Raw genomic sequence first — 178,497 nt, forward strand, 5'->3', positions numbered from 1 at the left:
ATACGAAGTTCAGAAGAATACTGCATCATAACTACTGGAAACATTTACAACGATTATCCCGGGCATCCCTATACCCATTTTTATCTGGAAATTGATACCAAGCACTTGACATTTTTAGATCAGTATGACCCGGGAGGGAATTATTTTCATATCAAAGATATACACGTCTGCTTGTCGAGTTCGGCTCAGATGTGATTCATGTCCGCTTCAAGTCTAAAGAACCGAGCCCCAAAAACACCTAGGTAATTCGAAGATGGAGTCAGATTGACGGCTAATTCCCGTTCTTTAGCCTCGCCGCTCGGTACGAACTCGAAGTCTGTCCTTAGTAAATTCTTTGATATGAAAATACATGTTCATATCAATTTGTGACTCTACAGGTCATGGATGTTTAGTTCCGTCCATATACATTACATTAGGTTCTTTACCTTTAACCTCTGCAACCCTTAACCCGGCACATTCTTCTCCCGGTATTGATGGCTTCCTGTTCATCGGGAAAATATAATTTGTTTCTCTCCTCAATTCCTTCTGCACCGGGACAACCAAATTCATGATATACCTTTGAATTTTGGGATGCGATGTAAGCATATGCCGCATCCCCTTTCTTGTCTTCCGGTCCATTTTCTGACCATAACCCCCGGCCGGCCTCCCTTGCTTCCCTTTGCAGGTTTAAAAGATATTGGGCATACTCAGGATTATCTTTAAAGGTGTACACTTGGGCATATCCCTGTCTGACCAGCTCACCATTGACAAACGTTCCATCAAGAAGCCAAACCCAAGCGAGGATTCGATTGTATTTATCCACCGGGGTTGTTCCCTTTACCAGGTAAATTTCTTTGCCTTCCAGCATTTTTTTGGAAAATTGACTGGCCTCTTTTCCATAAAATTCAACAGGGCGACGGGGATCTACGGACTCTGGCGTATCTATTCCAATTAATCGAACCCTTTGATTCCCGTCAATGACAAAGGTATCCCCATCAACCACCCGAATTACCTTTACTTTTACTTTTTCTTCCGGTATGGTCGGCCCATCCCGATAATTCCCCTCCATTTGTTTTGATGAACAACCAGGTGACGTGCCACCTAGCAGCAATATGGTTAATAGGATAAATAAAAGAAAGGGAGGATCTCCCTTTTTCCACACGTTTATCATGATCTCCTCCATCGACATATGGATTATATATGATTATTTAATTCTCCATAAGAAGATCATTCCCTTTCCATGTTCAACCTTTTTTCAATCTATATCCATCTATATCACGGTTATCTTGCAAATATATGCTTGCCTATCCGTTTGATTTGCGGCCTGCTCCATATCCATGCGGATGTGGCTGTATTTGGATTGAAGTAATAGATCGCACCGCCTGTTGGGTCCCAGCCATTGATGGCATCCTGAACGGCTTTTTTTGCCTTGGCATTGGGGGTAAGCCATATTTGCCCATCGGCCACTGCCGTAAAGGCTCCTGGTTGGAAAATTACGCCGGAAGGGGTATTGGGGAACTTGGCACTTTCCACCCGATTTAAAATAACAGCCGCTACAGCTACCTGTCCAACATAAGGTTCTCCCCTTGCTTCCCCATAAACAGCGTTGGCCATGATCTTAATTTCATTGGCTGAAAACCCTCCCATGCTTCTGACGGGAGTTGCCTTTTTCTCCGTCTTTACTTGGGCTCCCCCTGGTCTCCAATTTTTTGTCGCTTTCCACAGCTTTAATTTTGTCTTTGGTCCAACAATTCCATCCACTTTAAGACCAAACTGGTATTGAAAATTTCTAACGGCCCAGTAGGTTCTCCAACCAAAATGGCCATCGATCTTCCCTGTATAGTATCCTAAAAACTTCAACCTTCCCTGAAGCTCATAAACATCCCCTCCATGACTTCCTACAATCAACGTTTGTTTGCCAAATACTTCTTCTGTTTTTAAAATGTTTAGCAGACCAACGGTTACTGAACCTAATAAAGCAAACACACCAATCCATATCACTATTTTTCTCATCAACACCGCTCCTTCTTCTGGTTGTTCCATTTTTTCGATAGAAGCTTTTTTTATTTTTTCTCATATTGTCCAAAACATACAAAAAAAGAACAAAATCGCTGTTGTGATTTTGTTCTTTTACAGATATGGAACTAAAAATTTACACGTCTGCTTATCGAGTTCGCCCAAGACGTGATTCGTGTCCGTTTCAAGTCTAAAGAACGGATCCCTCAAAAACATCTGGGGATTTCAAAGATGGAGTCAGTTTGAGGACTATTCCCGTTCTTTAGCCTCAAAGCTTTCGTACGAACTCGAAGGCTGTCCTTGGTAAATTATTTAGTCCCGTCCTTATAATAAAACTATCTTTTTCCTATCGCTTCTCCCATTTTTATAAAAGCGCCCAATTGAATATGGGGTAAAAATTCCAAGGGTTTACTGTATAGAAGGATTACGGTAGATCCAAATTCAAAATAACCAATTTCCTCTCCCCTTGTGCAGGGAATCGGCGGGGAAAATATTTTTTCTTCCACTTTCCCACCCCGCTTATTCGTGGACAGATTCGCATCATAGTGGACCCGTACGCTCCCAACAATGGTGGCCCCCACTTTTATAACAGCCAATCGAGCATCTCCGGTCGTTAAATCTTCTATATTCATGTAGGTAATTAATCGCTCATTTTTTGCAAATAACCCGGGATATCCTTCCACTCCCATTTGATTGACAGGGAATAACTTTCCGGGGATATAAACCGCCTTTATTACTTCTCCGTCAGTTGGATAATGAACCCGATGATAATCCCTTGGGCTTAAGTATATTGTGATATAAGAGCCTCCCTCAAACTGCTGCGCTTCTTTTGGATCACCCAGCAATTGGGTGACGGTATAGGTTACTCCCTTTGCCTGTATTAATTCCCCTTTTTGAATCCGGCCATATTGGGATACCCTTCCATCTACGGGACTGACAAACTTCCTTTTATCCTGATCAATGGGTCTGACTTCCGGTTTTAGGGTCCTTATAAAAAATTCAGACAAACTTTTATAGTGTTGGACCGGGTATTTTGCTTCTTCAAGGTTTATCTTGTATTTCTTTGTAAATATCGGAATAAGAAACCGGCTGGTGCGACTTCTTGTCCAATGGCCAACTAGTCTGGATAACTCTTTTTTGGGCATCATTCTTAAACCTGCTATCATCCATTTTTTACCCAAGGCCTTCCCTCCAATGTGTATCTTTAGGTATCTTCACAAAGTTTTTTCAGGGGTATTGTAGCACATTAGTGAAATTATAGCGATATCCTCTTCGTTATGATTGAAACACCCACTTTTAACCGTTGCATCTTTTTAAAAATCGGTTATTATAAATATATAGGAACTAGTGTTCTTTTATGGGGTGTGAGAAAATGGGTAAACAACAACGAGTCATTTTCCTGTCTGATATGCAGTCCTTTTATGCCAGCGTAGAAAAATCAGCAAATCCCTCCCTTATGGATAAGCCTTTAGTTGTATCCGGAGATCCTGAACGCCGCAGCGGAATCATACTAGCTGCATGTCCTTTAGCCAAGAAATGGGGGGTTAAAACGGCAGAACCCCTATGGAAAGCTCAGCAAAAGTGTCCTGATTTGGTTGTGGTTAAACCCAGAATGAGACGATACCTAGACGTATCCTTGCAAATCACTTCTATCTTGTATAATTTTACCGATTTGGTTGAACCTTACAGCATTGACGAGCAATTTATGGATGTCACCCATAGCATCAACCTCTTTGGAACTCCGGAAGAAATGGCTGAAAAAATCCAGCGAAAAATACAAAAAGAAACGGGAATTTGGGCGCGTATTGGGATCAGCGAAAATAAAGTGTTGGCAAAAATGGCCTGTGATCATTTCGCCAAAAAGGAGAACCGGGGAATTCATTTTCTTCCAAGGGAAGATATGGAGAAAAGATTATGGCCTCTCCCTGTAAACAAATTGTTCGGAGTAGGCACCCGAATGGGGAATCGTTTGTATAAACTGGGGATACGCACCATTGGCGACTTGGCTAAAACACCATTGGAACGTCTAAAGCACCTATGGGGAATCAATGGGCATATTTTATGGATGACAGCCAACGGAATTGATCATTCCCCCGTTTCTCCAGGAACTTACAATGGAAGGAAATCCATCGGACATCATATGACATTGCCAAGGGATTATCACCGGTGGGAAGAAATCAAAGTGGTTCTTTTGGAATTAAGTGAAGAAGTATGTTACAGGGCAAGAACCAATGGATACATGGGATTGACGGTAACCGTAGCATGCCGGGGGGCGGATTTTGACCATCCAACGGGCTTTTCACGTCAAGACAAGTTAGAAGAGCTCACCCATTCAACCATGGAGGTTTATCATTTAGCCTGTAAAATCTTTTTACAGCATTGGGATCATCAACCGATTCGCAGCATTGGCATCACCCTTTCTTCCCTATCAAAAGATGACGGCTACCAGCTTCATCTGTTTAAAAATCAAGAAAAAGTTCGAAAGCTGGGATTTACCATGGATATGATTAAACACCGTTTCGGGAAGTCTGCCATCGTTCGGGCTTCTTCTTTAACCACAGGAGGCCAAGCGATGGACAGAGCCAAAAAAATTGGAGGACATCATATTTAACCTCATGCGCCAGAAGTCCCCGTCCCTATAGGCGTGGGAGCATTCACAAGGGGATAAACGGCAGCCATCTTTTTCGTGTAAAAATAAGCATAAGAGCGAGGACAAAGATCTTGGAAAACAGCCAAAATTGTATCACCCCAACGTCAATATGGGAAAGATACAACGATTCAATTTCCGGCCCGAACAGCAAGAAAAGACCGGTTAGAAAAATGGATCCAGACATGGAAAAACGGCTTCCCAACCATAGTGACAATAAGATAAAGATGAGAGCAAAAGGCAGCCAGTATAATTGAAAAACCAGCAAAGTAATGGTACTAACCTCTGAATATATCGCCCATCCGTAAATCAAAGCCAGTCCGATTAGCCCACAGAAAAAGAGATAAGAAATTCGGTAAATGACCCCGCTTAAGAGCCAAACGAAACAGCTGATTACCAGAAAGAAAAGTAGCCAATCCTGCCCCTTCCCCCATTGATTAAGGAGCAAAATTCCCCCTCCAATCAGAAAAATTGAGGCTAATCCTGCCAGCAAATTGGTTAGCAAGGGTTTTTCTGTACGAAAATAATAGGAGCTAATATAAAGGGAGAACAAGATGATAGAAAATACGATAATTTGCATCGGAATGGAAAAACGAGTAAAATTAATAACAAAATAGGAAATGGCAATCATCCATACAAAAGCTAAAATGGATAAAACAATCCCGGATCTCCTTTTATTCTTTACCAATCTGTTTCCATCACCAGAATATAGATGGAGTAGAAACAGACAGTAATGATCTGGAAGCAATTTATTCTTTTGCCAATATTTAATTTCCTGAATGATTAGTTGTTTCCGTCGTTCATCCATCTTATTGACATCCTCCTGATTTCGGCAATGCCCAACTGGATAAAAAGACCTACGCAAGGTAGGTCTTCCCATAGTTACTCTAAAAAGTCTTTTAATCGTTTGCTGCGGCTAGGATGGCGTAACTTTCTCAATGCTTTCGCTTCAATCTGGCGAATCCTTTCCCTTGTCACACCAAATACCTTACCTACTTCTTCCAGGGTTCGGGTGCGCCCGTCATCCAAACCAAAACGCAGGCGAAGAACGTTCTCTTCCCTTTCTGTCAATGTATCTAATACATCTTCCAGCTGCTCCTTAAGCAGTTCATAGGCAGCAGCATCAGCAGGAGCCAGTGCGTCATGATCTTCTATGAAGTCACCCAGATGAGAATCATCTTCTTCACCAATCGGAGTTTCGAGAGATACGGGTTCTTGGGCAATTTTCATAATCTCCCGCACTTTTTCCGGTGTCAGATCCATCTCCTTGCCGATTTCTTCAGGAGTAGGCTCCCGGCCCAAATCCTGTAACAGTTGGCGAGAAACCCGGATCAATTTGTTGATGGTTTCAACCATATGGACAGGAATGCGGATAGTACGAGCTTGGTCAGCAATGGCCCTGGTAATAGCTTGACGAATCCACCAAGTGGCATAAGTACTAAACTTATAACCCTTATTATAATCAAACTTTTCTACTGCTTTGATTAAACCCATGTTCCCTTCCTGAATCAAATCAAGGAAGAGCATGCCACGGCCGACATATCGCTTTGCAATGCTTACCACAAGACGAAGGTTGGCTTCAGCCAATCTTCTTTTTGCGTCTTCATCCCCCTGTTCAATTCGCTTAGCCAGTTCGATCTCTTCCTCTGCGGACAGGAGAGGAACTCGACCAATTTCCTTAAGGTACATTCGAACAGGATCATTTATCTTTATTCCTGGGGGAAGTGTTAAATCCTCCAAATTAAAATCATCTTCATTTCCTTGATCCCCTTCATCCAAAACGATGTCGTCATCATCCTCTTCATGATTGATAATTTCTATTCCCTGATCACCAAGATATTCGAAAAAATCATCGATCTGTTCGGAATCCTGATCAAAGGTGGATAAGCGATCCATTATTTCTTTATATGTGAGAATACCCCTTTTCTTTCCAAGCTCCACCAATTGCTCTTTTACTTGATCTAACCTTTGTTCTGCATGATTGGTGTTTTGTTCCTTGGTCATTATTACTCCCTCCTTCCCTGGGATAATCGTTGTTCACTTTCTTTCAGGGAACGCTTCAGCTGAACCAATTCCAAGCCATATTGTGCAGCTTTTACGGCATCTCCCATACGTTCCGCTTTTTTTATCTCCTCTTTTAATGCTTCTATCTCCAACCATTTTGGATAATTTAATATTTGCCGGACGCAGTCGTCAATTTCCTGCTGAGTTACTTCTTCATTTAATTCCATCATGACCAGTTCGGAAGCCAAGGCCAATAAACCGGGATCCGTCAGTTGATGAATAAATTGCCCCATCTCAGCTTCCGGATGTTCCGTATAAAAACGATAAAGATGGGCAGCTAAAGCAGCATGCTCTTCAACAGCAAATTGACTCCCCACTTTTATTTCAATCTGCCGGGTAAATTCAGCATCACGAATCATAAGTCCCAACAAGATTCTTTCTGCTTTTTGGTGAGCCGGCAACAACGTGGAGGCGACCAAACGTTTGCCAGCATTTATACTATTATTCCACTTCTGGTTGGGATTATCCCTCTCTTTTTCTTTTTTTTGTCGTTTTATGACTTGCGTTAATTCTTGCTTTAAGGCATCTAAAGAAAGTTGAAATTCAGTGGAAAGTTCTCTTAAATAATGATCCCTTTCCAGAGGATAAGGCAGCTTGGCAATGACCTTTAGGGAATCGCGAATATATTTCATTCTTCCTGCCTCATCTTTTAAATCATAATGGGATCTTAATTGTCCGATGATAAACGCAGTGGAGGAAACAGCTCCGTGTATAATCTCGCCCAGAAATTTTTCTCCGCCATATGCGCGAATATAATCATCCGGGTCCATGCCAGGGGGTAAAACGGCCACCTTTACCAAACAACCCGCTTCCTGTAAAATGTTAATCCCCCGATAAGCAGCTTCCTTTCCCGCCTGATCCCCATCATAACAGAGAATCACCTGTTCAGCATTTCTGCGGATTAGCCTCGCCTGGTCATCTGTGAGCGATGTTCCAAGGGTAGCTACCCCATTCTCCACTCCTACTCCCCAGGCAGCAATGGTATCTACATATCCTTCAAAAAGGACAGCCTGTTGTTTTTTTCGAATCTCTTTTCTGGCACGGTGAAGATTAAACAACAATTTACCTTTATTAAAAAGAAGATTCTCAGGACTGTTTAAGTATTTAGGTTGTCCATCACCAAGTATTCGTCCGCCGAATCCAACAGTACGCCCCTGGCCATCCCATATGGGAAACATGATCCGATGGCGAAACCGATCAAAAAGCTTATGACCTTTCTCCCTAGATGTTAAAATCCCTGCCTTTTCCATAAGAGGCAAAGGAAAATCCTTCTTTTGCAAGTACTTCAAGGCAAATTCCCAACTAGAAGGAGCATACCCAATCTGAAATTCTTTAATTGCATCAGCAGAAAATCCCCTCTGATAAAGGTATTTTAGTGCTTGTCTTCCATGGTCAGTGTTTATCAGAAGGTGGTGATAGACTTTGGCCATCAAGTCAAGGGCCTCGTACATTAAATGCTTTTCCCTGTTTTCGGTTTCATCAACCGTCAAATTCTCTTCCGCAGGGATTAAAATGTTGGCTTCTTGGGCCAACTGCTGAACAGCTTCAACAAAAGTAAGTCCTTCCACCTCCATATAAAAGCTAATGACATTGCCCCCGATACCGCAACCAAAACAATGAAAAATTTGTTTGTCCGGGGAGACGGAGAATGAAGGGGTTTTTTCATTATGAAACGGACACAAACCAAAATAGTTCCGACCACTTTTCTTCAAATGGACGTATTTAGATACTACATCAACAATGTCATAAGTATTTCGAACCGCTTCAATCACATGCTCTGGAATAAATCCTGGCATAAAACCACCTTAGACAGGGACGGAACCTGTAATAACTGTTGTAATAGGTATATATTCTTCGTCAAAATTCTCCAAACTCCTGCCTTTTCCCGTTATTATTTTTCTAGAAAAACCTTTCCATTCTTCACGTCTTTTTGAACATGAGACTATCTATTCTACAAAAATTTAATTTTTCCTTCTTAAAAAACATTGTTGAAATAGTTCGAAATTTGTCGAATGGATGGTAAAATTTATATGTGGTGGATGTGGTAAAAGTATATTAAACAGGGGAAAAGTTATGACAAAGAACATGAGAAAAGGCCATGTTAAACATGGCCTTGACAAATTCAGTCATTTCTTTCATGTAAAACATTATTGTGGAATTCCAGCAAAATGCGAACCATTTCCTCATGGCTGAATGTTTGTGGAAAGTTTCCCCATTGGTATTTGGTCCTTGGGTCAAAGTGTTCTGCCATAAGATTAAGTTCGGTAGAACAATCGATGCAGATTTGAATCAATTGAGCTGCCCTTTCTCTGTTTCCCGCCTGCAAATAGTATCTCGCCAGCCAAAGGGTCGGCAAGTAAAACGGTACCTTGGCGTAATCATAGCGGGCAATTCCTCCCCACATATTAAGTCCGCCGACGGAGTCAAAGGGAAGGTTTGAAAAAGGAGATGCCGTAGAGTATTCTTTTATCCTAACATCTGGTAATCGATGGGGTGATTCCATTCGCGCAACCGTTTTTATCATTCGTTCGTCAGAAGGATCAACAATTCCGTAAAAACTTAACGCAAGAACGGAAATATCCAATGGAGCATCCTTGCTGTAAGATTGGAAAAAAGCGGCTCTCTCTTCATTCCAACCACGAAGCAGGATATCTTCTCTAATCATTTCGGCTTCTTTCATCCATTCAGCAGAACGGTCATAATGGCCTAAAAGATTGGCAATTTCGCTCCCACTATGCAAGCATGCATAACACATCACTTTTCCATGAATCCAATGGTCCTTTCGTTCCCTAATTTCCCATATGCCATTTTCCTCCAAGTTCCAATGATTCATGATCCACTGACAAGCCTTATCGATTTGATCCCAGTATTGAAGCAAAAATTGAGTATCCTTTGTATAGATATAGTGAACCCAAACCCCATGAACGATATTTCCGCAGTTATCCAATTGCAGCTGGTTGGCTGCCTGATTACCAAAACGAATAGGAGTTTCTCCATTGGGTCCTTTTAACTCACTGGAAATTCGTTCCACGGGATTACCACCATCGATTGTATACAAAGGCTGCCTCCAACTCCCATCCTCCTCTTGAAGTTGAAAAGCAAACTCATAAAACTTTCTAGATTCCTGATGAAATCCGGCCATATCGAAGGCAAGAGCGGTATAATATCCGTCTCTCAGCCAAAGATACCGATAGTCCCAATTATCTCCCCCGTATGGAATTGCCGGAAAAGAAGAAGTGGGAGCAGCAATGATGGCTCCGCTTTTTTCATAACACATACATTTTAGGACCAACAAACTTCGGTAATACATCTCTTCCCATTCAGGGCTATTGAACAAGGGAGGAACAGCTTGAGAAATCCATTTGTTCCAAAAGGTGACTTCATCATCTGCTGTGGTTGTCAGTCCATATCTGGCACCGTTAAGGGCCTCCTCCAAAGTCTTCCCATAACCTAAGGAGATAGTTACATATGCCGGTTTCTTGTCCTGAAGGAGCAGTAAAAAACCCTCATCTGTTTCGAAATAGATATAGTTATTGTGAGTCTTTTCCCGGGAATGATGGATATCTGACCTGGTTCCAGCCCAGTTTATTTGAAAAGAGAAGGGTTCGCCATCCCCTATTTCCATTTGTTCGATCTCTATATTTCTTACCAGACAGTTGTGTCCCCATGGCATATAATCCCTGCATGTTACTTTGTAGCTTGCCGCTTGAATGGTGGTCATAAGGACATTGGTTCTGCCAATGTACTGCTGATCAATCAATTGAATATCCTGATGAAATTGAAGGGAGAAAAATCCCCCCTTCTCTTTGTCCAGGGCACGGGCAAAAATTGGGAACCCGTCAAATCGGGGAATACACATCCATTCAATGGAGAGATCAGGATGAATTAAAGCAGCTGTTTCACCATTCCCCACCAATCCGTAGTAATGATTTCTCTTTTTCATGGAACCTCCTGTAGCGATACGTCGTGCTGTTCTTTACTTGCCTCCAGCTTTTGTCTTGGCTTCAGCAATTTGATTAGCGTATTTGTCAAGAGTAGGTTTTACTTCCGCGCCGTTGATCACCACATCACGGAAGGCATCAAGGATTGCCTTTTGCACATCATCCCAGTAGCTAACATTTCCTCTGGGCTCAGCTTTTTCCAGTGCATTTTTTACCGCATCAAAATAAGGCTTCTGCCATTCTTCAACTTTTCCGTATGCATCGCTGCGAACCGCAGGCCAAGCCAGCTTGCTCACCAATATTTCCTGAATATCCTTGGACATCAGGAATTTCGCAAATTCAATAGCCGCTTCCTTGTTTGGAGAGCCCTTGGGAATACCAATCACTTCTCCTCCCAGTGCATGGGATTCCTTCACCGGGCCAGCCCAGCCGCTGTAAGCCTTGATTTCCTTCTTTCCTCCATCTTTCACGATAACATTAATTCCAAAGGGCCAGTTTTGTCCGAGATATACCGAATCGGTAGCAATGAACTGATTCATAAAATTCCAATTTGCTTTTTTGGAATCAGGAGATAAATAGGGCCATAATTCTTGTAAAAATTCAAAGGCCCTTACACTGCCTTCATCATTTAATACATAAGGGTCCCCACCGGCACTTTTAATGAAATCAAAGATGTGGAGAACATTGTCTCCTTCAAGATTTCCTTTTATAGCGATTCTTCCAATTCCTTCTTTTTCTTTAAAGAATTTCGCTTGCTTCAATAGATCATCCCAGGTTTTTGGGGGCTGCAGCCCATACTCGGCATATTTATTTTCATTGTAATAGGCAATCTCCACATTAGGGCGATACGGTAAAAAGAGCAGTTTGCCATTAAAGGTCCCAGCATCTACCATTCCTTGAATGACGGTTTCGGGAATCTCGGATTGATACGCCGATAAATCCTCCACCAAATCCCTTGCAACTAAACCGGACAGAGCATTCACATCCTGGGTGATCAAATCAATTTCCACTTTGTTTGCTTTGATTTGGGCTTCCAGTTTATTAGCTACGTCTCCCGCCTCAACCTGAATCGCTTCTACTTTAATTCCCGTTTTACTCTCAAACGCAGGGAGAACATCGTTTCTCATCACTTCCCATTCATTCTCACCTAAGCCCATCAGTACTCTTATCGTTTTTGTCTCACTTTTTTGAGATTCACTCTTCTGTTCACCAAGAGTTGCATTATTGGATGCTGACCCCTGATCTTCTGTCTTACCGCAGCCTGCCAGAAGAAGTGAAGCAACTAGGAGCAAGGAAAAAAGGATGACCGTTCCTTTTTTCCAGGATCTCCAATTTTCTTTTCTCATCATTTCTACAACCCCCTAAAAGATTTTATCTTTCATTGAAACTTTTCTTATCTTCAAATACACTAGTAAGTAGCTTTCCTCTTTGTTTCCTGACGGAGAGGACACTCTGGGAGTAGCTGGTCCCTAATCCTCTACTCCCATTTCATTAATTTCTTTTCCTTTTTCATATGACTTGTTCTTCATATAACCTTAATGATTACACCCCCTTTTCGCACAGAACATATTTTTTTGATCAAGGTACATGAACTAACAACTTATCCCCCCTTAACTTAGCCAATGTTCAAAAGGTCCCTTGTTATTCTACTTTTTGAACAGGTTCCTTTTGTTATCATTCAACTCCCTATCCCTTGACCGCCCCTGAGAGGTATCCGGATTTGAGATATCTCTGAAGGATAAAGGTGATAAGGATGACTGGTATCGTAAGAATCGTAGAATAGGCTGCAGATTGGAACCAATCCCCCCTGGACACGTAATAATAGGTTTGAAGAGGCAGTGTTCGATCCGTTAGGGTCAAATAAATGGCGTATGTGAATTCATTCCAGGAGTTTAGCCAAATAAACATGGCCCCTACAGCAATTCCTGGCAATGCCAAGGGAAATACCACTTTTACCAATGACTGAAACCGGGTTGCTCCATCGACAGTGGCTGCCTTTTCCAAATCCTGCGGAATTGTATCAAAGGTCCCAACCAGAATCCAAGCCAAAAATGGAAGGTTGGGAATGAGATGGGCAAGAATCAGCCCGATATTGGTGTCCAATAAATTAAATTTGATAAAGTTGACGGCAATAGGCAGGGCAATTCCTACATCGGGAAACATTCGGGTAAAAAGAAGACTTAAAATGATACCATATTTCCAGCCCTTCGGTAATCTGGAAATAACATAAGCAGCCGGAGCGGCTATTAAAATAGCAAGAAAAGTGGTTCCAGTAGCCACCACTAAACTCTTAAATAATGGCTCCCACAGGTTTCCCGATTGGAATACTTTCATCCAATGGGAAAAATTAAATTGATGGATCCAAAACGTTGGGTGCTGCGTCAAAACTTCTGATGGCTCAGCGACAGAAACCTTGAACATAATATATACCGGGATGATCGTCACAAAGGAAAATAGCAGAAGGAACGGAATGGATGCTGCTTTGGCCAGACGTCCAACCCAATCACTTTTCGCAAGCCGGTTCAATGATTACACCCCCTTTTCCTTTTTTTCTACCAGAAACAAATATAATGTAATAAACAGAATAATGATGAATAAAAGAATGGTAGCTGCTGCTCCCGAAGTATTTAAATTGTTGTAGCGATTGTATTCAACATATGCATATGTTGCCAATACCGGAGTGTTTTGACCGGCTAAGACGAGGGGCAGCTCAAAAATTCGAAAGGAATCGATCGCCCGCAAAATAAGAGCCATGGTAATAGAAGGCTTCAAAAGGGGCAACGTCACATTCCAGAGGTTTTGCCAACTGGACGCCCCATCAATGGAAGAGGCCTCATAAATTTCTTCAGGAATGCTTTCCAAACCAGCCAGCAAAATAAGAATGACCAGGGGAAGGACTTTCCACATGTCAGCAAACACAACCATCATAATGGTCCTGATCCCTCCTGAGGCCCAATCAATTGGAATGTCAATCCACCCCAAGCGAAACAGGAATTCATTTAAATATCCCGATGTGGCAAAAATGTACAGCAGGGTAACACCAGATACAAGGGTGGGAACACCCATGGGTATTAATAAAATCGTTCGAAAAAAACCCCGCCCGAAGAAAGAACGTTTTAAGATCAGGGCAATGATGAAGGCGATCAACAACTGCAGAGTTAAACCAATCAACGTAATCAAAACCGTATTGATTAACGCCTGCAAAAATTCCGGTCTTCCAAAAATATATTGATAGTTTATAAAAGAAGGAAAGCTGCCTGTATCAGGATTCTTTAAACTCAGGTAAATCGTTTGAAAAATAGGAATAAGAGTAAATCCGAATATATAAACCGCCAGGGGTAAGGCCATGGCCAATTCAAGACGATATCTCTTAAGCGAAGTCATATGAAAATACCTCCTTTCTTAAGTCCGACTTAATGTAAACGTTTACATTGTCTGTACAATTCATTCCTTGTTAAACATACTGCTTCACGCATAACTTATAGTGATCATCTATTAAAATATATCATTAGCTATGGCTAACGCGTGCTCAGATAAAGGAAACCGTTTTGCGCTCAACAATGGTATGGGGTAGGAATATTTGCTGAGGAAGCTTATTTGGATCGTCAATGGATTCTACCAACAGCTCGACCCCTCTTCTTCCCAATTGATGAAGGGGTTGGGCCACGGTTGTCAGTCCTGGAAATGACATTTGAGCGATTTTTACGTTATCAAAACCCAACACAGAAATATCCTCAGGGACCCTCTTATTTAAATGTTGAATCGCCGCCATTGCTCCAATTGCCATTTCGTCGCTGGCAGCAAAAACAGCGGTCATCGTCGGATTTAAGAGGATTAGTTTTTTCATGCTTTCCAATCCTCCTTCATATCTGTAATTTCCAGTAACAACCAAATCTTGTGAAAAAGGAATCCCATGGTCAGCAATAGCCTGTTTATAACCTTCATAACGAGGGAGACCAGCAATGGGGTCGTCAAAGGACCCGCTAATCATGCCAATCTGAGTATGTCCTTTGGAAATCAAATAGCTGACACCATCGTAGGCCGCTTGATAATCATCCACCTTAACAGAAGAAAAAGTTCCTTCTTCGTCAGAAGTAGAAATCAGAACAACCGGAACTCCCAGGGAAATAAATGAAGCTCGATATTCTTCGGTCACAGGTTCACTAGTAAATATGACACCATCCACCTGCTTCTCTTTAAGGAATTTAATATACTTCAGCATTCTATCCTTACTCATATCCGTATTGCAAATAATCACATTTATGCCAAATTGATGGGCCGCATCTTCCATTCCTTTAAACACTTCCGAGAAAAAGAAATTGGATACATCAGGAATCAACACGCCAATGGTATTGGTTTTTCGATTGACCAAGCCTCTGGCAAGGGCATTTGGTTCATATCCCAATTCTCTTATGGCTCGATGAACCAGTCGCTTGGTCTCTTCCGTTACCAACGGACTGTTATTAATGACTCTGGATACGGTTGCAATAGATACATTGGCAAGTTTGGCTACGTCTTTAATGGTTGGTTTCACAAGGGTCAACTCCATCTGAGCTATAGATTCGAAACTAACGATTCATGTGAATAGTCAAAATATTTATACAATATGTAAACGTTTACATTATACTTTCATCCTACCCTCCGATAGAATGAATTGTCAATACTTTTTTTAGAAATTTTCATATTTTTGCCCTCAATCCATCTTGGAAATACCCCAGATGTGATTGAGGGCTCCGTCCATAAGCGGTTCGGTTTTATCAATGATTACTATTTTAACCGTTCTTTAAAGTAGCCTGGGCAGCAGCCAATCGGGCTAAAGGAACGCGGAATGGGGAACAACTTACATAGTTAAGCCCAGCCCGATAGCAGAAATCAATGGACTCTTTTTCACCGCCATGTTCACCGCAAATCCCGGTCTTTAAATCAGGCTTTGCGGACCGCCCCAACTGGACTCCCATTTCCACCAATTTTCCTACACCCCGTTGATCTAAGGAAGCAAAAGGATTCTCAGGCAAGATCTTATGATCAATATAATGATGGAGGAACTTCCCTTCTGCATCATCACGGCTAAAGCCAAAGGTGGTTTGGGTCAAATCATTGGTGCCAAAGGAGAAGAAATCCGCTTCTTCGGCAATTTCATCGGCCGTTAACGCTGCCCTTGGAACCTCAATCATCGTTCCGATTGTAAAAGTAACAGCCATTCCCGTTTCTTGCCCGATTCTTTCAGCTGTCTCTTCCACGACCCTCCGCATTAGCTTTAATTCATTGACATGTCCCACTAATGGAATCATGATTTCAGGCTCGACAGAAATTCCTTCCTGCATCAGCTGGATGGCAGCTTTAAATATGGCTTCTACCTGCATGGCATAGATTTCCGGGAATACAATCCCTAAGCGGCAACCCCGATGACCCAGCATGGGGTTAAATTCATGAAGTTTTCTCACCTTGCGAAGAAGAGATTCTTTTTCATATCTTTCAGCAGGGTCCGCATCAGGACTCATCTGAAGCTTGGTCACCTCAACAATCAGTTCCTCCAGGTTTGGCAGAAACTCATGTAACGGAGGGTCCAGCAAACGAATGGTTACCGGATAACCGGCCATTTCTTTCAGGATGCCATAAAAATCCCCCTGCTGCATGGGAAGCAGTTTGTTTAATGCTTCCAAGCGTTCCTCAAATGTTTCGGCAAGAATCATCTCTTGAACGATAGGAACCCGTTCAGCCGCCATAAACATATGTTCTGTTCGGCATAGACCAATCCCTTCGGCACCAAATTCCCTTGACTTCTTGGCATCTTCAGGATTATCTGCATTGGCTCGAACAGAAATTTTACGAACCTCGTCTGCCCATTGCAGAAGTTTTTGAAATTCATCAGATAGCACCGGATCAATAAGGGCAACCTCTCCCAGCATGATGGCACCGGTTCCACCATCCATGGAAATCAGATCCCCTTCACGGATAACGGTGTTATTGATGGACGCTGTTTTCACCTTTACATCAATTTTTAGCTCCTCACAGCCGCAAATACAAGGCTTACCCATTCCCCGGGCAACTACAGCGGCATGGGAAGTCATCCCTCCCCGGCTGGTAATGATTCCCTGGGAAGCCACAATTCCATGGATATCTTCTGGAGTCGTTTCCGGTCGAACAAGAATCACCTTTTCTCCTTCTTTGCTCCATTTTTCTGCCTCGTCGGCATCAAAAACAACCTTACCTGAAGCAGCACCCGGAGATGCGGGAAGGCCTTTGGCCACCACCTGTAATGTGGTGTCGGGATCCACTCGACGATGCAAAATCTGGTTCAGTTGATCAGGATCAACCCGCAGTAAGGCGGTTTCTTTATTGATCAACCCTTCCTCAACCAGGTCCACGGCTATTTTTATCGCTGCATGGGCCGTTCTTTTCCCGGTTCTGGTTTGCAGCATGAATAGTTTCCCGCGCTCTACAGTAAATTCGATATCCTGCATATCTTTATAATGATTTTCCAACTGATGGCAAATTTGCTCAAATTGTCGATATACGTCAGGCATTTCTTCCTTTAAACGATGGATCGGCTGCGGGGTTCGAATCCCAGCCACCACATCTTCACCCTGGGCATTGATGAGGTACTCACCGTATAGGACTTTTTCCCCTGTAGATGGATTTCGGGTAAAAGCCACTCCTGTCCCTGAATCATCACCCATGTTGCCAAATACCATCATTTGAACATTTACTGCCGTCCCCAAATCATCCGGGATCTTATGAATCTTGCGGTATATGACGGCTCTTTGATTGTTCCAGGAATCAAAAACCGACTGGATCGCCCAATTCAGTTGATCAGCAGGATTCTGGGGAAAAGGATTTCTGGTCTTCTGTTGAACCAGCTCCTTATATTTTTCAATCACTCTTTGCCAATCTTCCGAGGTTAATTCGGTATCCAACCGATAGCTTTTTTCATTCTTCATGTCATCAATGATTTGCTCAAAATAGAAATGGTCTATCCCTAAAACCACGTCACTAAACATTTGAATAAACCTCCGGTAGCAGTCATAGGCAAACCTCGGATTTTCGGTCAGTTCTGCCAATCCCTTTACCGTATCATCGTTTAGTCCCAAATTTAGAATGGTATCCATCATACCGGGCATGGAAATAACCGACCCTGAGCGAACGGAAACTAGAAGGGGATCTGAAGCATCTCCTAATTTCTTTCCTGTCATCTGTTCCAGCTGCTTCAGAGCCTGTATCGTTTGATCCTTCATTTCTTCAGTCATTTGTTTTCCAGCCTGATAGTAGGCATTACAAGCTTCCGTACTGATCGTAAAACCAGGAGGAACAGGCAGGCCAACCTTCGTCATTTCTGCCAGATTGGCACCTTTTCCTCCCAAGACCGACTTCATTTCCCCAGAGCCTTCCTGAAACAAATATACATATTTCACACTCAAACGAAGCTACCCCCTCTTCCCAAACATATGCAATATAATATTTGCGGTTTCCTCCACTGCTTTACTGGATACATTGATCACAGGACAGTTCAACCTCTTCATGATCTTTTCGGAAAACTCTAGTTCCATTAGAATTCTTTCCATGTTAGCATAATTGGCTTGTGCAGTTAATCCCAGCGATTTTAAACGTTCCTTCCGGATGCTGTTCAACTGCTCAGGACTGATGGTAAGTCCTACAATTTTCTTAGGGGAAATCATAAACAATTCCTCCGGTGGTTCCACTTCCGGAACAAGGGGGACATTGGCCACTTTTAACCGTTTATGGGCCAGGTACATGGATAGCGGGGTTTTCGATGTACGGGAAACGCCGATCAGAACCACATCTGCCCTTAGCAATCCCCTAGGATCCCTGCCATCATCATATTTGACGGCAAATTCAATGGCCTCTACTTTACGGAAATATTCTTCATCCAATTGGTGGACAAGTCCCGGTTGATATCTGGGTTTCTTCTGATATTTCTTTTCCAAAGCTTCCATCATAGGTCCGATGATATCTACCACCGGAACTTCTTCTTCCGCAGCTTTGGCAATTAAAAATTCTCTTAAGCGGGGGATAACCAACGTAAAGGCAATCAGTCCATTTGCTTCCTTTGCGGCTTGAATGACTTCACTGATGGTTCCTTCATCTTCAATATATGGAACTCTTCTCGTTTGAAATTGACCGCCGTTAAATTGACTGGCTGCCGCCCTCACCACAAATTCCGCCGTCTCTCCAACCGAGTCAGATACGACATAAACGATAAGTTCATTTGTATTACTAATGGGAATCCCTCCTATACCGGTTCATCATTTCCAAGTTCATAAAAAGCCTTTGTTATCGTAGTTTTGGTAATACGTCCAATCACTTCATAGCTTTTTCTAGATCCTTCTTTCTCCTTCACCACGGGAAGAGCATCGATTTGATTGTTGATTAACTTACCCGCCGCATCAAGAAGAGAATCTTCCATGTAGCAGGTCATGATGTTGGGCATTCTGGTCATAATAATGCTGACCGGCATATCCTCCAGATGCTGTTTTCCGAGGGAGGCGCGAAGCAAGTCTTTTCTGGAAACCACGCCAGCCAGAGTGTTTTCTTTATTCACAACGAAAAGAGTGCCCACATCCTCCAAAAACATGGTACAAATGGCATCATAAACGGAAGATGACTCCTGAATGACAATGGGGACTGACTTAAAGTCTTTCACCTGTAACTTCCTTACCCGTTCTCCCAGCAACTGGCTTCCTGTCTTACCGGAGTAAAAATAACCAACCCTTGGTCTGGCATCCAAATAACCGGCCATGGTTAATATAGCCAAATCCGGGCGAAGGGTAGCCCTTGTTAGATGAAGTTTTTCAGCAATCTGTTCCCCTGTGATAGGACCTTCATCCTTGACAATTTGCAGTATCCTTTCTTGCCTTTTATTCAGTTCGATAGCTGATCACCACCTTCATACGTTGCGTTCTTAAATGTGTTATACTTTATTATTTTATTTTCCATATAGTATATACTATATTCCAATACCATTTTCTGCAACAAAAAAATATATGAATTTTTAAGGATATACCGCACAGATCTTTTATCCGATGACTTAATACTTCCCACTTTTTAGGTGAATGATAAGTCTTTATATTATTTGAATTGACTTCCTATTCTGTCTCCCCGACTTCCCACGAAAAATAGAATATAATACCATTAGCATGCATAGATCACGATGCAATTCAATCAAAAGTTACAAGGAGGATTTTCCCATGCTTTTTAACAAACCAATAGCAACCCTAGTTTTGCCGGATATACACGAAATGAAACTGGCTAAAGAAAGCGGGCTTTCATCCATTGTTTTTCAATTGGATCACGGGGATTATATGGCTGATGAGTTAAAGGAACTGATCCAATTTGTTCACATGAACGTGGATGCTCTAAGGATCCCTCAAGATTTAGCCCTTGGACTTGACGACTTAAATCTCAAAGGATTGGTGCAAATCATTCAATTAGCCGGAGAGATATGCACATCAAAGCCAGGAATGGTCATTCTCCATTCTCATACAGTAACCCTGGGAGAAATCTTTGAATATCTTGAGAAACATGCCCGTGATTTCCAGGCTTTACAAGACTTCAAAGACCATTGGGTAAATAAAATCATCTCCCAAATAAGGTCCCTTATCCCCATCGCCCAAAAAAATCAAGTCATCCTGGCTCTGGAGAATGCGCCCATGGGAGGAATGGAATACTTTGAATCCGGTCATGGATATATTCATCCGGCGCTTAGAACCCCCAGACATCTGAAAAGTATCGTAAAGGAAACAGGAATCAAATTATGCTTTGATACAGCCAATGCCCGAATCACCACCAATGCCCTGACCTATATGAAACGTTCCAGAAGTTTATTCGCCGGGGCCACGGAAAACGAAATCCTGAGCTCTCCCTCCAATTGGCTGGATTTTTATAAGGAAATAAAAGAGGATGTAGCCATGATTCTACTTTCCGATAGCATCAGTTGGGGAGACACCGCCACGACCTCCCATATCCCCTTTCGAGAAGATCATTTTCCAGAGCTGCTTTCCTTCGCCGAAATGCTCGAAGGCAACATTCCCATTGCCCTTTCCCTCAACGAAACAGGAAAACCGGGAGAACAGCTGCAAAAGATGATGCAAATCCTTCACCAGTTGAAGCCAAGCGGGATAAGATAGAAGAATCATCAAATGCATAAATAGTAGAAAATGTCAAAACCCTGGATTACTAATCATCCAGGGTTTCTGTTTTAATTGCTTCACATCTGTAGATTCTCTTGCCCTCAAGAACAAACTTTTCTTCGTACTCGGTCATGACATTCCCTTGAAAATCACTATGATGGAGATCAAAGATGATATTCCTCAATTTATATCCGCAAGCTGAAATTTCGTTTAATGAGAACTCAAAAAGAGCCTCATTATCCGTTTTAAAATGAATCTCTCCATCCTCTGTAAGGAATGTTTTGTACTTCAATAAAAATGAGGAGTGGGTAAGCCGCCTTTTCCCATGCCTTTTTTTGGGCCATGGATCACAAAAATTAATATAAAATCTGCGAACCTCTTTTTCTGAAAACAAATGATCGATTCCATTAAGATTAAACAGAAGGAACCGAATATTGTTTAACCCCTTCCCATCTGCCTTCCGAACAGCCTGCAGTAAAACCTGTTCCCTTACTTCAACGGCAAGGAAATTTACATCAGGATTTTTTTCAGCGAGGGTGGTGATAAATTGACCCCTCCCTGTCCCTAACTCCACATGAATAGGATGCGAATTACCAAAAACTGTATTCCATTTTCCTTTAAACTGCTCTGGATTTAGAATGACCAGATCATTATAAGACAGCAATTTTTCTTTGACACCAGGTCTTCTTCTAAGTCTCATGCCATCACCTTTCCATGTATTATCCTATTTCATGATAGCGGGAGAAAGTGTTTTCGTCACTAGAAAATGATGCACGAAATCTTCCTATGTACACAGGTCCCGCATTATTTTCTCATGACAATAAATATTTCAGTAATTACGAATGTAATTTCTTCTATAAACACAATGAGAGGCCTTTTGTTTGTTGACGCACGTTTTTACGTACGTTAATATAAGAGTAAAGATATAAGAAAGAGGTGAAATTATTGAAAACAATTAAGATAACGGAAGCCAGGAAAAACTTTTATAGGCTGGTCAAAGAAACGATTACAGGTAGCGAACTAACCCAAATTTTGAGTAAAGATGGTGATGTTGTTTTAATATCTGGAGAAGATTGGAGATCCATCCAGGAAACATTGTACTTGCTTTCGATTCCCGGTATGAGGGAAAGCATCATGGAAGCTGATCAAACGCCCATTGGAGAATGGAAGACACCGGAGGATATTGAATGGAATTTAGATTGATTTTTTCTAAACAAGCAGTGAAGGATGCTAAACGTTTAGAGCAAACCGAACTTGATAAGAAAGCTAAAGAGTTACTAAAACTGATCAAGACCAATCCATTCCAAACTCCACCACCTTTTGAAAAGCTAGTCGGCGATCTGGCCGGTAAGTATTCACGAAGAATAAATATTCAGCATCGGATCGTTTACGCAATTGATCAAAATTATGGTGTAATCAAGGTTTACCGTATGTGGAGCCATTATGAGTAATAAGGTTAGTGAACTGTTGACCTCCAACTAATACCTCCAACTAATACCTCCAATGATACCAATAGATTTCATTATACTCCCTCCATTATCTGATACCTTTCATATTTTTATTATGACATGATTGAATCATTTCTGTCATATCAAGAAAAAAAGTATTGACATTAAAGTCAGGTTTAAGGTTTATACTGATTTCAATCAAATATGGAAGGTGGTGATTTGACATGGCAAAACGCCAAATTGAAATTTTTATCGCCGGATGCCCACTTTGTGATGAGACAGTCAAGTTAGTTAAAGAGTTAACATGTGATAACTGCGAGGTACAAATTTATGATCTTCGCCAGGGATGCGCTACAAATGAGTGCCTTGATAAAGCAGCCCTATATGGTATACACCGTGTTCCTGCCGTTGCCGTCGATGGTAACCTTGTGGAATGTTGTGAGAAGCAAACACCGATTTCCCGCGAAACCCTTGTAGCCGCCGGTATTGGACAAAGATAAAAAATGGTAGGGAGGGGAAATTCCCTCTCCCTTTCCTGAATGAAGGGGGTATATAATTTTGAAAGAGGGACTCTTTATAGGTCAATTGAGCAAAAAAATAGGCATTCCAACCCAGACTGTTCGTTATTATGAGCAACTGGGATTAATAGATCCGCCTAAGAGGACAGATACACAATATCGTATCTATTCCGAAGAGGACGAAGCACGATTGCGATTTATCCTACATGCCAAACTCTTTGGTCTGTCTCTCGAAGAGATCAAGGAAATTATCCAACTTAGTGATCTGGGGATCGAACCTTGCGAAAACCTCAAAGGGATGGTCAAAAAGCACTTGGACGAATTAAACCAGCGTATCCAGGAGATGATTGCCTTTCGCGATGATTTGGCTCGCCGATACGAAAAACTGGATATGTTAGACTCGTGTCCTGAGGCCCATGCCGGCAAAATCTGCAGGTTTATTGAGCGCGAAATATGAATGTGATGAATTGACTTAGAGAGCAAGAAGCAATGTAACATATTGCCGTATCGAATCTTCCTATACACGAAAGCGTCCGGTGAGTTGATTCAACTCAGATGCCAGTTTTTGAAAGGCTGTGGAATAGGAAGAAACCGCTTGATTTACAGAACTTTGTTCCTCGACCTGGGCGAGAACTTCCTCTGAGGCAGCTGCCGTCTCCTGCATTGCTGCACTCAGCTTTTCCATAGTGGCAACCAATTCATGTTGAAATTTCTTGATTTTCTCTGTGTCCTTTGACACCACTTCAGTGCATGACTCTGCCTGGGAGATTTTATTGGTAATTTCTTTAAAAATGTGGGAAGTATTGCTTATGAATTCTTTTCCCTTCTCTACTTCCCCGAGACCTTGATCAATAATATGCACGGCATCGGCAGCATCAGATACGGTTTCCTTGACTATCGTAACAATTTCCTTGGCAGAACGGCCTGATTCTTCCGCTAGCTTCCTGACCTCACCTGCCACAACTGCGAATCCACGGCCCTGCTCCCCTGCCCTGGAGGCTTCAATGGCAGCATTTAGCGCCAATAAATTGGTTTGTTCGGTAATGGAAGTAATCACCTGAACAATTTTTTCAATCTGGTTTCCTCTTTGATAAACCCTCTTAATGACTTGATCGGAGTGTTGGACCACTTCGAAAATCTTATCAATTTGCCCCCCCACTTCTGTAAACAATTGATCCCCTTTCGTAGAGTGAAGGGAAATATCTTGACTTACCTTCAATAAATGGTTTGATTGATTAGTAACTTCATCCAACCAAATAGCCACATCGGATAATTGATGATGAATTCCTTGAACCTGATCGGCAAGTGCTTGAATATTCTCTGCGGTGTGTTCCATAATTTGCGAAATCTCTTTGCCCTTCATTTCCGTATTTTGAGAAGCTGCAGCTAATTGTCCGCTTGAAGACATTAATTGAGAGACGCATTCCTGAACCTTCAACAGCAAGGTTTGTAAGGCTTTCGCCATCTCATCAATGGTAAGGGCAATCGGTTTTAAGTGTCCCACCTTCTTCTCTCGAATGTCAATTTGAAAGTTTCCCTCTGCCATGCTCTTGGTGGATTCAACAATCACTTCCATCGGTTTGACAATGCGCTTATAATTTAATCCTCCGGTGACACAACCTACAAGAGCACCCCCAAATGCGGTAATTAACAAGGTATATCCCACATCTTTAATATCACTTATTCCGTTGTACCAAATCACGGCCAATCCAATCAGCATGGCACCAGGAACGGCAAAAACCATGGTTCTTACCAGATATCTCCATAAGGAAACCGCTTTTTTATTCATTTTAATCGGTGCATGGAACCCAATAGCACCTGCCCCCCCTTTCGTCCTTGGACATTTTCAAACGGGTCTTTTAACCAAATCACGTATTAATGAATGAATACTCATTCTTTTTAGATAATTTATTCGATACGGATGATTCAATTCCTTCAACCTGGAAAATTTTTTTAAAGAAAGATATGTCATGGATAAAAAAACCTGGACTTCTTTCGAATCGTCCAGGTTTCATCATAAACCAATATCACTAAATTCCAGTATTCTTGACGCTAAGTGATCCATTTCTTCCACCTGTTCAATTAATCCTTCAGCGCCCTTAGCCAATTCTATGGCAATCTGCTCAAGTTCTGCAATCTGTTCTTTCACTTCTAAATAAGTATTCCTTATAGTTTCTAAGTCGTTTTCCATTTCAACAGCTGATTGGTTAACCAATAAAGCCAGATTTCTCATTTCATCAGCCACAACCCGAAAAACCCTTCCCCTCTCTCCATGTCTTGCTGCTTCTATACTGCTGTTTAACGCAAGAATATTGGTCTTTTGGGCTATTTCTTTTATTCTTTTTACAATTTCTTCAGATTCCCGAGTGGCGTCGGAGGTTTTTAACATTAAACTAGACCAAATGTGTCCAATGGATGATAATTCCTGAGAACCGGCTGAAAGGGTTGCAGACGTTTGATTGACTACCTGCATGGTATTATGTAATTTTTTTGCCATATTTAGTAATTTGTCTTCCCGTTCCAAGGACATAGAAAGAGAAATTCCACCAATAACCGTACCATCCAAATTTCTAATGGGAAGGGCGGTCACTAAATAGGGAAAACCGAACAATTCTGAACCTACTTTTGTCATCAGCTTCTTCCCTGAAAATATGGCTTGCCCCATACCCGAGGTTGGCAATAAAGGATCGCCAACTTTTACCCCATGGTTCATCTTTCTTCCGGGAAAATAGGCTTCCAATTGATTTAAGCTGCAAATGGCAATGGCGCAATCCTCAGGTATCAGTTGCTGAATCATGGGTGCAGTATTTATGATATCATTTAGAATTTTTTTATCATCGATCATCATCATCAACACCCCCATGGAAATCAGGTCTTCTAGATAAATAAAGCCCTTCAGATATCCAATTAAATACTGAATCATTGAAGAAAAACCTGCTCCAACTTGTGTAGGAACAGGTTTGATTTAGAATGATCTGACTGATTGTTCCATTAAATCATGATCCCGCCATCCACATGCAATACCGTACCATTGACATAGTCGGAATCATCGGAAGCGAGAAATAGATACGCCTTCGCAATATCCGAGGGCTTACCCAAACGCTGCAGCGGAATTTTCTCGATCATCTTTTCTATCACTTTTTCCGGTACCTTCGCCGTCATTCCTGTTTCAATAAACCCAGGAGCTACCGCATTGACACAAATCCCCTTCCGTCCCAATTCCTTGGCCCAGGTCTTGGTCATTCCTACAACACCAGCCTTGGTGGCTGCATAATTGGTTTGCCCAATATTTCCGTATACTCCTGAAATGGAAGAGGTATTAATAATTTTTCCCTTCCCCTGTTCAATCATATGGGTAATAACCGCTTGGGTACAGTAAAAGACACCGCTTAAATTGACATCAATCACCGTCTGCCACTGTTCCGGCGTTAATTTCGTCAGCATACCATCCCTGGTAATTCCGGCATTGTTGATCAGAATATCGATTTTGCCGTATGTGTTTAATGCAGTTTCCACCATTTGCTTAACACTTTCCACCTTGGAAACATCCACTTTTTGAAAGATGGCAGCAGCCCCTTGTGCCGTTAACTGATTCAAAACCTCTTCACCGGCAGCTTGATCAAAATCTGCCAATACCACCTTGGCCCCTTCCCGGACAAATTGAAAGGCAGTTTCCCTGCCAATACCGTTAGCTCCACCTGTAATAATCGCCACTTTGTTGTGAAGTCTCTTTCCAATCTGAATACCGTCTTCTTTCTCTATTGTACTCATGAAGTCGACCTCCAATATTGATAAAATTTAATCTAAAAAATTAGTGACCTCATTTAGCAACTGGTCCAAATCATCTACTAACGGAGAGTGCCCGCAACCCTCCAAATAGACCAACCTGGCATTTGGCCCCATGTCCTCCATGATTTCCAAGGTCATTTGTTCCGTTACCACTAGATCATTTCTTCCCCATAAAACAAGGGTGGGAACCTGAATGTTGGCTACATCACCTGTTCCTTCAACAAGCCCGTTATGCTGATTGCTTATATTAAACGAATTTAAAGCATAATACACATCCACCAGATTCCGCTGGGTAAGCATATCTTCCAGATAGGCATCATATCTGGCTTCATCCGGCTGGTGACGGGTATAAATGACCGCGTTCCAAAGCGCCTTCAGAAAATTCTTGTCCCTGTTTTCATAAGCCGTGAGTATAGGTATAGTCCTCGCTTGATCAGCAGCAATATCCTCTTTGGTATTTAGCCGCTGATCCAACAACGGCATTCCGTTTTTATCAGACCGGTAAAAAGGATATCCTCTGGTGGAGGCAGAAGCAAGCAAGATCAGTCGATTAACATAACCAGGATGATCTGCAACAAACTGCATGGAAACCCCGCCCCCTGTAGACCAGCCCATCAATGCAAAATCTTTCAGGCCCAGTGCATCAACAAATAATTTCACATCATCAGAAAAATCCTTTAGTGAATCGATCGGTTTGTTATAGGTAGAAATTCCAAAACCACGAAGATCCACGGCATATACCTTAAACCCGGGATCGATATTTTCCATCACCAGATCCCAATGCTTTGAGGATGTCATATTTCCATGAATCAGAACCAGAACTTTCTCCCCCCCTTCTCTCTCACGATAACCAAGGGTCTCCCCATTGTCCAGATTAATAGATTTAAGATTAATCAATACTGCCTCCTCCTTTCGCTAATTGACCAATATAAAATCCCAGACAATCAATTTTATATATAGAGACGGAATTAAAGAATTTATACGGACAGCCTTCGAGTTCGTACTGAGCGGCGAAACTAAAGAACGGGAATTAGCCCTCAAACTGACTCCACTTTAGAAATACCCAGATGTTTTTGAGGACTCCGTTTTTTAGACTTGAAGCGGACATTAATTCCATCTGGGCCGAACTCGACTAGCCGACGTGTAAATCTTTAATTCCAGATCTGTAGAAAGCAATAGAAAGCTAACCCCACCTGATGGTAGTGGCTCCCCAGGCATAACCGATTCCGGCACTTACCAGGACTACCACATCCCCATCCCTTATCCTTCCTTCCTTCAGCCCCAGTTCCAGGGAAAGAATTTGATCGATTTGTCCAATATGTCCATAATCGCTTAAATAGATGGATTGTTCTTCGGATAGTCCCAATTCCCTTAATACATGATCATGGGCCGATTTCTTCATGTGGAGAATTGCTAAATAACGGATATCTTTCTCCTGGTATCCGCTTTTTTCAAGGGACATACGGATGACATTCAGAAAATGATCCATCGTCTTTTGCTCCAGCCGCTGCTTCATGCCTTCAGGATCAGTGACATCCAGGTAGTTTAATCGCTTTTCAATGGCTTCTACTGAAATCGGCCTTTTCGTTCCACCGGCAACCACAACGACATCTTCCGAAAATGAACCGTCCGTTATCAAATGGCTTTCCAGAACCTGATTCCGAGGATATCCTTTTTGCAGGATGATCGCTCCCCCTCCTGCAGCCAGGTTATACATAAATCGGGTTCTTGGATTTTTGTAATCGATATAGTCGCAGTTGCGATAACCCCCGGCCAGCAGCACGGTATGAATGGATGGGTCTGACCTCATCATATCCTTGGCCATTTTAAGCGCCATGACTGTCGTTCCGCACCGGAGAGCCACATCAAAGGCCCATGCATTGACGGCTCCCACCTCATGCTGCAATTTTATTCCAGCGGTCCATAACAGATATTCTTTATGCTCTTCTCCAATGTAGATCACAAGGTCAATTTCCCCTGGATCGATCCCGGCCTTTTCAATGGCCAGACGGGCGGCTCGAATCCCCATTTCGCAAGTGTGGTCATCCCTGTCCGGTATAGGTTTTTTCCTGATTCCCAGCTTGTTTTCCACAACTTCTTGAGGAAGACCTGCTTCTTCGGCAATCTGACGGCTCGTCATAAAGGTTTTCGGAATATATATCCCTGTGCTTACGATACCAATGCCAATGGGCACAGATGGTTCACTCATTCTCCAATCACACTCCCATATTTTGTTTCATCTATTAAATAACTTCATGTCTACGCCGTTTTTTTCATCTGGATTTCGCCCTTTATTTTTCTCCTTTTCCACCAATGCTTCGCCGTACCCACAATTCCCAAGGGGAAGAACATCACCGTGAGAATATAAAGAATGCCAAAGAAGATGATCCAGCGCTCAAAAATCCAGTAAACCTTGGCCAATCCCGTTAACCAGTGATGGGCAAAATCGATTAACCCAGCACCGATAATGGCTCCAAATAATGTCCCCACCCCGCCGATGATGGTCATCAGCAGCGCGTCCAGAGTAACATCAATGCCAAAGACTGCGGTATTTACAAAACGAAGGGTAATGGCATACATCGAGCCGCTTAACCCGGCAATCACCCCTGACACAATGCTGGCGATGACTTTGTAGTGAAGCACGGTATACCCAAGGGATTCCGTCCTTTGCTCATTCTCCCGTATCGCCTGCAAGATCCTCCCCAAAGGAGATTCTGTAAATCGTCTAAGAAACAACAGCACCATGACCATAAAGAAAAATGAAATGAAATAAAAGACGATTCTATCTTTAAATACGGCAGGAATTGAAAAGGTGAATCCATCATTACCCATGGTTAGGGATCTCCACTTCTCGGCAACCACCAGGAACAACCCGGAAAAAGAGAGGGTCAGCATGGCATAGAAGTGGCTCTTTAACCGAAGGGAGAGAATCCCCACTACGTAACTGAGCAGAGCGGTCAAAAGAATCGTGATCACCAGTGATAACAGAAAAAAACCAATGGTGTTATCCATTTTTTTCAGCATTATCCCGGTAGAATAAGCACCGATTCCGAAGAACATGGCATGACCGAAGGATACAATTCCCGTATATCCCAAAAGCAAGTCATAGCTCATGGCAAAAGCGGCAAAAATGAATACCTGTGTTAATAAAATCAACAGACTTCTTGAGTCGTTTATAAATGGAAATAAAATAAGCAGCACACCGACAAAGATTAAAAAGAGGTTTGATTTGGTTAAGAATCGCATAAATATTTGTCCTCCATTCTCACAGTTATGCCTTTTGACCGTCGAATAAACCGGAAGGTTTAAAGATGAGGACAACGGCCATTAACAGCATGTTAACGGCAAGGGCTGCATCCGGTACATAATAAGCCATAAAAGCCCCAGAAAGTCCAACCAGAATCGCTGCCAATGCCGATCCCGTTATGCTGCCCATTCCTCCAATAATGACGACAATAAACGCAAGAATGGCAAATTCCATTCCCATTTCGGCATAGATAACCCCGGAATAGGGTCCAAGGAGCACACCTCCTAAGGCAGCTAATGCGGAACCCAGCATAAACACCAGGACAAAGATTTTTTTGATGTTGATTCCTAAAGCCTGTACCATTTCCTTATTCATGACCCCCGCCCGAACGATCAAACCAAGCCTGGTCCGGTTTAACAAATATTGCAGACCGATAAAAACCAGGACTCCGATGATAATGATAAAGAGACGATACTTGATTAAAATGACCCCTCCCATTGACCAGCTTCCATCCAGGTATCCAGGGGGACGGGCACTTAACTGATTAGGCCCCCACACCACTTTCAGCATTTCACTTAATACCAGCATGACCCCCAAAGTGATTAAAATCTGCTGAATATGATTCCCGTACACGGGCTGAACGATATACCGTTCCATCAGCCACCCTAAAATAATCCCTGTAATGATCGCCCCTGCAATGCCGATCATGAAACTGCCAGTTTGCGAATATAGCCAGATTCCTGAATAGGCTCCCCATGCAAACAGACCTCCGTGAGCAAAGTTCAGGACATCCATTAATCCAAAAATCAAGGTTAAGCCTACAGCCAAAAGGAATATCAGCATACCTGTGGCGAGGCCGTTGATTGTCAGATTTAAAATTACATCCATTGATAAGACCTCCTTTCCACATGGTCATCAGGCAATTCCTAAATATTGCTTTTTCAACATGTCATCCTGTTTTAATTCATCCATCAGGCCATGATGGACAGTTCTGCCGTCATCAATGATATAAAAACGGTCACCAATGGTGCTGGCCATATAAAAATTTTGTTCAACCAGCAAAACGGTCGTCTTATGCTTCATCTCGGCAATCGACTCCATGACTTTCTCCACGACAATAGGAGCTAATCCTTTACTAGGTTCATCAATTAATAAAAGATCATTGTCATTAACATATGCTCTGGCAATCGCCAGCATTTGCTTTTGCCCTCCGCTCAAATTCCCACCTTTCCTTCTCCAGAAGGTTTTTAAATCAGGAAATAGGTTAAGAATCCACTCCTGTCTTTCCATGGCATATTCATCATTTTTCTTCATGGCTACTTTCATATTTTCCTCAACCGTTAATTGGCCAAAGATTCCTTGGTCTTCCGGTACGTAACCTATCCCTTTTTGAGCAATGGTGTAAGTGGGTAAAGCATGGATCTCTTCATCTTTGAAACGAATCTTACCTTTAGCGATAGGATTTAGCCCCATAATGGAACGAAGAGTTGTTGTCTTTCCGGCTCCATTTCGTCCCAGGAGAACGGTAACTTCTCCCTTTACCACCTCAAAAGATATTCCTTGTAAAATATGGTATTGATCAATATAAGTCTCAATTTGTTCCACCTTAAGAAGCATCATACAAGCCCCCCAAATACGCAGATTGCACCAGATCGTTGTCCATGATTTCCTGGGGAGAGCCGTCTGCAATCAGTTTTCCGTTAAAAAGAACGGTCAGACTGTCGGACAAATCCAAAACCATATCCATCTTATGCTCGATCAGCACAATCGTCCGTTTCCCTTCCTTTTTAATATTTCGGATCACCTGAAGGATGGTCGGCACTTCTTCCAAAGACATTCCCGCCGTTGGCTCATCCAGCAGCAGCACTTCTGTTTCCAGTGCAAGAAGCATCGCAATTTCCAGCTTTCTTTTTTCACCATGGGCTAAATTCTTGGACAAAGCATCCCATTTTTCCTCAAGCAGAACCGTTTTTAACAGTTCATGTGCTTTTTCTTCAAATTGATGATACTTCTTAAAATGAGACATCATCTGATAGCGGACACCAGCCTGGGACTGAACCGCCAGACGAACATTCTCCAGTACCGTCAGATTGGGAAATACGTTGGTAATTTGAAAAGAGCGGCCAATTCCCAACCGGGTTCTAGAAGGCGGGGACAGATCCGTGATATCTGTCCCCTTAAAGAACACCTTTCCCTCGGTTGGTTTGAGCTGTCCACTTAACAGGTTAAACAGTGTCGTTTTCCCGGCACCATTCGGCCCGATAATGGATGTAAATTTTTTTGCGGGTATCTTCAAATTTACACGGTTTACCGCAACATGGCCGCCAAAGGAAATGGTTAAGTTTTTTGTTTCTAGTATCAAACTCATCTCCTCACCCACTTGTCTTTGGTTTCATGATTATTTTTGATTTCGAACAGGGGGTGCCGTTTCTTCCGGAGAAAGTTCTCGAATCAATACCGGCACCGGATAATCAAATCCTTCCTTGTTTTCCAATCTGATGGCATACATGGTTTGAAGGGCCTGATGGTCTTCAGGTCGGAATGTCATGGTTCCCTTGGGAGTTTCAAAGGACATTCCTTCCATGGCTGAAATAAGGGCATCTGTATCACTGACATCTCCGTTTACTTTCTTTACAGCCTCTACAATGGCTATAGCCGCAGACATGCCACCTGGAGTAAATAAATCTGGTACTTCACCGTTAAAACGCTTCTTATGCTCTTCCACAAGCCAATCATTTACTTTGTTATTTGGAAGAGTATAGTGATAAACCGTAAATCCTTCCATTCCAACGGCAGCCCCCATGGTTTTTAATGCAGCAATATTTGGGGCCCCGGTAGATAACTTAATGCCTTGTTCTTGCACCTTCATATCGGCAAGCTGGGTCCAGGGGGTATTGGCTCCTGCCCAAATGACATATAGATAATCCGGTTTTACATTAAGAATCTTTTGAATATTTGCCGTAAAGTCAGTCGCCTTCGGATCGGCAAATTCTTCAAGAACAATAGTTGCTCCTAATTTTTCGGCTGCTTCTTTAAATGCTGCCACTCCGTCACGACCAAAGGAATAATCTGGCGCCAGAGTAGCGATTTTCACACCCTCTTTGGCAATGGCTGCTGCTCCAGCCACTGCATCCTGGGAGGAGTTGCGGGCGGTCCGGAAAATATACTTGTTCCAGTTTGCACCTGTTATGCTATCTGCCACTGCTGGTTCAACAACCATTACAGTTTCATATTCCTCTGCCAACGGAAGAACAGCTAGCGTATCCCCCGAGCTCGTAGCTCCAACCAGGAAATCTACCTTATCTTCTTCAAGGAGCTTGGTGGCTTTCTGAACAGCCACATCCGGTTTTGTTTCCGTATCTTCTACAATAAATTGAATAGGGCGTCCATTAACGGTTCTTGTGCCATCCGTGGCATAATCCAATCCCAACTCAAACCCTTTTAATGTTTGTTTTCCGTATATCTCCAATGCTCCTGTTAATGAGGCCAACACACCGATTTTGATAGGCTCTTTATCCTCCTTGGCACTATCATTATTGCTGCTTGAAGCGGTGCTTGAACCTGCTTCAGTACTGGGACTGGAGTTTGAACCGCTGCTTCCTTGATCTGTACTTGAGGTCTTAGAACTTCCGCAAGCGGTTAGAAAAACTGCGATCAAAAGGATTAAAACATAAACACCCAATTTCACAGTTTTTTTCTGAAACATGCGATTTCCCCCTTTTTTATACTTTAAGAAAGTTTAACTTCCTTAAAGGAATAAAGTATAAGAATTTTCTCATTTTAATCATAGACATCTCAGGTTACAAATCAGTTACATCCGGTATTAACCCTTTGCTTATACATTCCATTGAATCACTGTAGCAGCCCAGGTATATCCCGTACCAGCACTTACGGCAACAATCAAATCACCCTTTTTCAGCATCCCTTGCTGCTCTGCAAAGTGCAGCCCGATACAAGGATCAAGGGCAGACATATGGCCATATTCATCAAGATAAATAGCCTGTTCTTCCCGCAGTCCCAACTGTTCCAATAATTGAAGAAACATCGATTTCTTTGTATGGAGAGGCAATAGAAAATCAATATCATTTAATGAATACCCGCTGTTTTCCACAGCTTTTTTTACCACGGAAACAAAATTGGGAATGGAAACGGGGTCTAATCTTTCTTTCATGTCCAGCGGGTTTTTCACATCTATGTAGTGAAGCCTATTTTGTACCGTTTCAGTATTTGCAGGATTTACCGATCCGCCGGCCGGAACTTTTACATCATCATAAAAGGAACCGTCAGTCAGAATGCTGGAACCAAGAATCCTGTTTTTTTCAATTCCCCGCTTCACCAGAGCTGCTGCTCCCCCATCGGCAAAATTAAACATAAATCTGGACCGTTCATTGTTGTAATCAATAATTTGCGATTCTTTACACCCCCCTACCAAGAGAATGCTTTTAATAGAGTGGTCTGCCACAATCATATCTTTGGCCACCTTTAGTGCAATCGGAAAACAGGAACTTACATTCATCATTTCAAAAGCATAGGCATTTTTGGCACCAAGTTCATGTTGAATTTTCGGTGCACATGACCAAACGGGATAATCTTTGTGAGGGCTTCCAAAGTATATGATGACATCAATATCCAAGGGATCAATTTTTTCCAAAATGGACCGTCCAGCAAAGATGGCCATATCCGAGGCATGGATGGAGGAATCGGAGACATGCTTTTGTCTGAGCCCGAATTTATGGAGGATTACATCTTCTGGAAGCCCAGTTTTCTCAGATAAATCCCGTGCCGTTTCGATTTCCGGAGGAAAGTAGACTCCGGTTTCGGCAATACCTACAGCAATTTCTCTTATCCTGTCCCTATCCATTTTTATTTTCTCTCCTTTCATTTCATGATGAAATCATTCATTTCCATATTCCCTTTTTAATAGGGGCTTATCAATTTTACCCGTTGCATTCTTCGGGAGTTGATCAAGAAACAGAATGGATTTGGGCACCTTGTATCTGGCCAAACGGCTAAAGCAATGATTTTTTAAATCCTCTTCATCAAGACGGGCTCCCGGTTTTAACGCAACAAACGCTTTTGGCACCTCACCCCACTTCTCATCGGGAACCCCTATGACTGCCACTTCATCCACAGCCGGAATTTCATTAAGCACCTGCTCCACTTCCAGGGGATAAATATTTTCACCTCCGGAAATTATCATCTCTTTCATCCTTCCGGCAATATAGACAAATCCTTCATCATCTTTTCTGGCTAAATCACCGGTATGAAGCCATCCGTCTTTAATGGTTTTGGCCGTTTCATCAGGTAAATTCCAGTATTCTTTCATTACATTGGGACCCTTTACCAACAATTCTCCTGCTTGACCCGGTTTTGCATCATGACCAGATTCATCCACAATTCGGATATCACAAAACAGGGCCGGTTTTCCAATGGAGCCGATTTTTCGTTGATAATCCTCCTTTGACAGCATAAACACGGTAGGGGAGGTTTCCGTCATTCCAAACCCCTGACCAAAGGGAATTCCCCTGTCAAGAAAGAATGAGATTAATTCATGGGCACAGGGTGCTCCACCGCTATACAGCCAGCGAATACTGCTAAAATCAGTTACAGCAAATTTCGGACTTTTTCGAAGGGCATCATGGATAGCAGGGACCCCCATCACAATGGTAACCCGCTGCTCTTCAATCATGGAAAGGGCCTGTTCCGGATTAAACTTTCGGGGTACAATAACTGTCCCTCCCGCCAGTAAGGCAGGGAAGGCAAACAAGCCAATTCCTCCGATATGAAAAAGGGGCAGAAGGGTTAAAATGTGATCTTCTGAGGTAATATCAATGGCCAGGTTGCAGTTTAAAGCATTCCAAAACATATTTTCCTGTGTAAGTACGGCACCCTTGGGACGGCCCGTTGTTCCTGAGGTATAGCAAATCAAGTAGGGAGATGAGCCATCCACCGATTCAACCCTAAACGGATCGGTTGAATATTTGGCCGCTTGGTCAAACAGTGAAAGCGAGGGGCCGCTGCTGTCCAGCCATGCGATCTCTTTTATTTCCATTAAATCCTGCAACTGTCCCACAACGCTTGTAAATTCGCTTTCCGTGATCAGCAATTTTGTTCCGCTATCTTTCATCTGGAACTCCAATTCCCTTGCAGAAAGGCGAATATTTAAAGGAACAGCGATACATTCGATTTTGGCCAGGGCAAAAAGCAGAATCAAGTACTCAATTCCATTCATGGCCAGAATCGCCACACGGTCCCCTTTTTGCAATTGATAGACTTCAGTCAGCATTCTGGCCACCCGATTGATTTCCTTGCTCATTTGATAATAATTGAGGCTTCTGTCCTCTCCGATTAACGCTGTTCGTTCAGGAGTGATTTCACCCCGCTTGTCAATCCAATAGACAATCCCGTTCATTCTTTCTCCCCCTTGAAAGGCCTTTAAAAATGAAGTTCATCATATCGTTAAACACGCGATCGGGGACATCCTGGTTTTCCCAATACACCCATCTCATCCCGATAAATTGACTGATTCCCATCAAGCAATACGCGACGGTTTCCGGATCAAACGATTGTATTTCCTTTTGCCCAATGGCCTCTTCAATCCCTTTGATGTAACCGCTTGCAATCCTTTCATAATACCGGCGGTAAAGTTCCTCATCCACCAAAACTGCCTGTTGCACAATGCTGTACAGGTCCCGGTGATTTTTCACCCATTGGAAGAAGGTGCGAAATCCGATCCGTTGTGCCTCTTCAAAATTGCGTGCGTTCGCCACTTCGGACCTGATCTGATTCCTAAAATCTTGACTTAACTGCTTCACCAATGCTTCAAAGATCTCCAGCTTGGATGAAAAATAATTGTAAAAAGTCCCTTGGGCAACATTGGCCTGTTGCGTAATATCCACAACGGAGGCATTAAAATAGCCCTTCCTTCCAAATACTTTCTCAGCAGTATCCAGCAATTTTTGTCTGGTTTTTGCTCCTTTTTTGGTTAATGGCATTTGTAACCCATCTGCTTGAATCGTTTTTTCTGACATATGATTCACCTCTCAGTTTTTGATTATAATTAATTATCTGAAATTTTTCAATAGTTTTTCTTATATAATTAAAAATCATCTTAATAGTATAAAAAATAAACCTCTTCACCCAAAAAACGAAGAGGGGATATGTCACTCCATCTGCTTAATCATCGTATACATTTGTTTTGTGGTAATCATTGGGGAAACCCCCATCTCTTTTTCCAGATGATCACAGCATCGTTGGTACCACTTTAATGCCTGGGAACGATTCTTTTTTTGGTAATAACAAAACATCAATAACCGATAAGCTTCTTCCCAACAGGGGTCCTTTTTCAAGATCTCTTCACACCAGGGGATCGCCTGATCATAATCTTCCACTTCCACATAAAGCTGGGCAAGCCTTTCCGCTCCCCTTAAGAACAAATCCTTGAACCTCTCCCGTTCCTCAATACACCAATCATCATAGAGTCGATCCGGGAGATAATCCCCTTCATAAAATTCCAGACCCTGCTGCAGCCAGATGCGAGCCTTAAAATGATCTTTTTCTTCAAGGCCATCCTGAATCCACCGCTCAAATTCCATGGTATCCAACTGAATCCCTGTACCAAAATTTAATCCGTATGAAGAGCCCTCCCGTTGTATAAAAAAGGGGGCAGATCTTGCCGTTCGATTGGGCTCCAATGCTTTGTTTAAGGCATTCAGGGCCACTTTAAAGTCCCTGGATCCCGCCTTTTCATCCAACTCAGGCCATAATAGAGAGAGAATTTTTTCCTTTGGCAGCAGTTTTTGTCTTTTTGTTATCATTAATTGAAAAAGTTCCTTTGCTTTTCCTCTTTGCCAATCCTTTTCTTCCACTTCCTTCTCCCCAAGCCATACCCGAAATTTTCCCAATGTTTGAACCCGCAAGGTGTATCCCGGATGGGAGTTCACATTGTCAATCCCTAATTCTGTTAACAATCGGGAAACATAGCGTCCGTGAACTTTCCTTTTTTGGGCTTCCAGCAACAGGGGAACGATCCTCTGAATATCTCGTGGTCCAAACATTGTACGGTTTTGAATGAGAAATTCATATTCTCCCAGCTGCATCAGCTTCAAGAAGCGTCCCATATATTTATCAAATGAATTCCAGTCTTCTGTGAAGAAAAACATCATGGACTGCCACAGATAAGTCACTGTCAAACCATAGCTATCTCCACACTGGTTAAAGGCCTCTTTACATTGTTCCAGAATAAGTAACGCTTGCTGCCACTGTTGATGATTGACATAAGAGACTCCCATTCCTAACCGGATCAGGGTAGACAGCCAGAAATCATTTACCCGTTCCGTCTCTGCCAGTGCCTGTTCCCCGTATTGCACCGTTAAATCCAATGAGCCATCATATCCATGAAGCAGAGACAGTCCCATTAAAGGTTCAGCCTTGCCCCGGGAGACATTCAACTGATCCATAATTTCCAGCGACGTTTTATAGCAGTGGATGGCCATTTCCAGATCATATTTGGTTAACATTTGCACCGCATGGCCCATCCTCATCCAGCCAACGGCCTCCACAAATGGAGCCTTGCATTTTACTCCCTGCATAATTCCAGTTTCCGCCAATATCTTGGCTTTCTCGGGCTCTCCCATGAAAGAATGGATCAGGGAGAGCAGAAGATCCGTCTCCCTATGGGAGCGGGACAGATGTTTTTGGTCCCTTACATCTTCATCCTGTTTCCCTCTTTCGAGAATCTTCCGGGCAGATTGAAGCTTCCCTGTCCTCAAATGAAGCCTGGCTTCCAATTGTTGATCCTGAAAATCTGATCTGATCTTCCTTATTTCTCCAAACCATTTTCCCGCTTCGGTTGCACGGCCTGAATTAATCAAGTTTTCAGTCATGAAACTGTATAAACGGATCCGAGTTTCTTCCAATGGATCCTCTATTTTATTCATGACTTGAATCGCTTTCTTTAAAAAGAAGTCTGCCTTTCCCGGTTGAATCGTATCAAGATAAATTTTTGCCTGTCCTTCCAAGGCAGCACTTTCGCCATAGGCGTCCCCGGCATCTCTTGCCAGCTCTTCCGCTTTAGTATAGCAGCCCATGGCATTTTCGTATAAACAGCGAAAACGATAGACTTCGCCCTCATAGACCCAGATCAAGGAGTATCTGTCTTTCACCGGAACAGGAATCTTTTGAACGATTTCCAACAAGCTTTCCAGCTGCCCATTCTCCAACATTTTCCTTCCATATGTATGAAGCAATTCTGCCAACGCTTCATGTTCACCAATGGACTGAAGATGAAAAATGGCCTGATCCTGTTGATTGTTTGATTGATAATATCGGGCAGCTAAACGATGAAGTTCCACATACCGGTAGACGTTCTTCTTCAGCTCCTGCTGCAGGAAATCCTTAAATAGGGCATGATACCGATACTGATGATCTCCCACATGAATCAGAAACAAATTTTTGTTGCTTAGCATCTCCAACATTTGTCTGGAATTTTCCTGTTTGATCACCTCGTCACATACAGACTCTGTCAATGGGTCAAAGATGCTGGTTTCCAGCAAAAATCTCTGGATTTCATAGGGTTGTTTCATCAGGACTTCCATGGCAAGAAAAGAGAACAAATCTTCCATGGATTCGGCGTTACTCTCCAGTATCTTTTTTAAATCTCCCTTGGCCATCAGCTGCTGCCAAATCATTTGGATTGCAATAACCCATCCTTCTGTTTTCTTATAGATTTGTTTCACCTGGTTAGGCGTAAGAGGAAATTCATAGCTATCTGAAAACAGGACATCTATCTCTTCTTCTTTGAAAGCCAGGTCTTTTTCTGTAAGTTCCAACAAATTTCCTTTTACCTTCATCTGGGTTAACAGGTCCCAATCGGGCCTCGTTCGGCTGGATACAACAAGATGAATATGTTCGGGCAAATGCTGAATGAACCAAACCATCCACTGCCTGATGCCGGCAGAATGCTCAACCAGATGAAAATCATCAAGAACCAGCAGCAACTCCCTGGATAAAAAGGTGAGTTCATTGACGAATTCTGAACATAGCGAACGAATCTCTTCTTCCCGAATGAATCGTTCTCCTTTTGTCATTTTTTCAAGCCATTCTCCTCCAAAGGAGGGGACCTGAGTTCTAAGGGCATGAATCAGATACGTGACAAAGGGGATAATCTCATCATCATTCTCTGAAATGCTGTACCAGCAATAGGAAATGGTTTGATCACGCAAGAAGGACGAAATCGCAGTGCTCTTCCCATATCCGGGACCGGAATGGATCAATGTGAGAGGGTAATCGATCAACTGTTTCATTTTCCTTGTCAAGGAAGGACGCCTCAATATATGATGTTTTAATCGAGGTGGCAACAGTTTGGTATTTAAGATGTTTATTCTCCCGCTCATCTCGCTTTCACCCCCCCGTCAGACTCTCCTTTCCTATTAATTTATCATAGAAGAGAATATGAACAAAGCCTTGTGTTATCAAAAAGTCCGGGTAAAATTGCTGTTGATTTAAAGAAAAAACCTGGTGATTTCACCAAGCAAATCACCAGGGTTTATCTCAAACTTCTCATGATTTCTTTTTTGTCAATTTTGCCAACAGGGGTTTTAGGTAGTTCCTTCAAGATGATAAATTTTTTCGGAACTTTATACTTGCCTAGCTGCCCGGAACAGTACTCCTTCAACTGATCGGCAGTAAGTGATGCTCCTTTTTTCAACACAAGGACTGCAGTCACCACTTCTCCCCATTTCTCATCGGGCAGACCGACGACCGCCACTTCATCCACAGCCGGATGCTGACTGAGCAGATGTTCCACCTCCAGAGGATATACATTTTCTCCCCCGGTAATAATCATATCTTTTTTTCTTCCAACGATATAAAAATATCCGTCCTCATCCCGTTTCCCTAAATCCCCTGTGTATAACCATCCATCGATGATGGTTTCATTAGTGGCTTCAGGGTTGTTCCAATAGCCGGAAAACACATGGGGCCCTTGAATCATGATTTCGCCAACCTCCCCTGGTTTTACTTCCGCTCCACTGGAATCCACCAGCTTGACCCTGTTATACATCATTGTTTTTCCCACTGAACCCCTCTTCTTCCGGGATTCAGAAGGATCAATAAAGAAGTTGTTTGGTCCTGCCTCGGTTAGTCCATACCCCTCTTTAAAAGCCAGTCCCTTCGCTTCAAAGGCTTGATAAATCGTATGCTGGCAGGGTGCCCCGCCGGAAAGAAAGGTATGCATACTGGGAAAGCCAGATTCCTCAAATTCCTTTGTTTGAATCAGCATGTGATACATCGTGGGAACCATTAATACAATGGTACATTGATATTGATTGATCATTCGAATGGTTTTTACCGGATCAAATCCCCTTGCAAGGACTACCGTGCCCCCCATATGAAGGATGGGGATGGAAAGGGCATTCAACCCTCCGGTATGAAACATGGGAAGCAGTGTCAACGTCACATCCTTGGCGGAAAGGTCCCAGCTAAGGATGGTATTAATTGAATTCCAGGAGATGGCCCGATGGGACAACAAGACTCCCTTTGGTTTTCCGGTTGTTCCCCCTGTATAGATAATAGCCAAAGGATCTTTTTCTTCCACGTTTTCCGAGAAAAAATGATGATCCAGTCGAGGCAGATGTCCATCATCCGATTTATCCACGGGCAACCGGAAGGGAACGGTCAATTCACTGGCCAACGCTTCCAAACTTCCGTGGTAAGTCAATAATTTGGGGGTACAGTCATGCAACATGTAGTTTAATTCATGGACAGACAATCTCCAATTCAAAGGGACAAAAATAGCCCCCAGCTTCATACAGGCAAATAAAAAATCAAAGGTACTGATATGATTTGGGGATAAATAGGCGATCCGATCCCCTTTCACAATCCCTAATGAACGCAAATATGCTGCCAAATGACAGGCCCGCTGATTCAGCTGACCATAACTCCACTGCTCTCCTGTTTCCCCATCAATGACAGCCGTATGTTCAGGAGTTAACCGGCTCCTGCTTTCCAGCCAATCGGTTTCCCAACTCACCAACAATCTCTCCCTTTATGTATGTGTTATTCTAAGAATAGTAAAAGGGAGTTGCAATTGGGTTACAATCGATTCCTTTACTCTTTTTTGTCAGGAATAGGTTCATTTTCAAATATTCCGTATAAGTTTTCACTTCGGGAACCACTGCATGTCGCAATGTTCTTTACCTAGTGAAGGGGTTTGTCAGGTTTTATGCAAAAACAATCTTATTAAAATCGGCGAAAGATTTGATTAAACGATCCAATTTCTTTAGGAGAGCAAGGCGATTGTTTCTTACCTGCTCATCATCCACCATCACCATGACTTGTTCAAAGAATTGGTCAATGGAGGGCTTCAACACCTGCAATGCAGCATAATAAGCATCCATATCCTCTTCCTTATCGGCTTCATGTACTTTCTCCGCACTTGCCATAAATGCTTTATATAGCTCTCGCTCTGCTTCTTCCAAGAAAAGGTCGGTGTTTATCTCTTCCTCTTCTCCCTTTCCTGCCAGATTAAATACCCGAGTAAAGGCTTCAACCGTTCCTTTAAAGGATTCTTCTTTCAGTTGTTCCATCAGGATGTCAGCCTTTTTGACCACTCGTTTTACCTGTGAAATATCCACCTGCAGCACAGCATCGATCACATCATAGCGGGTATTTCTTTCCTGAAGGGTATTTTTCAGACGCAGGGTAAAGAAATCATACAGATCTTTTCTTACTTCTTCCACCTTTCTTTTCAACAGCTGCCGTTTGTGAAAGGTATTCAGGGTAATGGTAAAGAGCTGGTCAAGGGTGACCGGCAAATCCTGATCCAAAAGAATGGAAACCACTCCGGCCGCCTGCCTTCTTAAGCCATAGGGGTCCTGGGAACCTGTTGGAATAATGCCAATGCCAAAGCAGCCTACGATGGTGTCCAGTTTATCAGAGATGCTGACAAGACCTCCTGTGACGGTGGAAGGGAGCTGATCTCCGGCAAATCGGGGCAGATAATGTTCGAAAATACCCTTGGCTACTTCCTCATCTTCCCCTGCTATTCTGGCGTATTTTTCCCCCATGATTCCCTGAAGTTCAGGGAATTCATATACCATATTGGTGACCAGGTCAAACTTGCAGATTTCGGCAATTCGATCCACTTTCTCCACTTTATCTTCATCCAGCTTTAACAATTCACAGATTTCACCGGAAATCTCACGAATTCGCTGAACCTTGTCTGATATCGTCCCCAATTCTTCATGAAATACCACGTTCTCCAATTTGGACAATCGGGAGGAAATGGATACCTTCTGGTCCTCTTCATAGAAGAACCGGGCATCAGCCAACCGGGCACGAAGGACCTTTTCATTTCCTTTGGCCACGCCTTCCAGATTTCGGTCATCCCCGTTCCTTACCGTCACAAAGTGGGGAAGAAGATTGCCCTCTTTATCTTCTACCGGGAAATAACGCTGATGTTCCCGCATGGAAGTGACCAGTACTTCCTGTGGAATCTTTAAGAACTCCTGATCAAATGAACCGTATAAAACCGTCGGATACTCAACAATATAAGTGACTTCTTCCAGGAGTTCCTCATCGATTGGGATCACCCAACCCTTGTCTGCGGAAAGGCGGCGAATCTGCTCAACAATCAAATTCTTTCGCTGTTCCACATCAACGATGACAAATTCTTTCAACAGCATCTCCTGATAGAATTCAGGAGCAGGTATGGTCACTTCGTTTCCAAGGAAGCGGTGTCCCCTCGAAAGATTTCCTGTTTGAACACCAGCGATTTCAAAGGGAATGATCTCTTCGCCAAAAAGGGCTACCAGCCATCGAATGGGCCGAACATATCGAAGGTCGAAGCTTCCCCATCGCATATTCTTCGGGAAGGTCATCCCGGTGATCACCTGTTCCAATTGTGGCAGGAGTTTTTTTGTTTCCGTACCCGCCGAGCGTTTTCTAACGAAAACATACTCGTTTCCATTGACTTCTTTAAAATACAAATCATTGACCGTGACTCCCTGTCCCCTGGCAAAGCCTTCGGCCGCTTTCGTCCAGTTCCCTTCCTGATCCAGAGCAATTTTCTTAGAAGGTCCCTTTGCTTCTTCATCCAAATCCTCTTGCTTTTCAGATACCGTCTGAACAAGGACCGACAGGCGGCGGGGAGTAGCATAAGCAGTCGCCTCACCAAAAGGTATCCGCTGGTTTTGCAGCCATTCAGTCACTTTCTCTTTTAATTGGTTCATTGCCCCTTCTACAAATCGGGCCGGGATTTCTTCCAATCCGATTTCCAACAGCAAATCCTTTGCCATTTACTTCACCTCCAAACGAGTCAACATGGGAAAGCCTAATTTTTCCCGTTCCTGATAATAGGTTTGTGCAACCTGGCGGGCCAAGTTTCTTACCCTGCCAATATACCCGGTTCTTTCCGTCACACTGATGGCTCCCCTGGCATCCAGCAGATTAAAGGTATGGGAGCATTTTAATACATAATCATATGCCGGAAAAACCAAGTTCTGTTCCATCGCCCTTTTCGCTTCCTGTTCATAGGTATTAAACAGGGAAAACAACATGCTGCTGTCTGACACTTCAAAGGTGTATTTGGAATGTTCATATTCCGGCTGATGGAACACATCTCCATAGGTAAATCCATTCACCCATTCCAGATCAAATACGTTTTCCTTTTCCTGAATATAAGATGCCAACCGTTCAAGTCCATAAGTAATTTCAACGGATACCGGATGGCAATCCAATCCACCCACCTGTTGGAAGTAAGTAAATTGGGTAATCTCCATTCCATCCAGCCATACTTCCCAACCAAGCCCCCAGGCCCCCAGGGTTGGCGCTTCCCAATTATCCTCTACAAACCGGATATCATGGAGAAGAGGATCAATCCCTAAGGCTTTCAAACTATCCAGATAAATTTCCTGAATATTATCGGGGGACGGCTTCATAATCACTTGAAACTGATGGTGCTGATACAACCGGTTTGGATTCTCCCCATAACGGCCGTCAACCGGTCTTCGGGAAGGCTCTACATAAGCCACGTTCCAAGGCTCCGGCCCGATGCTTCTTAAAAATGTCATGGGATTCATCGTTCCTGCTCCCTTTTCCACGTCATAGGGCTGAACGATTAAACAATTTCTTTCTGCCCAAAAGTTTTGCAAAGTAAGGATGATTTGCTGAAAATTCATTTTGGCACCTCCAAAAAAATGTACATTATTATAATTACTGTTCGCTGTAATCATCTTTGTAGGAGAATTTCCTTTCTATCTTCTCTCTGCTTGAATTCCTGCAAAGAAGTATTAGTGTCCGTTCAGACTTTCTGACTCGGTGCTTCGGGAACATCTGGGTAAATCAAAGTAGTGAGACTACCCTCAGCTTTATCCTCGCCAGAAAGTCTTTACTAAGATGGAATTCAAAAATCGTTCAGATTAGAAAGGAAATTCTCCGTCCAGATATAACAGACCGACGTGAGAACAATGTTTCAGCTATAAAGAAATAAAAAACCCGCCTCCATGCTCCTAGCATAGGGACGAGTACTTTCTCGCGGTTCCACCCTATTTGGCTAATATCCAATTAGCCCTCTTTCCAAATCGATGCTCCAGAACGCCCTTCACCAATACCTGCTATTGGGCTTCCACCGTCCCCAACTCGCTTGAGAGTATTTGCCGACAAAATACGGCTTACCCACTCATGAAGCAGGAAAATTGGTTACTCCTTTCCTTCACTGCATCCATTTTATCCGATATGTGATTACAAATATAGCGAAAAAAAACGGGATTGTCAAACCCGTCTTTCCACCACCAGCGTATATTTTTTTACCAACATTGCCGTCAATCCTATAAGGGATATCCGAGGAAACCAGTAAGCCAGTAGACCACCAATGGTAACAGGTAAAGAAACCAATTCTCTCTTTCCTTCATAAACGGAGATTCGTACCGTATTCACTTCTTTTACCAGTTCTCTGATGGTACTCCAAAGGTCCAGTCCGGATAATCTGATTTGCTCTTTCCAAGTATTTTCCTGATTTTCCCTTCCCTTATTTTCCCTTTCAATGATAGCAATGGCTTCCATTACCTCATTATCCGCTTCCAACAATGTCTTTATAGCCTTTTCTTCATTGCATCCGGTGTGTCTCTGTATCATATCTATCAACGGATTCTCAGTAGCATAACTCATGATGTCACCTCAACCGGTCTAATTGATCTAGAAAACGCCTTGATTTTAGCTGTAATCCCGTGTGGGTTTCCATAAAGCGGCGGAGAACCTGATCCAGCTGACCCTTCGTTTGTGGGGAAACAGAAATGTTCCCTAATCTCTTCACGTCAATAGTTTGAAATAATCGAAGGAGCTTTAAGGTTCCGGGCAATAGAGAAACTGCATCTTTGTCAAGACGGGAACAAGCCATGCAGAGAATTCCCCCCTCCGTAATACTGAAAAACATGGGAAGATCGTTTCCCTGACATTTCATACACCTTTCCAAACGGGGTTGGTACCCACTTGCCTGCAGGATCTTCACTTCAAATATTCTGGTTAGTATTTCTTCATCTTTTCCAGCAGAAAGGTATTGCAACGTGGTGAGCAAAAGTTCAAAAAGATCGGTATTCCTTTCACGTTCCTCTGTCAATCGATCCATTAGTTCAAAATAATAAAGTGCATAGGAAGTTTTGGTTAAATCTTGTCGTATCTCCTGAAAAGAAGAAATAATCTCTCCTTGGCTTATATTGCCCAGCTGTGAACCCGTATGGAGAAGATATATGCCATGGGTTAACACCTGAGAAACAGAGGAAAGCCTGCTCTTCGTTTTCTTGGCCCCCCTGGCCATGGCTCCGATCTTTCCCCATTCCCGAGTGTAAAGGGTAATAATTTTGTTTCCCTCTCCGTAATCCACGCTGCGGATAACAATCCCTTCGGCTTTACTCAACATTGGTGTTCCTCTCCATCCCCCACGGCACAGAGATTGTTACTCAGGCTGCCCTTCTTCAGTAGAATCATCAATGACCGATTCCTCTGGTTTTCTATATCTCCCGTGAATATCCTTATAGAGAAGGTAGGCCTCAATATCACCAGTCACTTCAAAATACTTCCACGAAAAGTCTCGCATTCGTATCATCCTTTCTGTGACTGTAGATCCTTAATTGAATGTTCGCGATAAGTTTAGGATGACCCTGAATTCATCTTCTATGCCTTGGAAAAATTGTCATTCATCTTTTCGATAGCCAAAATTCCTGAGATAAAACTCTTGATTTCTCCAGTCTCTTTTCACCTTCACCCATAAATCAAGAAAAATTTTCGATCCCAGCAAATTTTCGATATCTTCCCTTGCTTGCTTTCCAATCTCCTTTAACATGGAACCCTTCTTACCAATCAGAATTCCCTTTTGGGAATCCCTTTCCGTATAGATAACGGCTCGGACGTAAATGGTATTGTTTTCCCGTTCATCCATCTCCTCTATAACCACCGCAATTGAATGGGGAATCTCTTCCCTGGTCAAATGAAGAACCTTCTCACGGATCAACTCTGTAATGATAAATTGTTCTGGATGGTCTGTAATTTGATCCGCTGGATAATATTGGGGCCCTTCTGGCAACATGTAAAGAATTTGCTGCAACAAAGTAGTCACATTATTCCCCTGCAAAGCAGAGATCGGGATAATTTCCTTAAATGAAAAAAGGGAACGGTACTCATCAATATAAGGCAACAGATCATCCGGATGAACTTGGTCTATTTTGTTTACCACGAGAAAGACTGGGGTTTTGATATGGTTTAATTGTTCAATAATGTAACGGTCACCAGGTCCCAACTTCTGAGTGACATCTGTCAAAAATAAAACGAGATCCACCTCCATTAAGGTTCGAAGGGCCAAGTGTACCATAAAATCCCCAAGCTTGTTCTTCGGTTTATGTATCCCCGGGGTATCAATAAAAACAACTTGTCCTACTTCTGTCGTATAAACGGCTTGTATTTTATTTCTAGTCGTCTGGGGCTTGTCAGACATAATGGCGATTTTTTGGCCGATAATCTGGTTTAATAACGTAGACTTCCCCACATTAGGCCTTCCAATGATCGTAACAAAACCCGATTTATACTCATTTTTTCCCATGAAGATCCTCCTGTGTAAATGCTCCCGGCAGCAAATCGGCAACGGTTGTCTCATAAACTCTTCCCTTCATGTTGGCCAGAAGAACAGGCATATCCGGAGGACAAAATTCAACAATCACCTGTCTGCATGCGCCGCATGGAGAGACAGGTCCATCGGTATCTGCCACAACAGCCATCATCGCAAAGTCATTTTTTCCTTCGGAAACCGCTTTAAATAAGGCAGTTCTTTCTGCACAATTGGTCAAACCGTAGGACGCATTTTCAATATTGCACCCTTTGATAAGCTCCCCGTCTTTTGTCAACAGTGCCGCCCCTACCTTAAAACGGGAATAAGGAGTATATGCCCTCTCCCTTGCTTCCTTGGCTTCATTGATTATATCTTCTTTGTTTATTTTATCCATACTGATCTCTTCACCTCAACTGTTATATATCATGTAGAGCTCTCAAAAACATCTGGATATTTCAAAGATAGTGTCTGTTTAAGGGCTAATTCCCGTTCTTTAGCCTCTGCTCTTCGCTCGAACTCGAAAGCTGTCCTAGTGAATTCTTTAGTCCGTCTATATCATCATAAGATTTCTGCTATTTTTTTCCATAAATCTGGTAAGAGAAGGATAGAACCAACAATTACTGACAAAATGGCCATGGTCAGAACTGCCCCGGCAGCTATATCCTTTGCCGCCTTTGCCAATGGATGAAACTCAGGACTTACCATATCTACGATCACTTCTATGGCTGTATTTATCATTTCAAAAGCAAAAACCAGGAAAATGACAATCAAAATAATCGCCACATGAATTAAAGGTGGAGAAACCAAACGGAAAACAAGAAGTACGATAATCGCTACAAATAGATGAATTTTCATATTTCGTTGGGTCTTTATCGTGTAAAAGATTCCCTGAAAGCCAAATCCAAAGCTTTTGAGTAACTTTTTCCACCCTTCCATGTCCATCACCTGAATAAGTGGATAGCCTGTAGCACTTCTTCCTGTCTGGAAAACATTTTCTTCTCTTCTTCTTCTGTTTGATGGTCGTAACCCAACAAATGAAGAAATCCGTGAACAACCAGAAAACCCAATTCCCGTTCAAAACTATGGTTGTATTCCTCTGCCTGTTTCATTGCCCGGGGAATAGAAATGATAATATCCCCCAATAACGCAGGGTAATCCTCGGCTTCTTGCCCGCTCTCTTCAAAATAAATCATATCTTCTCCTTCTCCCATTTCTTCAATGGCAAAAGAAAGGACATCCGTCGGGCGGTTGATACCCCTATACTCTTTATTCAATTGCTGAATCTCCTCATCACCAACCAGTGAAACGGATACTTCCCCCTTTTTCAGCCCTTCCAATTCTGCTGCCTTTTGCAAAACCCTGTCAATCAATTCAATCTGTTCAGGGGTCAATTGAAAGGATTCATCTTCCATAATATCCACGTCCAACATCTTTGCTTTCAAGCCCTTTTCACCTCGATCTCCTTCTCGTCCTTTGGGTACTCAATACGGGAGTGGAAGGTTCCATTCAATGTTTCACAAATGCTTTTTGTAATCAATTCCAATTCTTTAAACGTCAGATCACACTCATTTAATTGTCCGTCATCTAACCGGTCCTTAATGATTTTTCTTACCAGAGACTCGATCTTGTCCGGATTCACCTTAGACATGGAGCGAATGGCTGCTTCCACTGAATCACATATGCCGACAATAGCAGCTTCCTTGCTTTGAGCCTTCGGTCCCGGATACCGATAATCTGATTCAAGAACCTCTCCACTGGTTTGCTGTTTTGCCTTATGATAAAAATACTTTAACAAAGTGGTGCCATGATGCTGTTCTGCAATATCCTGAATTGGTTTCGGGATTTTATATTCTTTCAGCATATTAACCCCATCATAGGGATGAGCAATAATAATCGTTTTGCTTAAACTTGGAGAAATTTTATCATGGGGGTTTTCCATATTAAATTGATTTTCAATAAAGAATCTGGGACGTTTCGTTTTCCCTATATCATGATAATAGGAGCCTACCCTAGCCAGCAACCCATTTGCACCAATGGCTTCAGCTGCTGCCTCGGAAAGATTTCCCACAACCACACTGTGATGATAGGTACCAGGGGTTTCAATCAACAGTTTTCTTAAAAGAGGGTGGTTGGGATTCGACAGTTCAATTAATTTCAAGACAGACAGTATCCCAAAGGCCCCTTCAAAAATTGGCAGCATACCCATGGCCAATATCGCTGAAATCAACCCACTCATTGCCCCATAAACAAGAGCAACGGCAACTTCGGGAACATTATAAGATTTGCTTAACAGCATGGCAAAAAGAAGAATCACGACCATATTGGCCAAAGAAACATAAAAACCTGCCTTAAAAATACTGGATCTTCGATTTACTTTTCCAAGGGAGAATGCGCCAACAGTACTGCTCACCAAGGCAGCGATTCCATACCTAAAATCAAATAATTCCAGCAATTCGCCATTAAACATCAAACTAGCAATAATCATAAAAACAACGCTAGTTATGATCGCCAAATCCATATCAATCAGCAAAGTGATCAAGATAGAGGCAAAGGCCACAGGAGCCAAAAAACCAATGGAGGTATATTCTAAGTTTTGTCCCAAACTGACTACCTTCATTCCCACCAGATTAATGGAGAAAATCAGAACATAAATCAGCAGATAGGAATTATCCTTGGCAATCACACCCTGTTTATGCTCCATATATAGGTACAGAAATAGAACCAAAATGACAACAAGCAGGAAAAGACCGGCATAGGGCCAATAATTAACCTTCTTGGAAAGTAACCCTACCAGATTTAATTGACGGTAGACCTCTTTGGTAATCACCTGATTGGATTCTAAGAGGATTTGTCCCTTTTCAATGATCACAGGCTGCACATTTTGCCTTGCTTCCAAACGCAAACGGTTGGTTTCCTCCTGATTGTACAATACATTAGGAACAATGCTTCCCCTGGCTAATTCCTGGGCAACCTTTCTGGCACTGCTTTCCAAATCTACAGAAACTAATTGTTCATTCACTCTTTCGATGGCCCGTTTTACTCCACCATCTACCTCCTTCACTCCGGCAAGAAGAATTTCACTTACAATATTTTTGGTGATGGCCCGAATGGTTGAAATGGTTTCCGGTGCCAGGGAAACCAGGGTAATATAGGAATCCTTTGACAGTTCGTATGGAATCTCCAACTTGATTTTATCCACTTTTTCCTGAACGGACATCGTTCCATTCACCGAAAGTTCTTTCGCCTTGGCAAATATGGAATCTAATACATCCAATTGATTGGCTGTGATGGTATCATCCTTTTTATAAATAGGACTTACCTCTGAAGCAGCCTTGTCCATCAATTTTTGTGTTGCTTCTTTATCCTCAATGGTGATCGGAGAAAGAATATCTTTTTCCACAACGCTGCCGATTGTATAATCATAAGTTTCGGGGGTAACTCGTCCCATTAAATGAATAAAGATAACAACCCCCAAAATGAGAAAGAAAAATGTGCGAAAAAAACGGCTTTCCTTCCAACGAAGCAGCTTATCCTGAAAAGAAATTTTAAATTGACTTTTTTTCACCATTATCGTCTCCCCTGCCTAGCCTATCCCATTTATCCAACATAGAAACGAACCTGAAAAATTTACAGGTCTGCCATAGTGGAACTAAGGATTCACACGCCCCTATAGTTCCTATACTTGTTGTTGGTAGGCTTGGATAATTTTCTGTACCAGGCTGTGACGAACAACATCAGATTCTTGAAAATAAACAAAAGCCAACTCTTGAATAGAAGATAATATGCGTTGTGCTTCAATTAATCCAGAACGTTTTCCCCTTGGCAGGTCGATCTGAGTGATGTCTCCGGTGACGACCATCTTAGAACCAAAGCCAAGGCGGGTGAGAAACATTTTCATTTGCTCTGGAGTGGTATTTTGTGCTTCATCCAGAATAACAAAAGAGTCATCTAATGTTCTCCCCCTCATATAAGCAAGGGGTGCCACTTCAATTATTCCTTTTTCCATAAAACGGGCAACCGCTTCCGCCCCCATCACATCATATAACGCATCATAAAGAGGTCGGAGGTATGGGTCTACCTTTTCCTGCAAATCACCAGGCAAAAACCCTAAGCTTTCCCCAGCCTCAACAGCTGGCCGGGTTAGGATGATTCTCTTCACTTCTCCCCGCTTTAAGGCCATTACGGCCATGACAACCGCTAAATAGGTTTTACCGGTACCTGCTGGACCAATTCCGAAAACAATATCCTTTTTTCTAATCATGGTGACGTAATGCTTTTGCCCCAGGGTTTTGGCTCGAATCGGTTTCTGCCGAAAGGTAATGCCGATCTCTTCTTCAAAAAGATCGATTAATTCATCCAACATTCCCCGTTTTGACAGATTAATGGCATAGTTTACATCCCTTTCGGCCAAGGAATATCCCCTTCGAATCAAACGGAGCATCATCTGAAAAAGTTCCCGTAACCGGTTGATCTCATCAGAGGTTCCAGAGATTATCAGTTCTTCACTCCGAGTAATGATTTTAGCATCAGTTCCATCTTCTATCAGGCGCAAGAAAGAATCATGGGGGCCAAACAGCTGCTGGCCTTCTAATGTATCATGTAATCTGATTGTTACAGTATCCTTCAGATCATTCAAATGGGCTCAATCTCCTTGTTTTGATTCTGATTCAGTAATAATTGGCTGTTCTTCAGCAATATCTTCAATGACAGCAAAATAGATCTTCATATAAACTTTACCATTCTCCACCCTTCGGTGCAAAACTTTTTCATCCTTAATGTATCCCATATGATCAGATTGTTTTAAAACCTTCTCCCTAGCCATATTTAACCCTAATTGGTAAGCTTTTTGTTCTGCAGTATTTAGCTCTTCCTGATTCACTTCATAAAATGTTTTTTTTTCAATACCAAAAGGAATCTTCCGTTTAAAAAATTGAAGGTACCGTTTGCTCTGCTTTTCTACAAAGTAGGGATAAGGGGAACTTTGTTCTGGGCTTAAGATGATCTTATAATTTCCTAATAAGAGATTCCAGTAGTTTTTTTTGTTCCCCGTGTATTCAGAAATCGTCATCGATAAAGGGAGATTGATTTCCGATTCATACCATATTTCACCAAGAACCTTTCCTTCTGCAACCACGATCTCTTGATTGTCTTCATTACCCATGAGGCCCGAGACCAAGATTTGCCCTTTTGATACCCATTGGGAAGGTTTTACTTGAGGAATCCCTTTCTCTACGATAATCTTTTGAATCATTGCTTTTTTTTTCGCCACCAAATGACGGGGATTCATTAATCTATTCTTCTCCGGCTTTACCTTTTCCACAACTGTAATAATAATCTTGGTTCCTTTTTTTTCAACTCCAACCCATGCAGCATCACTCAATTGGCTTAAAAGCATTTCCCGAGCTTCCTTAAAATCGGGAATCTTCCACTGAAAAGCTCCTTTCCGAATCCCAATTTGCGAAGCCGCTTGATAAACCTCTTTTTTGGAAATCTTCTCCGTTCCTACCACATCAATCTTCCACACCATTGATGATAACATGTACAAAAAAACGATAAAAAAAATGGCGCCAAGAAGAAACCCCTTTCGCTTGCTCCCAAGAAAGGCGACAAAGGGCCAGCCCTTCTTCTTCATGATTCTTATCCGTGTTTCAGTATCCTTTAACATCGGCCGTAACCGATGAAAATCTTTCACTGGGATAGTAATGAACCCTTCATCTTCTCCATTCCAATGAATATTGGACACTTCTATGTTCTCCCGGATGGCCTTATTAATCAGGTGCGGCAAATACCGTCCCTTTACATGAAGGGTTACAAACCCTTGAAACCATAGCTGCCATTTGTTGCTCATAACCTTCCCCCCTTCAAGACTAGTAGATATGGCATTAAAGATTCACACGTCCGCTAGTCGAGTTCGAGCGAGAAGTGATTCATGTCCGCTTCGAGGCTAAAGAACGGAGCCCTCAAAAACATCTGGGTAATTCAAGGGTGGAGTCAGTTTGAGGTCTAATTCCCGTTCTTTAGCCCCTTCGCTAAGTACGAACTCGAAGACTGTCCTTAGTGAATTCTTTAATACCGTCCATATTGAACATTCCGTCTATAAGTTAGAGTCAATATAGTGGATGCTTTCTATTTCACCTTCTAAAAACACCTCTTCTTTAAAGATGGTACGAATAACCAGATTGCTTCCTTTTACCAAAAGTTGTCCTTTTGTTAACAACAAACGGAGTTCCCGATGATCAAACTGCAGAACTCCGCGGTGATTTTCTATATATATCTGTAAGTGTCCGATCATGGTAATCCTGGGAAAATCCAAGGTTACATCTTTTGGTAATTCCAAGATATCTGCCGTTAATTTCCTGATTCGGCGGCTCCACTTTTTCATCTAGTCAGCCCCCTTTGCTCTATTTAACCTTTATGCAATAAATAATTCATTTATAACTTTTTGGTGTTAAGGAAGAATAGAAATGAATTCTATGTAACAAAGGGGTGGATAGTTTGCTATACTTGGAACCACAGTTTCACCATCACCAGGGTGAAATACTCAATATCGTAAATCAGGAAGGAAATGCCGTAGGGTATCTTTGTCTCTTGTATAGAGAAAAGGATGAAGCATATGTAATCGGGCAATTGGATGATGCCGGTGAAAAACAAAATTTCCTGGATATTGTATCCCATTATTCCAATGGTATTAAACAGGCTACCGGTGGAAAGGAGGAACCATACTTATACATCCATGTCGGCGGGGAAAGATTATCACTGGAACCGGATGATGAATCCACCAAACCACCTGCTTTACAGGGAGCACATTAAATTTCCGCTCGAATCATCTGTTGGGGAAGTGGCATGTTTTCAACATGCCACTTATTTTCATGTTGAATTAAAATTTTTTATAGAAATTCGTTGCCGTACTTGTTAATATATTTGGAGTATCCATTTACTGATGAGGAGATGCCGCGGTGATATTTTTAAACGTAATTCTACCCGTATTTTTAATTTTTATAGCAGGATATATTGCACAAAAAAAAATGAAGATGGATATTAAGTCCATCTCCACCACCGCCCTTTACTTAATGCTTCCTGCCCTTATTTTTAAAACATTTTATCAGGCAGAATTGGACAAGACCTATGTTTACATTATTGCTTATGGAATCCTTCTTTCCTATGTGATCATCTGGGTTGTAAAGCTGGTTTCAAGGCTGAATAAATATTCTGCTTCGGAAGAAAGCGGCCTGATCTTATCCACTGCTTTTATGAATAACGGAAATTATGGTGCTCCCATCATTTTATTTGCCTTTGGGGATAAGGCTTTTTCCTACGCCATTGCTATCATGGTCTTTCATACCATTATCATGAGTACAACCGGTATTTATTATGCAGCAAGAGGGAGAGCGGATCTTAAAAAATCCCTTATCTCTGTTCTAAAAATGCCGATTGTACATGCTCTACTGTTAGCCATTTTTTGGCGATGGCTCCAGCTTCCAATGCCGGATAATTTGCTTAAAACCCTTACTTTTGTCGGGGATGCGTCTGTCCCTACCATCATGCTGGTCCTAGGAATGCAAATTGCAGAAATACGGCTCACCCACATACGATGGAATTTTATTTCCTTAGGCATTTTCCTCCGCCTGATTTTGTCGCCAATCATTGCGTGGATCTTGGTATGGTATATGCCAATTGAACTTCTTTTGAAAAAAGTGATGATCGTAGAAGCTGCCATGCCTGCCGCAGCCATTACAACCATGTATGCTTTGCAATTTGATAGTGAACCGGAAATGGTATCAAGTATTGCGTTGATCAGTACCCTGCTGAGCACAATCACCGTGACGATCCTGTTAATTATCATCATATAGATAAATATGATAATAAAAAGGATTTTATACGAATGATATGAGAAAATAATACTGTCTCGCGAATCATCGATTAGAAAGTATAGGAGGTAATCGAATGAAATTAAAAATTAAAGTATACTCCGATTATGTTTGACCTTATTGTTTCCTGGCGGAGGATCCGCTAGAAAAGGCAACAAGGGGAAAGGATGTATCTATTGAATGGATGCCATTCGAACTGAGACCTTACCCGACACCAACTTTAGAACCTAAAGGAGAATATTTACAAAGGGCTTGGCGGGAATCAGTTCTTCCCCTAGCCGAAAGGTTCGGTGTGTTTATGAAACTGCCAGAAGTTTCTCCTCAACCCCATACCCATTTAGCCTTTGAAGGATATCAATATGCCAAACAATACGGTAAGGGAAATGAATATAATCACTCGATCTTCTCAGCCTTCTTTCAAAAGGGAGAAAACATTGGCGATATAAATGTCCTAACCCGCTTGGCTAAAGAAATCGGCCTAAATCAAGATGAATTTCGGCAGGCATTAAGAGAAAGAAAGTATAGGGAATCTCATCAACTGGCATTGAAGCATGCCTATGAAGAAGCCAGAATTACTGCGGTACCTACCTTTTTTATTGGAACGAGAAGACTGCAGGGCTTGCATCCGGCCGAATCACTAAAGATAATCATCGAAGAAGAGTTATCCAAGCTGAATAGTGACAAGATTCCCGAAGGTTTTTCTTGTGAAATCAACGGAAATTGCTAAGAAATTTAGGTTTATTTACGGGGTCTGTACCCAGGGTGGGGATTTCTCCCCCTGGGTTTTTCCAGTATTTGTGACCAAATCAATCCTCGTACTACCTCTTGTTTATTCAATACTGGAGCTTCCCCTATTTCTGCTTCCGATCTCGTCAGATTAAATTCCTTAGAAGTTCTTTCTCCTTCCTGGGTCGTTCTATGTTTTTTTTCTTCACTTTCACTTACATTATCTTCCGTCATTGTACGATTTTCTTTCAATATGAAGATGGATTCCCCCATTTCCTTCTCCTCATTTTTCATTTGTGGAACATGATCTTTGGTCTCCTCCATTGTTGGCTCCCAAGGAATATTAACGGGAGTTGGAGCAGGACGTACCGGAGGAGGTACAGACTTTTTTCTTCTGTCAGAACCGAACATAGAAGAAAAAATACCGATGAAAAGCAGGAGTATCAACCAATTTTCAATCAAAAAATCAAGCACGGGATTCAACTCCCATCCTATTTATTCTTATCATCGGAATGTTTATGGGAATGACCCATCTTTCCAATGGAACCTCTCATTTCAGTATCCGCCATGATGTTTTGCATGTTCATGTAATCCATGACACCCAGCTTTCCAGTTCTGAGGGCTTCAGCCATTGCTTGAGGCACCTGGGCCTCTGCTTCTACTACCTTTGCCCTCATTTCCTGTACCCTTGCTCTCATCTCTTGCTCCTGAGCAACAGCCATTGCCCGACGTTCTTCAGCCTTGGCTTGAGCAATTCTTTTGTCTGCTTCTGCTTGGTCCGTTTGCAGTTGCGCCCCAATGTTTTTCCCCACATCCACATCGGCGATATCGATGGACAAAATTTCAAAGGCAGTCCCCGAATCCAAACCCTTATTTAAAACGGTATGGGATATTGAGTCCGGATTTTCCAAAACATCTTTATGAGTTTTAGAAGAACCTATCGTGGTGACGATTCCTTCTCCAACCCTTGCAATGATCGTTTCTTCCCCGGCCCCTCCGACTAAACGATCAATATTGGCTCTTACCGTTACCCTTGCCCTAGCTTTTACTTCAATGCCATCCATCGCAACGGCAGCCACTACCGGTGTTTCAATCACCTTAGGATTAACACTCATTTGAACAGCCTGAAGAACATCACGCCCTGCCAAATCAATGGCTGCCGCTCTTTCAAAACCTAGGGGGATATTGGCTCGTTGGGCAGCAATCAGGGCATCAACCACCCGATCCACATTCCCTCCTGCCAAATAGTGGCTTTCCAACTGGTTGGTTGTTAAATCCAATCCGGCTTTCCTTGCCTTAATCAGCGGATTAACAATCCGATGGGGGATCACCCTTCTTAACCGCATTCCAACCAGGGTGATGATACCAACAGGAACTCCTGAAGCCAGTGCCGAGATCCACAACATGATGGGCACAAAGGTAAAAAATACTGACAATGCGATAATAATCAACCCAACAATTAGAATAAAAGATATTGAACCTAAGCCAATCACGACTTTTACCTCCTCATTTAAATCATTATTATTTAAGACTCCATTTGAAGCACTTATCTTATCCTGCTTGGATCAACGGTTACCCATCTTCTTTTCTTTCTCTCACCACAAGACGTGTACCTTCAACCAAAACCACACGTATAGGCCGATTCGCAGAAATAAAACCGCCTTCACTGACGACATCTACTCTTTCACCGGCTATCTCTCCAGTACCGGCAGGACGAAGCGGGGTAATAGAAATCCCGTCTTTTCCAAGTAACTGCTGATAATCTTTAGGAGCTACATACCCTGACTCACGAATCTGTTCATCCTTCAATATAAAACGATTCCATATCCCTCGATGACCAAAATATTTGAAGATAATAAATCCAACGATAAAAGCAACAACGGTAGCAATACCAAGGGAAGTAAGTCCATAGACAGTATCATAAGAAGCCATCACCAAACCGGTGATCATGGCGATGATCCCAAGGAAGCCAAATATTCCAAAACCTGGTACGAAGATCTCTATAACCAAAAGAAGAATACCTGCTATAAAGAGAAAGATATCCTCCCATCCTGCAAAACCGGCTAAATAGTGACCAAAAAAATACAGGGCAAAGGCAGATATTCCAACGATTCCAGGAACACCAAATCCAGGAGCAAGCAATTCAAAGATGATTCCCCCTAAACCAATGGCAAATAAAATGGGAATGACATATGGATTGGTTACAATCCTAGCCAGCTTTTCGGCAGTTGTCAGCTTTTCTTCTACAACTTCTGCATCCTTTAATCCTATAAACGCAAGGACTTCTTCCCTGGTTGAAGCGATTGTGTCAGCATATCCCAGTCTCTTAGCCTCTTTGGCATCCAATGTAATCAATTCACCCTTTTGGGTTACACCCGGAATCTCTACATCTGGGTTAACCATTCCTTCGGCAATTAGAGGATTTCTTCCATTCAGTTCAGCCGCTGATACCATCTTTTTCGTCCATGTGGAAACCACCTTTTTGTCAGCCATATTTCCTGCCAAGTCAATGGGTGCTGCTGCTCCCATTGTGCTTCCCGGTGCCATGGCAATCGTGCTGGCATTTAGAGCTATATAGGTGCCGGCCGAGATGGCTTCATCCTTGATAAATGCGGTAACAGGAATGGCACTAAACCGGATCAATTCCCCGATATCCCAAGCTGCTGACACTTCACCACCTAACGTATCAATTTCTAAAATAATGGCATCGGCACCAGCTTCTTCCGCTTCAGTAAAGGATCTTTCCAAAAAAGCTTGAAGCCCCCTCTCTACACCCTGCTCTACAGGAATGACATAAACCAGCTCGCCGGCTGCCGAAGCGGGAGAGGTTGAAAATGGGATTAGACCTGTTATAACAAAAAGGGAATATAGCAATAAGAGAATTCTCCGCCGTTCAATCTTTAACATTCCATTTCCCTCCCTTCTTCTTTGTTCCACTTCTATACGTTTTCCAATCATAAAAAGTTTCATAAACTATTATTCCATTATCACAATAATAAAAAGCGGTATTTCGTAAAAATATCTCCACTTATGAGATTATTTTTAGAAATAAACCGCTTCATTCAGTCAATGGTTCGCCTTATTCATTTTATCATTTATGAAAGGAAGCATCCACGGTTAAGATTGCTCATTCATCTGTTTTTCTTGCATCATCACTTGCACGTATAAAGCAGCTTCAAGACGTTTCTTAATCATTTCACAGTAGAAAGAGTTGACTTGAGTCAGATCGTTGTGAAAGTTATAATGCATCACATGACAACCACCACAGCACAAATATTTAGCCCAGCAGTCTCTGCAGGCAGGCTTTTGATGCACCGTGATTTCCTGGAATGTTTCGCCAATATCTCCCCGGGTGATTCCTTCATCAAGATGACCCATTTTCATCTCCTGAATCCCAACAAATTGGTGACAGGGATAAATGTCCCCTTCAGGAGTAACAGCAATGTAATGAAAACCGGCTCCACAGCCCGAAAGGCGTTTGGCATAACACGGACCATCTTCAAGATCAATCTCAAAATGATGAAATGATATTTCCTTTTCTGTGCCCAAACGTTCAACTACCAGGTCTGTTAAACGATCATATTCTTCCTTTATTTGAGATAAATGCTCTTCCCTTAAACTGTATTTTCTGCCTTCAGGAAGAACAACTGGCTCCATAGAAATTCTACTAAATCCCATATCCGCTAGAAACTGTACATCGTTGGAGAAATCTAAATTTTCACTGGTAAATGTTCCTCTTAAATAAGTATAGGTCCCTATACCATATCTTTTGTCCTGACTTCCCCTTCTATTGGACATCAGTCTCTGCAAATTGGGCAAGATGGTGGAAAAAGATCCGCTTCCATCAGCCTGTGGTCTCATTTTGTCATTCACTTCCGGCCTTCCGTCAAGGCTAAGAACAAGGTTGATGTTTTCTTCATTCAGAAATTGCTCCACTTCCTCGGTTAAATGGGTTCCATTGGTGGTTAGTGAAAAGGAAAATTTCTTCCCCGTTTCTTTTTCCTTGAGTCGTCCGTATGCCACCAGTTCTTTAATCACCTCAAAATTGAGCAGTGGTTCCCCCCCAAAGAAATCGACTTCCAAAACAGGGCTCTCCTTGGAAAGACGAATAAGAAAATCCAAAGCTTTCTTTCCCGTCTCTACGGTCATCATCATTCTCTTCTGACCATAAGGACCGGTTCCGGCAAAACAGTACCGGCAGCGCAAATTGCAATCATGGGAGACATGCAGGCACATCCCAGATATACTTCCGTGATTGAGACGTATATCTGTCGGCAAGGACTGTTCAGTATACAGAACCCCTTCTTTAATCAGTTCTTCTACTTCATGAATCGCTTCCTGTACTGCTGCCTCCCCGAATTCTTTGGATAAAGAATCCATCAATTCCCCTTTATCCGTTGACGGATAACGATGGATAACCTCTGCAGCCAAGTCATCAACAGAAAAGAGAGAGTTGCTGTTTACATCCAATACAATGTTTTTTCCACGATGTTTAAAGAGATGAACAATGGCAGACATCCTTTTATTAAGCTTCCTTCTTTTCATTCACCTTTTTGTAGCACATCGAGCTGGCTACAGTCAGGGATGATTTACATGCAGACTGACAAGATGCTGTACAATAGGCACAATCACCCCAGATTTGTGTCTCCTGAAGACGATTGAGACGAATGACCTTAATATGTTTCATTCTTTTACTCCTCCTTGATTGGTAATGATTTCTTTCTCTCTCTCACCAAACATTATGAATAGAAATCAAAAATAATACAATAGTTTTAACTAAATTCATGGATCTTAACGAGTATAATTCGATTTATAAAGAAATACCAAAGGGTTTATGGACTAAAGTATCCATGGATATAGACAAAAAGCCAGGTGAGCTCACCTGACTTTTATATTGTAAATCATGATAAATTCCTATTGTAACAATTGTTGAACTATCTGGTTGACCAATTTCCCATCAGCACGACCCTTTACCTTTGGCATAAGAGCCCCCATTACTTTGCCCATTTCAGCTTTTGAGCTGGCACCTATTTCTGTGATGGTTTGCTCAACCAAGCGACGAAGTTCCTCTTCACTCAACTGCTCAGGCAGGTATTTAACAAGGATGTCGATCTCTTCCTTTACCTTTTCAACAAGATCTTCCCTGCCTGCTTTTTCAAATTCCTGGAGGGAATCACGTCTCTGCTTTAACTCGCGATTGAGCACAGCAAGCACTTCATCTTCAGACAACTCTTTGCGCGCTTCTATTTCGGCATTCTTTACAGCAGAGCGCACCATTCTGATGACGGAGAGTTTTACCTTATCTTTGTCCTTCATCGCCTGCTTCATATCTTCATTTAATCTTTCTATTAAAGACACGATAAGAACCTCCTATTAGTAAACCTTCCTCTTACGAGCTGCTTCCGATTTTTTCTTACGGCGCACGCTTGGCTTTTCGTAATGTTTACGTTTTTTTACCTCTGCCAAAACGCCGTCCTTTGCGCAAGAGCGTTTAAAGCGGCGAAGTGCACTATCCAGGGATTCGTTTTTACGAACACGAGTCTCAGCCACAATTTTCCCTCCCTCCGCTTAACCATAAACAGCTCTACCCTTTTGGGCAAAGTCTGTCAAAGTTCATTATATTATAGAGGGGTTAGGAAATCAACCTTGACCTGGTGTTCCCAATTTTCCGCCGCTTAATACATGAAAATGGATGTGGAAAACCTCTTGGCCACCTTCTTTTCCACAATTATTAATGACTCGGAATCCTTTCAATTCCAACTCTCTGGCGAGCTTTTGAACTGTTGAATGAATCTTGCCCATTAGGGGCAGATCCTGTTCTTCCACATCCATATAGGTAGGAATGTGCTTTTTAGGAATGACCAGAAAATGTACATCCGCTTTCGGATGAATATCGTAAAAGGCCATCACATCATCATCTTCATAAATCTTTTGGGAAGGAATTTCTCCCGCAACAATTTTACAAAAAATACAATCCCTCACTCAAAACGCCTCCTTTATTACTTTTCCAAAAACTTCTCATTTTTATTAGCATATTTCGATCCATTATTGCTTAAATTCCTTATCATAAAATTGAATGACCTCATCCAGCCATTCACCCAAATGGGGCTTTAATTCCACCACTTTTTCTTTGGCTACGTTAGGGTCATATCCATTTTCCATTAAATAAGCATAGGTACTTAATAATTCTAAGAAAGAAGAAGATTTCTCAGACAACTTTTGAATCAGATCCTCATAATCCTGGAAACTAAATGCGGGTTGAGATTCTTCATAAGCATTTTTAAAAAGAAGTCCTTTCTCAGTAATCCGATAAAAATAGTTGTCCCCTGGCTTATCTTCCTGTAAAAATCCTTGTTCCACTAAATCATGAACCAGTCCCTGCAGCTCAAAAGAATAGGGGCCATAATGATGGTATTCATATTTGAAGGAAAAATCTAAGCCCCTGTGTTCCAGAAGGTGAATGGTTTTCTGAAGCCTTTTTCTCCCGCTTAATTCTTTTACCCTGTCAAAAAAGGTAAGCAGCTGATAAGCCTTTTCGAACACGGTAAATCCCCCCTTCCAAAGTTAGTCAACCTCCAAAATCGCATCCCGCAGATACTCTGGAACATAGTAACCCTCGCGAATAATCTGTTTGTTTCTGATTGTTTTGATCACATCCGATACCTGGGATAATTCATATTCCTTTCCTTCTTCATCAAATAAAAATATTTGCTCAGAAGCTTCCTGTTCTTGCGGGCCCTCAAAATCATGGGGCTTGTGCATAATGTAGGTATCTTTGTAGGAACTGCTTGAAATCTCATCCCTTAACAAAAGATATTTTTGCGGAATTCCATGGGATTTCTCCGCATTTTTCGCTAGTTCCATTAAGGTAAACCAGTCCATGCTTCTCAGAATAATTTTATATAATTTCCGGTTTAATAACCGCTTTGACAAATCGGACAGGATCGGATCATCATGTTTTGCCCATCGGGATAAAAAGTACCAGATGATGTGATCATCCAGCTTCAAATAATGAAAAAGTCCCTCATCAGATAACCCCATTTCCAAAAGCTGTTGTAAATCATCAGGGATCTCTACGGGAACTCCGCCAGTTTTTAACTCAGATACCCTTTCAAAAATTTTTTCCACTAACAATTCTGCACTTCGTGTTGTTTTATGAAAATATACATTCACATACATATAATATCTTGCCATCACAAAATCTTCGGCAATGCTCTTTCCCTTGTCAAGATCAAGACCTACTTCCATCTCCCCGTTAATGGATCCCAGTCGAAGAGAATTGATCAGCCACTCCAAATCAAAGGTTCCATATCCGGCACCCGTTAACTTGGAATCCCTCAGAAGGTAGTCGATTCGGTCGGTATCCAGTTGACTGGACAACAGTTTAACCACCGCTTTGGAGGAATGGGTTCGGCGAATCACTTCCGCCACTTCTTCTGAAAAGCCTGTCCGGTATGATTCCAAAACCTCTTTCACCATGGTGTCACCGGTGATTATTTTCACTGTCCACCGTTCATGACGAACTTTGGTTATCCTTTCCAAAGCATGGGAAAAAGGACCATGTCCAATGTCGTGAAGAAGGGCAGCTACCAACGCAAGCATCCTTTGATCGTTAATTTCTTCAACAAAACGCTTCGCATCTTTTTCTTTAGACCGGGAAAGCTTCTCTATAAATCTTTTCATCACATGGATAACCCCAAGGGAATGGGAAAAACGGGAATGCTCTGCTCCTGGATAAGTAAGAAAACTAAACCCCAACTGCCGAATATGGCGCAACCTTTGAAATTCTGGGGTATCTAACAGGTCAATAATTAATCGTTCATCCTGTTTATCAAACTGGATAATATTGTGGACCGGATCTCGAAAGACCTTCAAGAATGACTCCCCCTTATAGGGTTCAGTTATGAGACATTTTTAAAAAAGGATTTATCCCATTTTTCATAGTTATTTCCAAATTGCTTTTTCAACCCGTCAATAAACATATCTACCAAATCAGGGTCAAACTGGGTACCAGCACAACGCTTCAGCTCACTTACAGCTTCTGCCATGGTCATTCCTTCTTTATATTGCCTGTCCGCTGTCATGGCATCAAAAGAATCAGCGATACACATAATCCGGGCATGAAGCGGGATCTGTTTATCCTTTAGTCCCATTGGATACCCCTTCCCATCATATCTTTCATGGTGGTGACGGATAACAGGAAGGAATTTTTTAAAGAAATGAATATCCTTCACTAACTGATAGCCCACTTCGGGATGAGTCTTCATCACTTCGTACTCTTCTGGAGTCAGCTTTCCCGGTTTTGTCAAAATTTCATTTGGTATTTCAATCTTCCCGATATCATGCCAAGAGGCTGCTCTAGATAGTTGAACGATGTCTGTCTTGGGCAATTTCATGTTTTCCGCCAGAAGGACGGTCCAATACTTCACACGCTCACAATGCTCATAAGTTATCGGATCCTTCTTCTTAATCATGTATAATGTAAAATTGGTACAGGCTAAAAGTTCATTGTTAAAAATATGACGATATGTAATAGCCGGCCGCAAGAAATACGCCAAAAACGTAAAGGCAGCTACGCCGATAATGTTAGTGAAATAATAGAGGATGACATTTATGAGTCCAAGGAAAATAGTAGTAGCACTAGTTTTTAAAGCAGATATTATTCCTACTAAAGCATTAATATCCAACTTACGTTTTTCAATGGAAACTACCAATAGAACCAGAGAATTCAGAATTAGCACATATAACAAACCAGAAAAAATAATTAATATAAACGATTTCCCAGAAAAAATATTTTGAATATCAATATTAAACATTTGTTTAATTAAAAGCGAAGGAATTAATGTAGAAGTACCCATCGCTGAAAAATTAAATAATACTTTATACCACTCTTTTTTATATCTCAACAAATCTAAACTACTCAAAGCAGCAACAAATGCAGCAAAAAAGGGATCTAAGAAAACCATGGCAGGTAATATAATAGGTAACCTGATTGAGAACACCAATCCAGCTTTTAAATCCTTAACAGATCCATAATTAAGAAAAGTCATTAAAAGAACCAAAGAAATCGTGATCAGAAAATTATTTGCAGATAAAGACATCGGGTCAAATATCCAAATTTGTCCTGAAATGAATAATATAACTATGAAGGAAACATAAAGTATCAGAAACAGGTTCAAAACAGCTCCCTCCTAAATATTCCTGCATAGCATAACTTTAAAAATTAAATTACCAAGTAGTAGATTCGCCAGCGGCGGATTTAGCTTGTTTAATAGCAATCGCTAAAACACGGATCACTTTTTTCATGCGATGACCTCCCTTAAATGAAATTTTTTAGTCATTTAAGTTCGGCTCATCTCGCTTTCGGCTCTGCTCCTTCGTTATGCTATGCAAGATTGAAAACTACGCGAACGTATCCATCCTTCTGTTCAGACCGTCCAAGACTGCCTTTGCCACGCTTCCTAAGAGGTCTTTGTTGTAGATGGATGACCCTACATACATCCCTCCGGCACCTGTCTCGGTATTCATCACGGATAGGGTGACACAAATGACATCTACCGCTCCCATTGGGATTTTGCGAACGGTATCGATTCGGATGCTGTAATTGGAAACAATATTTGTAATTGCCTTTGCCGCAGCATTGGCAATGATATATTCAATTTCCATTTCAAAAGAATGAACTTCCATTTTTCCAGTAATGATGTTGTCCTGATACTCCAATTGAACAACACCTTCTACCACATCATTCCTCTTGAATGCCTGATAGGCGGTAATGAAACGAACACGACTTAATTTGCTGGACTCTCGATCTATTGATCGCTCTATGATGCTAATTTTTTGATGATTAACCCGAAATCCAAATACACTGCGGAAGGTTTCCTCCACATCCCTTTTTATATCCTTCGGATGTCGTTTTCCATCGCTAAAAATACCGATGGCTAAAATATCTCCCTCATCATCAACATCCAGGTGTCCATGATCTACATTCTTGATTTTTTTTATTTCTTGTTCAAAAGCTACGATATGTTCCTGTTTCAACATCTATCCGACACCCCTGATATCTATGATTTCATGGTAACTAGATTCGTTAAAAGATGACAAAATCCTGCTATATTCGAGTGTTTTACTACAAAAAAATTTCAAACTTCTAAGGAAAGAAGGAAATTCCCAAATTGTAGAGAATCTGAAGAAGAGGTAATTTAAACTAATTTATAGACTGATCTAAAGTAATGGTATTTTTAGGAGGAGTAGTATGTCTTTTCTATCAAATATGGTTCTTTCGCCCTCTTTAGCACGGAATAAACCCTTTCTTTTTTTATTTACGGGGAGAGTCATCTCTCAATTGGGAGATAAGTTATATTTGCTCGCATTACCTTGGTTTGTACTGGAAATAACGGGATCAGTTGTTCAATTTGCCAACACCATGGCCCTCGAACTTCTTCCTGCTCTGCTGTTTTCTCCTTTTATCGGCGTTTGGGTAGATCGCGCTGACCGGAAAAAGATTTTGATTCTATCAGACATTTCACAAGGACTGGTGATTACATTGCTAGTCATTGCTGTAATGATGGGATTTACCTGGATTGGTCTAATCTATATCACCGCATTTCTTCTTTCTATCTTAACTTTACTCTTTGAGGCTGCAACGGATGCTTATATGCCCTCTATTGTTGCCAAGGAAGATATTACAGAGGCGAATGCCAAATTGACCATGGTGGCCACAATTATGCGAGTCATCGGACCCGCCCTAGCCGGTTTTATGATCGGGATTATCGGTTCCATTGCGACCATTGCCTTTAACGGGCTTACTTTTTTCCTTTCCGCTCTATTTCTCTCTTTTGTTCCCAATCAGTCGATGAAACAAAACAGAGAAAACAGCGGTTCCCAAACCATCTTACACAACATGAAAGAAGGGTTTGTTTATCTGGTCACTCATCCGGTACTGATGCCCATTGCCATTTTTAGTGCGTTAATAAATATTAGCATCCAAGCTGCTACCAGTCTTTTTATCTTTGAGAGCAAAGAAATTCAAGGTTACGGAGCATTTGAAACCTCCACCATTTTCTGGGTTAGTGGGCTATTTTCCTTCTTTACCACACTCATCATTAAACCGGTGAATAACAGAATTACCAAAGGGCAAATGATCCGGTATGGTGCCCTGGGTGTTTTAATTGGAATCGGGATTCTCTTAATCGATCAATCGGTCGTCACCTTAACCATTTCCTATACCTTGCTCTTGGCTATTGGTATTTTCGTGGGTGTCAGTATGATGAGCCTCCGCCAGGAAATTGTGCCTACTCATTTATTGGGACGAGTTATGACAGCCAACCGTATGATTAATAATTCCCTTTCTCCCCTCGCCATTTTGCTTGGCGGATATCTGGCCAACCGTTATTCTCCATACCTGGTTTATTTATTGTCCACCCTTCTCGTATCAGGCAACGTTCTTTATGCCTGGCTGGGAAAAATCAAAGATATCAAGTAAGCTTACCATGCCGAACTCGACTTGTGAATCTTATAGGCACTTAGCCATTGGATAAAGTAGAAATGAACCAAAACAAAAAAAGCATGGAAAGAAAAAGGACCAAATGGAAACGATCGATTTCCATTGGCCCTTTTCTTATAAGCTATAAAAATAATGTTACGATTCCTTTATATAGCTTTGCCTTTGCTCGTATCAAGGGGATTAGAATTTTTTACTCCTGAAGCAATAAACCAAACGGCAGCAATGGCAATTAGTATGACCAAAATCGTTCCGACATTGAAAAATCCATATTTTCCGGCATAGAGAACGGAGTACCCTACTGATCCTGCCAGCAAAGCATAATAGGTCATAGGAAATATGGTTTTACGTATGGTAATCCCTTCCTTTCCAACTAGACCAACGACTGCTGATGCGGCAACTATATTATGAACGGCAATCATGTTCCCTGCGGCTCCACCAACGGCCTGAAGAGCAACTACCCAAGTGGGGTCTACTCCAATCCTTTCCCCTACCCCATACTGGAAGAGAGAGAACATCATGTTAGAAACCGTATTGCTTCCGGCTACAAATGCGCCAAGTGCACCAATAAAAGGTGAAAAGAATGGCCAGGCTGAACCGGCTAATGCTGCAGTTCCTTCAGCAAGAACAATCGGCATCTTTTCAAAACCGGCGGCTCCACCCTGAGAATTGATAAATACCTGAACCATAGGAACGGTAAATACTAAAGCGGTTGCAGCAGATATCATCGTTTTACCAGATGATGCCCAAGCCTTTTTGTAGGAGTTAACATCCATTTTATGAAGGAAGAAGGTAATTATTGAAACTAAAATAAATATGGTGCCTGGTAAGTATAGCGGCTGAAAGCTTGCCGTAATGCTGGTGCCAAATAAGTTAGGAAATTTAACTACCCATGCCTTGAACCAGGCACCGAATGGAAGGGAGCTAAGTCTTGTCAGAACCAAAAATAATGCAACCAAAATATAAGGTGACCACGCCATCGCCATGCTCATCTTTCCATTTTTTGAATGAACCTCTTTTATTTCAATTTTCCCTACCCATTCAGGATCCCAGTTTTCCTTCTTATCAAATTCCCAATACCCATCCTTTGGAAGTAAAAATCCTTTCTTTGCCGCAGAAACGACGATAGCCAAACCAATTAATCCGCCAAACATGGATGGGAATTCCGAACCTAATACATTGGCAACAATGAGATAAGGAATAGTCATGGAAAAAGCTGCAAAGAGAGCGAATTTCCAAACCCGCAGCCCCTCTGACCAGGATTTGTTCTTGCCAAAGAACCGGGTCATGATGACAACAACCAAAAGGGGAACAAGAGTACCAGAAATTGCATGAAGAAGGGCTACCTTAGCACCAATAAAATACAGGAACTGTGTCCAATCTGCATACCCGAGATTTGCCGCAAATTGTTTAATCCCCTCATCAGCAGACAAACCCGTGTTTACTCCAACTAATATTGGAGTTCCCACCGCTCCAAAGGAAACCGGGGTACTTTGGATAATCATCCCTGCTGTAACCGCTGCCAAAGCCGGGAATCCTAACCCCACCAACAAGGGAACCGCCACTGCAGCTGGAGTTCCAAAACCGGCTGAACCTTCAATAAATGATCCAAATAGCCAAGCAATGATGATCACCTGAATTCGTCTGTCCGGTGTTATATCCGTAAAACCTTGTCGAATCACCTGAAGTCCTCCGCTTTCCTGGATGGTATTTAAAAGAAGAATGGCACCGAAGATAATATAAAGCAAGGTTCCTGCAACTACTAACCCATTGACAGAAGCAGCAGCTACCTGAGCTCCAGGCACTTTCCAAACAAACAAGGCCAACAATACCGCAACAATGTAAGAAATAGGCATGGCTTTGCTGGCTGGCCATTTTAGCCATACAAGGAAAATGGCAACAGCGATAATTGGCAGCAATGAAAGAAAAGACAACACACCAATACTCATAAGCGATCCTCCCCTTAAAAAATTAGACAATAAGTTCAAAATATGTTGTGTTTTTTTATGATTTTCAGGTGATCAGGTAACTCTATCTGCTTACATTAAATCATAGGTTTATTTTTTTATCAATACTGATTTTTTAGAAAATTTTAAGTTTTAATCCACCCTTTCATATTCTGCTTTCTTTATCTCTACACATCTACCGGGAATAGGAAACACTTTATCCGGATTGCATAAATTCTCCGGATTAAACACTTCACGGATGGCAATTTGCGCTTTTAATTCTTCATCATTAAAAATAAATCTCATCTCTTCTCTTTTCTCTATACCAACGCCATGTTCTCCAGTTATGCTACCGCCCATATCCGTACAAACCTTTAAAACGGCTGAACCGGCTTTAACCGCCTTTTCTGTCTCCCCAGGAACTCTCGCATCAAATAGGATGAGCGGATGAAGATTCCCGTCGCCGGCATGAAACACATTGGCAATTCTTAATCCGCAATCTTCACTGATTTCCCGGATCGCTTTCAAAACTTCAGGCAGACGGCTTCGCGGAATCACCCCATCCTGTACCAGATAGTCAGGAGAAATAGTTCCCATAGCCCCAAAGGCGGTTTTCCGGTTTGCCCACCATCTGATTCTCTCTTTTTCTGAAGTGGCAGCTTTCACATCCCTTACTTGATGTTTTTTGCAAACACGGATTATTTGTTCTATTTGGTCATCGATTCCATCCTTAATTCCGTCCACTTCCACAATCAATACCGCTTCCAATCCCTCAGGGTAACCCACGGGAAAAGCACCAGATTCAACGGCTTGAATGGCGGTTTTATCCATCATTTCCAATGCAGCTGGAACAATTCCAGTAGCAATAATGTCAGATACGGTCTGGCTGGCATCTTCTACACTGTCAAACAGGGCCAAAACCGTTTTTACTCCTTCCGGTTTTTTTAAAATCCGCACAGTGATCTTAGTGACAATTCCCAAAGTCCCTTCAGATCCGGTCAATATCCCCACCAAATCATATCCGGGCATGTCCGCCACTCCTCCCAACTCCACCACCTCTCCATTGGGCAATACCAGCTCAAGCCCAAGGATATGATTGGTCGTTACCCCATATTTCAGACAGTGGGCTCCTCCGGCATTTTCCCCAACATTTCCTCCGATGGTGCAAGCCTGCTGACTGGAGGGGTCAGGAGCATAATAATACCCTTTTCCGGCTATGGAGTTGGTTAATTTCAGATTAATAAATCCGGGCTGTACCACAGCTTTACGGTTCGGAAAATCCACTTCCAGAAGTTTCTTCATCCGTACTAAACTAATGATCACTTCCCCACCGATCGCAATGGCTCCTCCGCTTAAACCCGTTCCCGCTCCCCTTGGGATAAAGGGAATTTTCTCTTGATGCAATAGGCGAACCACCTTGGATACCTCTTCTGTGCTGGAAGGAAACACCACAGCTCTTGGCAGACCCTTATCAATGGTATATCCATCACATTCATAGGTTCTTAGCTCTTCCGTTTTGTAAATCACCGCATCATATCCAAGGATAGAGATTAATTGACTAATCAAAGAGTCCCGTTCCACTTCTATTCTCCCCTCTCTTCTGTTTCCGATTCTTTGGCGTAAGCCCAGTCAAGTATCTGTACGGTATGCACAATCTTTTCATTGCGATGGTGACGATGGACCCCCAAAGCCATCTGCATCATACATCCCGGATTTCCCATGGAGACCAGTTCTACTTCTTCCGGTATATCTTCCATTTTCCTCTTCAGAAGCCTTCCGGCCATCTCTGGGTGAGTAATATTATAAATACCTGCACTTCCGCAGCAGCGATCAGCATCAGGCATCTCGATCAATTGTATTCCGGGTATTTCCTTAAGAAGCTGTCTGGGTTCAAATCGGATATTCTGGGCATGGGCCAGATGACATGCGTCATGGTAAGTAATCTTGGCTTCCACTTTCCCTTTTGGTTTCCGGAATCCCAAGTCATAAAGGAATTTGGAAACGTCCTCCACTTTGGCGGAAAACTGTTTAGCCTTCTCCCGATATTCCGGATCATGACAAAACAGTTCTTCATACTCCTTCATAAAAGCACCGCAGCCTGCCGCATTAACAACTACTTTATCTGCATCAAGGGAAAGGAAAGTGTCAATATTTTTCCTAGCAAGCATTTTGGCGGTCTCACGATCGCCTGCATGAATTTGCAGGGCACCGCAGCAATTTTGTTCCCTCGGCACCACAATCTCACATCCATTTTTGGCCAGTACCCGGACCGTGGCCTCGTTGATTTCGCTAAAGATGACATCCATCACACAGCCAGTCAATAGCGCCACCCTAGCCCTTTTCTCTCCCTCAGGGGAAGTCACTTCCGGAATGGACTCAACGGACGGCTGTTTCGGAATCTCCGGCAAAATCGCTTCCATTTCACGCAAATGGTCGGGAAGAATTCGTAGCATTCCCGTTTTTCTGGCCAATTTTTGAAGTCCTGACTTTTGATAAAATCGAGTCATTTTACCAAGGGAATGCATATATTTTTGGTTGGCAAAAACGCCTCGCAGGAAAAACTTTTTCACATTTCGTTTTACGAACGGATCCGGGATGGCCTTAAAAACCTGTCCCCTCGCTTCCTCAACCAAACTACCCACCTTAACCCCGGAAGGACATGCCGTTTCACAAGCGCGGCAATCGAGACACGTAAAGATCGGGTCCATGGATAACGAATTTAATTCCATTTGGCCTTCAGCCACGGATTTTATCAGGTAAACCCGACCCCTGGGGGATTGGTGTTCTAATCCCAGCTCCTGATAAGTAGGACAAGACTCCAGGCACATGCCGCAGTGAACACAAACCGAATATTTATCTTCAGAAGGAGCATCTTCCCATAAAAAATTGCCGATTGCCATCTAAATCCCTCCCACAAAACGACCCGGATTTAATATCCATCTGGGATCTATTTTTTGCTTGATATCCAAATGAAGGGTATGAAAGAAGTCTTTTCTTCCCCATGTTTCAAATTGCTTCCTGAAAGACAGAGGAGCATGGGTAACGATAAGATACCCCTGCTTGCTTTCCGACAACCGACGCCAAGATTGCAGCAGCTGGAAAATTTTTTCCGTACCGGAATCCTTGATATAAACTTGAGTAATTCCGGTTCCAGCAGAACCGTGAACCATTGCCTCTATTTCCTTTTCAAGAACCATCCTGTGAATTTCAACAATGGTTTGGGGAACATCAGCAAGCCAAGTGCCTATCTTCAATCCAATCACAGAATCATCTTCTGGGCGACTAGATATGGGAGGAAGCTGCGAAAATGATTTCCACCAGTTCCTTGCTTCCTCTGTTTTTTTAAGATCAATGAAATACAAATCGGAGTCTAGATGGGATTTCAGCCATTTTTCCTGATAGGCCACAGATTTCTCTACATCCTCAAAGGATATCAGTAAACAGTAATCTTCAGTGAAGAAATATTTTTTGGATAGTATAGGATTTAAAATCTCCAAGGAAGACGGTTCAATCTGTGAGTCCAAAATCAGTTGGCAAAGAACTGCAAGAGGCTCGATTCCATTTTTCGAACCAATGACAACGAGACTTTCTGCCGGAGGAATAGGGCGCAGCTTCAAAGTAATTTCCGTTATCACCGATAAGGTTCCCATGGCCCCAACAGACAACTTATTCATGTCATAACCCGCAACGTTTTTTACAACCTTCGCGCCTGTGCGAATGATCTTCCCGTCCGGGTAAACATGTCTCATAGCAATCACATGATCTCTTGCTGAACCATATCGCATTCTCTTGGGTCCGCTGGCATTGGATGATACAATGCCACCGATGGTGGAATACTGTGGCCAGGGAGGGTCTAAGGGAATCATTTGACCTTTCTCCCCTAATTGACGCTGAATATCTTCCAGAGTGGTTCCCGGTCTGACCGTTACGATAAGATCTGCGGCTGAATGGTCGACAATTCCCTTCATTTTTTTCAAGGAAAGTAGAATATCTGCCGTCTCGTTTATTCCCCCCATTCCTTTTTTACTCCCTCCACCCTCAGGTATAACCGTAAGATGATGTTGGTGGGCAAAATGAAGGAGTTCTTTCACTTGTTTTTCCTCGTTAGGATAGACGATGATCCTTCCATCATTCCCATAGACAGACGGGACTTCGAGTTCTGTTACGTCTTCTTCTGAAACCATTGACATCAACTTTTTTTTACATTCCTCCAAGCTCATTGAAGCAATGCCCATTACCCTCTTTCCCCCTTTGTTGCTTAATCAATTTTAAAAATTGGAGTCTATGCCTAAATGTTCGTAAATAATCGATTCAACCTCTAATAGATGATGACGCATAGTTTCTTTGGCCTTTGAAGCATCTCCGTTTTTAATGGCTTCATAAATCCGGACATGCTGACAGACCATTTCTTTTGCGACCTTCTGATCAGAAAAAATAAAATGGTGAACCTCAAAAATTGCTTTTTTCATGGATTCTGAGATAGAAATCATCAGTTGATGAAGAAATTGATTACCGGTAGCATTGGAAACAGCCATATGAAATTGGTAATCAGACTGCCACACCATAGTCTCATTTGACGGATTTTCCATTTGCGAGATGGCATTGGTCATCTTTTCCAGCTGATCAGATGTTCGGTTAATGGATGCTAAACCCGCTGCTTCGACCTCCAACATTTTTCGCACTTGGTATAATTTTATGACATCTTGGGAGTTTATTAGACTGATCCTGTGAAAAATAAGGGATGGGTTATAAGAATTGACAAAAATTCCTTCACCCTGCTTAATGGAGATCAATCCCATTCCTTTAAGAGAAGATAACGCGTCCCGAATCGCAGATCTTCCAACATTAAAGAGTTCACACAGTTCACGGGTAGATGGAAGCTTGCTGCCTGGAGGAAATTTGCCGTTTAGAATCATGGTTTTTAACTGATTGTATACTTCATCAGATATTTTTCGTGGTGTAATTGCCTGAAATTCCAATTCCATTTGATCACCACACATTCATGATTATCAGATATCTGATAACCAATTTTTGATTTTATTAAATCATATCCACATTATTTATTCAATACAAAATTTTTTGAAAAAATAAAAAAACAAAAAGGCTAGTAAACGGCAATTAACCCTCAAATTGACTCCATCATCAACATACTTAGATGTTTTTGAGGGCTCCATTCAATAGCCTCGTATCGGATAGTTCTTTTCTTCTTATTCATCGTTCAGATAGTATTCCCTTATGCCTTCCGCCAACGATTTGGCTACCCTTTCCTGAAACTCCCTTGTCATTAAAATGGGATTGTCATAAACATTTGACAGGAACCCCATTTCAACCAATGCAGAAGGCATGGTTGTATTTTTTATCACAAAAAATCTGTTGGTTTTTAACCCCCTATCTGCAAGCTTCGTTCCCTTGAGAAGATATTTATGAATCAATCGGGCAAAATCTGCACTTTGTGGGGTGTAATAGTATGTTTCTGACCCCTGGGCCTTTGGAATATATGAATTGGCATGGATAGACAAAAAGAGTTTTGCACCCAGTTGATTTGCGATATCTACCCGTTCCTGGAGAGTCAAATAAACATCTTCTGTACGGGTAGCCACCACCTCAAACTCAGGGTATTGCTGCAGATCTTGTATTAATTTGTTAGCAACAATTAAATTTAAATCCTTTTCATAATTTCCGGCCAGTCCCCTGGCCCCGGGATCCTGCCCGCCATGCCCGGCATCAATGACGATTAGATATCTTTCAGAAAGGGGGATCGGGTCTAGTTTTACCGATAAACCATCTTCTGTTTCCGATATAGAGTATTTACTCCGTTGATTTAATTCCACAACTACCCGTACCGTATAGGGTGCCATACTATACTGGCTATACCTGATTTCTTTAATCAAATTCTGAGTTTGTTCTTGAGTTTTTTCGTCTGATAGAGATGTTTCTGCTTCAACGAAAACATGTCCTTCTGATGAGGAGGCTTCCAGGTTCATTTTCGAATCAGATTCTAGCATATTTTCCTGAAGATGTTCCGTTTCCTGATCCGATATTATTTCTTTCTCAAAGGTTTGACCCGTCTTTTGTTGACTGCTTTCCTTAAGTTGATCCGATAAAACGGTATTTGGAAAATCCATCACCACACGGTGGGGATCGACAAGGTAAAAGGATTGGGGTTTAATTCCTTTTATATTTAACAGAACCTCTTTCTCCTTTTCTATAATCCCTTCCAAGGTGGTTACTTTATCTATCGATACTTGACGACCATCCTCTGATAAAGAAACATCTACATTTAGAACAGCTGCAAAAAAAGAAACAGGTACTACGATCTCTGAATCTAGGACCTTTACCTTAAATCCTTCAATCTCCATTCCATCGGAGACGATTAGTTCCTTTTCATCCATTTTTATATTAATCGAATGGAGATCAGCTCCGGATTCCATATCGATTCCCAGACGACTGGCTACCTTTGTCAGGGGAGCATACAGCAACTCATTTATTTTATAAACTTTTCCCTCTTCTTTTAAATCCGCTCCATTTACAAATAGGGAAATCCTTTGATTGGCGATTACCGTTCGTGTTGCTTCATCCCAAGCCACATTGGCTCCTAGGGATTCCCCCACGAATCGAAGGGGAAGCAAGGTCCGGTTATTGATTAAAGCAGGCGGCGAATCGAGGATCACATCCCTTCCATTAACCAATGCGCGGGTGCTTTTTAATTGAAGTTCAAGGAAAATATTTTCTCCAGTTATGTATATTTTTTTTGTTTCAGGTTCCCAGGTTACCGTTCCTCCCAACTGTTCAGTGATTAAACGGACGGGCACCAACGTTCTTCCGTTTACGATCGTTGGCGGTACATCAGAAGTCACTGTTTTCCCCTCAATAACCAAATGAATGTCATCCGGATTCTGTGCACCCGTCTGAATCGGCATTATGATAACCGCTAGTAGAAGGATGACAGAATACCAAATCAGCTTCCTCCACATCTTGTTCTCTCCCTCAACGTCTATATCTTCGGTGAATTGCGTTCAAAAAACTCCATCTGAACGAAGCCTACTTTATGTCGAATTTTATCCTAACTAAAATAGACGTTGGTAATCCAGGAAAGTTTTCCTTCTACTAGCAAAAAAACAGTTTGTAATATCTTCCAGACATTTATACCGGACTTTTTATACATCCTCATCTAAACGAAGTACCCTGATGTTTTTGAGGGCTCCGTTCTCCACCTGAAGAAACTTTCCTATGACGAACTCTACACGCGAACATGTGAATCTTTGATATGAAAATACGGTTTCAAATCAATTTGAAACCCGAAGAGTCATGTGCGTTTAGTTTAGTATTTTTATCATACTTGTCAAATGTTTCTTAGCCCTTGCCTTCACTTCCTGATAAAGATTCCCTCCATGGGAATCAATGGAGACGATTAGGGGACCCAATTGGTTAACGCGAAATTTCCAAATGGCTTCCGGAATTAGGTCTTCCCACCAAACCCCTTCGATAGCCTCTATTTGAGTCGTTTCCAAGGCAGCAGCTCCTCCGACGATGGAAAGATAAACCCCCTTTCGTTTAAAAATTGCTTGGGCCCCATCTTCATAAAAGCCCCCCTTTCCGATAAATGCCTTGATTCCAAATTGGGTCATTAATCCTTCGGTAAACCGGCCCATTCGGGTACTGGTCGTCGTTCCCACACATATGGGAACATAGCGATTCTCTCCATCCTTTCTCACACTGGGAGCAGTATGTAACACAGCGGCTCCTTCCCATTCTCTTTTTAGTTCCTTAGGTAATGGTACTTTTTCCTGAAACAGACGAATTAGATTGGCATCACGAACACCATAAACAGTTCCCGTGATTTCCACGATATCCCCTGCTTTTAGGGATTCAACAGTTTTAGTATCAAATGGCGGATGAAGTTGATGAAGCTGCATGCTTGAACCCTCCAGTTCACTCTAAAGTATATATACGGACGGAACTAAAGATTTACTAAGACTGCCTTCGAGTTCGTGCTTTAGCGAAGGGGCAAAAGAACGGGAATTAGCCGTCAAACTGACTCCATCTTTGAATTACCCAGATGTTTTTGAGGGCTCCGTTCTTTAGCCTCGGAGCGGACATGAATCACATCTGGTCCGAACTCGACAAGCAGACGTGTAAATCTTTAGTTCCGGATCTATAGGTGCATTGATTAAGTCATGACCGAATGGCTTCCATCGGAATAAAAAACTGCTTTAGCCCTTCTTGCCGCCCAGCACATCATATTTACACCGACCGGATTCATGGTAATATGAGTATCTGCGGCTTCAACATGAACCGCTAAAGCCGTGGTATTTCCACCCAGCCCGTTCGGTCCAATTCCTAAGCGGTTCATGGAATCAAGCAGCTCTTTTTCCAATTTGGCAATCAGCGGGTCGGAATGGGAGGAGCCAATAGGGCGACTTGTTGCCTTTTTGGCCAACTTCATACACAGGTCAGATGAACCACCAATTCCTACCCCAACAATACAAGGAGGACAAGGGTTGGCCCCTGCCTGGAATACAGATTCAAGGACAAATCTCTTTATTCCATTGATTCCTTCTTCTGGAATAAGCATGTTTAGGAAGCTCATATTCTCTGAACCGGACCCCTTTGGGAGACACAGAATTTCCAAATGGGTACCTGGAATAAATTCATAATGGATAACAGGTATATTCGAGCCAGTGCTGGATTGATCATTGATTCGGGTAATACAGGAGCAAATACTTGACCGAAAGGGATGTTCCCTGGTGGCTCGTTTTGTTCCCTTTTTTATGGCTTCTTCCAGCCTTACACCATCAAAACGCACGTTGTTACCCACTGTGATAAAAAATACCGGAATGCCTGTATCCTGACAAACCAAAAGGGATTTATCATCGGCAACTTCTACGGATTGAAGCATGGTTTCCAATATTTTTTTGCCAATTGGACTTTCTTCCCTTCTATATGCCTCCTTCAAGGCAATTCTTACATCTTCCGGCAAATCCTTTAAAGCGCGTATGTAGAGGTCTTTCATCACTTCCTCAACTTTATGGTAATTGATTTCCGTCAATTCCCAAATTGACGGATTGGATTGCATTCTCATTGCTGCCATTTTTTAACCTCCTTTTCAGGAACGCAATTTCGTTTCAGGTGGCAAGATTGATTTCCGGGAGTTTACGGTTTCAGGAGACATCATAGTAAAAGAGACAGGCTCGATTTTAGTTTTTAACTGATGATCCTCCTCTTGATCACGTTCTTTGAATATGACAATATTACTTAGCCAATCCCGGTCATTTTTTTCAGGATAATCCTCCCTCCAGTGGGCACCCCTGGATTCCCTCCTTAATAGAGCGGAGTGAATGATCAGGGAAGCTACTATCAGTAAATTCTCCACATTTAGCCATTCTTGCAGAGCTAGGTTGTAGGATAGATTCCCATTTATGTACGTTCTCGGATGCCATTCTTTTAATTTTTCTATGAAATGAAGGGCTGATATCATCCCTTGTTCATTTCGGCAAATTCCTGCCAGTTGAGACATCGTTTCTTCCAGTTTTTTTCGCAGGTAAAAAGGATTCACCCCTTTTTCATTCAAAAAGGGTGATTGTAATTTCTTCTTTAACTGATTACACTGCTTTTCCAAAGATAATTGAAAATTTCTCTGTAACTCACTTTCATTTATAGCTGCAATTGCTGCATTTTGTCCCACCCTTAGACCGAAAACGACAGAATCTGCAATTCCATTTCCTCCTAATCGATTGGCCCCATGTACTCCTCCAGCATCTTCCCCTACGGAAAATAAACCTGAGATGGAAGTTTGTCCATATGGATTGATCCGTATCCCACCCATCATGTAATGGGCCGTTGGGAACACTTCTAATAGATCCGACTTAGGATCTTTCCCCAAAAGACTTATTCTCTTCCACATGTTCGGAAACTCATCTTTTATTACATCTTCTTTCAACTCACGCAGATCTAGCCAGACACCCCCATTTTCAGTGCCGCGCCCTTCTTTTACTTCCCTGTAAATGGCCCGTGTCAACACATCTCGGTTGGCACATTCCTTATGGTTGGGACTCACCCTTTCCATAAACCGTTCTCCTTGGCTGTTTAACAGTTTTCCTCCTATCCCCCTAAGTCCTTCTTCCACTACACTCCCATTCAGCAGGGTACCTGGCACCACTAACCCGGTAGGGTGAAATTGGACCATTTCCATGTCTACAAATTGCGCACCTGCCCGATAGGCGAGGGCCATGCCATCTCCCGACTTTTCCATTGGTGGGGCCTTCACTGAAAATAAAGTTGCAGCACCGCCAGTGGCAAGCACCACCACTTTTGCTTGTATCAGATATAGTGTTCCTTTTCTGATATCAAATACGATGACTCCTGCCACAGCACCGCTTTCATTCTGCAACAGCTGAAGAGCCCTACATTCTTGTAAAAATAGCACCTGTTCTTCAAAAGCCAACAACTGGTCAAATAATTTGGAGGTAACTTCTATTCCGGTAAAATCCTTCCGATGAACAGTTCTTGACTTTGTTTGACCTCCAAATGTTTTGCTGTGAATATTTCCCTCTTTTCGATCAAAAAAACAACCCCAATTTTCCAATTGTTCAATACATCGGGGAGCTTCTTTTGCTAAAGTAGAGACTAAATCTTGGCGATTAATAAACTCTCCGCTTATTAATGTATCTTCCAAATGGAGTTTCCATGAATCATCTCCTTTAAGAGCAGCATTAAATCCCCCTTGAACCATACGGCTTGACCCGCTTTTTCCTATTAACCCCTTGGAAACCAGTATCAATCGAATGGAAGAAGATACCTGAACGGCACCTAAAGCGGCACATAATCCTGCGGCACCGCCACCCAAAATCACCATATTTGTTTTTAATGTTTCCACGGATTCTTCCGCCCCCTTTATTTCTTCCACTTATGCTGCAAGTGATGAATAGATTCCATTGGATTTATGGATTGAGGACAAACGGCTCCACAGCACCCAAAAGACATACAATCAAATATTCCTCCCTCATGTGTCGCCATCTGTTTCCGGTAATTGCTAAAAGGGTTTTTCCCCAAATCCTCCAATACATACATCTGATGAAGAGAGATGGGGCCAAGAAATGACGGTTGTATAGCAACAACCTTACATTTAGAATAGCATAGGCCACAATGTAAACATGGAAAATGTTTTAAATAACGAGATATGCCGCTTATGGACCCATCATGATTCTTAGCGAAAGCAGGGGCGATTTTTTTATACTTTGAATATGAAGTGGTCAAGTCAACGGTTAGGTCCTTGATTAAGGGATAATTTTTCAAGGGTTCCAAAGTAATTTCTTGTCCCAAGGTATTCGCTAATGTTTGGCAGGCCAATTTCTCCTCATCATTGATGATCATTCCACAGGATCCGCATAAACCGGTTCTGCAGGAAAACCGAAAGGATAAGGATAACTCATGTTCCTGCAAAATCACTGTTAAAATGTCCAAAACCGTTTGATTAGCGGCGGATTCTACTCTAAACCAGGAATAATAGGGGTGCTGATCCTTTCCAGGATGAAAACGTCTAATTTTTACATCAACCAAATTAATTCCACCACCAGCAATCAAATCATTATTATAGGCTTTCATTTTTCATTTGTTCTCTCTTACTGTGCCCAACCAACCATAAAAATAAAATAACCCAAACAGATTTTCCTGTTTGGGTTACCGGATTATTTCTTATGCCTGTATTTATCCTCTTCTGAACCTGCAATATATTTTCCTTCATAAGTGACCGCATGTTGAGCCACTTGATAGATAAGATCAGCGACTTCCTGCAGGCTTATCTTTTCATCATTCATTGTAATTTTACATGCATTGGGAATAAAATCTCCCTTGTAATCGATTTCCAACTGGAAGCGGGGATCTGTTGATAGACGACCAACGATCGTCCGGGCACAACCGCTTCAGCACATGCCTTCAATGTAAACCATATATTCACGACTCATTTCTATCCCTCCTCGTTTCCTTCATTATAGCCCGAAACGGAAGAAACGACCGTGAAATATGTCACTCATCAAATTGTTTGTCATGCTTGTCACCAAACAAACATAAGTATAAGAACAAAATTACTTATCAATGTTTGTTTAGTTTAGTTCCGTCTAAATAGAATAAGTGGGTGATCGAAAACATGAAAGAAATCGTCATTCCGTTCTTTGTTGGGTTATCCATATTTCTGTTCGGGATGCAGGTGATGCGAGTTAGTTTAACCAACTGGGTTGGAGACAACCTTAAATCCATTCTCCTTCGATTCACCAATACGCCCCTTCGTGGTTTTATAACCGGAACATTGATAACCATGGTACTGCAAAGCAGCAGTGCAATTACAGTGTTAACCATAGGATTTACCAATGCGGGGCTATTATCCTTTCCGCAAACCATTGGAATTATTCTTGGTACAAATGTAGGAACTACTTTTACTACCCAATTGATTTCATTAGACATTCATGATTATATCCCTTGGATTCTGTTTACAGGAATTGCCCTCTGGTTGCTCCCCCGTCATTCTTTGAAATGCACAGGACTTGCCCTGTTTGGGTTTGGTTCCATACTGGTTGGAATTGAAGGAATGCAGTACATCATCCAACCCCTAAAACAGACAGGATTATTTTCTAACTTAATTTCTGTTGCCAAAGAAAACTCATTGATCGGCATTTCTATTGGTACCCTTATTACCGCTTTAATTCAAAGCAGCACAGCTACTACTGCCATAACCATGGGGTTTATGAATGATCAATTTATTCCATTAATCGTTGGAATCGCCATTATACTGGGAAGCAATATTGGTACATGCATCACGGCCCTATTGGCCTGTATCGGTTCAAACAGAGCCTCAAGACAGGTGGCGGCATCCCATATTATCCTAAATATCTTCGGAGTCATTTTCTTTTATCCCTTGATTCCATGGCTGGCGGAGGTGGTTATGATACTATCGGTTCATCCGCAAAGTCAGATCGCCCATGCCCAGACCCTGTTTAACGTCATCAGTTCCCTAGCTATTCTTCCCTTTGCCGTTCCTTTTGCCCGATTGATTGAAAAAATGATTAAGTAATATTAATATCCGCTCTCATCACTTTCTGATCCGTTTACGATCGCAACACTGGAGCTAGCTCCAATACGGTTGGCGCCTGCTTCTATCATTTCTTTTGCGGTTTTATAATCCCTTACTCCACCGGAAGCCTTCACACCCATTTCAGGTCCAACGGTCCTTCTCATTAATGCAATATCTTCTGCCGTAGCTCCGCCTTTATTAAACCCTGTTGAGGTTTTGACAAAATGGGCGCCTGCCTCTTTGCTTATGCGGCAAGCTCTCTCCTTTTCTTCATCGGTTAACAAACCTGTTTCCAAAATCACTTTTACGATGGCTCGTTCACTAGAAGCTTTTACAACAGCTGCGATATCTTCCCGAACATATTGGTCATCCCCAGACTTTAAAGCTCCTACATGAATCACCATGTCCACTTCTTGTGCACCATTTTCTATAGCTTCATTGGTTTCAAAGGCCTTTGTCGCTGAGGTCGTGGTTCCCAAGGGAAATCCAATGACCGTACATACTCGAACATCTGTTCCTTTTAAGTTTTCAGCAGCCCTTTTTACCCAAACCGGATTGACACATACCGACGCAAACCCATAGGTTTTAGCTTCCTCACACAGTTTATCAATCATCTCCGCCGTTGCTTCAGGTTTTAGTAGGGTATGATCAATCATTTTCGCAATTTCAATTTCACCCATTGTCCTATCTCCTTCCAGTTCCTAATAATTTCTCCAATATAGTAGCACTTTTTTCTTATCAAAGAAACTAAATTTGAAATCCCAATTCTTGTAAAGCTTTTTTTATAACCAAGTCATTGTTTTCATAACCTGACTCTTTCTGGATTTTCCAAACCTCTGAAGGGTCAACCCATTTTACTCCCTTAATTTCCTCTAACTGCGGTTGGAGAACCCCTTCCAATCCTTCGATCAAAAAGTAATGAACCTCTTTGTTAATTATTTGATCGATTTTGGGATGGTAATATTGATAATAAATGACTTCTAAAGGTTTGATAATTTTTCCGGTAATCCCCGTTTCTTCTTTCGTTTCCCTTAAAGCTGTTTCCTCCAAAGTTTCACCAGGTTCCTGCTTTCCTTTGGCCAAGGAGATTCTTGAATATCTATCCTCAATTAGCATGATCCATATTTTGTTATTTTTGTCTTTCTTATATACAACTCCACCGGCTGAGATCTCCTTCATTTTCTCCCTCCTCTCGAAATATAAAATCCATTACTCATGCTTTAAAACACTTAATATTGCGGGGGTTATATCTGTCAAATCAGAAATCATTTCCGCTGCTACTTTTCCATTCTTACCAACGATTAGAGTTGGAACTCGATTAGACGTATGATTATTTGTCCTCATATCTTCAATATTGCCATGGTCACTGACAAGAATTACGGTAAGTTCTTCATCTTTTTCTTCAATAATTGTTTGCAAAAATCGATCATACGTATGAAGAACATTGTTAGCTAATTCCCAGTCTTGCCGGTGACCGGCGACATCGGTTAGGAAATATTCATGTACAGTTAAAGAAAACCGTTTCGTTAAGCCAAGCAAATGCCCCGCCGCCTCTTCCGGAGCAACAGTGGCAATCCCCTTTATTTTTTGGCGGAGTGTTTCCCTCGTTATATCATGAAAAACACCCTCACCTCGAAGAAGTTCACCCAATAGACGGATCGGAATATCAGCAGATAGCATCGCAATTGTTGTTGTGGATAACCAACCTCTTTTGGTCAATGGCCGTTCAAAAAAGTCTTCGGTGTAAGTATTGGCAAAAGTGGCTGTTTTTCCTAACTTTTTCACCTGAACATAAATATTATCCTTTTTTATAAATTCCCGCAACCTTGGGAAGGGAAATCCGCTCTGATGTTCGCCAAGAAAAGAAGGGGCATTTCTGCCTGTAAAAATGGTGGATTGTCCCGTTGCGCTTTGAGGAACCCCTTCCACTCCAAGGGTGGCATTCGTAGGAATTAACCAAATCCCATCATTTTCAAAATAGCCTAAATCCTTTGTCAGCTTATTTTGATGAAGCAGATTCTCCAATCCTGGAAGGTGAAATCGAAAAAAAGGATTATAATCTTTTGAATCACCCAATCCTACACCGTCTATAAAAAGTAGTAAAACCGGCATTTACAATTCCCCTTACTCTTTTTAAACGTATGGATAAGAGGAACAAAAGATTTACACGTTCCCAAGTAAGTTCGTTCAAAGATTGATAAATGTCAGCTACAAGGCTTAAGAACGGACCCTCATAAACATCCGGATCCCCTTAAGCTAAGCACGACTCAAAAGTGTCCTTACTAAATCTTTTGTTCCACTTCTATGCAATCCTATTAGGAGACGGATCATTAGCCAAAAGGTTTATAAAAGGTGGTCAACCTGTGACCACCTTGTTGTCCATATCATCCATTACCCTGACAAAGGTCCCTTTGCAATATTCTGAACCCGCTTTATCCAAGCGAACCCTGCATACTTTTCCAATAAGATCTTCATTGCCGGGGAAAACCAATTGAAGATAGTTATCTGAATACCCCATATATAATCCACTTTTTGGATTTTCCTTATATGGTCTTTCAGGAATAACTTCCAACACTTGACCAACAAAATTTTTAGCATATTGATAGGATAAACGTTGAGACAGCTCAATTAGACCCTGTACACGATCATGTTTAATCTCTTCCGGAACCTGATCCTCCATTTTAGCCGCCGGTGTTCCCGTACGTTTAGAATAAGGGAAAACATGAAGCTCAGCAAATTGCATCTCTTCAATAAACCGATATCCATTCATAAACTGCTCATCCGTTTCCCCGGGAAATCCAACAATCACATCTGAAGTTATAGCTAGTTCAGGCAAAGCTTTACGACAGGCGATAATTTTGTTTTTATATTCCTCTGTCGTATATTTGCGCCGCATCCTTTTTAACACTTCATCATCTCCCGCCTGGAGAGGAACATGAAGATGACGACACACCTTGTCTGAAGCATGAATTACCTCCAACACGTCATCGGTAATTTGGCTGGCTTCTATTGAACTGATCCGAATTCTTTTCAGACCTTCTACTTTATCCAAATCCCATAAAAGCCTTGCCAAACTGTAATCTTCCAAATCCTCACCATATCCTCCGGTATGGATACCGGTAAGAACGATCTCCTTATAGCCCGCCTCCACTAATTTCCTAGCCTGGGCGATGACGCTTTCAGGTTTACGACTTCTCAATAAACCTCTTGCCCAAGGGATAATGCAAAACGTACAAAAGTTATTGCATCCTTCTTGTATCTTTAAAGAAGCGCGGGTTCTGTCGGTAAATTCTGGAACATCCAATTCTTCAAATTCCCTGGCCTTCATAATATTCTTTACGGCATTGATTGGCCGCCGCTCTTCCTTATATTGGTTCACCAACTGAATAATTTTTCCCCTGTCCTGTGTTCCAATTACAATATCAACACCAGGGATGTCCAAAATTTCCCCAGGGGAAGTTTGGGCATAACAACCGGTCACGGCAATCACTGCATCCGGATTTCGTTTGATGGCCCGTCTGATGACTTGGCGGCTTTTTTTATCCCCTGTATTTGTTACAGTACATGTATTGATCACATAAACATCCGCTTTTTTTTCGAAGTCAACCATTTCGTATCCTTCATTCTTAAACAACTGCCAAATAGCTTCTGTTTCATAGTGGTTCACCTTGCAACCCAACGTATGAAAAGCTACACTTGCCACTGTTATCCCTCCCATCTGCTATTTTTTTAACCATATATGAATCAACTTAAATGATATCCGTATTACATCAGACATACCAAATAATTATAGCAGATGAATCAAAATGATGAAACAGTTGGTATAAGTTTACTTTAAACAAAAATGCATAAATGCAGATTTAGGTATAAGGGAATCCAAAAATATCCATAATAACCCTATCATGAATTATTGGAGGGTGATTTGATGGGTGTCAAATTGGTTGCGGTTCGGAAAGATACGTTGGGAAATATTACACATTTTCTAACAAACACAGGCAAAGTCATTTCTATTAATCAGGCCGTAAAAATGGCCCACGATGGACAAGTGGATTCCATTACAGATCTCCATGCAGATGGAACATGGTCGATACAGATGTCTGACGAAACAGTAGAAGGGAGTAACTTAACTTTTTTACCTGAGTTTTAAATTTCCCATCTGTTCAAAGTGATAAGAAATCGCTGACATGACATATAGGCCAGCCGTTTCCGTACGCAAAATACGGGGACCAAGGGATATGGTATGACAGCCCTCTTTTTCCGCCTGGGATACCTCAGACTCGGTAAATCCGCCTTCAGGACCAATGATGATGAGTACTTTTGAACCAACAGAAATCTTTTGAAATCTCTCATACAAACTTATTTGGTTTGATCTTTCATAGGCTAAAAAAACGCTGTCATATTCCTTGCCCCTTACCAATAGCTCTTTCCAATTGCAGACAGGATAAATATAGGGAATTTTAAAACGGTGGGATTGCTCTGCCGCTTCTTTGGCAATTTTGAACCAACGTCCCAATCTTTTATCTTCTTTTTTTCCCTCTAATCGGACAATGGATCTTTCAGAAATGAAGGGAATAAAGGAATGAGCCCCTAATTCTGTCCCCTTTTGAACCACAAATTCCATTTTATCCCCTTTAGGCAAGCTCTGGGCAATGGTTACTTCCACCGGAAGCTCTGATGATTGCTTGATAGGATGTACAAGCCGACATTCTACTTGTTCCTTATGAATGTGTACAATTTGCGCTTGAAAACAATTTCCCACGCCATCACAAATTATCAGGGACTCACCGGGCTGGAATCTCATCACCCGAATGATATGGTGTGCATCTTCACCATCTATATTGACATGATTTCCCTTAAAGTGCTCCGGCTTTACAAAGTATCTTTGCATCATAAACTCCTACTTCGAGACTTTTTTCGCTATAATGGCTACCCAATCTTCATCTTTTAACGTTTCAATGACTTCCAAACCCACTTTTTCCAAAGAAGAGATCACTTCCTGGGCTCTATTGGAAATAATGCCTGAAGCAATAAAGATTCCTTCATCATTGAGGGTATACGAAACCTGATCAACAAGACGCAAAATCACTTCGGCCAAAATGTTGGCAACAATGATATCCGCCTTTTCACTGATGTAATCTAACAGATTGTTTTGTTTTACCTTCACAATGTGCTGTACCTGATTTAATTTTACATTTATTTTTGCACTTTCCACAGCCACTTCATCCAAATCTAATGCAAGCACGGAGGAAACCCCTAGCTTTGCTGCCGCAATGCTTAGAACACCAGTACCGCATCCTACATCAATCATGGACTCATTTCCACGTATCACCTTTTCCATCCCTCGGATACACAGAACGGTAGTGGGATGGGTTCCGGTACCAAAAGCCATTCCAGGATCCAGTTCAATAACAATTTCATCGCTGGAGAGAGGCTGATATTCTTCCCAAGTGGGTGTAATGGTAATTTTATTGCTTACTTGAACCGGCTTATAATATTTTTTCCATGCCGTTGCCCACTCATGCTCATGAACTTCCGACAGGGTGACCGTTCCTAAACCCAAATCAATATCATAGAGAAGCAACTGATTTAACCGGTCTTTAATTTCCTCAATTGTTTCCGCCAAAAAACTGGTAACGGGAAGGTATCCTTTGACAATCACGCCCTCTTCAGGAAAGTCCTCCGGTGATAGTTGGTATATTTCCCCAAATTTATCCTCCCACTCTCTTTGAAGTAGTTCAGGGTCTTCGATCACGACTCCACTGGCTCCGGCCTCATGGAGAATATTCGCCACAGGTTCAATGGCTTCCTGGGTCGTATGAATGCTAATTTCTGTCCATTTCATCTATTACCAACTCCTCACCAAGGGGATTGTTGTCCGATTATTCCCCGCGAAATGCCTTTTTCATCTTTTCAAAAAAGGAACTTTCTTCTTCCTGATAATGATCACCGCTTATTCCTGCAAATTCCCGCAATAATTCCTTCTGTTTTTCTGTCAGCTTGGTAGGTGTAACAATGACAACTTTTACGTGTTGATCTCCCTGCCCATATCCCCTTAAATGTGGAACACCCTTGCCCTTTAACCTGAAATAAGTTCCGGTTTGAGTTCCGGCAGGAACTTTTAGTTTCACTTTTCCATCAAGGGTAGGTACTTCAATTTCATCCCCTAAGGCTGCCTGAACAAAAGTGATGGGAACTTCACAGTATATATCATCCCCGTCTCTTTCAAAAAATTCATGGGGTTTTACGCGAATTAAGATGTATAAATCACCGGGAGGGCCTCCGTTAATGCCCGGTTCACCTTCTCCAGAAACCCGCAATCTTGCTCCGTCATCCACGCCTGCAGGAATCTTCACATGAATGGTACGCCGGTTTCGAACCTTCCCGGTTCCACGGCATTTGGAACATTTTTCCCTAATAATTTTACCTTGCCCTTGACATGCCCCACATACCCTGCGGTTTACAATGCGTCCAAATGGAGTGTTCTGAACGGTTTCCTGCTCTCCCGTACCGCGGCATACCGAGCAAGTTTCCGGTTTTGTCCCCTTTCTAGCACCAGTCCCGAAACAATGATCACATTCTTCCTCCTTGGGAAGTTCTACGTCTGTTTCCTTTCCAAAAACCGCCTCTTTAAATGAAATGGTGATCGAATACTGAAGATCAGCCCCCTGTCTTGGTGCATTGGGATTTCTACGGGTTCCTCCACCAAAAAACATATCGAAGATATCACCAAATCCGCCAAAATCCTGACCAAACCCTCCTTGGCCAAATCCACCAAAGCCCTGGGAGGGATCCGCATGGCCAAATCGGTCATAATTGGCTCTCTTCCCCGCATCACTTAATACGTCATAGGCTTCCTTGATCTCTTTAAACTTTTCTTCAGCATCGGGAGCCTTATTCACATCGGGGTGATACTGTCTGGCCAGTTTTCGATAGGCTTTCTTTATCTCATCTGCTGAGGCATCTTTACCTACACCCAGTACCTCATAATAGTCTCGTTTTGCCAAAATAAATCACTCCTACAGCAAGAAATGTATGAAAAGAAGTCAAAGCCAACAATGGACTTTGACTTCTGGCCTCAAAATATCATCTCTTGTCTTTTCTATTTCTTGTCCTCTTCCACTACTTCGTAATCGGCATCTACAACATGATCTTTCTGCTCTTTTCCTTGGGAACCGGCATCTGCTCCAGCTTGGTTTGCCTGCTGTTGGACTTGTTCATACAGTTTCACCGACAGCTGTTGAACGACTTGCGTCAATTCTTCTTTGGCTGACTTAATAGCTTCTATATCTTTTCCTTCGAGAGCTTTTTTCAATTTGTCTTTGGCTTGTTCCGCCTTTTCTACTTCTGATTTATCTACCTTATCTCCCAGTTCTTTCAGGGTTTTTTCTGTCGTGTAAATCAGATTTTCAGATTCGTTGCGAACCTCTACTTCTTCTTTCCGTTTTTTATCGGCCTCAGCATTCTGTTCAGCCTCTTTCACCATTCTGTCAATCTCCTCATCACTTAAACCACTAGAAGAGGTAATGGTAATCTTTTGCTCTTTTCCAGTGCCCAAGTCCTTTGCTGATACATTTACAATGCCGTTGGCATCAATATCAAATGAAACTTCAATCTGAGGAACACCCCTTGGAGCCGGTGGAATATCCGTTAATGTAAAACGACCTAAAGTCTTATTATCGGCTGCCATGGGCCGCTCCCCTTGAAGAACATGGATCTCAACTGAGGTTTGGTTGTCAGCCGCAGTGGAAAAGATTTGTGATTTACTTGTGGGGATTGTAGTATTTCTATCAATTAACTTGGTAAATACCCCGCCCAATGTTTCGATACCCAAGGATAATGGAGTAACGTCAAGCAATACCACATCCTTTACTTCCCCGGTTAATACGCCGGCTTGAACAGCTGCGCCAAGGGCAACCACTTCATCAGGATTAACGCCTTTATGGGGCTCTTTCCCCAATAATTTGCGAATGGCTTCCTGAACGGCAGGAATCCTGGTGGAACCACCTACCAGCACGACCTTGTCAATGTCAGCAGGAGTGAGTCCAGCATCTTTTAACGCTTGACGGGTCGGACCCATTGTTCTTTCTACCAGTTGAGCACTTAATTCTTCAAATTTTGCCCGGGTTAATGTTACTTCCAAGTGTTTAGGCCCGGTGGCATCAGCGGTAATAAAGGGCAAGGAAATGGTGGTCGTCATGACACCGGATAAATCTTTCTTTGCCTTTTCAGCGGCATCCTTCAGACGCTGGAGAGCCATTCTGTCTTTGCTCAAATCAATTCCGTTTTCCTTTTTAAACTGCTCCACCAAATAATCAATGATTACCTGGTCAAAATCATCCCCACCCAAATGATTATCTCCGCTGGTGGCCTTTACTTCAAAAAAACCATCCCCCAATTCAAGAATAGAAACGTCAAAGGTTCCTCCACCTAAATCATAAACGAGAATCGTTTGATCCTCTTCCTTTTCCAATCCGTATGCCAAAGAAGCAGCGGTTGGTTCATTAACAATTCGCAGAACCTCCAAACCTGCAATTTTTCCGGCATCTTTTGTTGCCTGACGCTGGCTGTCATTAAAATATGCCGGGACAGTAATCACGGCCTTTGTAATCTTCTCCCCTAAATAAGCCTCCGCATCCGATTTTAATTTTTGCAAGATCATGGCAGAGATTTGCTGGGGAGTATATTCTTTACCATCAATTTCTTTTTTATAGTTGGTTCCCATATGTCTCTTGATCGAAATAATAGTTTTATCCGGATTGGTGATCGCTTGTCTTTTGGCTGCTTCACCAACAATAATTTCTCCGTCTTTAAAGGCAACCACAGAGGGAGTGGTTCTGTTTCCTTCCGCATTGGGAATGACAACAGGTTCTCCTCCTTCCATCACAGCCACACAAGAGTTGGTTGTTCCCAGATCAATACCAATTACTTTGCTCATCGATTATACCCTCCTATGAATTTACCTGAACCATCGCTGGTCTGATTATTTTATCTTTTAATTTATAGCCTTTTTGCAAGACTGCAACCACTGAACCGGATGGATAATCCGCTGACTCCACCTGCATCACGGCTTGATGAATCGATGGATCAAATGGGACACCCACCTCATTAATCACCGTTACACCTTCTTGCTCCAAGACTTGATTTAACTGACGGTAGACCATTTCAAGCCCTTGAATCATCGATTCAATATTATTGGTTTCCTTGCTGGCATCAACGGCCCTTTCAAAATTATCCATAACCGGCAGAAATTGTTCAAGAAAACGAATAGAACCATATTTCAACAGGTCTTCTTTCTCTAGGCGGTACCTTCTGCGAAAATTATCAAAATCGGCCTGAACCCTTAAAAAACGCTGATAATTTTCTTCCACTTTAGCTTTTAGTTCCAGAATTTCTTGATTCTCTTTATCGGACTCAGAAGCCGTGTTCTCGATTTCCATTTCTTCTTCAATCTGATTCCTGTCTTCATTTTCATCTGCTATTTCTTTTTCTTCTGTTATTTTTTCTTCTTCTGTTTTCCTTTTTTCGGTTGCTACTCCTTGATTCTCATTTTGCTTTTTTATCTGACTTTTCTCCTGATCAGTCATGGTTTCACCTCCATAATCTTTGGTTACACAAGGGAAGCAGCAAGAGTCAAAGGGAGGAAATCATCCTCAAATCTTGCTGCATCACATGAAGACTATTCTCCTTGCCATTTCTTCAGCACAATGGATAAATCCTTTGAGATGTGCTCAAGAATCGCAATCACCTTGCTGTATTCCATGCGGGTTGGTCCCAAAATGCCAATAGTTCCCATAGGTTGACCATCCACATAATAGGATGCTGAGATTAAGGTACAGTGATTAACTTCCTCGATCCCATTTTCATGTCCAATTCGAATTTGAATCCCCTCCTCTTCAGTGGGAGGAGGAAGCAATTGGCTGACCAACTGATTTTTTTGCAAAAGCTCCAATATGGATTTCACCTTATCCACATCTCTAAATTCAGGCTGAGACAAGATGTTTGTTGTCCCGCCAATATATACTTTATCTTCATGGCTAGAAGTTAACGTTTGCTCCAATAATAGCAGTACTTTTTCCGTCTTTTGCACATGTTTTCTCAGTTCCTCTGACACTTCCGAATACAAACGCTGCTTTAACTGAAAAATCGGAACCTCCGCAAGTTTATGATTTAAGATATTTACAACTTTCTCCATATCATAGACGGAAATCCCATCCGGAATGGTAACTACTTTATGCTCTACCCGACCGTTATCGGTTACCATAATGGCCACCGCTCTTTTTGCCGATAAGGGAACGAATTGGAGATGCTTCAATTTTGTTTCAAAAACTTCCGTACCAAGAAGAATAGCAGTATAATTGGTCAATTGGGAAAGTACATTGGTGGTTTGCTGAATCAGCTCTTCAAACTTCATGTACTTCTCAGCAAACGTCTTTTTAATATTGATCAAATCTTCTCTAGTCAAAAGATGAGGCTCTATGAGATGGTCAACATAAAAACGATATCCCTTCTCCGACGGAATTCTTCCGGAAGAGATATGGGGTTGCTCCAAGAATCCCAATTCCTCCAAATCTGCCATTTCATTTCGAATGGTCGCAGAACTGTAACCTATATCTCCTTGTTTGAAGAGAGTTCTTGAACCAACTGGTTCCGCCGAATGAATATAGTTGTTTATAATGGCTTGTAATATGCGCATCTGTCGTTCAGTTAACATGATATCACCACCATTATTAGCACTCGATAATGCTGAGTGCTAAACCTTCTAACTCAAAAATACCAAAAGAAGCCTTTATTTGTCAACTTTTCTCTATGAAATGTGCAAAGACTTCATTGCCAAACAGCACACCTTTTTTTGTTAACCAAACCCTTTCTTCATTTTTCTCCAATAACCCTTCAGTTATTAGTTTTTTTATCTGACGGTCAAAAACTTTTTCCATTTCAATATCATGCTTCTTCCTGAAATCTTCAGATGAAACCCCTTTTAACATTCGAAGTCCCATAAACATGGTCTCTTCCATCGCTTCCCGTTTAGAGACTGAAAAGGTTTCAATCCTGGGAAGCACATCCCTGTTCACTTGATGGATATATTCAGAAACCGGACCGACATTCACATGTCTTTGTCCATTCATATAACCATGGGCGCCCGCACCAATGCCATAATATTCTTCATTTTGCCAGTATGTGAGGTTATGCTTGCATTCAAACCCCGGTTTTGCAAAATTGCTGATTTCATATTGATGATATCCACAATGGTTCATTCTTTCTATAAGGGTGATATACATATTGACTTCCTCATCCTCTGGAGGTAGGGGAAGTTCTCCCCGTTCATACAGCACATGGTAGCGGGTATTTGGCTCTACCTTTAAACTGTAGGCCGAATAGTGGGCTAAATTTAATGAGAAAGCAATTTCCAATGTTTCTATCCACTGGGACATTGTCTGATTGGGTAATCCAAACATCAGATCTATGGATAAATTTTCAAAGCCCAGTTGTCGGGCCAGCCGAATGGATTCAAATACCTGATCCCGGTCATGAATTCGGCCCAATTCTTTAAGCAGGACATTTTGAAAAGATTGAACACCCAGGCTAAGACGGTTGACCCCTCCTTTTTTCATCACTGTCAGCTTCTCTTTTGTCAAAGTTCCTGGATTCGCCTCTATGGTATATTCAGCCGATTGTACACGGGGAAAGAACTCCTGGACAGATAGCAAAAAGAACTCCATTTGTTCCGGATTTAAAATCGAAGGGGTGCCTCCGCCGACAAAAATGGTTTTGATCTCGGAAGGGGGGGACTGATTCACGGTGATGTTCATTTCTTTTCTCAAGGCGTACAAATAATCCCATACCAGTTTCTCATCCCTGGTTACATAGGAATTAAAATCACAGTAAAAGCATTTGTTCGTGCAAAAGGGAATATGAATATAGACAGAATGGACCATACACTCCCCCTCTTTCTGTGAAAAATGATATCCCTGACAACCAATCAGGGACATCGATATGGACGGAATTAAAGAATTTACTTTTTGCCCTCATCCATCTTCAACACGGCCATAAATGCTTCCTGCGGGACTTCAACATTTCCCACAGCCTTCATTCTTTTCTTTCCTTCTTTTTGCTTTTCCAATAGCTTTCTTTTCCGTGTGATATCCCCGCCGTAGCACTTGGCCAATACATTCTTTCTCATCGCCCTGATCGTTTCTCTGGCAATGATTTTATTTCCAATAGCCGCCTGAACAGGAACTTCAAACATCTGCCGGGGAATTAAGTCTTTCAACTTCTCCACCAGTAAGCGGCCCCGGTGATAAGCCTTGTCCCGATGAACAATGAAGGACAGGGCATCAACTGGTTCCCCGTTCAACAGGATATCCATCTTAACCAGTGAAGATTTTTTATACCCGATCAGTTCATAATCAAAGGATGCATATCCCTTGGTGCTTGATTTCAATTGGTCAAAGAAATCATAAACAATTTCTGACAGGGGCATGTGATACACCATCTGTACCCTGGTGGGATCCAAATATTGCATATCAATAAATTCTCCCCGTTTGTTTTGACAGATTTCCATGACAGCACCCACAAAGTCCTTTGGAACGAGAATGGTTGCCTTTACATAAGGTTCTTCAATGTACTCTATTTTTTGCTGTTCTGGTAAAGCCGATGGGTTTTCAATGGTAATTACTTCACCATCTGTTTTGGTTACCTTATAGATTACGCTGGGTGCGGTAGTAATCAGCGTAATATTAAACTCCCGTTCAATTCTCTCCTGAATAATTTCCATATGAAGAAGACCTAAGAAGCCGCAGCGAAAACCAAATCCCAATGCGCTGGAAGTTTCAGGCTCAAATTGAAGAGCTGCATCGTTTAATTGAAGCTTTTCTAGGGCTTCTCTCAGGTCATTATAATCACTGGTATCCACGGGGTACATTCCGCAAAAAACCATGGGATTAATTTTTCGATACCCCGGCAAAGGTTCAGATGCAGGATTGGAAGCATCGGTAATGGTGTCGCCAACCCGGGTATCTTTTACTGTTTTGATACTGGCAGCCAAAAAACCTACATCCCCCACACTAAGCTCTTCCAGCTTGACGGGGAATGGGGCAAAGGTACCAACCTCTGTTACTTCAAAGGTTTTACCTGTGGCCATCATCTTGATTTTCATTCCAGGCCTAATGGTTCCATCTACAACACGAACATAAGCTATGACCCCTCGATACGGATCATACAAAGAGTCAAAAATCAAAGCTTTTAAGGGAGCATCCGGGTCCCCCGATGGTGCAGGCACCTTTTCAACGATCTGTTCCAGAATCTCCTCAATACCAATGCCTTCTTTAGCTGACGCCAACACTGCTTCACTGGCATCCAACCCAATGACGTCTTCAACTTCTTTTTTGACCCGATCAGGGTCTGCGCTCGGCAAGTCAATTTTATTAATCACAGGAAGAATCTCCAGATCATTTTCCAAGGCTAAGTAGACATTGGCAAGGGTTTGAGCTTCAATTCCCTGGGCAGCGTCTACCACCAGCAACGCTCCTTCACAGGCTGCCAAGCTGCGGGAAACTTCATAGGTGAAATCAACATGCCCCGGGGTGTCAATCAAGTGCAAAATATATTCCTGACCATTCTTTGCTTTATACAGGAGACGGACTGAATTCAGTTTAATCGTAATCCCCCGCTCCCTTTCCAAATCCATTTGATCCAGGAATTGATCTTCCTTTTCCCTGTCTGACAAAGCGCCGGTATATTCTAAAATACGGTCTGCCAATGTTGACTTTCCGTGGTCAATATGAGCAATAATTGAAAAGTTTCGTATTTGTTTTTGTCTTTCTTTTTTATCCATCAAGGTTCCCTCCGAACGACATGTAAGCACTAGCACTTATTATATCAATTGGCTTAAAAAAACAAAAGTCCACCTTTTTCAGCGGACCGTTTTTATATGTTTCGCTAGCAATCGTCTTAAAATGGAATAAGGGATGAAATCCATTCCAATCCTTTTCTGGTGGCCTTGGTTAATGTATAGCCTATTTCATTTTCGAAGGACGTTTTTCCTTCAATCGTTAAAAGGGGATTGTCGGATTCTTTCTGATTTTCCTTATTTGGAGCAACCTCTACCTTCTCACCATCCACTTTAGTAATATGAAAGAAAGGGGCTGGAATGTTTTTTTCCAGTGGCTGAATTCGTGAGATTCCCACTTCAGATGTTTTTATCCCTAAGATCACGCCGCTAAGTAGAAATACGACTAATAATAGCAGTTGGATCAAAAATTTTTTCATGAGCTATCTCACTCCCTCTTCTTGGCCCGAAACCGGTGAAGCATCCCAATACATTTCAGCGACCACATCGGCCAGAGCCTCTACAGTTCGATATGACTCTTCCAAAGTATTTCCTACCCCGCCAATCTCAACGGTAATCGCATTGGGAGAAACAGACTGATTGTATTCACCATTTCGATAATCACTTTTTTCAAAAGCAACAATCCCTTTTGAAATACTGGGATATTTTTCTTCCAGGCGGTCATGAAGTTCCTTGGCGAATTGATAGTTTGCCTGCCAATTTTTATTCCCCTTACCCAGAACAAAAAATAATCTGGCATACTTATTTCCGTCAATAGTTGTCGTTGTTCTGTCACGATCAGCATCATCCCGATGGATATCAAAAACATAGGTGATATCTCTATTTTGTGATAACACCTCCTTCACCGTCTTTAATGATACGGCATAAGACAGGGAATAAGCCTCTGCTTCTTTAGCAAAATCTTTTGTAGAAACAATGGTTCCTATTCCTTTCTTATTCAATTCTTGACTTAGCCTTTTTCCCAAAAGGGTAACATTTATTTTGGGATCAAAAGGAGATGAGCCGCTTGAAACATATTTCGTCCAGGATTCCCGATTATGGGTTTGGTAAATAAAAACCACTTTTTTTCCATTGGGGTTACGCACGGATGCTGATTGTACCTTAGTTTCCTCTTGGGCACTGACAGGGGGAATGTCACCTGAATCAGCAGCCAATGCTTCCGGTGGAGGAGGGGATTCCATCGGCAAGTCGGTATAATCCACACCCACACCGGCAACAAGAATTTGTCCGCTGTACAAGGCAAACCTTGGGATTTCCCGACCCATTAAACTTCTTGGGTCTTCAGGATTGATGCTGGTTGCCAATTGAAATAAAAAACTGGATAATCGCACGGGACTGGGATCACGGTTTTTAAACTTGTCCAGTTCAGAAAAATAGGGAATTTCTTCTGCCAATAGAGAAAGATAGGCATCTTTTGAAAAAAAATTGGCCATCTTTGTCAAATAGACTCCGCCTGCCGGAGAATTCCCCTTTAACATATACGTTCCAAGGAGAAGTATCACGAGAAGAATGGCTACAATAAGAGTGACAAAAATCCGCTGAAACTGTGTAAGTGTGATTTCCATACCTGTTCCACCTTCCACTGGCTTGTCTATTTAAGCCTATGCAGAAGAGAGAACCATTAGAACCAGATTTAATGGGTATAAGCGGAAACATTGTCCATATCAACGGCATCATGAAAAGCGGCATTTAATCCATTAGCCACCACATTTGCAATATCTTCAATGAAGTCATCCACTTCTTTGGGAGTAACGATTAAATTCTGGCCCAGGGGACTCAGCACTTCTTTTATCAAATATTTTTTATCTTCAGGGGTTAACGTCCCGATCATTCCAAATACCTGCTGGGCCTGGGGATGAACCTTTCCGGACTCTCTGTAATTTTTAATCTTTTTTTTATCTGGCATATAAGCAAGGGTTTCGGGGATTAATTTATTCTTTCTCCCCTCTTCATCCAATTGATGGCTAAAATGGGCCAGCAAAAAGTCAATGGTATCATAGGCAATGGTAGCGGCTTCAACTACCGTGGGTACTCCAATAGCAATAACGGGAATGCCCAGGGTTTCCTTATTCAATGCTTTTCTTTTATTCCCAATCCCGGAACCTGGATGAATCCCCGTGTCGGCAATCTGAATCGTTGTATTCACTCGGTCCAGCGAGCGGGCAGCTAAAGCATCAATGGCAATAACAAAATCAGGCTTTATTTTTTCAATCACGCCATGGACAATTTCGCTGGTTTCAATCCCTGTGATGCCCATTACTCCTGGAGATATGGCGCTGACTGAACGGTAACCATCGTCCACTTTCTCAGGCATTAATGAGAATAGATGCCGGGTAATCACCAGATTTTCTACAACCATGGGCCCGAGGGCATCAGGAGTCACGTTCCAGTTTCCTAACCCAACAACCAGTACAGATGCGGTCTTTTCAATTCTCAATTCCTGAAGAAATTGCTGAAAATGTTTGGCAAATGTTTTGGCTACCTTATCCTGCAGGACAGAATCCTTTTTCCTTAAACCTGGAACTTCCAAGGTAATATACTTGCCCGGGAATTTTCCAATTGCTTTCGCTCCCTCCACATTTTCAACAAATACCTTGGATATTGTTATTTCATCCAGTTCCTCGGTTTCCATCCTTACTCCCGGAATCCCCGTGCCTTCAGCGTTAGCCAATTCATGGGCTTCCAATGCAAGGTCGGTATGTATCGAAAAAGGGCGAAGATCAAGAGAATCAGACATTCATTTTTCCTCCTATTTACGAGATATGATTTCCTTACAATATGGTTATTATATGGACGAAACTAAAGAATTTACAAAGGACAGCCTTTGAGATCGTACTTAACGGAGGGACTGAAAAACTTGATAAGTTTAGTTCCACTTTTATAGGTTAACCTGAAAAAAATAGTTCTTATTCATTTCAACCATTTTATTGCTTTTTTATTTAACCCATGGTACAATTTCTTTTGTTGTATATGAACAAACAGTCGAATTTGACCAGACACAAGAAGAAAAACCAAGCAGGAGGTGTAATTTGGTTTGCCAAATATAAAATCAGCCATCAAACGTGTAAAGCAAAGTGAAAAACGTCGTGCCCATCGCGTTGCTCAGAAATCCGCTTTGCGCACCGCTATCAAAAAAGTTGAAGTAGCTGTTGAAAAGAATAATATTGAGGAAGCTACTGAAGCTTTGAAATATGCGATTAAAAAGCTGGACAAGGCGGTTACAAAAGGGCTTATCCATAAAAATGCCGCTTCCAGAAAGAAATCTCAATTATCCAAAAAGGTAAACGCGATTGCTAAGGAAACTGCCTAAGAAAAAATGACCCATAGAGGGTCGTTTTTATTTTTGCGGGGACTTTAAGCTTAAAATAAACAATTCCAATCCCAATATCTTATCCATTTGTCCAGATTTCATTTTATAGTCCAACTCTGCCAAATCGTTTAATATTTCCTCTAATGCAGAAGAAGTAAACTTTCGACCAAAATTACCGGCCAGTTTGATGGCATATGGATGGACTTTTATGAGCGAAGCCATTTGATTTTGTGAGTACCCCTTCTCCTGCAGTAGCTTTACCTGAAGGATGATGCGGAATTGTCTTGCCAACAGTGCAATCATTTTAATCGGTTCTTCATTATGCTTTAACAGGTCATAAAAAATGGACAAGGCCTCCTCCAGCTTCACTTGTGAAATCCGGTCAATCAGTGCAAACACGTCATGTTCCATGGTTCTTGATACCATTAATGAAACCACATCTTTCGTTATGATTCCCTCTTTTTCAACATATGTGGCCATCTTTTTTAACTCATTATAAATGAAGTTCAATGAGTTCCCCAAACGAAGAATCAGTTCCTCCACAGCCGGTTCGTCTATCTTTACACACAATTCCTGAGCTTTCTTATAAATCCAACGAATAAGTTCTTGATCTTTTAAAGGTTCAAACAATATGAGCAGGTTATCTTTTTTTAATCTCTTTACGATTTTTTTCCTTTCATCCAGCTTGTTCGTTTCCACTTGTAGTATCAAGGAAGTAAAAGGCGGGGGATCAGCAATAAAATCCATCATTTTTTCAGACTCCTCATCTGACATGTGAAACTCCTTATTTCCTGTCAAAAAATAAGCTCCATTAGCCACCAACAGTTTCCTATCCCCAAAAAATGGAGGCGTTTGAGCATCCTCCAATACGAAAGAAAAGGGGGTTTCACGCAAATCATATTGCTGAAAGTTAAAATCAAGAATTGACGGGTCCAGCATTCTTTCCTTCATATATTGGGTTAATTCTTTCATCAGAAAAGTTTCGGTTCCAAAAAAAACATAAAGAGGCTTATAGATCCCCTTCTTAATTTCCTTGGCTATTTCTCGGTACAAAGGATACCACCTCAGAACCCATTATATCAGATCAATAAAAACCACGGAAAATTGTCCATGGTTTGCAATAACCTCTAGTTTTGTATTTGCCGTTCCGTTAAATTTTTCAGATTTACTTGCCAGATTTCGTCTTCCCCAATTCGGTACTGCAAAGAAAAGCTGTCCAGCCACTTGATATTTACATTAAACGTCGGATCCCAGGAATGGCCGAGAAATACGATCTCTCCTTTATTGGTTTCAATCACCAGTTGCATCTGACCTTCATTAGATATAAATGCCCGATATTCTCCATTAGGAGAAGAAAAAATCTGGGGTGCGGCCAAACTGTAATTGTTAGGAACAGATTCCATAGACAAATCCGGGGCTCCTTCGTGGTTTGGTGCCATTTTTGCTGCGATCTGGGGAGCTTCAGCTGGAACTTGTTCCACTTTCTCTTCATCTCTCTGGTCATTTCCTTGGGACATGTCTGCTTTGGACATTTCAAAGTTATTGATTTGAGGATTGTTCAGGAAGGGTATGGCAAACAAGATCCCTGCCGCAATGGCTGCTCCAGCCCATAAAAATCGCTTTCTATTGGGTTTAACCGACGGGCTTTCCGAATGTTCCAGTTCAGGGAGAATTTTGTCTACCAGACTATAGGCAGGGGTTACCCTTGGAAGCTGCTCCAAACGATCCGATAAACCTTTCATGCGATCGTAAATCTTGGAACAATCCGGGCAAGTAGCCAAATGAGATGATAATAATATTTTTTCCTCATCATACAGATCACGATCCAAATCCCTTTGAATCAATTCCATCACCTCATCACATGTCATCCCTGAACACCACCTTTCTGATAATCTCTAAGTAGTTCCTGTAACTGCTGTCTTCCCCGAAACAAATAAGATTTTACCGTATTAAGAGGAATATTAAGGGTTTCCGAAATTTCGTGATAAGAGAAGTCTTGTATATACCTTAACACGACAACTGTCCGATGATGATCGGGCAATTGGTTAATCGCTTCCTTCAAATCCTCTGCCATCCCCAATAATTCCATTTCATCCTCTACGTTGTCCTTTCCTGCAAGCTTATGCTCCTGATTCTCAATAGGTAGCATTTCCATATTTTTATTCCTTCTAAACCTGTCAATGCAAATATTGGTCACAATCCGCTGTACCCATGTTTCAAATTTGGCTTCTTCGCGATACAACGGGATTTTAGTATAGATTCGTATTAATGATTCTTGTGCTGCATCCAGGGCATCCTGTTCATTCCCCAAAAGATAGTAAGCTGTCCGATATACCGTGGTCTCCACTTCACGAAGCAATTGGATTAAATCATCCCGATTCCCTTTCTGGGCTGATCTGACGAGTTTGATGTCAACCACCCCGAATACTCCTCCTCTCCTACACCTTAAGACGAAATAGAAGTTCTTAAGGTTGCACTTCTTTGCCCGATAGTTAAGTGCTACTAAAATAAAAACAGGGAAATCAATAGATAGGAAAGATATGCTAATAATGCCGTGATGGGCAGGGTTATGATCCATGCTGATACAATTCTTCCCGCCATTCCCCATTTAACCGCGGAGAATTTTTTTGCAGCTCCTACCCCCATAATGGAAGAAGTGATGACATGGGTTGTACTGACTGGTTGTTTAAGAAGAGTAGCAGTTAGTATCGTTACAGCGGAACCCAAATCTGCAGAAAAACCATTAATGGGTTGCATTTTTATAATTTTGGTGCCCACAGTTTTTATTATTTTCCATCCTCCGACAGAAGTTCCTAATGCCATGGCAAGGGCGGCAGATACCTTAACCCATAAAGCCACCTCCAAATTATCTTGAAATCCGCCAGCAACAAGGGCAAAAGTGATAATTCCCATTGCCTTTTGAGCATCATTGGTTCCATGACTAAAGGCCTGAAAAGCTGCAGTTAATACCTGGAGGCTGCGAAATCCTCGATTTACCTTATGGGAGCTAACTCTGCCAAATATCCATTTAAGAAGGGTCATGATGATAAATCCTATAATAAAAGCAGCTATTGGAGAAACAATTAACGCTTGAATAATAGAGGTAAAACCAGAGCCATTAATGGCTCCCATTCCAGCAGCAGCAATAACAGCACCTGTTAATGAACCGATAAGAGCGTGGGATGAGCTGCTTGGAATTCCGTAATACCAAGTAATTAAATTCCATGCAATTGCCGCAATCAGGGCTGCCATCACGATAACCATTCCGTTATCCAATTCAAAAGGGTTTGCGATCTTTCCGCCAATGGTCTTGGCTACCCCTGTGAATGCAAGGGCACCGAGAAAATTCATAGAAGAGGCTAAGACAATTGCCGATCGAGGTGTTAGTGCTCTGGTAGATATGGATGTTGCAATTGCGTTGGCGGTATCGTGAAACCCGTTTATAAAGTCAAAAGCAAGAGCCAAAATAACCACAAATATGATGATCATTAATTCCGGTGTCATATAAATATCTCCTATGAATTACTCATAATAATACTTTCAAGAACATCTGCAACATCTTCACACTTGTCAGAAACATCCTCGAGAATCTCATAAATTTCCTTCTTTTTTATAATTTCAATGGGGTCTGAAACATTGGTAAATAATGTTTTTAAGCTGTCCCGTAAAATTTCATCCCCTTCATTTTCATATTCATTGATTCTCACCGTATTTTCCCTCATCGGCAGCAGTTTTTTCTTCGTTAAAAGTTCAATTGCCTTTGATAATTCATAGGTAGATTTCTCAATATTTTCAGCAAAGAGCTTCATATATTGGTCAGCTTTTTTTATGTTATATAAAAATATACGAGAACTGCATGCTTCCAATCCATCGATGATATCATCCATGGTTGTAGCCAATGTTAATATATCGTCCCGTTCAAGAGGTGTAGCAAAGGTTTTGTTTAACCCTTGAATAATGGTATGTATATACTCATCACCAATCGTTTCCATTTCCTTAATTTTGTCTGCATACTGCTCAGGTTCGTCAAGGTTGTTTAAACCTTCTCGAAACATTGTTGCAGTTTTGGTTATATGATGAGACATATTTTTTAGTGTGTCAAAAAACATATCCTTTTTTGGAAATAATGACATTTGTTTTGCGCCTCCATCAGTTAGATTTTTCACATACAAATGATTTACATACCGATAGTAACACAATTCAGGATGATCATGATAGAATTTTTAATTTGTCTTTCGCCCAAAATAAGAAAAATAAGGCTAACCTTCTCTGACTAGGTTAACCTATTTTTGTAGAGGAAGTTCATTTTTATCAAAAATTTTTATATCAATAAAACGACAAGTTCTCCAGGCCCATGTACGCCTATACTTAGGTCCATCTCTATATCGGCACTTCGGCTGGGTCCGGTTATGAAATTAAAACATGATGTCAAATCTCCTGATGGAACTTGCTGATGAATAGCCTTTAAAACCTGAGTGATTCTGGGAACGATGGTATCTTTTTTTACAAATCCGATGGAAATGAGGGGAAGTAAACTGACGCTTCTCCCCTTTCCTTTCCCATGAAACAGAGCCAAACTTCCCGTTTCAGCAACCCCAAAATCCGCAAAGACAATTCCAACTTTAGACTTTTCCGTAAATATAAGGTGATTTTCTTGTCCATCCTGCCATTTTTTCCAGTTGGCCTTCAACTGATTCAGAGCTTGATAAACTTTCAACTCTTCAAATCGTTCATCATTCCAAATGATTACTTGATCATTTTCCGAAATCCAGGGACCTAAAATGATATTCAAGTCTTTTTCATTCTCGGCGTCAATCACTTTGGCCCCGATTTTAGTGGCATTGGCAATAAACATCTCGATCAGTTCGTCCCGATTCATATCCTTATAAAAATGATCCCAAGGTTGAGAGATATAAGTTGGCGGCTTCACTCCGCTTCTTCTTTCCCTGCCCAGATGACTTGCGATATTTTTTAAAAATGCTTCTTTACTTGCCAATTTTATCGCCTCCTTTTTCTTCTTTCCACCAACTGCGGAATGAATCCTTTGGAGGTAACGGGAAATCTTTCACATCCGTCCAATCGGAAAGAGGTCCAGGACCCTTTTCAATGTGACTTTCATTGGAAAATGGTTTTAGAACTTTATGGGCCATTGCCACGCTAAAGTCATAGATTGCTTTCCTTTCAGCGGCAAACCCAAAACCCTTAAAGGCCATTCTTTCGGAAAATGGGGTTAACTTTGCATCCACTACATCCTGGCGTAAGAAAATAAGATAATCATGGAGCGGAATCTTCACCGGACATACATCGGTACATGCTCCACAGAGACTGGAAGCATACGGCAGCTCCTTCCATTTTTCAATTCCCTCCAATAAAGGAGTAAGTACAGCCCCTATAGGTCCGCTGTATACTCCGCCATAGGCATGTCCTCCGATATGCCGGTAAACGGGACATACATTAAGGCAAGCTCCGCATCGAATGCAATTTAAAACCTGTTGATAACGGGTTCCCAGGATGCTGGAACGGCCATTATCCACGATTACTAGATGAAATTCCTCAGGTCCATCTCCATCTTCATGTTTTCGAGGACCGGTAATCGCAGTCACGTAACTGGTAATCCTTTGGCCCGTTGCACTTCTGGGCAATAATGAAAGCAACACATCCAGGTCCTCCCATGTTGGAACCAATCTTTCCATGCCCATAATGGCTACATGGGTTTTAGGTAATGTCGTGGTTAATCTCCCATTCCCCTCATTGGTTACCAGAACGACAGAGCCAGATTCTGCAATGGCAAAGTTACAACCAGAAATCCCAATATCCGCCTTTAAAAATTTTTCCCGAAGCTGTCTGCGGGCAAAAGCAGTTAGGGTCTTAGTATCATCAGACAGTGTCTCTCCAGCAACTCGGGAAAATAGCTCGGCGATTTGTTTCCTATTTTTATGAATGGCTGGTGCAATAATGTGGGAAGGTGTCTCCTTTGCCAATTGAATGATATATTCACCAAGGTCAGATTCAACAACTTCAACATCCAACTTTTCCAGTGCTTGATTTAAATGAATTTCTTCCGATACCATAGATTTTGATTTGATGACAGACTTCGCTTGTTTCTTTTTTGCTAATTGGGTCACATACTCTACAGCTTCCTCCTTGGTTGCAGCAAAGTAAACATAACCTCCGTTTTTTTCTACATTTTCCGACAACTGTTCCAGGTAGCTATCCAGATTTTCAATCACATGAGCCCTGATTTCCTGGGCACGGTTGCGCCATTCTTGGAAATTGCCCAGATCATTCATAGCCATTTCCCGCTGGGTGCGAAAACGCTCTTGGGCATTTTGAACGGATTTCTGCAAATAATCATCCTGAACCGCAATCTTCACTCGATCTTTAAATGCAGATTTATTTTCCATGATTTAACCCCCTCTCCAAGAGTTGGGCGGTGTGCAGAACCTCCACCGGTTTTCCTTTTCTGCGAAGCCTTCCGCCAATATTCATGATACAGCCAAGATCAGAGCCGACAAGTATGTCTGCCTCTGTCTCATAAACATGCTGAATCTTTTCATCGACCATTTGCTCGGAGATTTCAGGCATCTTCACGGAAAAAGTTCCGCCAAAACCACAGCAGTCCTCTTTATAGGGAAGATCAACAAACGTAATTCCCTTTATACTTTTGATCAATTGGACGGGCTCTTCCTCTACACGAATTCCCCTTTTCATGTGACAGGAATGGTGGTAAGTCACTTTTGCGGGATATACGGCCCCCAAATCCGTCTTTTTTAAGACTTTAACTATAAATTCCGAGAATTCAAAGGTCTTGTCTGCTAATTCTTGTGCTTTCCCCGACCATACCGGGTCATTGGCAAACATCATGGGATAATAATGTCTAACCATTGCTGCACAGGAACCGGATGGCGTAACAACATTGGGACTGTCCTTAAAGACTCTGATCATATGTTTAGCCGCTTTCTCGGCGTCTTCCCGATAGCCGCTGTTATAGGCGGGTTGCCCACAGCAGGATTGTCCCTCAGGAAAATCCAACGAAACTCCCAGTTTCTCCAAGACATTGACTAAACTCTTCCCTACTTCAGGATAAAAAATATCTGATAAACAAGTGATAAACAACGAAGCCTTCATCTCTCCCATCTCCCCCTTAACGATGATGTTTAGCGATCTTGACCTTGAAACTTATCTACAACCTCTTCCACTTTGACTAAATGGGTTAGCATTCTTTGCTGAGCTAATGTCGCATTTTTTTCTTCTATGGCCTGAAAAATAGATTTGTGTTCAAGGTACAGCCGATGGTGAGTAGCCTCCTCGGCGTAAAGCCAAATCCTTCGACTTTCTTTCATGGTTTCCCGCATAAATCCGGAAATATTGTTCATCAATTTAATGAGCATCTTATTTTTGGTTGATTTGGCAATGGCCATATGGAACTTCACATCTGCCAATTCTCCCAATCCCTCATCATCCGCATCAAGGGCCTTCTCCATCTCCAACAGAGCCTCCCGCATCAGAGTCAAATCTTCTTCATCCCTTTTAGATGCAGCAATCCCTGCAATCCCTACCTCCATAATTTTACGAACTTCCAACAGTTCTTTTATTTCTTTCGGGTTCATCAACACTGCTGATGAGAGCGGCTGGGTAATGGCAGAGGAATTAAACTTGCTTATAAAAGTGCCTTCCCCCTGTCGCATTTCTACCAGGCCCATCGCTTTAAGAGCGCTTAAGGCTTCCCGGACAGCAGAACGGCCCACATTAAATTTCTCTGCTAATTCCCGGACAGAATCCAACTTGTCTCCGGGCTTCAAGATTCCTTTGCTAATCATTTCCTGAAGCTGTTCTGCCACTTCTTCATATATTTTCTTAGTCCTTATCTTTTTAAATTCCATTATGATCCCCCCAATAAAAATCGCCTTCTAAATACATCACCATAACTATACACCAAAATAAAGATAAGGACCTAATTCACGCGTTCATTAATTTAAAAAAATTTAAATAAAGCATAAATTATCTGAACTTTAAAAATATAAAATTCACACCATCTATTATAAACAAAATTGATCATGTCATCAAGTCATCTGATGACTGAATCATTCACAAAATTCTTGCTCATTTTAAACTATTTTTATTATAATAAAAATGAACATGGTCATCAGATGACCTGAAAACTAGGGGATGGAGGGAAATCTTCATGCTGTCTACAAATATAAAAAAAGAACTAATTTCTATCGTAGGGGACCGATACTATTTTGATGACCAAGAGGCATTAATTACTCATTCCTATGATGCAACTCCCATGTATCAGTCTATGCCTGACGCCGTGATTTTCCCAGGAAATGTTGAGGAAGTAAGCGCTGTCATGAAGGTGTGTACCAAATATCGCATACCGATTGTAGCCCGAGGTGCCGGAAGCAATCTAAGCGCAGGCACAGTTCCGGTTGAGGGAGGCCTTGTCATGGTGATGACCAGGATGAGTGAATTGGAAGAAATTGATGAAGAGAATCTGACCGCTACCTTCCAGCCAGGATTAATTACCAAAAAGCTTCATGAAGAAGTGGAAAAAAGGGGCCTTTTTTATCCTCCGGATCCGGGGAGCATGGTTGTTTCCACATTAGGCGGAAATATTGCCGAATGCGCCGGAGGTTTGAGGGGGTTAAAATATGGAACGACCAAAGATTATATCATTGGCCTGGAAGCGGTTCTTCCATCCGGAGAAATACTGAAAACCGGAGGAAAGCTGACAAAAGATGTTGCCGGTTATGATTTAACAAAGCTCTTGGTAGGGTCAGAAGGAACCCTTGCCATGGTGACAAAAGCTACGGTGAAACTTCTGCCACTCCCGGAGCATAAACGAGTGTTGTTAGCCCTTTTTGATGATTTATATGCAGCGGCAAGAACCGTTTCCAAAATTATTAGTGCGAAAATCATTCCTTCCTCCCTTGAATTCTTGGATAATGCCACCATTCGAGTGGTGGAAGATTATGCAAAAATTGGACTTCCAACGGATATGGCGGCCGTTCTGCTTATTGAGCAAGATGGACCAGAGGTGATTGTGTCCAGAGATATGGAACGAATTGCCGAAATTTGCAGGGAAGAGAAGGCAGCAGAAGTGAAACTGGCTCAATCGGAGGAAGAAGGAGTACAGTTGATGACCGCACGAAGAAGTGCCCTTTCCGCCCTTGCCAGATTACGTCCAACGACCATATTGGAAGATGCTACGGTGCCGAGGGCTCAAATTGCTCCGATGGTTGAACAGATCAACAAAATTGCGAAGAAATATGGCATCCAAATCTGCACATTTGGTCATGCCGGTGATGGAAACCTTCATCCTACCTGTATGACAGATGCCAGAGACCATGAAGAAATTGAAAGAGTGGAAAAAGCATTCGAGGAAATTTTTGATGCTGCCATTCGATTGGGCGGAACCATCACCGGTGAGCATGGGGTAGGTTTGGCTAAAGCTCCTTATTTGGAATGGAAAATTGGAAAAACCGGAATAGAAGTGATGAAGGGGATTAAACGAGCCTTCGATCCCCATGGGTTGATGAATCCCGGTAAGATTTTTGCTAAAGAAACCAGGCGACGGGTGGTGCTGGATGATGTCGCAACTCACTGAAAAACTTAAGTTGACATTGGATTATGATGAATTGACCAACTGTATGAGATGCGGATTTTGTATTCCTGCTTGTCCCACCTACAGGGAGACAGGGCTCGAGGCAGCATCTCCAAGGGGAAGGATCGCCCTCATGAAAGCAGCTGTTGATGGGCTAATGGACCCGGATGAAGGAAAGTTAAGGGATCAATTAAACCTGTGTTTGGGATGCCGTGCCTGTGAAATCGCTTGTCCTTCAGGGGTAAAATACGGTCACCTGTTGGAGCAGGCAAGGGATGTTCTTGAAGAAAAGGTGGAATATCCATGGTGGATTGAAAAAATCCGCACCCTGGTTTTCCGCTACCTTTTCCCTTCGCAAAGAAAACTGCAACTATTGGGATCCTTGATGGCCTTTTATCAGAGATCTGGCCTGGCAGCGGCTGCACGAAAACTGGGACTGCTCCGTTTCCTGCCTAAGCAGGTCCGGGATATGGAAGCCATTCTCCCCAAAGCTACCGGCAAGGGTGTAGTAGAACAGTTGGGGACCATCATCCCTGCCAAGGGAGAAAAAGTTGCCACTGTAGCCCTTTTCAGAGGCTGTATTATGGATGTATTATTTACGGAAACCAACAAAAATACCGTAAGATTGCTGACTGAGGCCGGATGCGAAGTGATCATTCCTTCCGATCAAAACTGCTGCGGAGCCCTTCATGCCCATAGCGGACAAAGGAATCTGGCAAAAGAACTGGCCAGAAAAAATGTAGAGGTTTTCTATGAAGCCGGAGTCGATTATATCGTTTCTAACGCGGGCGGATGCGGAGCGATGCTAAAGGAATATGACCATCTCCTGAAGGATGAGGAATTGGGAGAGAAAGCGAAATGGTTTGCTGAACGGGTAAAGGATATCAGCGAGATTCTGATTGATATTGCTCCTCTAAAAATAAAGGGAACCATGAACAGACGGGTCACTTACCAAGACTCCTGCCACCTTCGAAATGTCATGAAGGTAAGTTCACAGCCGAGAAAATTGCTTCGGCAAGTGGATCAATTGGAATACAAAGAACTGTTTGAAGCAGACCGTTGCTGCGGTTCAGCAGGTATTTACAATATTATTCAACCTGAAATGTCCATGAGCCTGCTGGATCATAAAATGGAGAACGTCAGCAAAACAAAGGCTGATGTGATCGTGACCGCCAATCCGGGATGCTTGCTACAAATGAAGTTGGGCGTTCATCGGGAAGGACTTTCCGACCAGGTTGAAACGGTCCATATTGTTGATCTGATCGCAGAAGCCATTGAATTGGAGAAAAAAATGAAAGAAGAAGGTAGCGGATGCGGCTGCGAACACCATAAAAAAGAAGATAAATCGGCATGATCAATGGGGGCTGTCACAAAAGCCATAGAAATGGCTGGGGGCTAGCCCCCATTTGCTTCGACCATTATGTTGTCTACAAACTCCTCCAGTCCATCCCTTCATACTTGGGATCAAATCCTGGGAAGTGATACTCCACAAAGTTGGAATCCGGGTTGTGTTTCATGGCAACAAGTACCCCTTTTCTACGGATTGTCTGATTATTTCCTGTGCCAAATTCCAAAGGGTTTGAGAGCATTCTTTAATCGGCCGGTTTCTGTCAAGGACCTTGTCACTGGTTACCCCATGCTCTTTCCATGATTGCCCTTTGGTATAATAGTTATGGAGCAATGGCTGGATCCTGTCCAAGGCAGCCGCAAAACATGCCTCAGGAGTTGAACGTCCCTCAAATTCCTCCCACAGATTTCTTAACTCCCATGCCTGGTCTTCCGGAAGAATATGAAAGATTCGATCAGCCGCTTTACGCTCCCTTTCCTCTTTGTCTACTTTTGCTTCGTCATCATAACAAAAGGTGTCCCCAGCATCAATTTCCACAAGATCGTGAATCAAAACCATTTTCATCACTTTTAATACATCGATCTCTTTATCGGCATGTTCTTTTAACAGCATCGCCATCACAGCTAAATGCCATGAATGCTCGGCATCATTCTCATGCCTTGAGCCATTCATTAGAAGTGTTTGTCTATAGACATGCTTCAGCTTGTCTATTTCCCTGATAAAATCGATCTGCATCATTAATCGGTCTGCTTCCATCTTACTCTCCTTTTATAAAAAAATCGCATCTTTCACTGTTTCCTTATATTTAAAATAGCCAATTTTCGGATATGTTTATAATTCTTCTCATCGTAGGAGTGTTTTTTATGAATGGCTTAAAGAAATTGTTATATGATTTAGGAATTTTTTGGTTCTCATTTACAGCCATTTTAGTTGTAAGGAATTATTAATTTTTTTATTTAAAGGTTCATTACCTAGGCTCCAAAAGGTCAAATATATTTCCATACAAATCTTCAAAAAGTGCCTCTACACCCCATGGCTGCTCCTTGGGTTCACTCAAAAATTTTACTCCTTTTGAGCGTAAGGTCTCGAAGGTCTTCCTACAATCATTTGTTTCAAGAACCCATGTGGTTCCCTGTCCAATACGTTCAGACAATTTTTTTGCTCCTTCTTCACCGTGCATGGAAGGTTCAGGTTTCTGAAGAACTATTTCCAACTCCTGTTGTCCTTTTGGTGCCACTGTCAACCAGCGAACACCTGGACCAAAAGTAACATCAGCACGTTTTTCAAACCCTAATTTCTCAGTATAGAAACGAAGAGCTTCCTCTTGGTCTTTCACAAGAATGGTAACACGTATCAGTCTGTCAATCATGTCATTCCCTGCCCCTTTCTTTAATTAAAATCATTTCATCTGAATCGTCATCTCAAATACCCCATGGGTAATCAGAATATATGATTGGATATAGGAAATCTTTTCTTAAACTGATATGTTTTTTCGACAACAACCAACATATTCCTTCTTCAAACTAGCATAAAATGCACTTAATCTTCGGGCATTCATTCGCTATGCAAACTTGTGAATGCTCCCACCGTCTCAAGCAGGAAGGCTTCCTGCTTTTTTTCCAACTGCCTATATTTATGATAAAGAAATGGGAGACTTCTAGCAGAGTATATTAAACTCGATTAAGAATTAAGATTCGGATTAAGATTAAAATTGAGATTAGTTTGATTAATACCTCTTCCTTATCGTAGGTTCCACCGTTAATCCCTCTGGTGTGATCTCAACCCATATTCCTCCCTGCTCATCGGTCCGATAAACCCTGACGTTCTGGCGGTCTAATCGTTCCAGAACCTCTGAAGTGGGGTGACCGTACCGATTTTTTTCCCCGACAGAAATAACGGCAATTTCCGGGGAAATGACGGATAGAAATTTCTCGCCGGTTGAACCTTTGCTTCCATGGTGTCCGACCTTTAATACATCTATCGGAGGGAGTTTCTCATTCATCATTAACAACTCTTCGCCATCCATCTCCAGATCACCGGTGAACAAAACCCGCTTTCCATAGGCATCAAGAAGTAAAACAACCGATTGGGAATTTTCAGATAATCGGGAAGAGTTTAAACCAGATGCATCATCCAAAGGGTTTAACACCCACCACCTGATATTCTTATTCACCTGCCACGCATCCCCTGATTTCAGGGGAATAATGGGCACATTCATTTGAGTCGCCTTATTCAATAATGCTTCCTCCAATGACGCATACTCCACCTTCTCCCCATATAACACCCGATCCACTCTATACTTTTCCACTACATCTAGGAGGCCCTGAATGTGATCGGTATCCCCATGGGAGGGAAAAACTCCATTGACCCTCTTGACCCCTCTGTATTCCAGATAAGGAATAATCACATCTTCCCCTGTAGAAAATGGGTCCCGCCGCTTCATCCACCTCTCTTTCTTGCCAAAAGCCATCACACCTCCGCCATCGATCACATAAACAACCTCTCCCGGCATCTGAACAACCGCAGCATCCCCCTGTCCCACATCGGCAAATAATATGGTGACCCTTTCTCCATCCGTTGGGAAATATCCAAAAATGAATAGTAGACTCAATCCCATGATCATTACGGTGGCGGCTCCCCTAAAAACGATTTTCCTCCTTTTCAAAACGGATGAATAACAGAATAAATATAGAAGACCGATGACGAATAGCAGATAAAGGGTCAGCCAGATCAAAGAAGGTCTTCCCCAGATGAACAGAACCGCCTGACCCTTTGTGTCTGCCCAAGCCAGCAAATCATTTATTTTTCCGATTAACCATCCATTAAAGAGAGTTCCCAACGTCACTAAGGCCGGATGAATCAGGCTGACTAATAAAGTAAAAAAACCAAGCGGAATCACAAGGAGGGAAAATATTGGGACAATCATCAGGTTAATCAACCATGAGAAAAGTGATACCTTGAAAAAATAATAGATCGTGAAGGGGAATGAAAACAGCTGGGTCACAAACGTGACTGCAAGCAAATATCTAAACCAGGCCCTCCCCCACTTGATTCGTTCAGCAAGCGGCGGAACCCACCAGATGATTCCCAAGGTGATGATAAAAGAAAGCTGAAAGCCCACATTCCACAAATAGTGCGGATTCCATAGAAGCATCATGAAAAAAGCAAATGCCAAACTGTTTAATCCGTCCGGTCGATAGGAAAATCTTTGAACGGTGTAACCAACGATCCCCATCATCCCTGCCCGAATGGCAGAAGGGGCCGCTCCCGTAAATAAAACATAGACAGGAATCAACAGGACAGTAAGCCAATAGGTACCCTCTTTACTTAACCCTACCCAGCGTCCAATGGCAATACTTGCACCCATGACAATTCCCACATGGAGCCCGGAAATAGCCAATAAATGCAAAATTCCCAAATTCCGATAATCCTCTTCCAACTCCGCAGACACGGCTTTTCTTTCACCAAGAATCATCGCTTTTAAGACTGAGGCTGCTTCACCCGAAGCAGTACTGACCGAATTTCCGGAATATAGAGTATCCAGTTGAGCAATCCATCGATTTTTCCATCGATCCAAAAATCGAAGCGGGTTTCTCGATGTCCGAACAATTTCAATGTCACTGATGTTTTTCACTTTGGCGATCACATCAATATGCTGTCCCTTCAGGAACTGCCGATAATCAAAGGCGCCAGGGTTCCTTGCTTCCGAAGGAAGGTTTAGGGTTCCCCTTATTTTTAACCATGTCCCTTTTTCCCATTGATTAAGTATGGGTATCTCGCTTTCCCTTTTTAAATAGAGGTTGACCAGCACTTTTCCATCAACCTTAATTGATGTGATTCTCTTCGCCTGTTTAGAAATTATTTCATCATTTTGTTCAGGGCCTCCTTTATGAGATTGTGCAAATGTTCCTCCATCTGATTGGTTGTTTAACTGTACAGAGGTTGTTTTTATAGTAAAACTGATCTTGTCTCCGTCCCGCTGCGGGTAGGAAACTACTCTCCCCTCCAACCAAACGTCCTTCTCTCCATCAACAACCCACTCATCCAGAGGAGTATTCACCCATTTCAGATGAAATCCCATATACATATTCCCCAGAAGAAAAAAGAACAACAAGAAAAGAAATCCCCTGCTTTTTCTTCTTAGGAAGCTAACGTTCCATTTTGGGCTATCCTGATATCCTATTATAATCTCCCGATTCAAAGCATCAGTTTGTCTAGTTGAAGACAGCAGCATAACGCAGGCTGTATTCAACAGCAAAAATACAATCAATAAGAATTGTAACATGAAAGAAACGGGAAAGCGGGAATACAGGAATAAGCCCAAGGAAAAAGCGATGCTGCCTGCCAAAATTGGCCTGGACATCAATCGTCTAGACATAAAAACACATCTCCTCATTTCAGAGATGTGTTTCCATTTCGATAAAAAATTGCCATTTCCTGCATCATTCGATTTTTTTAGTCAATAATGGTATTAACGATTTCCTGTGGAGGAATATAGTTTTCCAGTTGCCGAAAATGGATTCCCTTTTGTGCCATCAATCTCTTCACCTTCTCCTCATCCTTCTTATAGGAGCGGTGATAAACAATTTCTTTCACCCCGCTGTTGGCCAGCATATTGGCACAGGTCCAGCAGGGTTGGTCGGTGACGTAGACCGTGGCTCCTTCCCGGTCTTCCCGGTCAGTAAATAACAACAGATTCTGTTCGGCATGAATCGTGCGGATACAGCGTTCTTTTTTCTCGCCGTTCTCTTCATATGCAACAACCAAACAGCCATCTTCATAACAATCCCGTACTCCCATGGGAGCACCATTATAAGAACTGCCAAGCAGCATCTTGTTTTTACACATAATCGCTCCCACATGCCTTCGCGGGCAAGTGGCCCTTGTCGAGGCCATATAAGCCATATCCATGAAATAGTGATCCCAAGACTTTCTCATATTCTCCTCCTGGTATTTTTTCATCATCCTTTTTTAAAGCAACTGTACCTTTCACTGGGACGAAAATACTGTTATGATAGGAAGGTGAATCATTTTTCCCTATCATATATCAAAATGACATGCAGTAAAAGTTCATTTTATTTGTATGGACTAAAACTATATAGACGGAATTAAAGAATTCACTAAGGACAGCCTTCGAGTTCGTACTTAAGCGGTGAGGCTAAAGAACGGGAATTAGCCCTCAAACTGACTCCACCCTTGAAATACCTAGGTGTTTTTGAGGGCTCCGTTCTTTAGTCTTGAAGCGAACTTGAATCACTTCTCGATTGAACTCGACAAGCAGACGTGTGAATTTTTAATTCCACATCTATAAAGTACTTCATAAAAAAGTTTCTTCGGCTAAAGGAGTTTTAAGATGTGCGGATTTGTCACCTTGTTTAATAAAAATCAACAACCGGTCAATCCTGATTTGTTAAAGAAAATGACAGACATGATCATGCACCGCGGTCCGGATGATGAAGGTTTTTATTTTTCCGACCATGTAGGGCTGGGATTTCGACGATTAAGCATCATTGATCTGGAAGGGGGGCATCAACCCCTCACCAATGAAACCGAAGATATTTGGATGGTCTTTAATGGTGAAATATACAATTACAAAGAGTTAAGATCCTGGTTGATGGATAAGGGTCATCAATTCAATACAGATTCTGACTCAGAAACCATCATTCACTTGTACGAAGAGTTGGGTGAAGAGACGCCAACTCGACTGCGAGGAATGTTTGCCTTCGTGATTTGGGATAAGCGAACCCATACCCTGTTTGGTGCTAGGGATCATTTCGGGATCAAACCACTATATTGGGCGGAAACCTCATCTTCCTACGCCTTTGCATCTGAAATTAAAAGTATCATGGAACTTGAAGGAGTAAACCAACAAATTAATCCAACGTCATTGGTCCATTATCTTACCTTTCAATATACTCCTGACCCTGAAACGATGTTTTCCAATGTCCATAAGATTCCACCGGGTCATTTCTTTGCCATTCAACACGGTTCTCTAAAAATAAAGCCTTACTGGGAAGTTCGCTTTGCTCCGGATGAAAGTAAACCCTTCTCTTATTTTGTGGAAAAAACGAGGGATATCTTAACGGAATCCGTAGAAAAACACCGCATGAGCGATGTGCCCAGGGGTGCATTTTTATCTAGCGGTGTTGACTCCACAACCATTGTCGCCCTTCTTAGGCAGTACGAAGACGTCAAAACATTCTCTGTTGGTTTTGATATTCCAGGTTACAGTGAATTGGATTATGCCCGCCGCTCGGCTAATTATCTTGGAACCCAACATCATGAAGTCACCATTAACGCCAAGCAGTATCTGGACAAACTTCCGCAATTGGTTTGGCATCAGGATGATCCCGTGGCCGATCCCTCGGCCATTGCCTTATATTTTGTTGCCGAATTAGCCAGCAAATATATTACGGTGGTATTGTCGGGAGAAGGAGCCGATGAATTTTTTGGCGGGTATAATATTTACAGGGAACCCGAATCTCTCAAAATATTTTCTACCTTGCCCAGTTGGCTAAGATCGGGATTGGGTCAAGCGGCCAAAATCCTTCCTGCAGGTGTAAAAGGACGAAATTTCCTGATAAGAGGCTCAAAATCGGTTGAGGAAAGGTTCTTTGGAAATGCCTTTCTCTTCTCCGAGGAGTTAAAACAATCAGTATTATCTCCAAATTTTCCTTACCCACTACATTCACCCATGGAGATTACCAAACCATACTATGATCAAGTCCAATCCTATGATGATACCACCAAGATGCAGTACATTGACATTCATACTTGGCTCCCTGGAAATATCCTGATGAAAGCGGATAAAATGACAATGGCCAATTCCCTGGAGTTGCGGGTTCCTTTTATTGACCCTGAAGTTTTCCAATTTGCCTCGTCCATTCCGGTAAGATATAAAATTGCCAATGGCACCACAAAGTTTGTACTGAGGGAAGCGATGAAGGATCTAATTCCTGAAGAAATTCACATGAGAAGAAAGCTGGGATTCCCTGTACCCACGCGGGTCTGGCTGAAAAATGAATTCTACAGCTGGGCGAAGGAATTAATTTATGATTCTAAAGCTGGACATCTTATTAATAAATCGTACTTGTTTTATCTGTTGGATGAACACAAAGAAGAGAGAGCTGATCATAGCCGCAAAATTTGGGCGGTACTCATATTTCTCCTGTGGCACCAAATTTATGTGGAAAAAGCGATTTCCTTTCAACCCTATGTCAGCCCATTAATTTCAGAAAGGGAAAGCAGAAAGGAAAATAGGAAAGAGATCACAATCGGATCATAGCCGGCACTTGATTTCCACTGAAAAAGCAACCATTTTTTCTGCCACTAAACAGGGAATGGTTGCTTTTTACATAATCTACATAGACGGAATTAAAGATTTATTCGGACAGCCTTCGAGTTCGTACGAAGCGGACCGGATCTGAATCACTTCCTGACGAACTCGACTATCGGATGAGTAAATCTTTAATTCCAGATCTATACTACATTCATTGAGTAGTGAAAACAATTACCTAACTTTATGGTAGATTAGCTTCTTTTATTACGGGTCATCACGTCAAAGATTACCGCTAAGGCCAATACGCCACCCCGAATGATATACTGATAGGAGATGCCGACTCCGAGCAAGTTCATACCGTTGGATAAGGAAGCCATTACGAGTGCACCTACAATCGCTCCCGTTACTTTACCGACTCCGCCTGCAGCGGATACTCCACCGACAAACGCGGCCGCAATGGCGTCAAGTTCGAACAATGTACCTGCTGTTGTTGTTGCAGATTGCAAACGGGCAGTGAATAAAATGCCGGAGAGTGCCGAAAGCATCCCCATGGAACCGAAAACGATGTACGTTATTTTTTTGACATTGATTCCGCTTAAATGTGCCGCTTCTGGATTGCTTCCCATAGCGTAAATATGTCTGCCAAGCACCGTCCTTGTTGTAATAAAGTGATAGATAGCAACAACCAGTAGCGTAATGATAACCGTCCAGGAAAACCCGTTATACCCTGCAAGAATCCATGTAATATAAGCTATGATCGATGAAACAAATACTAATTTAATAATAAATATCCCTCTAGACATTACTTCAAATTGATACTTGAGTTTATTTTTACGTTTGGATATTTCACTGATAATATACAACACGATACTCAACCCGCCCAAGATCAAAGAGAGCAGATTCAACCCATTCACTTGCACAATGGAAGGGATATATCCATTACCAAGCGCATTAAACGATTCATCCTTGATGATAATCGTTCCGGTTTTTTCCGTTACTTGAAGAAGAGCTCCTCTAAAAATGAGCCATCCCGCTAACGTAGCGACAAAGGAAGGGATCCCGATCTGAGCGATTAGCAAGCCATTGAATAGGCCGATAATGATACCAAGTACAAGAACGATCGGTACTGTCACATAAGTCGGCAGACCCATCTGTGTAAGAAGAATTGCAGCAATCGCTCCCATGAATCCGGCTAAAAATCCAACGGATAGATCGATATGCCGGATCACAATAACAATCGTCATGCCGACAGCCAATACAGCAATATATCCGGTTGCATCCAGAAGATTGCTTATGTTGCGGGATGAAATGAAAAGTCCATCCGTCAGGATCGAAAAAGTAAGTATGATGACGAATAGGGCGATATACATCCCATATTCACGAATATTTACTTTGAGTAATGACTTTGCTTCATTAAAGAAATTTATAGGCGTCTTTTTTTCTGAAGTAAAGTTCATGAGGTTCCCTCCTATTGGGTGGCAAGGTTCATTATTTTTTCTTGATCGGCCTCGTCTATCGACAATTCGCCTTTAATCTCGCCTTCAGCCATGACATACACGCGGTCACTCATCCCCAGCACCTCGCCAAGTTCTGATGAAATCATGATAATACTCATGCCTTCGCTGATTAGTTTATTCATGATCGTATAAATTTCGAATTTAGCTCCCACGTCTATGCCTCGTGTAGGTTCATCCAAGATTAACAGCTTCGGTCCAAGGAACAACCACTTGGCCAATGATACTTTTTGTTGATTACCACCACTCAAGTTGCCAACAATTTGTTCCACTGAAGACGCTTTAATGTTCATTGACTCTTTATATCCATTTGAGATTTTTATTTCTTCGTTATCATTAATAATTCCATTGATAGAAATGTCATGCAGATTCGCCACAGATATATTGTTTTTAATATCCCGAATCAAAAACAGCCCATTTCCCTTTCGATCCTCCGTGACATATGCAATGCCTGCTTTGATCGCTTCACTGGGGCGTTTGAATACGCAAGGAACCCCATCCAAAAATAATTCGCCTTGTAGTTTATAAGACTTGGAATTTCCGAAAATGCTTAACGCAAGTTCCGTTCGTCCTGAACCCATTAAGCCGGCGATGCCGACGATTTCTCCCTTTTTAACATGAAGATGAATATTTTTTAGGACTTGTCGTCCTAGTTGAGCATCGTAGGCGGACCAATTGTGAAGTTCCAGCACTTTATCGCCAAAATTTTTGTTTGTTCTCTTAGGATAAATATCATCGATTTCTCGGCCAACCATGTTCTTGATAATGACGCTCTCAGAAATTTCGCTTTTGTCGGCGTCCAATGTGCAAATCGTTCGGCCATCGCGCAACACAGTCACTTTATCCGCAATTGAAATCACTTCTTTCAGCTTGTGCGAAATCATGATACAAGTAATACCCTGATTTTTTAACTCGGTCAGCAGATGGAGCAGATTCTCACTCTCGTTCTCATTGAGTGCCGCTGTCGGCTCGTCTAGAATGAGCAACTTTACGTTTTTGCTTAAGGCTTTGGCGATCTCCACCAATTGTTGTTTACCCACGCCCAAATCTTTAATCAACATTTCCGGATTCACATTTAACTTCACTTTTTGCAACATTTGTTTGGCTTGTACAATCGTATGGTTCCAGTCTATGAATGCGCCACGCTTCACTTCATTACCGACAAATATATTTTCGTATATCGTAAGGTCCGGAAATAACGCCAGCTCTTGGTATATGATACCAATGCCTACCTTTACGCTGTCGCTGATTTTGTTGAACTTTTGCACATTGCCTTCGAACACGATGTCCCCCTGATACGATCCGTAGGGATATACCCCGCTGAGCACCTTCATTAACGTGGATTTCCCTGCACCATTTTCGCCGACTAAGCAATGGATCTCGCCTTTTTTCACCTTGAAATTTACGTTGGTGAGCGCCTTAACCCCCGTAAACTCCTTGGAAATCTGATTCATCTCCAAAATATATTCGCTCATCTTGCTGTCCCCCCTTGACTAAACAACGTTTATAATTGCGGAGTAATGATAGCAGATCTATCAATACTCCGCACCTTGCTTATGCTTATTTGTTATTCCAGTCCAGTGAAGTCACTCGCTTGGTAATAACCCGAATCTATTATTTCTTTCTTCACGTTGTTTTTGTCAACGACAATCACATCTGTTTGCTTTGCTTTCACATCGATCTTGCCATTGTTGTAAGAACCCGTCGTTTCAGGAGTTTTTCCGTCGAGGATGGATACGGCCATACCCATGGCATCTTTAACGAGTGTACGAACATCTTTGAAGACCGTCATCGATTGTTTGCCGTCGATGATGTACTGTATCGAAGCCTTCTCCGCATCTTGCCCGGTTACGACATAGCTTGTTATCGCACTGTCGGATGCAAATACGTCTGCGATCGCACGTGCGGTGCCGTCATTCGGTGCCAGGATGGCAACGTCGCCTTTCATGTCTGCTGCTGCAGCCGTTAAATGTGTTTGCGCCTTGTTTTTCGCTTCATTGGGATCCCAGTTGGTCGTCACTTGACCAATAATTTTACTTAATTGATCGCGGGATAGCTCAGCTGTATCTTGCAAAGCGACAGCTTCGCTGGAGTTGGCGACCTTAAACGTTCCGTCTGCGATTTTAGGCTGAAGTACGCTCCACGCACCTTGGAAGAACAAGAATGCGTTATTATCAGAAGCAGCTCCAGCATACAAGTATAACGGTACCCCTGTACCTTTTGTGTTATCGATCAAATATTGTGCTTGGGCTTCACCTACCGCAAAGCTGTCGAAGGTAACGTAGTAATCCACCGCATCCGTATCTGTGATCAAACGGTCGTAAGCAATAACTGTGATCCCTTCTTTTTTGGCAGCTTCTGCCGCAGCGGCAGCTGCAGCGCCGTCTTGCGGAGTAATAATCAACACTTTAATTCCTTTGCTAATCAAAGTTTCAACATTTTCTTTTTCTTTAGCAGGAGAACCTTGGCTGAACAAAATTTCGGTCGTATACTTTGTTCCCTCCAAAGCTTCTTTAAATCTTTGTTCATCCTGTACCCAACGCGGCTCATCTTTGGTAGGCAATACAATGCCGACGCTTACTCCGCTGCCGGTTCCTCCGTCACTGCTTCTCCCGTTACTGCTTTCTCCGCTGCAGGCTGACAGAACAAAAGCAATCATCATGACACCTAGCAGAAGAGTAAACCTTTTTAAACTCTTTTTCACTTTTAACCCCTCTTTCTTACACATGGTTATATAATTCAGCTTGCCTGACACGTTCAAGCCTTAAAATAATTTTATCTGTGATTCTCCATTCGGACACTAGACAGGTTTTTGTGATGATAGAATATTTTTGTAAAATTCTTAAAACAAAAAGTCTCAAGTTGTTCATTCTGTACTATTTTAAGGACAAAAAAATACAGGCTGCTGTCAGCCTGTGTATATAGACGGAACTAAAATAGTCATTCATTTTTGAGATTCCGATAAACTTCGTCACGACGATGAAAACCATCCTTAATGATCGTTTCATCTATGTTATCTTTATCAACCGCTATCGGTTCCAAAAAATAATAGGGTATATCATATTTGCCGTCAAAAATTGTAGTAGATATGTCCAGTTTCTCTCCTTTGGCCAGTTTAATCGCCAATTCTGCTGTCGCCCTCGCTAACTGATCGATAGGTTTATAGACAGTCATCAACTGGGATCCTTCGACGATTCGCTGACTGGCCGCCAAGTCCGCGTCTTGTCCCACCACCTTAGTCTTCCCCGCCAGTCTATACTCAGCCAATGCTCTGATCGCTCCCCCGGCCAATCCGTCATTACCGGCCAAGATGGCATCAATCTTCGTTCTCTGTTGCAATAGAACATCGGTTATTCGGAAAGCCCTTTCAATGAGCCAGTCATCAGCCCATTCCTCAGCAATTATCTTTATGTCACCGCTTTCAATTTTTGAATTCAACACTTTGCTGTATCCTTCCTTGACTAACCTGGTATTATTGTCCGTTTTGGCTCCGTTTATAATAAGATAGTTTCCTTCAGGTACTGCTTCCAATAGATGACGGGCCATCAACTCTCCTACTTTTTCGTTATCAAAGGAAATATACAAGTCTACATTTGACTTCAGAACCAGTCTGTCATATGAAATCACTTTGACTCCCTCTTTCTGAGCCATTTGTACAGCCGCCGCCGCCCTTTGCAAATCATTGGGTACGATAATTAACACATCAATATTTTGGTCCAATAAATATCTTACCTGTTTTAACTGGTCTTCATCATCATTATTGGCATTTTGAACAATGATGTCTGCCCCAAGTTCTCTGACCATGGCCATGAGAATGTCTCTGTCTTTGATCCACCGTTCTTCCTTCAACGTTCCCAGAGAAAAGCCAATTTTTATGCCGGTGTCGGAGCCATTACTGCCTTCGCTTGCCTGATCAGCTTTGACATCGAGATAGATATTGGCACCCAAAAATACGAGCATAATCAACAGAATACCAGTCAGGATCCCGATTAGCATCCTTCTTGTAGTTACTTTCATTTATTTCACCTTCCCCTAGGATAAATTGGTCTAGTTCCTAAATTCTGAAGGTGTCATCCCCGTGATTCTTTTAAAAATTTTACAGAAATAATTGGGATCATTATAACCTACTTTAAAAGAAATCTCTTTAATGCTGAGAGTTTTGTCAGCCAAGAATTCCTTGGCTTTGTTTATCCTCGTGACGGTTAGATAATCGGTAAAATTCTGTCCTGTTCGTTCCTTAAAAAACTTGCTGAAGTAATGATAGCTCATGTTTATCTCCTTGGCAGCATCATTAAGAGTTATATTCTGATCGTAATTTCGATTGATAAATTCAATAACCCTTGTGATCAAACCGTCAAATTTATGAACTCTAAGATCATTTATCTGTTGTGACAACTTTTTAACCCAGTGGATAAATCGGTTCCTTAACTCTCCTTCTTCGATCAGATCGCTGCCTGTAATTTGTGGTGCCTGCCCTGTGATCCTGTGATTAAAGTAATAAGAGAGAGTCTTCTCCACTGCGATCACGACTTCCGACAATCTATCTCCTGCCTCTTGCATCCCCTCTTGACAATTTAAAAATATCCAATCGTAAATGTTTTGGAAACTTGCAATTGCACCGATCAGGTTACCTCCCAATAATCTGTCAATGAGTTCCCTTTCCAAATAGGAGGGGTATACTTCTGTTTTACCCGGTACTGTAATCAGATCCTCAAAATGAATGATCTCCTCCATTCCTGACACGTTTATAACCCTCTCAGCCTCCTCTGTTGATTTAGATAATCCCGTAATGGGATATGCCCTTCCGATACCAATCTTGAACGACAAATCGCTCCGTTTAGCAGTTTCACCTATTATCTCTTGGGCAAGTCTAAGGGAATAGTTCTTGATTTCATAGGCATCCTCCTGTTCACTCACAGGTATATAGACAATGATGGTGTTTAACATCGGGGAGCCAACCAGGCATTTGCACAGGTTTTTGATGTTGGTTCGAAAATCTTGATAGAATTTATGTTTATCCAGACTGTACCTGACATCCTCTTTTTCGGGCAGGATATGACATATCAGCACAAAGCCGTAATTTAATTTCATCGCAAACAGTTCTTCATAAAATGTCAGATCATTGGCCAAGCCGGTATTAAATAAATAGGTATAAATGAATTCGCTTTCAATAAATGGAATCATCTGATTCAACTTTTCCCGCAGTTCCAGTTCCCTGAACATGTTCTCCCTGTTCATCTCAACCAATTTTTGGGCATTTCTAATGACCTCGATAATTCCTTGCTTATCCATGGGTTTCAGAATATACTCCATTACACCCAGATTAACGGCCTCCTTGGCATAGTTAAAGTGTTCATAGGCAGAAATGATGACGAAAATAATGTCCGGATGCCTTGATTTAATCTTGCTAATGGCCTCTATCCCATTGATCCCCGGCATTTGAATATCCATAAACACCAGGTCCGGCTTAAGCAGCTCTACTTTTTCAATCGCTTCCCTGCCTGATTTGGCGGAACCAACCAACTCCACCTGACCGGAAAAACTGCTTTCAACAATAAAGCGAAGTGAATCTGTTACAATCTGCTCATCATCAGCAACGAATAATCTAACCAACCGCCCTCGCCTCTTCCTTCAATGGTATTTTCAGGATAACCGTTGTCCCTTTGTTTAATTCGCTTTGGATTTCTATTAATCGGTGCACATCTGGAATATTATAAAACAGACGTAGTCTTTCAATCACATTTTTCAGACCAATACCGGTTACATGCCCTTTGATCAGATCTTGATCCACATCTACCGCCATGATTTGTTCAATTTTTTCCTGCACCATCCCTGCACCGTTATCGCTAACCTCTATCAAAACATAGCCGCTTTCCCCCTTAACAGTTAAGTTGATTCTCCCCCCCTGCTCCAACTCTCCTATTCCATGGATATAGGCATTTTCCACCAACGGTTGAATGATAATACAAGGAATTTCAGTTTCCAGAATTTTATCATCTATCTCTGCCGAAAACTTTAACCGATCCCCAAACCGGGTCTCTAAAATATAGATATAGGCCATCACGCTGTTCACTTCTTCTGCCAGCTTTACCGGTTTGGTTAGTTGCCGCAAATTATGCCTGAAAAGATCAGCCGTTTTTTTTATGAATTTTGATGACTTATCGGCTCCTTCCATCATGGCAAGTTGAGAGGCTGCATTTAAAGTATTAAAGAGAAAATGAGGATTTATTTGGGATTGCAGCGCTTTCAACTCGGCTTCTTTCAGGATACTTTTCATCTTGAGGTTTTGCATCTCCTGTTCCTTAAGCTTGTGCTCAATTTCAGCCTGCACCTTGATTTTTGTTATATACTCCCTGATATTCACCGTCATCTTATTGAAAGCATTTGCAAGAATGCTGACCTCGTCTCGGGTATTCACCTTGAGGGGCTGAATGTCAAAATCACCCCGGGACACCTTTTCCGCAGACCGGGCCAGCAGGATCAATGGTTTGGCCAACTTGTAGCTAAAGAATACCGCCAGAAAGATACTCATCGCCAACGAGCCCAAAAGCAAAATTATGTTTATATAATTGACGACCGCCATATTCCTGGAAGTTTCCCGATACATGATTGAACCCTGGTGCAGTTTGCTGTACAAGAGATTGTTAATATAAGATTTAATGTATTCACTGATTTCGTTGGAGCGGGTAAAACGCTGGATATACTCATTACTCATTCGCCCCCGCTTCGCATTGATTGCTGCATCTGCTTCACTTAAAAAACCGGAGATCATGTTGCCGATATCCTTCAGCATTAAATCATCCTGATTATAACTTAAATTGTCTTCTATGTCTGAACTTTGTTCCGACAGCTTATTGTACAAAGTATAATAATTTAACAGTGCTTCAGAAGACTTGGAAGACAGATATTTTTCCAACTCTATCTCAAGGGAATTAATATCTGAATACAGTTGGTTAAGGTAGATATAGTCCACGAACACCGAGTCCAGCCTGGTAGTAATTAACCTGGCGTTATAATAGGAAAAAAGACTGGTAATCCACATCAACATCGTAATAACCAGGTAATAGCCAATCAGCTTCTTTTTTATCCCTGTAAGTTTCCAAAAAGACTGCTGCAACTTTTTTTCACCTGCCAATTTCTTTTCTGTTTTTTCCTAGGTCAATCGTTTCAGCGGTTAATACTTTGATCTCCGTATCGAGAAAAGTAGAAGCATTGCCTTTTTCCTTTATTTCAATCAAGCTGCGAATACTCTGATAGCCCATCACATAGGGATTACTTACTAATGTTCCATAAATGATGCCTTTTTTGATATACCTGAGAATTTCCTGGCTGTCACCATAGCCTACCAGAGAGATTTTGCCCACCATATTCAAGTCTACAATAGACTGAGCAACTCCCAATGTGTCCACCGAATCAACCGTATAGATTGCATCAATCCCCAGTCCGGAAGCAACAATCGATTGAGTGATTTCTTCGGCGCTGATAATTCCCAGCATGGAGCTGTATACTTTGGTTACGTTTATTTCCGGAAACTCTTTTACCGCACTAAAGAAACCGTTAAGCTTTAGATTTTGACTGGTTGTATCCCGCTGCAAGTTATCATTCATTATAATGGCAATATTGGCTTTGCCTTTGGTGGCTTGGGCCATTAATTTGCCTGCCATCTCCCCCAGAAGAAAGCTGTTCGCTCCTACAAATGCTTTTCTTTTACTATTTTCAACGTCGTTCTCAATCGTTACCACCGGAATGCCGGAATTATAGGCTTTTTCGATGAGTCCAACGAAATCAGCATCGTTAAAGGCATAGGCAACAATCCCATCAACTCCGGCCAGTATAGCAATATCCAAATATCGCAGCTGCTCTTCTCTATTATTCATGCGTGGCGCTCTAAATTCCATCGCTGCGTTGTAGTCCGCTGCTGCCTCTTCCATTCCCCTTTGCACCTCTTTCCAATAAGGGTCAACCAAATTGGGGGCAACCACATAGAAATGATAGAGCGGTTTTGACTGATTTCCCTTGGTCACCACTCGCTCATATCTGGCGAGAATTCCGGCGACCGCAATAATCAACACCAGCAATACTATAATGACCGAATAATTTCTGACCCAAGCAACCGCTTTCTTGATTAATGTCATCATACTAAAACCACCTTATGATGTTTGTGATTGATCCGTTGAATTGTTCTAATATTCTATCACAGAATAGACAAGTACTTCTATAAATGTTGAATTAAAGATTCACACGTCCCCTAGTCGGGTTCGTCAGGAAGTGATTCAGGTCTGCTTCTAGGCTAAAGAACGGAGTCCTCAAAAACATCTGGGTATTCCAAAGTTGGAGTCAGTTTGAGGGCTAATTCTCGTTCTTTAGCCTCTTCGCTTAGCACGAACCCGAAGGCTGTCCATAGTGAATTCTTTAATTCCCTCAATAAATAGAAAAGAAAAAAACTCCCAAAATATAAAAACCCTCCTAAAGTTATCTCTTCAGGAGGGTTTTGCTTTTATTAAAATTTTGTCCTTATGGCAGCATCCATGTTAACCAGTAAGCCTGCAGCATGGTCATCACTGAAATAATCAGCATAAAGAAGATACTATGCTTTAATGTAAATCGGAATAGATCTCCTTCTTTCCCGACCAATCCGGTTGCGGCTGTCGCAACGGCAATGGATTGAGGAGAAATCATTTACCGGTAACTCCACCGCTGGAGTTGGCGGCTACAGTTAATACAGGGTCAACGCCAATTTGGGTAGCTGTAATTTTCTGTAGATTTCCAAACAGGGCATTGGAGGAGGTATCACTACCAGTAAGAAATACTCCTAGCCAACCGAGAATAGGTGCGAAAAATGGGAACAAAAATCCGGTTTTTGCCAAGGCCAATCCCAAGGTGGCACTCATTCCTGAATAGTTAAAGATATATGCTAATCCAAGAACAGCGGCAATTGTAATAATCGGCTTGATTAATTCTTTTACGGTTTCACCAAGGGTCTTAGTCCACTCGCCAAAGCTCATCTTCACGACAAACATGCTAACAAATGCAGCAATTAGAATTGCGGTACCAGCTGCTGCCAACCAATCAAATTTGAAAGTGGCGGCATATGGTGTTGCCTCATTTACAATCGGAGTAGCTTTGATTACAGCATTATGCAACCCAGAAATTTCATAAACTTTCGTTACAGAACCTAAGATTTTTTTAAATGCGGGAATTCCCCAAATGATGATAAATCCGGTTAAGAGAATAAATGGAGACCAGGCTTTAAATACTTGTCCAGGTGTATAGGTTTTCTCCCTCGCCGCTGCCACTTCGGCAGAAACTTTCTCGTCTTTAAAACGAAATACGTTCTTTGGCTGCCATACTTTTAAGAATAGGGCTAAAGCAAACAAGCTGACTAATGCTGAAAGAATGTCGGGAAGTTCCGGTCCCAGAAAGTTCGACGACAGATATTGGGTTAGGGCAAAGGAACCACCAGATACAAGTATTGCAGGCATGACTTCCTTTGCACCCTTCCAACCTGACATGATAAATACTAACCAGAATGGAACGAATAAGGACAAGAAAGGTAATTGACGACCAACGACCTGGCTAATCGCCATGGTATCCAATCCTGTAATTTTACCTGCTGTAATAATCGGAATTCCGATGGCACCGAAAGCAACCGGAGCGGTATTGGCAATAAGAGCCAATCCCGCAGCATACAGGGGATTAAAACCTAATCCTACCAGCAGTGCGGCGGAAATGGCAACCGGGGTACCAAATCCTGCTGCCCCTTCCAAAAATGCACCGAAGCTAAAGGCAATCAGAAGTGCCTGCAAACGGCGGTCCTCGGTAATGCTTACTACGGAGTTTCGAATAATTTCAAACTGACCGGTTTTAACGGTAATTTTATAGAGAAAAACTGCAGTGATGATAATCCAACTTATCGGAAATAATCCAACACTTGCGCCCAACACGGTTGAAAGCAACGCTAATTTGGTGGGCATTCCATAAACCGCAATCGCAATAATAATGGATAAAGCCACGGTAATAAGTCCTGCCCAATGTCCCTTCATTCTCTTTACCGCCAATGCCCAGAAGAAAAAGACAATTGGAATCACGGTGATCAATGCAGAAAGCCAGATGTTGTCCGCCACTGGTTGATAAATTTGTGTCCAAGTCATCCCAAGTACACCCCTTTAAAAATTATTCTTTGTTTCTTTGTTGTTACTCATTCGGTTCAAAAACTCTCTCCCGTAAGTGAAGTATCCTCCCCCTATAACAATTTTTCCTCTTATCCCAAAACAAGAATTTTCTAAATACAGAAATCGTTTTCAAACAATCAATTCTAAATTAGTTCATACTTTGCTGGTTCTGTGAAGATAAACAATATTCCCAATTTTAATTAGATGATAACCAGATATTCTGTTATGGGATAAGTAGGTCATCAGATAACCTGTCTTATATTATTCAACTACATTTTTTTGAAAAATTCAATAGTTAAATTTAAAAAACCCCCAATTCCATAAGATGGAATAAGGGGCCTATATAGATGGTACTAAACGCACATGACCCTTCGGGTCACAAATTGATATGAAAATGTATTTTCATATTAAAGAATTCACTGAATCTCTAGTTAAGCATCGATAGCATTTAATTTTGGCTTGCTTTTAGGGCTTGATCCAGATCAGCTAAAATATCTTGAATATCTTCAATTCCCACCGATAAACGGATCATATCGGGAGTAACTCCGGCACTGCGCTGCTCTTCTTCTGTTAACTGTTGATGGGTGGTACTGGCTGGATGAATAACCAATGATTTAGCATCACCGACATTAGCCAGATGGGAGAATAATGTTAAATTGTTAATAAACTTCTTCCCTTCTTCCACCCCGCCTTTAATTCCAAAGGTTAAGATGGCTCCCTGCCCCTTTGGTAAATATTTTTGGGCCAAATTATAATATGGGCTGGACGGTAAACCAGGATAATTTACCCAGCTCACTAACTCATGCTCTTCCAAGAATTGGGCCACCTTTAATGCATTGGAACTATGGCGTTCCATCCTGAGTGACAAGGTTTCTATTCCCTGAACAAAGAGGAATGCGTTAAATGGGGCGATAGCCGCTCCAATATCCCTTAATAATTGAACTCTTGCCTTAATAATATAGGCTAAAGGACCCACCGCTTCTGTATAAACCACTCCATGATAACTTGGATCCGGTTCTGTCAATCCTGGAAATTTCCCATTATTCCAATCAAATTTCCCTCCGTCAACAATAATTCCACCGATTGATGTCCCATGACCTCCGATAAATTTAGTCGCAGAATGAACCACAATATCCGCACCATACTCAATGGGACGAAGTAGATAGGGAGTAGCAAAGGTATTATCAATAATAAGAGGTAAATCTGCATCATGGGCAATGTTGGCCACTGCCTCAATATCCAGGACATCAATTCTGGGGTTTCCGATACTTTCTGCATAAAGGGCCTTCGTCTTGTCTGTGATGGCAGCCCTGAAATTTTCCGGATTGCTTGGATCAACAAACTTCACGTGTATTCCTATTTTTGGCAAAGTCATGGAAAACAGATTATATGTACCGCCGTACAGATTGCTGGAAGCAACAATTTCATCTCCGGCACCGGCAATGTTTAAAATGGAATACGTAATGGCTGACTGTCCGGATGCCAATGCCAAGGCACCTACCCCGCCCTCTAATTGGGCAATACGCTGTTCAAACACATCCTGAGTGGGGTTCATTATTCGGGTATAGATATTACCAAATTCCTTTAATGCAAAAAGATTAGCCGCATGATCAGAGTCTTTAAATACGTAGGAAGTAGTTTGGTAAATCGGTAACGCCCTCGAACCGGTCGTGGGGTCTGGCTGCTGACCACCATGTAATGCAATCGTATCAAATCCTAACTTTCTCTCACTGCTCATCGTTATGATCCTCCTTAATAATAGAATTGAACCTCTTCCCAATGAGAAGAGGTACCTCTCTCAATAAGAGATGGAAAAATTTTAATTCATTATAGATTCATCGGAATACTTTGTCAACTTATTTTATGGGAATTTATCCAAGAATTTAATATACGATTACCAAATCTTTTAATTTCTCAAAGGTCTTCTCCCCGATTCCGTTTACATTTAACAGATCTTCCACTCGTTGAAATCCCCTCTCCTCCCGATAACGAAGAATCGCCTCTGCTTTGGAGGGACCGATCCCCGGTAAAGTTTCCAATTCGGTTTTACTTGCCGTATTCAAATTCACTTTCCCTTGAGAATATCCAGAAGTTTGTCCATTTTCCATTACCGGATTTTCAAAAATTGTGCTGGTCTTGACGGATGGACTGTTTAAAGAAAGGGGATCCCCTTTCTCCGGAATGATGATCGCCATTCCATCTCTCAAGGAACCGGCCAAGTTTACCTGATTTTGGTCCGCATTTTCCGTAAGTCCTCCTGCCAATTTGATCAACTCAAACAGTCGGGAATTAAGGGGCAAAGTATACACTCCCGGATTCTGGACGGCCCCTTTAATATCTACTACCATCATTTTTTCCATCGATTGACGATTGTCACCCATCGGTTGATTTTCGTCTTCTTTATCTCCCGGAACATTGTTTTTCTGCTGTTCCTCTGGTGCTGACGTGATTTGATCTATGGAAGGGCCAGCTTCCAGCTCAGTACCTGCATCATTCAATAAAATATAGATAAGCAAGCTTACCGTAAAAAATAACGACAAAAGAAGAAGAAATAATAATTTCCGTTCCCTTGGACTCCAACTGGATAATAAATCATACATAAGAAATCACCTGCCTTAACAATCTTATGCATATATTACCACAATGTTCCATTTGTCAACAGTCCTGCCAAAAAAGAAAATCCCTTATCCATTAGGTCAATGGATAAGGGAACAGGGCGCCTCCTCTACAATTAGAGGGGTATTTCTATCATACACGGAACTTATGAAAATCAAATGAAGAAACATGAAAATTCATTTTCTTTCATATGATATTATAGCTATTGCCAAAACGGGGAGGGGATAAATATGCAATTAGGTTTTATCGGTACGGGTAATATGGGGGGAATGTTAATAGAAGCACTGATTCAATCATCTTATATTTCAGCTTCTCAAGTGACGGCGATCAACCGTACAAGAGAGAAAGTGATCAAATTAGCTGCCCGTTATCCTGGTCTGAAATCTGCTGAAACAATAAAAGAAATGACCCTTCACTGTGACATTATCTTTATCTGTGTAAAACCAATGGAATATAGAAAAGTAATGCAAGAACTCCACGATGGATTGTTTCCACATCAATTTGTGGTTTCTATCACAAGTCCAGTGATGATTGCCAATCTAGAAACAAATCTGCCCTGTAAAGTGGTAAAAATGATACCCAGCATTACAAATTCAGCATTTGCAGGTGCTTCCCTGGTTGTCTGGGGAACCCGATTGACCAAAGAGGATAAAGAATATCTTCTCACCCTGTTTCAGCAGTTCAGTCATCCTGTTATCATCGAAGAAGAAGAAACAAGGGTTTCATCTGATATTATCAGCTGCGGACCCGCATTTTTCGGATACCTGCTCCAGCAATTTATAGAGGGTGCCGTAGAAGAGATCGGAATTTCCAGAGAAAAAGCAACAGCCCTGGCTACTGAAATGATGATTGGGCTTGGGGAGCTCCTTTCTTCTGAAAAATACAACCTGGAAACCCTGGTCAATAAAGTGTGTGTTCCGGGAGGGGTTACCGGAGCTGGTTTAACGGCATTGGAAGAAATGGCAAAGCCCATGTTTCATCAACTCTTTCAAAGGACCCATATGAAATTTTATGAGGATGTTGAAGAAATGAAAAAACACTTTGAAAGTTGACCTAAAAAGGTGCTCAATTGAGCACCTTTGAGTCTTTTTAGGTAGAAGGGCGATTAGGCCCTTTTATTTTACTTTCTTTCCTGACATCGACAACCAAACCTAATGGCCGTCCTGATTCCTCGTTAAAAGATTCATCTTCTTCCCAGTCGATTCCGCTAATGGGGGGAAGGGGTTGTTGATTTTTTTTGTCCATTTCTAAACCTCCCTTTCCTTCCTATTATATACCATCGATCAGATACTGATACATAAGATTCTTATTCGGCAGGAGCATCTTTAGGAGCGTCTTTGGCTTGCTTCATGATTCCCTGCAACATTTGATTCATGTCTACTCCAGAGACATCCTTCAACATCTCCGGCATTTGCGCCATTAATTTGGTGACATAATTGCTGATCCGGGTTGCCCCGTCTCCGGTTCCATTGCCGGCATCCACCACCGTGATTTTCCGATTTTTAAAGCATCGTAAATTTTCACTCAAGAAGTCCTAAACTAATATAATCCCTATACCCTACTTGGCCGGTTACTTGCAATTGATGGTTTTTCTGGTAAGACTTTAACGCAATTTCTGTATATCCGTCAAAAACGCCGTGACAGCCCCCTTTGTAATAACCGGCTGCCCTTAATCGATTTTGAATCAGCATCACCAAAGAACCCCTATCTCCTTTAACCAATGTCTTATATTCATTCCAGGAAAACCCAACGATAGGTCCTTCTATGATCACCTTTGTACCGTGCCGAACCAGCGTATAAAGCTCCTCCACATCTGAATTTCTCATTCTGATGCATCCATGGCTCACGTGATGGCCAATTAGCCATGGTTTGTTGGTTCCGTGAATCCCATAAGTACCCCAGGGTACATTTAAACCTAACCAACGGGTACCAAAACCGCTTCCCCAATTCTTTGATTTGGTTATGATTTTCCATTGTCCGACAGGTGAAGGAGTAGAGGGGCTCCCTGGTGCAACGGGGTACTGTTTGACGATTTGGTCCCCTTCCATCAGATAGAGGCGGTTTCTCCACAGATCAATCAATATATATGGAGCACGATCGATTTCCTCAGCCATTCCCCTTGACACATAGGATGGAAAAAGGTAAACCATCACAGCTATGGCTACTGCCAAAATGTATCCAATTTTTGAGTACTTTAAGGTATTGTCTTTTACCATTGTCACACCTCAACCCAGATCACTACATATATTTTGTCAACGTTGCAGCTGGAATATCCCTTTTTCCATAGGGGGAAAATAGGAAAGGGAAATTGAAAAGCTACGATGACAATTAATAAAAACGATAGCCGTATTGGCCATCGTTTTTTTAATCCAATCATTATTTTTTATCCGACCACAATATTCACCAATTTGCCGGGTACAACGATTACCTTTCGGATGGTCTTTCCTTCAATTAAGGTTCTTATCCGGTCCTGTTCCAAAACAAGACTTTCTACATCTTCTTTCGATGCTCCTGTTGGAACAACGGCTTTGTCCCTCACCTTTCCATTGATTTGGACGGCAATCTCCACTTCATCCAGAACCAATGCACCTTCATCATAGGAAGGCCATTCTTGATCATGGACACTTTCGGCATGACCCATCCGATGCCATAGTTCCTCTGTCATATGGGGGGCAAAGGGAGCTAGCAGCACAATGGACGTTTCAATGGCCTTAGCCAGAGTTCCTTTATCTCCATTCTCCGGGTAACTGTAAATGGCATTGACCAACTCCATGATCGCGCTGACCGCGGTATTAAAGTTATAACGAATATGAATATCATCCGTAACCCTTTTGATGGTCAGATGAATCATCCGATTCAGCTCTTTACTGGCTTCATCGTTTATATTGGGTTCAGTACGGTTTTCAAACAGATTAAGATGGTTGATCACCATTCTCCAAACCCGTCCCAGAAAGCGGAAACTTCCTTCTACCCCGGAATCGCTCCATTCCAAATCCCGGTCAGGGGGAGCAGCAAAGAGGATAAATAATCTTCCGGTGTCGGCTCCATATTTCTCAATAATTTCATCAGGGCTAACCACATTTCCCTTTGACTTGGACATCTTGGCTCCTTCTTTTAATACCATCCCCTGGGTCAAGAGGCTGGTGAAGGGCTCCGTAAAGTTAATCATGCCTGCATCATATAGCACTTTGGTAAAGAATCTGGAGTAGAGCAAATGTAGAATAGCATGTTCAATTCCGCCTATATATTTGTCAACCGGGAGCCACTTATTGGCCTTCTCCGATTTAAATGGAACCTTTTCGTTTCTGGCATCGGTATATCTTAAGAAATACCAAGACGAATCGATAAAGGTGTCCATCGTATCCGTTTCTCTTCGGGCTTTCCCGCCACACTCAGGACAAGTGGTGTGTACAAACGATTCCGAAGTGGTTAGCGGATTTCTTTTTCCGTCAAAAACCACGTCTTCAGGGAGCAGCACCGGCAGCTGATCCTTCGGTACTGGAACAATTCCACAGTGATCACAATAGATCATTGGGATGGGACAGCCCCAATAACGTTGGCGCGAAATCAACCAATCCCTTAATCGGTAGGATACTGTAGGTTTTCCTTTTCCCAATTCTTTCAAGTGAAGGCTGATCTGTTTAATGGCGTCCCGGTTGTTCAACCCATCAAACTGGCCCGAACCAACCAATATCCCATCTTCAACAAAAGCTTCCTTCAAATTTTTATCAAAATCAGCCTGATTCTCCGGCACAATCACGACTTTTATGGGGAGATCGTATTTTTTGGCAAACTGAAAATCCCTTTCATCATGGGCCGGAACCCCCATAACGGCTCCGGTACCATAATCCATCAATACATAATTTGCAACCCAGATGGGGATTAGATCACCGGTAATGGGATGCTTCGCATAGGCTCCTGTGAACAATCCTTCCTTCTCGGCATCGGCTGAGGTGCGGGAAATTTCATTTTCCTTTCTCATTCGTTCCACGAACTGAAGAACGTCAGCTTCTGTCTCTTTGCCTTTTATCAATTGTTCGACCAACGGGTGCTCAGGAGCCAATACCATATAGGTAACGCCAAAAAGGGTATCCGGCCTTGTGGTAAAGACGGAGACTGAATGCTCATTCAGTTCAGGAATTGAAAAAATCACTTCCGCTCCTTCACTTTTTCCAATCCAGTTTTTCTGCATCGTTTTTACTTTCTCAGGCCAGCCTTCCAACAGTTCTAAATCATTTAAAAGCCTTTCAGCATAGTCGGTAATTTTGAAAAACCATTGCTCCAATTCTTTCTTCGTCACCTCTGAATCACACCGCCAGCATTTGCCGTCTTCCACCTGTTCATTGGCTAACACAGTGGCACAATCGGGGCACCAATTGACCGGAGCCTTCTTTCTGTAAGCTAAACCTCTCTCATAGAACAATTGGAACAACCATTGGGTATGTTTATAATAATCAGGGGAGCAGGTCGTTACTTCCCTTTCCCAATCATAACTGACACCCAGTTTATTTTGCTGTTTTTTCATATAATCAATATTTTCATAGGTCCATTTTGCCGGATTTTCACCAGACTTAATTGCCGCATTTTCTGCCGGAAGTCCAAAGGCATCCCATCCCATGGGATGGAGTACCTGATAGCCATTCATTTTCTTAAAACGAGCCACCACATCCCCAATAGAATACACCCTCATATGCCCCATATGCAGTTTTCCCGATGGATAGGGAAACATCTCCAAGCAATAAAAGTTGGGTTTGTCTCCTTGCTCGTTAGTAGCATGGGCATTTGTTTCCTGCCATACCTTCTGCCACTTCGATTCAATTTGTTTTGGTTGATAGGTTTGTGTCATGATCAATTCCCCCTTTGTTCACCATTTTTGCCAGGACACACGTAAAGAAAACTTTGTGTGTGTGTCAATCCAAATAAAAACCCCCCGCCCTCAGCCATTATGCTAGGGACGAGAGGTTAATCTCGCGGTACCACCCTAATTAGTGTTGGGCATACAGCCCACACTCACTTTATTTTCCTTAACGCGGATAAGACGATAAAGGGTAATAAGGGTTCCCCTTTACAGCTGGAAGGTGAGTTCATCGGTTCAGATGGCTGGCTTGCACCGTACGTCAGCTCTCTGATACATCCTAAACGATTACTAATCCTTGTCATCGCTTTTGATAAATCTTCATTTCATTAAACTGTCATGAATCATCGGATAAATTTAGTTATGATTATATGCAAAAAAGTCGTATATTGTCAACGGATGTCACGTATTTTTTTTGCCTTATAAAATATTCTTTCCGTTTTCCCTGTTGGAGGTTGATCGGAAAAGTCAGCCGTACAGGAAAGAAATCCGAACCCTGCCTCCTCTAACCAACCAATGACAGACTCCATGGGGTAGGCCCGTTGAAAATGGACTTCCTCCCATCTTCGATACAGGTTCTCTTTTTCCTTTACAAAAAAAATAAGTTCATGCTCAACCATCAAATGTTGCATTCCATGACAATTCCATATGTAAGTTACATCGTCCTCAACCCATGTAAACGTGCGGCCGGCAAACTCCTCTTTAATTTTATATGGGGTATGCATATCAAATAGGAACAATCCTCCTGTGACTAATCCAAGATTGGTTTGACGAAAAACCGATTGAATATCTTCTTCTTTAAGAAGATAATTGAAGGAGTCACAAAAAGAAAAAACGACGTCTGCCTGTCGGGGTAATGTCCATTTTCTCATATCCTGTTGAAACAGAGAGAGATCAATCCGTACTTCATCCGCTTTTTCTTTCGCAACGGCCAGCATATCTTCGGACAGATCAATACCGGTTACAGAATAACCCATTCTTGACAAAGGAATGGAAATCGAACCAGTTCCACATCCCAAATCTACCAAGTGCTGAAAGGGGCCTTCCTCTTTTTTTAATGCTTGGAGGAGAAACTGAACCCATTGTTCATATGGTGCATCCTTCATCAGTTGATCATAAATATAGGCCATTTTTTTATACGCCATTTTTGTTCTCCTATTTTGCTGCAAATTCCACCTGTTTGGCGTCTCCCCAAAAACGCTCCAGATTGTAGAATTCTCTTTCTTCCCGATGAAAAACATGGACAACTACATCCCCCAGATCCACTAAGACCCATCTCGCATCATCATATCCTTCCATTCCGCGTACAGGCACTTGATGTTGGCCCATTTTTTGCTTAATGGCAGCAGCAATGGCCTGAACCTGGGTTTCTGAATTTCCGTGACATATGACAAAATAATCAGCGATAACCGATAATCCCCGAATATCCAAAATCACAATCTTCTGTGCTTTTTTTTCGTCAGCGGCTTCAGCAACGGCCAGTGCAATCTCTTTCTCACTCAACAATCGGTAAAACCTCCTTTTCATCCAATAGGTGATTCCTTGCCAATAAAGTTAAGGGATACACCTTCTGACCTTGTTTTATTAAGAATACAATCGTCTGATCCAATGCCTTCAACAAAGCTTGATTTAGATCTTGTCCAGCTATCTCCCTTACTTCCTCCACTCCTGGGAAATGACGACCCGGCTCAATATAATCCGCCAGCCAGATGATTTTTTCCAACAAACTCATATTTGCTCTTCCGGAAGTATGGTATCGGACGGCAGTGATTACCTCTTCATCTTTTATATGAAACAGCTCTTGAACCACTTCAGCCGCAACAGGGCCGTGCCATAGCTGTTTATTATAATTTAAAAGTTCCTGGGGTAATCCCCTTTCTACAATCACTCTTATCAACTGTTCATCGGTCCAATATTTGGCATAATCATGGAGTATTGCTGCCAATTCAGCCTTTTTGGGGTCTGCCCCAAACCGTTTCGCCAAAATCTTGGCAGTCTCAACAACTCCAAGGGTGTGCTGGTAGCGGTGTTCTGTCATCTGCTCTCTTACTTTCACCAATAGCTCCTGATTATCCATACAATCCCTCCTCCTCTATATACTGTTTCACTGCATCGGGAACAAGGTATTGAATGGAAAACCCCCTTTTTATCCATCGGCGAATAAGAGAGGATGATATGTCAAGCTGAGGAACTTCAACGATTTCCAGGTGCAGGTCGGAGACTCCATGATCCAAGGTAAATCCGGGTCTTTGGGTTCCTACAAATCGCACCATTTTCTTCAATTCATCAATCCTGTGCCAGTGGGACAAATATTCCACCATATCTCCGCCCAGGATAAAATAAAACTGAATATCGGGATAACGGCGGTTTAATTCATCCATGGTATCCACAGTAAATGAAGGGCCTTCCCGTTCAAACTCCAACAGGCATATTTTCCATTTTGGATGGGTGGAAATGGCTCTCCTGAGCATTTTCAGGCGGTGTTCACCTGAAGCCATCTCCGACTCATCTTTATGTGGAGGATGATTTGAGGGTAAAAACCAGCCTTCATCCAACCCCAATTGATGACATGCCTGCTCCATCACGACCAGATGGGCCACATGTACGGGATTAAAGCTACCTCCCATTAAACCCACTTTTTTTTTCATCCTGATCTCCCCTTGTACAAATCAGCATATCCATTCTCTATTTTAACAATTCCTGTAAAACCGTCTCCCGCATCAACGAAATGGGAGCTTCTTTGCCTGTCCACAATTGAAAGGCAAGAGCTCCTTGATAGATAAACATTCCTAACCCTTTATGTATGGAAGCGCCCCTTTTCTCAGCTTCGATGAGAAGCTTAGTTTCCATCGGATTATAGATCAAGTCACTTACCAATAAATTGGAATGGAGCAAGTCAGGAGATATGGGAATCTCTTCGATATTTGGAAACATCCCGACGGATGTGGTGTTAACCACTACAGCCACCTGCTGAATGACTGAGGGGATTTCTGCCCAGGATATATCATCCGCTTTTGAAAGGGACTGAAGAGATTGCGCCAATTGCTTTCCCTTTTCCGGGGTGCGGTTGGCAATCCATAATTGCTCTGCACCTTCGAGCGCAAGGGAGACAGAGATGGCTCTGGCCGCTCCACCAGCCCCAAGAATAAGGATTTTCTTCCCTGTGATTTCAATTCCTGTTTCTTCTTTTAAAGATTGGACGTACCCCCGGCCATCAGTATTATACCCTATTAGTCTTCCATTCTCGTTTACCACCGTATTGACTGCGCCAATCAAAGAAGCTTCCTGATCAATTTCGTCAAGATAGGGAAGAATGGCTACTTTGTGGGGGATCGTCACATTCACACCCCGAAAACCTAATCCCCGTATTCCCCTCACAGCATCAGACAGTTTAGAGGGTTCTACGGAAAATGACCCGTATCGAAAATTTAATTGCAGGGATTGAAAGGCTTTGTTATGCATCTGTGGGGAGAGGGAATGCCTGACTGGAAATCCCAATACCCCGGTCATGATTGTATGGCTATCCATTCCTTTTCCTCCTTTCCCACTTTGTAATAAGTTCGAAGGCTATCCTTTGTAAATTCTCTGGTTCCACATCGTTTTTTCGTATTAAAGAAGGGAATCCCTTAGAAATACTCCAATTCCCTTCGGAGCACAGATTCGGATAGATCCTCCCGTTCCTTTTATGGAAATCCATCCTAATCCTGAAATCACCACATCCTGACTTTCTTTCCTTAACGGAAACTCATGAGATAGCATTTCTGGCAATTTTTTTATGGACTCTGGGGAAGGAGGATTCAACATTTCTCCCAGATGTTTTTGATAAATTTCGTCCGCCCTTTCCAATTTGGTCCGATGGATGGGTACCCCATTAGACACATAACAAACGAAGGAATGCCTCCCCCCTGACATATAGTCTATTCTGACTAAGCCACCCAAGAATAAGGTTTGTCCGGCATTCAGCTGATAAATGGTTGGGTTAATTCTTTTACTAGGCATTACCAATTTTAAGTCTTTGGGTGCCAAGTAATAACTCATTTGTTCCTTATTAATAATACCGGGAGTATCAAACAAAGAGCTTTGCTCATCCAGAGGAATTTCAATCATTCCCAGAGTGGTTCCTGGAAAATGGGAAGTGGTGATCTCAACCTCCCCTGTTTCATCGCTATAATCATGAAGAAGGCGATTAATCAAAGTGGATTTTCCTACATTGGTGATTCCCACCACATAAACATCCCGTCCATCTCTCCATTTTTCCATGGCGTTAACCAACTCATCAATTCCTTGACCTTTAGCAGCACTGATTAAAACCGCATCCACAATCTGCAGGCCCCATTCCTTTGATTGCCTTCTCATCCACTGCTTTACCCGATTTACATTTATCGCCTTTGGCAGAAGATCCACTTTGTTTCCAACCAGGAGAACCGGGTTATTCCCTACATGCCGCTGCAATCCCCGAAGCCAGCTTCCATGAAAATCGAAAATATCCACTACTTGAACAATAAGACCTTGGCTTGTTCCAATTTGCTGCAGGATTTTTAAGAAATCATCTTCCCCAAGAGTCACCTGAGGAGCCTCGTTGTAATGTTTAATCCGGAAGCATCGCTTACAAACCACTTCTTCCTTATGCAACGCCCCACCGGGTACATATCCTGGAAGCCGTTCATTTTCCGTTTGCAGGGGAATACCGCAGCCGGAACAATATTTTTGTTTTGTATAATCTGTCATCTCTTTCACCGAATCTATTCCTCCCATGGAATCATCCCCTTTTTTCTTAACCAAGACAAAACTGCTCTTTCCATCATACGATTAAATTTCGTAATAAAACCATCATTATGGGCAACAGGGACGACTAAGATGGTATAGAAACCAAGTCTGTTTCCTCCTAATATGTCTGTAAACAGCTGATCACCGATCACAACTGTTTCATTTATCTGTGTCTGCATTTGATTGAGCGCCTCTTTAAAGGAAGAAAGGGTGGGTTTTTTTGCCCGATGAATGTAAGGAATCCCAAGGGGATGAGCAAAAGCGGAAACTCTGTTTTTATTATTATTGGAAACAATGATTACCTTAAATCCTAATTCCTGAAGTTGGTTCACCCAATCCACTAGCTTAGGGGTGGCAACTGGCCTGTCCCATTCCACAAGGGTATTATCCAAATCAGTAATGATTCCCTTTACTCCTCTTTTCTTTAAGGCGACAAGATCAATATCATATACAGATTTTACATGTAAATCAGGTATCAATTTTTTTAGCACTGGGCACCTCTGATCTCCGTCCAAATCGTTCATTATTCAGGAAGTTCAGTTTTCTGATAGCTTGAAAACTGGGTGTAATTCTTTCGTTTCGTCTATACAGAGAGTTGTTATCATGCAACTTTTCGGCAATAACTATACCATATTTCACCTTTCAAGTGCAAAGGGAGAGTGAATCCAATGACATGAAATCATCAGATAGAATAAAGAAAAGGCGGTTTTCCCGTTGGAAAAGAAACCGCCTCTTTTTCAAGTTACATCATCATAATTCTTACTATTCCTTGTCGGTTTATTTCTTTTTCAAATCTTCTATGGAATTGATGTCCATATAAGCAGGTACAACCAGCCCAATTTTTGTCCCTTTCAAGTTGGGACCTAAATCTTCAAACTGTCCTTTAAATTTTTCATAGTAGTCGGCATGGGTGGTCGGAAGCCATGCCGCAACCATAGCATCCGCATCACCATTCGCAACTCCTGCCCACATGGGGCCTGCTTCTACCTGCATCATTTCTACCTTATACCCTAACTTATTCTCTAATACATATTTTACGACATTGGTACTGGCGATTTCAGAGTCCCAAGCCACGTAAGCCAATGTAATAGTCTCTCCGCTCACCGGAGTTATCCCTTCGATCCACTGGTTTACTTTATCTTCGTTTTCACTAACCCATTTAGCTGCTGCATCAGCTTCCTTTGTTCCGCTTTGTATGTCTACCATCACCTTGGCCATGTCATCCGGCGTCCAATTGAAATTGTCCAAAAATTGATAGGCTGATGGAGCATCATCTTTCAATCCTTTGCGAACAATCGTATTAATCTCCTCTTCGGCACCATAAATCCCCTTCGGGTCTTCCAGATACTTCAAATCAAATTTTGCAAATTTCCAGTGGGGGGTCCATCCGGTTACAATAATAGGCTCCTTTGCATCATATGCCTTTTGCAAAGCTGCAGCCATCGCAGTTCCTGAACCTTCAACCAACTCCCAATTTTCCAATCCATATTCTTCAATGACCTTGGCAGTCGCCTTCATTAAACCGGCCCCTGGATCAATTCCAATGATTTTGTAATCTACTTGATCCCCTACGAATGTTGAACCCGCTTCGTCGGAGCTATCCTGACTTTTGGAACACCCCATCACGATAAGCGATAAAGCTAAAACCCCCACAAGTACAAAAAAACTTCTTTTTTTGAACAACCTGCTTCGCCTCCTTAATTTTTATTTTGCTTTACTATATTTTGAGTAATGCGGTCCAGCATGATGGCCAATATTACCACCGCCAGACCCGCCTCAAAACCTTCACCTGTTTTAATTTGCGTAACGGCACGATACACTTCTGCCCCAAGTCCTTTCGCTCCGATCATCGAGGCAATCACTACCATCGATAAAGAGAGCATAATGGTTTGGTTTATGCCAGCCATAATGGTGGGAACAGCCAATGGAAGTTGTAATTTCATCAGTTTTTGCCCTGGAGTGGAACCAAAGGCATCTGCCGCTTCAACCAGGTCTTTTGGCACCTGGCGTATTCCGAGATTGGTCAATCGAATGGTTGGAGGGATGGCAAATATAACGGAAGCAATCACCCCTGGAACTTCCCCCAATCCGAAAAAGATAATCGCCGGAATGAGATAAACGAAGGCCGGCATGGTTTGCATAAAATCCAAAACAGGCATAATTAAATGTTGAATCGTATTTTTTTTGGCACACAATATCCCGATAGGGATCCCAAAGATGATAGAAATCAGAGCTGAAGTAAGCACTAAAGCCAAGGTACTCATGGTCTGATCCCAGTATCCTAGATTATCTATGAAAATAAGCCCTACAAATGTAAAGATTGCGATGGGCCATCTGCCAGTAAAATAGGCTAGGATGCTGAATATAAGAATGATGACGATGGATGGCGGCAGATGAAGCAAAAAAGAGAAAAAATCTACCGTTCCTCCGATTACATCGGAGGTGATGTCAAATAAAATTCCAAAGTATTTATCCAGCCATTTGACAAACCATTCCACCCAAACATCCAGTGGTATTTTAGGAAACATCATGACTCACCTGCCCTTCGATATGACCGGCTAATGCCCCAAGAACAGCTCCACGAATAATGACGCCTTTCAGTCGGCCTGCATCATCCACAACAGCCACCGGAATCTGTGATCGGGATACCACATCAAATAATTCATATAAAAGAGTGTCCGGGGAAACGGTGGGAACATCTTTAATCATGTAATCCATCAATCGCCCGCCCGATTTGGTTGCTTCTGAAGCATGATCAGCCGTAATCGCTCCTAACAGTTTTTTCGACTTATCCACGACAAAAAGATTGGACACTCCATTATCTTTCATCAGCTGAAGGGCTACCCTAGGTCCGCGGTCAATACCAATAGTTTCCGGGCGTCTCATTACGTGAGATGCTGTAAGAACTTTGGAAACATCGACGTCCTCTATAAAGCGTTCCACATAATCATTGGCAGGATTGGTCATAATTTCTTCAGGAGTCCCAATCTGCACCACGGAACCATCCTTCATAAGGGCAATACGATCCCCGATTCGCAGGGCTTCATCCAAATCATGGGTAATGAAAACAATGGTCTTCTGCATTTTCCCTTGCAATTCCATGAGTTCATCCTGCATATCCTTACGTATCAATGGATCCAATGCACTAAAGGCCTCGTCCATTAATAAGATATCTGGATCATTTGCCAATCCCCTGGCCAAACCCACCCGCTGCTGCATCCCACCGCTTAGCTGATCGGGGTAACTGTTTTCCCAGCCTTTAAGACCAACCAACTCTAAGGATATCCGTGCTTTTTCCTGGCGCTCGGACTTGGGAATACCTTGTACTTCCAAACCGTATTCAACATTTTGAAGAACGGTGCGATGCGGGAACAAGGCAAACTTCTGAAAAACCATACTCATTTTTTTACGCCTTACCTGACGAAGCTGCTCCTGATTCAGCTGAACAAGATTGGTTCCGTCAACTAATACCTCTCCTTCGGTGGGTTCGATCAAGCGGTTTAATAAACGAACCAACGTTGATTTCCCGCTGCCGGAAAGACCCATAATCACGAAAATCTCTCCTGGTTCAATTTCAAAGCTGACCTGATTTACTCCTACTGTTAATCCGGTTTCTTCAAATATTCTGTTCTTGTTCCAACCCTTCTTTAATAGGTCTATCCCCTTTTTGGGTTGCGGACCAAATATCTTGGTTAAATTATTTACAACAATTTTTGGCATTCCATCACCTCATTCTTTTGGAAAAGCGTAATCTGAAGATTAGCCTCAAAACAAAACTTAATAAATTCTTCTCCCGAACTCGTCTTGCAGATGTGTAAATCTTTGATATGAAAATACATTTTCATCTAGTGACCCTATAGGTCATGGATGTTTAGTTCCCCATCTATACTTCTCTAGTCTAATGAGTATGCAAATTTTGTTCAAAGCCCATATTCGACGATAAACTTTGTACAGATAAAACTTTACAAACATTACATACCGTATTCTCCGTTTTTCATATAAATCCTGCCAGATTTGATTCTTTACAGGAGGAGATTTCTTATTTACAATACATAGGCGTAAGTATATTCTGTCCAAGGAGGGAGAAAGGGAATGAATTTCCAAGGATTAAGTGAACAGGAAACAACAGCCATCCTAAAGGCAAGAAACCGCGTCATTGAATCCATTGCAAAAAACATGGATTTGTATGGGGTCACTCTCTCTGTTGGGCATTTATATGGAACAATGTTTTTTCAAGATGAACCAATGACATTAGAGGATATGGGTTCTGCATTAGGGATGAGCAAAACAAGCATGAGTACTGCTGTAAGAACCCTCATGGATTTAAAAATGGTAAACAAAGTATGGAAGAAGGGTTCCAGAAAAGATAATTATGAAGTGGAATCGGATTGGTATCAAAACTTTACTGACTTTTTTTCTATTAAATGGCGCAAATCAGTGGATATGAATATCCAAATGGTTAAAAAATCCATCCGCGAATTGGAAGCTTTGTCCCAATCCAATAAGGAAAACCAAGCGCTTCAAAAAATTGTTGAAATGGATATAAATAAGCTTCATTCTGCATTGGAATTTTATGAATGGTTATCCAGGTTGATTGACTGTTTCGAATCGGGGGATATTTATCAACTGGTTCCAAAAACCATCGAAGAAAACTTGCATCGGAAATAACAAATTTCTAAACCTTCTTGAATAGGCTATTAGTGAAGGAACTAAACCTCCATGACCTGAAGGGTTGTGAGCGTTTAGTTCTATTCGTATAGGTCAGGAGATAGAAAAGATCGCTTGATTCAAGGAGGATTTTTTATGTCACAAATCGTGATTCCGAGGAGAAATTACGGCTATGAGGAAATGATGACAGATTTAACTGTTCTGAAAAGTCGCTATCCTTTCATTCAATTCACTTTCATCGGAGAATCCGTATCAGGCCGGTCCATCCCAGTCGTTCGTTTGGGAGAAGGAGCGAAGGAAGTTCATTATAACGGGTCCTTTCATGCCAATGAGTGGTTAACTACCATCATTTTGATGCATTTTATTGAGGAATACGCAAAAGCATACCAAAACCAGGGAAATATGGATTCATTTCACATCCCCACCCTTTATAACCAAACCTCCCTTTGGATTGTTCCAATGGTAAATCCGGATGGAGTGGAATTGGTTCAAAAAGGGATAACTCCGGATCACCCCTATTTTGATAAAGTGATGAGATTGAACGGTGGATCGAGGGACTTCAGCGGGTGGAAGGCAAATATTCGGGGGGTTGATCTCAATGACCAGTTTCCTGCACATTGGGAGGAAGAAGTGACCAGACGTTCCCCTGGCGAACCTGCCCCGAGGGACTATCCCGGACCGGCACCATTATCTGAACCGGAGTCACAGGCCATGGCCAAATTCACCCACTCCCATCATTTCAGGCTGGTCATTGCCTTCCATACCCAGTGTGAAGAGATCTATTGGGGATATCGCGGTCTTGAACCTCCTGAATCCCGGCAAATCGTTGAAAGGTTTGCTGATTTCAGCGGTTATAAACCCGTTCAATACGTGGAAAGTGATGCCGGGTACAAGGATTGGTTTATCCAGGATTGGCGCAATCCCGGTTTTACCGTGGAACTGGGAAGAGGAGTTAATCCCCTTCCCATCAGTCAGTTTTCATCCATTTGGGAAAAAGTGTTTAGAATGTTGTTGACAGGGCTGGTGGTTTAGATTCCTTCCTGTGAATAGATCCTTCCTTTTTCCACATAATGATGTGCACCTTCTTTGATTCGCTCCATCTGTTCCGATGAAAGCTGACGGATCACTTTTGCCGGAACTCCAGCCGCCAAAACTCCGCCTTCAATTACCTTGCCTTCTGGAACCAAAGCCCCTGCTGCGATCAAAGCCCCTTTTCCAATGACTGCTCCATTCAATATGGTGGCTCCCATTCCAATTAAAGCGCCATCTTCTATGGTGCATCCATGTAAGGTCACATTATGACCTACGGTAACATGTTTCCCAACCTTAACCGGATATCCCGGATCAACATGAACAACCGATCCATCTTGAATATTGGATCCTTCTCCTATGATTATCGGCTCATTATCTCCCCGGAGAACAGCGTTAAACCAAACACTGGATTCTTTCTCCAATGTAACTTCACCAATGATTTGTGCTCCCGGGGCTACATAAGCAGAAGAATCAATTTTTGGCTGTTTCCCTTTGAAGGAATATTTCATTTGATCAGTTCCCCTTTCCCCCTTCATTTTCTAACTGTCTGTCTTCATTAAGTGAACTCAGTTAGAGGGCCAATTCACCGGAAATAAACCCTTTGGTTTCCCGATGCTTTGGAGTTAAAAAGATCTGCTCGGTTGGACCCGCTTCGATCAATCGGCCCTCTTGCAGATATAAAGTGATATCAGCAATTCTTCTAGCTTGAAACATGTTGTGAGTAACGAGAATAATCGTGATTTTCTCCTTTTTATTGATTTCAACCAATGCATGTTCAATAACCCTCACATGATTAGGGTCAATACTGGCCGTTGGCTCATCTAGGATTAAAATCCTTGGATAAACCGCTATCGCTCTGGCGATCGCGACACGTGCCCCTTCTCCTCCCGAAAGCGTCCGGGCATGCTGGTGCTGAATATGGGATACTCCAAATTGTTCCATCATTTCTTCCACTCGTTCTTTTCTCTTTTTTTTATCCCATTTACGGACGCGCAATCCATACTCAATATTTGCATATACATCCGTTTGAAACAAATAGGGTTTCTGCCAGACACAGGAAAAATCAGGATGGGGAGTTCCCAACCTTTTTCCGAGATAATAAACCTCACCGGATGTCGGAGTCTCAAATCCGGTTATCATTTTTAACAATGTACTCTTACCTGAACCATTGGACCCGATAATTCCATAGATATACCCGGATTCAAAGGAATAGGAAAAATCTTTCAGCACCTGACGGTTTTTATATGCTTTCGTTACATGTTTTAAGGTGACCATTTCCCATCTCCTGCACTCTGCCATCGATACAATACGGTATTTATAAGAAATGAAAGGAGCAATAATACAATGCCAAGGGCCAAGGCCATGCCGAAATTTCCTTTCCTCGTTTCAAGAACGATGGCAGTTGTTAATACTCTGGTATGACCTTCAATGTCACCTCCTACAATCATCACTGCTCCTACCTCAGCAATCACCCTTCCAAAACCGGTAATGACTCCCGCCAAAATGGCAAATCGCAATTCAACCACTAATGTTTGTATGGCTTGCAATTTACTAGCTCCCAATCCAATGGCGGTATTCATAATCTCCCCAGCCTGCTTATTTACAGCCGTATAGGTAAGACCTGAAATAATGGGAAAAGCCAACAAAGTTTGCGCAATCACCATTGCCCAAGGAGTATAGAGCAAATAAAAAATAGGGGCAATGGGTCCACTTCTTGACAAAAACAAGAAGACCAAAAGGCCGATAAAAACGGGAGGAAGTCCCATAAACACATAATTTAATCGAATGAAAACGCTGTGTCCCGGAAATCGGTACAGTCCCAATATAATTCCCAAAGGAATCCCAAGAATGCTTCCTAATAAAACCCCTGATGCTGAAACTATAAGACTGAGAAAAATAATTTGGTACAACTCCGGGTTAAACTGGATCAAAATGTCAAAAGAATGATGCAATGCTTCCAAAATATATTCCATATTTAAGCTCCAATTGATCTCGCATTAAAAAATTCTCATTGTACTTCTACTTTATAAAAGGCGTCTTCCGACATCTCTCATGCTGTAACCACCAAGGGATTCAACCTCAGACTGAAAAGATGGGGACTGGATGAGTTCAAGCAGTTCCTGCCCTGCCTCGCTTTCATAATATTTTCTCGTCATCAATAGATCATAACGCTCTTCCCCTACGGGAATAAAATCAAGATCCATGGCCTTGGCAGCAGAATAAATCCCCAGGCCACAATCAGCGGAGCCTCCAGCAACAGCAGCAGCCACGCTTAGATGGGAATAAGCTTCCCGATCATATCCGATCAATTGATTTGCTTGAAGCCCCGTTTTCTTGATCAAATAATCAAAAAGCAATCGAGTTCCTGCTCCCCGTTGACGGTTAATATACCGGATATGAGATTGAAACAGATCTTCTATTTTCTCAATCCCCAACGGATTACCTCTTTTTACGATCCACCCTTGGGTCCGGTAAACCAGATTGACGAGGACAACTTCCTGATCACCCAACATCTTTTTGACGAAGGGAATATTGTATTCACCGCTTTCTTCATCAAATAAATGGATCCCGGCAACATGGGCCTCTCCCTTTCGAATCGCCAAAATTCCTCCCATGCTTCCGACATGGGAAGAAAATAAGTATCGTGAAGGGTATTTTTGATGAAACTGGGAACCAAGAATATCAATGGTCAAATCATGGCTCCCCGACATGACCGTAGTCCCATTGATTTCATCTAGTGAACGATAAAGCTCGATTTCTACTTCTTCACCCTGTTCATACCCCAAGCTATTGGAGGGAATGACCAGGAGCCCGTCAGCCCGAACCAGTGACATGGTGACGCCGGCCGCCCTTGTTAACGGATTGGCCACATATTTCCCGTCAATGGCACCGATGGTCATGCGTACAAATTCATCGGCTCCCATCACTGACACTACTCGTCTTCCTAAAGTTGCCCTTAATGTTGGCCGTTTGGGTTCTGGCAACCCGTAGCATTGATATATTAAGGGACGCACAAACCATTCCAGCGCCAAATAGGCAGATACAGGATATCCAGGTAAACCGATGACCGGCTTTCCATTTACCACTCCCAAAACCACCGGCTTGCCGGGTCTGGTTGCTACCCCATGGGTAATCACTTCCCCAATTTCTTCAATCACATGGACGGTATAGTCTTCTGATCCTGCAGAAGAACCGGCATTTAACAACACCATATCCGCTTTTTCAACCATTTGAAGAACAGCCTGTTTAATTGCCTCATAATCATCCTTTACAATTCCGTGATAGAGAGGCTCTGCTCCCCATTCTTCCAAATAGGCTGAAAAAACGGTTCCGTTAAATTCAATGATTTCTCCTTTGTTCAGTTCACGGGAAGGCGGTATAAGCTCTGTTCCTGTAGGGATGATTCCTGCTATCGGCTTCTTAATCACAGGAATTTGGGTGACTCCACCGGCTAAAATGGCCCCCAAATCTACCGGACGTAACCGATGATTTCCCGGAACAATCACCTCACCGGATATCACATCTTCCCCAACCTGTCTGACATGTTGCCAAGGGCTTGCCGGTTCAATGATCTCAACCTCTTCCTCCCCGTGCTGCTGGACATTTTCAATCATAATGACCGAATCAAATCCTTCAGGTAAAGGGTCCCCTGTATCGATGTAAACAAAATCCTTTCCTCTTTCCAAGTAAACCGGGTTCTGCTCATGGGCTCCATAGGTACGCTCAGCATTCACCGCAATTCCGTCCATGGCGGATGCATGATAATGGGGCATCGAAAGATGGGCAAAAATTGGATGAGCCGTAACCCGTCCACGGGCATTTTGAGTAGGGATCTGTTCCACTTTCCTTTCTAACGGTGCTTTTTCCATTAATTGAAGTTTGGCTTGAAGTAGCGGTGTATCCTCCAGATAAATTTTCCTCATACCCTTCAACATCGATGTCCACTCCCTTCAAACAGCATAACCTGCACGGTTTCCCCTTCAAGAATTCCTTCTTTTTGGGATGGAATTTCCACGATCCCGTCACTTTCCACCATGGTAAAAATTAATCCTGATTTACCAAAAACTGGATTTGCCCATAATTGCCCGTCTCTTTCCTCCAATCTCACCCGAATATAATCTGTCCTTCCGACAGCAGAAGGAATATTCCGGCTGATTTTTGCCGAGAGCCGCCCATCATAGGCTTTAGGCGACAGATCTTGTAACCGCTCGATGATCCGGCGTCCAAATAAATCAAAAATTATCAGGGCTGAAGCAGGATGACCGGGAAGACCCATGACCGGCTTTCCTTGCGCTTTTCCGATAATAGTGGGTTTTCCGGGTTTAACTGATACACCATGAATAAGGACGCCCGGTTCTCCCAAAGCCTGCAGCACCTGGGTAGTATAATCTCTGGTTCCAACGGAACTTCCCCCTGATAGAATCAAAAAGTCACTTTGCTCAAATAATTGGGAAGCCCGTTTGAAATACTCTTCATAATCATCTCGGACGATTCCACCATCAATTACTCTACCCCCTAGCTGTTCCACAGCAGCTCGAATTACAATCCGGTTAATATCCCGAATCTGACCTGGCATTAATTCTTTTGTATCAGGTGAAACAATCTCATCACCGGTGGAAAGCAGGCCTATTGTTGGAGAAGGATATACTTTAACCTCCATCTGTCCAATGGCGGCAAGAACTCCCAAATCCTGAGGTCTTAAACGCTTCCCCTTGGGCATCACTTTTTCCCCTTTTTCCACATCTTCCGCAGCCCGAATCACATTTTCTCCAGGGGATACCTGACGGTAAACATTTAACAATCCCCCGATATCTTCCACATGCTCAATCATCACAATGGCATCAGCACCGGGTGGAAGCATACCGCCAGTAGGAATGGACTGCGCTTGTCCAGTTGTCAATGGCGTTTTGGCCTCTTGTCCCATTTCTATGCTATCTGAAACTTGTAGAAATGCCGGAAGGGATTCAGATGCCCCGTAAGTATCTTTGGCAATGACAGCATATCCGTCTACAGCAGACCTTGAAAATGGAGGTACATCTTCTAATGAAATAATATCTTCCGCTAAAACCTTTCCCAAAGCTTCTTCTAGGGGAAGTACAATCGGAGGCCTAAACGGAAGAAACTGTACATCAATCACTTGAAATGCCTCTTCCACTGTATGAACATTGAAAAATTTCATCAAATCATCCCTTATTATATATAATAGTATGGTAAAATATTGGTTAAATCATAGGTGTTATAAATAAAAGTGACAAAGGAGAGGTTATCCATGAAGATTAAGCTATTTGCCACCTTTCGGGAAATTTGCTCAATGAAAGAACTGCATATTCCCCTTAATCATGGAAACAACGATGTAAAAACAGTACTGAAGCAGCTCATTGAAAACCATCCTCAGATGAAAGAAGAACTGTTTATTGATGATGATCAATTAAAACCCCTAGTCCATGTGTTTGTGAATGGCAAAAATATCATTCATGGCAAAGGATTGGCCACTCCTCTAAAGGAAAGTGATGAAATCGCTCTATTCCCTCCGGTAGGAGGTGGATGATATGAAACGAGTCTTAGAGTTTCGCGGGATTCCCCAACATGAATTGAAAGAGTACTTTCATCAATTAGCCATTTCGGCAAAAAGTGAGAAGCTTTTTTTGGGAAACGGCTGGTCGGCTTCCCTCTCTGAAGAAGGTACCCTATCCTTTGGATCCCTGACCATTCCGGTTACCTATATTACTTTTTCAGGAGATGACAAATCAGTAAATGAAGTCATCAAGGAATTCCGCAGAAAAACCATGCGTGCCGGGGGCTGAATCACCTTTATCGTTCATGAAGAGGAAAGAAGGGCCTTCGCCCTCCTTCCTCTCATTTATTTTAACTTTGTACTTCCGATTGAACCCCTTTATCACGAACACGAGGTTGTTCCTGATAAATCCTAGGATACAATTCCCAGCTCATGGAGCTTTTTCTCTGGCACCACTCCGTTGTTCCAGCCCCTTGCTTGGTAGTACTCCTGCAGCATTTGGGGCAGGTGGCTCACCTCTCCCTTACTTCCCCCTGTTCCCGGAAGCTCAAGGAAACGCTTCGGCAACTGGTCATCCTTGCCGTCAAATCCGGCCAAATTATTGTAATACCTTTCTAAGTTGTAAATCCGTTCCCCAATTTTAAAAACATCATCCATCGTAATATCAATACCAACGACACTTGAATATTGTTCAGCATAATGTTCTGCATTTTGAGCAAATGAGGAGAATTTGCAAATATCAAGGGAATCTGAGAAAGCCAACATATCCTGAAATATTTTCAGCAGTTCTCCTTTTCCTTCCGGTTTTAACCTATCCGTCGGTTCTGGGATCCCCATAATTTCACTGGCTACAGTATATCCGCGAAGGTGACAGGCACCCCGGTTACTGGTGGCATATCCTAACCCAATCCCTTGGATTCCTCGGGGGTCATAGGCTGGAATAGCTTGATTTTTTACAACCATTGCCATCTGGGCATCACCAAATTTCTCAGCAGCACGACCCGTTCCTTCAGCCAAGATATCACCGATTCCTTCACGCCTCACAGTCTTTTCAATCAGATCAATCATGCTGTCTGCGTCTCCCCAAGAAATCTTCTCCTGGATGAGTCCCCTTTCCGAAGCCTCCATCACCATAGACAGGGTATTGCCAATCTCAATGGTATCAATTCCATATTCGTTACATTGGTTAATCATGTAGGCGATGGCGTCACGGTTGTCACAGCCGCAATTGGCCCCCAATGCCCAAGCCGATTCATACTCATAGCTTTCTACTTTCGTCTTATATTTGCCATCCTTCACTTCAACTTCTTTCTTACAGGCCACAGGGCAAGCATGACAGGTAGGTTCTGACACCAGGATGGTATCACGGATCGTTTCCCCGCTGTGTGCTTCAGCGTTTGCAAAGTGACTTTCTAAAGAGTTTCGAGTAGGAAGGGCTCCTGCTTCATTTATAATGTTGGTCAAAACATTAGTTCCATATAAGGAAAGTCCACCCTTTTTAGGAGCAGTTACCGGACTATCCATCAGTGCCTTCAAAGCCTTCTTCTGGGCTTCTGGAAACTTCTCCTTATTATTGGCTTCCGGCATATTTCCTTTCTGTTCTGCTTTAATCACGATTGCCTTTAGATTCTTGTATCCGGCCACTGCACCGGTTCCGCCGCGTCCCGCCGCGCGATCATGCTCATTGATAAAACCCGCAAAACGGACCAAGTTTTCTCCGGCAATGCCTATGGCCATAACACTGGTTTCACTTCCGTATCTTTCCTGAAGTTTTTTCACTGTCTCCCGGGTGCTTTTCCCCCAAAGATCACTGGCATCATGTAAAGTGGCTTCTCCATTTTCCACCAGAAGATAAACCGGTTTATCACTTTTCCCTTTGAAAATAATATTGTCCAAACCTGCCCATTTCAATCGGGCGGCCGTCCATCCTCCCATATGGGAGTCTGTCACTGTTCCTGTTAAAGGGGATTTTGATACTACACATAACCTTCCGCTCATGTTTACTCTTGTTCCTGTTAATGGTCCAGTCATCACACACAAGAGATTCTCAGGAGAAAAGGCTTCCACCTCAGGGCCGTTATCAAGCATATATCGGACTCCTAATCCCCTTCCTCCTACATATTTGCGGGCATATTCTTCGTTGATCGTTTTGTACTCTACAGAACCCGTTGTAAGGTCCACCCATGCTTCACGATTTCTATAACCGCCTAAACTCATCAACAACCTCCCCTTTTCATGATCAAATTTTGTGATTATGGACTTCAACTTCTGATGAAATTCTACATCCACAACAAAATTCCTGCTAAATATTCTGTCTTTTTTCTTTTTTTTGTTGTATCCTAGATGGATGAACGATCTCCTTTACCATAAATACGATAAAGGGATAAAAAATATAACATCTATCACGAACGAGACATGAATTATTATTATAGGAAATATAGAAAGGGTGAGGGACCATGAATCAACAAATTCGTTATTCCAGGCAGCTTCTATTCCCGCCAATCGGCAGAGAAGGACAAGAAAAATTAGCCAATAGCCGGGTTACCATCGTGGGGATGGGAGCATTGGGGAGTGTCCATGCAAACCATATGGTTCGAAGTGGTGTTGGTTATGTTCGGATCATCGATCGGGATTTTGTGGAGCCTTCCAACTTACAGCGGCAAATTTTATATGATGAGTCAGATGCCAAAGAGAATTTGCCTAAAGTAATTGCGGCCAAAAAGAAATTGGAAGCCATCAATTCTGATGTTACCATTGATGCCGTACTAACTGACTTAAATGCGTTAAATGCAGAGGATTTGCTAAAAGAGAGCGATCTTGTTCTGGATGGGACAGATAATTTTCAAGTTCGTTTTTTGATTAATGATGTGTGTGTGAAGCATGGAATTCCCTGGGTTTATGGAGGTGCGGTCAGTGCAAAGGGAATGTTTGCAGTCATACGGCCAGGGATAACCCCTTGTTTGCGATGCCTTTTCCATCAACCGGTTGAATCCGGCCACACTGAAACTTGTGACACCGTTGGTGTGATTGCTCCTGTGGTCAGTATCATTGCTTCCTTTCAGGCAGTGGAAGCTTTAAAGATCCTGGTTGGAGATGAGGAACATATCAACCCCAATTTGGAACATTATCTTGTTTGGGAAAACCAACATATGCAGATGAGCATAAAAAAAGCAAGAAATCCTGAATGTCCTTCTTGCGGAAAAAGGGAATTTGAATTCCTCGACCCCGCCAAAGAAACAAATCAGGCTGTATCTTTGTGTGGGAGAAATACGGTGCAAATTCTTCCAAGTCATCAACAGAAATTAAATCTGGATCTGTTGGCTTCGAAATTAAAAAATATAGGAAAAACGGAACAGAATCATTTTCTGCTCCGCTTCTATATCGATGATTATAATCTTGTCATATTCCCCGATGGACGGGTCCTTGTGCAGGGAACCGACGATTTAACTGTCGCCCGATCCCTTTATGCCAAATACATTGGCATGTAAATATTATTTGTCAATGTAAAAAAGCTGTTCCCCGTTTACTTTAAACTCAGTAATGATCTTTTTCCCCTCATCGGATGTAATAAATTGAATCAATTTCATGGCACCCTGGAAATTAACTCCAGGGTGCTTTTCTGGATTGACAGCAATGATTCCATAGGGATTAAATAACAGCTTATCCCCTTCAACCAGTACCTTCAGATTTAACTTATCCTTCATCGAAAGGTAGGTCCCCCGGTCAGACAATGTATAAGCCTGCAATTCATTGGTCATGATTAGGGTGTCACCCATTCCCTTTCCGACAGAAAGATACCAATCTCCTGATGGTTTAATTTGAGCTTTACTCCAAAGACTCTTTTCTTTTTTATGGGTACCTGAGTCATCTCCACGGGAAATAAACTTTGCCTTTCCTTCGGACAATTTCTTCATTGCATTCGTTACATCCATTCCCTTTATTCCTGCCGGATCATCAGCGGGTCCCAAAACGACAAAATCATTGTACATGACATCTCTGCGGTTAACACCGTGCTTCTCAGCTACGAATTGATCTTCAGCAGATCTGGCATGGACCAAAATCACATCAACATCTCCCATTTCTCCCGTTTTTATCGCTTGACCGGTTCCCTGGGCCAACACTTGGACCTCGATACCATATTTTTGGGTAAAGGCTGGGATCAATTGATCCAACAGCCCTGAATCTTTGGTGCTGGTTGTCGTAGCAAGCCGGATCATGCCATTTGTTTTGTCCGGTGTGTTACCTGGCTTATCCTGCCCTTGAACGGGTTCATTCGCTGAATTGGAGCAACCCGCTGCAATTCCAATCGTAAAAAACAGCACCATTAGAACAATAAAAGATTGACGCTTCACAAAAAATCCTCCCCCGCTTCTTTTCCATTCCTTTTCTCTTAAGTATACTTGTATATGGACGGAAAAGCCATTCTGATTACTTGCTTACTTGATGTATGGCGTGGCCTAAGGCTCCTTCTGCCGCTTCCATGATGATTTCCCCTAAGGTGGGATGGGCATGGATCGTTAAGGAGATATCTTCCAGCGTCGTTCCCATTTCAATGGCTAATCCCATTTCTGCAATTAAATTGGAAGCTTCCAGACCAACAATTTGTGACCCCAATACCAGCCCCGTTTCTTTATCAGCGACAATTTTTACAAAACCATCCCCAACATTCATCGATAATGCCCGGCCATTGGCTGCATATGGAAACTTGCCCACCGATACATGATATCCTTGTTCCTTTGCTTCCGATTCGGATAATCCGACACTGGCCATTTCAGGATCTGAAAACACGACGGAAGGGATCACTTTATAATCGATGGCACTTGCCTTCCCCGCAATCGCCTCTGCGGCTACTTTTCCTTCATAGGATGCCTTATGGGCCAAAGCAGGACCAGGAACAATATCCCCGATGGCATAAATGTCACTGACACTGGTCCGGCATTGCCGATCAATTTCAATATAGCCCCGTTCATCCATTTGCATATTGATGGCATCAAGTCCCAAGTCGTTCGTATTAGGAACGCGACCGACCGTAACCAGGACATACTCTGCAGCTATTTTCTTCTCATCTTCCTTCACATTAAAGGTAACGGTTACCCCATTATCTGAGGGTTCAGCACTTTTTGCCATTACTTCCGTATATACTTCTACTCCGTCCTTTTTTAGTTGACGGGTAACCCAACGTGTCATCTCCTTATCAAAGCCAGGTAAAATGGAATCTGTCCCCTCTAAAATGGTCACCTTCGTTCCAAACTTGGCATAAACCTGGCTCAATTCAATCCCAATGTAGCCTCCACCAATTACGACCATAGATCTTGGAACTTCCGTCAATTCCAAGGCTTCGGTGGAAGAGAGAATTCGTCCGCCAAAAGGAATATTTTTTAACTCAACGGGCCGGGATCCTGTGGCAATAATGCAATGGTTAAAGCGATATCGGTTCACCTCATATCCGTCAAAGATACGCACCTCTTTTTCATTGACAAAAAGGGCTTCGCCTTTTAATACCTGAACCTTATTCCCCTTCAATAAACTACCAACTCCGCCGGTCAGTTTATTGACCACTCTTTGCTTCCACTCCTGAACTTTTTGAAAATTTACTTCTATTCTTTGTGCTTCAATGCCCATGGCTGCCGCATGGTTTATGGTTTTATACAGATGAGCAGCAGAGATTAAAGCTTTGGAGGGGATACACCCACGGTTAAGACAAACTCCTCCAAATTCACCTTCTTTATCTACCAATGTAACATTTTTACCTAATTGGGCAGCCCTTATGGCCGCCACATATCCCCCAGGGCCTGCACCAATCACCAATACATCGACTTCAGTTGTAAATTCTCCAACAACCATATTATACCTCCATCACCAGCAACTGCGGGTCTTCAAGCAGCTGCTTGATGTAATTCATAAATTGCTGTCCGGTTACTCCATCAATTAACCGATGGTCAAAACTTAAAGATAGAGCCATGACGGAAGCTGTGGTAATTTCTCCATTTTTAACAACAGGTTTTTCAGAGATACGGCCAACCCCTAAAATGGCTGCCTCTGGCCAGTTAATCACAGGTGTAAAGAACAACCCTCCTGCTGAGCCGATGTTGCTGATGGTCAGGGTGCTTCCCTTTAACTCATGAGGAGCCAACTTTCCTTCCCTTCCCCGTTTGGCTAGGTCGGCAATCTCACTAGCAATTGTCCATATATTTTTCCTGTCAGCGTTTGTTACCACAGGTACAATCAACCCATTTTCTGTATCGGTGGCAATTCCTATATGATAATACTTTTTATAAACAATTTCTTGTTTCTCATCATCTATGGATGCATTTATCGCAGGAAACTGCTTAGCACCAACCACCAATGCCTTGGCGATAAAAGGAAGGTAGGTGAGCTTTATCCCTTTTTTCTCCGCAATTGGTTTTGCCTTTTGCCGAAGGGCCACTAATTTGGATACATCTGCTTCATCCATCAAGGTAACATGGGGGGCCGTATACATGGATTTCGTCATTGCACTGGCAATTACTTTTCTTATCCCCTTTAATGGAACACGTTCTTCGAAACGTCCAACAGCTTCAACAAAAGGCAGGGCATCCGGCACTGCCTGCACTGTTCGATTCACTGCATCTTTCCCTTTCGCTGTGCTCACATTTACAGCTTGCTCCTCTGCTCCTTTATCCTCTGCTACATTATCTCCTTGGGCACCAGACAAAAAGGTCTCTATATCCTCCCTTGTGATCTGTCCATGTCTTCCCGTACCGTTAACCTTTGCCAAATCCACCCCTTTTTCACGGGCATACTTGCGGACACTGGGGGTAGCGAGGATCTTCCTGGTGTCAGCGGTTTCTGCTACCCGTTCTTTTGAAAGAGTTGTTTTTTCTTCAGCTTCATTTTGTACTACTGAAGCAGTGTCATTTTCCTTTGCAACAGCCTCTCCTTTAACCTCAAAGGTAATTAACACATCTCCCACTTCAGCAATGGTTCCTTCATCAACTAGTACTTCTTTTACCTTCCCTCCCACCGGTGAAGGAATCTCCACAGTGGCCTTGTCATTTTGCACTTCCAAAATCACTTGATCTTCCTCTATCTCATCTCCTGGTTTCACATGCCATTTTACGATTTCACCTTCATGGATACCTTCTCCGATATCCGGCAACTTAAATTGAAACAGTCCCACATCAACACCTCCTTAAAAGTCCAATACTTGATTTACTCCATCAATAACCCGTTTTGGATTGGGCAACCATTCATCTTCAATGGAAGCAAAGGGATATATGGTATCCGGTGCTGTAACCCGCAATACCGGCGCTTCCAAATGCAATATGGCCCGTTCATTGATTTGTGCGATCACTTCTGCAGCCACTCCTGCCATTCTTTGAGCTTCTTGAACGACAATGGCACGGTTTGTCTTTTTTATGGATTGGACGATGGTTTCAATATCAATGGGGCTCACTGTTCTAAGATCAATAACTTCCACTTTAACCCCTCTGTTTTTCTCCAGTTCTTCCGCAGCCTTTAAAGAAGTTTGGACCATGGCTCCGTAAGTGATGAGGGTAATATCCTCACCTTCCCGAACCACGTTCGCTTTTCCTATAGGAACCGTATATTCTCCCTCAGGTACTTCACCACGGAAAGAGCGGTACAATTTCATATGCTCAAGAAAGATAACTGGGTCATTATCCCGAATGGCAGAAATTAATAATCCCTTAGCATCATAGGGGTTTGACGGGATGACCACTTTCAGCCCGGGAGTTTGGGCCATTAGTCCTTCTAAACTATCCCCATGAAGCTCAGGTGTTTTTACCCCCCCACCATAGGGAGAGCGAAAAACAATCGGACAATGATATCTCCCCCCAGACCGGTATCTCATTCTCGCTGCCTGGCCGGCAATGGAATCGAACACTTCAAATACGAAACCGAAAAACTGGATTTCGACAACGGGACGAAACCCTTGAAGGGAAAGCCCTATGGCCAAGCCACCAATTCCTGATTCAGCCAATGGCGTATCAAACACTCGATTTTCACCGTATTCCTGCTGCAACCCTTCTGTAGCCCGGAAAACCCCCCCGTTTTTCCCGACATCTTCACCAAATACTAATACATTGGGATCACGTTTCAACTCGAGATGCATCGCCTCGGTGATCGCCTTAATCATGGTCATTTGTGCCATGGTCTTATTTCCCCTCCTTTACCGAATATAAGGCCTTCTGTTCTTGTAAATATGAAGGCAGTTCTTCAAACATACTGTCAATCAGTCCAGGAATAGTCATCTTTTCATATTCATCTGCTTTTTTGATGGCATCCGCTACCGCCTGTTTGGCCTCTTCAATGACACGGTTTTCATCTTCCTCTGTCCACAGCTTCTTCTTTTCCAAGTATTTGCGGAAACGAATGAGCGGATCCCTCTTCTCCCATTCATTGGTTTCCTCCAGGGTCCGGTAACGGGTCGGGTCGTCACCTGCCAGCGTATGGGGGCCAAAGCGATAAGTAAGGGTTTCTATCACCGTAGGACCTTCCCCTCTTCTCCCTCGTTCCGCCGCATCAGAGACTGCTTTATATACAGCCAACACATCCATTCCATCCACTTGAATCCCAGGAACACCTGCTGCAACCGCTTTTTGGGCCAATGTCTCTGCTGCAGTTTGCAGTTCTAAGGGAACAGAAATGGCATATCGATTGTTTTGAATGATAAAAATGGCTGGAACTTTATATACCCCGGCAAAATTAATCCCCTCATAAAAATCCCCTTGGGACGTTCCACCGTCACCAATATAGGTAAGTGCTACATTTTTTTTGCCCCTTAATTTAAACCCCATGGCGATACCCGTAGTTTGAACGATTTGGGCACCGATAATAATTTGGGGCATCAACACGTTTACCCCTTCGGGAATTTGTCCTCCATGCTGGTGACCGCGGGAATATAGAAATGCTTGATATAAAGGAAGTCCGTGCCATACGATCTGGGGTATGTCCCGATAGCTTGGCAGGATAAAATCTTCCTTCTGAATGGCAGACTGACTTCCGATCATCGTTGCTTCCTGCCCGGCCACAGGGGCATAAAAGCCTAAACGTCCCTGACGATTCAAACTGATCGCTCGCTGGTCCCAAATTCTTGTAAAAACCATTTTCCTCATGAACTCACGAAGCGTTTCATCAGACAACAGGGGCATTTCTTCCTGATTAACTACATTACCGTCAGCATCTAATATGGAAAGCGTTTGAAATTGACCTTTTCTTCCCTTCTCGAGGGTTATACTCATAGGATCACCTCATCGTTTTTATATTGGGATAGAAACTTCTACCATAATATTAAAACACTATTTTGATAGTGTAAAGCATAAATATAACAGCGATGTGTTTCTGTTATATTTAGTAATTTACAATATTCATTATAAAACCAGGGTTTTTGTTATTTAATTAATTCTGTTATATAATAATATCTAGTATAATATATTACAGATTTTAGAATGACACCATTTTGATTCAACACTCATATACATTCAGTATTTAACACAACATGAAGTTCTATTTATGTTATATTGGGGAAAAATAAGCGAAGGATTAATAAATCTGGATGCACTATAGAAAGAGTGAGAATCATGACAGATCAATGGAAATATGTAAAAAGCACATTTAAACAGGAAGGGATAGCAAGCAGATTTTTAGGGGAAGAAAGAAAATTGAGAGTTTACCTTCCACCGGGTTATCAGGAGCTATTGTCTTATCCCGTACTTTATTGCCAGGATGGCGATGATTTTTTTCGGCTGGGAAGAATTGCTACTATAACCAATTATCTGATTTTAGAACTGGGAATGGAGCCGATTATAATTGTTGGAGTAGGTGTGAAAAAATCAATTCGTACCCAGGAATATTCTCCCCAGGGGAGGCGATTTATTCCCTATACCCAATTTTTTACCCAAGAACTGATCCCCTATATTGAGGAGAAATACCCAATACGTACCGCAGCAGAATACAGAATATTAGCAGGAGATTCCTTAGGGGCGACCGTTTCCCTACACCTTGCTTTGGATTATCCTGATTTGTTTCGAAATCTCATTTCTCTGTCCGGAGCATTCTTCCCCTCAACGCAAAAAAGGATTAAACAGGAAGATCATTTAAGCGATCTTCGCATTTATATGCTGGTCGGATTGGATGAAACACAAGTGGAAACCCCCGCAGGAACCTTTAACTTTTTAGAGATAAATCGTGAAACAAAAGAATTATTAATCCAAAGGCAAGCATCTGTTCAATATATTGAGAAACCAGGGAGACATATCTGGGGATTTTGGCAGAAGGAAATTCCAAATGCTTTAATGTACTATTTTTCAAATCACATCCACCATTTGACTGAATAAATGAAATGCAATAAGAGAAAGATATAAACTGTTGTTGATTATAATCCACAAGGAGGTATTAATTTTATGCCAGTACAAAACCAACAAGTAAGGCAACAATTGCAGCAGCAGCTTCAACAGATTCAACAGTTGGCACAGCAGCTTCAACAATCAGAGCAGCAAAATCAACAGCAGGCGCAACAAATGCAAAATGCGAATCCCACTCAACAACAGGCCGCTATGTCCCAATTTGCTATCAAGGAAGGAACGGCTGTACAGCAATTGCAGCAGCTTCAGCAATTGGCCAATCAGGCCCTGCAGCAAGTAAATCATATTCAGTAACCTAACTTTTTATAGAACAAAACCAATTTAAAAAACCAGGGGTTATCCCTGGTTTAATCTTTATACACTTGGTCAATCATACCTCCGCCCAAGCATCTTTCCCCTTGGTAAAATACCACGGCCTGACCGGGGGTAACGGCTTTCTGCGGTTGTGCAAACATAACTTCACAGGTATCATCAGACTTGACGTGGACAAAAACCTCTTGATCCGGCTGACGATACCGAAACTTTGCCGTACACGTAAAGGAAGATTCAGGTTTTTTACCATCGATCCAATTTACATCTGTAGCAAAAAGCCCCTTTGAATATAATCTTGGATGATCGGCCCCTTGGGCCACGTACAAAATATTGCTCTTTAAGTCCTTGTCCACCACAAACCAGGGTTCACCTGTTCCTTTCCCTCCGATACCCATCCCACGCCGTTGACCTAATGTGTAATACATTAACCCTTCATGCTTCCCGACTACTTCACCAGATAATGTCCTGATTTCACCGGGTTGAGCCGGCAAATAATTGCTTAAGAACTCATTAAAATTTCGTTCACCGATGAAGCAAATCCCGGTGCTGTCCTTCTTTCTGGCTGTGGCAAGACCTGCCTCTGCAGCAATTTCCCGAACCCTTTGTTTCGGTAAATGTCCAATGGGAAACATGACTTTTGATAGCTGATATTGGTTTAATTGGTTCAAAAAATAGGTTTGATCTTTATTAGAATCTACACCTCTAAGGAGCTGATACTCACCATCCACTTCTCTTACCCGGGCATAATGCCCCGTAGCAATATAGTCCGCCTCAAGATCAAGGGCTTTCTCCAAGAACTCCCCAAATTTAATTTCCCGGTTACACATCACGTCCGGATTAGGGGTCCTCCCCCTCTTGTATTCATCCAGAAAATACTGAAACACCTTGTCCATATATTCCCTTTCAAAATTAACGGTATAATAAGGGATGCCGATCTGTCCGCAGACCTTCCGCACATCCTCAAAATCTTCTTCAGCGGTACAGTGTCCAAATTCATCGGTATCGTCCCAGTTTTTCATAAAGACACCGATCACCTGATAACCTTGTTGCTTAAGCAATAAAGCGGAAACCGAAGAATCCACACCACCTGACATCCCAACAACCACACGAATTTCTTCAGGTTTCTTTCTCATTATCCCTTCCGCCCTTCTGTTTGAATAAATTGTACGTGGATTTAGTATATACAATAAAAAAGAAAATGTAAAAACTTCGTTGATTATAACCCATGATTTTGATGAAAACTATGATGAAACCAAACTGATTTCTTTTCGTAAAACATGGTATCAATAAATTTTTAATGACTTTTAGGAGGTACATGTGCTTATTTAGGAACTAGCGATCATTCTTTTTGCATCAAAAATCGCAGGAGATATCAGCGTTAGGTTGGGGCAACCCTCTGTTTTGGGAAAACTGCTGATCGGAATTGTTTTGGGTCCTGCTGTTCTGGGTCTGGTAAAGGATACGGAAATTTTAAAGGAAATCAGTCAAATTGGGGTTATCCTTCTCATGTTTATTGCCGGGTTGGAAACAGATATTGAGGAGTTTAAAAAAACTGGTAAAGCTTCAGCTTTAGTGGGTGTAGCGGGTATCATTTTCCCCTTGACAATCGGTTTTGGCGCAGGTTATCTGCTTAAGTTGTCTACCCTGGAATCCCTTTTTTTAGGCTTGCTTCTTTCTGCAACCAGCGTCAGCATTTCCGTCCAAGCCCTTAAAGAGATGGGTAAATTGAAGTCACGGGAAGGAGCTACCATCCTGGGAGCAGCGGTGATTGATGATATCCTGGTGATTATCGCTCTGGCCTTTTTAATGAGTGTTGCGGGAGGGGACGTAAATATCGGAGTCGTTCTCATGAAGAAGATCCTTTTCTTTGCAGTGGCCATCCTGTTATCCTGGAAAGCTGTTCCCTGGTTTTTGAAAAGATTTGCCAATCTTCAGGTAACGGAATCCGTTATTTCTGCCGGATTAATGATCGCCTTTCTGTTTGCTTTTCTGGCTGAATATACCGGTGTAGCAGCGATCATAGGTGCCTATATCGCTGGAGTTGGAATTAGCCTTACCCATTACAAGCATGAAGTCTTTGAAAAAGTCGAAACAATCAGTTACTCAATTTTTGTACCAGTCTTCTTCACATCCATTGGTGTAACGGTGGAACTTATCGGAATTGGCGACAACCTTGGAATAATTATCATTTTTAGTTTACTTGCGATTATGACCAAATTGTTCGGTTCAGCCATTGGTGCCAAAATAGGCGGATTCTCTTGGCGAAGTTCCATGGGAATTGGAGCAGGCATGGTGTCCCGGGGGGAAGTGGCATTAATCATTGCAACAATAGGACTTGAGTCTGCTCTGCTCAGCAATGAATTATTTGCGGTGATGGTCGTGGTGGTTTTGGTTACTACGATTGCTACCCCTCCGATGATGAAGTGGATTTTTAAAGCATAGAACAAAAGGAGCCCGTTGCGGCTCCCCTTTGTTTTAACCTATTTTTTAACTGCATCGTTAGATAATACCTGATAAATCCTTTCTATGGCCCAATCCAGATCTTCCCTGGATATGACAAGAGGTGGCGCAAACCGGATCACCGTTTCATGGGTTTCCTTCGCCAGCAAGCCTTTTTCTTTTAATTTCTCACAATACGGACGAGCGGGCCCATGAAGCTCAACACCAATAAACAATCCTTTTCCCCGTACTTCTTTAATGACCGGATTATTGATCTTTCTTAATTTTTCTTGGAAATAATCTCCAAGTTCAAGGGAACGTTCCACCAATTTTTCCTCTTCGATGACCTCCAACGCAGCAACCGATACGGCACACGCCAGGGGATTCCCTCCAAAGGTGGACCCGTGGGAACCGGGATTAAACACTCCCAAAATATCCCGATTTGCTGCAACACAAGAGATAGGGAATACACCGCCGCCAAGGGCCTTCCCTAATATATACATATCTGGTATGACATTTTCCCAGTCACAGGCAAACATTTTCCCGGAACGTCCAAGCCCGGCTTGAATTTCATCAGCAATAAACAGCACTTGATTTTCTTTACATACCGCAAATGCTTCCTTTAAGAAGCCTGCCTTAGGAATTTTAATTCCCGCTTCTCCTTGAATCGGCTCAATCAGAAAAGCTGCAGTATTGGGTGTAATCGCTTTTTTCAGTGCTTCTATGTCCCCATATGGGACAAGCTTGATTCCAGGAAGCATCGGGCCAAATCCCCGTTTATACTCCGGATCAGATGAAAGGGAGACAGCCAGCATGGTCCGACCATGAAAATTTCCTTCACAAGCAATGATTTCTGCCTGATTTTCAGCTACACCTTTTACATCATAAGCCCAGCGGCGAGCGGCTTTTACCGCAGTCTCAACCGCTTCTGCCCCAGTATTCATGGGCAAAACCATATTCTTTCCAGTGATTTTGCATACCTTTTCGTAAAAATTCCCCAGCTGGTCATTATGAAAGGCTCGAGAGGTTAAAGTTACACGATCTGCCTGCTCTTTGAGAGCCTTTATAATTTTGGGATGCCGATGTCCCTGATTGACGGCTGAATAAGCGCTTAGCATATCCATGTAACGGTTTCCTTCGGGATCTTCCACCCATACCCCTTCTGCCTTCGATATGACAATGGGTAAAGGATAATAATTATTTGCACCGTATTTTTCGGTTTGTTCAATAATGGTTTCGGAAGTTTTTATTTTAGAAGTTGTCATATTCCATTCTCCTTTAGTCTTATTACATTAATTCTTATAATAATCCTTTATTCGATCATAATATTACCACTATCCCTCCATTGATTACATTCTATTATTTTCTATTTTCATAAATTTGTTTTTGCAAAAATTATGCCAATATGTATTCGCAATCAAAATTAAGAATTCCAAGGAAAAATATCTAAGAATTCTATAAAAACATTGGTTTTCGCTTATTTTTTTGCCCATGTGTGCAAATATATTTGGCATATGCTATTTACATCTGCAAAATAAATTGACAATTATGCCTAATTTTCATACACTTAACAGCAAATAATATTGCTATTCTGAAAAAATAAGGAGACATTGGCCATGAACAGAGAACATGAAATGAATCAACTTATAAAAATGAACCAAATCTATAAAAATCTCCTTGACGAAATAGACGTTGGAGTCCATGTCATTGATGAGAGTGGAAAAACAATCATTTACAACAAGAAAATGATGCAAATGGAATCTATGGATATTGAAGATGTCTTAGACAAAAATTTATTGGAAGTATTCATGTTCGCAGAGGAGCAAGACAGCACCCTTGTCCAAGCTTTAAAGCATGGAAAAATTACAAAAAATGTAAAGCAGACCTATTTCAATTATAAAGGACAGGAAATTACTACCGTGAACGACACATTTCCCATCATAGAAGAAGGAAAAATCGTTGGTGCTATCGAAATTGCAAGAGATGTCACCAAGTTGGAGCGTTTAATCAGGGAAAATATGCTAAAAAAGGGAAATGCCAAGTATACCTTCGACAGCATCATCGGAAAAAGCAAGCAGATTCAAGAAGTAATCGAACATTCAAAAAGAGCGACACGAACCTCTTCATCTGTTTTGATCGTCGGTGAAACTGGGACGGGAAAAGAATTGTTTGCCCAAAGCATCCATAACGGGAGCAACCGCTCATCAGCACCTTTTATCTCACAAAACTGCGCTGCCTTGCCGGATAATCTGATTGAGAGTTTACTATTTGGAACCAAGAAAGGAGCATTCACAGGCTCCATGGAACGGCCTGGATTATTTGAACAGGCAGAGGGGGGGACATTGCTATTAGACGAAATAAACTCCTTAAACCCGAATCTGCAGGCTAAACTATTAAGAGCTCTTCAAGAGAAAACGATCAGGCGGGTGGGAGATACAACAGACCGACAAATTGATGTGCGGATCATCGCAACGATCAATGAAGATCCCATTGATGCCATCAGCAAAAACCGATTGAGAAAGGACTTGTTTTATCGGCTTAGCGTGGTCTCCATCTTTATTCCTCCTCTTCGGGAAAGAAAGGAAGATATTCCTCCTTTAGTCGAGAGCTTTATCCATAAATATAATGATCGGTTTCAAATGAATGTCAAGGGAATCGATAAAGATGTTCATCAATTGTTTCTCGATTATGACTGGCCCGGAAATGTGAGAGAGTTAGAACACATAATTGAAGGAGCGATGAATATCATGTTGGATGAAGAAACCATCACCTTTGATCATCTTCCTGTTCAGTTCCGCCATAGGTCCCTATTTCATAAGCCTCAATTAAAGGAAGAGATATCCCCTATAGCTAAACTCGAATCATTATGGAACAAAGAAAAGCAGCCTCCTAAAAAACTGAAAGATCAGATGGAAGAAGTAGAGGAGTATTATATTCAAAAAATCCTTAAGAACAACAATTATAATATCTCCCGTACTGCTAAAGCCCTTGGGATCAGCCGGCAAAGCTTGCAGTATCGGTTAAGAAAGTTTAACAGGAAAATTTAACAGGAAAGAAGCAGGTGAATCAACGCCCTTCTGCTTTATCATAAATCATCCTATTTCGATACCGATTGTCTTCGATGCATCTCATTAAACAGTTTCATCAACGCCCGTTTTTCAATCCTTGATACATAGGAGCGAGAGATTCCCAGCTCTTTCGCAATCTCCCGCTGGGTCTTTTCTTCCTCCTGATCCAAACCAAAACGACCGATGATCACTTCCCTCTCCCGGCCATCCAACACATCAATGTGCTTATAAATTTTGCTTTTCTCAATCTTTAATTGAACCTTATTCAACACTTCATTGGCATCGGTGCCCAGGACATCAATAAGGCTAATTTCGTTTCCTTCCTTGTCTGTACCAATGGGATCATGAAGGGAAACATCTTTCCTTGTTTTCTTCAAGGATCTTAAATGCATGAGAATTTCATTTTCAATACATCTTGCTGCATATGTTGCTAACTTGGTCCCTTTATTCGGACGGTAACTTTCGATCGCTTTTATCAGTCCAATAGTACCTATGGAAATTAGATCTTCGCTGTCTTCTCGAGTATTTTCAAATTTCTTGACAATATGGGCAACTAAGCGAAGGTTATGTTCGATCAAGATATTCCTCGCCTGCTGGTTCCCCTCATACAATAAATTAAGATACTTTTCCTCTTCATCCTCCGGAAGAGGCTGAGGAAATGCATTATTTTTGACATAAGATACAAACAAATACAATTCTTTAATCAGAAGAGCTAATGCAGTTAAAAGTCCTGACATGAATAAAGCACCTCCCTCTTCAAAAAGAAAACTATTATAAGTATATGAGGGCAGATGCTTTATTGTGCCTGTACGGGTATGATTTTGTTTTCTATTTAATCCCTCTTAGTCATGATGATCAACGAAATTAATCACACCAACATTGTTCATACAACTACTTTAAGCCATTTTGTTCTAAAAAATGATTTATTTTATCTATCAATGGCTGATCGATTTCACCGGATGGCAGTCGTGCTCCTGTACGGTAATTTAAGACAAGCTGATGAACAGCCTCTTTCACCCCAATAAAAAAAGGATCGCTATATTGGTAAATTGGCATCAATCGAATCAGCTTTTGATGCCATTGAATAGCCTCTGCAAAAGCCCCACGTTTAAAACTTTCATATAATTGAACGGATATGTGCGGAGCAAAGTTGGCCGTTCCGTTAATTGCACCTACTGCACCGATTTGTAATGCTGGAAGGAGATGCTCATCAAAAGCGGCAAAAACCGCAAAATCAGGTCGTACCTGGTGAATAGATAAAATAAGTTCTCTTATATGCCCTATATTGTCTATTGTATCCTTAATACCAACTATATTATCTCGACTGATAGCCAATCTAGTAACCAGCTCACTGGATAAGGATTTCCCTGTTAATAAAGGAATATTATACAATAAGATTGAGATGGAAGTATGATCAGCAATTGTCGTATAATAACGATACAAATTGTCATCTGTAAATTGCCAATAATACGGATTGACAATCAAAACTCCGCTTGCTCCTATTGATTCTGCATGTTGTGATAAATCAATCGTATCTTTTATTGAAGTACTCCCCGTGCCGATTATAACCGGAATTCTTCCATTAACATAGGCGGTCATTTCTTTGGCAAACAACTTACGTTCCTCTATAGTCAACGATGGGAATTCACCTGAACTTCCATTAAATAAAATCCCATGTATTCCCTGACCGATTAACCAATCTACCAATGTCTGATTCGCTTTCCAATCAATTTCACCCTGTTGGTCAAACAGTGTGATCATCGGCGGAATAATGCCATGGAACAATATAGATTCTCTCTTCATAAAACATCCTCCTCCATTCGCTCATTATAAGTCGTTGAGATATCCATTACCTTCTGCTTCATATTTCGAATTTATTCTTTTCTTGGCAAATAAGTCACTTAGCAAGAGTCAAATATATTTTATAATTTTAGCCATTTTCTTTCCATTGGTTTTTAAAAGGCTAATCAATCCGCACCGCTTTTTCCGATTCTTTAGGCAGAATGATTTGCCTAGCCTGATTTATATCTGAAAACCGCATGAAATAAACAATCTCATCATATCGACGAAAGATTTCCTGCTCAAAATTCATGGTCAGCTTCATCTGATCTAATTCCAACGGTTGTTTTTTCAGGCGGATCTCCATATCCGCACTTTTTATTTTTTCAAATCGCATTCCATGAGCCTCATCCCGAAAGGGGTTCAGCTGTAGGACATATGTAATAAACGAGCCATTATTGTCCTTTGAGATGATTTTATCTATGTCTTTCAACCTACGCTGCCAAAATGAAAAGGGATCTCTGACTGATTCCAATTCTCCGGATACCGGATGAGTATAATCCACCTTGTTCCAAGCATCTGTATTCATATTATGAAGATAAATCAAATCTGGCTGAAAGAACACTTCAAATACAAAATCCTCCGTGTCAGTCAGCTTTGTTTTCACATTAACCCACATGACATAAGGATCCTCATGATACACTGCTTTAATCCTGGATTGCTCCTTTTTGTCTGCTTCCAAAGTCTGTTCCAACGAGTAGGACCTCCATGCCATGGAATAGTTTAAAGCATTTTGAATCTTGAGGATTTCTTCCTCATCCTGACTATACATCACTTGAAAGGAAAGAAAAAAAAAGGCCGTCCATATTACAAGAATCAACCCAAACTTAAGTGATGTACCCATTGAGATCATACCCTTCCTTCTCCTCCCAGTAACCTAAATCCCTTTGATCAGTAAATTCAATACGGTTCACCCACTTGATAGATTTGTATCCATACATGCCCGGATGAAAGAGACGCAGGGGTGCTCCCTGACTGGCAATCAAGTCCTTTCCGTCCAACTTGTAAGCAAGTATGACGTTTCGGTTCATCAGTTGAGATAGTTCATAGGTTTCCCAGTATAACCGATCTGCCGAATACATCGTGACGTATTTTCCCTCAGATTTTGGATTAACCATCTTTACGATTTCAAGAAAGGGGATCCCTTCCCACTTCACTCCTGTGACACTCCAACCTGTAACACAATAGAAATCATAAGTATATTGATGCTTAGGCAGTCTCATTAATTCATCAAATGAAAATTCCATGGGTTTTTCCACCAACCCACCCACGTCAAGTTTCCAAGAATTAGGATCAAAGACAGGATTTTCACTACGTACAGAATAAATACGAAAATAACCTCGCTTCTTCACAGTCTCAATGCTAGCTAAAAATGTTTTAGAAACCGGCTGAACCCAGCGAAACAAGCCCCCCAGGATAAGAGATAATAACCCACCGGTAAAAAAAATAATCACATCCCTTCGAGTAAGCAAAATAGCGCGGTCCCAGTTACGAACGGTATGTCCCCTTGATGGAGACGTTTGTATTCCGCTTCTAAATAAGCCCTTCTTTCTGGCATACCAAAGCCCAACGTGTGCTATCACCCATGGAATGATAAAAAGCGAAAGACCGTCATGTATGGTGATGGATAGTTGTCTAATCCCAAGGTAAGTGGAATCATTCACCCAAAGATAGACCCCGCTGGCAGTCCATCCTAAAGCTAAGGTGATATGAAGGCAAATATGAAAGGTTTTTTTCCATGCATGCATTCTCATGTATTGAATCACATATGGAGTTGCGGTAAACACAAAGAGAAAATAGAAAATTCCAAGCATGGAATGATATTGTCTAATTTCCCAACGAAAATCAAAAAACAGGGTGCGGAGTAGGGGGAGATAAAGAATGGCACCTGTAATCAGGAGCGTAAACAGAAGCATACCATGTATCCAGTGAATCATACGATAAACCTTACGGTTATTCACTCTCATTCCCCCCTTATCCTCCTAAAATGCACATATCAAAACGAGATAATAGAATGATTATTTATAATAATTTTTATTTTTTATATTAATAATGATTTATGAAATTATAGCATAAAAAAACGTTTTTAATAAAGAAAACTTAGTTTAGAAGGAATTTTTTCTAATCTACCACTTATCGAAGCAGAAGTGTAATATTTGTTCACACACCCTTATTGACATCACTGTAAAAATTTATGTAATAATGTGTTTATGTTAGTTTTATTTACATATATATTCCGTGATATCCGATAATAGAAGTTTGCCTGGTGGAGGAAGAGTAATTTGGAAAGAAAAATTAAATTTTTGATTCAATTGCCAGTTTATATTCTTATCGTGATCACCTTAGTAAATGGAATTTTCTTCATTATCATCCGGGAACATGTACCCCTTCCTCTTTTCCTTGGATGGTTGGCTGTGATGGACATGGCAAAAATAAGCGAAGAAAACTTTGATGGAGTAAAAAGCGTGATGGAGATATTAGAGTCCCAAGATGAACATATTCGTCAGTTGTCAGATTTAACCCAACACTTATCCAAAACATCAAATGAACTGTACAGTTATTCTCATGCCTTCCTTTTCTCAGCTATTTTTTGAAACCTTTCCTTTTCATCATCGTATAAGTGGGATAGAAATAGATCTATAGATTATAAATGGAGGGAATATTTACTCATGTTTAAGCGAATTGGTTTATTTCTTGGAGTAAATTTGCTTATCATTGTAACGATCAGCATTATCGCGAATATCTTGGGAGTCCGATACTACATTACATCCCAGGGGATTGATTTTAATTCACTGCTGGTTTTAAGTGCTTTGATCGGTTTTACGGGAGCCTTTATCTCACTGGCTTTATCAAGGATCATGGCCAAGTGGATCATGAAGGTCCGTGTGATTAATCCAAATGATCCCAATCTTCAATACCATGAACGGCTACTAGTGGATCAAGTCCATCAACTTTCTCGCAAAGCAGGATTAACCGTTATGCCAGAGGTTGGGATCTATGACTCACCTGAGGTGAATGCCTTTGCAACCGGTCCAACCAAAAACCGTTCATTGGTTGCCGTTTCCAGAGGATTGTTGGAACGGATGGACGAAGAAGCAGTCATCGGAGTCCTTGCCCATGAGGTTGCCCATATTTCAAATGGAGATATGGTGACAATGACTTTAGTCCAAGGGATTATCAATACCTTTGTAGTATTTTTATCCCGTACTTTAGCTTATGTTGTGTCTCGATTTGTTAAGGAGGATTTAGCTCCTATCGTCAATTTTATTGCTATTATTGTTTTTGATATTTTATTCTCAATCCTTGGAAGCATTGCCGTTATGGCATATTCCCGCCACCGAGAGTTCCATGCCGATGCTGAGGGGGCTTATCTGGCCGGAAAGGATCGGATGATTCATGCCCTGCAATCACTGCAAAAAACTGTTCAACTCGTAGATACAAGCCAGAAATCCCTTTCCACACTAAAAATTAATGGAAAAAGAGGATTGGCAGGCTTATTTTCCAGCCACCCCGATTTGAACGAACGCATTCGCCGTTTGCAAAGCGGAAGATAATCCAGTTTCCAGATATTCGTTCGCGTGGGTTGATACAAGAAAATGGCTATTGGATATTTTCCAGTAGCCATTTTCTTGTGTTGGTTAGAATCACAATCCAATTTTTTTATTCATATCAATCGAATTTATTAAAAATTCTTTCTCGATCTGTTCTGCCGGAATCGGTTTGCCAAAAAAATAGCCCTGCATTCGATCACAATTTTTTCTGCTCAAGAAAGCCACTTGCTCCCTTGTTTCCACCCCTTCTGCAATGACGTTTAATTTCAGGCTATGGGCAAGGGTGATAATGGATGAAACAATGGCAGCGTCATCTGGATTCTCAGTAACATCCCGAATAAAAGACTGATCAATCTTTAATGTATTAATAGGAAAACGTTTTATATGGTTTAAAGATGAATACCCGATTCCAAAATCATCAATGGCGATTTGTACTCCCATTTTTCTTAATTCTTTCAGGACCTGAACCGTTAATTCGACATCCTTCATAGCAATGCTTTCCGTTATCTCTAATTCGAGCCATTCAGGACTTAATCCGGTTTCATTCAATATTTGCTTTACCGCTTCAACCAGATTTTTTTGTAGAAACTGTTTAGCGGATAGATTCACGGAAATCCGATTCGGCGGATATCCCGCATCTTGCCATGCTTTATTTTGTTGACAGGCTGTACGTAAAACCCACTCACCAATCGGGACTATCAAGTCGGTTTCCTCAGCAACAGCAATAAAATGTGCGGGAGAAATTATACCCTCCTCAGGATTGTGCCAACGAAGCAGAGCCTCCATCCCAAAGATACTCCCTGTCCGTATGTTAAACTGCGGTTGATAGTACAAAACAAATTCATTTTCTTTGATTGCTATACGAAGACGATTCTCCATCATTAAGTTTTCATAATGATCCTTATTCATCGACGGAGAATAAAAATATAAATCATTTTTACCTTGTTCTTTAGCATAATATAAAGCGGTATCCGCGTTTTTCAAAAGTGTGTAATAATCGGTTCCATCCTCCGGGTAAAGACTAATCCCGATACTTCCGGTTACGGTAAGTTGTTGACCGTCTATCACAACAGGCTTATTGATTTCCTCAAGAATTTTCCCGGCTTTTGCCGAGACTAATGTCTTCTCGCGGACCCCTCTTAAAATGATAGCAAACTCATCCCCACCCCATAGGGCTACTAAGTCATCGGGATCAAGGCATTGTAGCAGCCTCTTGGAAACTTCCTGTAAAAGTTCATCTCCAGAGGCATGGCCCATGGTATCGTTTATCCTTTTAAACCGATCTAGATCCAAAAACATCACAGCCAGTGTCTCATCATGTTCTATAGCCGAAAATATAGATTGTTCCAACTGCAAACGATTGGGCAATTTGGTTAACGAATCATGATACGCCTGGTAAGTTATCTTCTTCTGGGATTGCTCCAAAGCGTGCAGCATTTCATTAATTCCCTGCGCCAAATTCCCCAATTCATCTCGACCACAATCTTCAACCCGTAACGAAAGGTCTCCCTTTTTTCTGATTTTGCTTACGCTTTTGCTAAGGTAAGTCAATCTTGACAAAATAAATTTCTCAAGAAAAAAGAAAACTAAACTTCCAAACGCGATGACGGTAATCACGAAAAACATAAACAGATAGAATAAGCTTTCTTGAGCCTGTTTGTAAATATCCCGATTCATCTGTATTCGAAAAAGCAAGACTGGTTTGCCAAAAATATCATTCATAAAAGTATACCCAGAAATTTTCTCTTCATCTATAGCTTGTACGTATATATTTTTCTGCTGCTGGTTCATGCTTAAAAGCATTTGTTCATGTTCGGAAGTGAATGCACTTGCAGGAAACATTTCCACTTGCTTTTCCATTTCTGTCTGCTGTGACAGGTACCTTATTTCATCTTCATCCAGGTTTCTTGCCATTATTAAAGTTCCGCGAATCGGACCTTCATAACGACTTGTTAAAACCGGTTTGGATGCTACGAGAATCGGGCCTTCCGGAAGCAATACGATACCTTTTATCTCACTTATTCGTGTTTTGATGTTGAATCAACTTGCTGTATTTTTCAACCAACTTCTTGAACCCAGGTACCAATGGAATTTGCCTTTTCTGCTGTGAATCAAAGCTTTTACCATAGACTATGCTGCCGGAAACATCCACTAGAATAATATGGTTCAGATTGTTTTCCATGAAAGTGGAATCTACCATATTTGATTGTAAGTAAGCATCATTTCTGTTTTTCAAAAAGTAATAAGTATCATCCCACCCTGCATAATCACCTACGGTAGCACTAATATCGGCGATTTGACTCTCCAGTGCACTCAAAAATTGCTCAACTCGTTTTTCAACGTTCTTTTCTTCAATTACAGCAAAACTATTGATGATAATCAAACGCATGATAAAGAGCAATGCTATTAATAATATCAAAGTTAATAACGCAACCGAAATCAAAGTTTTTGTGCGTAGAGTCATAATACCACCTAAAAATAAATATATTTGTTTCTTTTCTATATTCTATCTTTAAATATAAACTTTTCAAATAATATTTTAAAATTGTTGAACGTCTGTGATATTGTCATATTGTAACGCATCAGTGAAAATGTCACTATGGGACAGGAGAGAATCGCATTGAAAAAAGAAGAGTTGAATCGTTACAAAGTCATCAGGCAACATATGGAAGGTTCCACCACAGGAGGTGAGGCAGCAGAACTGCTTGGAATCAGTATCCGCCAGGTGTATCGCCTAAAAAAACGAGTGATTAGGGAGGGAGAATCAGGTGTCATTCATAAAAACAAAGGGCGAAAACCTGCTCATGCGACTTCTGATGAATTGAAGCAAACCATTTTAGAGCTTTATACTAGTGATCGCTATCGTAACTGCAATGATCATCACTTCGCTGAATGATTAGCAAAACATGAAGGAATCGAGGTAAGCCCGTCTACCATACGTAGAATTCGCTGTGAAGCCCGTATCAAATCTAAACGCAAACGTCGGGCGCCAAAGGCTCATCGTCCAAGAGAACGTAAGCCCCAAGCCGGGATGTTAGTTCAAATGGATGCAAGCCCCCATCGTTGGTTGGAGCAGGAATTGGCAGGAGAACCTGTATCATTATCGCAATTCGGCCAAGCTCTAAAGGAATTAGGTGTTACCCATATCAAGGCCACGACTCCGCAGGCCAAAGGACGGATTGAGCGACTTTTCCAAACCTTGCAAGATCGTTGGGTAGTCGAGCTACGCCTTCGTGGGATCAACACTGTGGAAGAGGCCAACAAAATCCTTCCGGAACTGATCGAAGATCATAATCAAAAATTCGCTGTAGAGCCTCGGGATCCTGAAGCTGCTTTCGTTCCCCTAGAGCCAGGACAATCGCTGGATCTGATTATGCTATCGCGATGAGCGA

At 42.0% G+C, this 178,497-nt stretch carries 166 protein-coding genes, 2 pseudogenes and 1 other annotated feature; of the genes and pseudogenes, 30 read left to right on the plus strand and 138 right to left on the minus strand.

Features of this window, described 5'->3' with window-relative positions:
* Positions 1-195, plus strand: a 195-nt coding sequence (locus tag L1765_RS02060; protein WP_236404029.1) for a hypothetical protein, incomplete at its 5' end; no start/stop codon positions are given.
* Positions 196-427: 232 nt separating this feature from the next.
* Here L1765_RS02060 and L1765_RS02065 read toward each other — a convergent pair.
* The 3 genes from L1765_RS02065 to asd form a co-directional block, all read right to left on the minus strand.
* Positions 428-1,150, minus strand: coding sequence for a thermonuclease family protein (locus L1765_RS02065; protein WP_236404031.1), 723 nt, complete (start codon positions 1,148-1,150; stop codon positions 428-430).
* 110 nt (positions 1,151-1,260) lie between these two features.
* Positions 1,261-1,992 carry a spore cortex-lytic enzyme gene (gene sleB / locus L1765_RS02070; RefSeq protein ID WP_236404492.1) on the minus strand — a complete coding sequence of 244 codons (732 nt, stop codon included), beginning with the start codon at positions 1,990-1,992 and terminating at the stop codon, positions 1,261-1,263.
* 338 nt (positions 1,993-2,330) lie between these two features.
* Positions 2,331-3,176 carry an archaetidylserine decarboxylase gene (asd, locus tag L1765_RS02075; RefSeq protein WP_236404033.1) on the minus strand — a complete coding sequence of 282 codons (846 nt, stop codon included), beginning with the start codon at positions 3,174-3,176 and terminating at the stop codon, positions 2,331-2,333.
* A gap of 191 nt (positions 3,177-3,367) precedes the next feature.
* On the opposite strand from asd, the gene L1765_RS02080 reads away from it, so the two are divergent.
* A complete protein-coding gene (locus L1765_RS02080) occupies positions 3,368-4,606 on the plus strand; it encodes a DNA polymerase IV (RefSeq protein ID WP_236404035.1) in 1,239 nt (412 codons plus the stop codon).
* 43 nt (positions 4,607-4,649) lie between these two features.
* On the opposite strand, the gene L1765_RS02085 is transcribed toward L1765_RS02080, so the two are convergent.
* From L1765_RS02085 to L1765_RS02135, 11 genes are all read right to left on the minus strand, one after another.
* Complete coding sequence (locus L1765_RS02085; protein ID WP_236404036.1) at positions 4,650-5,450, minus strand: hypothetical protein; 801 nt, start codon at positions 5,448-5,450, stop codon at positions 4,650-4,652.
* A gap of 74 nt (positions 5,451-5,524) precedes the next feature.
* Positions 5,525-6,646 carry an RNA polymerase sigma factor RpoD gene (rpoD, locus tag L1765_RS02090; protein WP_236404038.1) on the minus strand — a complete coding sequence of 374 codons (1,122 nt, stop codon included), beginning with the start codon at positions 6,644-6,646 and terminating at the stop codon, positions 5,525-5,527.
* A 2-nt stretch (positions 6,647-6,648) separates the two neighbouring features.
* On the minus strand, positions 6,649-8,502 hold the full coding sequence (gene dnaG / locus L1765_RS02095) for a DNA primase (protein WP_236404040.1): 1,854 nt from the start codon (positions 8,500-8,502) through the stop codon (positions 6,649-6,651).
* Between the two features lie 326 nt (positions 8,503-8,828).
* Positions 8,829-10,649, minus strand: a complete 1,821-nt coding sequence (locus tag L1765_RS02100) for a glycoside hydrolase family 15 protein (protein WP_236404042.1) — start codon at positions 10,647-10,649, stop codon at positions 8,829-8,831.
* Between the two features lie 33 nt (positions 10,650-10,682).
* Positions 10,683-11,996, minus strand: coding sequence for an ABC transporter substrate-binding protein (locus L1765_RS02105; protein WP_236404048.1), 1,314 nt, complete (start codon positions 11,994-11,996; stop codon positions 10,683-10,685).
* A gap of 337 nt (positions 11,997-12,333) precedes the next feature.
* The gene (locus L1765_RS02110; protein WP_236404050.1) at positions 12,334-13,173 is read right to left on the minus strand and encodes a carbohydrate ABC transporter permease; all 840 of its coding nucleotides are present in this window, start codon (positions 13,171-13,173) and stop codon (positions 12,334-12,336) included.
* A gap of 3 nt (positions 13,174-13,176) precedes the next feature.
* A complete protein-coding gene (locus L1765_RS02115) occupies positions 13,177-14,031 on the minus strand; it encodes a carbohydrate ABC transporter permease (RefSeq protein ID WP_236404052.1) in 855 nt (284 codons plus the stop codon).
* Between the two features lie 145 nt (positions 14,032-14,176).
* Entirely contained in the window at positions 14,177-15,181 is a 1,005-nt protein-coding gene (locus tag L1765_RS02120; RefSeq protein ID WP_236404054.1) for a LacI family DNA-binding transcriptional regulator, read from the minus strand.
* 238 nt (positions 15,182-15,419) lie between these two features.
* Positions 15,420-18,065, minus strand: coding sequence for a pyruvate, phosphate dikinase (ppdK, locus tag L1765_RS02125; protein WP_268928648.1), 2,646 nt, complete (start codon positions 18,063-18,065; stop codon positions 15,420-15,422).
* Between the two features lie 6 nt (positions 18,066-18,071).
* The gene (locus tag L1765_RS02130) at positions 18,072-18,887 is read right to left on the minus strand and encodes a pyruvate, water dikinase regulatory protein (RefSeq protein ID WP_236404496.1); all 816 of its coding nucleotides are present in this window, start codon (positions 18,885-18,887) and stop codon (positions 18,072-18,074) included.
* A gap of 11 nt (positions 18,888-18,898) precedes the next feature.
* Positions 18,899-19,537: a helix-turn-helix transcriptional regulator gene (locus L1765_RS02135; protein WP_236404498.1), complete on the minus strand. Its 639-nt coding sequence runs from the start codon at positions 19,535-19,537 to the stop codon at positions 18,899-18,901.
* Between the two features lie 316 nt (positions 19,538-19,853).
* On the opposite strand from L1765_RS02135, the gene L1765_RS02140 reads away from it, so the two are divergent.
* Positions 19,854-20,792, plus strand: coding sequence for a sugar phosphate isomerase/epimerase (locus tag L1765_RS02140; protein ID WP_236404064.1), 939 nt, complete (start codon positions 19,854-19,856; stop codon positions 20,790-20,792).
* Between the two features lie 49 nt (positions 20,793-20,841).
* Here the strand turns inward: L1765_RS02140 and trmB are convergent, their stop codons facing one another.
* Complete coding sequence (trmB, locus tag L1765_RS02145) at positions 20,842-21,495, minus strand: tRNA (guanosine(46)-N7)-methyltransferase TrmB (RefSeq protein WP_236404066.1); 654 nt, start codon at positions 21,493-21,495, stop codon at positions 20,842-20,844.
* Between the two features lie 245 nt (positions 21,496-21,740).
* On the opposite strand from trmB, the gene L1765_RS02150 reads away from it, so the two are divergent.
* The 4 genes from L1765_RS02150 (at position 21,741) to L1765_RS02165 (ending at position 23,218) form a co-directional block, all read left to right on the plus strand.
* Positions 21,741-21,998 carry a type II toxin-antitoxin system Phd/YefM family antitoxin gene (locus L1765_RS02150; protein WP_236404069.1) on the plus strand — a complete coding sequence of 86 codons (258 nt, stop codon included), beginning with the start codon at positions 21,741-21,743 and terminating at the stop codon, positions 21,996-21,998.
* Positions 21,983-22,246: a Txe/YoeB family addiction module toxin gene (locus tag L1765_RS02155; protein WP_236404070.1), complete on the plus strand. Its 264-nt coding sequence runs from the start codon at positions 21,983-21,985 to the stop codon at positions 22,244-22,246. Before L1765_RS02150 ends, L1765_RS02155 begins: the two co-directional genes overlap by 16 nt.
* A gap of 221 nt (positions 22,247-22,467) precedes the next feature.
* Entirely contained in the window at positions 22,468-22,743 is a 276-nt protein-coding gene (locus tag L1765_RS02160; RefSeq protein WP_236404073.1) for a thioredoxin domain-containing protein, read from the plus strand.
* Between the two features lie 58 nt (positions 22,744-22,801).
* Positions 22,802-23,218: a MerR family transcriptional regulator gene (locus L1765_RS02165; RefSeq protein ID WP_236404075.1), complete on the plus strand. Its 417-nt coding sequence runs from the start codon at positions 22,802-22,804 to the stop codon at positions 23,216-23,218.
* A gap of 60 nt (positions 23,219-23,278) precedes the next feature.
* Here the strand turns inward: L1765_RS02165 and L1765_RS02170 are convergent, their stop codons facing one another.
* The 28 genes from L1765_RS02170 to yqfC all read right to left on the minus strand — a co-directional run bounded on the left by L1765_RS02170 (position 23,279) and on the right by yqfC (position 54,276).
* Positions 23,279-24,550 (minus strand): methyl-accepting chemotaxis protein, encoded by a 1,272-nt coding sequence (locus L1765_RS02170; protein WP_236404076.1) that lies wholly within the window; start codon positions 24,548-24,550, stop codon positions 23,279-23,281.
* A gap of 225 nt (positions 24,551-24,775) precedes the next feature.
* A complete protein-coding gene (locus L1765_RS02175; RefSeq protein WP_236404079.1) occupies positions 24,776-25,684 on the minus strand; it encodes a methyl-accepting chemotaxis protein in 909 nt (302 codons plus the stop codon).
* A 68-nt stretch (positions 25,685-25,752) separates the two neighbouring features.
* Positions 25,753-26,532 carry a 3-oxoacyl-ACP reductase FabG gene (fabG, locus tag L1765_RS02180; protein WP_236404083.1) on the minus strand — a complete coding sequence of 260 codons (780 nt, stop codon included), beginning with the start codon at positions 26,530-26,532 and terminating at the stop codon, positions 25,753-25,755.
* A gap of 27 nt (positions 26,533-26,559) precedes the next feature.
* Positions 26,560-27,447: an intracellular short-chain-length polyhydroxyalkanoate depolymerase gene (gene phaZ, locus L1765_RS02185; RefSeq protein WP_236404086.1), complete on the minus strand. Its 888-nt coding sequence runs from the start codon at positions 27,445-27,447 to the stop codon at positions 26,560-26,562.
* 286 nt (positions 27,448-27,733) lie between these two features.
* Positions 27,734-28,759 (minus strand): 3-oxoacyl-ACP synthase, encoded by a 1,026-nt coding sequence (locus L1765_RS02190; protein ID WP_236404090.1) that lies wholly within the window; start codon positions 28,757-28,759, stop codon positions 27,734-27,736.
* A gap of 50 nt (positions 28,760-28,809) precedes the next feature.
* Positions 28,810-29,796, minus strand: coding sequence for a branched-chain amino acid ABC transporter permease (locus L1765_RS02195; RefSeq protein WP_236404096.1), 987 nt, complete (start codon positions 29,794-29,796; stop codon positions 28,810-28,812).
* A 25-nt stretch (positions 29,797-29,821) separates the two neighbouring features.
* Positions 29,822-30,685, minus strand: coding sequence for a branched-chain amino acid ABC transporter permease (locus L1765_RS02200; protein WP_236404098.1), 864 nt, complete (start codon positions 30,683-30,685; stop codon positions 29,822-29,824).
* 27 nt (positions 30,686-30,712) lie between these two features.
* Complete coding sequence (locus tag L1765_RS02205) at positions 30,713-31,417, minus strand: ABC transporter ATP-binding protein (protein WP_236404100.1); 705 nt, start codon at positions 31,415-31,417, stop codon at positions 30,713-30,715.
* A complete protein-coding gene (locus L1765_RS02210; protein ID WP_236404109.1) occupies positions 31,404-32,165 on the minus strand; it encodes an ABC transporter ATP-binding protein in 762 nt (253 codons plus the stop codon). The genes L1765_RS02205 and L1765_RS02210 overlap by 14 nt, the downstream gene beginning before the upstream one ends.
* A 30-nt stretch (positions 32,166-32,195) precedes the next feature.
* Entirely contained in the window at positions 32,196-33,503 is a 1,308-nt protein-coding gene (locus L1765_RS02215) for a substrate-binding domain-containing protein (RefSeq protein WP_236404112.1), read from the minus strand.
* 129 nt (positions 33,504-33,632) lie between these two features.
* Positions 33,633-34,634, minus strand: coding sequence for a 3-oxoacyl-ACP synthase (locus L1765_RS02220; RefSeq protein WP_236404499.1), 1,002 nt, complete (start codon positions 34,632-34,634; stop codon positions 33,633-33,635).
* 57 nt (positions 34,635-34,691) lie between these two features.
* Positions 34,692-36,209 carry an o-succinylbenzoate--CoA ligase gene (locus L1765_RS02225; protein WP_236404115.1) on the minus strand — a complete coding sequence of 506 codons (1,518 nt, stop codon included), beginning with the start codon at positions 36,207-36,209 and terminating at the stop codon, positions 34,692-34,694.
* A complete protein-coding gene (locus L1765_RS02230) occupies positions 36,184-36,828 on the minus strand; it encodes a TetR/AcrR family transcriptional regulator (protein ID WP_236404118.1) in 645 nt (214 codons plus the stop codon). The genes L1765_RS02225 and L1765_RS02230 overlap by 26 nt, the downstream gene beginning before the upstream one ends.
* A gap of 132 nt (positions 36,829-36,960) precedes the next feature.
* Entirely contained in the window at positions 36,961-40,191 is a 3,231-nt protein-coding gene (locus L1765_RS02235; RefSeq protein WP_236404121.1) for a BTAD domain-containing putative transcriptional regulator, read from the minus strand.
* A gap of 152 nt (positions 40,192-40,343) precedes the next feature.
* Positions 40,344-41,828, minus strand: coding sequence for an acyl-CoA synthetase (locus tag L1765_RS02240; protein WP_236404123.1), 1,485 nt, complete (start codon positions 41,826-41,828; stop codon positions 40,344-40,346).
* Between the two features lie 190 nt (positions 41,829-42,018).
* A complete protein-coding gene (gene glyS, locus L1765_RS02245; RefSeq protein ID WP_236404125.1) occupies positions 42,019-44,094 on the minus strand; it encodes a glycine--tRNA ligase subunit beta in 2,076 nt (691 codons plus the stop codon).
* Positions 44,095-44,976 carry a glycine--tRNA ligase subunit alpha gene (gene glyQ, locus L1765_RS02250; protein WP_236404126.1) on the minus strand — a complete coding sequence of 294 codons (882 nt, stop codon included), beginning with the start codon at positions 44,974-44,976 and terminating at the stop codon, positions 44,095-44,097. It lies immediately after the preceding gene.
* A gap of 592 nt (positions 44,977-45,568) precedes the next feature.
* Complete coding sequence (locus L1765_RS02255) at positions 45,569-45,964, minus strand: DUF4342 domain-containing protein (RefSeq protein ID WP_236404133.1); 396 nt, start codon at positions 45,962-45,964, stop codon at positions 45,569-45,571.
* A 4-nt stretch (positions 45,965-45,968) separates the two neighbouring features.
* Positions 45,969-46,712, minus strand: a complete 744-nt coding sequence (gene recO, locus L1765_RS02260) for a DNA repair protein RecO (RefSeq protein ID WP_236404135.1) — start codon at positions 46,710-46,712, stop codon at positions 45,969-45,971.
* Between the two features lie 36 nt (positions 46,713-46,748).
* On the minus strand, positions 46,749-46,889 hold the full coding sequence (locus L1765_RS02265; RefSeq protein WP_236404146.1) for a YqzL family protein: 141 nt from the start codon (positions 46,887-46,889) through the stop codon (positions 46,749-46,751).
* A gap of 96 nt (positions 46,890-46,985) precedes the next feature.
* The gene (era, locus tag L1765_RS02270) at positions 46,986-47,888 is read right to left on the minus strand and encodes a GTPase Era (protein ID WP_236404149.1); all 903 of its coding nucleotides are present in this window, start codon (positions 47,886-47,888) and stop codon (positions 46,986-46,988) included.
* Positions 47,875-48,279: a cytidine deaminase gene (locus L1765_RS02275; RefSeq protein WP_236404500.1), complete on the minus strand. Its 405-nt coding sequence runs from the start codon at positions 48,277-48,279 to the stop codon at positions 47,875-47,877. The genes era and L1765_RS02275 overlap by 14 nt, the downstream gene beginning before the upstream one ends.
* A 173-nt stretch (positions 48,280-48,452) precedes the next feature.
* Entirely contained in the window at positions 48,453-48,830 is a 378-nt protein-coding gene (locus L1765_RS02280; protein WP_236404170.1) for a diacylglycerol kinase family protein, read from the minus strand.
* A 5-nt stretch (positions 48,831-48,835) separates the two neighbouring features.
* The gene (ybeY, locus tag L1765_RS02285) at positions 48,836-49,324 is read right to left on the minus strand and encodes an rRNA maturation RNase YbeY (protein ID WP_236404501.1); all 489 of its coding nucleotides are present in this window, start codon (positions 49,322-49,324) and stop codon (positions 48,836-48,838) included.
* 8 nt (positions 49,325-49,332) lie between these two features.
* Positions 49,333-51,462, minus strand: coding sequence for an HD family phosphohydrolase (locus L1765_RS02290; RefSeq protein WP_236404172.1), 2,130 nt, complete (start codon positions 51,460-51,462; stop codon positions 49,333-49,335).
* Between the two features lie 108 nt (positions 51,463-51,570).
* Entirely contained in the window at positions 51,571-52,530 is a 960-nt protein-coding gene (locus L1765_RS02295) for a PhoH family protein (RefSeq protein WP_236404176.1), read from the minus strand.
* Positions 52,531-52,536: 6 nt separating this feature from the next.
* The gene (gene yqfD / locus L1765_RS02300) at positions 52,537-53,742 is read right to left on the minus strand and encodes a sporulation protein YqfD (RefSeq protein ID WP_236404178.1); all 1,206 of its coding nucleotides are present in this window, start codon (positions 53,740-53,742) and stop codon (positions 52,537-52,539) included.
* Between the two features lie 246 nt (positions 53,743-53,988).
* Entirely contained in the window at positions 53,989-54,276 is a 288-nt protein-coding gene (gene yqfC, locus L1765_RS02305) for a sporulation protein YqfC (protein ID WP_236404186.1), read from the minus strand.
* Positions 54,277-54,380: 104 nt separating this feature from the next.
* On the opposite strand from yqfC, the gene L1765_RS02310 reads away from it, so the two are divergent.
* The 3 genes from L1765_RS02310 (at position 54,381) to L1765_RS02320 (ending at position 56,489) form a co-directional block, all read left to right on the plus strand.
* Positions 54,381-54,704, plus strand: coding sequence for a hypothetical protein (locus L1765_RS02310; RefSeq protein WP_236404189.1), 324 nt, complete (start codon positions 54,381-54,383; stop codon positions 54,702-54,704).
* Between the two features lie 146 nt (positions 54,705-54,850).
* Entirely contained in the window at positions 54,851-55,744 is an 894-nt protein-coding gene (locus tag L1765_RS16065; RefSeq protein ID WP_236404196.1) for an AEC family transporter, read from the plus strand.
* Positions 55,745-55,889: 145 nt separating this feature from the next.
* On the plus strand, positions 55,890-56,489 hold the full coding sequence (locus L1765_RS02320; RefSeq protein ID WP_329609978.1) for a DsbA family oxidoreductase: 600 nt from the start codon (positions 55,890-55,892) through the stop codon (positions 56,487-56,489).
* Between the two features lie 11 nt (positions 56,490-56,500).
* On the opposite strand, the gene L1765_RS02325 is transcribed toward L1765_RS02320, so the two are convergent.
* From L1765_RS02325 to L1765_RS02380, 12 genes are all read right to left on the minus strand, one after another.
* Positions 56,501-56,962, minus strand: coding sequence for a hypothetical protein (locus L1765_RS02325; protein WP_236404200.1), 462 nt, complete (start codon positions 56,960-56,962; stop codon positions 56,501-56,503).
* Between the two features lie 17 nt (positions 56,963-56,979).
* The gene (gene floA / locus L1765_RS02330; protein WP_236404502.1) at positions 56,980-57,978 is read right to left on the minus strand and encodes a flotillin-like protein FloA; all 999 of its coding nucleotides are present in this window, start codon (positions 57,976-57,978) and stop codon (positions 56,980-56,982) included.
* An 82-nt stretch (positions 57,979-58,060) separates the two neighbouring features.
* Positions 58,061-59,446 carry an NfeD family protein gene (locus tag L1765_RS02335; protein ID WP_236404202.1) on the minus strand — a complete coding sequence of 462 codons (1,386 nt, stop codon included), beginning with the start codon at positions 59,444-59,446 and terminating at the stop codon, positions 58,061-58,063.
* 159 nt (positions 59,447-59,605) lie between these two features.
* Entirely contained in the window at positions 59,606-61,006 is a 1,401-nt protein-coding gene (scfB, locus tag L1765_RS02340) for a thioether cross-link-forming SCIFF peptide maturase (RefSeq protein ID WP_236404211.1), read from the minus strand.
* Positions 61,007-61,013: 7 nt separating this feature from the next.
* Positions 61,014-61,175 (minus strand): six-cysteine ranthipeptide SCIFF, encoded by a 162-nt coding sequence (locus tag L1765_RS02345; RefSeq protein ID WP_236404218.1) that lies wholly within the window; start codon positions 61,173-61,175, stop codon positions 61,014-61,016.
* Positions 61,176-61,402: 227 nt separating this feature from the next.
* Positions 61,403-61,846: a GatB/YqeY domain-containing protein gene (locus tag L1765_RS02350; RefSeq protein WP_236404219.1), complete on the minus strand. Its 444-nt coding sequence runs from the start codon at positions 61,844-61,846 to the stop codon at positions 61,403-61,405.
* Between the two features lie 15 nt (positions 61,847-61,861).
* Positions 61,862-62,038, minus strand: coding sequence for a 30S ribosomal protein S21 (rpsU, locus tag L1765_RS02355; protein WP_236404222.1), 177 nt, complete (start codon positions 62,036-62,038; stop codon positions 61,862-61,864).
* A gap of 90 nt (positions 62,039-62,128) precedes the next feature.
* Positions 62,129-62,470, minus strand: coding sequence for a histidine triad nucleotide-binding protein (locus tag L1765_RS02360; RefSeq protein WP_236404225.1), 342 nt, complete (start codon positions 62,468-62,470; stop codon positions 62,129-62,131).
* Positions 62,471-62,533: 63 nt separating this feature from the next.
* Complete coding sequence (locus L1765_RS02365; RefSeq protein ID WP_236404228.1) at positions 62,534-63,031, minus strand: hypothetical protein; 498 nt, start codon at positions 63,029-63,031, stop codon at positions 62,534-62,536.
* 21 nt (positions 63,032-63,052) lie between these two features.
* Entirely contained in the window at positions 63,053-64,363 is a 1,311-nt protein-coding gene (locus L1765_RS02370) for an HD domain-containing protein (protein WP_236404232.1), read from the minus strand.
* A gap of 26 nt (positions 64,364-64,389) precedes the next feature.
* A complete protein-coding gene (locus L1765_RS02375) occupies positions 64,390-65,667 on the minus strand; it encodes an HD-GYP domain-containing protein (RefSeq protein ID WP_236404235.1) in 1,278 nt (425 codons plus the stop codon).
* A gap of 223 nt (positions 65,668-65,890) precedes the next feature.
* Positions 65,891-66,529, minus strand: coding sequence for a hypothetical protein (locus L1765_RS02380; protein ID WP_236404247.1), 639 nt, complete (start codon positions 66,527-66,529; stop codon positions 65,891-65,893).
* 211 nt (positions 66,530-66,740) lie between these two features.
* Between L1765_RS02380 and L1765_RS02385 the strand changes: the two genes are divergently transcribed.
* Entirely contained in the window at positions 66,741-67,970 is a 1,230-nt protein-coding gene (locus tag L1765_RS02385) for an MFS transporter (RefSeq protein ID WP_236404250.1), read from the plus strand.
* Positions 67,971-68,137: 167 nt separating this feature from the next.
* Here L1765_RS02385 and L1765_RS02390 read toward each other — a convergent pair whose 3' ends face one another.
* The 12 genes from L1765_RS02390 to L1765_RS02440 form a co-directional block, all read right to left on the minus strand.
* Positions 68,138-69,937: an L-lactate permease gene (locus tag L1765_RS02390; RefSeq protein WP_236404253.1), complete on the minus strand. Its 1,800-nt coding sequence runs from the start codon at positions 69,935-69,937 to the stop codon at positions 68,138-68,140.
* Positions 69,938-70,087: 150 nt separating this feature from the next.
* Positions 70,088-71,515: an FAD-binding oxidoreductase gene (locus L1765_RS02395; RefSeq protein ID WP_236404270.1), complete on the minus strand. Its 1,428-nt coding sequence runs from the start codon at positions 71,513-71,515 to the stop codon at positions 70,088-70,090.
* 2 nt (positions 71,516-71,517) lie between these two features.
* Positions 71,518-72,834 (minus strand): (Fe-S)-binding protein, encoded by a 1,317-nt coding sequence (locus L1765_RS02400; protein WP_236404278.1) that lies wholly within the window; start codon positions 72,832-72,834, stop codon positions 71,518-71,520.
* A complete protein-coding gene (locus L1765_RS02405; RefSeq protein WP_236404281.1) occupies positions 72,835-74,169 on the minus strand; it encodes an FAD-binding oxidoreductase in 1,335 nt (444 codons plus the stop codon).
* A gap of 33 nt (positions 74,170-74,202) precedes the next feature.
* Positions 74,203-74,919, minus strand: a complete 717-nt coding sequence (locus L1765_RS02410) for a FadR/GntR family transcriptional regulator (protein ID WP_236404284.1) — start codon at positions 74,917-74,919, stop codon at positions 74,203-74,205.
* A 222-nt stretch (positions 74,920-75,141) separates the two neighbouring features.
* Complete coding sequence (locus L1765_RS02415) at positions 75,142-76,908, minus strand: N-acetylmuramoyl-L-alanine amidase (RefSeq protein ID WP_236404287.1); 1,767 nt, start codon at positions 76,906-76,908, stop codon at positions 75,142-75,144.
* 342 nt (positions 76,909-77,250) lie between these two features.
* Entirely contained in the window at positions 77,251-77,850 is a 600-nt protein-coding gene (locus tag L1765_RS02420) for a fumarate hydratase C-terminal domain-containing protein (protein WP_236404291.1), read from the minus strand.
* 254 nt (positions 77,851-78,104) lie between these two features.
* Complete coding sequence (locus L1765_RS02425; RefSeq protein ID WP_236404294.1) at positions 78,105-79,025, minus strand: fumarate hydratase; 921 nt, start codon at positions 79,023-79,025, stop codon at positions 78,105-78,107.
* Between the two features lie 15 nt (positions 79,026-79,040).
* Complete coding sequence (locus tag L1765_RS02430) at positions 79,041-80,810, minus strand: FAD-binding protein (protein WP_236404295.1); 1,770 nt, start codon at positions 80,808-80,810, stop codon at positions 79,041-79,043.
* Positions 80,811-80,827: 17 nt separating this feature from the next.
* On the minus strand, positions 80,828-81,538 hold the full coding sequence (locus tag L1765_RS02435; RefSeq protein ID WP_236404297.1) for a succinate dehydrogenase/fumarate reductase iron-sulfur subunit: 711 nt from the start codon (positions 81,536-81,538) through the stop codon (positions 80,828-80,830).
* 83 nt (positions 81,539-81,621) lie between these two features.
* Positions 81,622-81,750 (minus strand): hypothetical protein, encoded by a 129-nt coding sequence (locus L1765_RS15895; RefSeq protein WP_268928653.1) that lies wholly within the window; start codon positions 81,748-81,750, stop codon positions 81,622-81,624.
* Positions 81,747-81,890 carry a hypothetical protein gene (locus tag L1765_RS02440; protein WP_236404299.1) on the minus strand — a complete coding sequence of 48 codons (144 nt, stop codon included), beginning with the start codon at positions 81,888-81,890 and terminating at the stop codon, positions 81,747-81,749. The genes L1765_RS15895 and L1765_RS02440 overlap by 4 nt, the downstream gene beginning before the upstream one ends.
* A gap of 189 nt (positions 81,891-82,079) precedes the next feature.
* Between L1765_RS02440 and L1765_RS02445 the strand changes: the two genes are divergently transcribed.
* Positions 82,080-83,000 (plus strand): Na/Pi symporter, encoded by a 921-nt coding sequence (locus tag L1765_RS02445; protein ID WP_236404300.1) that lies wholly within the window; start codon positions 82,080-82,082, stop codon positions 82,998-83,000.
* Between the two features lie 2 nt (positions 83,001-83,002).
* On the opposite strand, the gene deoC is transcribed toward L1765_RS02445, so the two are convergent.
* The 4 genes from deoC to mtaB form a co-directional block, all read right to left on the minus strand.
* Positions 83,003-83,680 (minus strand): deoxyribose-phosphate aldolase, encoded by a 678-nt coding sequence (gene deoC, locus L1765_RS02450; RefSeq protein ID WP_236404303.1) that lies wholly within the window; start codon positions 83,678-83,680, stop codon positions 83,003-83,005.
* A 67-nt stretch (positions 83,681-83,747) separates the two neighbouring features.
* Complete coding sequence (locus tag L1765_RS02455) at positions 83,748-84,179, minus strand: NUDIX hydrolase (RefSeq protein ID WP_236404307.1); 432 nt, start codon at positions 84,177-84,179, stop codon at positions 83,748-83,750.
* Between the two features lie 30 nt (positions 84,180-84,209).
* Positions 84,210-85,112 (minus strand): alkaline phosphatase family protein, encoded by a 903-nt coding sequence (locus L1765_RS02460; protein WP_236404309.1) that lies wholly within the window; start codon positions 85,110-85,112, stop codon positions 84,210-84,212.
* A gap of 244 nt (positions 85,113-85,356) precedes the next feature.
* Positions 85,357-86,703: a tRNA (N(6)-L-threonylcarbamoyladenosine(37)-C(2))-methylthiotransferase MtaB gene (mtaB, locus tag L1765_RS02465; RefSeq protein WP_236404313.1), complete on the minus strand. Its 1,347-nt coding sequence runs from the start codon at positions 86,701-86,703 to the stop codon at positions 85,357-85,359.
* A gap of 222 nt (positions 86,704-86,925) precedes the next feature.
* Between mtaB and L1765_RS02470 the strand changes: the two genes are divergently transcribed.
* Positions 86,926-87,147, plus strand: a complete 222-nt coding sequence (locus tag L1765_RS02470) for a DUF3892 domain-containing protein (protein WP_236404316.1) — start codon at positions 86,926-86,928, stop codon at positions 87,145-87,147.
* Here L1765_RS02470 and L1765_RS02475 read toward each other — a convergent pair.
* The 11 genes from L1765_RS02475 to gpr form a co-directional block, all read right to left on the minus strand.
* The gene (locus tag L1765_RS02475; protein WP_236404324.1) at positions 87,133-87,888 is read right to left on the minus strand and encodes a 16S rRNA (uracil(1498)-N(3))-methyltransferase; all 756 of its coding nucleotides are present in this window, start codon (positions 87,886-87,888) and stop codon (positions 87,133-87,135) included. The genes L1765_RS02470 and L1765_RS02475 overlap by 15 nt on opposite strands.
* A gap of 9 nt (positions 87,889-87,897) precedes the next feature.
* Positions 87,898-88,842, minus strand: a complete 945-nt coding sequence (gene prmA, locus L1765_RS02480) for a 50S ribosomal protein L11 methyltransferase (protein ID WP_236404333.1) — start codon at positions 88,840-88,842, stop codon at positions 87,898-87,900.
* A gap of 37 nt (positions 88,843-88,879) precedes the next feature.
* Positions 88,880-90,007, minus strand: coding sequence for a molecular chaperone DnaJ (gene dnaJ, locus L1765_RS02485; protein ID WP_329609979.1), 1,128 nt, complete (start codon positions 90,005-90,007; stop codon positions 88,880-88,882).
* 92 nt (positions 90,008-90,099) lie between these two features.
* Positions 90,100-91,935, minus strand: a complete 1,836-nt coding sequence (gene dnaK / locus L1765_RS02490) for a molecular chaperone DnaK (RefSeq protein WP_236404337.1) — start codon at positions 91,933-91,935, stop codon at positions 90,100-90,102.
* 13 nt (positions 91,936-91,948) lie between these two features.
* Positions 91,949-92,584 (minus strand): nucleotide exchange factor GrpE, encoded by a 636-nt coding sequence (gene grpE / locus L1765_RS02495; protein WP_236404347.1) that lies wholly within the window; start codon positions 92,582-92,584, stop codon positions 91,949-91,951.
* A 92-nt stretch (positions 92,585-92,676) separates the two neighbouring features.
* Complete coding sequence (hrcA, locus tag L1765_RS02500) at positions 92,677-93,711, minus strand: heat-inducible transcriptional repressor HrcA (protein ID WP_236404350.1); 1,035 nt, start codon at positions 93,709-93,711, stop codon at positions 92,677-92,679.
* An 82-nt stretch (positions 93,712-93,793) separates the two neighbouring features.
* Positions 93,794-94,936, minus strand: coding sequence for a radical SAM family heme chaperone HemW (gene hemW, locus L1765_RS02505; protein WP_236404352.1), 1,143 nt, complete (start codon positions 94,934-94,936; stop codon positions 93,794-93,796).
* A gap of 77 nt (positions 94,937-95,013) precedes the next feature.
* Complete coding sequence (gene lepA / locus L1765_RS02510; protein WP_236404360.1) at positions 95,014-96,834, minus strand: translation elongation factor 4; 1,821 nt, start codon at positions 96,832-96,834, stop codon at positions 95,014-95,016.
* A 116-nt stretch (positions 96,835-96,950) separates the two neighbouring features.
* Positions 96,951-97,268 (minus strand): DUF3679 domain-containing protein, encoded by a 318-nt coding sequence (locus L1765_RS02515; RefSeq protein ID WP_236404363.1) that lies wholly within the window; start codon positions 97,266-97,268, stop codon positions 96,951-96,953.
* Between the two features lie 3 nt (positions 97,269-97,271).
* Positions 97,272-98,414 carry a stage II sporulation protein P gene (gene spoIIP, locus L1765_RS02520; protein WP_236404364.1) on the minus strand — a complete coding sequence of 381 codons (1,143 nt, stop codon included), beginning with the start codon at positions 98,412-98,414 and terminating at the stop codon, positions 97,272-97,274.
* Between the two features lie 68 nt (positions 98,415-98,482).
* Positions 98,483-99,586 (minus strand): GPR endopeptidase, encoded by a 1,104-nt coding sequence (gene gpr, locus L1765_RS02525; protein ID WP_236404367.1) that lies wholly within the window; start codon positions 99,584-99,586, stop codon positions 98,483-98,485.
* Between the two features lie 297 nt (positions 99,587-99,883).
* Here gpr and rpsT point away from each other — a divergent pair, with 297 nt between their 5' ends.
* Positions 99,884-100,159: a 30S ribosomal protein S20 gene (rpsT, locus tag L1765_RS02530; protein ID WP_236404380.1), complete on the plus strand. Its 276-nt coding sequence runs from the start codon at positions 99,884-99,886 to the stop codon at positions 100,157-100,159.
* Positions 100,160-100,186: 27 nt separating this feature from the next.
* Here the strand turns inward: rpsT and holA are convergent, their stop codons facing one another.
* The 9 genes from holA to L1765_RS02575 all read right to left on the minus strand — a co-directional run bounded on the left by holA (position 100,187) and on the right by L1765_RS02575 (position 108,042).
* Entirely contained in the window at positions 100,187-101,212 is a 1,026-nt protein-coding gene (gene holA / locus L1765_RS02535; protein WP_236404383.1) for a DNA polymerase III subunit delta, read from the minus strand.
* Positions 101,213-101,286: 74 nt separating this feature from the next.
* Positions 101,287-102,027: an anti-sigma factor family protein gene (locus L1765_RS02540; RefSeq protein ID WP_236404385.1), complete on the minus strand. Its 741-nt coding sequence runs from the start codon at positions 102,025-102,027 to the stop codon at positions 101,287-101,289.
* Positions 102,024-102,578, minus strand: a complete 555-nt coding sequence (locus L1765_RS02545) for an RNA polymerase sigma factor (RefSeq protein WP_236404388.1) — start codon at positions 102,576-102,578, stop codon at positions 102,024-102,026. Before L1765_RS02545 ends, L1765_RS02540 begins: the two co-directional genes overlap by 4 nt.
* Positions 102,579-102,661: 83 nt before the next feature.
* Positions 102,662-103,663, minus strand: a complete 1,002-nt coding sequence (locus tag L1765_RS02550; RefSeq protein ID WP_236404391.1) for an inorganic phosphate transporter — start codon at positions 103,661-103,663, stop codon at positions 102,662-102,664.
* An 11-nt stretch (positions 103,664-103,674) separates the two neighbouring features.
* Positions 103,675-104,244, minus strand: a complete 570-nt coding sequence (locus L1765_RS02555; RefSeq protein WP_236404398.1) for a DUF47 domain-containing protein — start codon at positions 104,242-104,244, stop codon at positions 103,675-103,677.
* 236 nt (positions 104,245-104,480) lie between these two features.
* Positions 104,481-105,155, minus strand: coding sequence for a LutC/YkgG family protein (locus L1765_RS02560; protein ID WP_236404399.1), 675 nt, complete (start codon positions 105,153-105,155; stop codon positions 104,481-104,483).
* The gene (locus tag L1765_RS02565; RefSeq protein WP_236404405.1) at positions 105,145-106,563 is read right to left on the minus strand and encodes a LutB/LldF family L-lactate oxidation iron-sulfur protein; all 1,419 of its coding nucleotides are present in this window, start codon (positions 106,561-106,563) and stop codon (positions 105,145-105,147) included. Before L1765_RS02565 ends, L1765_RS02560 begins: the two co-directional genes overlap by 11 nt.
* Positions 106,553-107,287 carry a (Fe-S)-binding protein gene (locus tag L1765_RS02570; RefSeq protein ID WP_236404407.1) on the minus strand — a complete coding sequence of 245 codons (735 nt, stop codon included), beginning with the start codon at positions 107,285-107,287 and terminating at the stop codon, positions 106,553-106,555. The genes L1765_RS02565 and L1765_RS02570 overlap by 11 nt, the downstream gene beginning before the upstream one ends.
* Before the next feature lie 29 nt (positions 107,288-107,316).
* Positions 107,317-108,042 carry a FadR/GntR family transcriptional regulator gene (locus L1765_RS02575; RefSeq protein ID WP_268928655.1) on the minus strand — a complete coding sequence of 242 codons (726 nt, stop codon included), beginning with the start codon at positions 108,040-108,042 and terminating at the stop codon, positions 107,317-107,319.
* Positions 108,043-108,344: 302 nt separating this feature from the next.
* Between L1765_RS02575 and glcD the strand changes: the two genes are divergently transcribed.
* Positions 108,345-109,769, plus strand: coding sequence for a glycolate oxidase subunit GlcD (gene glcD, locus L1765_RS02580; protein ID WP_236404409.1), 1,425 nt, complete (start codon positions 108,345-108,347; stop codon positions 109,767-109,769).
* Positions 109,750-111,120 carry a (Fe-S)-binding protein gene (locus L1765_RS02585; RefSeq protein WP_236404411.1) on the plus strand — a complete coding sequence of 457 codons (1,371 nt, stop codon included), beginning with the start codon at positions 109,750-109,752 and terminating at the stop codon, positions 111,118-111,120. The genes glcD and L1765_RS02585 overlap by 20 nt, the downstream gene beginning before the upstream one ends.
* A gap of 159 nt (positions 111,121-111,279) precedes the next feature.
* On the opposite strand, the gene L1765_RS02590 is transcribed toward L1765_RS02585, so the two are convergent.
* The 4 genes from L1765_RS02590 to L1765_RS02605 form a co-directional block, all read right to left on the minus strand.
* Positions 111,280-111,870 (minus strand): HD domain-containing protein, encoded by a 591-nt coding sequence (locus L1765_RS02590; protein ID WP_236404414.1) that lies wholly within the window; start codon positions 111,868-111,870, stop codon positions 111,280-111,282.
* A gap of 211 nt (positions 111,871-112,081) precedes the next feature.
* A complete protein-coding gene (locus L1765_RS02595; protein ID WP_236404416.1) occupies positions 112,082-112,483 on the minus strand; it encodes a VOC family protein in 402 nt (133 codons plus the stop codon).
* A 357-nt stretch (positions 112,484-112,840) separates the two neighbouring features.
* On the minus strand, positions 112,841-115,492 hold the full coding sequence (locus L1765_RS02600; protein ID WP_236404417.1) for a DNA internalization-related competence protein ComEC/Rec2: 2,652 nt from the start codon (positions 115,490-115,492) through the stop codon (positions 112,841-112,843).
* Positions 115,493-115,569: 77 nt separating this feature from the next.
* Positions 115,570-116,052, minus strand: coding sequence for a deoxycytidylate deaminase (locus L1765_RS02605; RefSeq protein WP_236404418.1), 483 nt, complete (start codon positions 116,050-116,052; stop codon positions 115,570-115,572).
* 415 nt (positions 116,053-116,467) lie between these two features.
* On the opposite strand from L1765_RS02605, the gene asnB reads away from it, so the two are divergent.
* Positions 116,468-118,399 (plus strand): asparagine synthase (glutamine-hydrolyzing), encoded by a 1,932-nt coding sequence (gene asnB, locus L1765_RS02610; protein WP_236404419.1) that lies wholly within the window; start codon positions 116,468-116,470, stop codon positions 118,397-118,399.
* Between the two features lie 245 nt (positions 118,400-118,644).
* On the opposite strand, the gene L1765_RS02615 is transcribed toward asnB, so the two are convergent.
* The 10 genes and pseudogenes from L1765_RS02615 to L1765_RS02660 all read right to left on the minus strand — a co-directional run bounded on the left by L1765_RS02615 (position 118,645) and on the right by L1765_RS02660 (position 132,679).
* Positions 118,645-119,820: a sugar ABC transporter permease gene (locus tag L1765_RS02615; RefSeq protein ID WP_236404505.1), complete on the minus strand. Its 1,176-nt coding sequence runs from the start codon at positions 119,818-119,820 to the stop codon at positions 118,645-118,647.
* Positions 119,821-119,861: 41 nt separating this feature from the next.
* Positions 119,862-121,382 (minus strand): sugar ABC transporter ATP-binding protein, encoded by a 1,521-nt coding sequence (locus L1765_RS02620; RefSeq protein WP_236404420.1) that lies wholly within the window; start codon positions 121,380-121,382, stop codon positions 119,862-119,864.
* Between the two features lie 92 nt (positions 121,383-121,474).
* Entirely contained in the window at positions 121,475-122,635 is a 1,161-nt protein-coding gene (locus tag L1765_RS02625; protein WP_268928657.1) for a sugar ABC transporter substrate-binding protein, read from the minus strand.
* A gap of 212 nt (positions 122,636-122,847) precedes the next feature.
* Positions 122,848-123,924 (minus strand): sugar ABC transporter substrate-binding protein, encoded by a 1,077-nt coding sequence (locus L1765_RS02630; protein WP_236404422.1) that lies wholly within the window; start codon positions 123,922-123,924, stop codon positions 122,848-122,850.
* Positions 123,925-123,954: 30 nt separating this feature from the next.
* The gene (locus tag L1765_RS02635) at positions 123,955-125,520 is read right to left on the minus strand and encodes a response regulator (RefSeq protein WP_236404423.1); all 1,566 of its coding nucleotides are present in this window, start codon (positions 125,518-125,520) and stop codon (positions 123,955-123,957) included.
* Complete coding sequence (locus tag L1765_RS02640; RefSeq protein WP_236404425.1) at positions 125,513-127,042, minus strand: sensor histidine kinase; 1,530 nt, start codon at positions 127,040-127,042, stop codon at positions 125,513-125,515. Before L1765_RS02640 ends, L1765_RS02635 begins: the two co-directional genes overlap by 8 nt.
* On the minus strand, positions 127,032-128,045 hold the full coding sequence (locus tag L1765_RS02645; RefSeq protein WP_236404426.1) for a substrate-binding domain-containing protein: 1,014 nt from the start codon (positions 128,043-128,045) through the stop codon (positions 127,032-127,034). Before L1765_RS02645 ends, L1765_RS02640 begins: the two co-directional genes overlap by 11 nt.
* 376 nt (positions 128,046-128,421) lie before the next feature.
* A pseudogene (locus L1765_RS02650) lies at positions 128,422-130,058 on the minus strand (L-lactate permease).
* 469 nt (positions 130,059-130,527) lie between these two features.
* Positions 130,528-131,817 (minus strand): homocysteine synthase, encoded by a 1,290-nt coding sequence (locus L1765_RS02655; RefSeq protein WP_236404427.1) that lies wholly within the window; start codon positions 131,815-131,817, stop codon positions 130,528-130,530.
* A 145-nt stretch (positions 131,818-131,962) separates the two neighbouring features.
* Positions 131,963-132,679 (minus strand): helix-hairpin-helix domain-containing protein, encoded by a 717-nt coding sequence (locus L1765_RS02660; RefSeq protein WP_236404428.1) that lies wholly within the window; start codon positions 132,677-132,679, stop codon positions 131,963-131,965.
* A gap of 246 nt (positions 132,680-132,925) precedes the next feature.
* Here L1765_RS02660 and comER point away from each other — a divergent pair, with 246 nt between their 5' ends.
* Positions 132,926-133,747, plus strand: coding sequence for a late competence protein ComER (gene comER / locus L1765_RS02665; RefSeq protein ID WP_236404429.1), 822 nt, complete (start codon positions 132,926-132,928; stop codon positions 133,745-133,747).
* A 37-nt stretch (positions 133,748-133,784) separates the two neighbouring features.
* Here comER and L1765_RS02670 read toward each other — a convergent pair whose 3' ends face one another.
* The 14 genes from L1765_RS02670 to L1765_RS02735 all read right to left on the minus strand — a co-directional run bounded on the left by L1765_RS02670 (position 133,785) and on the right by L1765_RS02735 (position 146,037).
* A complete protein-coding gene (locus L1765_RS02670) occupies positions 133,785-133,940 on the minus strand; it encodes a hypothetical protein (RefSeq protein WP_236404430.1) in 156 nt (51 codons plus the stop codon).
* Positions 133,941-134,001: 61 nt separating this feature from the next.
* Positions 134,002-134,223, minus strand: a complete 222-nt coding sequence (locus L1765_RS02675; RefSeq protein ID WP_407942182.1) for a hypothetical protein — start codon at positions 134,221-134,223, stop codon at positions 134,002-134,004.
* Complete coding sequence (locus L1765_RS02680) at positions 134,216-134,911, minus strand: L,D-transpeptidase family protein (protein WP_236404432.1); 696 nt, start codon at positions 134,909-134,911, stop codon at positions 134,216-134,218. The genes L1765_RS02675 and L1765_RS02680 overlap by 8 nt, the downstream gene beginning before the upstream one ends.
* 167 nt (positions 134,912-135,078) lie before the next feature.
* Positions 135,079-137,541, minus strand: coding sequence for a leucine--tRNA ligase (gene leuS / locus L1765_RS02685; protein ID WP_236404434.1), 2,463 nt, complete (start codon positions 137,539-137,541; stop codon positions 135,079-135,081).
* Between the two features lie 101 nt (positions 137,542-137,642).
* Positions 137,643-137,864 (minus strand) — a binding site (T-box leader).
* A 78-nt stretch (positions 137,865-137,942) separates the two neighbouring features.
* Positions 137,943-138,695 (minus strand): class I SAM-dependent DNA methyltransferase, encoded by a 753-nt coding sequence (locus tag L1765_RS02690; protein WP_236404436.1) that lies wholly within the window; start codon positions 138,693-138,695, stop codon positions 137,943-137,945.
* A 10-nt stretch (positions 138,696-138,705) separates the two neighbouring features.
* Positions 138,706-139,053: a ribosome silencing factor gene (gene rsfS / locus L1765_RS02695; protein ID WP_236404515.1), complete on the minus strand. Its 348-nt coding sequence runs from the start codon at positions 139,051-139,053 to the stop codon at positions 138,706-138,708.
* Positions 139,046-139,627: a bis(5'-nucleosyl)-tetraphosphatase (symmetrical) YqeK gene (gene yqeK / locus L1765_RS02700; RefSeq protein ID WP_236404439.1), complete on the minus strand. Its 582-nt coding sequence runs from the start codon at positions 139,625-139,627 to the stop codon at positions 139,046-139,048. The genes rsfS and yqeK overlap by 8 nt, the downstream gene beginning before the upstream one ends.
* Positions 139,620-140,198: a nicotinate-nucleotide adenylyltransferase gene (locus L1765_RS02705; RefSeq protein ID WP_236404440.1), complete on the minus strand. Its 579-nt coding sequence runs from the start codon at positions 140,196-140,198 to the stop codon at positions 139,620-139,622. Before L1765_RS02705 ends, yqeK begins: the two co-directional genes overlap by 8 nt.
* 37 nt (positions 140,199-140,235) lie before the next feature.
* Complete coding sequence (aroE, locus tag L1765_RS02710) at positions 140,236-141,078, minus strand: shikimate dehydrogenase (protein ID WP_236404441.1); 843 nt, start codon at positions 141,076-141,078, stop codon at positions 140,236-140,238.
* Between the two features lie 81 nt (positions 141,079-141,159).
* Positions 141,160-142,278: a ribosome biogenesis GTPase YqeH gene (gene yqeH / locus L1765_RS02715; RefSeq protein WP_236404517.1), complete on the minus strand. Its 1,119-nt coding sequence runs from the start codon at positions 142,276-142,278 to the stop codon at positions 141,160-141,162.
* 14 nt (positions 142,279-142,292) lie between these two features.
* Positions 142,293-142,808: a YqeG family HAD IIIA-type phosphatase gene (locus tag L1765_RS02720; RefSeq protein WP_236404443.1), complete on the minus strand. Its 516-nt coding sequence runs from the start codon at positions 142,806-142,808 to the stop codon at positions 142,293-142,295.
* A gap of 286 nt (positions 142,809-143,094) precedes the next feature.
* A complete protein-coding gene (locus L1765_RS02725) occupies positions 143,095-143,940 on the minus strand; it encodes a glycine betaine ABC transporter substrate-binding protein (RefSeq protein ID WP_236404519.1) in 846 nt (281 codons plus the stop codon).
* A 74-nt stretch (positions 143,941-144,014) separates the two neighbouring features.
* On the minus strand, positions 144,015-144,848 hold the full coding sequence (locus tag L1765_RS02730) for an ABC transporter permease (protein ID WP_236404445.1): 834 nt from the start codon (positions 144,846-144,848) through the stop codon (positions 144,015-144,017).
* Positions 144,835-146,037, minus strand: coding sequence for a quaternary amine ABC transporter ATP-binding protein (locus L1765_RS02735; protein ID WP_236404447.1), 1,203 nt, complete (start codon positions 146,035-146,037; stop codon positions 144,835-144,837). Before L1765_RS02735 ends, L1765_RS02730 begins: the two co-directional genes overlap by 14 nt.
* A gap of 372 nt (positions 146,038-146,409) precedes the next feature.
* Here L1765_RS02735 and L1765_RS02740 point away from each other — a divergent pair, with 372 nt between their 5' ends.
* Together L1765_RS02740 and L1765_RS02745 are read left to right on the plus strand one after the other, a co-directional pair.
* Positions 146,410-146,985: a GbsR/MarR family transcriptional regulator gene (locus L1765_RS02740; RefSeq protein ID WP_236404448.1), complete on the plus strand. Its 576-nt coding sequence runs from the start codon at positions 146,410-146,412 to the stop codon at positions 146,983-146,985.
* Positions 146,986-147,120: 135 nt separating this feature from the next.
* On the plus strand, positions 147,121-148,017 hold the full coding sequence (locus L1765_RS02745; RefSeq protein ID WP_236404449.1) for a M14 family metallopeptidase: 897 nt from the start codon (positions 147,121-147,123) through the stop codon (positions 148,015-148,017).
* Here L1765_RS02745 and L1765_RS02750 read toward each other — a convergent pair.
* The 5 genes from L1765_RS02750 to L1765_RS02770 all read right to left on the minus strand — a co-directional run bounded on the left by L1765_RS02750 (position 148,014) and on the right by L1765_RS02770 (position 153,196).
* A complete protein-coding gene (locus L1765_RS02750; RefSeq protein WP_236404450.1) occupies positions 148,014-148,526 on the minus strand; it encodes a gamma carbonic anhydrase family protein in 513 nt (170 codons plus the stop codon). The two genes, L1765_RS02745 and L1765_RS02750, sit on opposite strands and share 4 nt — an antisense overlap.
* A 61-nt stretch (positions 148,527-148,587) precedes the next feature.
* Complete coding sequence (locus L1765_RS02755) at positions 148,588-149,292, minus strand: ATP-binding cassette domain-containing protein (RefSeq protein WP_236404451.1); 705 nt, start codon at positions 149,290-149,292, stop codon at positions 148,588-148,590.
* The gene (locus L1765_RS02760; protein ID WP_236404454.1) at positions 149,280-149,990 is read right to left on the minus strand and encodes an ABC transporter permease; all 711 of its coding nucleotides are present in this window, start codon (positions 149,988-149,990) and stop codon (positions 149,280-149,282) included. Before L1765_RS02760 ends, L1765_RS02755 begins: the two co-directional genes overlap by 13 nt.
* Before the next feature lie 51 nt (positions 149,991-150,041).
* Positions 150,042-151,952: a molybdopterin biosynthesis protein gene (locus L1765_RS02765; RefSeq protein ID WP_236404456.1), complete on the minus strand. Its 1,911-nt coding sequence runs from the start codon at positions 151,950-151,952 to the stop codon at positions 150,042-150,044.
* Entirely contained in the window at positions 151,946-153,196 is a 1,251-nt protein-coding gene (locus L1765_RS02770) for a molybdopterin molybdotransferase MoeA (RefSeq protein ID WP_236404457.1), read from the minus strand. The genes L1765_RS02765 and L1765_RS02770 overlap by 7 nt, the downstream gene beginning before the upstream one ends.
* A gap of 90 nt (positions 153,197-153,286) precedes the next feature.
* Between L1765_RS02770 and L1765_RS02775 the strand changes: the two genes are divergently transcribed.
* Positions 153,287-153,565 carry a ubiquitin-like small modifier protein 1 gene (locus tag L1765_RS02775; RefSeq protein WP_236404460.1) on the plus strand — a complete coding sequence of 93 codons (279 nt, stop codon included), beginning with the start codon at positions 153,287-153,289 and terminating at the stop codon, positions 153,563-153,565.
* A 1-nt stretch (position 153,566) separates the two neighbouring features.
* Positions 153,567-153,821, plus strand: a complete 255-nt coding sequence (locus tag L1765_RS02780) for a hypothetical protein (RefSeq protein WP_236404461.1) — start codon at positions 153,567-153,569, stop codon at positions 153,819-153,821.
* 122 nt (positions 153,822-153,943) lie between these two features.
* Here the strand turns inward: L1765_RS02780 and L1765_RS02785 are convergent, their stop codons facing one another.
* Positions 153,944-155,749 carry an aldehyde ferredoxin oxidoreductase family protein gene (locus L1765_RS02785; RefSeq protein ID WP_236404462.1) on the minus strand — a complete coding sequence of 602 codons (1,806 nt, stop codon included), beginning with the start codon at positions 155,747-155,749 and terminating at the stop codon, positions 153,944-153,946.
* Between the two features lie 239 nt (positions 155,750-155,988).
* On the opposite strand from L1765_RS02785, the gene L1765_RS02790 reads away from it, so the two are divergent.
* Complete coding sequence (locus L1765_RS02790) at positions 155,989-157,020, plus strand: ThiF family adenylyltransferase (protein WP_236404465.1); 1,032 nt, start codon at positions 155,989-155,991, stop codon at positions 157,018-157,020.
* A 3-nt stretch (positions 157,021-157,023) separates the two neighbouring features.
* On the opposite strand, the gene L1765_RS02795 is transcribed toward L1765_RS02790, so the two are convergent.
* The 5 genes from L1765_RS02795 to pdhA form a co-directional block, all read right to left on the minus strand.
* Entirely contained in the window at positions 157,024-157,884 is an 861-nt protein-coding gene (locus tag L1765_RS02795) for a substrate-binding domain-containing protein (RefSeq protein ID WP_236404467.1), read from the minus strand.
* 76 nt (positions 157,885-157,960) lie between these two features.
* Positions 157,961-159,376, minus strand: coding sequence for a dihydrolipoyl dehydrogenase (gene lpdA / locus L1765_RS02800; RefSeq protein WP_236404469.1), 1,416 nt, complete (start codon positions 159,374-159,376; stop codon positions 157,961-157,963).
* A gap of 1 nt (position 159,377) precedes the next feature.
* Entirely contained in the window at positions 159,378-160,691 is a 1,314-nt protein-coding gene (locus L1765_RS02805; protein ID WP_236404471.1) for a dihydrolipoamide acetyltransferase family protein, read from the minus strand.
* Positions 160,692-160,703: 12 nt separating this feature from the next.
* Positions 160,704-161,684, minus strand: a complete 981-nt coding sequence (locus L1765_RS02810; RefSeq protein ID WP_236404472.1) for an alpha-ketoacid dehydrogenase subunit beta — start codon at positions 161,682-161,684, stop codon at positions 160,704-160,706.
* A gap of 4 nt (positions 161,685-161,688) precedes the next feature.
* Positions 161,689-162,774 carry a pyruvate dehydrogenase (acetyl-transferring) E1 component subunit alpha gene (gene pdhA / locus L1765_RS02815; protein WP_236404473.1) on the minus strand — a complete coding sequence of 362 codons (1,086 nt, stop codon included), beginning with the start codon at positions 162,772-162,774 and terminating at the stop codon, positions 161,689-161,691.
* Positions 162,775-163,113: 339 nt separating this feature from the next.
* Here pdhA and L1765_RS02820 point away from each other — a divergent pair, with 339 nt between their 5' ends.
* Positions 163,114-163,869 (plus strand): alpha/beta hydrolase, encoded by a 756-nt coding sequence (locus L1765_RS02820; protein WP_236404474.1) that lies wholly within the window; start codon positions 163,114-163,116, stop codon positions 163,867-163,869.
* A gap of 66 nt (positions 163,870-163,935) precedes the next feature.
* Positions 163,936-164,190 carry a hypothetical protein gene (locus L1765_RS02825; RefSeq protein WP_236404475.1) on the plus strand — a complete coding sequence of 85 codons (255 nt, stop codon included), beginning with the start codon at positions 163,936-163,938 and terminating at the stop codon, positions 164,188-164,190.
* A gap of 53 nt (positions 164,191-164,243) precedes the next feature.
* Here the strand turns inward: L1765_RS02825 and mnmA are convergent, their stop codons facing one another.
* Entirely contained in the window at positions 164,244-165,341 is a 1,098-nt protein-coding gene (gene mnmA / locus L1765_RS02830; RefSeq protein WP_236404476.1) for a tRNA 2-thiouridine(34) synthase MnmA, read from the minus strand.
* A gap of 205 nt (positions 165,342-165,546) precedes the next feature.
* On the opposite strand from mnmA, the gene L1765_RS02835 reads away from it, so the two are divergent.
* The gene (locus L1765_RS02835) at positions 165,547-166,650 is read left to right on the plus strand and encodes a cation:proton antiporter (protein ID WP_236404526.1); all 1,104 of its coding nucleotides are present in this window, start codon (positions 165,547-165,549) and stop codon (positions 166,648-166,650) included.
* 38 nt (positions 166,651-166,688) lie between these two features.
* Here L1765_RS02835 and L1765_RS02840 read toward each other — a convergent pair whose 3' ends face one another.
* Positions 166,689-167,912 (minus strand): ornithine--oxo-acid transaminase, encoded by a 1,224-nt coding sequence (locus tag L1765_RS02840; protein ID WP_236404477.1) that lies wholly within the window; start codon positions 167,910-167,912, stop codon positions 166,689-166,691.
* A gap of 351 nt (positions 167,913-168,263) precedes the next feature.
* Here L1765_RS02840 and L1765_RS02845 point away from each other — a divergent pair, with 351 nt between their 5' ends.
* Complete coding sequence (locus L1765_RS02845) at positions 168,264-169,694, plus strand: sigma-54 interaction domain-containing protein (protein WP_329609977.1); 1,431 nt, start codon at positions 168,264-168,266, stop codon at positions 169,692-169,694.
* Positions 169,695-169,744: 50 nt separating this feature from the next.
* Here L1765_RS02845 and sigK read toward each other — a convergent pair whose 3' ends face one another.
* The 4 genes from sigK to L1765_RS02865 form a co-directional block, all read right to left on the minus strand.
* Complete coding sequence (gene sigK / locus L1765_RS02850) at positions 169,745-170,452, minus strand: RNA polymerase sporulation sigma factor SigK (RefSeq protein ID WP_236404478.1); 708 nt, start codon at positions 170,450-170,452, stop codon at positions 169,745-169,747.
* Between the two features lie 154 nt (positions 170,453-170,606).
* Entirely contained in the window at positions 170,607-171,518 is a 912-nt protein-coding gene (locus tag L1765_RS02855; protein WP_236404480.1) for a dihydrodipicolinate synthase family protein, read from the minus strand.
* 160 nt (positions 171,519-171,678) lie between these two features.
* Positions 171,679-172,398: a hypothetical protein gene (locus L1765_RS02860; RefSeq protein ID WP_236404481.1), complete on the minus strand. Its 720-nt coding sequence runs from the start codon at positions 172,396-172,398 to the stop codon at positions 171,679-171,681.
* Positions 172,382-173,515, minus strand: a complete 1,134-nt coding sequence (locus tag L1765_RS02865; RefSeq protein ID WP_236404482.1) for a molybdopterin-dependent oxidoreductase — start codon at positions 173,513-173,515, stop codon at positions 172,382-172,384. Before L1765_RS02865 ends, L1765_RS02860 begins: the two co-directional genes overlap by 17 nt.
* Before the next feature lie 321 nt (positions 173,516-173,836).
* On the opposite strand from L1765_RS02865, the gene L1765_RS02870 reads away from it, so the two are divergent.
* Complete coding sequence (locus tag L1765_RS02870) at positions 173,837-174,148, plus strand: hypothetical protein (protein WP_236404484.1); 312 nt, start codon at positions 173,837-173,839, stop codon at positions 174,146-174,148.
* Between the two features lie 75 nt (positions 174,149-174,223).
* Complete coding sequence (gene htpX, locus L1765_RS02875) at positions 174,224-175,108, plus strand: protease HtpX (RefSeq protein WP_236404486.1); 885 nt, start codon at positions 174,224-174,226, stop codon at positions 175,106-175,108.
* A gap of 90 nt (positions 175,109-175,198) precedes the next feature.
* Here htpX and L1765_RS02880 read toward each other — a convergent pair whose 3' ends face one another.
* Both L1765_RS02880 and L1765_RS02885 read right to left on the minus strand, forming a co-directional pair.
* Positions 175,199-177,139, minus strand: coding sequence for a putative bifunctional diguanylate cyclase/phosphodiesterase (locus tag L1765_RS02880; RefSeq protein WP_329609980.1), 1,941 nt, complete (start codon positions 177,137-177,139; stop codon positions 175,199-175,201).
* Entirely contained in the window at positions 177,120-177,569 is a 450-nt protein-coding gene (locus tag L1765_RS02885) for a CHASE4 domain-containing protein (protein WP_268928659.1), read from the minus strand. The genes L1765_RS02880 and L1765_RS02885 overlap by 20 nt, the downstream gene beginning before the upstream one ends.
* A gap of 156 nt (positions 177,570-177,725) precedes the next feature.
* Between L1765_RS02885 and L1765_RS16255 the strand changes: the two are divergent.
* Positions 177,726-178,497 (plus strand): annotated as a pseudogene (locus L1765_RS16255) (helix-turn-helix domain-containing protein); the annotation flags it as partial.

It is taken from the genome of Microaerobacter geothermalis (genome assembly GCF_021608135.1).
In the GTDB taxonomy this organism is placed as follows: Bacteria; Bacillota; Bacilli; order DSM-22679; family DSM-22679; genus Microaerobacter; species Microaerobacter geothermalis.

What these genes read in the sequence shown, in the direction of transcription:
- L1765_RS02065 (WP_236404031.1), bottom strand. Translation starts at nt 1,150, where the DNA reads ATGATAAACGTGTGGAAAAAGGGAGATCCTCCCTTTCTTTTATTTATC.
- sleB (WP_236404492.1), bottom strand. Translation starts at nt 1,992, where the DNA reads ATGAGAAAAATAGTGATATGGATTGGTGTGTTTGCTTTATTAGGTTCA.
- L1765_RS02080 (WP_236404035.1), top strand. Translation starts at nt 3,368, where the DNA reads ATGGGTAAACAACAACGAGTCATTTTCCTGTCTGATATGCAGTCCTTT.
- L1765_RS02085 (WP_236404036.1), bottom strand. Translation starts at nt 5,450, where the DNA reads ATGGATGAACGACGGAAACAACTAATCATTCAGGAAATTAAATATTGG.
- rpoD (WP_236404038.1), bottom strand. Translation starts at nt 6,646, where the DNA reads ATGACCAAGGAACAAAACACCAATCATGCAGAACAAAGGTTAGATCAA.
- dnaG (WP_236404040.1), bottom strand. Translation starts at nt 8,502, where the DNA reads ATGCCAGGATTTATTCCAGAGCATGTGATTGAAGCGGTTCGAAATACT.
- L1765_RS02100 (WP_236404042.1), bottom strand. Translation starts at nt 10,649, where the DNA reads ATGAAAAAGAGAAATCATTACTACGGATTGGTGGGGAATGGTGAAACA.
- L1765_RS02105 (WP_236404048.1), bottom strand. Translation starts at nt 11,996, where the DNA reads ATGATGAGAAAAGAAAATTGGAGATCCTGGAAAAAAGGAACGGTCATC.
- L1765_RS02115 (WP_236404052.1), bottom strand. Translation starts at nt 14,031, where the DNA reads ATGACTTCGCTTAAGAGATATCGTCTTGAATTGGCCATGGCCTTACCC.
- L1765_RS02140 (WP_236404064.1), top strand. Translation starts at nt 19,854, where the DNA reads ATGCTTTTTAACAAACCAATAGCAACCCTAGTTTTGCCGGATATACAC.
- trmB (WP_236404066.1), bottom strand. Translation starts at nt 21,495, where the DNA reads ATGAGACTTAGAAGAAGACCTGGTGTCAAAGAAAAATTGCTGTCTTAT.
- L1765_RS02155 (WP_236404070.1), top strand. Translation starts at nt 21,983, where the DNA reads ATGGAATTTAGATTGATTTTTTCTAAACAAGCAGTGAAGGATGCTAAA.
- L1765_RS02160 (WP_236404073.1), top strand. Translation starts at nt 22,468, where the DNA reads ATGGCAAAACGCCAAATTGAAATTTTTATCGCCGGATGCCCACTTTGT.
- L1765_RS02170 (WP_236404076.1), bottom strand. Translation starts at nt 24,550, where the DNA reads ATGAATAAAAAAGCGGTTTCCTTATGGAGATATCTGGTAAGAACCATG.
- L1765_RS02175 (WP_236404079.1), bottom strand. Translation starts at nt 25,684, where the DNA reads ATGATTCAGTATTTAATTGGATATCTGAAGGGCTTTATTTATCTAGAA.
- fabG (WP_236404083.1), bottom strand. Translation starts at nt 26,532, where the DNA reads ATGAGTACAATAGAGAAAGAAGACGGTATTCAGATTGGAAAGAGACTT.
- L1765_RS02190 (WP_236404090.1), bottom strand. Translation starts at nt 28,759, where the DNA reads ATGAGTGAACCATCTGTGCCCATTGGCATTGGTATCGTAAGCACAGGG.
- L1765_RS02195 (WP_236404096.1), bottom strand. Translation starts at nt 29,796, where the DNA reads ATGCGATTCTTAACCAAATCAAACCTCTTTTTAATCTTTGTCGGTGTG.
- L1765_RS02200 (WP_236404098.1), bottom strand. Translation starts at nt 30,685, where the DNA reads ATGGATGTAATTTTAAATCTGACAATCAACGGCCTCGCCACAGGTATG.
- L1765_RS02205 (WP_236404100.1), bottom strand. Translation starts at nt 31,417, where the DNA reads ATGATGCTTCTTAAGGTGGAACAAATTGAGACTTATATTGATCAATAC.
- L1765_RS02210 (WP_236404109.1), bottom strand. Translation starts at nt 32,165, where the DNA reads ATGAGTTTGATACTAGAAACAAAAAACTTAACCATTTCCTTTGGCGGC.
- L1765_RS02215 (WP_236404112.1), bottom strand. Translation starts at nt 33,503, where the DNA reads ATGTTTCAGAAAAAAACTGTGAAATTGGGTGTTTATGTTTTAATCCTT.
- L1765_RS02225 (WP_236404115.1), bottom strand. Translation starts at nt 36,209, where the DNA reads ATGAACGGGATTGTCTATTGGATTGACAAGCGGGGTGAAATCACTCCT.
- L1765_RS02230 (WP_236404118.1), bottom strand. Translation starts at nt 36,828, where the DNA reads ATGTCAGAAAAAACGATTCAAGCAGATGGGTTACAAATGCCATTAACC.
- L1765_RS02235 (WP_236404121.1), bottom strand. Translation starts at nt 40,191, where the DNA reads ATGAGCGGGAGAATAAACATCTTAAATACCAAACTGTTGCCACCTCGA.
- glyS (WP_236404125.1), bottom strand. Translation starts at nt 44,094, where the DNA reads ATGGCAAAGGATTTGCTGTTGGAAATCGGATTGGAAGAAATCCCGGCC.
- glyQ (WP_236404126.1), bottom strand. Translation starts at nt 44,976, where the DNA reads ATGAATTTTCAGCAAATCATCCTTACTTTGCAAAACTTTTGGGCAGAA.
- L1765_RS02255 (WP_236404133.1), bottom strand. Translation starts at nt 45,964, where the DNA reads ATGAGTTATGCTACTGAGAATCCGTTGATAGATATGATACAGAGACAC.
- recO (WP_236404135.1), bottom strand. Translation starts at nt 46,712, where the DNA reads ATGTTGAGTAAAGCCGAAGGGATTGTTATCCGCAGCGTGGATTACGGA.
- L1765_RS02265 (WP_236404146.1), bottom strand. Translation starts at nt 46,889, where the DNA reads ATGCGAGACTTTTCGTGGAAGTATTTTGAAGTGACTGGTGATATTGAG.
- era (WP_236404149.1), bottom strand. Translation starts at nt 47,888, where the DNA reads ATGGGAAAAAATGAGTATAAATCGGGTTTTGTTACGATCATTGGAAGG.
- L1765_RS02280 (WP_236404170.1), bottom strand. Translation starts at nt 48,830, where the DNA reads ATGGAAGGGTGGAAAAAGTTACTCAAAAGCTTTGGATTTGGCTTTCAG.
- ybeY (WP_236404501.1), bottom strand. Translation starts at nt 49,324, where the DNA reads ATGTTGGACGTGGATATTATGGAAGATGAATCCTTTCAATTGACCCCT.
- L1765_RS02290 (WP_236404172.1), bottom strand. Translation starts at nt 51,462, where the DNA reads ATGGTGAAAAAAAGTCAATTTAAAATTTCTTTTCAGGATAAGCTGCTT.
- yqfD (WP_236404178.1), bottom strand. Translation starts at nt 53,742, where the DNA reads ATGAGCAACAAATGGCAGCTATGGTTTCAAGGGTTTGTAACCCTTCAT.
- yqfC (WP_236404186.1), bottom strand. Translation starts at nt 54,276, where the DNA reads ATGAAAAAGTGGAGCCGCCGAATCAGGAAATTAACGGCAGATATCTTG.
- L1765_RS02335 (WP_236404202.1), bottom strand. Translation starts at nt 59,446, where the DNA reads ATGATTGGAAAACGTATAGAAGTGGAACAAAGAAGAAGGGAGGGAAAT.
- scfB (WP_236404211.1), bottom strand. Translation starts at nt 61,006, where the DNA reads ATGTCTGCCATTGTTCATCTCTTTAAACATCGTGGAAAAAACATTGTA.
- L1765_RS02345 (WP_236404218.1), bottom strand. Translation starts at nt 61,175, where the DNA reads ATGAAACATATTAAGGTCATTCGTCTCAATCGTCTTCAGGAGACACAA.
- L1765_RS02380 (WP_236404247.1), bottom strand. Translation starts at nt 66,529, where the DNA reads ATGTTGAAACAGGAACATATCGTAGCTTTTGAACAAGAAATAAAAAAA.
- L1765_RS02385 (WP_236404250.1), top strand. Translation starts at nt 66,741, where the DNA reads ATGTCTTTTCTATCAAATATGGTTCTTTCGCCCTCTTTAGCACGGAAT.
- L1765_RS02390 (WP_236404253.1), bottom strand. Translation starts at nt 69,937, where the DNA reads ATGAGTATTGGTGTGTTGTCTTTTCTTTCATTGCTGCCAATTATCGCT.
- L1765_RS02400 (WP_236404278.1), bottom strand. Translation starts at nt 72,834, where the DNA reads ATGGCAATCGGCAATTTTTTATGGGAAGATGCTCCTTCTGAAGATAAA.
- L1765_RS02405 (WP_236404281.1), bottom strand. Translation starts at nt 74,169, where the DNA reads ATGGGCATTGCTTCAATGAGCTTGGAGGAATGTAAAAAAAAGTTGATG.
- L1765_RS02410 (WP_236404284.1), bottom strand. Translation starts at nt 74,919, where the DNA reads ATGGAATTGGAATTTCAGGCAATTACACCACGAAAAATATCTGATGAA.
- L1765_RS02415 (WP_236404287.1), bottom strand. Translation starts at nt 76,908, where the DNA reads ATGTGGAGGAAGCTGATTTGGTATTCTGTCATCCTTCTACTAGCGGTT.
- L1765_RS02420 (WP_236404291.1), bottom strand. Translation starts at nt 77,850, where the DNA reads ATGCAGCTTCATCAACTTCATCCGCCATTTGATACTAAAACTGTTGAA.
- L1765_RS02425 (WP_236404294.1), bottom strand. Translation starts at nt 79,025, where the DNA reads ATGGCAGCAATGAGAATGCAATCCAATCCGTCAATTTGGGAATTGACG.
- L1765_RS02435 (WP_236404297.1), bottom strand. Translation starts at nt 81,538, where the DNA reads ATGAAAGCCTATAATAATGATTTGATTGCTGGTGGTGGAATTAATTTG.
- L1765_RS15895 (WP_268928653.1), bottom strand. Translation starts at nt 81,750, where the DNA reads ATGAATGATGAAAAGATAAGCCTGCAGGAAGTCGCTGATCTTATCTAT.
- L1765_RS02445 (WP_236404300.1), top strand. Translation starts at nt 82,080, where the DNA reads ATGAAAGAAATCGTCATTCCGTTCTTTGTTGGGTTATCCATATTTCTG.
- deoC (WP_236404303.1), bottom strand. Translation starts at nt 83,680, where the DNA reads ATGGGTGAAATTGAAATTGCGAAAATGATTGATCATACCCTACTAAAA.
- L1765_RS02455 (WP_236404307.1), bottom strand. Translation starts at nt 84,179, where the DNA reads ATGAAGGAGATCTCAGCCGGTGGAGTTGTATATAAGAAAGACAAAAAT.
- L1765_RS02460 (WP_236404309.1), bottom strand. Translation starts at nt 85,112, where the DNA reads ATGCCGGTTTTACTACTTTTTATAGACGGTGTAGGATTGGGTGATTCA.
- L1765_RS02470 (WP_236404316.1), top strand. Translation starts at nt 86,926, where the DNA reads ATGGGTGTCAAATTGGTTGCGGTTCGGAAAGATACGTTGGGAAATATT.
- L1765_RS02475 (WP_236404324.1), bottom strand. Translation starts at nt 87,888, where the DNA reads ATGCAAAGATACTTTGTAAAGCCGGAGCACTTTAAGGGAAATCATGTC.
- prmA (WP_236404333.1), bottom strand. Translation starts at nt 88,842, where the DNA reads ATGAAATGGACAGAAATTAGCATTCATACGACCCAGGAAGCCATTGAA.
- dnaK (WP_236404337.1), bottom strand. Translation starts at nt 91,935, where the DNA reads ATGAGCAAAGTAATTGGTATTGATCTGGGAACAACCAACTCTTGTGTG.
- grpE (WP_236404347.1), bottom strand. Translation starts at nt 92,584, where the DNA reads ATGACTGATCAGGAGAAAAGTCAGATAAAAAAGCAAAATGAGAATCAA.
- hrcA (WP_236404350.1), bottom strand. Translation starts at nt 93,711, where the DNA reads ATGTTAACTGAACGACAGATGCGCATATTACAAGCCATTATAAACAAC.
- hemW (WP_236404352.1), bottom strand. Translation starts at nt 94,936, where the DNA reads ATGGTCCATTCTGTCTATATTCATATTCCCTTTTGCACGAACAAATGC.
- lepA (WP_236404360.1), bottom strand. Translation starts at nt 96,834, where the DNA reads ATGGATAAAAAAGAAAGACAAAAACAAATACGAAACTTTTCAATTATT.
- L1765_RS02515 (WP_236404363.1), bottom strand. Translation starts at nt 97,268, where the DNA reads ATGAAAAAATTTTTGATCCAACTGCTATTATTAGTCGTATTTCTACTT.
- spoIIP (WP_236404364.1), bottom strand. Translation starts at nt 98,414, where the DNA reads ATGGAAATCACACTTACACAGTTTCAGCGGATTTTTGTCACTCTTATT.
- gpr (WP_236404367.1), bottom strand. Translation starts at nt 99,586, where the DNA reads ATGTCTGATTCTCTTGATCTTCGCCCTTTTTCGATACATACCGACCTT.
- L1765_RS02540 (WP_236404385.1), bottom strand. Translation starts at nt 102,027, where the DNA reads ATGACATGTGATGAGGTGATGGAATTGATTCAAAGGGATTTGGATCGT.
- L1765_RS02550 (WP_236404391.1), bottom strand. Translation starts at nt 103,663, where the DNA reads ATGACACCGGAATTAATGATCATCATATTTGTGGTTATTTTGGCTCTT.
- L1765_RS02555 (WP_236404398.1), bottom strand. Translation starts at nt 104,244, where the DNA reads ATGTCTCATCATATAACCAAAACTGCAACAATGTTTCGAGAAGGTTTA.
- L1765_RS02565 (WP_236404405.1), bottom strand. Translation starts at nt 106,563, where the DNA reads ATGGAAAATAAATCTGCATTTAAAGATCGAGTGAAGATTGCGGTTCAG.
- L1765_RS02570 (WP_236404407.1), bottom strand. Translation starts at nt 107,287, where the DNA reads ATGAAGGCTTCGTTGTTTATCACTTGTTTATCAGATATTTTTTATCCT.
- L1765_RS02575 (WP_268928655.1), bottom strand. Translation starts at nt 108,042, where the DNA reads ATGGAATTTAAAAAGATAAGGACTAAGAAAATATATGAAGAAGTGGCA.
- glcD (WP_236404409.1), top strand. Translation starts at nt 108,345, where the DNA reads ATGCTGTCTACAAATATAAAAAAAGAACTAATTTCTATCGTAGGGGAC.
- L1765_RS02585 (WP_236404411.1), top strand. Translation starts at nt 109,750, where the DNA reads ATGATGTCGCAACTCACTGAAAAACTTAAGTTGACATTGGATTATGAT.
- L1765_RS02590 (WP_236404414.1), bottom strand. Translation starts at nt 111,870, where the DNA reads ATGGAAGCAGACCGATTAATGATGCAGATCGATTTTATCAGGGAAATA.
- L1765_RS02595 (WP_236404416.1), bottom strand. Translation starts at nt 112,483, where the DNA reads ATGATTGACAGACTGATACGTGTTACCATTCTTGTGAAAGACCAAGAG.
- L1765_RS02600 (WP_236404417.1), bottom strand. Translation starts at nt 115,492, where the DNA reads ATGTCTAGACGATTGATGTCCAGGCCAATTTTGGCAGGCAGCATCGCT.
- L1765_RS02605 (WP_236404418.1), bottom strand. Translation starts at nt 116,052, where the DNA reads ATGAGAAAGTCTTGGGATCACTATTTCATGGATATGGCTTATATGGCC.
- asnB (WP_236404419.1), top strand. Translation starts at nt 116,468, where the DNA reads ATGTGCGGATTTGTCACCTTGTTTAATAAAAATCAACAACCGGTCAAT.
- L1765_RS02620 (WP_236404420.1), bottom strand. Translation starts at nt 121,382, where the DNA reads ATGAGCGAATATATTTTGGAGATGAATCAGATTTCCAAGGAGTTTACG.
- L1765_RS02625 (WP_268928657.1), bottom strand. Translation starts at nt 122,635, where the DNA reads ATGTGTAAGAAAGAGGGGTTAAAAGTGAAAAAGAGTTTAAAAAGGTTT.
- L1765_RS02630 (WP_236404422.1), bottom strand. Translation starts at nt 123,924, where the DNA reads ATGAAAGTAACTACAAGAAGGATGCTAATCGGGATCCTGACTGGTATT.
- L1765_RS02645 (WP_236404426.1), bottom strand. Translation starts at nt 128,045, where the DNA reads ATGATGACATTAATCAAGAAAGCGGTTGCTTGGGTCAGAAATTATTCG.
- L1765_RS02655 (WP_236404427.1), bottom strand. Translation starts at nt 131,817, where the DNA reads ATGAGCAGTGAGAGAAAGTTAGGATTTGATACGATTGCATTACATGGT.
- L1765_RS02660 (WP_236404428.1), bottom strand. Translation starts at nt 132,679, where the DNA reads ATGTATGATTTATTATCCAGTTGGAGTCCAAGGGAACGGAAATTATTA.
- comER (WP_236404429.1), top strand. Translation starts at nt 132,926, where the DNA reads ATGCAATTAGGTTTTATCGGTACGGGTAATATGGGGGGAATGTTAATA.
- L1765_RS02670 (WP_236404430.1), bottom strand. Translation starts at nt 133,940, where the DNA reads ATGGACAAAAAAAATCAACAACCCCTTCCCCCCATTAGCGGAATCGAC.
- L1765_RS02680 (WP_236404432.1), bottom strand. Translation starts at nt 134,911, where the DNA reads ATGGTAAAAGACAATACCTTAAAGTACTCAAAAATTGGATACATTTTG.
- leuS (WP_236404434.1), bottom strand. Translation starts at nt 137,541, where the DNA reads ATGACACAAACCTATCAACCAAAACAAATTGAATCGAAGTGGCAGAAG.
- L1765_RS02690 (WP_236404436.1), bottom strand. Translation starts at nt 138,695, where the DNA reads ATGGCGTATAAAAAAATGGCCTATATTTATGATCAACTGATGAAGGAT.
- yqeK (WP_236404439.1), bottom strand. Translation starts at nt 139,627, where the DNA reads ATGGATAATCAGGAGCTATTGGTGAAAGTAAGAGAGCAGATGACAGAA.
- L1765_RS02705 (WP_236404440.1), bottom strand. Translation starts at nt 140,198, where the DNA reads ATGAAAAAAAAAGTGGGTTTAATGGGAGGTAGCTTTAATCCCGTACAT.
- aroE (WP_236404441.1), bottom strand. Translation starts at nt 141,078, where the DNA reads ATGGATAGCCATACAATCATGACCGGGGTATTGGGATTTCCAGTCAGG.
- yqeH (WP_236404517.1), bottom strand. Translation starts at nt 142,278, where the DNA reads ATGACAGATTATACAAAACAAAAATATTGTTCCGGCTGCGGTATTCCC.
- L1765_RS02725 (WP_236404519.1), bottom strand. Translation starts at nt 143,940, where the DNA reads ATGGGGTGTTCCAAAAGTCAGGATAGCTCCGACGAAGCGGGTTCAACA.
- L1765_RS02730 (WP_236404445.1), bottom strand. Translation starts at nt 144,848, where the DNA reads ATGATGTTTCCTAAAATACCACTGGATGTTTGGGTGGAATGGTTTGTC.
- L1765_RS02735 (WP_236404447.1), bottom strand. Translation starts at nt 146,037, where the DNA reads ATGCCAAAAATTGTTGTAAATAATTTAACCAAGATATTTGGTCCGCAA.
- L1765_RS02740 (WP_236404448.1), top strand. Translation starts at nt 146,410, where the DNA reads ATGAATTTCCAAGGATTAAGTGAACAGGAAACAACAGCCATCCTAAAG.
- L1765_RS02745 (WP_236404449.1), top strand. Translation starts at nt 147,121, where the DNA reads ATGTCACAAATCGTGATTCCGAGGAGAAATTACGGCTATGAGGAAATG.
- L1765_RS02750 (WP_236404450.1), bottom strand. Translation starts at nt 148,526, where the DNA reads ATGAAATATTCCTTCAAAGGGAAACAGCCAAAAATTGATTCTTCTGCT.
- L1765_RS02755 (WP_236404451.1), bottom strand. Translation starts at nt 149,292, where the DNA reads ATGGTCACCTTAAAACATGTAACGAAAGCATATAAAAACCGTCAGGTG.
- L1765_RS02760 (WP_236404454.1), bottom strand. Translation starts at nt 149,990, where the DNA reads ATGGAATATATTTTGGAAGCATTGCATCATTCTTTTGACATTTTGATC.
- L1765_RS02765 (WP_236404456.1), bottom strand. Translation starts at nt 151,952, where the DNA reads ATGTTGAAGGGTATGAGGAAAATTTATCTGGAGGATACACCGCTACTT.
- L1765_RS02770 (WP_236404457.1), bottom strand. Translation starts at nt 153,196, where the DNA reads ATGAAATTTTTCAATGTTCATACAGTGGAAGAGGCATTTCAAGTGATT.
- L1765_RS02775 (WP_236404460.1), top strand. Translation starts at nt 153,287, where the DNA reads ATGAAGATTAAGCTATTTGCCACCTTTCGGGAAATTTGCTCAATGAAA.
- L1765_RS02780 (WP_236404461.1), top strand. Translation starts at nt 153,567, where the DNA reads ATGAAACGAGTCTTAGAGTTTCGCGGGATTCCCCAACATGAATTGAAA.
- L1765_RS02785 (WP_236404462.1), bottom strand. Translation starts at nt 155,749, where the DNA reads ATGAGTTTAGGCGGTTATAGAAATCGTGAAGCATGGGTGGACCTTACA.
- L1765_RS02790 (WP_236404465.1), top strand. Translation starts at nt 155,989, where the DNA reads ATGAATCAACAAATTCGTTATTCCAGGCAGCTTCTATTCCCGCCAATC.
- lpdA (WP_236404469.1), bottom strand. Translation starts at nt 159,376, where the DNA reads ATGGTTGTTGGAGAATTTACAACTGAAGTCGATGTATTGGTGATTGGT.
- L1765_RS02810 (WP_236404472.1), bottom strand. Translation starts at nt 161,684, where the DNA reads ATGGCACAAATGACCATGATTAAGGCGATCACCGAGGCGATGCATCTC.
- pdhA (WP_236404473.1), bottom strand. Translation starts at nt 162,774, where the DNA reads ATGAGTATAACCCTCGAGAAGGGAAGAAAAGGTCAATTTCAAACGCTT.
- L1765_RS02820 (WP_236404474.1), top strand. Translation starts at nt 163,114, where the DNA reads ATGACAGATCAATGGAAATATGTAAAAAGCACATTTAAACAGGAAGGG.
- L1765_RS02825 (WP_236404475.1), top strand. Translation starts at nt 163,936, where the DNA reads ATGCCAGTACAAAACCAACAAGTAAGGCAACAATTGCAGCAGCAGCTT.
- mnmA (WP_236404476.1), bottom strand. Translation starts at nt 165,341, where the DNA reads ATGAGAAAGAAACCTGAAGAAATTCGTGTGGTTGTTGGGATGTCAGGT.
- L1765_RS02840 (WP_236404477.1), bottom strand. Translation starts at nt 167,912, where the DNA reads ATGACAACTTCTAAAATAAAAACTTCCGAAACCATTATTGAACAAACC.
- L1765_RS02845 (WP_329609977.1), top strand. Translation starts at nt 168,264, where the DNA reads ATGAACAGAGAACATGAAATGAATCAACTTATAAAAATGAACCAAATC.
- sigK (WP_236404478.1), bottom strand. Translation starts at nt 170,452, where the DNA reads ATGTCAGGACTTTTAACTGCATTAGCTCTTCTGATTAAAGAATTGTAT.
- L1765_RS02855 (WP_236404480.1), bottom strand. Translation starts at nt 171,518, where the DNA reads ATGAAGAGAGAATCTATATTGTTCCATGGCATTATTCCGCCGATGATC.
- L1765_RS02860 (WP_236404481.1), bottom strand. Translation starts at nt 172,398, where the DNA reads ATGGGTACATCACTTAAGTTTGGGTTGATTCTTGTAATATGGACGGCC.
- htpX (WP_236404486.1), top strand. Translation starts at nt 174,224, where the DNA reads ATGTTTAAGCGAATTGGTTTATTTCTTGGAGTAAATTTGCTTATCATT.
- L1765_RS02885 (WP_268928659.1), bottom strand. Translation starts at nt 177,569, where the DNA reads ATGACTCTACGCACAAAAACTTTGATTTCGGTTGCGTTATTAACTTTG.